At 66.6% G+C, this 226,291-nt stretch carries 207 protein-coding genes, 4 tRNA genes, 2 rRNA genes and 3 pseudogenes (2 of these 216 only partly in view); 111 read left to right on the forward strand and 105 right to left on the reverse strand.

All coding sequences use genetic code 11. The features are described 5' to 3' along the window. The 4 genes from argH to JYG32_RS00305 all read right to left on the reverse strand — a co-directional run. Positions 1–1,200: the 5' portion of an argininosuccinate lyase gene (gene argH, locus JYG32_RS00290; protein ID WP_174384516.1), read on the reverse strand. It extends 210 nt beyond the left edge of the window; 1,200 of the gene's 1,410 nt are visible here — the first part of the coding sequence; the start codon lies at positions 1,198–1,200; the stop codon falls past the left edge of the window. A gap of 88 nt (positions 1,201–1,288) precedes the next feature. Further along, positions 1,289–3,595: a fimbria/pilus outer membrane usher protein gene (locus JYG32_RS00295; RefSeq protein ID WP_213264313.1), complete on the reverse strand. Its 2,307-nt coding sequence runs from the start codon at positions 3,593–3,595 to the stop codon at positions 1,289–1,291. 70 nt (positions 3,596–3,665) lie between these two features. Beyond that, on the reverse strand, positions 3,666–4,376 hold the full coding sequence (locus JYG32_RS00300) for a fimbrial biogenesis chaperone (RefSeq protein WP_213264314.1): 711 nt from the start codon (positions 4,374–4,376) through the stop codon (positions 3,666–3,668). A gap of 6 nt (positions 4,377–4,382) precedes the next feature. Next, positions 4,383–4,919, reverse strand: coding sequence for a Csu type fimbrial protein (locus JYG32_RS00305; RefSeq protein WP_213264315.1), 537 nt, complete (start codon positions 4,917–4,919; stop codon positions 4,383–4,385). A 296-nt stretch (positions 4,920–5,215) separates the two neighbouring features. Between JYG32_RS00305 and JYG32_RS00310 the strand changes: the two genes are divergently transcribed. Further along, positions 5,216–6,211 (forward strand): Csu type fimbrial protein, encoded by a 996-nt coding sequence (locus JYG32_RS00310; protein ID WP_213264316.1) that lies wholly within the window; start codon positions 5,216–5,218, stop codon positions 6,209–6,211. A gap of 6 nt (positions 6,212–6,217) precedes the next feature. Here JYG32_RS00310 and JYG32_RS00315 read toward each other — a convergent pair whose 3' ends face one another. Continuing rightward, positions 6,218–7,027 (reverse strand): helix-turn-helix transcriptional regulator, encoded by an 810-nt coding sequence (locus JYG32_RS00315; RefSeq protein WP_213264317.1) that lies wholly within the window; start codon positions 7,025–7,027, stop codon positions 6,218–6,220. Between the two features lie 263 nt (positions 7,028–7,290). Between JYG32_RS00315 and JYG32_RS00320 the strand changes: the two genes are divergently transcribed. After that, the gene (locus JYG32_RS00320; RefSeq protein WP_213264318.1) at positions 7,291–8,043 is read left to right on the forward strand and encodes a class I SAM-dependent methyltransferase; all 753 of its coding nucleotides are present in this window, start codon (positions 7,291–7,293) and stop codon (positions 8,041–8,043) included. A gap of 137 nt (positions 8,044–8,180) precedes the next feature. Here the strand turns inward: JYG32_RS00320 and ppc are convergent, their stop codons facing one another. Then, a complete protein-coding gene (gene ppc, locus JYG32_RS00325) occupies positions 8,181–11,183 on the reverse strand; it encodes a phosphoenolpyruvate carboxylase (RefSeq protein WP_213264319.1) in 3,003 nt (1,000 codons plus the stop codon). A 208-nt stretch (positions 11,184–11,391) separates the two neighbouring features. Here ppc and hemC point away from each other — a divergent pair, with 208 nt between their 5' ends. Genes hemC through JYG32_RS00340 form a run of 3 tightly spaced genes read left to right on the forward strand, consistent with a single transcriptional unit; the run spans position 11,392 to position 15,553 of the window. Beyond that, positions 11,392–12,393, forward strand: a complete 1,002-nt coding sequence (gene hemC / locus JYG32_RS00330) for a hydroxymethylbilane synthase (protein WP_213264320.1) — start codon at positions 11,392–11,394, stop codon at positions 12,391–12,393. After that, positions 12,393–14,363 carry a fused uroporphyrinogen-III synthase HemD/membrane protein HemX gene (gene hemDX / locus JYG32_RS00335; RefSeq protein WP_213264321.1) on the forward strand — a complete coding sequence of 657 codons (1,971 nt, stop codon included), beginning with the start codon at positions 12,393–12,395 and terminating at the stop codon, positions 14,361–14,363. Before hemC ends, hemDX begins: the two co-directional genes overlap by 1 nt. A gap of 2 nt (positions 14,364–14,365) precedes the next feature. Beyond that, the gene (locus JYG32_RS00340) at positions 14,366–15,553 is read left to right on the forward strand and encodes a heme biosynthesis protein HemY (RefSeq protein ID WP_213264322.1); all 1,188 of its coding nucleotides are present in this window, start codon (positions 14,366–14,368) and stop codon (positions 15,551–15,553) included. A 112-nt stretch (positions 15,554–15,665) separates the two neighbouring features. Here the strand turns inward: JYG32_RS00340 and JYG32_RS00345 are convergent, their stop codons facing one another. The 4 genes from JYG32_RS00345 to JYG32_RS00360 all read right to left on the reverse strand — a co-directional run bounded on the left by JYG32_RS00345 (position 15,666) and on the right by JYG32_RS00360 (position 19,788). Then, positions 15,666–16,031 carry a DUF4180 domain-containing protein gene (locus JYG32_RS00345; protein WP_213264323.1) on the reverse strand — a complete coding sequence of 122 codons (366 nt, stop codon included), beginning with the start codon at positions 16,029–16,031 and terminating at the stop codon, positions 15,666–15,668. A gap of 40 nt (positions 16,032–16,071) precedes the next feature. Beyond that, positions 16,072–17,376: an MFS transporter gene (locus JYG32_RS00350; protein ID WP_174382790.1), complete on the reverse strand. Its 1,305-nt coding sequence runs from the start codon at positions 17,374–17,376 to the stop codon at positions 16,072–16,074. Between the two features lie 128 nt (positions 17,377–17,504). Further along, complete coding sequence (locus JYG32_RS00355) at positions 17,505–18,263, reverse strand: SDR family oxidoreductase (RefSeq protein ID WP_174382791.1); 759 nt, start codon at positions 18,261–18,263, stop codon at positions 17,505–17,507. Positions 18,264–18,348: 85 nt separating this feature from the next. Then, the gene (locus JYG32_RS00360) at positions 18,349–19,788 is read right to left on the reverse strand and encodes an aldehyde dehydrogenase family protein (protein ID WP_047898743.1); all 1,440 of its coding nucleotides are present in this window, start codon (positions 19,786–19,788) and stop codon (positions 18,349–18,351) included. Positions 19,789–20,260: 472 nt separating this feature from the next. Between JYG32_RS00360 and ppa the strand changes: the two genes are divergently transcribed. Continuing rightward, positions 20,261–20,788 (forward strand): inorganic diphosphatase, encoded by a 528-nt coding sequence (gene ppa, locus JYG32_RS00365; RefSeq protein WP_027786751.1) that lies wholly within the window; start codon positions 20,261–20,263, stop codon positions 20,786–20,788. Positions 20,789–20,842: 54 nt separating this feature from the next. Here the strand turns inward: ppa and JYG32_RS00370 are convergent, their stop codons facing one another. Further along, the gene (locus tag JYG32_RS00370; RefSeq protein WP_213264324.1) at positions 20,843–21,682 is read right to left on the reverse strand and encodes a GIY-YIG nuclease family protein; all 840 of its coding nucleotides are present in this window, start codon (positions 21,680–21,682) and stop codon (positions 20,843–20,845) included. 49 nt (positions 21,683–21,731) lie between these two features. Beyond that, positions 21,732–22,766 (reverse strand): helix-turn-helix transcriptional regulator, encoded by a 1,035-nt coding sequence (locus JYG32_RS00375; protein WP_174382793.1) that lies wholly within the window; start codon positions 22,764–22,766, stop codon positions 21,732–21,734. A 151-nt stretch (positions 22,767–22,917) separates the two neighbouring features. Between JYG32_RS00375 and JYG32_RS00380 the strand changes: the two genes are divergently transcribed. Beyond that, the gene (locus tag JYG32_RS00380; protein ID WP_213264325.1) at positions 22,918–25,176 is read left to right on the forward strand and encodes a glycoside hydrolase family 3 C-terminal domain-containing protein; all 2,259 of its coding nucleotides are present in this window, start codon (positions 22,918–22,920) and stop codon (positions 25,174–25,176) included. 96 nt (positions 25,177–25,272) lie between these two features. Here JYG32_RS00380 and JYG32_RS00385 read toward each other — a convergent pair whose 3' ends face one another. Further along, on the reverse strand, positions 25,273–26,451 hold the full coding sequence (locus JYG32_RS00385) for a GNAT family N-acetyltransferase (protein WP_213264326.1): 1,179 nt from the start codon (positions 26,449–26,451) through the stop codon (positions 25,273–25,275). Between the two features lie 109 nt (positions 26,452–26,560). Between JYG32_RS00385 and JYG32_RS00390 the strand changes: the two genes are divergently transcribed. Together JYG32_RS00390 and JYG32_RS00395 are read left to right on the forward strand one after the other, a co-directional pair. Further along, on the forward strand, positions 26,561–28,267 hold the full coding sequence (locus JYG32_RS00390) for an NAD+ synthase (RefSeq protein ID WP_213264327.1): 1,707 nt from the start codon (positions 26,561–26,563) through the stop codon (positions 28,265–28,267). A gap of 83 nt (positions 28,268–28,350) precedes the next feature. Further along, complete coding sequence (locus JYG32_RS00395) at positions 28,351–28,689, forward strand: P-II family nitrogen regulator (protein ID WP_006398637.1); 339 nt, start codon at positions 28,351–28,353, stop codon at positions 28,687–28,689. Positions 28,690–28,858: 169 nt separating this feature from the next. On the opposite strand, the gene JYG32_RS00400 is transcribed toward JYG32_RS00395, so the two are convergent. Both JYG32_RS00400 and JYG32_RS00405 read right to left on the reverse strand, forming a co-directional pair. After that, complete coding sequence (locus JYG32_RS00400; RefSeq protein ID WP_174382797.1) at positions 28,859–29,944, reverse strand: porin; 1,086 nt, start codon at positions 29,942–29,944, stop codon at positions 28,859–28,861. A 559-nt stretch (positions 29,945–30,503) separates the two neighbouring features. Next, on the reverse strand, positions 30,504–31,430 hold the full coding sequence (locus JYG32_RS00405; protein ID WP_213264328.1) for a LysR family transcriptional regulator: 927 nt from the start codon (positions 31,428–31,430) through the stop codon (positions 30,504–30,506). A gap of 133 nt (positions 31,431–31,563) precedes the next feature. Between JYG32_RS00405 and JYG32_RS00410 the strand changes: the two genes are divergently transcribed. Further along, complete coding sequence (locus tag JYG32_RS00410; protein ID WP_213264329.1) at positions 31,564–32,061, forward strand: GNAT family N-acetyltransferase; 498 nt, start codon at positions 31,564–31,566, stop codon at positions 32,059–32,061. Positions 32,062–32,125: 64 nt separating this feature from the next. Here the strand turns inward: JYG32_RS00410 and JYG32_RS00415 are convergent, their stop codons facing one another. The 4 genes from JYG32_RS00415 to JYG32_RS00430 form a co-directional block, all read right to left on the reverse strand. Next, complete coding sequence (locus JYG32_RS00415) at positions 32,126–32,905, reverse strand: ABC transporter ATP-binding protein (protein ID WP_213264330.1); 780 nt, start codon at positions 32,903–32,905, stop codon at positions 32,126–32,128. An 18-nt stretch (positions 32,906–32,923) separates the two neighbouring features. Continuing rightward, positions 32,924–33,637, reverse strand: a complete 714-nt coding sequence (locus JYG32_RS00420; protein WP_174382801.1) for an ABC transporter permease — start codon at positions 33,635–33,637, stop codon at positions 32,924–32,926. Beyond that, the gene (locus JYG32_RS00425) at positions 33,634–34,323 is read right to left on the reverse strand and encodes an ABC transporter permease (RefSeq protein ID WP_174382802.1); all 690 of its coding nucleotides are present in this window, start codon (positions 34,321–34,323) and stop codon (positions 33,634–33,636) included. Before JYG32_RS00425 ends, JYG32_RS00420 begins: the two co-directional genes overlap by 4 nt. Before the next feature lie 227 nt (positions 34,324–34,550). Beyond that, positions 34,551–35,333, reverse strand: coding sequence for an ABC transporter substrate-binding protein (locus JYG32_RS00430; protein WP_174382803.1), 783 nt, complete (start codon positions 35,331–35,333; stop codon positions 34,551–34,553). 361 nt (positions 35,334–35,694) lie between these two features. Here JYG32_RS00430 and JYG32_RS00435 point away from each other — a divergent pair, with 361 nt between their 5' ends. Further along, on the forward strand, positions 35,695–36,390 hold the full coding sequence (locus JYG32_RS00435) for a pirin family protein (protein ID WP_213264331.1): 696 nt from the start codon (positions 35,695–35,697) through the stop codon (positions 36,388–36,390). Positions 36,391–36,460: 70 nt separating this feature from the next. On the opposite strand, the gene JYG32_RS00440 is transcribed toward JYG32_RS00435, so the two are convergent. Then, complete coding sequence (locus tag JYG32_RS00440; RefSeq protein WP_174379897.1) at positions 36,461–37,009, reverse strand: periplasmic heavy metal sensor; 549 nt, start codon at positions 37,007–37,009, stop codon at positions 36,461–36,463. Positions 37,010–37,233: 224 nt separating this feature from the next. Here JYG32_RS00440 and JYG32_RS00445 point away from each other — a divergent pair, with 224 nt between their 5' ends. Then, positions 37,234–37,959 carry a response regulator gene (locus JYG32_RS00445; RefSeq protein WP_114177755.1) on the forward strand — a complete coding sequence of 242 codons (726 nt, stop codon included), beginning with the start codon at positions 37,234–37,236 and terminating at the stop codon, positions 37,957–37,959. Then, positions 37,943–39,259, forward strand: coding sequence for an ATP-binding protein (locus JYG32_RS00450; protein ID WP_213264332.1), 1,317 nt, complete (start codon positions 37,943–37,945; stop codon positions 39,257–39,259). Before JYG32_RS00445 ends, JYG32_RS00450 begins: the two co-directional genes overlap by 17 nt. Positions 39,260–39,301: 42 nt before the next feature. Here the strand turns inward: JYG32_RS00450 and JYG32_RS00455 are convergent, their stop codons facing one another. Further along, complete coding sequence (locus tag JYG32_RS00455) at positions 39,302–39,568, reverse strand: double-stranded DNA-specific endonuclease (protein WP_011545926.1); 267 nt, start codon at positions 39,566–39,568, stop codon at positions 39,302–39,304. 501 nt (positions 39,569–40,069) lie between these two features. On the opposite strand from JYG32_RS00455, the gene JYG32_RS00460 reads away from it, so the two are divergent. After that, a complete protein-coding gene (locus JYG32_RS00460) occupies positions 40,070–41,827 on the forward strand; it encodes an ABC transporter permease (protein ID WP_213264333.1) in 1,758 nt (585 codons plus the stop codon). Between the two features lie 22 nt (positions 41,828–41,849). After that, a complete protein-coding gene (locus tag JYG32_RS00465; protein ID WP_174379900.1) occupies positions 41,850–43,187 on the forward strand; it encodes an ABC transporter ATP-binding protein in 1,338 nt (445 codons plus the stop codon). A gap of 69 nt (positions 43,188–43,256) precedes the next feature. On the opposite strand, the gene JYG32_RS00470 is transcribed toward JYG32_RS00465, so the two are convergent. Together JYG32_RS00470 and JYG32_RS00475 are read right to left on the reverse strand one after the other, a co-directional pair. Beyond that, the gene (locus JYG32_RS00470) at positions 43,257–43,751 is read right to left on the reverse strand and encodes a hypothetical protein (RefSeq protein WP_174379901.1); all 495 of its coding nucleotides are present in this window, start codon (positions 43,749–43,751) and stop codon (positions 43,257–43,259) included. Further along, the gene (locus JYG32_RS00475; RefSeq protein ID WP_213264334.1) at positions 43,748–44,299 is read right to left on the reverse strand and encodes a hypothetical protein; all 552 of its coding nucleotides are present in this window, start codon (positions 44,297–44,299) and stop codon (positions 43,748–43,750) included. Before JYG32_RS00475 ends, JYG32_RS00470 begins: the two co-directional genes overlap by 4 nt. A gap of 288 nt (positions 44,300–44,587) precedes the next feature. Between JYG32_RS00475 and JYG32_RS38790 the strand changes: the two genes are divergently transcribed. The 3 genes from JYG32_RS38790 to JYG32_RS00485 all read left to right on the forward strand — a co-directional run bounded on the left by JYG32_RS38790 (position 44,588) and on the right by JYG32_RS00485 (position 46,913). Beyond that, the gene (locus tag JYG32_RS38790) at positions 44,588–44,785 is read left to right on the forward strand and encodes a hypothetical protein (RefSeq protein ID WP_249744566.1); all 198 of its coding nucleotides are present in this window, start codon (positions 44,588–44,590) and stop codon (positions 44,783–44,785) included. Positions 44,786–44,920: 135 nt separating this feature from the next. After that, complete coding sequence (gene otsA, locus JYG32_RS00480) at positions 44,921–46,342, forward strand: alpha,alpha-trehalose-phosphate synthase (UDP-forming) (protein WP_213264335.1); 1,422 nt, start codon at positions 44,921–44,923, stop codon at positions 46,340–46,342. Beyond that, positions 46,335–46,913 (forward strand): AAA family ATPase, encoded by a 579-nt coding sequence (locus JYG32_RS00485; protein ID WP_213264336.1) that lies wholly within the window; start codon positions 46,335–46,337, stop codon positions 46,911–46,913. Before otsA ends, JYG32_RS00485 begins: the two co-directional genes overlap by 8 nt. Positions 46,914–46,950: 37 nt before the next feature. Here JYG32_RS00485 and JYG32_RS00490 read toward each other — a convergent pair whose 3' ends face one another. Further along, on the reverse strand, positions 46,951–48,318 hold the full coding sequence (locus tag JYG32_RS00490) for an MFS transporter (RefSeq protein ID WP_174379905.1): 1,368 nt from the start codon (positions 48,316–48,318) through the stop codon (positions 46,951–46,953). 186 nt (positions 48,319–48,504) lie between these two features. After that, positions 48,505–48,885: a DUF5594 family protein gene (locus tag JYG32_RS00495; RefSeq protein ID WP_213264337.1), complete on the reverse strand. Its 381-nt coding sequence runs from the start codon at positions 48,883–48,885 to the stop codon at positions 48,505–48,507. 117 nt (positions 48,886–49,002) lie between these two features. On the opposite strand from JYG32_RS00495, the gene JYG32_RS00500 reads away from it, so the two are divergent. Continuing rightward, on the forward strand, positions 49,003–49,404 hold the full coding sequence (locus JYG32_RS00500) for a hypothetical protein (RefSeq protein ID WP_213264338.1): 402 nt from the start codon (positions 49,003–49,005) through the stop codon (positions 49,402–49,404). A gap of 194 nt (positions 49,405–49,598) precedes the next feature. Here JYG32_RS00500 and JYG32_RS00505 read toward each other — a convergent pair whose 3' ends face one another. Further along, positions 49,599–49,922: a hypothetical protein gene (locus JYG32_RS00505; RefSeq protein ID WP_213264339.1), complete on the reverse strand. Its 324-nt coding sequence runs from the start codon at positions 49,920–49,922 to the stop codon at positions 49,599–49,601. Between the two features lie 143 nt (positions 49,923–50,065). Here JYG32_RS00505 and eco point away from each other — a divergent pair, with 143 nt between their 5' ends. Further along, positions 50,066–50,566, forward strand: a complete 501-nt coding sequence (gene eco, locus JYG32_RS00510; RefSeq protein ID WP_213264340.1) for a serine protease inhibitor ecotin — start codon at positions 50,066–50,068, stop codon at positions 50,564–50,566. Positions 50,567–50,599: 33 nt separating this feature from the next. Here the strand turns inward: eco and JYG32_RS00515 are convergent, their stop codons facing one another. Then, complete coding sequence (locus JYG32_RS00515) at positions 50,600–51,214, reverse strand: TetR/AcrR family transcriptional regulator (protein ID WP_213264341.1); 615 nt, start codon at positions 51,212–51,214, stop codon at positions 50,600–50,602. A 115-nt stretch (positions 51,215–51,329) separates the two neighbouring features. Here JYG32_RS00515 and JYG32_RS00520 point away from each other — a divergent pair, with 115 nt between their 5' ends. After that, on the forward strand, positions 51,330–52,070 hold the full coding sequence (locus JYG32_RS00520) for an SDR family NAD(P)-dependent oxidoreductase (protein ID WP_213264342.1): 741 nt from the start codon (positions 51,330–51,332) through the stop codon (positions 52,068–52,070). A 43-nt stretch (positions 52,071–52,113) separates the two neighbouring features. Here the strand turns inward: JYG32_RS00520 and JYG32_RS00525 are convergent, their stop codons facing one another. Then, a complete protein-coding gene (locus JYG32_RS00525; RefSeq protein ID WP_174379911.1) occupies positions 52,114–52,458 on the reverse strand; it encodes a hypothetical protein in 345 nt (114 codons plus the stop codon). A gap of 402 nt (positions 52,459–52,860) precedes the next feature. Here JYG32_RS00525 and JYG32_RS00530 point away from each other — a divergent pair. Next, a pseudogene (locus tag JYG32_RS00530) lies at positions 52,861–54,069 on the forward strand (right-handed parallel beta-helix repeat-containing protein); the annotation flags it as partial. 124 nt (positions 54,070–54,193) lie between these two features. On the opposite strand, the gene JYG32_RS00535 reads toward JYG32_RS00530, so the two are convergent. Then, positions 54,194–54,268: transfer RNA gene (locus JYG32_RS00535), tRNA-Arg, on the reverse strand. Between the two features lie 174 nt (positions 54,269–54,442). Here JYG32_RS00535 and JYG32_RS00540 point away from each other — a divergent pair. Further along, positions 54,443–55,575: pseudogene (locus JYG32_RS00540) on the forward strand (site-specific integrase). A gap of 6 nt (positions 55,576–55,581) precedes the next feature. Here the strand turns inward: JYG32_RS00540 and JYG32_RS00545 are convergent. The 5 genes and pseudogenes from JYG32_RS00545 to JYG32_RS00565 form a co-directional block, all read right to left on the reverse strand. Next, positions 55,582–56,499, reverse strand: a complete 918-nt coding sequence (locus JYG32_RS00545) for a DNA adenine methylase (protein WP_213264344.1) — start codon at positions 56,497–56,499, stop codon at positions 55,582–55,584. Between the two features lie 2 nt (positions 56,500–56,501). Further along, complete coding sequence (locus tag JYG32_RS00550) at positions 56,502–57,812, reverse strand: DUF746 domain-containing protein (protein WP_213264345.1); 1,311 nt, start codon at positions 57,810–57,812, stop codon at positions 56,502–56,504. A gap of 529 nt (positions 57,813–58,341) precedes the next feature. Next, positions 58,342–58,896, reverse strand: a pseudogene (locus JYG32_RS39645) (pyridoxal phosphate biosynthetic protein PdxJ); the annotation flags it as partial. Beyond that, positions 58,815–59,171 (reverse strand): hypothetical protein, encoded by a 357-nt coding sequence (locus JYG32_RS00560; RefSeq protein ID WP_213264347.1) that lies wholly within the window; start codon positions 59,169–59,171, stop codon positions 58,815–58,817. The pseudogene JYG32_RS39645 and the gene JYG32_RS00560, both read right to left, overlap by 82 nt. Positions 59,172–59,265: 94 nt before the next feature. Beyond that, positions 59,266–59,511: a hypothetical protein gene (locus tag JYG32_RS00565; RefSeq protein ID WP_213264348.1), complete on the reverse strand. Its 246-nt coding sequence runs from the start codon at positions 59,509–59,511 to the stop codon at positions 59,266–59,268. Positions 59,512–59,620: 109 nt separating this feature from the next. Between JYG32_RS00565 and JYG32_RS00570 the strand changes: the two genes are divergently transcribed. Further along, positions 59,621–60,831 (forward strand): IS3 family transposase gene (locus JYG32_RS00570; protein WP_213264349.1). Its coding sequence is split into 2 segments (ribosomal slippage): positions 59,621–59,936 and positions 59,936–60,831, totalling 1,212 coding nucleotides; the frame shifts between segments, so codons are not numbered across the junction. A gap of 173 nt (positions 60,832–61,004) precedes the next feature. Here JYG32_RS00570 and JYG32_RS00575 read toward each other — a convergent pair. The 8 genes from JYG32_RS00575 to JYG32_RS00610 form a co-directional block, all read right to left on the reverse strand. Beyond that, positions 61,005–61,385 (reverse strand): hypothetical protein, encoded by a 381-nt coding sequence (locus tag JYG32_RS00575; protein WP_213264350.1) that lies wholly within the window; start codon positions 61,383–61,385, stop codon positions 61,005–61,007. 5 nt (positions 61,386–61,390) lie between these two features. Next, entirely contained in the window at positions 61,391–61,774 is a 384-nt protein-coding gene (locus tag JYG32_RS00580) for a hypothetical protein (RefSeq protein ID WP_213264351.1), read from the reverse strand. Next, complete coding sequence (locus JYG32_RS00585; protein WP_213264352.1) at positions 61,744–62,559, reverse strand: hypothetical protein; 816 nt, start codon at positions 62,557–62,559, stop codon at positions 61,744–61,746. Before JYG32_RS00585 ends, JYG32_RS00580 begins: the two co-directional genes overlap by 31 nt. Continuing rightward, complete coding sequence (locus tag JYG32_RS39650) at positions 62,559–63,071, reverse strand: PAAR domain-containing protein (protein ID WP_433960846.1); 513 nt, start codon at positions 63,069–63,071, stop codon at positions 62,559–62,561. The genes JYG32_RS00585 and JYG32_RS39650 overlap by 1 nt, the downstream gene beginning before the upstream one ends. Positions 63,072–63,102: 31 nt before the next feature. After that, entirely contained in the window at positions 63,103–63,468 is a 366-nt protein-coding gene (locus JYG32_RS00595) for a hypothetical protein (protein ID WP_213264354.1), read from the reverse strand. A gap of 186 nt (positions 63,469–63,654) precedes the next feature. Then, complete coding sequence (locus tag JYG32_RS00600) at positions 63,655–64,317, reverse strand: hypothetical protein (protein WP_213264355.1); 663 nt, start codon at positions 64,315–64,317, stop codon at positions 63,655–63,657. Positions 64,318–64,792: 475 nt separating this feature from the next. Next, entirely contained in the window at positions 64,793–66,118 is a 1,326-nt protein-coding gene (locus JYG32_RS00605) for an IS4 family transposase (protein WP_213264356.1), read from the reverse strand. 332 nt (positions 66,119–66,450) lie between these two features. Then, the gene (locus tag JYG32_RS00610) at positions 66,451–66,633 is read right to left on the reverse strand and encodes a rubredoxin (protein WP_034190709.1); all 183 of its coding nucleotides are present in this window, start codon (positions 66,631–66,633) and stop codon (positions 66,451–66,453) included. Between the two features lie 198 nt (positions 66,634–66,831). Here JYG32_RS00610 and JYG32_RS00615 point away from each other — a divergent pair, with 198 nt between their 5' ends. The 5 genes from JYG32_RS00615 to JYG32_RS00635 all read left to right on the forward strand — a co-directional run bounded on the left by JYG32_RS00615 (position 66,832) and on the right by JYG32_RS00635 (position 74,895). Next, positions 66,832–67,236 (forward strand): DUF4399 domain-containing protein, encoded by a 405-nt coding sequence (locus JYG32_RS00615; RefSeq protein ID WP_174379958.1) that lies wholly within the window; start codon positions 66,832–66,834, stop codon positions 67,234–67,236. Between the two features lie 378 nt (positions 67,237–67,614). Then, complete coding sequence (locus tag JYG32_RS00620) at positions 67,615–69,564, forward strand: ATP-binding cassette domain-containing protein (RefSeq protein ID WP_174379959.1); 1,950 nt, start codon at positions 67,615–67,617, stop codon at positions 69,562–69,564. A 243-nt stretch (positions 69,565–69,807) separates the two neighbouring features. Then, the gene (gene parE / locus JYG32_RS00625) at positions 69,808–71,790 is read left to right on the forward strand and encodes a DNA topoisomerase IV subunit B (protein WP_174379960.1); all 1,983 of its coding nucleotides are present in this window, start codon (positions 69,808–69,810) and stop codon (positions 71,788–71,790) included. A gap of 78 nt (positions 71,791–71,868) precedes the next feature. Continuing rightward, the gene (gene parC / locus JYG32_RS00630) at positions 71,869–74,190 is read left to right on the forward strand and encodes a DNA topoisomerase IV subunit A (RefSeq protein ID WP_213264357.1); all 2,322 of its coding nucleotides are present in this window, start codon (positions 71,869–71,871) and stop codon (positions 74,188–74,190) included. A gap of 246 nt (positions 74,191–74,436) precedes the next feature. Further along, entirely contained in the window at positions 74,437–74,895 is a 459-nt protein-coding gene (locus JYG32_RS00635) for a CopD family protein (RefSeq protein ID WP_174379962.1), read from the forward strand. Positions 74,896–74,943: 48 nt separating this feature from the next. Here the strand turns inward: JYG32_RS00635 and JYG32_RS00640 are convergent, their stop codons facing one another. Beyond that, positions 74,944–75,828, reverse strand: coding sequence for a LysR family transcriptional regulator (locus tag JYG32_RS00640; RefSeq protein WP_213264358.1), 885 nt, complete (start codon positions 75,826–75,828; stop codon positions 74,944–74,946). A 112-nt stretch (positions 75,829–75,940) separates the two neighbouring features. On the opposite strand from JYG32_RS00640, the gene JYG32_RS00645 reads away from it, so the two are divergent. Then, complete coding sequence (locus JYG32_RS00645; protein WP_174379964.1) at positions 75,941–76,387, forward strand: multidrug/biocide efflux PACE transporter; 447 nt, start codon at positions 75,941–75,943, stop codon at positions 76,385–76,387. Positions 76,388–76,445: 58 nt separating this feature from the next. Here JYG32_RS00645 and JYG32_RS00650 read toward each other — a convergent pair whose 3' ends face one another. From JYG32_RS00650 to JYG32_RS00680, 7 genes are all read right to left on the reverse strand, one after another. Next, entirely contained in the window at positions 76,446–77,654 is a 1,209-nt protein-coding gene (locus JYG32_RS00650) for a chromate transporter (RefSeq protein ID WP_174379965.1), read from the reverse strand. Positions 77,655–77,857: 203 nt separating this feature from the next. Then, positions 77,858–80,197: a bifunctional diguanylate cyclase/phosphodiesterase gene (locus tag JYG32_RS00655; RefSeq protein WP_213264359.1), complete on the reverse strand. Its 2,340-nt coding sequence runs from the start codon at positions 80,195–80,197 to the stop codon at positions 77,858–77,860. 219 nt (positions 80,198–80,416) lie between these two features. Then, complete coding sequence (locus tag JYG32_RS00660; RefSeq protein WP_213264360.1) at positions 80,417–81,298, reverse strand: PhzF family phenazine biosynthesis protein; 882 nt, start codon at positions 81,296–81,298, stop codon at positions 80,417–80,419. Positions 81,299–81,311: 13 nt separating this feature from the next. Continuing rightward, positions 81,312–81,770 (reverse strand): RidA family protein, encoded by a 459-nt coding sequence (locus JYG32_RS00665; RefSeq protein ID WP_034208050.1) that lies wholly within the window; start codon positions 81,768–81,770, stop codon positions 81,312–81,314. 45 nt (positions 81,771–81,815) lie between these two features. Continuing rightward, a complete protein-coding gene (locus tag JYG32_RS00670; RefSeq protein ID WP_213264361.1) occupies positions 81,816–82,997 on the reverse strand; it encodes a PLP-dependent aminotransferase family protein in 1,182 nt (393 codons plus the stop codon). A gap of 152 nt (positions 82,998–83,149) precedes the next feature. After that, the gene (locus JYG32_RS00675; protein WP_174379969.1) at positions 83,150–84,058 is read right to left on the reverse strand and encodes a DMT family transporter; all 909 of its coding nucleotides are present in this window, start codon (positions 84,056–84,058) and stop codon (positions 83,150–83,152) included. A 46-nt stretch (positions 84,059–84,104) separates the two neighbouring features. Next, positions 84,105–84,797 carry a VOC family protein gene (locus JYG32_RS00680; RefSeq protein ID WP_213264362.1) on the reverse strand — a complete coding sequence of 231 codons (693 nt, stop codon included), beginning with the start codon at positions 84,795–84,797 and terminating at the stop codon, positions 84,105–84,107. Between the two features lie 230 nt (positions 84,798–85,027). On the opposite strand from JYG32_RS00680, the gene JYG32_RS00685 reads away from it, so the two are divergent. From JYG32_RS00685 to JYG32_RS00700, 4 genes are all read left to right on the forward strand, one after another. Then, on the forward strand, positions 85,028–86,485 hold the full coding sequence (locus JYG32_RS00685; RefSeq protein ID WP_174379971.1) for a PLP-dependent aminotransferase family protein: 1,458 nt from the start codon (positions 85,028–85,030) through the stop codon (positions 86,483–86,485). Positions 86,486–86,646: 161 nt separating this feature from the next. Continuing rightward, on the forward strand, positions 86,647–88,545 hold the full coding sequence (gene htpG, locus JYG32_RS00690; RefSeq protein WP_213264363.1) for a molecular chaperone HtpG: 1,899 nt from the start codon (positions 86,647–86,649) through the stop codon (positions 88,543–88,545). A gap of 8 nt (positions 88,546–88,553) precedes the next feature. Further along, positions 88,554–89,153 (forward strand): chorismate--pyruvate lyase family protein, encoded by a 600-nt coding sequence (locus JYG32_RS00695; RefSeq protein ID WP_213264364.1) that lies wholly within the window; start codon positions 88,554–88,556, stop codon positions 89,151–89,153. Beyond that, positions 89,153–89,629: a DNA-deoxyinosine glycosylase gene (locus JYG32_RS00700; protein ID WP_174379974.1), complete on the forward strand. Its 477-nt coding sequence runs from the start codon at positions 89,153–89,155 to the stop codon at positions 89,627–89,629. The genes JYG32_RS00695 and JYG32_RS00700 overlap by 1 nt, the downstream gene beginning before the upstream one ends. Positions 89,630–89,670: 41 nt before the next feature. Here JYG32_RS00700 and JYG32_RS00705 read toward each other — a convergent pair whose 3' ends face one another. After that, the gene (locus JYG32_RS00705) at positions 89,671–89,925 is read right to left on the reverse strand and encodes a hypothetical protein (protein ID WP_213264365.1); all 255 of its coding nucleotides are present in this window, start codon (positions 89,923–89,925) and stop codon (positions 89,671–89,673) included. A 42-nt stretch (positions 89,926–89,967) separates the two neighbouring features. After that, the gene (locus JYG32_RS00710) at positions 89,968–90,246 is read right to left on the reverse strand and encodes a YlcI/YnfO family protein (RefSeq protein WP_213264366.1); all 279 of its coding nucleotides are present in this window, start codon (positions 90,244–90,246) and stop codon (positions 89,968–89,970) included. Between the two features lie 169 nt (positions 90,247–90,415). On the opposite strand from JYG32_RS00710, the gene JYG32_RS00715 reads away from it, so the two are divergent. The 3 genes from JYG32_RS00715 (at position 90,416) to mctP (ending at position 93,322) form a co-directional block, all read left to right on the forward strand. Next, the gene (locus JYG32_RS00715) at positions 90,416–91,333 is read left to right on the forward strand and encodes a spermidine synthase (RefSeq protein WP_174379977.1); all 918 of its coding nucleotides are present in this window, start codon (positions 90,416–90,418) and stop codon (positions 91,331–91,333) included. 199 nt (positions 91,334–91,532) lie between these two features. Beyond that, positions 91,533–91,775 carry a DUF3311 domain-containing protein gene (locus JYG32_RS00720; RefSeq protein WP_047898686.1) on the forward strand — a complete coding sequence of 81 codons (243 nt, stop codon included), beginning with the start codon at positions 91,533–91,535 and terminating at the stop codon, positions 91,773–91,775. Further along, entirely contained in the window at positions 91,772–93,322 is a 1,551-nt protein-coding gene (mctP, locus tag JYG32_RS00725; RefSeq protein WP_174379978.1) for a monocarboxylate uptake permease MctP, read from the forward strand. Before JYG32_RS00720 ends, mctP begins: the two co-directional genes overlap by 4 nt. A 65-nt stretch (positions 93,323–93,387) precedes the next feature. On the opposite strand, the gene JYG32_RS00730 is transcribed toward mctP, so the two are convergent. From JYG32_RS00730 to JYG32_RS00750, 5 genes are all read right to left on the reverse strand, one after another. After that, positions 93,388–93,840: a VOC family protein gene (locus JYG32_RS00730; protein WP_174379979.1), complete on the reverse strand. Its 453-nt coding sequence runs from the start codon at positions 93,838–93,840 to the stop codon at positions 93,388–93,390. Between the two features lie 241 nt (positions 93,841–94,081). Then, entirely contained in the window at positions 94,082–95,035 is a 954-nt protein-coding gene (tal, locus tag JYG32_RS00735) for a transaldolase (RefSeq protein ID WP_213264367.1), read from the reverse strand. Between the two features lie 180 nt (positions 95,036–95,215). Next, complete coding sequence (locus JYG32_RS00740) at positions 95,216–96,427, reverse strand: benzoate/H(+) symporter BenE family transporter (RefSeq protein ID WP_213264368.1); 1,212 nt, start codon at positions 96,425–96,427, stop codon at positions 95,216–95,218. Positions 96,428–96,484: 57 nt separating this feature from the next. Further along, positions 96,485–97,660, reverse strand: a complete 1,176-nt coding sequence (locus tag JYG32_RS00745; protein WP_213264369.1) for a vWA domain-containing protein — start codon at positions 97,658–97,660, stop codon at positions 96,485–96,487. Between the two features lie 27 nt (positions 97,661–97,687). Next, the gene (locus JYG32_RS00750) at positions 97,688–98,530 is read right to left on the reverse strand and encodes an AAA family ATPase (RefSeq protein WP_174379983.1); all 843 of its coding nucleotides are present in this window, start codon (positions 98,528–98,530) and stop codon (positions 97,688–97,690) included. A gap of 245 nt (positions 98,531–98,775) precedes the next feature. On the opposite strand from JYG32_RS00750, the gene JYG32_RS00755 reads away from it, so the two are divergent. Further along, a complete protein-coding gene (locus JYG32_RS00755; protein WP_174379984.1) occupies positions 98,776–99,135 on the forward strand; it encodes a c-type cytochrome in 360 nt (119 codons plus the stop codon). A 39-nt stretch (positions 99,136–99,174) separates the two neighbouring features. Beyond that, positions 99,175–99,534, forward strand: a complete 360-nt coding sequence (locus tag JYG32_RS00760; RefSeq protein WP_048249238.1) for a c-type cytochrome — start codon at positions 99,175–99,177, stop codon at positions 99,532–99,534. Between the two features lie 86 nt (positions 99,535–99,620). Here JYG32_RS00760 and JYG32_RS00765 read toward each other — a convergent pair whose 3' ends face one another. Next, entirely contained in the window at positions 99,621–100,088 is a 468-nt protein-coding gene (locus tag JYG32_RS00765) for a DUF1841 family protein (protein ID WP_433960836.1), read from the reverse strand. 216 nt (positions 100,089–100,304) lie between these two features. Here JYG32_RS00765 and JYG32_RS00770 point away from each other — a divergent pair, with 216 nt between their 5' ends. Then, entirely contained in the window at positions 100,305–101,234 is a 930-nt protein-coding gene (locus JYG32_RS00770) for a DMT family transporter (RefSeq protein WP_213264371.1), read from the forward strand. 66 nt (positions 101,235–101,300) lie between these two features. Here JYG32_RS00770 and nth read toward each other — a convergent pair whose 3' ends face one another. Further along, complete coding sequence (gene nth, locus JYG32_RS00775) at positions 101,301–101,945, reverse strand: endonuclease III (RefSeq protein WP_174383793.1); 645 nt, start codon at positions 101,943–101,945, stop codon at positions 101,301–101,303. Continuing rightward, positions 101,942–102,856, reverse strand: a complete 915-nt coding sequence (rsxB, locus tag JYG32_RS00780) for an electron transport complex subunit RsxB (RefSeq protein WP_433960837.1) — start codon at positions 102,854–102,856, stop codon at positions 101,942–101,944. Before rsxB ends, nth begins: the two co-directional genes overlap by 4 nt. Positions 102,857–103,109: 253 nt before the next feature. On the opposite strand from rsxB, the gene JYG32_RS00785 reads away from it, so the two are divergent. Then, positions 103,110–103,742 (forward strand): TetR family transcriptional regulator, encoded by a 633-nt coding sequence (locus JYG32_RS00785; protein ID WP_034184817.1) that lies wholly within the window; start codon positions 103,110–103,112, stop codon positions 103,740–103,742. A 79-nt stretch (positions 103,743–103,821) separates the two neighbouring features. Here JYG32_RS00785 and JYG32_RS00790 read toward each other — a convergent pair whose 3' ends face one another. Together JYG32_RS00790 and JYG32_RS00795 are read right to left on the reverse strand one after the other, a co-directional pair. After that, positions 103,822–105,297, reverse strand: coding sequence for a polyhydroxyalkanoate depolymerase (locus JYG32_RS00790; RefSeq protein WP_213264373.1), 1,476 nt, complete (start codon positions 105,295–105,297; stop codon positions 103,822–103,824). A 212-nt stretch (positions 105,298–105,509) separates the two neighbouring features. Continuing rightward, positions 105,510–107,339 (reverse strand): glycoside hydrolase family 15 protein, encoded by a 1,830-nt coding sequence (locus tag JYG32_RS00795; RefSeq protein WP_213264374.1) that lies wholly within the window; start codon positions 107,337–107,339, stop codon positions 105,510–105,512. Positions 107,340–107,502: 163 nt separating this feature from the next. Between JYG32_RS00795 and JYG32_RS00800 the strand changes: the two genes are divergently transcribed. Continuing rightward, positions 107,503–108,747 carry a lactonase family protein gene (locus JYG32_RS00800; protein WP_213264375.1) on the forward strand — a complete coding sequence of 415 codons (1,245 nt, stop codon included), beginning with the start codon at positions 107,503–107,505 and terminating at the stop codon, positions 108,745–108,747. Between the two features lie 100 nt (positions 108,748–108,847). Here JYG32_RS00800 and JYG32_RS00805 read toward each other — a convergent pair whose 3' ends face one another. Both JYG32_RS00805 and JYG32_RS00810 read right to left on the reverse strand, forming a co-directional pair. Continuing rightward, complete coding sequence (locus JYG32_RS00805; RefSeq protein WP_213264376.1) at positions 108,848–113,983, reverse strand: DNA translocase FtsK; 5,136 nt, start codon at positions 113,981–113,983, stop codon at positions 108,848–108,850. Positions 113,984–114,160: 177 nt separating this feature from the next. Further along, the gene (locus JYG32_RS00810) at positions 114,161–114,706 is read right to left on the reverse strand and encodes an META domain-containing protein (protein ID WP_213264377.1); all 546 of its coding nucleotides are present in this window, start codon (positions 114,704–114,706) and stop codon (positions 114,161–114,163) included. Positions 114,707–114,919: 213 nt separating this feature from the next. On the opposite strand from JYG32_RS00810, the gene purT reads away from it, so the two are divergent. The 4 genes from purT (at position 114,920) to JYG32_RS00830 (ending at position 118,790) form a co-directional block, all read left to right on the forward strand. Further along, positions 114,920–116,134 carry a formate-dependent phosphoribosylglycinamide formyltransferase gene (gene purT / locus JYG32_RS00815; RefSeq protein WP_213264378.1) on the forward strand — a complete coding sequence of 405 codons (1,215 nt, stop codon included), beginning with the start codon at positions 114,920–114,922 and terminating at the stop codon, positions 116,132–116,134. 18 nt (positions 116,135–116,152) lie between these two features. Continuing rightward, the gene (locus tag JYG32_RS00820) at positions 116,153–116,338 is read left to right on the forward strand and encodes a DUF6726 family protein (RefSeq protein WP_174383479.1); all 186 of its coding nucleotides are present in this window, start codon (positions 116,153–116,155) and stop codon (positions 116,336–116,338) included. A gap of 81 nt (positions 116,339–116,419) precedes the next feature. Beyond that, positions 116,420–116,800 (forward strand): MliC family protein, encoded by a 381-nt coding sequence (locus JYG32_RS00825; protein WP_174383478.1) that lies wholly within the window; start codon positions 116,420–116,422, stop codon positions 116,798–116,800. A 430-nt stretch (positions 116,801–117,230) separates the two neighbouring features. Continuing rightward, the gene (locus JYG32_RS00830; protein ID WP_213264379.1) at positions 117,231–118,790 is read left to right on the forward strand and encodes a DEAD/DEAH box helicase; all 1,560 of its coding nucleotides are present in this window, start codon (positions 117,231–117,233) and stop codon (positions 118,788–118,790) included. Positions 118,791–118,967: 177 nt separating this feature from the next. On the opposite strand, the gene gluQRS is transcribed toward JYG32_RS00830, so the two are convergent. Both gluQRS and JYG32_RS00840 read right to left on the reverse strand, forming a co-directional pair. Further along, positions 118,968–119,861, reverse strand: a complete 894-nt coding sequence (gene gluQRS / locus JYG32_RS00835) for a tRNA glutamyl-Q(34) synthetase GluQRS (protein ID WP_174383476.1) — start codon at positions 119,859–119,861, stop codon at positions 118,968–118,970. 19 nt (positions 119,862–119,880) lie between these two features. Continuing rightward, entirely contained in the window at positions 119,881–120,735 is an 855-nt protein-coding gene (locus JYG32_RS00840) for a sulfurtransferase (RefSeq protein WP_174383475.1), read from the reverse strand. A gap of 216 nt (positions 120,736–120,951) precedes the next feature. Between JYG32_RS00840 and dnaE the strand changes: the two genes are divergently transcribed. The 3 genes from dnaE to JYG32_RS00855 all read left to right on the forward strand — a co-directional run bounded on the left by dnaE (position 120,952) and on the right by JYG32_RS00855 (position 127,209). Beyond that, positions 120,952–124,485, forward strand: a complete 3,534-nt coding sequence (gene dnaE, locus JYG32_RS00845) for a DNA polymerase III subunit alpha (protein WP_213264380.1) — start codon at positions 120,952–120,954, stop codon at positions 124,483–124,485. A gap of 270 nt (positions 124,486–124,755) precedes the next feature. Beyond that, positions 124,756–125,844, forward strand: a complete 1,089-nt coding sequence (locus JYG32_RS00850) for a glycosyltransferase family 9 protein (protein ID WP_213264381.1) — start codon at positions 124,756–124,758, stop codon at positions 125,842–125,844. Between the two features lie 186 nt (positions 125,845–126,030). After that, on the forward strand, positions 126,031–127,209 hold the full coding sequence (locus JYG32_RS00855; protein ID WP_174383472.1) for a glycosyltransferase family 9 protein: 1,179 nt from the start codon (positions 126,031–126,033) through the stop codon (positions 127,207–127,209). A 141-nt stretch (positions 127,210–127,350) separates the two neighbouring features. Here the strand turns inward: JYG32_RS00855 and JYG32_RS00860 are convergent, their stop codons facing one another. The 3 genes from JYG32_RS00860 to JYG32_RS00870 form a co-directional block, all read right to left on the reverse strand. Continuing rightward, positions 127,351–128,631, reverse strand: coding sequence for an O-antigen ligase family protein (locus tag JYG32_RS00860; RefSeq protein WP_213264382.1), 1,281 nt, complete (start codon positions 128,629–128,631; stop codon positions 127,351–127,353). Between the two features lie 148 nt (positions 128,632–128,779). Next, a complete protein-coding gene (locus JYG32_RS00865) occupies positions 128,780–129,622 on the reverse strand; it encodes a glycosyltransferase family 2 protein (protein ID WP_174383470.1) in 843 nt (280 codons plus the stop codon). A gap of 132 nt (positions 129,623–129,754) precedes the next feature. Continuing rightward, a complete protein-coding gene (locus tag JYG32_RS00870) occupies positions 129,755–130,507 on the reverse strand; it encodes a glycosyltransferase family 2 protein (RefSeq protein WP_213264383.1) in 753 nt (250 codons plus the stop codon). Between the two features lie 225 nt (positions 130,508–130,732). Between JYG32_RS00870 and msbA the strand changes: the two genes are divergently transcribed. Together msbA and JYG32_RS00880 are read left to right on the forward strand one after the other, a co-directional pair. Continuing rightward, positions 130,733–132,484 carry a lipid A export permease/ATP-binding protein MsbA gene (gene msbA, locus JYG32_RS00875; RefSeq protein ID WP_249744615.1) on the forward strand — a complete coding sequence of 584 codons (1,752 nt, stop codon included), beginning with the start codon at positions 130,733–130,735 and terminating at the stop codon, positions 132,482–132,484. 92 nt (positions 132,485–132,576) lie between these two features. Continuing rightward, on the forward strand, positions 132,577–132,978 hold the full coding sequence (locus tag JYG32_RS00880) for an RcnB family protein (protein ID WP_174384315.1): 402 nt from the start codon (positions 132,577–132,579) through the stop codon (positions 132,976–132,978). A gap of 48 nt (positions 132,979–133,026) precedes the next feature. On the opposite strand, the gene JYG32_RS00885 is transcribed toward JYG32_RS00880, so the two are convergent. From JYG32_RS00885 to JYG32_RS00905, 5 genes are all read right to left on the reverse strand, one after another. Beyond that, positions 133,027–133,593: an FUSC family protein gene (locus JYG32_RS00885; RefSeq protein ID WP_174384314.1), complete on the reverse strand. Its 567-nt coding sequence runs from the start codon at positions 133,591–133,593 to the stop codon at positions 133,027–133,029. Positions 133,594–133,634: 41 nt separating this feature from the next. Continuing rightward, complete coding sequence (locus JYG32_RS00890) at positions 133,635–134,903, reverse strand: MFS transporter (protein ID WP_174384313.1); 1,269 nt, start codon at positions 134,901–134,903, stop codon at positions 133,635–133,637. After that, complete coding sequence (locus tag JYG32_RS00895) at positions 134,900–135,865, reverse strand: PRC-barrel domain-containing protein (protein WP_213264385.1); 966 nt, start codon at positions 135,863–135,865, stop codon at positions 134,900–134,902. Before JYG32_RS00895 ends, JYG32_RS00890 begins: the two co-directional genes overlap by 4 nt. A 259-nt stretch (positions 135,866–136,124) precedes the next feature. After that, positions 136,125–137,345, reverse strand: coding sequence for a collagen-like triple helix repeat-containing protein (locus JYG32_RS00900; protein ID WP_213264386.1), 1,221 nt, complete (start codon positions 137,343–137,345; stop codon positions 136,125–136,127). 483 nt (positions 137,346–137,828) lie between these two features. Next, positions 137,829–138,164 (reverse strand): YggL family protein, encoded by a 336-nt coding sequence (locus JYG32_RS00905; protein ID WP_034184839.1) that lies wholly within the window; start codon positions 138,162–138,164, stop codon positions 137,829–137,831. A 272-nt stretch (positions 138,165–138,436) separates the two neighbouring features. Here JYG32_RS00905 and JYG32_RS39550 point away from each other — a divergent pair, with 272 nt between their 5' ends. Both JYG32_RS39550 and JYG32_RS00915 read left to right on the forward strand, forming a co-directional pair. Continuing rightward, a complete protein-coding gene (locus tag JYG32_RS39550; protein WP_213265351.1) occupies positions 138,437–138,892 on the forward strand; it encodes an STM2901 family protein in 456 nt (151 codons plus the stop codon). 2 nt (positions 138,893–138,894) lie between these two features. Beyond that, positions 138,895–139,275, forward strand: coding sequence for a DUF1493 family protein (locus tag JYG32_RS00915; RefSeq protein WP_213264387.1), 381 nt, complete (start codon positions 138,895–138,897; stop codon positions 139,273–139,275). Positions 139,276–139,353: 78 nt separating this feature from the next. Here the strand turns inward: JYG32_RS00915 and rng are convergent, their stop codons facing one another. The 9 genes from rng to upp form a co-directional block, all read right to left on the reverse strand. After that, the gene (gene rng / locus JYG32_RS00920; protein ID WP_174383220.1) at positions 139,354–140,823 is read right to left on the reverse strand and encodes a ribonuclease G; all 1,470 of its coding nucleotides are present in this window, start codon (positions 140,821–140,823) and stop codon (positions 139,354–139,356) included. A gap of 8 nt (positions 140,824–140,831) precedes the next feature. Then, positions 140,832–141,464, reverse strand: a complete 633-nt coding sequence (locus JYG32_RS00925; protein WP_174383221.1) for a Maf family protein — start codon at positions 141,462–141,464, stop codon at positions 140,832–140,834. A 50-nt stretch (positions 141,465–141,514) separates the two neighbouring features. Further along, a complete protein-coding gene (gene rlmH / locus JYG32_RS00930; protein WP_059468149.1) occupies positions 141,515–141,985 on the reverse strand; it encodes a 23S rRNA (pseudouridine(1915)-N(3))-methyltransferase RlmH in 471 nt (156 codons plus the stop codon). Positions 141,986–142,004: 19 nt separating this feature from the next. Further along, positions 142,005–142,457: a ribosome silencing factor gene (gene rsfS / locus JYG32_RS00935; protein WP_174383222.1), complete on the reverse strand. Its 453-nt coding sequence runs from the start codon at positions 142,455–142,457 to the stop codon at positions 142,005–142,007. A 4-nt stretch (positions 142,458–142,461) separates the two neighbouring features. Continuing rightward, positions 142,462–143,187: a nicotinate-nucleotide adenylyltransferase gene (locus tag JYG32_RS00940; RefSeq protein ID WP_213265352.1), complete on the reverse strand. Its 726-nt coding sequence runs from the start codon at positions 143,185–143,187 to the stop codon at positions 142,462–142,464. Positions 143,188–143,201: 14 nt separating this feature from the next. Beyond that, positions 143,202–144,125: an oxygen-dependent coproporphyrinogen oxidase gene (gene hemF / locus JYG32_RS00945; RefSeq protein ID WP_174383223.1), complete on the reverse strand. Its 924-nt coding sequence runs from the start codon at positions 144,123–144,125 to the stop codon at positions 143,202–143,204. Positions 144,126–144,243: 118 nt separating this feature from the next. Beyond that, positions 144,244–145,524 (reverse strand): phosphoribosylamine--glycine ligase, encoded by a 1,281-nt coding sequence (purD, locus tag JYG32_RS00950; protein ID WP_174383224.1) that lies wholly within the window; start codon positions 145,522–145,524, stop codon positions 144,244–144,246. Positions 145,525–145,628: 104 nt separating this feature from the next. After that, positions 145,629–146,357, reverse strand: a complete 729-nt coding sequence (locus JYG32_RS00955) for a YebC/PmpR family DNA-binding transcriptional regulator (protein WP_034184847.1) — start codon at positions 146,355–146,357, stop codon at positions 145,629–145,631. Between the two features lie 218 nt (positions 146,358–146,575). After that, a complete protein-coding gene (gene upp / locus JYG32_RS00960; protein ID WP_174383226.1) occupies positions 146,576–147,226 on the reverse strand; it encodes a uracil phosphoribosyltransferase in 651 nt (216 codons plus the stop codon). A 206-nt stretch (positions 147,227–147,432) separates the two neighbouring features. Between upp and JYG32_RS00965 the strand changes: the two genes are divergently transcribed. From JYG32_RS00965 to JYG32_RS01040, 17 genes are all read left to right on the forward strand, one after another. Beyond that, entirely contained in the window at positions 147,433–148,212 is a 780-nt protein-coding gene (locus JYG32_RS00965) for an SDR family oxidoreductase (RefSeq protein WP_174383227.1), read from the forward strand. Positions 148,213–148,262: 50 nt separating this feature from the next. Then, positions 148,263–148,655, forward strand: a complete 393-nt coding sequence (locus JYG32_RS00970) for a methylglyoxal synthase (protein ID WP_111016456.1) — start codon at positions 148,263–148,265, stop codon at positions 148,653–148,655. A gap of 177 nt (positions 148,656–148,832) precedes the next feature. After that, positions 148,833–149,807 (forward strand): quinone oxidoreductase family protein, encoded by a 975-nt coding sequence (locus JYG32_RS00975; protein ID WP_174383228.1) that lies wholly within the window; start codon positions 148,833–148,835, stop codon positions 149,805–149,807. Between the two features lie 175 nt (positions 149,808–149,982). Next, positions 149,983–150,108, forward strand: a complete 126-nt coding sequence (locus tag JYG32_RS39420; protein WP_283842729.1) for a hypothetical protein — start codon at positions 149,983–149,985, stop codon at positions 150,106–150,108. Then, entirely contained in the window at positions 150,105–150,197 is a 93-nt protein-coding gene (gene kdpF / locus JYG32_RS00980; protein WP_006752209.1) for a K(+)-transporting ATPase subunit F, read from the forward strand. The genes JYG32_RS39420 and kdpF overlap by 4 nt, the downstream gene beginning before the upstream one ends. After that, positions 150,194–151,999, forward strand: coding sequence for a potassium-transporting ATPase subunit KdpA (kdpA, locus tag JYG32_RS00985; RefSeq protein ID WP_213264388.1), 1,806 nt, complete (start codon positions 150,194–150,196; stop codon positions 151,997–151,999). The genes kdpF and kdpA overlap by 4 nt, the downstream gene beginning before the upstream one ends. A 54-nt stretch (positions 152,000–152,053) precedes the next feature. Beyond that, entirely contained in the window at positions 152,054–154,138 is a 2,085-nt protein-coding gene (gene kdpB, locus JYG32_RS00990) for a potassium-transporting ATPase subunit KdpB (RefSeq protein ID WP_174383230.1), read from the forward strand. A gap of 18 nt (positions 154,139–154,156) precedes the next feature. Continuing rightward, positions 154,157–154,738, forward strand: coding sequence for a potassium-transporting ATPase subunit KdpC (gene kdpC, locus JYG32_RS00995; RefSeq protein WP_174383231.1), 582 nt, complete (start codon positions 154,157–154,159; stop codon positions 154,736–154,738). Positions 154,739–154,894: 156 nt separating this feature from the next. After that, positions 154,895–157,738, forward strand: a complete 2,844-nt coding sequence (locus JYG32_RS01000; protein ID WP_213264389.1) for a DUF4118 domain-containing protein — start codon at positions 154,895–154,897, stop codon at positions 157,736–157,738. Further along, entirely contained in the window at positions 157,731–158,429 is a 699-nt protein-coding gene (gene kdpE, locus JYG32_RS01005) for a two-component system response regulator KdpE (RefSeq protein ID WP_174384334.1), read from the forward strand. Before JYG32_RS01000 ends, kdpE begins: the two co-directional genes overlap by 8 nt. Positions 158,430–158,587: 158 nt before the next feature. Continuing rightward, entirely contained in the window at positions 158,588–158,878 is a 291-nt protein-coding gene (locus JYG32_RS01010; protein WP_213264390.1) for a DUF333 domain-containing protein, read from the forward strand. Between the two features lie 154 nt (positions 158,879–159,032). After that, positions 159,033–159,353 (forward strand): quaternary ammonium compound efflux SMR transporter SugE, encoded by a 321-nt coding sequence (gene sugE / locus JYG32_RS01015; RefSeq protein ID WP_213264391.1) that lies wholly within the window; start codon positions 159,033–159,035, stop codon positions 159,351–159,353. A 209-nt stretch (positions 159,354–159,562) separates the two neighbouring features. Beyond that, complete coding sequence (locus tag JYG32_RS01020; protein ID WP_034190778.1) at positions 159,563–160,180, forward strand: DUF4126 domain-containing protein; 618 nt, start codon at positions 159,563–159,565, stop codon at positions 160,178–160,180. Continuing rightward, positions 160,177–162,792, forward strand: a complete 2,616-nt coding sequence (locus tag JYG32_RS01025) for an ABC transporter permease (protein ID WP_213264392.1) — start codon at positions 160,177–160,179, stop codon at positions 162,790–162,792. The genes JYG32_RS01020 and JYG32_RS01025 overlap by 4 nt, the downstream gene beginning before the upstream one ends. 42 nt (positions 162,793–162,834) lie before the next feature. Continuing rightward, on the forward strand, positions 162,835–163,245 hold the full coding sequence (locus JYG32_RS01030; RefSeq protein WP_096471406.1) for a group II truncated hemoglobin: 411 nt from the start codon (positions 162,835–162,837) through the stop codon (positions 163,243–163,245). A 104-nt stretch (positions 163,246–163,349) separates the two neighbouring features. Then, a complete protein-coding gene (locus JYG32_RS01035; RefSeq protein ID WP_213264393.1) occupies positions 163,350–164,081 on the forward strand; it encodes an alanyl-tRNA editing protein in 732 nt (243 codons plus the stop codon). Further along, a complete protein-coding gene (locus JYG32_RS01040) occupies positions 164,078–164,695 on the forward strand; it encodes a DUF924 family protein (protein WP_213264394.1) in 618 nt (205 codons plus the stop codon). The genes JYG32_RS01035 and JYG32_RS01040 overlap by 4 nt, the downstream gene beginning before the upstream one ends. Before the next feature lie 185 nt (positions 164,696–164,880). Here JYG32_RS01040 and JYG32_RS01045 read toward each other — a convergent pair whose 3' ends face one another. The 11 genes from JYG32_RS01045 to JYG32_RS01095 all read right to left on the reverse strand — a co-directional run bounded on the left by JYG32_RS01045 (position 164,881) and on the right by JYG32_RS01095 (position 174,428). After that, the gene (locus tag JYG32_RS01045; RefSeq protein WP_213264395.1) at positions 164,881–166,773 is read right to left on the reverse strand and encodes an ArnT family glycosyltransferase; all 1,893 of its coding nucleotides are present in this window, start codon (positions 166,771–166,773) and stop codon (positions 164,881–164,883) included. 228 nt (positions 166,774–167,001) lie between these two features. After that, the gene (locus tag JYG32_RS01050; RefSeq protein WP_213264396.1) at positions 167,002–167,763 is read right to left on the reverse strand and encodes an SDR family oxidoreductase; all 762 of its coding nucleotides are present in this window, start codon (positions 167,761–167,763) and stop codon (positions 167,002–167,004) included. Between the two features lie 22 nt (positions 167,764–167,785). Next, entirely contained in the window at positions 167,786–168,367 is a 582-nt protein-coding gene (locus JYG32_RS01055) for a TIGR00730 family Rossman fold protein (protein WP_174384042.1), read from the reverse strand. Beyond that, the gene (locus JYG32_RS01060) at positions 168,364–169,122 is read right to left on the reverse strand and encodes a TetR/AcrR family transcriptional regulator (RefSeq protein ID WP_174384041.1); all 759 of its coding nucleotides are present in this window, start codon (positions 169,120–169,122) and stop codon (positions 168,364–168,366) included. The genes JYG32_RS01055 and JYG32_RS01060 overlap by 4 nt, the downstream gene beginning before the upstream one ends. Before the next feature lie 213 nt (positions 169,123–169,335). Beyond that, positions 169,336–169,872 carry a diacylglycerol kinase gene (locus JYG32_RS01065; RefSeq protein ID WP_213264397.1) on the reverse strand — a complete coding sequence of 179 codons (537 nt, stop codon included), beginning with the start codon at positions 169,870–169,872 and terminating at the stop codon, positions 169,336–169,338. Continuing rightward, positions 169,869–170,903 carry a glycosyltransferase family 4 protein gene (locus JYG32_RS01070; protein ID WP_213264398.1) on the reverse strand — a complete coding sequence of 345 codons (1,035 nt, stop codon included), beginning with the start codon at positions 170,901–170,903 and terminating at the stop codon, positions 169,869–169,871. Before JYG32_RS01070 ends, JYG32_RS01065 begins: the two co-directional genes overlap by 4 nt. 30 nt (positions 170,904–170,933) lie before the next feature. Further along, positions 170,934–171,872, reverse strand: a complete 939-nt coding sequence (locus JYG32_RS01075; RefSeq protein WP_174384038.1) for a UDP-2,3-diacylglucosamine diphosphatase — start codon at positions 171,870–171,872, stop codon at positions 170,934–170,936. A 260-nt stretch (positions 171,873–172,132) separates the two neighbouring features. Beyond that, a complete protein-coding gene (locus JYG32_RS01080; protein ID WP_213264399.1) occupies positions 172,133–172,639 on the reverse strand; it encodes an RDD family protein in 507 nt (168 codons plus the stop codon). Between the two features lie 6 nt (positions 172,640–172,645). Continuing rightward, positions 172,646–173,401, reverse strand: a complete 756-nt coding sequence (locus JYG32_RS01085; RefSeq protein WP_213264400.1) for a DUF3106 domain-containing protein — start codon at positions 173,399–173,401, stop codon at positions 172,646–172,648. A 26-nt stretch (positions 173,402–173,427) separates the two neighbouring features. Then, entirely contained in the window at positions 173,428–173,868 is a 441-nt protein-coding gene (locus JYG32_RS01090) for a DUF3619 family protein (RefSeq protein ID WP_213264401.1), read from the reverse strand. Continuing rightward, positions 173,865–174,428 carry an RNA polymerase sigma factor gene (locus JYG32_RS01095; RefSeq protein WP_021162797.1) on the reverse strand — a complete coding sequence of 188 codons (564 nt, stop codon included), beginning with the start codon at positions 174,426–174,428 and terminating at the stop codon, positions 173,865–173,867. Before JYG32_RS01095 ends, JYG32_RS01090 begins: the two co-directional genes overlap by 4 nt. A gap of 355 nt (positions 174,429–174,783) precedes the next feature. Here JYG32_RS01095 and JYG32_RS01100 point away from each other — a divergent pair, with 355 nt between their 5' ends. The 6 genes from JYG32_RS01100 (at position 174,784) to JYG32_RS01125 (ending at position 181,791) form a co-directional block, all read left to right on the forward strand. Next, positions 174,784–176,547: an acetolactate synthase 3 catalytic subunit gene (locus JYG32_RS01100; protein WP_174381166.1), complete on the forward strand. Its 1,764-nt coding sequence runs from the start codon at positions 174,784–174,786 to the stop codon at positions 176,545–176,547. A 112-nt stretch (positions 176,548–176,659) separates the two neighbouring features. Further along, positions 176,660–177,151: an acetolactate synthase small subunit gene (gene ilvN / locus JYG32_RS01105; RefSeq protein ID WP_006750445.1), complete on the forward strand. Its 492-nt coding sequence runs from the start codon at positions 176,660–176,662 to the stop codon at positions 177,149–177,151. A gap of 105 nt (positions 177,152–177,256) precedes the next feature. Beyond that, positions 177,257–178,273 (forward strand): ketol-acid reductoisomerase, encoded by a 1,017-nt coding sequence (ilvC, locus tag JYG32_RS01110; RefSeq protein ID WP_213264402.1) that lies wholly within the window; start codon positions 177,257–177,259, stop codon positions 178,271–178,273. Between the two features lie 127 nt (positions 178,274–178,400). Beyond that, positions 178,401–179,045, forward strand: a complete 645-nt coding sequence (locus JYG32_RS01115; RefSeq protein WP_047898619.1) for a phosphatidylserine decarboxylase — start codon at positions 178,401–178,403, stop codon at positions 179,043–179,045. Between the two features lie 15 nt (positions 179,046–179,060). After that, positions 179,061–179,933, forward strand: coding sequence for a CDP-diacylglycerol--serine O-phosphatidyltransferase (gene pssA / locus JYG32_RS01120; RefSeq protein WP_174381167.1), 873 nt, complete (start codon positions 179,061–179,063; stop codon positions 179,931–179,933). 313 nt (positions 179,934–180,246) lie between these two features. After that, the gene (locus JYG32_RS01125; protein ID WP_213264403.1) at positions 180,247–181,791 is read left to right on the forward strand and encodes a 2-isopropylmalate synthase; all 1,545 of its coding nucleotides are present in this window, start codon (positions 180,247–180,249) and stop codon (positions 181,789–181,791) included. 71 nt (positions 181,792–181,862) lie between these two features. On the opposite strand, the gene JYG32_RS01130 is transcribed toward JYG32_RS01125, so the two are convergent. The 3 genes from JYG32_RS01130 to JYG32_RS01140 all read right to left on the reverse strand — a co-directional run bounded on the left by JYG32_RS01130 (position 181,863) and on the right by JYG32_RS01140 (position 184,988). After that, positions 181,863–183,413, reverse strand: a complete 1,551-nt coding sequence (locus JYG32_RS01130; RefSeq protein WP_213264404.1) for a SulP family inorganic anion transporter — start codon at positions 183,411–183,413, stop codon at positions 181,863–181,865. A gap of 38 nt (positions 183,414–183,451) precedes the next feature. Continuing rightward, complete coding sequence (locus tag JYG32_RS01135; RefSeq protein ID WP_213264405.1) at positions 183,452–184,093, reverse strand: carbonic anhydrase; 642 nt, start codon at positions 184,091–184,093, stop codon at positions 183,452–183,454. 382 nt (positions 184,094–184,475) lie between these two features. After that, positions 184,476–184,988 (reverse strand): hypothetical protein, encoded by a 513-nt coding sequence (locus JYG32_RS01140; protein ID WP_213264406.1) that lies wholly within the window; start codon positions 184,986–184,988, stop codon positions 184,476–184,478. 169 nt (positions 184,989–185,157) lie between these two features. On the opposite strand from JYG32_RS01140, the gene JYG32_RS01145 reads away from it, so the two are divergent. From JYG32_RS01145 to JYG32_RS01280, 28 genes are all read left to right on the forward strand, one after another. Next, positions 185,158–186,417 (forward strand): branched-chain amino acid ABC transporter substrate-binding protein, encoded by a 1,260-nt coding sequence (locus JYG32_RS01145; protein WP_213264407.1) that lies wholly within the window; start codon positions 185,158–185,160, stop codon positions 186,415–186,417. A 106-nt stretch (positions 186,418–186,523) separates the two neighbouring features. After that, positions 186,524–186,793 carry a 30S ribosomal protein S15 gene (rpsO, locus tag JYG32_RS01150; RefSeq protein WP_006398792.1) on the forward strand — a complete coding sequence of 90 codons (270 nt, stop codon included), beginning with the start codon at positions 186,524–186,526 and terminating at the stop codon, positions 186,791–186,793. A gap of 291 nt (positions 186,794–187,084) precedes the next feature. Beyond that, entirely contained in the window at positions 187,085–189,232 is a 2,148-nt protein-coding gene (gene pnp / locus JYG32_RS01155) for a polyribonucleotide nucleotidyltransferase (protein ID WP_213264408.1), read from the forward strand. A gap of 148 nt (positions 189,233–189,380) precedes the next feature. Then, positions 189,381–190,400, forward strand: coding sequence for an NAD(P)H-quinone oxidoreductase (locus JYG32_RS01160; protein WP_213264409.1), 1,020 nt, complete (start codon positions 189,381–189,383; stop codon positions 190,398–190,400). A 141-nt stretch (positions 190,401–190,541) separates the two neighbouring features. Next, positions 190,542–191,297, forward strand: coding sequence for a triose-phosphate isomerase (gene tpiA / locus JYG32_RS01165; protein ID WP_174381174.1), 756 nt, complete (start codon positions 190,542–190,544; stop codon positions 191,295–191,297). A gap of 72 nt (positions 191,298–191,369) precedes the next feature. After that, positions 191,370–191,747 (forward strand): preprotein translocase subunit SecG, encoded by a 378-nt coding sequence (gene secG, locus JYG32_RS01170; protein ID WP_047898610.1) that lies wholly within the window; start codon positions 191,370–191,372, stop codon positions 191,745–191,747. A gap of 111 nt (positions 191,748–191,858) precedes the next feature. Beyond that, positions 191,859–191,943, forward strand: a tRNA-Leu gene (locus JYG32_RS01175). Positions 191,944–192,096: 153 nt separating this feature from the next. Then, positions 192,097–192,456 carry an NADH-quinone oxidoreductase subunit A gene (locus JYG32_RS01180; RefSeq protein ID WP_006398798.1) on the forward strand — a complete coding sequence of 120 codons (360 nt, stop codon included), beginning with the start codon at positions 192,097–192,099 and terminating at the stop codon, positions 192,454–192,456. 62 nt (positions 192,457–192,518) lie between these two features. Continuing rightward, complete coding sequence (locus JYG32_RS01185) at positions 192,519–192,998, forward strand: NuoB/complex I 20 kDa subunit family protein (RefSeq protein WP_006398799.1); 480 nt, start codon at positions 192,519–192,521, stop codon at positions 192,996–192,998. Positions 192,999–193,019: 21 nt separating this feature from the next. Beyond that, positions 193,020–193,622, forward strand: coding sequence for an NADH-quinone oxidoreductase subunit C (locus JYG32_RS01190; RefSeq protein WP_174381175.1), 603 nt, complete (start codon positions 193,020–193,022; stop codon positions 193,620–193,622). Positions 193,623–193,631: 9 nt separating this feature from the next. Beyond that, the gene (locus tag JYG32_RS01195; RefSeq protein ID WP_174381176.1) at positions 193,632–194,885 is read left to right on the forward strand and encodes an NADH-quinone oxidoreductase subunit D; all 1,254 of its coding nucleotides are present in this window, start codon (positions 193,632–193,634) and stop codon (positions 194,883–194,885) included. Between the two features lie 174 nt (positions 194,886–195,059). Further along, positions 195,060–195,545, forward strand: a complete 486-nt coding sequence (gene nuoE, locus JYG32_RS01200; RefSeq protein WP_174381177.1) for an NADH-quinone oxidoreductase subunit NuoE — start codon at positions 195,060–195,062, stop codon at positions 195,543–195,545. After that, on the forward strand, positions 195,542–196,852 hold the full coding sequence (gene nuoF / locus JYG32_RS01205; RefSeq protein ID WP_034184889.1) for an NADH-quinone oxidoreductase subunit NuoF: 1,311 nt from the start codon (positions 195,542–195,544) through the stop codon (positions 196,850–196,852). The genes nuoE and nuoF overlap by 4 nt, the downstream gene beginning before the upstream one ends. 82 nt (positions 196,853–196,934) lie before the next feature. Next, entirely contained in the window at positions 196,935–199,265 is a 2,331-nt protein-coding gene (gene nuoG / locus JYG32_RS01210) for an NADH-quinone oxidoreductase subunit NuoG (RefSeq protein WP_174381178.1), read from the forward strand. Then, on the forward strand, positions 199,266–200,333 hold the full coding sequence (gene nuoH, locus JYG32_RS01215) for an NADH-quinone oxidoreductase subunit NuoH (RefSeq protein WP_174381179.1): 1,068 nt from the start codon (positions 199,266–199,268) through the stop codon (positions 200,331–200,333). A 12-nt stretch (positions 200,334–200,345) separates the two neighbouring features. Then, complete coding sequence (gene nuoI, locus JYG32_RS01220) at positions 200,346–200,834, forward strand: NADH-quinone oxidoreductase subunit NuoI (RefSeq protein ID WP_174381180.1); 489 nt, start codon at positions 200,346–200,348, stop codon at positions 200,832–200,834. 105 nt (positions 200,835–200,939) lie between these two features. Then, positions 200,940–201,590 (forward strand): NADH-quinone oxidoreductase subunit J, encoded by a 651-nt coding sequence (locus JYG32_RS01225; RefSeq protein ID WP_096471386.1) that lies wholly within the window; start codon positions 200,940–200,942, stop codon positions 201,588–201,590. A 17-nt stretch (positions 201,591–201,607) separates the two neighbouring features. Beyond that, a complete protein-coding gene (gene nuoK, locus JYG32_RS01230; protein ID WP_004185739.1) occupies positions 201,608–201,913 on the forward strand; it encodes an NADH-quinone oxidoreductase subunit NuoK in 306 nt (101 codons plus the stop codon). Between the two features lie 17 nt (positions 201,914–201,930). Next, positions 201,931–203,979 carry an NADH-quinone oxidoreductase subunit L gene (gene nuoL, locus JYG32_RS01235; RefSeq protein WP_174381181.1) on the forward strand — a complete coding sequence of 683 codons (2,049 nt, stop codon included), beginning with the start codon at positions 201,931–201,933 and terminating at the stop codon, positions 203,977–203,979. A 17-nt stretch (positions 203,980–203,996) separates the two neighbouring features. Further along, a complete protein-coding gene (locus tag JYG32_RS01240; protein ID WP_213264410.1) occupies positions 203,997–205,487 on the forward strand; it encodes an NADH-quinone oxidoreductase subunit M in 1,491 nt (496 codons plus the stop codon). 36 nt (positions 205,488–205,523) lie between these two features. Continuing rightward, positions 205,524–206,978, forward strand: coding sequence for an NADH-quinone oxidoreductase subunit NuoN (gene nuoN / locus JYG32_RS01245; RefSeq protein ID WP_174381201.1), 1,455 nt, complete (start codon positions 205,524–205,526; stop codon positions 206,976–206,978). After that, positions 206,978–207,274: a DUF2818 family protein gene (locus tag JYG32_RS01250; RefSeq protein ID WP_174381183.1), complete on the forward strand. Its 297-nt coding sequence runs from the start codon at positions 206,978–206,980 to the stop codon at positions 207,272–207,274. Before nuoN ends, JYG32_RS01250 begins: the two co-directional genes overlap by 1 nt. Before the next feature lie 36 nt (positions 207,275–207,310). Then, entirely contained in the window at positions 207,311–207,901 is a 591-nt protein-coding gene (locus JYG32_RS01255) for an NUDIX domain-containing protein (protein WP_174381184.1), read from the forward strand. A 136-nt stretch (positions 207,902–208,037) separates the two neighbouring features. Beyond that, on the forward strand, positions 208,038–208,460 hold the full coding sequence (locus JYG32_RS01260; protein ID WP_174381185.1) for a DUF1178 family protein: 423 nt from the start codon (positions 208,038–208,040) through the stop codon (positions 208,458–208,460). A 54-nt stretch (positions 208,461–208,514) separates the two neighbouring features. Continuing rightward, entirely contained in the window at positions 208,515–209,711 is a 1,197-nt protein-coding gene (locus tag JYG32_RS01265; RefSeq protein ID WP_213264411.1) for an acyl-CoA dehydrogenase family protein, read from the forward strand. A gap of 25 nt (positions 209,712–209,736) precedes the next feature. Further along, the gene (locus JYG32_RS01270) at positions 209,737–210,870 is read left to right on the forward strand and encodes an acyl-CoA dehydrogenase family protein (RefSeq protein ID WP_213264412.1); all 1,134 of its coding nucleotides are present in this window, start codon (positions 209,737–209,739) and stop codon (positions 210,868–210,870) included. Between the two features lie 36 nt (positions 210,871–210,906). Further along, on the forward strand, positions 210,907–211,368 hold the full coding sequence (locus JYG32_RS01275) for a MaoC family dehydratase (protein ID WP_213264413.1): 462 nt from the start codon (positions 210,907–210,909) through the stop codon (positions 211,366–211,368). Next, complete coding sequence (locus JYG32_RS01280; protein WP_174381189.1) at positions 211,365–211,841, forward strand: MaoC family dehydratase; 477 nt, start codon at positions 211,365–211,367, stop codon at positions 211,839–211,841. Before JYG32_RS01275 ends, JYG32_RS01280 begins: the two co-directional genes overlap by 4 nt. A gap of 47 nt (positions 211,842–211,888) precedes the next feature. On the opposite strand, the gene JYG32_RS01285 is transcribed toward JYG32_RS01280, so the two are convergent. Beyond that, positions 211,889–212,581: a glutathione binding-like protein gene (locus JYG32_RS01285; RefSeq protein WP_174381190.1), complete on the reverse strand. Its 693-nt coding sequence runs from the start codon at positions 212,579–212,581 to the stop codon at positions 211,889–211,891. Between the two features lie 81 nt (positions 212,582–212,662). Beyond that, positions 212,663–213,454 (reverse strand): oxepin-CoA hydrolase, alternative type, encoded by a 792-nt coding sequence (locus JYG32_RS01290; RefSeq protein WP_213264414.1) that lies wholly within the window; start codon positions 213,452–213,454, stop codon positions 212,663–212,665. Between the two features lie 201 nt (positions 213,455–213,655). On the opposite strand from JYG32_RS01290, the gene JYG32_RS01295 reads away from it, so the two are divergent. Further along, positions 213,656–214,312 carry a glutathione S-transferase gene (locus tag JYG32_RS01295; RefSeq protein ID WP_213264415.1) on the forward strand — a complete coding sequence of 219 codons (657 nt, stop codon included), beginning with the start codon at positions 213,656–213,658 and terminating at the stop codon, positions 214,310–214,312. Between the two features lie 44 nt (positions 214,313–214,356). Here JYG32_RS01295 and JYG32_RS01300 read toward each other — a convergent pair whose 3' ends face one another. After that, positions 214,357–215,529 carry a pyridoxal phosphate-dependent aminotransferase gene (locus tag JYG32_RS01300; protein WP_213264416.1) on the reverse strand — a complete coding sequence of 391 codons (1,173 nt, stop codon included), beginning with the start codon at positions 215,527–215,529 and terminating at the stop codon, positions 214,357–214,359. Positions 215,530–215,562: 33 nt separating this feature from the next. Continuing rightward, positions 215,563–216,060 (reverse strand): putative toxin-antitoxin system toxin component, PIN family, encoded by a 498-nt coding sequence (locus tag JYG32_RS01305; RefSeq protein ID WP_213264417.1) that lies wholly within the window; start codon positions 216,058–216,060, stop codon positions 215,563–215,565. A 57-nt stretch (positions 216,061–216,117) separates the two neighbouring features. Here JYG32_RS01305 and yaaA point away from each other — a divergent pair, with 57 nt between their 5' ends. Together yaaA and JYG32_RS01315 are read left to right on the forward strand one after the other, a co-directional pair. After that, on the forward strand, positions 216,118–216,900 hold the full coding sequence (gene yaaA, locus JYG32_RS01310) for a peroxide stress protein YaaA (RefSeq protein ID WP_213264418.1): 783 nt from the start codon (positions 216,118–216,120) through the stop codon (positions 216,898–216,900). Between the two features lie 137 nt (positions 216,901–217,037). Next, complete coding sequence (locus tag JYG32_RS01315) at positions 217,038–218,192, forward strand: M14 family metallopeptidase (protein WP_174381196.1); 1,155 nt, start codon at positions 217,038–217,040, stop codon at positions 218,190–218,192. A gap of 83 nt (positions 218,193–218,275) precedes the next feature. Here JYG32_RS01315 and JYG32_RS01320 read toward each other — a convergent pair whose 3' ends face one another. From JYG32_RS01320 to JYG32_RS01335, 4 genes are all read right to left on the reverse strand, one after another. Beyond that, on the reverse strand, positions 218,276–218,929 hold the full coding sequence (locus JYG32_RS01320; RefSeq protein WP_213264419.1) for a BspC domain-containing protein: 654 nt from the start codon (positions 218,927–218,929) through the stop codon (positions 218,276–218,278). Positions 218,930–219,068: 139 nt separating this feature from the next. After that, positions 219,069–219,743, reverse strand: a complete 675-nt coding sequence (locus JYG32_RS01325) for an energy-coupling factor ABC transporter permease (protein ID WP_174381198.1) — start codon at positions 219,741–219,743, stop codon at positions 219,069–219,071. A gap of 74 nt (positions 219,744–219,817) precedes the next feature. Next, positions 219,818–220,654: a response regulator transcription factor gene (locus tag JYG32_RS01330; protein ID WP_213264420.1), complete on the reverse strand. Its 837-nt coding sequence runs from the start codon at positions 220,652–220,654 to the stop codon at positions 219,818–219,820. Positions 220,655–220,865: 211 nt separating this feature from the next. Beyond that, complete coding sequence (locus JYG32_RS01335) at positions 220,866–222,083, reverse strand: DUF2863 family protein (RefSeq protein WP_174381200.1); 1,218 nt, start codon at positions 222,081–222,083, stop codon at positions 220,866–220,868. Positions 222,084–222,658: 575 nt separating this feature from the next. On the opposite strand from JYG32_RS01335, the gene JYG32_RS01340 reads away from it, so the two are divergent. From JYG32_RS01340 to JYG32_RS01355, 4 genes are all read left to right on the forward strand, one after another. After that, positions 222,659–224,191 (forward strand): 16S ribosomal RNA (locus tag JYG32_RS01340). A 63-nt stretch (positions 224,192–224,254) separates the two neighbouring features. After that, positions 224,255–224,331, forward strand: a tRNA-Ile gene (locus JYG32_RS01345). Positions 224,332–224,417: 86 nt separating this feature from the next. Next, positions 224,418–224,493, forward strand: a tRNA-Ala gene (locus JYG32_RS01350). Between the two features lie 295 nt (positions 224,494–224,788). Next, positions 224,789–226,291, forward strand: a 23S ribosomal RNA gene (locus JYG32_RS01355) (it continues 1,379 nt past the right edge of the window). Together the 16S and 23S rRNA genes with 2 tRNA genes alongside form the textbook arrangement of a ribosomal RNA operon.

Consider the following 226,291-nt stretch of genomic DNA (forward strand, 5'->3'; position numbering starts at 1 on the left):
CCGCACCGCGTGCGCGACGGCTTCGTGCGCATCGCGGAACGGCAGGCCGCGCTTTACGAGGTAGTCGGCGAGGTCGGTGGCGGTCGAGAAGCCCTGCAGCGCGGCTGCGCGCATCGCATCCGGCTTCACGGTGATGCCGGCGACCATTTCGGCGAAGATCCGCAGCGTGTCGGCGACGGTGTCGACCGTGTCGAACAGCGGTTCCTTGTCTTCCTGGTTGTCCTTGTTGTACGCGAGCGGCTGGCCCTTCATCAGCGTCAGGAGCGCCATCAGGTGGCCGTTCACGCGGCCCGTCTTGCCGCGCGCGAGTTCCGGCACGTCCGGGTTCTTCTTCTGCGGCATGATCGAGCTGCCGGTGCAGAAGCGGTCGGCGATGTCGATGAAGCCGACGCGCGGGCTCATCCACAGCACGAGTTCTTCGGAGAAACGCGACACATGGGTCATCACGAGTGCGGAGGCTGCCGTGAATTCGATCGCGAAGTCGCGATCGGACACAGCGTCGAGCGAGTTCGCGCAGATGCCGTCGAAGCCGAGCGTCTTCGCGACCGCGTGGCGGTCGATCGGGTAGCTCGTGCCCGCGAGCGCGGCCGCGCCGAGCGGCAGGCGGTTCACGCGCGTGCGGCAGTCGCGCATGCGCTCAGCGTCGCGCGAGAACATCTCGACGTACGCGAGCAGGTGGTGGCCGAACGTGACGGGCTGCGCGACCTGCAGGTGCGTGAAGCCCGGCATGATCGTGTCGGCGTTCTGTTCCGCGAGGTCGAGCAGCGCGCCGCGCAGGTCGTTCAGCAGGCCGCCGATGCGGTCGATTTCGCCACGCAGCCACAGGCGGATGTCGGTCGCGACCTGGTCGTTGCGCGAGCGGCCCGTGTGCAGGCGCTTGCCGGCATCGCCGATCAGCGCGGTCAGGCGCGCCTCGATGTTCAGGTGGACGTCTTCCAGGTCGAGCTGCCATTCGAATTCGCCGCGCTCGATCTCGCCCTTGATCTGCGTCATCCCGCGTTCGATCGCGGCCAGGTCGTCGGCGCTGATGATCTTCTGCGCGGCGAGCATGTTCGCGTGCGCGAGCGAGCCGGCGATGTCGACGAGCGCGAGGCGCTTGTCGAAAAACACCGACGACGTGTAGCGCTTGACCAGCTCCGACATCGGTTCCGAGAAGCGGGCCGACCAGGCCTCGCCCTTTTTGTGCAGTTGGGACGTCATGGCGATTCTTCGAAGGGGAGTTGGGCGGCGTGCGCCGCCGAGGGAATCTCGCGATTCTAACATTCGCGAGCCCGGCGGCCGGCGCGGGCTAGCGGGGCGTGCAGGTCAGCGGGCCGATCCGCGGCAGCGTGCCGTCGTCCGGCCGCTGGTACGCGAACGCGACGACGCAGTCGTGGCCGTCGCCCGAGATTTCCAGGCGGTTGGTCGCGACCAGGCCGTCGACGAACGTGAGGCCGTCGTAGCCGACGATCGTGCGCTGGCCGCTTTCGACGTGACGGACTTCGAGCCCCGGCGGCAGCGGCTTGCCGTCGGGCGTGCGCAGCACGATCGACGCCGCGCTGTAGCGGGTGACCGCGAAATGCGCGAGCACGCCGGAGCGCGCCTGCGGCGCGAGGTCGAGCGCCGTGCCGGCGATCCGCGCATCGGCGGGCAGCCGGGTGCCGTCGATCGCGACGCGGTTGTTCTGGTACGCATTGAGATCCGGAACGAGCAGGTAGCCGGCGCGGTCGGTTTCGCCGATCAGCCGGTTCTGGTGCAGCACGGGCACGTGCCCCGTGTCGGTCGACACCAGCGCGAAACCGTCGTCGATGCGGCGCGCGGTCATCACGCGGCCGTCCATCAGCACGAACGCGCCTGTGACGTCGACCGACGCGTTGCCGCGCCCGCCGAACGACTGCGCGAGCAGCGTGATTTCGCCGGCACGGCCGAGATATTGCAGTTGCCCCTGCCCGTAGCGCATTGCGCCGTTCGCGCCGGCCTGCACGTTCCAGCCGAAGCCGCCGCCGTAGTCGGGCGGCCGCGATGCGTTGGCCGCGTAGGTCGATTCGCCGTTCTGCCGGCCGCTGTTGACCGTGACCGACGTGTTGCCGCCGAGGCCGATGCTCAGGCTGGCGAAGAAGCCGCGCGTGTCGCGCTGCCGGAAATCCTGGAACGCGCTGAGCGTGAGCGAGGTCAGCATGCCGAGATTGACGAGATACGCGACCGAGCCGATGCGCGACGCGGCGGCCCCCGGGTACTTGAGGGCGAGATAGCTGAACGACAGCGTCTGCGCGCGCAGGAACGGGAACGAGAGCGTGACGCGGTCGGTCGCGCTCGATACCGGCGTGCCTTCGCGCGTGCCGAGGTCGCCGTAGCCGCCGAAGGCGCGCAGCGTCTGCGCGTCGATCGAGAAACGTTGCGCCACGTACTGGTAGCCGAGGCCGGCCTGGATGCCCGCGTCGCGTCCCCCGCTGAGCGCGAGCGACGCATTCGCGACGCCGCCGCCGACCCGCGCGAGCACGCCCGCGCCGCCGTTGTAGACGCCGGCCGTCGCTTCCGCGTGTGCCTCGACGGTCAGCCGCTCGCTGATGCCGTAGCGCAGCGAGCCGCTCGCGGCCGGCGTGCGCGCATAGTCGAACGTATCCACGCCATAGGCGCGGCGCAGGAAGCCCGCTTCGAGCGAATAGCTCGCGAGACCGGGCGCGAGCATGCGCGTGTCGATGTAGAGCGGCAGCGACGTCGCGATCGTGCGGCCGAGCGCATCGCGCGTGACGACGGTCGCGTTGCCCGCGCCGGTGATGCCCGGCACGCTGTTGATCACGAACGGCCCGCTCGGCACGTCGCCGCTGAACTGGCGCACGTTGTTCACGTACAGGTCGACCGACGACGGCACGACCGCGCTGCCGGACAGCGCGGGCACCGGGAACGTCACGAGGTCGGGGCGCAGCCCGAAGTTGCTGCGCCACTGCACGCCGCCCAGGCGCAGCGAGCGGGTCCACGACAGCGACGACGAGATCGTGTCGCCGATTTGCGTCGTCGTGAGCGTGGCCGGATTGGAACGGGCCCACGACGTGTCGTAGCGCACGTAGCGCTGGCGGTCGTCGTACAGGTACGCGATGCCGGAGTTGCTGAACACGCCGGCCGGGTCGAAGTAGCGCGCCTCGCTCCAGATCGCGAGCGGCGCGTGCGCGGCGGTCTGCGCATAGGCGTCGTAGTTCAGCACGACGCCGCGCCCGGACGTGGCGGGCGGCACGGCGGCGAGCGCGCGCGTGTCGAACGTGTGCGGAATGCGCAGCGCGTCGGGCACGCGCAGGTCGAGCGTTTGCCGGCCCGCGTCGTAGTCGTACGACAGACCGGCGAGCGTGTCGAGCGCGACGAGCGCATTCGACGGCGCGCGCGTCCGGTTGCCGGCCGCGATGCCGAGGTCGTTCAGGTCCGCGGACGCCGCGTAGAGCCGCCCGTCGATCTGCTGGAAACGCGCGATCCGGTGCGTCGGCTCGCCGTTGAGCGACACGTCGAGATACAGCCCGCCGGCTTCGGGCGCTGCGGCAGGCGGCGCGGGCGCCGGCTGCGCAAGGGGATAGGCGGCGCGCAACGCGAGCGTGAGCGCCGCGGCGGCGAGCCGGGCGCGCCGCATGGCGCAGGTCGTCGGGAGGGCATCGCGCGTCGGCGGCACGGGCAACGTGGCGGGTTCGGGCCCGTTCGCGTCAGGGCGGCGTCAGCCGGGCGTCGACCGGCTGGGTATTGACCGTCGCCTGGATCCTGACGAACGGCGCCGCATTCGCGTCGAGCTTGAGCGGCCAGTGCCGCGTGCTGCCCGCGAGCGCATAGCCGAGCAACCCGCGCGTGACGTCGTGGGCGGTGCCTTGCGCATCGACGAGCCGGACCGCCGCGATTTGGGCACGGCGGCCGCCGCGATTCTCGACCGCCAGCCGCAGGCCTTGCGCGTCGTGCTCGATACGCCAGTCGAGGCGAGGCGGCGTGGGCGCCGTGGCGGGTTCGACGAACACGGGTACCGAGTAGCGCAGCCGGATCGTGATGCCGTTCGCGACCGGTGCGCCCGGCGCGGGCAGCTCGTCGATCAGCACGCGATAGCTTTCCTCGGCGGTCGGGGTGTCGCGCGCCGTGCGCACGAGCCGGATCACCTGTTCGGCATTCGCGCCGATCTGCAGCAGCGGCGGCGAAGCGGCGAGCGCGTCGGTCGGCGTCATCACGTCGGCGCCGTTTTCCTGGGTCCACCGGTACGTGCGGACCTGGCCGTAGATGGGCTGTGCGCCGGGATTGCTGAGCGCGACGCTGGCCGCCGTGGCCGACGTCGGCAGCTCGATCGTCACGGGCGAGATCTGCAGCGTGGCGGCGGACGCGACCGCCGCCGACGCGGCGCACAGCGCGGCGAGCCCGCGCAGAAGATACGTCACGGCGGGTCAGAAGTAGACGGTCGCGGTGACGGTCGACTGGTACGTATCGGGCTTCGGCGTCGCCTGCGTGGGCACCTGCCCGTAGACGTTCAGCGTCTGCGCGGAGCCGGTGCCGGTGCCGCCGACCGTGTCGGTGCCCTGCGTGTTGCCCCAGACCGTCGCGTGGCCCGAGTCCTGGTAGATCTGGTAGCCGACCGTCGTGCTCGTGTTGCCGCTGGCGGTGCCGGCCATCAGCCGGCTGCCGACCGTCGAGCCCGACACGCCGCCGCCGTCGAGCCCGACGTTGTACGGCGTCGAGTTCGTGCAGGTGACGGAGAGCGTGGTCTGCTGGTTGATCGCCGACGCGAGCACGCCGGACGTGCCGAATGCGAGCGGATTCGCGGCGATCGTGCAGTTCGCCTGGATCGTCAGCGTGACGTTGAATTGCGAGGTGGCGGTGCCGTTCGAGTAGGTGGCAGCGACGGTGACGGGTTGCAGTGCCGGTGCGAGCGCGAGGGTGGCCGCGAGCACGACCGGGAGGACACGACGTCGGGTATCGTTCATTGTGGTTGTCTCCTGCCGTTCAAGGGGTGCCGCCGGCTCGCGGGTGCCATCCGCGTGGTGCGTCGCCGTGTCGACCGAACAGCGCTGTCGTTCGTGGAAGCCTACTCCACGCACTCGGTCGCCCGCAATGGTAAAAATGCCGATAGGGAACGCATTGTCCGGAGTTCCGGCTATCTTGCTATCCACGGGTTTGACATGGATCAAACGCCGGCGTGAGCGTCCGGTACGCCGGCGGATACCATGGCGGGTGCCCGGACGGAGATCGTGGCGGAAGGGGCGCATTTTCGGGGGAACGCATGGCGGATGAGCGGTTCAACACGGGGCGCCGCTGGGCGCGCGCGCTGTCGTGCCTGTTGCTGGCCGTGGTGCTTGGCGCGCCATGGGCGGCGCGTGCGGATACCTGTTCGGTGACGCCGCCCGCGCCGAGCTTCGGCTCGGTCAGCCCGATCAGCCTGCTGGCCTACACGACGACCAGCACGATGACCGTCAATTGCACATGGGACGCGCTGAGTCTGAACACGGGCGTGCTCGTCTGCGTGAATCTCGGCGGCACGAGCCCGCGGGCGCTGAGCAACGGGGCCAACCAGATGCAGTACGACCTGTATCAGGATTCCGGCTATTCGCAGACATGGGGTTCCGTCGGCGCCGGCACGACGCCGATCTCCGTGTCGCTGACGAAGCCGGGGCTCGGTACGACCGCGAGCGCGAACATCACCGTCTACGGCCGCATCACGGCGAACCAGCCGACCGTGCCGACCGTGAACAACAGCAGCACGGTCTATGCGCAGAGTTTCAGCGGCAACCAGGCTACGTACAGCTACAGCTTCTCGCTGTTCGGCGTCCTGCCGACGCCGTGCACGTCGCAGTCGTCGGCCGGCTCGATCGGCTTCAGCGCGACTGCCACGGTCGTCAACAACTGCAACATCAACGCGACCAACGTCGCGTTTCCGGCGACGGGCGTGCTCGCGTCGGCGCTGACGGCGAGCGGCTCGATCAGCGCGCGATGCACGAACGGCGATGCGTTCGAGGTCGCCCTGAACGGCGGCAGCAGCGGCAACGTGGCGGCCCGCACGATGCAGCGCTCGGGCGGCGGCGGTTCGGTCGGCTATCAGCTCTATCAGGACAGCGGCTTGACGAAGCCATGGGGCGATGGCACTGGCGGCACGTCGATGGCGACCGGCACCGGCAGCGGGTTCGCGCAGGCGCTCACCGTCTACGGTCGTGTGCCCGCGCAGGCGACGCCCGCGCCGGGCAACTACAGCGACACGATCACCGCGACGATCAGTTTTTGAGCCGGGTCAGTCGCGCACCAGCACGACCAGCTTCAGGTCCTCGCGGTGCGCGGGCTTCAGCGTGATCTGCTGGTACACGAGGCGGCCGTCGGCCGGATGATCGAATTCGCGCAGGCCGCCTTCGCGCTCGAACACGTCCTGCGACGCCCAGTACTGCGCGAACGCGTCGCTGCCGGCGGTCAGCGCGTCGATCAGCGCGCGCGTCGGCGCGTCGGCCAGGTGGCGGATCGAATCGGCGCGGAATTCGGCCGCGAGCCGCCGCGCGCGCGTTTCCCAGTCGACGATCAGCGTGCGCGCGGCCGGCGACATGAACGTGAAGCGCAGCAGGTTGCGGTCGTGCTCGCCGTCGAGCCAGCCGGAAAAAAGCGCGGCGGCCGGCGCGTTCCACGCGAGCGCATTCCATTGCCGGTCGAGCACGTACGCGGGCGTCGCGATCGCCGCGACGGTCGCGGCGAGCGTCGGCGGCAGGTCGCCGCCCGCGACGTCGGGCTCGGCCGGGTCGCGCTGCGCGGCCAGTTCGAACAGGTACGCGCGCTCGGCCTTCGAAAGCTGCAGCGCGACGGCGATCCGCGCGAGCGCGTCGGCCGACGCCGATACGGGGCGGCCCTGTTCGATCCACGTGTACCAGGTCGGGCTGACGCCGCACAGTTGCGCGACTTCCTCGCGCCGCAGCCCCGGCGTGCGGCGGCGCGGCCCGGGCGGCAGGCCGACGGCCTGCGGCGACAGCCGCTCGCGGTGGGCGCGGATGAATTCGCCGAGCGCGCGGGCGGGCGTGGCGTCGAGCGGCGGGGCGGAGGCGGAGGACGGCTGGTTCATGCGGAAACGGCGAAGTGGAAACGAGGACGCGGCAACGATCAGACAGGTGTATCGAATACCAGAATAACTGCTTAACTTGTACTGGTACAAGCGTGGGCCTATTGTAGCGGCTCGCGCGCTGGCAGGCAGTGCGCGTCCCACAAAACGCGTTTCAAGGGGCCGGAACAAGCGCTGAAGCGCCAACTCCGGTCGACCGCACAACGCATGGGACCGGAGTAAGCGCTAAAGCGCCAACTCCGGTCGACAGTACAAAGGAGCGAACGATGAAACACCACGACCAGGTCGCCGACGCATTCGGCACGACGGCCGCCGCCTATCTGACGAGCTCGGTCCACGCGACGGGCGCCGATCTGCAGACGCTCGCCGACGCGGTGAGCGCGACGCCCGATGCCGCGGTGCTCGATCTCGGCTGCGGTGCCGGCCACGCGAGCTTCGCGGTCGCGCCGCACGTGCGCGACGTGGTCGCCCACGATCTCGCCGCGCCGATGCTCGCCACCGTCGACGCGGCCGCGCGCGAGCGCGGGCTCGCGAACATCCGCACGCAGCAGGGCCCGGCGGAGCGGCTGCCGTTCGACACGGCGACGTTCGACTGGGTCGTGAGCCGGATGAGCGCGCACCACTGGCACGACATGCGCGCGGCGCTCGCCGAGGTGCGCCGCGTGCTGAAACCGGGCGGGCGCGTGCTGATGATCGATATCGCGGGCAACGATCATCCGCTCCTCGACACGTACCTGCAGGCCGCCGAAGTGCTGCGCGACGCGTCGCACGTGCGCGACTACCGCGCGGACGAATGGCTCGCGATGTTCCGCGAGGCCGGTTTCGACGCGCACGTGCACAGCCGCTGGCGGCTGCCGATCGATTTCGATACGTGGGTCGCGCGCATCCGCACGCCGGCCGACAGCGTCGCCGGCATTCGCGCGCTGTGGGCGCATGCACCCGACGAGGTGCGCAGCTACTACGCGGTGCGGCCCGACGGTTCGTTCGAGCATGATGCGCTGCTGATCGACGCGCATTGACCGGGCCAGCCGGCACGGCACGCCGGCGCCGTCCGGCCTCCCGATGAAAAAAGCCGCGATACGCACCGTGGGTACGGTGGCGTATCGCGGCGTCTGCGATGCCGGACGGCGCGGAACGGGCCCGCGCCGCATGCGGATCAGCCCGTGTTGCGCAGGCCGGCCGCGATCCCGTTGATCGTCAGGTGAATCCCGCGGCGCAGCCGCGCGTTCGTGTCGCCCGCGCGGTGACGCTTGATCAGCTCGACCTGCAGGTGGTTCAGCGGATCGAGATACGGGAAGCGGTTCTTGATCGATCGCGCGAGCAGCGGGTTGGTCGCGAGGCGGCCTTCGTGCCCGGTGATTTCCGCCAGCGCCTGCGACGTGCGTTCCCATTCCGCGACGATCCGCTCGAACACGTGCTTGCGCAGCTTGCGGTCGGAGACGAGCTGCGCATAGCGCGACGCGACCGCGAGATCGGTCTTCGCCAGCACCATGTCCATGTTCGACATCAGGTTCGAGAAGAACGGCCAGGTCTTGTTCATCTTCTTCAGCAGCGCGACGCGCTTCGTGCGCTCGGCGTCGTCCTGCGCGCCGTCGAGATACGCGCTCACCGCGCTGCCGAAGCCGTACCAGCCCGTCAGCAGCAGCCGGCACTGGCCCCACGAGAAGCCCCACGGGATCGCGCGCAGATCCTCGATCTTGCGCTGCTTCGGATCCTGCAGCTTGCGAGAGGCAGGGCGGCTGCCGATGTTCAGCTCGGCGATCTCGGTGATCGGCGTCGACGAGAAGAAGTAGTCGGTGAAGCCGGGCGTCTCGTACACGAGCGCGCGGTACGCGGCCATCGCCGAGTCGGACAGCGTCTGCATCGCGGCCTCGAACGCGGGCAGTTGCGCAGGGGCGTTCGACTGCGGCAGCAGCGATGCCTCGAGCGTCGCGGCGACGACCGTCTCGAGGTTGCGCCGGCCGATCTCGGGGTTCGCGAACTTGCTCGCGATCACCTCGCCCTGCTCGGTCAGGCGGATCTGGCCGTTCACGGTGCCCGGCGGCTGCGACAGGATCGCCTGGTAGGTCGGGCCGCCGCCGCGGCCGACCGTGCCGCCGCGGCCGTGGAACAGCCGCAGCGTGATCTTGCGGTCGCGGAACAGGTCGACGAGCGCGAGTTCCGCGCGATACAGCTCCCAGTTCGACGTGAGGAAGCCGCCGTCCTTGTTGCTGTCCGAGTAGCCGAGCATCACTTCCTGCTCGGCGCCCTGGTGTGCGATCAGCGCGTCGACGCCCGGCAGTGCGAAGTATTCGCGCATGATGCGCGACGCGTCGCGCAGGTCGGGGATCGTCTCGAACAGCGGGATCACCATCAGGCTGTTCCTCGCATGGCCGCCCGGCACGCCGAGCGCACCTTCGAGCAGCCCCGTCTCCTTTTGCAGCAGCAGCACCTCGACGAGGTCGCTGACGGTTTCCGTATGCGAAATGATGTAGTTGCGTACCGCGCGCGCGCCGAATTGCGCGCGCACTTCGCGGGCCTTCTCGAACACGCCGAGTTCGCTTTGCGCGAGCGCCGAGTATTCGAAGTACGGCGAGCGCAGCGGGCGCGGGTCGGCGAGCGCGGCGAGCAGCACGCGCAGCTTGTCTTCCTCGGCGAGCGCCGCATAGTCGGCCTCGACGCCCGCGCGCGCGAATAGCTCGGCGACCACGGCTTCGTGGATGTCGGAGCTCTGGCGCAGGTCGATGCTCGCGAGATGGAAGCCGAACACCTCGGCGGCACGCACGAGCGGCGCGAGGCGCGGCGCGGCGAGCGACGTGCCGTGGTGTTCGTCGAGCGATGCGGTCAGCACCTTCAGGTCGGCGACGAACGCTTCGGAATCCGCATACGGGATCGCGCGCACGGGCGCCGCACCGCGGCCCGCGCTGCGCACGGGCACGGTGCCTTCGCCCAGGCGCACGCGCGCGCTCGCGGCGAGCCGCGTGTAGATGCCGATCAGCGCGCGGCGATACGGCTCGTCGACGCGGTGCGGCGACTGGTCGGGCGAGGCGGCCGCGAGCGCCTTCACCGCGTCGTTCGCGCCGACCAGCAGGTTCGACACCGACAGCTCGGCGCCGAGCTTGTGCACCTGTTCCAGATAGTGCTCGAGGATCACCGCGGCCTGGCGGTTGATCGCCTCGTCGAGCGTCGGCGCCGTCACGTTCGGGTTGCCGTCGCGATCGCCGCCGATCCAGCTGCCCATCTGGAAGAACGCGGGCACGCGCGCGGACAGGCCGTGCTCGGCGAGCGCGGCCTCGATGTCGCCGTACAGCGCGGGCAGTTCGTCGAGAAAGGTCGCGCGGTAGTACGACAGCGCGTTCTCGATCTCGTCGCCGACCGTCAGGCGCGCGTCGCGCAGCATGCGCGTCTGCCACAGCGCGGTCACGCGCGCGCGCAGCATCGATTCGTTGTGCTGGCGCTCGCGCGCGGTCAGTTCCTGGTCGCGCTCCGCGAGCAGGCGTGCGATGTCGTGCTGCGCGTCGAGGATGCTCTTGCGCTGCACTTCGGTCGGGTGCGCGGTCAGCACCGGCACGATCAGCGCGTCGTCGAAGAAGCGCTGCAGCAGGCGCTTCGATGCGTTGCCGGTCGTCTTCAGCTGATCGAGCGCATATGCGACCGTGCCGGGCTGCGGCGCGGAGCCGGCCAGCGCGTGGATGCGGCGGCGGCGGTTGTGGTGGCGGTCTTCCGCGATGTTCGCGAGATGCGAGAAATAGCTGAACGCGCGCACGACGCTGACCGTCTGCTCCGGCGTCAGCTTGCGCAGCTTCTTCTCGAGCGTCTGCGCGGCTTCGCTGTCGTCCTCGCGACGGAACTTGACCGCGGTCTGGCGGATCGTCTCGACGACGTCGAACACGGTGTCGCCTTCCTGCTCGCGCACGACGTCGCCGAGCAGGCGGCCGAGGAAGCGGATGTCCTCGAACAGCGGGCGGTCCTTGTCATCGCGCGTGCGCGTGCCGGACTTCGGCGCGGCGGCCGTGCGGGCAGCTTTCGTCGAGCGTTTTGTCTGACGTATCGGGTCTTTCGGTATCGTTGCCGTTTTCGCACGGCCGTTCGCGGCGGTGGCGACGGTGTCCGTCGAGGCGTCGGAGGAGGACAGGGCAGCATTGCGGCGCGCCGTACGCGCCGATCCGGAAGACTTCACGATGGGTTTCCTTGGGAAAGCTCGAGTCAAAAGGAACTGCGGAAACTGCGGGAACTGCGGTCAAGCAACCAGCTACGTGCGGCACATCCGCACATTGGCGCCGCGACCCGCGCAGGGGCCGGTCGGGTGCGGGCTCCGGGCCCGGGCGGGCCGGGGCGTGCGTGCTACCATTGTTCGATCTTCAATCCCGTCCTTCGATGTTCCAGCAATGAATTCCGAGACCCTTGCGGCCGGGCCGCAACAGGCACAGCCGCCCGCGACGTTGACGATTGCTTCGCGCGAGAGCCGCCTGGCGATGTGGCAAGCCGAACATGTGCGTGATGCGCTGCGCAAATTATATCCAGCTTGTGACGTGAAAATCCTCGGGATGACGACCCGCGGCGACCAGATTCTCGATCGCACGCTGTCGAAGGTCGGCGGCAAGGGCCTGTTCGTGAAGGAACTGGAGAGCGCGCTGGCCGACGGCCGCGCCGATCTCGCCGTGCATTCGCTGAAGGACGTGCCGATGGCGCTGCCCGACGGCTTCTCGCTCGCCGCGATCATGGAGCGCGAGGACCCGCGCGACGCGTTCGTGTCGAACGACTACGCGTCGCTCGACGCGCTGCCGGCCGGTGCGGTCGTCGGCACGTCGAGCCTGCGCCGCGAAGCGATGCTGCGCGCGCGCTATCCGCATCTCGACGTGCTGCCGTTGCGCGGCAACCTCGACACGCGCCTCGCGAAGCTCGACCGCGGCGACTACGCGGCGATCATCCTCGCGGCCGCCGGCCTGAAGCGCCTTGGCCTCGAAGCGCGGATCCGCACGCTGCTCGACGTCGAGGCCAGCCCGCCCGCGGCCGGCCAGGGTGCGCTCGGCATCGAGATCGCCGCGCACCGCAGCGACGTCGCCGCATGGCTCGCGCCGCTGCACCACCCGCAGACCGCGCTCGCGGTCGAGGCCGAGCGGATGGTGTCGCGCGCGCTCGGCGGCAGCTGCGAAGTGCCGCTCGCCGCGTACGCGGTGTGGCGCGCGGGCGAGCTGTACCTGACGGGCCGCGTGTCGACGACCGACGGCAAGCGCGTGCTGACGGCCGAGGAGTGCGGAGCCGTCATGACCGTCGCCGATGCGCTCGCGCTCGGCCGTGCAGTGTCCGACGAGCTCGAGGCGCAAGGCGCGCTCGACATCGTCCAGGCGCTGCTCGCGGGCTCGCAGGCCGGCAAGGGCGACGCCTGATGGCGGGCGGCGCGCGCGCGTTCACCGCTGTCCTGACCCGTCCGGACGGCCAGTCGGACGCGCTTGCGTCGCAACTGGCCGATGCCGGCTGCGACGTGCTCGAATTCCCGCTGATCGACATCGCACCGGTCGACGATCCGGCGCCGCTCGACGCCGCGTTCGCGGCGCTCGCCGACTACGCGCTCGTGATTTTCGTGTCGCCGAACGCGATCGACCGCGCGCTCGCGCAGTACGGCGCGATCTGGCCGAATGCGCTGCCGGTCGGCGTGGTCGGGCCCGGCAGCGTCGCGGCACTCGAGCGGCACGGCATCGCGGCGCCCGCGCACCGCGTGATCGCGCCGCAGGCGCCGGCCGACGGCGGCGTGCCCCATTACGATTCGGAAAGCCTGTTCGCATGCATCGAGGCCGCGTTCGGCGGCGCGCAGGCGCTTGTGGCCAAGCGCGTGCTGATCGTGCGCGGCGACGGCGGGCGCGAATGGCTCGCCGACCGGCTGCGCGAGGCCGGCGCGGACGTCACGCTCGTCGCCGCGTACCGGCGCGTCGTGCCCGAGCCGCGCGTCGGCGCATGGGAGCGCGTCCACGCGCTGCTCGGCGGCGAACCGCACGCGTGGCTCGTCACGAGCTCGGAAGGCGTGCGCAACCTGCACGAACTTGCACGGGCACACCTGAACGACGCCGAGATCGACGCGCTGAAGCACGCACCGCTCGTGACGCCGCACCCGCGCATCGAGCAGACCGCGCGCGCATTGGGTTTTGATAGGATTACGCTGACCGGCGCGGGCGATGAGCGCATCGTCCGCGCGTTTCGAACGATGGCCGACGAGGCCGTCCAACCGGCGACAGCCGCACCGGTGACTAAACGCATGACAGATACCAACGATTCCAAAAGCGTCGCTTCCCAGCCGGCCGCTGCATCCGCGCCGCCGTCCCGCCCCCCTTATATGGCGTCCGAACCGCCCCCGCGCCGTGGCGGCAGCGCGGTGCTGTGGTTCGTCGTCGTCGTGCTCGGCTGCGCGGCGGGCGTCGGCGGCTATGCGCTGAACCGCAAGATCGACCGGCTCGACGGCACGTTCGTCGCGCGCCAGAAGGCGCTCGACGCGCAGACGGCGGAGACGCGCATGAAGACCGAGCAGGCGCTCGCGAGTACGCACCAGGTCGACACGCAGCTCGCGCAGCTCGACGGCAAGCTCGCCGACGCGCAGAGCGCGCAGCAGGCGCTGCAGCAGCAATACCAGGACCTGTCGCGCAACCGCGATGCGTGGATGCTCGAGGAAGTCGACCAGATGCTGTCGAGCGCGAGCCAGCAGCTTCAACTGACGGGCAACACGCAGCTCGCGCTGATCGCGCTGCAGAACGCCGACGCGCGTCTCGCGACGTCGCAGAGCGCGCAGGCCGTCACGGTGCGCAAGGCGCTCGCGCTGGACATCGAGAAGCTGAAGGCCGCTCCGACAGCCGATCTCACGGGTCTCGCGATCAAGCTCGACGACGCGATCGGCAAGATCGACGCGCTGCCGCTTTCCGGCGAGGCGATCGTGCCGCACGCGGCACCGAAGGCCGCGCCGGCCGACGCCGCATCGACGGCCGTGGCCGGCGAGCCGCGCTGGAAGGTGTGGTGGCACGACTTCTCGGCCGGTCTCGGCCAGCAGTTGAAGGGCCTCGTGCAGGTGCGCCGGATCGACAACGCGGACGCGATGCTCGCGTCGCCCGACCAGGGCTACTTCGTGCGCGAGAACGTGAAGCTGCGCCTGCTCACCGCGCGCCTGTCGCTGCTCGCGCGCAACGACAGCGCGATGAAGGCCGACCTGCACGCCGCGCAGGCGTCGCTCGGGAAGTATTTCGATCAGGCGTCGAAGGACACGCAGACCGTCGAGGATCTGCTCAAGCAGGTTGACGGCGCATCGCTGACGGTTGCGGTGCCGAACCTGAACACGAGCCTGAACGCCGTTCAGCAGTTCAAGAGCCGGGGGTAACGATGACGCTTCGAGGAATCGTCTGGCTCGCGGTCCTGTTCGCGATCGCCGCGGCACTCGCCACCGTCGGCCGTTTCGACGCGGGGCAGGTGCTGCTCGTCTATCCGCCGTACCGGATCGACGTGTCGCTGAACCTGTTCGTGATCGCCATCGTCGTGCTGTTCATCGTCGTGTATTCGCTGCTGCGCATCGTGCGCAACATCTGGCGCATGCCGCAGCGGGTCGCCGCGTATCGTGCGCGTTCGCGCAACGAGAAGGCGCAGGCGTCGCTGCGCGATGCAATCGCGAACCTGTACGCGGGCCGCTTCTCGCGTGCGGAGAAGGCCGCGCGTGACGCGCTGTCGGTCGACGCGAACCTGGGCGCCGCGAGTCTCGTCGCGGCCACCGCCGCGCACCGGATGCACGAGTACACGCGCCGCGACGACTGGCTGTCGAAGGTCGACGCGCCCGAATGGCAGGACGCACGGCTGCTCGCCGCGGCCGACATGCGCGCGGACGCGCGCGATGCCGACGGCGCGCTCGCCGCGCTGGCCGACATGCAGGCGGGCGGCAAGCGCATCCACGCGCAGCAGGTCGCGCTGCGCGCGCAGCAGCAGTTGAAGAACTGGGCCGAGGTGCTGAAGCTCGCGAAGGCGCTCGAGAAGCGCGAGGCGCTGCATCCGGCCGCGGCCGTGCGGCTGCGCCAGCAGGCTGCGGAAAACCTGCTGCGCGAACGCCGGCACGACCCGGACGCGTTGCTCGAGGTGTGGCAGTCGCTGTCGCCGATCGAGCGCCAGTCGCCGCGTCTGGCCGATCTCGCGGCCGACCTGCTCGTGACGCTCGAGCGCCGCAACGAAGCGCGCCGTATCGTCGAGGAAGCGCTTGCGCACAACTGGGACGCACGCCTGCTGCGCCGTTACCCGGACACGGCCGGCGCCGATGCGCTGCCGCTCATCCAGAAGGCGGAAGGGTGGAAGAAGGATCACCCGGAGGATGCCGACCTGCTGTTCGCGCTCGGCCGTCTCTGCCAGCAGCAGCAACTGTGGGGCAAGGCGCAATCGTTCCTCGAAGCGGCACTGAAGCTGGCCGACAACGAGGCGCTGAAGGTGCGTACGCATCGCGCGCTCGCGCGCCTGTTCGAGCGTCTCGGCGAAACCGACAAGGCCGCGAAGCACTACCGCGAAAGCGCACTCGCGATTACCGTGGTCTGACGCGGGCTGTGGCCGCCTGCCGAGGGTGGGCCACCGCGCCACGCAAAATGCCCCGAACGCCGGATGGCCTTCGGGGCATTTTTTCGTCCGTTGCGAACCGGTGCCGGACGCGCTATGCGCCGAGCCTGCGCAGCAGGTCGTCCTCGCTGGCGACGAACCACACCGAGTGCCCGCGATTGGACTCGCGAACGAGCGCGCGAAGCGCTTCGCTGTGCGCGAGCCAGCCGCCGATATCGCCGACCACGCCGAGCCGGACGCCGTAGTTGACGAGCTTCTGCAGCACGGCGCCGGCCAGCCCGCTGTCGAGCCGGTAGAAGTCGTCGTGCAGCGCGTCGGCAGGGACCACGATCCAGTCGGCCTCATGCTCGTGCGCGAGCGCGACGAGGTCGAGCGCATCGCTTTCCCGCTGCACGAGGCCGGCGGAAGGATCCCGGACCAGCACGCGGCTGCCGGCTGCCTGAACGATTCGGTGGGGCATGCGGGTTGGCTCCGTCGACATGATCGTTACGCGCCGTGCATCACTTGTCGACGAGCTGCTTCGGCACCGACAGCGCGAGCAGCCCGCCGAGCACGAGGAAGCCCGCGAGCACGACCATGCCCGCATCGTTGGCGCCCGTCGCCTGCTTGAGCCAGCCCATCATGTACGGGCTCAGGAAGCCGGCGAGGTTGCCGATCGAGTTGATCATCGCGATGCCGGCGGCCGCCGCCGTGCCGCCGAGGAATGCGGTCGGCAGGCTCCAGAACAGCGGCAGCGTCGTCAGGATGCCGATCGTCGCGAGCGTGAGGCCGAGCATCGCGAGCGCCGTCTGGTGCGCCCAGATCACCGACAGCACGAGCCCGATCGCGCCGATCGCGGCCGGAATCGCGAGGTGCCAGCGACGTTCGCGGCGCTTGTCCGCGCTGCGCGCGATCAGGATCATCGCGACCACCGCGGCCGCATACGGAATCGCCGACAGCAGGCCGATCATGAATGTGTCGGTCACGCCGGTGGCCTTGATGATCGTCGGCAGCCAGAAGCCGACGCCGTAGAGCCCCATCACGAACGAGAAGTAGATCAGCGCCATCAGCCACACGCGCGGGCTCGACATCACGGCGCCGAGCGGGAGGTCTTCCTTGGTCGCTTCCTCCGCGTCGACGTTGCGCGCGAGCAGCGCCTTTTCGTCGTCGGTCAGCCACTTCGCCTTCACGATCCGCTCGTCGAGCTTGAAGAACACGAGCACGCCGACCAGTACCGACGGGATGCCTTCGAGCAGGAACAGCCATTGCCAGCCGTGCCACCCGCTCATGCCGTCGAACGCCTTCAGGATGAAGCCCGAGAGCGGTCCGCCGATCACGCCGGACAAGGCGACTGCCGTCATGAAGAACGTCGTCATCCGGCCGCGCCGGTGCGCGGGATACCAGTAGGTGAGGTAGAGGATCACGCCGGGGAAGAAGCCCGCTTCGGCGACGCCGAGCAGGAAGCGCATCACGTAGAACATCACGGGCGTCGTGACGAACATCGTCAGGATCGAGATCACGCCCCACGTCGCCATGATGCGGGCGATCCACACGCGGGCGCCGACCTTGTGCAGGATGATGTTGCTCGGTACCTCGAAGAGGAAATAGCCGAAGAAGAAGATCCCGGCGCCGAGCCCGTAGACGGTGTCGCTCAGGTTCAGGTCGCTCGCCATCTGCAGCTTCGCGAACCCGACGTTCACGCGGTCGAGATACGCGACCACGTAGCACAGCAGCAGGAGCGGCGTGAGCCGCCACGACACCTTGCGGTAGGTTGCTTCCTCGAATGCGCCGGACGAACCCGGCAGCGACTGCGTCGATGTTGCCATGCTGTCTCCTGTCCTTGTAATGGGCCGGAGCTGGCGTATCGGCGCCCGACCCGGTTTCGTGCGAAGCAATGCGTGAATGCTGCGCCGGCCGGTGAATCCCGACGCGGCGCGCGAATAGCCCGGTGCGGCTAGATGCAGCGCCCGCCGTCGACTTCGAGGCAGACGCCCGTGATGAACTCGGCCTCGTCGGACGCAAGGTAAAGCGCCGCGTTCGCGATGTCCTGCGGTGTCGAGAAGCGGCCGAGCGGGATCGTCGCGAGGAAGCGGCGGCGGTTCTCGGGCGTGTCCTCGCAGCCCATGAACTCGGTCATCAGGCCCGTTTCGCCGAGCACGGGATTGATGCAGTTCACGCGGATGCGATCGGCGCCGAGCTCGGCCGCGAGCGATTTGCTCGCGGTGATCATCGCGCCCTTCGTGCTGTTGTACCAGACGAGGCCCGGGCGCGGCCGCACGCCGGCCGTCGACGCGACATTCACGAACACGCCGCCGCCCTGTTCACGGAAGTACGGAACGAAGGTCTGCACGCACCAGAACAGGCTCTTCATGTTGACCGCGTACACGCGGTCGAACTCGGCTTCCGACACGTCGAGCACCGGCTTGTTGCGGTGCGTGGTGCCGGCGTTGTTCACGACGATCTGCACCGAATGGAAATCGTCGAGCGCGGCCTGCAGCAGCGCGCGCCAGTCGTCCTGCTTCGACACGTCGCCCGCCACCGCGATCGCCTTGCCGCCCGCGAGCGCGATCTCGCTCGCGACGCGTTCGGCCGCTGCCCCGTTCAGGTCGTTGACGACGACGTTCGCGCCTTCGCGCGCATACGTCTTCGCGATGCCTTCGCCGAAACCCGAGCCGCCGCCCGTGACGATGGCCGTCTTGCCGCTCAACCGCATGGTGTGTCTCCTGTGCTGGTTATGAGAGTGGTCGTGTGTCGCGATGCGTCCGGGCGCTGCCGGCCGCGTTTCGTGCGCCGCGCGTTCAGCCGTGCCGGATCGCGATCGTCTTCAGCGCGGTGAAGCCGTACAGCGCCTCGAAGCCTTTCTCGCGGCCATGGCCCGAGTGGCCGACGCCGCCGAACGGCAGTTCGACGCCGCCGCCCGCGCCATAGTTGTTGATGAACACCTGGCCCGCGCGCAGGCGCCGCGCGAGACGCATCTGGCGTGCGCCGTCGCGCGTCCAGATACCCGCGACGAGGCCGTACGGCGTGCCGTTCGCGAGCGCGACGGCTTCGTCTTCGTCGACGAAACGCATCGCGGCGAGCACGGGGCCGAATACTTCCTCCTGCGCGAGCCGGTGCGACGGCGGTACGTCGCGCAACAGCGCGGGCGCCTGATAGAAGCCGCTTTCGGGCGCGTCGGCGACGACCTGCCCGTGCGCGGCCATCGGAATGCCGTCGTGCTGCGCGTCGGACAGGAAATCCCATACGCGCTGCTGTTGCTTCGCGTTGATCAGCGGGCCGCAATCGAGGTCGGCGCGGCTCGGGCCGACGCGCAGCCCGTTGAACGCGGTGGCGAGGCGCTCGACGAGCGCTTCGTAGACCGTGCGCTCGATCAGTACGCGGCTGCCGGCCGAGCAGGTCTGCCCGCCGTTCTGCACGATCGCCGACACGAGCACGGGCAGCGCGGCTTCGAGATCGGCATCGGCGAACACGATCTGCGGCGACTTGCCGCCGAGTTCGAGCGTGACGGGCACGTGGTTCTCGGCGGCCATCTGCGTGACCAGCTTGCCGGTGGCCGGCGAACCCGTAAACGAGATGTGGTCGATGCCCGGATGGCGCGCGAGCGCGGCGCCGGCTTCATGGCCGTAGCCGGTGACGATGTTGAGCGCGCCGGCCGGCAGCCCGGCCTCGGCGGCCAGCTCGGCGACGCGCAGCACCGACAGGCACGCATCCTCGGCCGGCTTGACGACGCATGCGTTGCCGGCCGCGAGCGCCGCGCCGACGCTGCGCCCGAAGATCTGCATCGGGTAGTTCCACGGCACGATGTGGCCGGTGACGCCGTGCGGCTCGCGCACCGTCAGCACCGTATAGCCGGCCTGATAGGGGAGGGTTTCGCCATGCAGCTTGTCGGCGGCGCCCGCGTAGAACTCGAAGTAGCGCGCGAGCGCGGCCGCGTCGGCGCGTGCCTGCTTCAGCGGCTTGCCGGTGTCGCGCGCCTCGATCGCCGCGAGTTCCTCGATGGAATCGGCCACGCGTGCCGACAGCCGCATCAGCACGCGGCCGCGCTCGGCGGCGCTCGCGGCGCCCCATGCGCCCGCGAATGCGTCGCGGGCCGCGGCGACCGCGCGCTCGATGTCGGGAGCGGTGCCGCGCGCGATCGTCGCGAACGGCTGGCCGTCGGACGGGTCGACGACCGCGATCGTTTCCAGTTGCGCGGGCAACGTCCATTCGCCCGCGATGAAGTGCTTCGCCTCTTCCATGCCTGCTCCTGTCGACCAGAGTTAGCGCTTTAGCGCTTACTCTGGTCCCATGCTTCGCGGTCGACCAGATGTCGACCGGACTTGGCGCTTTAGCGCTTAGTCCGGTCCCGTGCAAAGCTGTTAGCGCTTCAGCGCTTACTCTGGTCCCATGCTTCGCGGTCGACCAGATGTCGACCGGACTTGGCGCTTCAGCGCTTAGTCCGGTCCCATGCAAGGCTGTTAGCGCTTCAGCGCTTACTCTGTTCCCGTGCTTCGCGGTCGACCGGTGCCGGCGCTTCAGCGCCGACGCCGGTCCCATCCAACGCCGCCGGTGGTTCGACGGCCGGGCATCCGGAACGATTATCGCGCCGATCGTCATCCGGATGCCACCGGTCGATTGGCTATAATGGCGCATTCCGTTGAGGGACGCCTGCGGCGGTGCATCGGCCGCGGCGCCCTGTCCCGAATTCCCATCGACCTACAGAGAGCGCTCATGAGCTTCAATCATGTTCCGGCCGGCAAGGACCTGCCGCAAGATTTCAACGTGATCATCGAGATTCCCGCGCAAAGCGACCCGGTGAAGTACGAGGCGGACAAGGAGCTGGGCCTCCTCGTCGTCGACCGCTTCATCGGCACGGGCATGCGCTATCCGGTGAACTACGGCTACATCCCGCAGACGCTGTCGGGTGACGGCGATCCGGTCGACGTGCTGGTGATCACGCCGTTCCCGCTGCTGGCCGGCTCGATCGTGCGTTCGCGCGTGCTCGGCATGCTGCAGATGACCGACGAGTCGGGCGTCGACGCGAAGCTGGTCGCGGTGCCGCATGACAAGGTCTGCCCGATGACGGCGAACCTGAAGTCGATCGACGACGTGCCCGAGTACCTGAAGGACCAGATCAAGCACTTCTTCGAGCAATACAAGGCGCTCGAGAAGGGCAAGTGGGTGAAGGTCGAAGGCTGGGCCGGCATCGAAGCCGCGCACAAGGAAATCGCCGACGGCGCCGCGAACTACAAGAAGTAAGCGGCGCGCCGGCCGACGGCCGGTTCGTGTGAAATGCAAACCGCGCGTGTCTCCTCAGGAGGCCGCGCGGTTTTGTTTTGCGCGCGCGGTTTTCCTGCGTGCGGAAGGGGCGGCGGGCGCGGGCGGGGTGGTGGTATCCGGTGTGTCCTTCGCGCGTCTGGCGCGGCGAGGGGCAACGGAGATTTCGGTGGCTTCGGTGGCTTTGGTGGATGTCGCGGCCGACGGACGGCGGCGAGCCGGTGCGGGAGCGAGGGCGTCGCGTCCGTTCGTGACGGGTTTGCTGCCGACTGGTGACGTTTTTCTTTTCGACGACGGGGGCGCGGCCTGTTGGTCTTTTGTTGCCGGAGTGCCGCGCGACGAGGTCTTGTTCACGACCGCATCGCCGCCGGTCTTCGCGCGCTTCGCGACCGGCGCGGCTTTTGCCGCCTTTGGAGCCTTGGCGGCTTGTCGGGGCTTCGCGGTTTTCGCAGCCTTGATGGCTTTCCCGGCTTTCCCGGCGGCTTTTTCCGTTTCAGCCGTCTTCGTCGCGCTATCGACGTTCTCCGTCTTTGCCTTCGCCTTCTTCCGTCCACGCGTACCCGCCTTCAACCCGGCCAAGTCACCGCTCCCGTCGATCGTCACGCCCGCCGGCAGCACCGACTCCAGCGTCCGCAGCCCGGCCGCCAGCTCACGCTTCTGCGCGGCCGTGAGCCGCTTCACCCAGTATTCGACGCGCGACGCGCTCGACCGGTCGGGCAGCGGAAACGATGCGAGCACTGCGCGCGGCTTGCGCGAGCGCGTGTAGCGCGCGCCCTTGCCGGCTGCGTGTTCGTCGAAGCGCGCGGCAACGTCGGTCGTGATGCCCGTGTAGACGCTGTCGTCAGCGCATTCGATCAGATACAGAAACCAGGACATGGCAGGGCGGCGGGATGCGAAGCCGCCAGTGTCTCAGAAAAGGCGTGCGTCAACGCCACCGATCGCCGTGCCCGTCGCGGAAGCGGCTCGGCGCCGCGCCGAGTTCGCGGGTGAAGAAGCGCGTGAACGCGCTCGTCGAACGGAAGCCGACCCGCACGCCGATCTCGCCGATCGGCAATTGCGTATTCAGCAGCAGGTCGCGCGCCTCGCCGAGCCGCGCCTGCGCAACGAGCGCGTGAAAGCCGACGGCTTCGCGATGCAGCCGCCGGCGCAGCGTCCAGCGCGACATCGCGAAGCGCGTGCACACGTGCTGCATCAGCGTGTCGGTCGGCACGTCGGCGTCGTCGGAGGTACGCAGCCAGTCGCGCACGCATTGCTCGACGGACGAGCCGAACGTCGAGCGCACGCGCACCCGGTCGCGCGCGGCGTCGGCCGCATGACGCTGGATGCCGGCAAGCGGCGCGTTGTAGCGCTCGAACGGTGTGTCGAAGTGCGCGGAGCGCAGCACGATGCGGTTGTGCGCGGCATCGAACGACACCGGCGCACCGAGCATGTCGCGCAGCGCCGCCGCGGGCGCGAACGCACGGCCGGCGAATTCCGCGTCGTCGACGCGCAGGTGCGGATCGTACAGGCGCGCGAGCGCCGCGAGGATCGCGAGGTTCGCGAGCGCGCTGCCCGCGTCCCGGCCATCTCCTTCGTTCACGTATTCGAGCGCGATCGCATCGCCGTTCTCGTGCACGAAGACCCAGTCGACGTTGCCGATCAGCTCGCGATAGTGAAGGTACGCGTGCAGCGCGTCGCGCAGCGTCGCCGCGTTGCACGTGACGCCCGCGAGCTCCGGGAACGGCACGAGCCACGGCACGGCCTGCGGCGGCGAGCGGTGCCAGGACAGCGGCCAGCCGCTCGTCAGCCGCATCGCGGCGACGTGCCGGTCGCCCGCGATGCGGCGCGTGTCGTCGGCGAGCTCGGCCGGCCCGATGCCGAGCGTCTCGTAAAGCGGCGCGATGTCGATGCCGTTCGCGCGCGCGTCTTCGCACAGCCAGCGGTAGATCCGGACGGATACCGATTTCTGTCGCAACTCCATGTCTGTCTCCCTGTCGTCATGCCGTTCGGGTTTGTCCCCGCTGCGAGAGGTCAACGCATGCTCCTGCCGGTCAAGCGTGGTGACCGGTCGATTTTTAGACTCGGACGCTGGAGTGTGGCGACCAGTACAACAGATCGATTCAGGAGGATCAATGAAAACTTCGCTGTTCCGGTATTCGACGATCGCGTCCGCGTGCGCGCTCACGGCGCTGCTCGCGTCGTGCGGCGGCGACGACATTCATGCGGGCCCGGCCGCGCCGGCCGACGCCGATGCCGCGGCCGACCAGCGTGCGGCCGCGATCGTCGCGCAATTGACGACCGACGAAAAGCTGCAGCTCGTGCACGGCACGGGCATGCCCGCGCTCGACCTGGGCGGCCCGTTTCCGGCCGGCGCGCTGAACGGCGCGAGCTACATTCCGGGCGTGCCGCGGCTCGGCATTCCGGGCGTCAGCAGCGCCGATTCGGCGGGCGGCGTGAACGTGAAGAACGCGCGCGTGACCGCGCTGCCCGCGCCGGTCGCGCTCGCGGCGACGTGGGATCCGGCGCTCGCGGGCACCTACGGCACGCGCATCGCGCTCGAATTGCGCGCGCTCGGTTTCGCGGAAGGGCTCGGCGGCGGCGTGAACCTCGCGCGCGAGCCGCGCAACGGCCGCACGTTCGAATACATGGGCGAGGATCCGGTGCTCGCGGGCACGCTGAGCGCCGCACGCACGCAGGGGACGCAGGCGCAGAAGGTGATCGCGACGATCAAGCATTTCGCGTTCAACGACCAGGAAACCAACCGGATGACGATCGATTCGGTCGTCGACGAGCGGACCATGCGCGAGGCCGAACTGCTCGCGTTCGAGATCGGCGTGAAGGACGGCCAGCCGGGCAACGTGATGTGCTCGTACAACAAGCTGAACGGCGTGTATGCGTGCGAGAGCCCGTATCTGCTGACGACGGTGCTGAAGAACGAGTGGGGCTTCAAGGGCGTCGTGCAGTCGGACTGGGGCGCGACGCATTCGACGGTCGCGGCCGTGCAGGCGGGGCTCGACGAGGAACAGCCGGGCGCGGCCGACGACGGCAACGCGCCGCTCGGCTCGTACTTCAATACGAAGCTGCGTGCGGCGCTGCAGGCCGGCAGCGTGTCGGTCGCGCGGCTGAACGACATGGTGCAGCGCAAGCTGCGCACGCTGATCCGCATCGGCGTGATGGACGCGCCGCCGAAGGCGGGCGGTGCGATCGACGAAGCCGCGGGCAACGCCGATGCGCTTGCGATCGCACGGCAATCCGCGGTGCTGCTGAAGAACGCGGCCGCGCCCGGCGATGCGCAGCCCGTGCTGCCGCTGGCGGCCGGCGCGCTCAAGTCGGTTGTCGTGATCGGCGGGCATGCGGACGCGGGCGTGCTGTCGGGCGGCGGCTCGGGCGCGGTGCCGGCGATCGACGGCAACGCGGTGACGACCTGCCGGCAGCCGGCCGACATGCTGTTCGGCGGCTGCGCGACCTGGTACAAGTCCGCGCCGCTCGCGGCGATCCGCGCGAAGGCGCCGAACGCGTCGGTCAGCTATCTCGACGGGACGGACGCGAACGCCGCCGCGACCGCGGCCTCGCAGGCCGATGTCGCGATCGTGTTCGCGACGCAGTGGCAGACGGAAGGGCTCGACCTGGCGAGCCTGTCGCTGCCCGATGCGAAGGCCGATCCGTACAACCAGCAATACGACCAGAACGCGCTGATCGCCGCGGTCGCGGCGAAGGCGAAGCGCGTGATCGTCGTGCTCGAGAACGGCAGCCCCGTACTGATGCCGTGGCTCGCGAACGTGCACGGCGTGCTCGACGCGTGGTATCCGGGCGTGCAGGGCGGCCAGGCGATCGCGGACCTGCTGTTCGGCGACGCGAACCCGTCGGGCCGGCTGCCGCTGACGTTCCCGAAGCAGGAGGCCGACCTGCCTCAGCCGACGATCGACCCGGCGAGCCAGCAATCGGTCTATGCGGAAGGGCTCGCGTACGGCTACCGCTGGTTCGACGCGAAGGCGATCGAGCCGCTGTTCCCGTTCGGCTATGGGCTGTCGTACACGACGTATGCGCTTTCCGGGATGACCGCGCAGGCCGACGCATCGGGCAACGTGACGGTCGGTGCGACCGTCACGAACACGGGCGCGCGGGCCGGCGCGCAAACGGTGCAGATCTACGCGGCGCTGCCCGCATCGCTCGGCGAGCCGCCGAAGCGGCTCGTCGGCTGGATCAAGGTCGCGCTGCAGCCGGGCGAAGCGCGCACGGTCAGCGTCGCGGTGCCGGCGCAGCGCTTTGCGACCTGGGACGTGAGCACGCATGCATGGCGGGTGAGCGCAGGCAGCTACACGCTCACGGCCGCCGCGTCGTCGCGCGATCCGCAGGGGCTGTCGCAGGCGGTGTCGCTCACGGCGCGCTGACCGGCCGCGTCATGCGTCGGGCAGGCCGGGGGCGACACCTCGGCCTACCCGGCGCCGGATTTGCCCGATGCGGGCCGGCGCACGAGCCGTCTCGCGCTACTTGGTGCTGTGCCGGAACGGATCGTGTTCGCGCAATTCGTCGACGTACGCGTGGATATGCTCGGTCTCGCGTTCGAGAAAGCGCGCGACCGCATCCGAGAACGCCGGGTGCGCGAGCCAGTGCGCGGAGTGCGTGACGGTCGGCAGGAAGCCGCGCGCGAGCTTGTGCTCGCCCTGCGCGCCGCCTTCGAACGTGTCGAGCCCGGCCTCGATGCAGAATTCGAGCAACTGGTAGTAGGCCGTTTCGAAATGCAGGCAGGGCACGTGCTCGAGCGCGCCCCAGTAGCGGCCGTACAGCGTGCCGCCGCCGTGCTCGCCGCGCCGGTAGATGGCGAGCGCGCTCGCGATCGGCTGGCCGTCGGCTTCCGCGATCACGAGCAGCAGGTTCTCGGGCATCGTCGCGCCGATCGTGCGGAAGAAGTCGAGGTTCAGGTACGGGCTCGAATAGTGTTCGCGGTAGGTCTGCCGGTAGCAGCGCGAGAAGAAGCGCCAGTCGGCGTCGGTGATCCGGTCGCCGGTGAGCCGCCGGAACGTCACGCCCGCGTCGTGCACCTTGCGCCGCTCCGCGCGGATGTTCTTGCGCTTCTTCTGCTCGAGCGTGCCGAGGAAATCGTCGAAGTGGCGGTAGCCGTCGTTGATCCAGTGGAACTGCACGCCTTCGCGCAGCATCATCCCCATCGATTCGAGGAGTCGCGCTTCGTCGCCGGTCGGGAACAGCACGTGCAGCGACGACACGTCGCTCTGCTCGGCGAACGCGATCAGCGTGGCCGCGAGCCGGCGGCGCGCGTCGTCGTCGGCCGCGAGCAGGCGCGTGCCCTGCACGGGCGTGAACGGCACCGCGCACAGCAGCTTCGGGTAGTAGGGCAGGTCGTTGCGCTGGTACGCGTCGGCCCACGCCCAGTCGAATACGTATTCGCCGTACGAATGCTGCTTCGCGTAGACGGGCGCGGCGGCGGCGAGGCGGCCGGTGTTCGCGTCGGTCAGCGTGACGAAGTGCGGCGACCAGCCGGTATCGTCGACCGCGCAGCGCGCGACGTGCAGCGCGTCGAGGAATTCGTGGCGCAGGAACGGCGTCGGCTGCGCGTCGCGCGCGAGCAGCGCGTTCCATTCGTCGGCCGGCACCTCCGCGGGGGACGACAGGATGCCCGTGCGATAATCGATGCGTTCGTGTTTCAAGCGTGAATCCGTACCGTTGGATGTTGCCGGATGCGTGCCGCCATGGCCCGCACCCGGGTCGATTTCGTCAGCCGTTCAGGGCGCGCCGCCGGGCTGCGCCGATCCCGTCATGAAGACCCGACTCGCTCTCGCCCAGATCAACGTCACCGTCGGCGATTTCGCCGGCAACGTCGCGCGGATCGTCGCGGCCGCGCGCGCCGCGCACAACGATGGTGCGCAATTGATGGTCGCGCCCGAACTCGCGCTGTCCGGCTATCCGCCGGAAGACCTGCTGCTGCGGCCCGCGTTCTACGCGGCCGCCGCCGCCGCGCTCGACGCGCTCGCCGACGCGCTGAAGGCGTTCGACGGGCTCGCGGTGCTGGTCGGCCATCCGTTGCGCGGCGCGGGCGGCGATCCGCTCGCGCCAGCCGTCGATGGTAATGCAAACCGCCCGATCGAGCGCGGCGTGCCGCCCACCGACACCTTCAACGCGGTGTCGCTGATCGTCGGCGGCGAGATCGCCGGCACCTACCGCAAGCAGGATCTGCCCAACGCCGAGGTGTTCGACGAGAAGCGCTATTTCGCGACGGACGCCGAGCCGCTCGTGTTCGAGCTGAACGGCGTGAAATACGGCGTGATCATCTGCGAGGACGCGTGGCACGCATCGGCCGCGCAGATCGCGAAGGCGGCCGGCGCGCAGGTGCTGCTGATCCCGAACGGCTCGCCGTACCACATGAACAAGGAAGCGGTGCGCATCGATATCCTGCGCGCGCGGATCCGCGAGACCGGGCTGCCGATGGTGTACGTGAACCTCGTCGGCGGCCAGGACGAGCTCGTGTTCGACGGCGGCTCGTTCGTGCTCGACGCGCAGGGCGCGCTCGTCGCGAAGATGCCGCAGTTTGACGAAGGGCACGCGATCGTCGAATTCGACGGCGCGCGGCCGCTGCCCGGCGCGCTCGCGCCCGAGCTGTCGACGGATGCGCAGGTGTACCGCGCGCTCGTGACGGGCGTGCGCGACTACATCGGCAAGAACGGGTTTCCCGGCGTGCTCATCGGGCTGTCGGGCGGCGTCGACTCGGCGCTGGTGCTGGCCGTCGCGTGCGATGCGCTCGGGCCCGAGCGCGTGCGCGCGGTGATGATGCCGTCGCGCTTCACGGCCAACATCTCGACCACCGATGCGGCAGAGATGGCGCGGCGCGTCGGCGTGCGCTACGACGAGATCGCGATCGCACCGATGTTCGACGCGTTCCGCACGTCGCTCGCAGGCGAGTTCGCGGGCCTCGCGGAAGACGCGACCGAGGAGAACATCCAGGCGCGCATTCGCGGCACGCTGCTGATGGCGCTGTCGAACAAGTTCGGCTCGATCGTGCTGACGACCGGCAACAAGAGCGAGATGGCGGTCGGCTACTGCACGCTGTACGGCGACATGGCCGGCGGTTTCGCGGTGATCAAGGACATCGCGAAGACGCTCGTGTACCGGCTCTGCCGCTATCGCAACGAAGCGGCCGACTACCCGCTGCGCGACGTGATCCCCGAGCGGATCCTGACGCGCGCGCCGTCGGCCGAGCTGCGCGAGAACCAGACCGACCAGGACAGCCTGCCGCCGTACGACGTGCTCGACGCGATCATGCGGATGTACATGGAAGAAGACCGGCCGCTCGCCGAGATCGTCGCAGCCGGCTATGCGCAGGCCGACGTCGAACGCGTGACGCGGCTCATCAAGATCAACGAATACAAGCGTCGCCAGGCGCCGATCGGCATCCGCGTCACGCATCGCGCATTCGGGCGCGACTGGCGCTATCCGATCACGTCACGCTTTACCGAGCGTCTCGATTGAGGCGTGTCGAGCCGTGCGCGGCTCGCCGGCTTACAATCGGGATCGCGATTTTTCATCCAAACGAGCATTGGGGGACAACCACCATGAAACGCATCACCGCCATCATCAAGCCGTTCAAGCTGGACGAAGTCCGCGAAGCGCTCGCCGAAGTGGGTCTCACGGGCCTGACCGTGACGGAAGTGAAGGGCTTCGGCCGCCAGAAGGGGCATACCGAGCTGTATCGCGGCGCCGAATACGTCGTCGACTTCCTGCCGAAGATGAAGATCGAGGTGGTCGTCGCGGAAGCGCAGGTCGACCAGGTGATCGACGCGGTGATCGGTGCGGCGCGCACCGGCAAGATCGGCGACGGCAAGATCTTCGTGTCGGACGTCGAACGCGTGATCCGCATCCGCACCGGCGAAGAGAACGAAGCGGCCGTCTGAGCGGTGCATTCGTCAGTGGGCCGCGTCAGGGCCCGTCATTAGCGTGAACAGGCCCGAAGCCGGCCCGCCAATAAAAAACGGTGCGATACCCGGTAGGGTACCGCACCGATACGCGCCTCTCGCAGCAGCGTGGAAAGTGTTGCCGAATCGTTCTCTGGACGGCGCCTGATCAGAACAGGTGCTGGATGCCGGCGTAGACGCCGGTCTGGCTGCCGCCCGGGTTCGGGTTGCCCGTCGACACGGCCGTACCTGCACCGTTCGCGTTCAGGCCGAAGTTCGCGTTCTTGCTGTTGCGCACCGTTGCGACCTGCAGATCGAACAGCGTGCGCTTCGAGATGTTGTACGAACCGCCGACCGTGTAGATGTTCGCGTTGCCGCCGCCGTGGTTTGCGTTCACGTGATACACGGCCGCGATCAGCGCCGCTGCCGGTGTTGCCTGCCACGTCACGCCGCCCCAGACCTGCTGGGTGCCGGTCACGCCGGCGTTCACGGCCGGGCCGCCGCTGCCGTCCGCGCGCGATGCCTGGTATGCCGCCTGCACCTTGAACTGGCCGAGGAACACGTTCACGCCCGCGAAGTATTCACGCGAGTAGTTGAACACGTCCGAGAAGCGGCCGTTGCTGTCGCGCGTTTCGTCGTAGATGCCACGCAACTGGAACAGCGAGTTCGTATAGGTGACCTGACCGCCCATTGCACGGCCCGGTTGGCCGGCTGTCGTGTTGCCGTTGAAGCTGGTCGAGTTCGAGAACGAGAACTGGCCGTAGAAGTCGAGGCCGTAGAACTGCGGCGACTGGTACGAAACGTTGTTGCTGGTCTTGTTCCAGTTGCGGCCGCGGACGAGCGATGCGGTCGACCAGGCCGACTGGCCGAACGGGTCGAAGTCCCACACGCCGTTGGCGATCGCGAGCTCACGACCCAACAGCAGCGTACCGTAGCGGTCGTTCGAGATGCCGACCGTCGCAAAACGATCCCAGATCGAGCCGGACGTGCCGAGACCGCCGGTCATCGTGTTGAACGCACCTTCGAGGTGGAACAGGACCTTGTTGCCGCCGCCGATGTCCTCGCTGCCCTTCAAGCCCCACAGGCTGGTGCCCCAGTCGCCGCTTTCCGCGCGCACTTGGTGGCCGTTTTGCAGGCCGTTCAGGTACTCGATGCCTGCATCCAGGCGGCCATACAGCGTGACGCTGCTCTGCGCGTGCGCCGTCACCACCCCAGCAGCCATCAGCGCGGCCGCGACCAAAGCTTTCTTCATCATCTCCTCCATACCCTGTCAAAAAGTCAACCCAGACTGCACAAGATGCCCGGAGCGCGAGCGCCGGGCAAAAGCGGGATAACCAGGGAGACCTCGTGCAGGGCCGGTAAGCGCGGCACGCGGGCAAGCAGACGGAAAACCGTTGAGCGATCCCGCGCAGCCGGGTCGGCCTGCGGGGTCTCCTTGTAGTGTCGTGAAGCTAAACTACATTTCACGAACTTCGTTTTGCTACTTTGGTTACTAATTTAGCAAAAATACAATTTTGTGGCGATGGAAATCGTTGTTTGACTAACACCTGTCGCCAAATTGCCATGCAACACAGTGCGCAACAGGTGCCCCAAGGGTTCGCAACTACCGGAAAACCCTTGTCCCGCAAGGGAGACATGAATTCCGCGAACATGGGTCAAGGATTGCCACTATTGACGTTGCCGGGGCGTGGGCGTAAGCGCGGAAGAGGCGAAATTGGTAAGTATTTCGTAATGAATTGGCGGCCGCCGAATGCCGCTGTCCAATGCCTGCAACGCCCGTCGCGCAAGGCGCGTGCGGCTGCGGCGCGTCGAGTTCAGCCGGGGCCCGGCCGTGCGTCGAGCAGTTGCGCGCGAATCCAGCGGTGCGCATCGGTGCGCGCGTGCTTTGCGTGCGAGTAGACCTTCACCGTGTAGCGCGGGATCTCGAACGGCGCGGGGAAGATGCGGATCGGCGCCGCGTGCCGCAGCGCCTGCGCGGCGCGGTTCGGCACGGTCATCAGGAGTGCGGATTCCGCGATCACGAACGGCGCGGCGAGCACGGTCGGCAACTGCACGGCCACCTGCCGCGCGAGGCCGAGCCGGTCGAGCACGTAGTCGACGACGCCGCGCGATTCGTTCCACGGCGTGACGACCACGTGGCGTGCCGCCAGGTACTGGTCGAACGTCAGCCGCCGGCGGATGTCCGGATGCGCGGCGCTCGCGATCACGACGTAGTCGTCGGAGAGCCAGTCGAAATCCTCGATGCCCGGCGCGTCGGCCGTCGATTCCTCGTGATAGCCGAGCGCGAAATCGATGCGGCCGGCCGCCAGTTCGTCGACGGAAATCTTCCGGTCGGAATGCACGACGCGGATCCGCAACTGCGGCGCGACGTGCTGGATGCGCGCCAGAAACGCCGGCAGTACCGCGAACGCCGTGTAGTCGGTCGCGGCGAACACGAACGTGCGATCGCTTTGCGCGGGATCGAAGCGGCGCGCGCGGGCGAGCCCTTTCGACATCGTGTCGAGCGCGTCGCCGGCCCACGTGGCGATGTCGTCGGCGCGCACGGTCGGCTGCATCTCGTTGCCGAGGCGCACGAACAGCGCGTCGCCGATCGCGTCGCGCAGCCGCGCGAGCGCGTGGCTCAGCGCGGACGGGCTCATCGCGAGCTCGTGCGCGGCCGCGGCGACCGACCGGTGGCGGTACAGCGCGTCGAACGCGAGCAACAGGTTCAGGTCGAGACGGCGCAGGTCGGGATGCATCATGTTCAGGTCTAGATGAAGAAACTGCACTTCCTGCAGGCACGGCGTGAACGTAGCATGACGGTCTGATCGGCGCCAGCGCGGTTGCGCGGCGTCGCTTTCCGTTTCAAGTCCGGGCCGGAGGAGGGCTCAACCCGTGCAAATCGATATCCGTTTCGCCACCGTCGCCGACGTGCCGCTGATCCTGCGTTTCATTACCGAGCTGGCCGTCTACGAGAAGGCGGAGCACGAAGTGGTCGCGACGCCCGCGTCGCTCGAGCGCAGCCTGTTCGGCGAAGGGTCGCCGGCGCGCGCGCTGGTGTGCGAGGTCGACGGCGAGCCGGCCGGCTTCGCCGTGTATTTCTTCTCGTATTCGACGTGGCTCGCGCGGCAGGGGCTCTATCTCGAGGATCTGTACGTGTCGCCGCGCTTTCGCGGCGCGGGCGCCGGGCTGCGGCTGCTGAAGACGCTTGCGCGGATCGCGGTCGAATCGGGCTGCGGGCGATTCGAATGGAGCGTGCTCGACTGGAACGAGCCGGCGATCCGTTTCTACGAGAGCGTCGGCGCCGCGGCGCAGAGCGAATGGGTGCGTTACCGGCTCGCGGGCGACGAACTGCGCGCATTCGCAGACAGCGCGCCGGTGAGCGCCGCGTAAACGCAAAACGGGCGCCGCGCGGCGAACCGCGGGGCGCCCGTTCGCACTTCGTGCGTTAGGTGCGTTACTTGAGGCTACCCGACAGGAACCCGCGCAGGCGTTCGCTCTTCGGGTTGGCAAACACCTCGGCCGGCACGCCTTCTTCCTCGACGCGCCCCTGGTGCAGGAACATCACGTGGTTCGACACATTGCGCGCGAAACCCATCTCGTGCGTGACGACGATCATCGTGCGGCCTTCCTCTGCGAGCTTCTGCATCACCTTCAGCACTTCGCCGACGAGTTCCGGGTCGAGCGCCGATGTCGGCTCGTCGAACAGCATCACGTCCGGATGCATCGCGAGCGCACGCGCGATTGCGACGCGCTGCTGCTGGCCGCCCGACAGGTGCGACGGATACTGCTTCTCGACGCGCGGTGCGAGGCCGACCTTCTCGAGATACGCGCGCGCACGTTCCTCGGCTTCCTTCTTCGGGATGCCGAGCACGTTGACGGGCGCTTCCATCACGTTCTCGATCACGTTCATGTGCGACCAGAGATTGAAGTGCTGGAACACCATCGACAGCTTGGTGCGCACGCGCTGCAACTGCTTCGGATCGGCCGCGCGCAGCGCGCCGGCCTTGTCTAGGGCGGTGCGCACTTCCTCGCCGTCGACGAAGATGCGGCCCGCATTCGGCTGTTCGAGGAAGTTGATGCAGCGGAGCATCGTGCTCTTGCCGGAGCCCGACGAGCCGATCACGCTGATCACGTCGCCCGAGTTCGCCTTCAGCGACACGCCCTTGAGCACCTCGTTGTCGCCGTACCGCTTGTGCAGTTCGTCGACGAAAAGCTTCTGAGTCTGGGAATTCATCAATAGTCCTGCGAAAACTTACTTGCCTTGCGGGCGCAGATACGCGAGCCAGCGGCGCTCGGCCTGGCGGAACAGCCACACGAGCGCGAACGAGATCACGAGATAGAGCAGGGCGGCGATGCCGAACGCGTGGAACGACATGTAGGTGGCCGAGTTCACGTCGCGGGCGATCTTCAGGATGTCCGGCACGGTCGCGGTGAATGCGACCGTCGTCGCGTGCAGCATCAGGATCACTTCGTTGCTGTACAGCGGCAGCGCGCGGCGCAGCGCCGACGGCAGGATCACGCGGCGATACATCGTGAACGGCGTCATCCCGTACGCGCGCGCGGCCTCGATCTCGCCGTACGACGTCGCCTTGATCGCGCCCGCGAAGATCTCGGTGGTGTACGCGCAGGTATTCAGCGTGAACGCGAGCAGCGTGCAGTGCATCCCGTCGCGGAAGAACGCGTCGAGCATCGGCGTGCCGCGCACGGCCTGCAGGCTGTAGAGGCCCGTGTAGCAGAGCAGCAGCTGCACGTAGAGCGGCGTGCCGCGGAACACGTACGTATAGAGCCACACGGCGCTCGACAGCCACTTCTTCTTCGACACGCGCGCGACCGCGAGCGGCACCGACAGGCAGAAGCCGAGGCCGATCGACACGACGAGCAGCCACAGCGTGATCGCGACACCGGTGATGCGATAGCCGTCGGTGTAGAGATAGTTGCGCCAGTATTCTTGGATGAGTTCGATCATAGGTCAGCCTTGCGGACACCGGTCGAGTAGCGCTTCTCGAGCCACATCAGCACGAAGTTCGAGACCGTCGTGATGGCGAGGTAGACCGCTCCCGCGATCAGCGTGAAGAAGAAGAACCGCAGCGTGCCCTTGCCGGCGTCCTGCGACGCCTTCACGACGTCGGCCAGGCCGATGATCGACACGAGCGCGGTCGACTTCACGAGCACCTGCCAGTTGTTGCCGATGCCCGGCAGCGCGAAGCGCATCATCTGCGGGAACATGATCCGCGTGAACACCTGCCAGTTCGTCATCCCGTACGCGCTGCCGGCCTCGAGCTGGCCGCGCGGCACCGACAGGAACGCGCCGCGGAACGTCTCGGTGAAGTACGCGCCGTAGATGAAGCCGAGCACGAGCACGCCGGCGAGGAACGGGTCGATGTCGATCTGGTCCCAGCCGAGCGCGTCGGTCGCCATGTTCAGCCAGATCTGCAGGCTGTAGAACAGCAGCAGCATCAGCACGAGGTCGGGCACGCCGCGGATCAGCGTCGTGTAGACGGTGCCGGCGCCGTTCGTCACGCGGTTGCGCGACAGCTTCGCACCCGCGCCGAGCAGACCCAGCAGGAACGACAGCGCAAGCGAAAGCACCGCCAGTTTGACGGTTTGCCAGGTGCCTGCGAGGATCAGCGGGCCGTAACCTTGTAGAAACATATGTGGTCCCTGGTGTGGTCCCTGAGGGCGCACGCGGTGCGCCGCGAAAGACGCGTCCGCCAAGCTGCGCGGAACGCCCCGTACGTATCATGACCGTCCGCCCCGGCAACGGTGCCGGGCCAGCCCGTCGCGAGCGTCGGGCAAGGGGGCGGGCGGCGCGTGGTTGACTGCCTGTACTGCCCGGACGCGGGGCTGCCCCCGCATCCGATGCTTCTTCTTGACGGCGCTCAGCGGGCCGCAGCCGAGTAGACGCTGAACGAGAAATACTTGTGCGACAGCCGGTCGTACGTGCCGTCCTTGTGCATGTCGGCCAGCGCCTGGTTGATCTTGAGCTTCAGGGCCGTATCGTCCTTGCGCAGGCCGATCGCGGTGCCGTCGCCGATCGTCTTCGGATCCTTCACTTCCGGCCCGGCGAACGCGAAGCCCTTGCCGCGCGGCGTGCGCAGGAAGCCGTAGTCGGCCTGCAGTTCGTCCTGCAGCGTCGCGTCGAGGCGGCCCGAGCCGAGATCGGCATAGACCTGGTCCTGGTTCTGGTAAGGAATGATCGTCACGCCCTGCGGTTCCCAGTACGCCTTCGCGTAGGTTTCCTGCGTCGAGCCCTGCTCGACGCCGACACGCTTGCCCTTGAGCGACGCGACCGTCGGCAGCAGCGGCGAGCCGGTCTTCGCGATCATCCGCGCCGGTGCGTCGTACACCTTGTCGGAGAAGTCGATCTGCTCGCGGCGCTTGTCCGTGACGGTCAGCGACGACACGATGACGTCGTACTTCTTCGCCTTCAGCGCCGGGATGATCCCGTCGAGATCCTGCGCCACCCACACGCATTTCACGTTGATTCGCTTGCAGATTTCCTTGGTGAGATCGACGTCGAAACCGACGATCTCGCCGCTCGGCGCGGTCGACTCGAACGGCGGGTAGCTGGCATCGACGCCGATCCGCACGGTCTTCCACTCCTTCGCGAAGGCGCTGCCCGCCACGAGGGCGAGGGCGGCGCACAGGGCGGCCTTCTTCATTTCCATCCTTTTGTTGCTGACTTTCCGGGCGCGCGCGCGGCCGGTCGGACCGGGTGTCGCGGCGTATTCTAGACGGCCAAAATTCGCCGATCGGCGTTCTGGCGACGGCGGCCGCCGCACGGGCGAACGCCAAAAGGGCGGTATTTTACCCGAACGCGATACCCGGAAAACGGCAATCCGGCGCGATCGATCGATTCTTCGATTCGGCTGTTGCGGTAATCACGGTATTCGCAACGTGTATTGCATCAATTGCAGTCGTGGATGCAACGATCCGGTGCGCGGTCGATGGATTGTGGCGCGGTCGGCGCAACCTTACAGTTGGGACACACCAGAAACAACGTGTCTAACGGAGTGCCGCCCCATGTTCCAGATTCGTCGCGCCGCCGATCGCGACCAGCGCAGCCACGGCTGGCACGAATCCCATCACAGCTTTCCCCGCGCCGCCGGCCGTGGCGGCGCGATCGCGTTCGGCGCGCTGCGCGAACTGAACGAGGAGTGCATCGCGCCGACCCGCGGCTTCGGCATGCGTTCGTATCGCGACGCGGAAATCGTCACCTACGTGCTCGACGGCGCGCTTGCGTACCGCGACAGCCTCGGCAGCGGCGCGATCGTCCGCGCGGGCGGCGTGCAGCGCACGAGCGCCGGCGCGGGCATCATGCTGAGCGAAACCAACGCGTCGCGCGACCAGCCGCTGCGCCTGCTGCGGATCTGGCTCGCGCCGGCCGGGCCGGGCGGCCGGCCCGGCTATGTGCATACGCGCTTCGCCGACGACGACCGGCGCGGCCGGCTGCGGCTCGTCGCGTCGCCGGACGGCGGCGACGGCTCGCTGCCGGTGCACGCGGATGCACGAATCTTCGCGGGATGGATCGACGGGGACGAGCGGGCGACATTCGACGTGCCGGCCGGCCGCCGCGTCTACGCGCATGTGGCACGCGGCGACGTGGAGATCAACGGCCGCGCGCTGGCGGCGGGCGATGGCGCGGGCATCGGCGGCGTGGACGCGGTCACGTTCGCGCGCGGCCGGGCGGCCGAGGTGCTGCTGTTCGACGTCGCGTGAAACGAAAAAAGGGGACGCGGGCATCGGCCCGCGTCCCCTTCGGTGCCGCTCCGCGGAGCGGCTTGCCGGCTTACTGCGCCGGCGCCGACGCGCCCTTGGCCGCGCGATGCTGCTGCCAGCGTTCCTTCATCTTTTCGTGACGCTGCTGCATCTGCGCGAACTGCTGCTTGAGCGCCGTGCTCACCGTGGTCTTCTGCTGGTCGTTCAGCCCGTTGTAGAACGCGAGCCACGCGGTGGACGTCTGCTCGCGCAGTTGCGCGTTCTGCTGCTCGGCCTGCTGGCGCGCGGCGTGCATCGCGCCCAGGTCGAGGATCGGCTGGTTCTGCTGCGCCTTGAACTGCTCGCGCATCTGCTCGTGGCTCTTGCGCATCGCATCACGGTTCTGCTTCATCGTGTTGACGGCTGTCTGCCATTGCTGTTCCTGCGACGCGTTGAGCTTCAACTGGTCGTGCAGTTTCATGATTGCGCCGAACGGGCCGCCGTCATGCCCGTGCATCTCGTGCATGCCGGGGCCGCCCGGCGGCGGCATGTCGTTGGGCTGCGCGGCATGCGCGGTGCCGAATGCGAGAGCGAGCACAGTGGCGGCCGCGATGGCCACGCGGGAAGTCTTCTTATACATTTCAGAAACTCCTTGTATCCAGAGGGTCCGGCGATGCAGTCCGGGGAAAGCCGTGTACCGCATCCGGTAAGACGCAGGTTAGCGATGCGGGCCGCGGCCGGTGTTACGTGGGGCGGCGGCCCGGTTACCGCGCATTACAGTTCCCTTGCGCGGTAACCCGCAGTAACCCTTTCGTCCCTTTGTTTCATCCTTCGACTCCGCCCTCGCGCGGTAAACTTCAAGCCATGACTACCCAGATCCTCATCGTCGATGACGACCAAGAACTCCGAGACCTGCTGCGCGACTATCTCGTGCGCCAGGGGATGGAAGTGTCCGTGCTGCACGACGCGGCGACGCTCGAGAAGCGTCTCGAGCGCGAGCGGCCCGACCTGATCGTGCTGGACCTGATGATGCCGGGCGTGGACGGCCTGACCGCGCTGCGCCAGTTGCGCGCGGCCGGCGACGACATTCCCGTGATCATGCTGACCGCGCGTGCGGACGACGTCGACCGCATCGTTGGGCTCGAGCTCGGCGCGGACGACTACCTCGGCAAGCCGTTCAACCCGCGCGAACTGCTCGCGCGCGTGCAGGCCGTGCTGCGCCGCCGCCGCGCGACGCCGTCGGCGGCCGCGCCCGAACAGCGCGAGCCGTTCGCGTTCGGCCGCTTCATGCTCGACTTCCAGGCGCGCACGCTGTCGGTCGACGGCAAGCCGGCCACGCTGTCGAGCAGTGAATTCGCGCTGCTGAAGATCTTCGTGAACCATGCGCTGCGCACGCTCACGCGCGAGCGGCTGCTCGAGCTGCTGCACGGGCCCGAGTACGACGGCACCGACCGCGGCATCGACGTCCAGGTGTGGCGCCTGCGCCGTATCCTCGAAACGGATCCGTCGACGCCGCGCTTCATCCAGACGGTCCGCGGGCGCGGCTACGTGTTCGTGCCCGACGGCGAGGCCCATGCGCAAACCCATTGATTCGCTGTTCGGGCGGCTCGCGCTGCTCGTCGTTGGCGTCCTGCTCCTGTCGCACTTCGCGTGGTTTTTCGCGATGCGGCTCGAGCGCAACCAGATGCAGACCCGTTACGCGGTCGAGGAGGCCGCGTTCCTGGTCGACGCGGTGCGCCAGCACGTCGAGCGCACGCCCGACCAGCCGTTGCCGTCGCGCGTGCGGCTCGTGACGCCGGGCAGCGCCGACGAGCCGAACGGCGATCTGTCGAGCCTGCCGGCGGCGCTCAAGCGGTTCCGCGACGACGTGAGCGAGCGGATGCCGCCCGGCACGCGCGTCGAGATCGGCGCGCCGGGCCATCCGCCGGTGCTGTGGGTCAAGGAGCCGACCGACCGCAACTGGATCGTGGTGCCGGTGCAGCCGCTGCGGCCGCCGCGCTCGCTCGACCGGATGCTGTTGTGGCTCGGCACGATCTTTTCGGCCGGCGTGATCGCCGCGTTGTTCGCGGCCTGGCAGCTGCAGCAGCCGCTGCGCTCGCTGGCGCGCGCGGTCGCGCGCTTCGGCCGCGGGCAGCCGGTGCCGCCGCTGCGCGAGCGCGGCCCGCGCGAGCTGCGCCAGCTCACGCATGGCTTCAACCAGATGGTGGAACAGGTGTCGCAGGCCGAGAGCGACCGCGCGGTGATGCTGGCGGGCGTTGCGCACGACCTGCGCACGCCGCTTGCGCGGATGCGCCTGCGCGCGGAAATGATGGACGACGCGCGCTTGCGCGACGGCGTCGTGCGCGACGTCGACTCGATGTCGCACATCGTCGACCAGTTTCTGGTGTTTGCGCACGGCGGGTCCGACCGCAGCGAGCCGGTGCCGGTCGATCAGGCCTGCGAGCGGATCGCACGCAGCTATCGCGCGGTCGCGCCGAATGCGCCGACGGTCCAGACGCGGCTCGACGCCGATCCGGGCTTCCGGCTGCCGACAGCCACGCTCGACCGGATCCTGTCGAACCTGCTGGACAACGCGCATGCGTACGGCGCGCCGCCCGTGCTCGTCGAGACGGCGCGCACGCTGACCGGCTATGTGCTGTCGGTCAGCGACAGCGGCGGCGGGATTGCGCCGCGCGACCTCGCGGCCGCGACGCGGCCGTTCGTGCGGCTCGACCCCGCGCGCGGCGGGAACGGCCACAGCGGGCTCGGGCTCGCGATCGTCGAGCGGCTCGTGCTCAGGCTGGGCGGGGCGTGCGACATCGGCAACCGCCCCGAAGGCGGCCTGCGCGTCGCGATGACGTTCCCGTTCGAGGTCGTGCCGAAGGACGAACCCCACGCACAGGCCGCGTAAGCGGCTGCGGCGCCTGCCCGGGCCGGCAAGCGCCGCGCGGCGTCATTCGCCGAACAGCGTGCCGAGCGTCTCGGCCGCGTTGCTGTCGATCGTGTTGTAGGTCACGGTGGTGGCCTCGAAGATGTAGACGGTCGTATACCGGCCGAGGCGCTCCAGGATTTCCTCCTGCAGCGATTCCGGCACGACGTTCATGTTCAGGTACCACGCCGTCGACGACAGCCGCGTCTGGAACGACCCGTACTCCTGCATCAGTTCGTAGAACGCGTCGGCATCCTGATCGCGACAGACGATCACCAAGTTTCCTGCCATTCCCTTCCTCCCGCTCGTCGATCGATCCCCAGGGTCTGTTTACATATGGAGCGTGCATGCGTGGCCGCGAGAACGACCGCAACAGACCCTAGGGGCTAGCCCTGATCATACCCGCTTCGCCGTATCCGGCTGCTGATGCCCGGCACGGTTTGCATCCGCGTGCGGCGGGCGGGTTCACGGCCGGGCCGGATCACGGCATAATTCGGGCCTGCATGCCGGCCGAAGGACTGCTCCGTACCGCGCACCCGCCGTCCGCCCGCGGGCCGGCCACGATCCGTGCGCCGCCTGCGCCGTCCCCGGACGGTTGTACCTGAAATACAGGTTGGTGTAGTGTCGTGCCGTCGCGAGCCGGCTCGACCGGGCCGCCGGGGCGCAGCTTGCACGCACGGCGCATCGCGCCCGCGCGCGATCGTCAGTCAATCGAATTACCGCGCCCGTGCGCTTTGCCATGAATCAACATCGACTGCCGGCTTCGTTCGGCCTTACCGGGGAGGGCGCCTGATGGACGTCGGATTCTTCAATCCGAACCGGACCGCCAACGCGTCCGCGTGGCGCGTTCTGCCCAACCGGTGGGACTTCATCGCGTTTCCGCTGATCATCTGCCTGCTGGCGATGGCGATCGTCGGCTTTCACGAAACGATGGCGCCGATCGGCGTGCTGCAGACGCAGAAGATCTCGCTCGATCCGTCGAACCTGCCCGAATACGCGTTGCGTACCACGCTGCGGATGCTCGCGGCGATGGTCGCGTCGCTCGTGTTCACGCTCGTCTACGGCACGCTCGCGGCCAAGAGCCGTCGCGCGGGCATGGTGCTGATCCCGATCCTCGACATCCTGCAGTCGGTGCCGGTGCTCGGCTTTATCTCGTTTACGGTCACGTTCTTCCTCGCGCTGTTCCCGAGCCGCGTGCTCGGCGCCGAGCTCGCGGCGATCTTCGCGATCTTCACGAGCCAGGCGTGGAACATGACGTTCAGCTTCTACCAGTCGCTGCGCACGGTGCCGCGCGATCTCGACGAAGTGTCGCGGAGCTTCCACCTGACGTCCTGGCAGCGCTTCTGGAAGCTCGAGGTGCCGTTCTCGATGCCGGGCCTGATCTGGAACATGATGATGTCGATGTCGGGCGGCTGGTTCTTCGTCGTCGCGTCGGAAGCGATCACCGTCGGCAACCAGACGATCACGCTGCCGGGGATCGGTGCGTATCTCGCGCAGGCGATCTCGGACAAGAACCTCGGCGCGATCGGCTGGGTGATCCTCACGATGACGGTCGTGATCCTCGCGTACGACCAGTTCCTGTTCCGCCCGCTCGTCGCGTGGGCCGACAAGTTCCGGATGGAGAACACGAGCTCGGGCAACGCACCGGAGTCGTGGCTGCTCGACCTCGTGCGCCGCACGCGCCTGATCCATCAACTGCTCGTGCCGGCCGGCTGGTTCTTTGCCAAGGCCGCGCGGATTCCGCTGCGCCTGCCGCTGTCCGGCGCGATGCGCTTCACGCTGCCGCGCGTCGAGAAGAAGGCGTCGCGCACGGTCGACATCGCGTGGGCTACCCTCGTGCTGATCGGCACGGCCTATATCGTATGGCGCGTCATCAGCTTCGTTTCGACCGGCGTGACGATGGCCGAGGTCGGCCATGTGCTCACGCTCGGGCTCATCACGCTGCTGCGCGTGGTCGTGCTGATCGCGATCGCGTCGGTGATCTGGGTGCCGATCGGCGTGTGGGTCGGGCTGCGTCCCAGGCTGGCCGAGAAGCTGCAGCCGCTCGCGCAGTTCCTGGCCGCGTTCCCGGCGAACCTGCTGTTCCCGGTGTTCGTGATCGTGATCGCGCGCTTCCACCTGAACCCCGACATCTGGCTGTCGCCGCTGATCGTGCTCGGAACGCAGTGGTATATCCTGTTCAACGTGATCGCCGGCGCAACGTCCTATCCGAACGACTATCGCGAGGCTGCGACGAATTTCCGCATCCGCGGCTGGCAATGGTGGCGGCAGGCGATCCTGCCGGGCATCTTCCCGTACTACGTGACCGGCGCGATCACCGCGTCGGGCGGCGCATGGAACGCGAGCATCGTGTCGGAAGCCGTGCAGTGGGGCACGACCAAGATCGAGGCGCACGGCCTCGGCGCGTACATCGCGCAGACCACCGCCGCCGGCGATTTCCCGAAGATCATCCTGGGCATCGCCGTAATGTCCCTGTTCGTCACCCTGTTCAACCGCCTGCTGTGGCGCCCGCTGTATGCCTTCGCCGAAGCGAAGCTGCGGCTCGACTGAGACCGATTGAGAGCGAAACGCGATGCACAATCCGAATGCTGTAAACGCCCCCGTCCAGACGTCCCAGCCGCCGCGCCTCGGTGACGAAATCCTGCGCGTCGATCACGTCTGCCGCGGCTTCAACAAGACGCAGGGCGAGCTGCTCGTGCTCGACGACGCGAACCTGTCGCTGCGCGAAGGCGAGATCGTCGGGCTGCTCGGCCGTTCCGGCTCGGGCAAGTCGACGCTGCTGCGGATCATCGCCGGCCTGATCGAGCCGACCGGCGGTGAAGTGACCTATCTCGGCAAGCCGCTGAGCGGCCCGGCCGAAGGCGTCGCGATGGTGTTCCAGACCTTCGCGCTGTTCCCGTGGCTCACCGTGCTGCAGAACGTGGAGGCCGGCCTCGAAGCGCTCGGCGTCGGCGCGCGCGAGCGGCGCGAGCGCGCGCTCGCCGCGATCGACCTGATCGGTCTCGACGGCTTCGAGAACGCGTACCCGCGCGAGCTGTCGGGCGGCATGCGCCAGCGCGTGGGCTTTGCGCGCGCGCTCGTCGTCGACCCGACGATCCTGCTGATGGACGAGCCGTTCTCCGCGCTCGACGTGCTGACGGCCGAGACGCTGCGTACCGACTTGCTGGACCTGTGGACGCAGGGGCGGATGCCGATCAAGTCGGTGCTGATCGTCACGCACAACATCGAGGAAGCCGTGTTCATGTGCGACCGGATTCTCGTGCTGTCGTCGAATCCGGGCCGCGTGATCGCCGAGATCAAGGTGCCGTTCAAGCATCCGCGCAACCGGCTCGACCCGGCGTTCCGCAAGCTCGTCGACGATATCTACGCGAAGATGACGGCCCGCCAGACCGGCGAGGCGACGAAGAAGGGGCTCGAGCTCGGTAGCTGGCTGCCGCAGGTGTCGACCAACCTGATGGCCGGCCTGATCGAAACGCTCGCGATGGCGCCGTACCACGGCCGCGCGGACATGCCGGAAATCGCGCGTACGCTGCATCTGGAAGTCGACGATCTGTTCCCGATCGCCGAAGTGCTGCAGTACCTCGGATTCGCGGACGTGCGGGAAGGCGACGTGTTCCTGACGCCGCCGGGGCGCGTGTTCGCGGAATTCGGCACGCAGGAGCGCAAGCTGATGTTCGCGGATCACCTGCTGAAGCACGTGCCGCTCGCCGCACGGATCAAGAAGGTGCTGAACGAACGCCCGGGCCATCGTGCGCCGCGCGTGCGCTTCGAGCAGGAGCTCGAGGATTCCCTGTCGGACGGCGCGGCCGAGGAAACGCTCGACGCGGTGATCGACTGGGGCCGTTACGGCGAGATCTTCTCGTACAACGACCAGACCGAGATCTTCAGCCTCGAGGACGTCGAGTCCTGATCGCGACGCGCCGGGCCGTGCGGCCCGGTATTCGCGTGCGCCGCGCGCGATGCGCGGTGCATCGCCCCGTTACTGCAAATTCCCCCAGCGGTCGACAGCGGGTTCGGCCGACGCCCACTTCCAGTGCGTGCCTTGCTGGCACGCATTCGCGAAATACCAGTCGGCCTTGTCGCCGTCCTTCACCGAGAACGCGAATTCCTTGCACAGCGCGAGCGCCGACGAGTACGCGCGCGTGACGCGCACTTCACCTTCGCCGTTTTCCAGCGGCAGCGTGTTCTTCACCTTCCACGGCTTCACTTCGCCGACAGCCAGGCTGCCGGCCGCCTTCGCGATCGCGTCCTGCTGGTTCTGATGAAGCTGCTTCATCGTGCGATTGACGGCCTCGTCGGTCGCGGCCTGCACGGCAATTCCGACGCCGACGCCGACCGCCGGGTTTGCAGTGACGAGGCCCGTCGCCGCACCGGCGAGCGCGCCGCTCGCCGCGCCGACCGACCCGCAGCCCGACAGCGAGGCCGCCGCCGCGCAAAGCGTGCCGATCGCCGCGATACGGATCGCGACGCTCATTGCAGCGCGCCCCAGCGTTCGGTCGCGGGTTCGGCCGACGCCCATTTCCACACGGGGCCGTCGCGGCAGATGGTGGCGACGTAGAACGCCGATTGCGCGGCCTTGTCCGGCTTCGCGGGCGTGTCGACCGCAAACACGATTTCCTTGCAGTCGAGCGGACCGATGCTGATCATCCGGCTGACCGTTACGCGGCCCTGCTCGTCGTCCTCGATCGGGAACGAGTGGTGCGTCGACCACGGCGCGACACCGCCCACGTCGAGCGGGCCGGCCGCCTTCGCGATCTGATCCTGCGAGTAGCGGTGCGCGACGCGCTGCGTGTACTGGACGCCCGCACGCGCGCCGGCGACGGCGCCGAGGCCGATGCCCGTCGCGACGGCGGCGTTGTTGGTGACCTTGGAAGCGATCGCGGCGCCCGCGATACCGGCACCGGCTGTTGCGCCTTCGCTGTACAGCGAGTTGCAGCCGGACAGCAATGCGGCCGTGGCGAGCGCGGCCAGCACGACGCGCGCCGGCATGGCCCGGCGCGGCGATTCGAAACGAATGTTCATCCCTGAGTGCAAGTCCTGTCTGGGTGAGCGGCGACGCATGCACGCCCTCATGCCGCATCATTGTTTCGCAATTGTCATAGGAAAACTGCAAAGCTTTGACAAATCGCCGGACGGCATGCCGCGCGCGTACGCGCGGCGTTATTGTCGGATAGATGGTTGACGCGGGGTCGAAACGTTACAAATTGAAGGTAATTGTTACCTTGGCGTGCGAGGAACCGACCTAGACTGTTTTGTTATGGAATGTTTCTTCGACGGCTTCGAGCCGCGCCGCATATGAGACACCCAACCATGCGTCGTTCGAAACGGTCTTCGCACCGGCCACCCGACTCGGGGGCAGACCAACCGCGTCCGCGGACCGACGCACCCTCCGCACCGCCTGCCGGTGCGCCCGGCGAGACGCCGTCCGACGGCGATCACAACCAGGGCGGCGCCCGCCCGGAAGGGCTCGACTATCAACGCGACCTCGGCCAGGAGCAGGACGCTTGATCCCGTCGCCGCATTCCGCTGCCGCATTTCATCGCATTTCTCGGCACTGAATCGCCGCGCGGCCGCCTTCGGGCAGCCGCGTCCGCCTTGGCGCGCGCGGCGCGCCAGCCAATCGAATCGAGGAGGGGAAGCCGCATGAGCAGATTGATCGTGGTATCGAACCGTGTTGCCGCCGGCGAGGACACGCGCCCGAGCGCGGGCGGCCTGGCCGTCGGCGTGATGGATGCGCTGAAGGAAACCGGCGGCGTCTGGTTCGGCTGGAATGGCGAGATCGTCGGTGCGCCGGATGCCGAACCCGCAATCCAGCGGGACGGCAACGTGACCTATGCGACGGTCGGGCTGACCCGGCGCGACTACGATCAGTACTACCGCGGTTTCTCGAACGCGACGCTGTGGCCGGTGTTCCATTACCGCGGCGATCTCGCGCGCTTCGACCGGCAGGAGTACGCCGGTTATCTGCGCGTGAACGCGATGCTCGCGAAGCAGCTCGCCGCGCTGCTGCGGCCCGACGACCTGATCTGGGTTCACGACTACCATCTGCTGCCGTTCGCGCATTTCCTGCGCGAGCTCGGCGTGAAGAACCCGATCGGCTTCTTCCTGCACATCCCGTTCCCGTCGCCCGACATGCTGCGCCTCGTGCCGCCGCACGAGGAACTCGTGAAGTTCATGTGTGCGTACGACGTCGCGGGCTTCCAGACCGATGCCGACCAGCAGGCGTTCACCGACTACATCGAGCGGCGCGGGATCGGCGCGGCGAGCGACGACGGGATGCTGCACGCGCACGGCCGCGTCGTGAAGGTCGCCGCCTATCCGATCGGCGTGCATCCGGACGCGATCGCGCAGGCGGCCGTCCAGTACAGCACCCGCAAGCCGGTGAAGATGCTGCGCGAGGCGCTCGACGGCCGCAAGCTCGTGATGAGCGTCGACCGCCTCGATTATTCGAAGGGGCTCGTCGAGCGTTTCCAGTCGTTCGAGCGGATGCTCACGAACGCACCGGGCTGGCAGGGGCGCGTGTCGCTCGTGCAGATCGCGCCGCCGACGCGTTCCGACGTGCAGACCTACCAGGACATCCGCGAAACGCTCGAAGGCGAGGCCGGCCGCATCAACGGCCGCTTTGCGCAGCTCGACTGGACGCCGATCCAGTACCTGAACCGCAAGTACGAGCGCAACCTGCTGATGGCGTTCTTCCGGATGTCGCAGGTCGGCTACGTGACGCCGCTGCGCGACGGGATGAATCTTGTCGCGAAAGAATATGTCGCGTCGCAGGACCCGGCCGATCCGGGCGTGCTCGTGCTGTCGGAGTTCGCGGGCGCGGCGGCCGAGCTGACCGGTGCGCTGCTCGTGAATCCGTTCGACCTGTCGCAGATGGCCGAGGCGCTCGAGCGCGCGCTGTCGATGCCGCTCGCGGAGCGGCAGGCGCGTCACGAGGAGAATCTCGCGCGGCTGCGCGAGAACGACCTGTCGGTCTGGCGCGATACGTTCGTCGCCGACTTGCGCAGTGTCGCGGCGGCAGCGTCGGTCACGCAGCGCGCGGGCCGGCGGGTTGCGCATGCGTGAGTGCGCGCAGGGCGCCGAGGACGACGACGCCACCGGCCGTTTCTTCGTCGTGACCGGCGGCCCGGGCTCGGGCAAGAGCACGTTGCTCGACGCGCTCGAGCGCGCCGGTTTCGCGCGCTCGCAGGAGGCCGGGCGAGGCGTGATTCGCGACCAGGTGGCCGTCGACGGCCACGCGCTGCCGTGGCGCGACCCGGCCGCGTTCGCCGAGCTGATGCTGAGCTGGGAGATGCGCTCGTACCACCTCGCGCGGCACGCGCGCGGGCCCGTGTTCTTCGACCGCGGCGTGCCGGACGTGGTCGGCTACCTGCGGCTGACGGGGCTGGCGGTGCCCGCGCACGCGGAAGCCGCGGCGCGCCGTTTCCGCTATCACCGGCGCGTGTTCATCGCGCCGCCGTGGCCCGACATCTACACCAAGGACACCGAGCGCCGGCAGGATTTCGCGGAAGCCGTGCGCACCTACGACGCGATGGTCGATTGCTACACGTCGTACGGGTACCGGCTGATCGAATTGCCGCGCGTGAGCGTGAAGGCGCGCGTGCGCTTCGTGATGGACGCGCTCGACGCCGCATGACACGCGTGCGCTTCTACGTGTGCTGCGCGCGGCCGTGTCAGGTCGCTGCGTCCGGCGGCGGCGACGCGATGCGCAGCATGCTCACGACCGCGGCCACCGCCGCGAAGGCCGTGGCGACATAGAGTGCGATCGTCGGCCCGCGACCGGGCGCGAGCCCGAAAATCAGCGCGACCAGCGCGGCGCCGAGCGTCTGGCCCGTCAGTCGCGCGGTGCTCAGCATGCCGCCGGCGCCGCCGCTGCGCTCGCGCGGTGCCGACGACAGCATCGCGCGGTTGTTCGGCGACTGGAACAGCCCGAAGCCCGCACCGCACAGCGCCATCCGCCACACGATGTCGACGGTGCCCGGGTGCGCGCCGATCGTCGCGAGCGACAGCAGCCCGGCCGCGAACAGCGCGAGCCCGATCCCGCCGAGGATGCCGGCCGAATAGCGGTCCGACAGCACCCCCGCGAGCGGTGCGGCGAACACGATCACGAGCGGCCACGGCGTCATGTACAGGCCGGTCTCGACCTGCGAGAAACCGAGCGAATTCTGCAGCCAGAACGGCAGCGCGACGAATGCGAGCATCTGCGACGTGAACGACGCCATCGACGTATAGATCGACAGCGCGAACATCGGGATGCGCATCAGGTCGACGGGCAGGAGCGGTGCCGGCTGCGACAACTGGCGTTTCACGAAGAAGTAGCCGACGACGAATGCGATGGCCAGCTCGGCCGCGACGTACGCATGGCCTTCGCCGTGGCCGAGCCCGTCGACGGCCGTGATCAGCAGGCCGAACACGCACGCGTTCATCAGCGCGCTCGGGAAATCGTACGGTGCATCGTGCAGCGGGTTGGCCGGCAGCGCGCGCAGGCTGCCGAGTACCGCGGCGATGCCGATCGGCACGTTGACCGCGAACAGCCACGGCCACGACGCGAACGACAGGATCGCGGACGCGACCGTCGGCCCGATCGCCGACGACAGCGCGACCACCATCGCATTGATCGACAGCCCGCGCCCGAGCATCGACGACGGGTAGATCATCCGCACGAGCGCCGCGTTGACGCTCATGATGCCGGCCGCACCGAAGCCCTGGATCACGCGCATCACGGCCAGCATCGGCAGCGAGCCGGCGAGCGCGCAGCCGAGCGACGCCGCGGTGAAGAGGGCGAGCCCGGCGATGTAGATGCGGCGATAGCCGATGCGCTCGCCGAGCGACGCGAGCGGCAGCAGCGTGATCGTGACCGCGAGCTGATAGGCGTTGACGATCCAGATCGACGCGGCGTCGGATGCGTGCAGGTCGCGCGCGATGGTCGGCAGCGCGACGTTCGCGATGGCACCGTCGAGCACGGCGAGCGTGATGCCCAGTGCGACGCAGACGATCGCCCAGTAGCGTTGCGGAAGCGGCAGGCCGGTATCGGCGTTCATGGCGGGAGCGAAAGCGTGGTTGTCCGCGCGCCCGGTTGCCGGTTGCGTGCGCAACCATGCGAAAAGGGTGGAGGCGGCGATGAACTGCCCGGCCGGTGCGGCTGCGCCGGAGCGGGGCCGGTCGAGTGTATCACCGGGCCGCATTGCGCGACGCCGGCACGCGCGGCTGCCGGCCGGCGCGCGCACTCAGCCTTCGAAGTCGAGGCCGCCGAGCCGCACGAGCGGGTCGGCCTGCGTGCGCGATGCGAGATCGATGTCGCGCGCGCCCTGCCACGCGCCCAGCTTTTTCGGCAGTGCGGCCAGGTAGTGCTCGAAGCGCTGCGTGCCGTCCGGCTCCATCAGCCGCTCGATTTCGTCGGTGTCCCAGGTCAGTTCGAGATTCAGCGGATGCACGAAGCCGCTCACATGCTCGTGCGGCGCGCTGCGGATCTGCACGCGCGTCGGGTGCCCGTGCCCGCCGTACGGGACGACGTCGGTCAGCACGTGATCGGCGAAGAAGGCGGCGATTGCCTGCGCGATGCGCGGCGCGAATTCGGTATCGAAACGGCGGGCGGTTTCGGGCTGCATGAAGGCGTCTCCTGTGTGCCGAAAATCGTAGCACGGCGGCGATGCGTTTCGGTGTGCGCGATACGCGTAATGGCGCGTTACCACTTGCTGCATCTATTACGGCCACGTGCCGCCACAATGCATCGCATCCAGTACCACTTCACGTGGGAGTCCATCATGAAAAAGATTGCCGCAGTATGTGTCCTCGCCGGTTCGCTCGCCGTGGCGGGGCCGGCGTCCGCGCATGGCCGCGACGGTGGCGCCGTCATCGGTGCCTTGATCGGCGGCGCGGTGCTGGGCGCGATCGTGTCGTCCGCGATGAGTCCGCCCGTCGTGTATCAGGCACCCGCATACCAGGCACCGGCCTATCAGCCGCCGACGTACTATCAGGCGCCCGCGTACCAGCAGCCTGACTATCCGACCTATCAGCAGGCGCAGTACCAGGACGACAGCCCGAACTATTGCTACGACCGCTACCAGCGCGCGTATGTGTGCGGTGCGCCGGTGTCGCGCGGCTACGCGCAACCGGCCGGCTGGTAAGCGGGCGGGTGCGCGACGCGTGACCGGGTTCGGTGCCGGCTGGCCGGCACCCCAAAGTTCGCCTCGCCGGACCGGACGACAAAAGGCCCTCGCTTCACGCGAGGGCCTTTGTTTTTACGCGGCCGTCCGTTCGTCCGCATGACGCGCCGGCCATCAGCGGGCCGTGCGCGGATACAAACGGTTGCAATTGAGCGTCAGTGGCGATGGCCGCCGCCGTCGTCGCCGCGCCCGCCGCCATCGTTCCAGTCGCCGCGGCGTCCGCCGCCGCGTCCCCAGCCGTTGCCGCGGTTGCCGCGATCGCCGTCCCAGCGGTGGTAGTCGCGGCGGCCGCGATCCCAGTCGCGCCCGCCGCCACCGCCCCAGATGTTGACCGTGCCGTACACGGGGGAAGGGCCGTACGCGTAGCCGGGATCGGAATAGTAGGGCTGTCCGTAGCCGTAGCCGTATCCGGCGTCGGGAGCGACGACGCAGCCGGCCAGCAGGGTCGCGACGCCGGCGGCAGCAATGAGCTTCAGCATGATGTTCTCCGTTGGTTCTCCTATAAGTACCGCGCGCGGGGATTGCCGGCTGTTCGGAATTGTGTCGTGAAATTACAGCGTCGTAAGGTCTCGCGACGAAAGTGTTAGCATCCGGGGCTCATTTGTTTTTCAGGAGCACATCGATGAAATTCGCGATCCGGGCCGCGCTGGCCGCTTTCTGCGTCACGACTGCCGCCGCGTGCGTGGCGGGCCCCGCATCGGCGCCCGCCGTGCCGGCCGAGTCGATCAAGATGTTTCCGCAAGCAGCGGCCGGCCAGCAGCGCGTCGTGATCGCGCTGCCCGCGCTCGAGAACGAGGGCGATGCGCGCGTCGAGCTGATGATCGGCAAGACGCTGCAGACCGACTGCAACCAGCAGTGGTTCGGCGGTGAGCTGACCGCCGAGGACGTGAAGGGCTGGGGTTATACGTACTACCAGCTCACCGACGTGAAGGGGCCGGCGTCGACGCTGATGGCGTGCCCGGGCCAGGCGCCGCAGCAACGGTTCGTGCAGGTGCGCGGCGACGGCCAGCTGCTGCGCTACAACAGCCGCCTGCCGCTCGTCGTGTATGTGCCGGACGGCTTCGAGGTGCGCTATCGCGTGTGGCATGCGTCGAAGGACGTGCAGCGCGCGGCGAAGCAGTAACGTGCCGGCGCGCGCGGCTGTGGCGTCCTGCCGCTAGACGCCGCTCGCGCCGACGAGCGCCGGCCATGCGGCCAGCGCGGCTTGCGCGACCGCTTCCAGATCGCGACGGCTCGCGCCGTCGCGCGCCTGGATCGACATCCCCTGTTGAACCGTCACGTAGTACCGCGCGATCGCGTCGAGGTTCGCGTGCGCCGCGATCTCGCCGGTCGCGACACCTTGGCTGAGGCGCTCGCGCAGCGCTTCGACCGTGCGTTCGCGCATCGCGATCAGCGTTTGCCGGACGGTGTCGGAACGCTCGGCCGGGTGCAGCGCCGACAGCACGATCAGGCAGCCGGCCGGCTTCGACCGCCGCGTGAACACGCGCGCGGTATCCATCAGGTAGTTCCGCATGGCGTCGTGTGCGCTGCCGGCCTGTTCGACGCCATCCCAGATTTCCCGTCCCTCCGTTGCGCGGTAGTGCTCGAGCGCCTGCCGGAACAACGCTTCCTTGCTGCCGAACGCCGCATACAGGCTCGGTGACGCAATGCCCATCGCGGCTGTCAGGTCCGCCATCGACGCACCCTCGTAGCCGAGGCGCCAGAACACCTCCATCGCACTATCCAGTGCCGCTTCCTTGTCGAAGCTTCTCGGTCGGCCACGTTCAGCCATTGCATCCCTTCCTTCGTCGATATCTGTATCGATCGATAAAATAATTCAATTGACAGCGCCGCGCAACTTGCCACATTCTGTGTCGACCGTTATATAAATAAGGAAAGGAACGAACATGAATCGACTTCAGGGCAAGCGCGCACTGATCACGGGTGGCAGCCGCGGCATCGGCGCGGCCATTGCGAAACGGCTGGCGGCCGATGGCGCGGACGTCGCGATTACCTACGAAAAATCGGTCGAGCGGGCGGAGGCCGTCGTCGCCGGCATCGAGGCGCTGGGCCGTCGCGCGGTCGCGATCCAGGCTGACAGCGCCGATCCGGTTGCCGTGCGCAACGCGGTCGATCGTGCCGCGGAGGCGTTCGGCGGCCTCGACATCCTCGTCAACAACGCGGGGATCTTCCGCGCCGGCGCGCTGGACGACCTCACGCTCGACGATATCGACGCGACGCTGAACGTGAACGTGCGCGCGGTGATCGTCGCGTCGCAGGCGGCGGCGCGGCATCTCGGGGAGGGCGGGCGCATCGTGTCGACCGGCAGTTGCCTCGCGACGCGCGTGCCCGATGCGGGAATGAGCCTCTATGCGGCGAGCAAGGCCGCGCTGATCGGCTGGACGCAGGGGCTCGCGCGCGATCTCGGCTCGCGCGGCATCACGGTCAATATCGTGCATCCGGGGTCGACGGATACCGACATGAATCCGGCGGACGGCGAACATGCCGGTGCGCAGCGTTCGCGGATGGCGATTCCGCAGTACGGCAAGGCCGATGACGTGGCGGCGCTCGTTGCGTTCGTCGTCGGGCCGGAAGGGCGGTCGATCAACGGGACAGGGTTGACGATCGATGGCGGCGCGAACGCGTAAGGGCCGATGCCCGGCGTGATTTGGCCGGGCGCTGTTGCGTTCGTTATCGGCAGCCGAGCCGTTGATGCTCGGTTTCCAGGTCGGCCCGCTTGTCGTAAGCGCGCAGTTCGTTGCGCGGCTTGCCGTCCGGGCCGAATCCGCGCACGACCTTCTGGCCGCGGTCGGGTGCGTGCGTTACAGCGTCGATGCCGGCGGCCAGTTCCCTGCAGCGTGCGTCGGAGGACACGTTTTCCGGGCGCGGTGCCGCCGCGCTTGTGACGTTGGTGATGCCGGGGCTGACATAGCGCCGTTTCGCGGGCGCCGTGCCGGAGGCGGTGCCGGTATCGGCGGCGTTCGCCGTGCAGGTCAGGGCCGAAAGTGCGGCCACTGCCGCGATCGTTCGAATCATGGTCGGGTCCGTGGACATGCAAAGGTTCGGGATTCTACGCAATGGCCGGTGCGTGTCCGTGCCGATCGGGCAAAGTGCGATCGCATGTCGCATGTCATGGCGATGAATCGGAGAGGATCGCCAACGATTTGTGCGTGAAGCGCACAGCGCGGTCAGTTGGGCGAAGGCATTCATTTACAAAAACGCGACGCGTGCTTACGATGACGCCACCTCGGGCTCGCACGAAATCCTATGCGTACAGTCGATCGGGCGATGCTTGCCGCACTCTGCGTTGGCCTCGCCGCGTGTGGCGGCGGCGACAACAATGCTGCGCCGGCAACGCAGACCGTTGCGGGCACACCCGTATCCCCCGCCGAACCTGCCAGCGGGGCATCCGGCACGACGCCTTCAGCGACGAATCCCGCCAGCCCGGCGCCGGCGGCCAGTCCGGCCGGCACGACGCCCGGTGCAGCGCTCTCGCCAACCCCAAGCGCAAATCCTGTTCTCGTCGCTGACGTGACTGTCCTTCCAGCCGCCGACGGCAGCGATCAGGCCGATGCGCTGCAGAAGGCATTCGACAGCATGAAGGCCGGCCAGCGCCTGGTCATCTCGCCGGGCCGCTACGTCGTCGGGCATTCGCTCGCGGTGACCGTGCCTCAGGTGGTGATTTCAGGATACGGCGCGACGCTGGTGGCCACGAATCCGGCCGACCAGACGATCGTGATGAGCGGCACCGGTTCGACGCTCGTGGGCGTGACGCTGGCCGGCACCGGCACGACGCGGCTCGTGACCCGCGAGTCGACCAAGGTCGAGGTGACGGGTGCGGGCGTTCAGGTGCTCGGTGTGACGATTCAGGGTGGCGCCAGCGCCGGCATCATGGTTTACGGCGGCAGCAATGTCGCGATCGTTGGCAACACCGTGCGCGCAACGCTGGCCGACGGTATCCACACGACCTTCGGTTCGACCAACGTGCTGGTCCAGCAGAACACGGTGACGGGCACCGGCGACGATCTGATCGCTGTCGTCAGCTATCGGGACGACGCCCATCTCAGCAGCAACGTGTTGATCGACCATAATTCGGTGTCGGGCAACTACTGGGGACGCGGTATTTCGATCGTTGGCGGCCAGGCCGTGACGATCTCGAACAATACGGTCGACGGCGTGCAGAAGGCGGCGGGCATCCTGGTTGCGCAGGAGGACAGCTGGAATACGTTCAGTGCGTCCAACGTCGTCATCACCGGCAATGTCGTGACCAACATCCAGAACTCGAATGTGAACAACGGGTTGCAGCCGACGCAGCAGGCGGCGATCGAACTGGACACGGGGTCCGGTACGGTGTCGTACGTTTCCGCGACCGGCAACCGCGTGTCGGGCTCGGGTTATGCGGGCTTTCGGGCGCTGACCAATGTGTGCCTATTCAGCGTGACAGGCAACACGTTCTCGTCGATCGCTGGTTTGCCTGTGGCGCTGTTGTCGAGCGGTTGCGCCGCGGGCCAGATCGTCGTCGATGCGAACCGGCTGGGCGACGGCAGCGTGCTGGCACGGCCGTCGGGTGCGTCGGCGACAGGCACGTTTACCGTGACGGGCGCGGATGCGAGCCTGATGCCGCAGGTGCGGACGGGGTTGATGTGATGGCCGGTGGCCGGGATTCGGCGAGGGCGCGGGGGGCGGTCGCCTGACGGCGTTCTGCGTGCGCGGTTCAGGCAGGTCGAGTCCGACGATGTGTCGTGAACAAAAGGGGAGTGCGGGAAATTTCTGGTCCCCCCGACAGGAATCGAACCTGTATCTAGCGCTTAGGAGGCGCTTGTTCTATCCATTGAACTACGGGGAGCGGATAGTTTGAGCGGGATGGATCGAACCCTTGAAAATCAGGATCTGAGCCTTGCTCCGCTTACCTTTCGAGGATTTTTGCCCGTTCGCGAGTGACGCGAAATGATGGGTCGTGAAGCATAGTTTAACGCCCTGCCTGCTACAATTCTGCTACAAATTGACCCTGTAGCAGCGTATGTGGATGACGCATTGCTACAGTCCACAGACGGGGTATTTCATGGCTTCGATCCTCAAGATCGGCGACCGCTGGTGGGCACAAGTCCGCCGACGGGGACAGAGTATAGCAAAGACATTCCGAACCAAGGGGGCGGCTGAAGCATGGGCGCGTGAGATTGAAGGCGGGATCGACAAGGGGCACGGTACTGTCGACGAGCAGACGATCACCGTGGGCGAGCTGGTGCGCCTGTATCGAAGCGCTCGGAACGACTCCGGTCGGGCAGTGGCCGAGAGGTCAAATGAGGACTACATGCTCAAGCGGCTGGAAAGTCACTTTGATGATGAGGTGGCGGCGAAGCTGTCGACCAAGCGGCTGGTCAAGTTTGCGCAGGACCGAAAGAGGGGGCGGGGCAGTACACGATCGACATGGACATTTCCAAGCTCGGGACGGTCTACAAGCACATGGCTTCGTTGCTCGATCTGAGACTGCCACACGCACCGAGCATCGCGCGGCCGACGCTCGATCACCTGCAGCTAATCGGTCCGGGGAAGCATCGCGATCGACGACCGACGCGTGAAGAGATCGTGAGGATCTTCCAGTGGTTTGCAGAGCATCCGGAGCGCGAGCAGGCCGTGCCGGATGTGATTCGCGTTGCGATGAAAAGTGCATTCCGACGTGGCGAACTGTTTCGTTTGACGTGGTCGGATCTCGACGTCGAGCGCCGGCTCGCACTCGTCCGTGATCGCAAGCATCCGCGGCAGAAGAAGGGTAACGATGAATGGGTGCCGCTGATCGGCGACTCGCTCGAAGTGTTGCTGCGTCAGGCACGGTATCCGGTGCCCGCCGCGTATGAGGCGAAGCGCAAGGCGGACCCGACGATCGAGCCGCATCCAAACGAGTACATCTTCCGATTCGACAAGAGCACGGCCAGCAAGTATTTCAAGCTGGCGTGTGACGAGAAGGGGATCGTTGATCTGCGGCTACATGATCTTCGACACGAAGCGACAAGCGCACTTTTCGAAGACGGGTGGGATATTCCGGAGGTCGCGGCCGTGACCGGTCACAAGGATTGGCGCAACCTGAAACGCTACACGAATTTGCGGCCGGATCAGGTTGCACAGAAGGGGCAATTGAAGCTGGTGAACGAGTAGAGTGCGTTACGCTTCTACCTCGATATCTAGCAATTCTGGCATGCCTTCATATATCGGAACCGGAATTACCAAGTTCGAAATGGCAAGTTCGCGAGCAGTACGACTTGATTTGACGTTGTAGTCCAGATAGATGGGCTGAACAGTATTTCCATCGTACAACTCGCGAATACGAGGATGATCATCATAGCTCAACAACCAAGGATAGCCTTGGGTTTGCAGAAACTGAGCGAGTGCAACATGATCTGCGTCGCTATAGTGGTGCCGATATAGCTTCGGACCTTGTTGATAATATGGTGGGTCGACGTAGACGAATGAAAATCCAGTTGCGATCTCTTCTGCGTTGGTGCGCATGAAAGAAATTGCGTCATCGCAGTAAACTCTAACTCGATCCGAAAAGCGGGCCACTGAGCGAATCTGTCGGATGATTTTTTCTTTGTTAAAGCGGCAGTCGATCTTGTAATTCGAGGCCTGTGCTTCGCCGCCAATTGGCCCTGCTCCGAGAATGCCGGAAAAATTGGTTCGATTGTAGAATAACCCAGCAACCCCGAGCTGCAGTATCGTGAAACGGCCGTCCGCAGGAAAGGCCACTTCCCTTGTGGGTTGCAATTGCGTCCATGTTTCCATCGTTACAGGGCATGCATTGATGGCTGCGCAGAGGTCGTCAGTTATATTGAAGACGCACCACCAGAACGCATACACCAATGGATCACGTTCTATCAATACCGCATCAGAGATAAAGCCCAGGCGAAGTAGTTCCAGTGAAACCGAGGCGCCGCCCGCAAACGGTTCGTAAAAGGTGCAGCCATTAAGATAATTTTCTTCAATGACTCCACTGATATAGGCTGCGAGTCGAGCTTTCCCGCCGGGGTAGCGCAAAGGGCTCATTGGCTCGTTGCGTCGGAGAAGATTTTTTCTGGAAGTCATATTTAATTGCCTTCAAGAATATACTTAATTGTTCCGCGCAAATGATTTGCAATCGAAGCGAGAGTCGTGGGGTCTGCGCCTTGATACTTGAGATGCGTCATGGCATCTAAGTAATTTTTTGCGTTCTGTGTGTGATTGCTTTGGAGTACCTTGCAAATATTTCTTTCAGCAAACACGCCATTGCTAAAATTGCCAGCGAATTTGATTAGATCACTCAGCCCAGGATCCCAGCCGGATTTGCCTTGCGGGGCGAGTTTCAGAATCTCCCCCCATTTTTTTGCGCTCTTGATCTTGTAGACAAGTGCGCATTCAAATATCGCGCGAGTCATGAGTGATGCCGAGATGGTCATCTTCACATGATTGATTGTTTTGATTTCCTGCGTGAGTTTGAGTAGATTGTCGTCAACCACATGGCATTCAAGGTTTTCGAAAAATATCGACGCGCGAGGGGGTTTCGGCTGAGCTTGGCCAGGCTTCGGGGTTGGATTTGGCGTTGGTGGGCTGGGCTGTTGTCCAGGCCCTTGCTTTTTACCATTCTGATCCTCGTCCGCTGCTGCCTTGGCTGCTTTTTTTCCGGCCGGGGTATTGAGAAAGTTTGCAAAGTACTCAAGCGGTACCGTCCGTGTATCGCACTTGGGACGATTCCTGACGGGGTCGGGGATGAGAAAGTCCCGGGCAATCGAGGTCATCTGCTTACGGAATACAGATTCCGGCAGTTCGCTCACGGGATTTTGATCGTTGTCGAACGAAAGGCGCAAAATCCATTGCGTGTCCGCGAGCGTGAAGAATCGAGTGTACGGGTTGGTTTTCAGCTTCTCGTCTTCCAAGACAGTTCGCTCGTCGTCCGTCCATGTATCGAGGTCCAGTGCATACTTAAGCAACCGATACGGCTTGATGAGCTTTCTAACTGCACCGGGTGTTGTCCCGAGCAGCTCCGCAACTTGCTCAATCGACATGCGCTCGAGCAAGCGCACCGCACGTCGCATTTTTGCAACGGGTGACCACGGCTTCGCGCTGCGTTCTGTATGACGTCTCGTCAGAATCGGTTCGGCAATCTGTCGACTAGGGGCTACGTCGGCACTAATGCTGCGCAAAGTTGCTTTTAGTGCGGCGCTTGCTTCGGGGAAACGAGCCGCATGATCTTCCGGAACCAAAGCTGGATTCAGCAGCATTTGGCATGCGGCCACGCGACGGTTGCCCTCCAGCACTACCTGTTTTCCGTTTTCGACGACGGTGATGATCCGTTCACCATGGAATAGGCCGCCAGCCTTGACGATGTCGCGAGCGAGATCTAGGACTTCTTCCAGCTTCAACAGCTTGACGCGGATTTCCTCTTGACTCGCGTTGGGACTTACCTCTATCCGTGGGTTACGGACGTCCAGTAGGACTTTTCTTGGGTCGAGCTCTTCTGTTGTCCACTTTGGATCTACCGCCATTTCTTCCCCCGGAAAGGTGTTTTTTGGATTGAAACGGTATACCGGAAAACGACCTCGCGCGCCAGATCGCGTGAGGCAAAATATCTGTTCGTGGCGCATCAATGGACTCCTGCCCGAGCTTTTGCGGACATGTGGTCCAGATAGTCTGCAACTGCATCGTAAGGGGCATACCTACCGCCACCCTCCTTGTACGTCGGGATCGGGAACGTCTCCGCACTGATTTGATTGCGAATCCAGTCCGCTCCGGTCCGCACACTGTGTCGACCGGCTTGCAGCCGCCGTTTGCGTCCGGTTCGGAGATCGGCCAGACCTTTCTGGATGTGGGAGTGTCGAGGAGATCGGTAAGCGGCATCAGTGCTGTATGAACGGCTTCGATCGTCGGTTTTGCCAGTCGACCGAAGTTCTTGTCATGGAGCACTGCTTGCAGGGCCTGCAAAAGTTGCTTTGAATGCTTCTCGTTGATCTTGGCGGGGATGCTTTGGCGCGGGGAGGCCGGTGTCGGTTCCTGCGCCTGCGTCTCTACAGTGACTTCCGCGGCCATCGATGCGGCGACGGGTTCGGTGCTGGTTGTGGCTTCGGCGGATGCTACCCGCTCCGCAGATGAAGCCGGTGCCGGGGGCGCATCGAGCAGGGGCGCTGCTTCGAGATACTTCTTCGTCACCTTCGACTTTCCCGCTTCCGCCGCTTTGGAGATCCCGGCGACGATGCGTTCGAGCGCCCTGTCGCCGCCGTGCAGGCGGATCTGTTCGATCGCCAGTGTGCCGGTGCATTGCCCGTCGCGTACGAGCTGATGCAGTTCGGCCGGTGCCCGTTCGAGCAGGGCGACGTCGCGGATCGTTTGGTCCGTGACATTCAGGCGCTTGCAGATGGCGGCAAGTGTCATGCCGTGAATGTCGTGCAGCTCTGCAACGGAAGTGGCCAGATCAAGCGGCGACGACGGTTTGCCGTTGTTGCTGAGATACGTTTGCCGGCGACAAGCTGTTCAGCGCGATCTCCCGCAAGGTACTGGATCGCAAGACGGACGAGACGCCTGCGAACGCCGCCGCGCTCGCGAAGGCGAAGGCGCTCGTGCCGGATGGGACAGGCGTTGGCGCTCGACCGGGGCCGCGTATCGAGCAGACCAACACCTTCGCGCCGGTCTTCCACGTGAAGATTGAAGCGAGCGATACGGAAATGGCTAACAAGTTCCTCGCGCAGGTTAGTCCACAGTTGACGCGAATGATGTTCGGCGCACATGCACGACTTCCAGCACGAAGCGCTGTTCTAGCGTCAGCGAACGATTCTTCTTGAAAATCGGCTGCGCCCCATCCGTCGCGCAATTCCGCCCAAGTCAGGCGCTGGAATTCAGGCAACTGGGTCGCCTTGTCGGAGCCGGGATCTGGTTCGCCGGGGACGTCGTGGAGCCTACACATTTCATGGCTTCACGTGCGCGCCACTCGTCGGAGAAAGGCGCGATGGGCGCACGTGGGTCGCCCATTCGGCCGGCGCGCATAATTTCTTTGTCGATCTTGATCGCCAGCCGGCGCAGCGGCGCGGCGTATTTCAATGCGTCGGCCTGCTCCAGGTACGCAATCATGCGCGTAGCGTCGCCTGGAGCAGCCCCCTGAAACGCCGGACACAGTCACCCACTTACAATAACGGGTAGGCATAAGACTGTGTTTTTGACTAACACCAGGCAGGAAGTGATGGAAGTGTTGACGGGCCCGGAGCGCCGGCGGCGCTGGACGGCGGAGCAGAAGCTGGCGATGGTTCGCGAGAGTTTGGAGCCGGGGAAATCGGTTTCGATGGTCGCGCGCCAGCACGGCGTGAATCCGAACCAACTGTTCCACTGGCGCAAGTTGTACCAGGATGGGAGCCTGTCAGCGGTCAAGGCTGGCGAGGAAGTAGTTCCGGCCTCGGAACTGGCCGACGCGCTCAAGCAGATTCGTGAGCTGCAACGGATGCTCGGCAAGAAGACCATGGAGAACGAGATTCTCCGCGAAGCAGTCGAGTACGGCCGGGCAAAAAAATGGATAGCGCACTCGCCCTCGCTGCCGGAGGACGACCAGTGAAACTGGTTTGTGAAGTTCTCGGCGTGTCGCGCTCGAACGTATCGGCACGACTGTCGCGTCCGGCGACGTGGCGCGATGGCCGTCAATCGAGGCAGACTGACGACGCGGTCGCGGTCGAGGAAATCCGCCGGGTCATCGGCGATTTGCCCAGCTATGGCTATCGCCGGGTTTGGGGCATATTGCGCAACGAGCGCGTCGCGGTTGGGCTGGTGCCGTTCAATGCCAAGCGCATCTATCGCGTCATGCGCACACATGGGTTGCTGATGCAGCGTCGACCGATTCCGCCTCGCCCCCAACGTCGACACGACGGCAAGGTGGCCGTAGCGCGCAGCAATCAGCGATGGTGCTCCGATGGATTCGAGTTTCGCTGTGACAACGGCGAGCCGCTGCGCGTGACGTTTGCGCTGGACTGCTGCGACCGCGAGGCGATGAGCTGGGCGGCCACGACGGCAGGCCACAGCGGTGACATCGTGCGCGACGTGATGCTGGCTGCAGTGGAAAATCGGTTTGGCAACGAACTGCATACCCCGTCCGAAATCGAGTGGCTGAGCGACAACGGTTCGGGCTACACGGCCGACGACACGCGTCGGTTCGCAGCGGCCATCGGCCTGAAGCCATTGACCACGCCGGTGTGCAGCCCACAAAGTAACGGGATGGCCGAGAGCTTCGTGAAGACGATGAAACGCGACTACGTCGCCTTCATGCCGAAGCCGGACGCAGCGACTGCTGCACGCAACTTGGCCATCGCGTTCGAGCATTACAACGAGAAACATCCCCATAGCGCGCTGAAATACCACTCGCCTCGCGAGTTCCGGCGCTCGATGGATTCAGCAACCTTAGTGTGACGCGGTGTCCGGTATTACAGGGGCAACTCCATCGCCAGTAAGCGAACTCATCTCGGTCAACGTAACCGTCGCGAAGTCTTTTATATGAGTGTGTTGCGTTAGTCATGCCCGCGAACAGATAGCAAAAAGCCCCGTGTAGCGCGGGGCTTTTCTTGACCGCGTGATAGCTTTGGCTACTTCGCTTCAGGCACAGCGCGGAAACGATCCGGCACCTCACCTATACGCGGGTGTATGCACACATAGGCGAGGCAGAATGCGAGAAACAGAAATAGCGCGCAAGCAACGCGACGCGCTAATCGTTCGAAGCTCGGCGACTTTGTTAGTACGAGGCTGCCGAGCAAGAGGAATCCGATGCCGAAGAAAAAGCTGTCTGCCGCACCATTTTGCCCCCCAGCCTCCAGGCTATCGACAAAGCTCATGTAGCCAAAGCTGATAAGCCGATCCAACTGCGTGAACGATTGCAACGATGTGAGTGCCGACCCAATCAAGATGAAGCCAGCAAACGTGGGAAGGAAGGCGACGGTGACCAAGACCGCAGTTTTCGAAATTCTCATCGCCATCACCACGGTAGATAGAAGGCCCGCACTTGGGCGTAGTAAAAGACAGACTGAAGCGCCATCACTACTGCGAAAAAAAATACGAGGCGCATCCACGTCATCTCCACTCTTGCGACCGCAAGTCCACAGGCACCACATAGAATCGCGAGCATGCACGTATAGAATCGACTTGCCAGCATCTCTGCGATCGGCCCCATCTGATCTACGCGATTCCTGTAGTGCCACGTGCCTGTTTTTAGCGCGAAACCATCCAGCAAAACAGATTGTTTAAACAGCAGATTCAGCGGAGGTGCGCCTGCCACGATATAGCAGAGAACAAGCGCAAGCGCCACGATCGTCGCGATTCTCCTAAGCATCATTTGTAGTTGAATTGAAGAAAATTCCAACGTACACGCCTATTCATCGTGTTGTCCCAGACGCCGCTATCCCAGTCGTGGTAGGTTCCGTATTGACGCTGGTAGAGCCACGTTCCGTTACGTTTTTCGTAAACCGCAACCCCGACGGGGACGCCAATATAAAGCGGGCTCTCACGATTGCCTACGGTAGTGTATCTGATGTGGCCGCTTCCAAGTAACTTCCCGACTCCTTTGATAAGATTGCTGGTCACACCCGGAAAGTTTCCCTGCATGATCTCCACTCGGGTCGGGCTTGCAGCAGTGACGACTTGTACGTGACTCGCATCGAATTCCAAGAACAAGTCACCGGTTTTAATGTCGTTATCCGAAATAGAGGTGGAATTCCGAGCTACATCCGGTGCGCCACTCGCGATGGCCAAGTCCACCGCAAAACCCGCTGGGGTTGGCGGGCCTGATTTATCGCCCGACTTGTAGTCCGGATCAACGTTCTTGAATACGGCCGATCCCGTGACGATTTTCAGCGGAAGCTTGTTGTGCGATGCAAACTCAACAAGGACTTCAAATGCGAAGTCTTCACAAGTGAAGCGGTTCGCATCTGCGCCACCGGTCTTCGATCCGTCGATGGGTTCGCTTCCCACATTCGACATATCGACCTTCCGGGCTGCAATTTCCCGAGCCAAGCCCGGGGCAGCAGCGTGGTAAGCGTCGATCCACGACTGATCCCAAAGCCGGGTATGTACCCAATAAACCTTGCATTGCACCGTCACCGGGTGCCGTTCGTTTACATGTGTCAAGAAGGCGCTTGCCAGCTCCATCACTCGCTCCCGTCAATGTGAAATCGAAGTTGAACCTTCTTTGCGCTGTTCGACGATACCAACTTGGTCAATCCATCGACCGAAGTCGTGCCCGTGACAGTCTCTCCGCCTGATACGTCAATCCTGAACGGAAGCCCAACGACAGGGGTGCCGTCGCTGTTAATGATTCGAAAATGCTGATCGTGTGTCGTCACGTTCGAGCTTGGCGTTGACCAGTACGCGCCACCTCCTACCGCCCGTGACTCCGACTCGAAGGTCATGAAACGGTCTGTTTGCGACGCGATCAATGTAGGCGGCGGATTGCACTTACATATGCACAAGTCACCGTCTAAGATTGCTTCCTTGCCAAACATGCTCATCGGCCAGTACGGAAGAACCTTCTGTGCGTGCCCCTCAGAGTTACACGCGGGACAGTGGATGCGCGCGCCCTCGTACGACGTAGGAACCCCATGATGCGTGTTGTTCGGTTCACCATCCAGCACGGTTCCGCCCGCGGTGGTCTTGTCGCCCACCCGTATAAAGTAGCGTCTCAACTAAACACCCCTAGGAGTTCGAAATATGAAGCACGAGACGCACCCGTTGAGCGTCGCTGGCGGAAACGATTTGACTCAAACCGTCTCCTGTCGTGGTGCCGATGATCGTCTGTCCATCCGATGTTTCGAGTCGGTAAGGTAGTCCGACCACAGGCGTCCCGTCACTGTTGATCACGCGAAAGTGTTGATTCATGCCCTCGACTGGATTAGATGCAAATGCCGACGATTGAGTCAATGCACTGACCGGTGACTTCGCCGCACCACCGGCAAATTCGAGATACACACTCGCGTCGCCACCGGCAATCACTCGATTCCTCTTACACGGACAAAGTACGAGATCGCCGTTAACAACGACGCTTCGGCTCCATTCGATCATGTTCCGGCCAGTTCCATACATCCGCCATGAACCTTTGCATTCGCCACACGTAGCAAACTCGCCATCTAGCGCAATTAGCTTACCGTGGTCGTACATGGTTGATGAATGTGCAAACACGGAGCCGTCCGTTGTTGTTCGATCGCCGTTCCGCACGGCTGTTTTATACATCGAGGCCCCCGTTTTCGTTCAGTCTAATTTAAATAACATCCAATCACCCGATTCCGGATCGTAAATCGCGCCTTGGTTCACCGCATCGTCACTTATATCGGTGACGGATACCGTAGTTGGTATGCGGCTAGTCGCTTCCTCCGCCGCGTCTGCAATTCGCGCGGCAGACCATTTGCTCATCGTGTCAATTGTTGCCACGAATTGCGAAAGACCCGCACGCACGAAGTTTCGTTCGATATCCCCAACGAGGCCGTCCGAAAACGCGATGCTGAAATGTTCCCTTTGTTCTTTTGGAACATTGAATGATTCACCCATGTACAGCATTACTGGTTCATTTTGCTCATTAACAACGATTCGATTATCAGCGGCAGCATACGCATAATTTATCGCGATGTTCAGGCTACCATTCTGTTCCATGAACTTGCGTGTATCGATGTTCTGCAAATTGATGGGCCAAAAGTTCCCATCACCAATAAGGCCGCGCGAGCCCATCACCGCATCCAACGGGCTTAGATACGTCGATATGAGGCGTCCACCGGGCGCTTTCTGACAAAGCATTTCCATGTCGCCGCAGTAAGTCGCACCTTTCGGCATTGGCGGCGTGTCCAGTGGCTTGTGCACCATCGCAAACAGGCGTACCGAAGTATGAAAGAGATACGGACAATCGGTGTGTTCGGTCATCGAGCGTACATTTCGAGGATATTTCTTACACTCATAACCGAAATATTTGTCAGAGTCTATTATTGGGATGTGATCTGACAATTGTTGACCGTGGTGGCAAAACCAAAGCCGAAACACCTCGTAATTCCGTCAGCGGGTGACACGCAGGATTGCGGCAGCGATAGCGTTAGAGGCACTGGTCGGTGGTTCGCTTCGTGACGCAGTGTTGGTTTGGCTCCGGCGCAGCGGTCGAATTGCTACGGCGATGTGAGGGTGGCTTGCAGGAAGGGCTTGCGATGCTCGTCTACCGCTTGAATCTTCATTTGCGTTGAGTCAACTAGATCGGCGTAGGTCGCGGCGTAGGTTTGGATTTTTTGCCTTGCCGGATAAGGTGCAGGTACTGCTGCATCATCGGCGGCTGAAAGCAACTTTGCAATCAGGTGTGCGGGTAGGCGCTCAGAAGCAAAAAGCCCGCTGCGAGCGTAATGCCGTTCAGTTAAGGCACTTTGAGGTGGCGAACGGAGTAACGCTGAGGTAGGGCTTTAACCACACGGGGGCATTTACGCCCCCGTTGTTTTTCAACGGTCTCGAACGCAAGCCGAGCATGCAGACGGTCGAGCCACGCAGGTATCTTGCCGAAGGCAGGGGTCACGGCGGCCCACATCATTTCGTGCTGGATGACGTGGAAGGCCCGTACGAAGCTGATGTCAGTCGGATCGAGCTTTGCCTCCCATGCGGCGCTGGCAATCTCGCGGCGGATCAGGTTATAGGCGATCAACGCACCCCAGATCTCCTGGTAGACCCCTTCGACGGTCCGGCTGCGCAAGGTCAGCTCCGCACCGAGCATCGACTGTTTCAATTCCCGGTAGCTGGTTTCGATCTGCCAGCGGCGCTCATAGCAGGCGACGATATCGGCCGGTTTGAAGCGTTGGCGATCGTTCAACGAGGTCAGCAGCACCCGTTCGCGGCCGCGTGCATCGATCATGCGGATCGCGCGGGCCTGCCAGAACTCCGGCAGCTCGGGAGATTGTTTGCGCGCCTGCGGGGACACACGCATGCGGACCATCGCATCGTCCGGCGTCCCGTCGATCACGTCCCAGCGGGTATGGGATTTGGCCGGAATCAGGAAGTGGCGGTTACGCCCATTCATCGTCACGCCACACAAGATCCGAGCGGCCAGAAAGCCCTTGTCGAATACCGTCAGTGAATTGTCCGGTATCTGCGGCAGCAGATCCTGGGCATACACCATTTCATTGGTGTCATAGACGCCGAAGTTGATATCGGCCACCAGATGCGTCGGGATGGCGGTCAGCGTCACCGCCCGAACCTGCGGGTAACTGGCCACCTTGCCGCTGGCATAACGTTGCGCGCCAAAATGCTCACGATTGGCCGGGCTATCAGCCGCGCGCAGCGTGGTGCCGTCCATCGCCCACAGACTCAATCCCTTGAATGTATGGCGTGCCGCGTCCTGCGTGGTCCACGCCCATGCTGTCCGTTCGAACAGCCACGCCAAAGGCGCTTCGCCAACACGCTGGCGCGCCTGCGCCACGGCACTCTTGCTGACGAAGGGGACGGCCTCGTTGGGCAGCGCCAGATCGAGGCTGTCGAGTACCTCGTTGATCGACCAGTGCCGATACATGGCCAAGGCGATCACCAGCCAGACGACTTGCTCGGCCGGTAGGCGCCGACGCCGGATGCTCGCGACGCCCGTCGCCTCGACCGCATGCGCGATCCACTCGTGCGGCAAATGCTCCGCCAGCCGGCTCAGGTCCGGCGTCGGCTGTTGGGCAGCGATCAGGTAGGTCAGGTGGCTGGAGAGCATCGCGCCAAAAGTTAACACCTCAGCGCAGCGTTTACAACCACTCCTCCCCCAAAACAAAAATGCCGTTCAGTTGCTTAACTGAACGGCATTACCGCTGCGAGCGGGCTTTTTTCGCGTGCTACAGATTTGCTACAGCACGGGGCGGGGGCCTTGCTGGATAAGCCTTGTGCTTATCATTCCATCCCCTGAACTACGGGGAGAGCCATGTCCGGGCGATCGCGCGAAAAACGCGAACCGGACGGCGGTGTGGACAGCGCGCAGAGTATAGCAAACGCGCGGCGCATCGGCGGGTGGATTGTGCGCCGCCGTGCGTATCGCGCGATCGGCCGCGCTCAGAAATCGACGACGACGAAATCTTCCTTGCCCACGTCGCACAGCGGGCACCGCCAGTCGGCGGGAATGTCGGCGAAACGGGTGCCGGCTGCGATGCCCTCGTCGGGCAGCCCTTCCGCTTCGTTGTAGACCCACCCGCAAATCAGGCAGACCCAGCTCTGGTATTCGGTTACTTCGCTCATGTGGCGCTCGGGATAATGGAAACTCGGTGATGCCGCCCGCGGCCTGGCCGGCGGACGAAAGGCGCAATAGTACCGGAATTTCGCCGAACGCCTGCGCAACGTCGTTTTAAACGTACGCATCGCGAACAATGGGTGTCGTCGCGTGTGGCGGGCTTGCAGTGTATGCTTCGTGGGCCTGTCAATCTGGAGGAGGAAACGATGCTCAACAGAAAGTGGATCGCGGGCGCGGTTTGTGTCGCGGCGCTGGCTGTGTCGACGCTCGCGCGCGCCGAAGCGCGCGTGTTCTTTGTCGAACCGCAGGACGGCGCGACGGTGTCGAGTCCCGTGCACGTGAAGTTCGGTCTCGAAGGCATGGAGCTCAAGCCGGCCGGCGACATGACGCCAAATACGGGCCACCATCACCTGTTGATCGACGGCAAGCCGGTGCCGAAGGGCGATGTGATCCCGGCGACCGACCATTCGCTGCATTTCGGCAAGGGCCAGACCGAAACCGATGTGAAGCTGCCGCCCGGCCAGCACACGCTGACGCTGCAGCTCGGCGACGGCGCGCACCGTTCGTACGGCCCCGAAATGAGTTCGACGATCACGGTCAACGTGAAGTAACCGCGTATCCCGCGCCGGCGCCCGGTGCGCCAGGCGCGGGATGGCCGATCCACCGGCCGCGGGCATCCGGCCGGCATTCGTCCGTACACTTGGTCGCGCGCAACCCGCAGCCCGCAGCCCGCAGCCCGCAGCCCGCAGCCCGCAACCCGCAACCCGCAACCCGCAACCCGCAACCCGCAACCCGCAACCCGCAACCCGCACCCACAGCCGGCATCCGGCGCAGGAAACCGGCCGCAAGCCGTACATGACACCGCTCCACCGCACCGCGCCGACGCGGTTCGAGCGCCGCTCGCAGGCCTAGTCCATCCGGCCATGCCGGTGGCGATGCCCGCGACCGGTACAATGGGCGCTTCCGATTCCTCTCTCCGCCGTCTCCCCATGTCGCTCTATTCCATTACCGGCGCGCAGCTCGCGTTCGGTCACGTCGCGTTGCTCGATCACGCGGATTTCTCGCTGGAAGCCGGCGAGCGCGTCGGCCTGATCGGCCGCAACGGCGCGGGCAAGTCGTCGCTGCTGAAGATCGTCGCCGGCCTCGCGAAGCCCGACGACGGGCTGGTCACGCGCCAGCAGGAACTGGTGACGGTCTATGTGCCGCAGGAACCCGAATTCGAGCCGGGCGCGACGGTATTCGACGCGGTCGCGTCGGGGCTCACGCACACGCGCGAATTGCTCGAAGAATACGATTCGATCGTGCACCGCCTAGCGGATATACCGGAAGGCGCCGAGCACGATGCGCTGCTCGCGCGGATGAATGCGCTGCAGTCGTCTCTCGACGCGCACGACGCGTGGAACTGGCGCACGCGCGTGTCGATGACGCTCGCGCAGATCGGCCTGTCGGACGGCGACGCGAGCGTCGACGCGCTGTCGGGCGGGATGCAGAAGCGCGTCGCGCTGGCGCGTGCGCTGGTGCTGCAGCCCGACGTGCTGTTGCTCGACGAACCGACCAACCACCTCGACTTCGACGGCATCCGCTGGCTGGAAGAACTGCTTGTCGCGCAGCGCGCGGGCCTGCTGTTCATCACCCACGATCGCGCGTTCCTCGACCGCGTCGCGACGCGCATCGTCGAGCTCGATCGCGGCCGGCTGCTGTCGTACCCGGGCAATTTCTCCGCGTACCAGACGCGCAAGGCGCAGCAGCTCGAAGTCGAGCGCGTGGAAAACGACAAGTTCGACAAGCTGCTTGCGCAGGAAGAAGTGTGGATCCGCAAGGGTGTCGAGGCGCGCCGCACGCGCAGCGTCGGCCGCATTGCGCGGCTCGAGCAGATGCGCTACGAGCGCGCGGAGCGCCGCAACACGCAGGGCAACGTGAAGCTCGACGTCGCGCAGGGCGAGAAGTCCGGCAAGATCGTCGCGGAGCTGACCGACGTGACGAAGCGTTACGGCGGCCGCACGGTCGTCGATTGCATCTCGACGACGGTCATGCGCGGCGACAAGATCGGCTTCGTCGGCCCGAACGGCGCGGGCAAGACCACGCTGCTCAAGCTGATCCTCGGCGAACTGAAACCCGACGAAGGCACGGTGCGCACCGGCACGAACCTGCAGGTCGCGTATTTCGACCAGATGCGCGCACAGCTCGACCAGGAGAAGAGCCTCGCGGATACCATCAGCCCCGGCAGCGAATGGGTCGAGATCGGCGGCGTGCGCAAGCACGTGATGAGCTACCTCGGCGACTTCCTGTTCGCGCCGGAACGCGCGCGTTCGCCGGTGAAGTCGCTGTCGGGCGGCGAGCGCAACCGGCTGCTGCTCGCGCGCCTGTTCGCGCGTCCGGCCAACGTGCTGGTGCTCGACGAACCGACCAACGACCTCGACATCCCGACGCTCGAACTGCTCGAAGAGCTGCTGGCCGACTACGACGGCACGGTGCTGCTCGTGAGCCACGATCGCGCGTTCCTCGACAACGTCGTGACGTCGGTGATCGCGGCCGAGGGCGACGGCAAGTGGCGCGAATATGTCGGCGGCTTCACCGACTGGCAGATCCAGAGCGCGCGCGCGGAGCAGCTCGCGCAGCAGGATGCCGCGAAGCGCGCGGTCAAGGAAGCGGTGCCCGTCAAGGAAGAGCCGGCGAAGAGTGCCGCGGGCCGCAATGCTCAGCGCACGGTGAAGCTGTCGTTCAACGAGCAGCGCGAACTCGATTCGCTGCCGGAGAAGATCGCCGCGCTCGAAGAGGAGCAGAAGACGATCAATGCGCGGCTCGACGACGGTTCGATTTTCGCGAAGGATCCGCAGGAAGGCACGCGCCTGACCGAGCGGTTTGCGGCGATCGACGACGAATTGCTCGCCGCGCTCGAACGGTGGGAAACGCTCGAGGCGAAGCGCAAGCCGGCATGACGCGCGCAAGGCGCCGCGCGGTCGACGGTGGCCGCGCGACGATCTCGCGATTGGCGTGCCACGCGGAACCAGTAAAATACCGCGCGTCCCGGGTAGCGCAGCGCACGCCGCGCGCCCGCTTTCGGAGCAGTCCAAGCACACCGTTGTTTCGATTCGCTTTTTTACGGAACTCAACGTTTTGTCCACGACGTTATCCACACCAGGTGTGGACAACGTCCCGATGAATGACGAAATTCAGCGCCTATGTCAACGAAGAAACCCAGCGCGGCCTATAGCGAAGCATCGATCAAGGTGCTCAAGGGTCTCGAGCCGGTCAAGCAGCGGCCCGGCATGTACACCCGTACCGAGAATCCGCTGCACATCATCCAGGAAGTCATCGACAACGCATCCGACGAGGCGCTCGGCGGCTACGGCAAGCAGATCACGGTCACGCTGCACGCCGATCAGTCGGTATCGGTCGACGACGACGGCCGCGGCATCCCGTTCGGCATGCACCCCGAGGAAGGCGTGCCGGTCGTCGAGATCGTGTTCACGCGCCTGCATGCGGGCGGCAAGTTCGACAAGGCCGCGGGCGGCGCGTATACGTTCTCGGGCGGCCTGCACGGCGTCGGCGTGTCGGTGACGAATGCGCTCGCGACGCGCCTCGACGTGACGGTCTGGCGCGACGGCAAGATCGCCGAGCTCGGCTTCGCCGAAGGCGATGTCGTGAAGCCGCTCACGACGCAGAGCGCGGGCCGCGGCGAGAAGAAATCCGGCACGCGCGTGCAGGTGTGGCCGAATCCGAAGTACTTCGATTCGCCGAACCTGCCGCTCGGCGAACTGCAGCGCCTGCTGCGCTCGAAGGCCGTGCTGCTGCCGGGCGTCGAGGTCGTGTTCGTCAACGAAAAGACCGGCGAGCGCCAGACGTGGAAGTACGAGGACGGCCTGCGCGGCTACCTGCTCGACGAAATGAACGGCAGCGAGCTGCTGATCCCGTTGTTCGAAGGCGAGCGTTTCGCCGATTCGCGCTCGGGCGACGATACCTTTGCCGAGGGCGAGGGCGCATCGTGGGTCGTCGCATGGAGCGAGGAGGGCTCGCTCGTACGCGAGTCGTACGTGAACCTGATCCCGACGCCGGCCGGCGGCACGCACGAGTCGGGCTTGCGCGATGGCCTGTACCAGGCCGTGAAGAGCTTCGTCGAGCTGCACAACCTGCAGCCGAAGGGCGTGAAGCTGCTCGCGGAAGACGTGTTCGCGCGCGTGTCGTTCGTGCTGTCCGCGAAGGTGCTCGATCCGCAGTTCCAGGGGCAGATCAAGGAACGCCTGAACAGCCGCGACGCGGTGAAGCTCGTGTCGTCGTTCTCGCGTCCCGCGCTCGAACTGTGGCTGAACCAGCACGTCGAGCACGGCAAGAAGCTGGCCGAACTCGTGATCAAGCAGGCGCAGGCGCGCACGCGCGCGGGCCAGAAGGTCGAGAAGCGCAAGAGCTCGGGCGTCGCGGTGCTGCCCGGCAAGCTGACCGACTGCGAGACCGAGGACATCGCGCGCAACGAGCTGTTCCTCGTCGAGGGCGACTCGGCGGGCGGCTCCGCGAAGATGGGCCGCGACAAGGAATACCAGGCGATCCTGCCGCTGCGCGGCAAGGTGCTGAATACGTGGGAAACCGAGCGCGACCGCCTGTTCGCGAACAACGAAGTGCACGACATCTCGGTCGCCATCGGTGTCGATCCGCACAGCCCGGATGACAGCGTCGACCTGTCGAACCTGCGCTACGGCAAGATCTGCATCCTGTCGGACGCGGACGTCGACGGCTCGCACATCCAGGTACTGCTGCTCACGCTGTTCTTCAAGCATTTCCCGCAACTGATCGAGCGCGGCCATGTATGCGTCGCGCGGCCGCCGCTGTTCCGCGTCGATGCACCGGCGCGCGGCAAGAAGGCCGCGCAGAAGCTCTACGCGCTCGACGACGGCGAGCTGGAAGCGATCCTCGACAAGCTGCGCAAGGACGGCGTGCGCGAGACCCAGTGGAGCATCAGCCGCTTCAAGGGTCTCGGCGAAATGAGCGCGGAGCAGCTGTGGGACACGACGATGAACCCCGACACGCGCCGCCTGATGCCGGTGAAGCTCGGCGAGCTCGACTACGAGGCGACCGTCGCGCGGATGACGATGCTGATGGGCAAGGGCGAGGCAGCCGCGCGGCGCGGCTGGCTCGAGGAAAAGGGCAACGACGTCGAAGCGGATATCTAGGCGGACTCAATCAGTGCCCCGCGCGGCCGGGCATGACGCCCGGCCCGGCCTCACGCCACTTACGAATACGGAATTCAGATGGACGACAACACTTCCGATCTCTTTGCCAGCCCCGACGCGCCCGAGAGCGACGCGCTGACGCTCGGCAACTACGCGGAGCAGGCGTATCTCAGCTACGCGGTCAGCGTCGTGAAGAGCCGCGCGCTGCCCGACGTGTGCGACGGCCAGAAGCCGGTGCAGCGCCGGATTCTGTTCGCGATGAACGAAATGGGCCTCGGCCCGGACGCGAAGCCGGTGAAGTCGGCGCGCGTGGTCGGCGACGTGCTCGGTAAATACCACCCGCACGGCGACCAGTCGGCGTACGACGCGCTCGTGCGTCTCGCGCAGGATTTCTCGCTGCGCTACCCGCTGATCGACGGGCAGGGCAACTTCGGCTCGCGCGACGGCGACGGCGCGGCGGCAATGCGGTACACCGAAGCGCGGCTCACGCCGATCGCGAAGCTGCTGCTCGACGAGATCGACCAGGGCACGGTCGACTTCATGCCGAACTACGACGGCTCGTTCGACGAACCGAAGACGCTGCCGAGCCGCATGCCGTTCGTGCTGCTGAACGGCGCGTCGGGCATCGCGGTCGGCCTCGCGACGGAAATCCCGTCGCACAACCTGCGCGAAGTCGCGGCCGCGGCGGTCTCGCTGATCCGCAATCCGAAGCTCACGCACGCGGAGCTGATGAACCTGATCCCGGGCCCGGATTTCCCGGGCGGCGGCCAGATCATCTCGAGCGACACCGAAATCGCGGCGGCCTACGAAACGGGCCGCGGCAGCCTGAAGGTGCGCGCACGCTGGAAGATCGAGGATCTCGCGCGCGGCCAGTGGCAACTCGTCGTCACCGAGCTGCCGCCGAGCACGTCGGGCCAGAAGGTGCTCGAGGAAATCGAGGAACTGACCAACCCGAAGCTCAAGCTCGGCAAGAAGACGCTGACGCCCGAGCAGCTCAACACGAAGAAGGCGATGCTCGACCTGCTCGACGCGGTGCGCGACGAGTCGGGCAAGGAAGCGGCGGTGCGGCTCGTGTTCGAGCCGAAGTCGCGCACGATCGACCAGACGGAATTCGTGAATACGCTGCTCGCGTACACGAGCCTCGAATCGAACGCGACGCTGAACCTCGTGATGATCGGCGCCGACGGCCGGCCGGGCCAGAAGGGCCTGCTGACGATCCTCGACGAATGGGTGAAGTTCCGCCAGCTGACGATGACGCGGCGCACGCGCCATCGTCTCGCGAAGGTCGACGACCGCATCCATATCCTCGAAGGGCGGATGATCGTCTTCCTGAACATCGACGAGGTGATCCGCATCATCCGCGAGTCGGACGAGCCGAAGTCGGCGCTGATGAGCGCATTCGGCCTCAGCGAACGGCAGGCCGAGGACATTCTCGAAATCCGCCTGCGCCAGCTCGCGCGGCTCGAGAAGATCAAGATCGAGAAGGAACTCGAAGCGCTGCGCGACGAGAAGGCGAAGCTCGAGGAGCTGCTCGCGAACGAAAGCGCGATGAAGCGGCTGATGATCAAGGAGATCGAGGCCGACGCGAAGCAGTACGGCGACGACCGCCGCACGCTGATCCAGCAGGAAAAGCGCGCGACGTTCGAGGCGAAGGTGGTCGACGAGCCGGTGACGGTCGTCGTGTCGCAGAAGGGCTGGGTGCGCGCGCTGAAGGGCCACGGGCTCGACCCGGCCGGCTTCACGTTCAAGGCCGGCGACCACCTGTACGCGGCGTTCCAGTGCCGCACGCCGGACCGGCTGATCGCGTGGGGCAGCAGCGGCCGCGTGTACTCGGTCGACGTGTCGGTGCTGCCGGGCGGGCGCGGGGACGGCGTGCCGGTCACGTCGCTGATCGAGCTCGAATCGGGCTCGCACCTGATGCACTACTACGCGGCGCCGGCCGACCAGCAACTGCTGCTCGCATCGAGCAACGGCTTCGGCTTCCTCGCGAAGGTCGGCGACATGGTGAGCCGCGTGAAGGCCGGCAAGGCGTTCATGACGATCGATACGGGCGCGGTGCCGCTCGCGCCGATGCCCGTGCTGCCGAACGCGACGCAGGTCGCGTGCCTGTCGAGCGGCGGCCGGCTGCTCGTGTTCGGGATGGACGAGATGAAGACGCTGTCCGGCGGCGGCCGCGGCGTGATCCTGATGGCGCTCGACGACAAGGAAACGCTCGTGCAGGCGCTCGCGATCGATCCGGCGGGCGTCGTGCTGGTCGGCACCGGCCGTGGCGGCAAGGCGCAGGACGACACGCTGTCGTACGCCGGGCTCGCGCCGCATATCGGCAAGCGCGCACGCAAGGGTCGCGCGCCGGAGTCGAAGCTCAAGGTCGTCAACGAGCTGCGTCCGCTGCTCGGCTGACGCCACGCGCGATCGTCCGGTTCGGCCGCGATCGAAGGCCGCACCTCCGCTTCGGCGGACGTGCGGCCTTTTCTTTTGGGCTGCGGATTCGGGTAAGCAAGCGTGGCGCTGTCACGCGGAACTTGCAAAATATTGTGAAATCGCGCCTGGGGCCTGAACCGAGCGGCGACGGGCCGGTCGAACGTCGCTTGATGCCGCGTGTGACGCGGCCGTTCGCCGCACCCAACCCATCACAGGATTGCCCCCATGTCCCACGCTGTTGCCGTCGCGCTGTTTCTTCATCTGCTGGCTGTTGCCGTGTGGGTGGGCGGGATGGTCTTTGCGAACTTCTGCCTGCGTCCGGCGCTGTCCGACCTGTCGCCGCAGCTCCGGTTGCCGCTGATCGAAGGCGTGTTCGGCCGCTTCTTCAACTGGGTGTCGGGTTCGGTGATCGTGATCCTGCTGTCCGGCGGCTTCCTGCTCGTGGAATTCGGCGGTGCGCACGCGACGTGGTCGCTGCACGCGATGGCCGGGCTCGGCGTCGTGATGATGCTGATCTTCGGGCACATCCGCTTCGCGCTGTTCCCGCGCATCCGCCGCGCGGTGCAGGCGCAGAACTGGCCGGACGGCGCGCGCGCGGTGAACGCGATGCGCCTGCTCGTCGTCGTGAACCTCGTGCTCGGTGTCGTCACGGTCGGCGCGGCCGTGCTGTCGCGCGGTTTCTGACCTTCGGGCGCAGGCCGGCGCCAACCGCAGGTACGCCGGCCTGCGCCGCTACGCGGCCAGCATCGCGTCGAGCAGCCACGCGCCGGCCGGGCCGAGCGGCCGGTTGCGCGACCAGACGGCATCCACCCGCACGCGGCGCGGCCAGCCGCGTGCGCGCAGTTCGCACAGGCGATCGCGCGCGAAGTGGTCGACCATCCAGCGCGGCAGCTCGGCCCAGCCGAACCCCAGCACGGCCATCTCCAGCAGCATCAGGTAGCTCGGCGCCAGCCAGTGCTGCGTGCCGACGACGATCCGGTCGTCAGTGCCGCGGCCTTCCGTTTTCACATAGGTGTTGAGGCGCAGTTCGCGCACGTCGCGCAGCGCCGCGTGCGGCACTTCCGTGTCGCCGTATGCGGCGAGCGCGTGCGTGCGCCCGACGAACAACCCGATCTCCGATTCCTCCGCCACCGTCGCCGCGCCGATATCGGCCGGGTAGGCCGCGCGCGCGGCCATCAGCCCGAGCTGCGCGCGGCCCTGCTGGATCAGGTCGAGCACGTCCTCGTGTTCGGCGATCTGGCATTCGAGCTCGAGCGCCGGAAAGCGCCGCTCGAGCGCCATCAACGTTTCCTCGTAGCGCTTCGACTGGTACGTATCGGACACGACGAGCGTCAGCCGCGCTTCTTCACCGCCCGCGAGCCGCGCGGCCGTGCGGTCGATCGCCGCGCCCGCCTCGAGCGCGCGCTGTACCTGCGGCAGCAGCGCGCGCCCGGCGTCGGTCAGCGTCGGCGTGCGCGTCGAGCGGTCGAACAACTGCACGCCGAGATCGATCTCGAGGTTCGCGATCGCCTCCGACACGGTCGACTGGCGTTTGCCGAGCTTGCGTGCGGCGGCCGTGAACGAGCCGAGCAGCGCGGCTTCGGCGAACGCGAGCAGGGCTTCGGGGGCGTGGCGCATGCGGCGCTCCTGATAGTCTTATATCGGTAGAACCGATGATATCAAACTGGATTCATACGGTAACGCCGATCAAAATGGCCGACATGAATGAAGTAACGAGTCGGAGGGAACCATGAAACAGATGAACAAAACGGTGACGGAACGGTTGCTGCATGCGTTGACGTTCGAGCTGGTCGCGATCGCGCTGTGCGCGCCGATCGGCGCGTGGCTGCTGGACATGCCGGTATCGCACGTCGGCGTGCTGACGGTGATGGTGTCGCTGATCGCGATGGCGTGGAACATGACCTTCAACACGCTGTTCGACCGCTTCGAACGTCGTGCGGGGCTGACGCGCACGCTCGGCATGCGGATCGCGCATGCGCTCATCTTCGAGCTCGGCCTTGTCGCGATGGTGGTGCCGGTTGCCGCGTGGTGGCTGAACGTGAGCCTTGTCGAGGCGCTGCTGCTCGACCTCGGCATCGTGCTGTTCTTCCTGCCGTACACGTTCTGCTTCAACCTCGCGTACGACGCGCTGCGCGCTCGCTGGATCGCACGCAGGGTCGCGGTGCAGGCGGGTTGAAGCCGGTTGAATGCCGGTTAATGCCGGCTGAATCCGGCGGGGCGGCGGCCGCCGCCCGTCAGCGCGCGGCGGCCCACAGCCACACGCCGCAGGCAACCGCGACCGCGCCGTAGACGGCATAGACGGGCACCCTGAAGCGCGTGAAGCACAGCGTCGCGAACGCGCCCGTCAGCCAGTAGATCGGGTCGGCCGGCTCGCGATGCAGGATCTTCACGACGGCGACGACGAGAAAGCCCGTCGTCGCCGCGCGCAGCAGGCGCATCCCGTGCTCGAAACGCGAATGGCGCTTGAGCCGGGACAGGTGATTCTGCGCAAACACGACGAGAAAACCTGACGGAATGAACAGCGCGGCCGTTGCGAGCAGCGCGCCGACCCAGCCGTCGGTCAGGTAGCCGAGAAACGGCACGACGTTCAGCAGCGGCCCCGGTGCCACGGGCGACAGCGCGAACGCCAGCGTGAAGTCATGATCGGAGATACCCGTCGCCGGCGAGACGAACAGCGTCTTGAGCACCGGCAGCGCGGAAAAGCCGCCGCCGAACAGCGTCATGCCGGCGCCGGCGAGGCGCGGCCACAGCAGTTGCGCCTGGTAATCACCGGGCAGCGGCACCGCGAACAGCGCGACGAGCACGCCGAGCAGCACGAGCAGGTTGCGGTCGCGTCTCGACAGCGTGAAATCGACCGCGTCGCTTTGCAGCGGCCCCGTCAGCCAACCCGCTGCAAACGCAGCGAAAAGAATCCCGACGAAAGCGATCGGACTATGCGCGAAAGAAAGCAGAATCGTCGACAGCGCGGCGATCGCCTGTTCGAGCCGCGTGCGCGCGAGCGAGCGCAACTGCTTGACCCACGTGACGCCGATCAGCGCGGCGAGCACCATCCCGAAGTGATTGATCAGCACCGGCGCGGCAAGCGAGCGCACGAACGGCGTGCGATAGAAGATCGCGAACAGCGTCATCAGGATGGAGAACGGCAGCACGCTCGCGATGCCGGCGACCCATGCGCCGGCACGGCCGTGCAGCGTCTGGCCGACTTGCACCGCGACATTGCACCCGACGGGGCCCGGCACGAGCCAGGCAAGCGCGACGAGATCGCCGAATACGTGCGGTTCGATGCGCTGCAGCCGTTCGACGTAGTGGCGTTCGAGCTGCGCCATCATCGAAAGCCCGCCCCACGAGATCGCCGAAATGCCGGCGACGACCTTGAACAAGGCCCATAGGGATGCCTGTGCCTCTTCGACACGAGCGGACGCTTCGACTTCGACGGTTGTCATGATTGTAGTGTTGGCGCAGGGCCAGATCTCGCACGTGTAGACGTACAGGCGGCCCGCCAATACGTTGGCCCTCCCAATTGTCCGCCTCGCACCGTGACGCTGCCATGCGCGAAAACGCTAGTTAATGAACCAAACAATCGGATCGGAAAACGAAATAATTGCGGCGGCGCGCAACGCATGTCACGACCGTAGACGCGGTGCGCTCAGGCGCCGCTGCTGCCCGTCGCGCGGTGCGCGATGACGTTCGGATGATCGCCGCGCACGCCGAAGCGCGCGATCAGCGCGGGAATCGCGTCGGCCGGCACCGGGCGCGAGAACAGGTAGCCCTGCGCCTCGATCTCGCCGAGCGCGGACAGCCACGTGATCTGCTCTTCCGTTTCCGTGCCTTCGACGACGACGGTCAGGCCGAGCGAGCGCGCGAGATGCACGATCGACGACACCATCACGCACACGCTGCGATCGTTCGGGATCGCCTGCACGAACGAGCGGTCGACCTTCAGCGTGTCGACGGAGAAGCGGTGCAGGTACGACAGCGACGAATAGCCGGTACCGAAATCGTCGAGGGCGATCCGGATGCCGAGCTTCTTCAGCGCGACGATCTTCTCGGACACGAGTTCCGGATATTCCATCATCGCGGTTTCGGTGATCTCGAGCTCGAGCCGGTTCGCGTCGATGCCGGTGTCCTGCAGCGTGCGCGAGATCGTCTCGATCAGGTCGCCGCGCCAGAACTGCACGGGAGAGATGTTGACCGCGAGCGTCAGCGTGTCGTGGCCCTCGTCGCGCCAGCGCGCGATCTGCTCGCATGCGGTGCGGATCACGAAGTCGCCGATCGGCACGATCAGGCCCGTCGATTCGGCGATCGAAATGAATTCGTTCGCGGAGATGATCCCGTGCTCGGGGTGATCCCAGCGCGCAAGCGCCTCGAAGCCGGTGATGGTGCGGTGCGTGAGGTCGATCTTCGGCTGGTACGCGAGGAACAACTGCCCCTCGGCAAGCGCGACGCGCAATTGCTGTTCCCAGCGCATCAGGTGGTCGGCACGGTGCGACAGGTGCGGCGCATAGAACTGGTAGCAGTTCTTGCCGGCGTCCTTCGCGCTGTACATCGCGAGGTCGGCCTTCTTCAGCAGGTCGATCTCGCTTTCGTTCGCGACGGTGTGCAGCGCGATGCCGATGCTCGCATGCAGCACGAACGAACTGCCGCGCACGTCGAACGGTTCGCCGAACATCCGGATGATCGCTTCCGCGAGCCGCACCGCGCGCCGCTCGACGTCGTCGCCTTTCATCACGACGACGAACTCGTCGCCGCCGATGCGCGCGAGCGAGCCTTCGTCGCCGACCGCTTCGGACAGGCGCGACGCGGTCATCTGCAGCACGATGTCGCCGGCGTTGTGGCCGAGCGTGTCGTTGACGGTCTTGAAGTTGTCGAGATCGATGAACAGCAGGCCAAGCCGCGACAGGCTCGCCGGCATCGCCACGTCATTGCGCAGCCCGCGCAGCGTCGCATAGCGGTTCGCGAGACCGGTGAGCAGGTCGAATTCCGCGAGCTGCGTCATCTCGCGCTCGCGACCGAGCAGCTTGCCGATCAGGCCCGTCGCGACGCCGAAGAACGCGAGCATCGCGAGCGTGATGAAGCTCGTCATCAACAGGTAGACGTTGCGCGTGTGGTAGTAGTCCGCGAATTCCTCGGATTGCGACAGCCCGACCATCACCGCGAGCGGATAGCCGTCGAGGTGGCGGTACGACACGATGCGCGTCACGCCGTCGATCGGGTCGATGATCGTGCCCGTCACGCGCTCGGCGATCGGGTAGACGCCCGATGCCGAAAACGCGCCCGGCGCGTTGCTGAGCGAACCCGTGCGCCGTGCGAGCACCGCGCCCGTGTCGGACACGACCGCGATCACGCCTTCCTTGCCGATCGCCGCGTTGTTGTAGAAGTCGTTCGTGAAGTAGCTCGGGTCTTCCGACACGACGACGATGCCCGCGAAGCTGCCGTTCGGGTTGTTCAGGCGCCGCGTCATCTGCAGCGTCCAGTGGCTCGACACGCGGCCGAGCACGGGCTTGCTGATATAGAGGCGGTCGTCGTTGTGCGCGAGGTGGACCTTGAAGTGCTCGCGATCGGACAGGTTGATCGGCTGCGGATGAAGCTCGGCCGTGTTCGCGAACAGGATGCCCTTCGCGTTGACGAGCGATACCTGGATCAGCGTATCGCTCGGCACGACGCCTTTCTCGACGGCGCTCGCGAGATTGAAGCGCCCGGGCGACTTCTCGAACTCGAACTTGACGAAGCGGGTGATCTGGTCGACCTGGTGGATCGCCTTGACCGTATGCTGCTCGAGCGCGGAGGACAGGATCGCCGCGGACGCCGCCGCTTCCTTGTATGCGCTGTCTTTCTCGACCGACAGCCGCGCGACGATCACGGCCCACAGCAGCGCAAGCGCCAGCATCCCGAGCAGCGGGATGGCGAACAGCGCACGCCGGCGCGATTTGCGCGGCGCGCGTAGCGGCCGGGTCGGCGGCGTAGGGTTGGACCGGGCGGAGCTCATCGAAGAGGGTGGCGTCCTGCTCGCGTGCACCATCCGTCTGGATGGCCTGCTAGGGTTAGGGTCGCCCCGGCGTCTGTTCGTTCGCGGGATGCGCAACCATGGACAGACCTCGGAAACAACGGATTAGGCCCGATATTACTGGCTGGAACGTTTTTGCGATAGTTGGGCGAACCGTAGGGGGGCGCCGGACGGGCCGGCGCCATCGCACATCGCGAAATGTCAGACAGGGGACCGGAACGTGCCGTCGACGACCGTGACGGCGTGGCCGCCGATCCACGTCGTGCCGTCTTCGTCGTAGCTGACGAAGATGCGGCCGTCGCGGCCGATCGCCGTACCCTGGCGGGCCGTGTACGACCTGCCGGGGCGGCGCTCCTGCCGCGTCAGCAGCCCGGCCAGCGCCGCGTTCGCGCTGCCGGTGACGGGATCTTCGCCGACGCCGAAGTTGCCGCCCGTCATCAGGCAGCGGATTTCGAACGTCGCGGGGCCGCCTTCGGCGTGCGGCGCGTAGACCGCGAGGCCGTCCGTGCCGTAGCGGTGCGTGATCGCCTCCAGCGCGGCCGGATCGGGCGACAGGCCGATGCAGGCGTCGGCCGACGTCAGCCGCACGACGAGCCACGGCGCGCCGTTGTCGACCGCGCACGGCTCGGCATCCGTATCGATCGCATCGCTGCGCAGCGCGGCAGCCAGCGCCGCGTAGTCGGAACGGTCGAGCGGCGTGACGCGTGCCGGCGGCGCGGCGAACGCCCAGCCGTCGGCCTGCTCGCGCAGCGCAACCCGGCCGACCCCGCATTGCTGGATCAGCCGGCCCGGCGTACGCGGCCGCGCGCCGCTTTCGAGGAACGCGTGCGCGGTGCCGAGCGTCGGGTGGCCGGCGAACGGCAGTTCGCCGGCCGGCGTGAAGATCCGCACGCGGTAGTCGGCTTCCGGGTCGGTCGGCGTGCAGACGAATGTCGTTTCCGACAGGTTCGTCCAGCGGGCGATCGCGAGCATGGCGTCGTCGCCGAGCGAATCGGCGTCGAACACCACGGCGAGCGGGTTGCCCTTGAACGGCACCGACGTGAATACGTCGACCTGCTTGAAGCGGACGAGACGACCTGGCATCGCGATCCGCCTGTTACGCGACTTCGGCGATCAGTTCGATCTCGACGCACGCGCCGAGCGGGATCTGCGCGACGCCGAAGGCCGAGCGTGCATGCTTGCCCGCATCGCCGAATACTTCGGCGATCAGCTCCGACGCGCCGTTCGTCACGATGTGCTGTTCGGTGAAGTCGAGCGTCGAGTTGACGAGGCTCATCAGCTTGACGATGCGCGTGACCTTGTTCAGGTCGCCGGTGTGCGCGTGCAGCGTCGCGAGCAGGTCGATCGCGATCGAGCGTGCGGCCGCCTTGCCGTCTTCCGTCTGCAGATCCGCGCCGAGCTTGCCGGCCCAGACCTTGCCGTCCTTCTTCGCGATGTGGCCCGACAGGTAGACCGTGTTGCCGCTTTGCGCGCTCATCACGTAGGCGGCGGCCGGTGCGCCGGCGGTCGGGAGCTCGATGCCGAGCGACTTCAGTTTGTCGTAGACGTTAGCCATGCGTTCGAATCCTCGTAGAGAGTCGTGACAGGAAAAGGGGGGCGATCAGAGGCGCTCGCGCAGCAGCTTGCCGAGGCGAGCCACGCCTTCCTCGATCTTCTCGGGCGGCACCGTGACGAACGACAGGCGCAGCGTATTCTGCTGCGCGTTGTCCGCGAAGAACGGCGCGCCCGGCACGAAGGCGACGTGGTTGTCGACGGCCGCGGCGAGCAGCTTCATGCTGTCGATCTGCGCGGGCAGGTTCACCCAGATGAACATCCCGCCTTCCGGTCGGTTCCACGTGACGCCTTCCGGCATGTGGCGCGCGAGCGCGCCGAGCATCGCGTCGCATTGCGCGCTGTACAGCTCGCGGATCGTCGGGATGTGCTCGTCGAGGAAGCCGTCCTTGATCACTTCGTGCGCGATGCGCTGCGTGAGCGTCGGCGTGTGCAGGTCGGTGGCCTGCTTGGCCTGCACGAGCTTGAAGTGGAGTTCCTCGGGGGCAATGATGTAGCCGATCCGCAGGCCCGGTGCGAGCACCTTCGAGAACGTGCCGAGGTGCACGACGTGGTCGGGCGCCATCGACAGCATCGTCGGCAGCGGCTCGCCGCGGTAGTTCAGCGCGCCGTACGGATCGTCTTCCAGCACCGGGAACGGGCTCGACTGCGCGAACGCGGCGAGCGCGCGGCGGCGCTCGACGGGCAGGCGGCGGCCGGTCGGGTTCTGGAAGTTCGGCTGCGCGTACAGGAGGCGCGCGCCTTGCGTGAGTTCGGGCGTGAGGCCTGCCGGCAGCAGGCCCTGCTCGTCGGTCGGCACCTGCACGTAGCGCGGCTCGTACAGCGAGAACGACTGCAGCGCGCCGAGGTAGGTCGGCGTTTCGACGAGGATCGGGCTGCCCGGATCGATAAGCGCCTTGCCGAGCAGGTCGAGCGCCTGCTGCGAGCCGGTCGTGATCAGCACCTGCGACACGCGCACGCTGTAACGCTCGGCGATCCACTCGCGCAGCGGCAGGTAGCCTTCGGTCGCGCTGTACTGGAGCGCGGCAGCCGGCGCGTCGCGCAGCACGCGGTCGGCGGCGGCGCGCATGCGCTCGGCCGGGAACGTCGCGGGGGCGGGCAGGCCGCCGGCGAACGAGATGACCTCGGGGCGTTCCGTGACCTTCAGGATCTCGCGGATCGCAGAGCTCGTGAGCTTGCGGGCGCGTTCGGAAAGCTGCCAGTGCGGCGGATGCAGGTCGCTCGGATTCATAGTCTCCTCGTTCGGATATCGTGGTCAGTCAAGAAAGGTCGTTCGGGCGGATCGCTTCGACGCTGCCGGGTGGGCATGCGCGAGCGCGGTCGAGCCTTCGCGGCCGGGTGGGCAAAACCGATCAGGCAAAACGATCATTATGGCGCACCTGTTCAGCCGGCGCGAGCCGGTTGCGCGGCGGTGGCGACCGCCGAGCGGCGCCCGAGCACCACGGTGGCGATCACGGCGGCCGCGAACAGCCACGTCGACGGCGTGACCGTCTCGCCGAACAGCAGCGCGGAAAATGCAATCGTGAAGAAAATCTGCAGCAGTTGCACCTGGCCGACGCGCGCGATGCCGCCCATCGCGAGCCCTGCATACCATGCGAAAAAGCCGATGAATTGCGAAAAGAGGGTCACGTAGCCGAATGCGAGCCACGTGCGCAGCGCGAGCGGGCCCGGATGCGCGGCATGCTGCATCCACGCGAGCCAGCCGACCGGCAGCACGAGGAACGGCGCGGACACGACGAGCGCCCAGCAGATCACCTGCCAGCCGCCGATCTGGCGCGCGAGGCGCGCGCCTTCCGCATAACCGAGCGCGCCGATGCCGACCGCGACGAGCATCAGCGCGTCGCCGGCCTGCACGGTGCCGCCGCCGTCGCGCAGCGCGAACGCGATCACGAGCGCGCTGCCGGCCAGCGCGCTGGCCCAGAACGCCTTCGATGGCCGCTCGTGCGACAGCCATGCCGCGTACAGCGCGACGAACAGCGGCTGCAGCCCGTTGACGACCGCGCCGTGGGACGCCGGCACGGATTTCATCGCCCATGCGGAAAACACCGGATACGCGATGATCACGCCGGCCGACGTGATCGCGAGGCTTTTCAGTTGCGCGCGGGTCGGCAGCGGCTCGCGGCGCCACCACAGCAGCAGGCCGGCCGGCACGGCGGCGGCGAGCGCGCGGCCGAGCCCGTTGAGCAGCGGATTGAGTTCGGACACGACGATACGCGTCATCGGCAGCGTCAGGCTGAAGATCATCACACCGATCAGGCCGAGCAGCATGCCCCGGGTTTCGCGCGAATTCATGTCGTGGGTGTCTCCGTATTGCAGGGTGGTTGTAATCGACGGGTGTTCAGCGCAGCGTGCGCGCGCCCTGCGGCGTGTCGAATTCGGCGACCAGCGCGGGCGGGCCGTCGCCGGTTTCGAGTTCGAGCAGATGTGCGGCGCCGAGCCAGTCGAGTTGCTCGCGGACCGCGTCCGCACGCGGGTGGCTGCCCTTGAGCGCTTTCAGCGCGACGCCGTCTTGCGGCAGCGATTCGGCCGGGTGGTGCGGGCTGTCCCACTGGATCAGCGACGGCACGAGGCCGTCTCCCGAACCCTGCCACGCGGGGAACGCGCCGTCGTCGGGCACCGTGAGGCCCCAGGTCAGGTCGCCGCGCCGCATCGCGACGACGGGCGGGATGCGGGCCGGGTACTGGCTTTGCCACAGCGCGAGCTGGCGCGGGCGGTCGACGCGCGCGACCCAGTGCGCGAGAAACGGGCCCTGCGCGAGCCGGGCGTGCATCGCCGGATCGTCGAGCGCGAACAGCCGCGCGCGCGGCGGCGCTGCGCCGTCGTCCGGGGCGGGGGCGTCGGGGTCGATCGCGATCACTTCGAGGTAGAGCCCGCCCCATGCGCCGAACAGCGCATTGTGGGTCCGCATCAGCGGGGGGCGGCCGCCGCCGGCCGGTTCGATGCCGAGCGCGTCGGCGACATGGCGCACGCCGTCGTCGAGCGTGCGTGCGGCGATCACGAGATGGTCGAGTGTCAGGGAGCGGGCTGGCATGAACGTCGGTCGGGAAGCGAAAGTGTCATGGTAGGCGGGCGATGCGCCGGGCGGTTGCTGGACCGGCCGGCGCATGGGCCGCGGACGAGGCCGGCCGGCGCGGCTCCCGGTGCGGCGGGGCCGGAACGGCGGCCGCACGGTCGCCATTGCGGTCAACTGTAATCGTCGGCACCGGCACAGTAACGGTACAATCGGCGCGATAGCCTTCGGTACAGTTGGAGCTGCCGCCCATGTCCACCGTTCCACTCGCCCAGATTCCCGCGCCGCACGATACGGCCACGCTCACGCTCGTCGACCAGCTTGTCCAGTGGGCCCGGCGGCGCATCGACGAACGCGTGTTCCGTCCCGGCATGCGGATGCCGTCGATCCGCAAGCTCGCGCTCGACAAGAGCGTGTCGCGCTTTACCGTCGTCGAGGCATACGAGCGCCTAGTCGCGCAGGGTTACCTCGACTCGCGGCGCGGCTCGGGCTTCTACGTGCGCGAACGCACGGCCGGCCCGCAGCCGGCCGACAACGTGGCGCGCGTGTCCGAAGCCGCGCCCGTGCACAACACGATCGACGTCGTCTGGCTGCTGCGCAACATGCTGCACACGGTCAGCCCGGAAAAGGGGCCCGGTCTCGGCTACCTGCCGGGCCGCTGGCTCGACGGCGAGCTGATCACCGGCGCGCTGCGCGCGCTCGGGCGCCAGTCCGGCGCGCAGATGCTCGGCTTCGGCACCGCGCAGGGCTTCCTGCCGCTGCGCCAGCAACTGCAGACGCGCCTGGCCGAGGTCGAGATCGGCGCGACGCCCGACCAGCTCGTGCTCGTGTCGGGGATCACGCAGGCGATCGACCTGATCTCGCGGATCTACGTGCGGCCCGGCGATGCGGTGATCGTCGGCGATCCCGCGTGGTTCCAGATGTTCGGCCGCTTCGCGTCGCAGGGCGCGCAGCTCGTCGGGATGCCGTACACGCCGGACGGCCCCGATCTCGATGCGCTCGAGACGCTCGTGCAGATGTGGCGGCCGAAGATGCTCGTGATCAACTCGGTGCTGCAGAACCCGACCGGCACGTCGCTGTCGGCTGCGCAGGCGTTCCGGATCCTGAAGCTCGCGGAGGCGTACGACTTCCTCGTCGTCGAGGACGACGTGTACGGCGACCTGTGTCCGCCGAGCTATCCGGCCACGCGCCTCGCGAGCCTCGACCAGTTGAAGCGCGTGATCTACCTCGGCAGCTATTCGAAGACGCTCGCGGCGAACCTGCGGGTCGGCTACGTCGCGTGCGCGCCGGAGATCGCGAAGGCGGTCACCGACCAGAAGATGCTGGTCGGGATGACGACGCCCGAGCTCAACGAACGCGTGCTTTACAAGATCCTGACCGAAGGGCATTACCGGCGCCATGTCGAGCGGCTGCGCGCGCGGCTCGACGGCGTGCGCGACAAGACCGCGCGGATGCTCGAACGCACGGGGCTGGGGCTCTTCACGATGCCGGCGGCCGGGATGTTCCTGTGGGCCGACACGGGCGTCGATTCGGACGCGCTCGCGGCGGTCGCGCACGAGGCCGGCTTTCTGCTGACGCCGGGCAGCCTGTTTTCGCCGCAGCAATCGCCGTCGACGTGGATGCGCTTCAACGTCGCGAACTGCGGCGATCCGGCGCTGCCGGGGTTGCTGGCAGGCTATATCGACTCGGCCGTGCGGCGCGCGTCGTGACGCGGCGCGGCACGCCGCCCCTTGAAATCACGCGCGCCGTCCCAAGATACGCGCGCAAACCGCTCGCGCCAGGCGGTCGTCCTTCACGGGCTTGCCGGCAGCGCGCGCCGGGCGCCTGCGCGACACCATTTCACCCGCTCAAGTAAGAGGAAACAGCATCCATGGCACACGAAACGATGAGCTTTCAGGCAGAGGTCAAGCAACTCCTCCACCTGATGATCCATTCGCTCTACAGCAACAAGGAAATCTTCCTGCGCGAACTGGTGTCGAACGCGTCCGATGCGGCCGACAAGCTGCGTTTCGAGGGGCTCGCGGACAACGCGCTGTACGAAAACGATCCGAACCTGCGGATCCGCATCGGCTACGACAAGGCCGCGCGCACGATCACGATCGACGACAACGGCATCGGCATGAGCCGCGACGAGGCGATCGCGAACCTCGGCACGATCGCGCGTTCGGGCACCAAGGAATTCTTCACGAAGCTGTCCGGCGACCAGCAGAAGGATGCGGCGCTGATCGGCCAGTTCGGCGTCGGCTTCTACTCGGGCTTCATCGTCGCGGACAAGATCACCGTCGAGACGCGCCGCGCGGGCCTGCCGGCGAACGAAGCCGTGCGCTGGGAAAGCGCGGGCGAGGGCGATTTCACGATCGACGCGATCGAACGCGCGCAGCGCGGCACGACGATCACGCTGCACCTGCGCGAAGGCGAGGACGAGCTGCTGTCGTCGCACCGCCTGCAGTCGATCATCCAGAAGTACTCCGACCATATCGCGCTGCCGATCCTGATGCAGAAGGAAGAATGGGATCAGGAAAAGGGCGCGATGGTCCTGAAGGACGAGGACGAGACCGTCAACCAGGCGAGCGCGCTGTGGACGCGTTCGAAGGGCGACATCACCGACGAGCAGTACACGCAGTTCTACCAGCACATCGCGCACGACCACCAGGATCCGCTCACGTGGACGCATAACCGCGTCGAGGGCCGCAGCGAATACACGCAACTGCTGTTCGTGCCGTCGCATGCGCCGTTCGACCTGTGGAACCGCGACTACCGCGGCGGCCTGAAGCTGTACGTGAAGCGCGTGTTCATCATGGACGACGCCGAGCAGCTGCTGCCGCAATACCTGCGCTTCGTGAAGGGCGTCGTCGATTCGGCCGACCTGCCGCTGAACGTGTCGCGCGAGATCCTGCAGGAAAGCCGCGACGTGAAGGCGATCCGCGAAGGCGTGACGAAGCGCGCGCTATCGATGCTCGAAGAGCTCGCGAACGCGGACGAGGATGCCGGCAAGGAGAAGTACAAGACGTTCTGGGGCGCGTTCGGCCAGGTGCTGAAGGAAGGCCTCGGCGAAGACCACGCGAACCGCGAGCGCATCGCGAAGCTGCTGCGCTTCGCGTCGACGCACGGCGACACCGACGCGCAGGACGTGTCGCTCGCCGACTACGTGTCGCGCATGAAGCCCGAGCAGAGCAAGATCTACTATGTGACGGCCGACGCATGGCAGGCCGCGAAGAACAGCCCGCATCTCGAGGTGTTCCGCAAGAAGGGTGTCGAGGTGCTGCTGCTGACCGATCGCGTCGACGAGTGGATGCTGTCGTTCCTGCAGGAATTCGACGGCAAGCCGCTCGCGAGCGTTGCGCGCGGCGACCTCGATCTCGGCGAGCTGAACGACGAAGAGAAGAAGGCGCAGGAACAAGCGGGCGAGGCAATCAAGCCCGTCGTCGAGAAGATGAAGTCGGCGCTCGGCGACAAGGTGAAGGAAGTGCGCGTCACGTTCCGCCTGACCGATTCGCCGTCGTGCCTCGTCGCGGACGACAACGACATGAGCGGCTACCTGCAGCGGATGCTGAAGGCGGCCGGCCAGAACGCGCCGGCGATGCAGCCGATCCTCGAGATCAACCCCGAGCATGCGCTCGTGAAGCAACTGAACGCCGACGGCGCCGATTTCGGCGACTGGTGCCATCTGCTGTTCGACCAGGCATTGCTGGCCGAAGGCGGCATGCTCGACGATCCGGCGAGCTTCGTGAAGCGGACCAACGCGCTGCTGCTGTCGCGCGCCGCGTGAACGTGCGCATGCGATTCGACGGCGGCCAGGCCGGCTGGCGCGAGACGCCGCGGCCTGGCTGCACGCTCGACCAGCGCGACTGGCTGACGCGCGGCGGATCGCTGACCGCGCATCTCGCGCGGCTCGGCCGCGTGAACGTGCGCGTGACGCGCGAGGCCGTCGACTGCGCGTGGTTCGACGAGCCCGACGCGCTCGCCAGTGCGCCGCGCGCGCCGATGTGGGTGCGCGAGGTGATCCTGTTGGTCGACGGTACGCCGTACGTCGCCGCGCACAGCATCGCGCCGCTCGCTGCCAGCAAGGGCGTGTGGCAGGCAATGCGGCGGTTGCGCACGCGGCCGCTCGCGGAGCTGCTGTACAGCGATCCGCAGGTCGAGCGTTCGGCGCTCGTCAGCCGGCGCGTGATCGCAGGCCATCCGCTGTATGCGCTCGCGAGCCATGCGCTCGGCGCAGGCGCGCGAGCGCCGCACACGTTTGCCGCGCGGCGCTCGGTGTTCCAGCGTCACGGCAAACCGCTGATGGTCACCGAGTGCATGCTGCCGGCGTTGTGGCGCCATCTCGCCGAGCACGGCGACGGGCCGCGGCCGGCTGGCCCGAGCGGAGACGCGTGATGCTGCAGGGCTTCGGGCCGGTGGTCGGGCCGAATACGCATACGATGATCCTCGGCAGCTTTCCGGGCGAGGCATCGCTCGATGCCGCGCAGTACTACGCGCATCCGCGCAACCAGTTCTGGCGGCTGCTCGGCACGGTGCTCGGCGAGCACGGGTTGCACGAGCTGGCGTACGATGCGCGGCTCGAGCGCGTGCTGGCGCACGGGATCGGTATCTGGGACGTGCTCGCCGCGTGTCACCGCGAAGGGAGCCTCGATTCGGCGATCCGCAACGCGGAGCCGAACGATTTCGATTCGTTGCGGGAGCATGCGCCGCTGCTCAAGCGCGTGTGCTTCAACGGCAAGACGGCAGGGCGGTTTGCCGACGTGATCGGCAGGGCCGGGTACGAGACGCTGGTGCTGCCTTCGTCGAGCCCGGCGAATGCGATGTTGTCGTTCGAGCAGAAGCTGGTGCAGTGGCGGGGGATTCGCGGCTGACGTCGGTATGAGCGCCGGGGCGGGGGCATCGCTGCCGTCGCTCAATCATCCTTGCCCCATCGCCACCCGGGTTTCTCGCCCTTGATCCAGCACACGGCGATCAGCATAACGGACAGCACCACGATGCTGGCGCCGTACGCGAACGGTGACTTGTCCGGCGGCAGCAGCCAGGCGCTCGCAACGATCCCGATCACGAACAGCAGCAGCACGAGCCAGCCCTGCCACGCGACCGGCAACCCCCAGCCCCAGCCGTAGCGCTTGGCGGGAAACCAGATCTTCTTGTCGTTCGAGGCCATGTGGTTCCTCGTCGTCAGACTGTTATGACGCGGATCGTTCCGTCAGCGAGCTTGCCGCCGGCGATCACGGATCGCATCGAGCCGGCGTTCCAGCCGCGCGAGCACGTCGGACGAGGAAACATACTGGCCCGTGTACATCGTCTTGTCGCGGGATGCAATGCCGCGTGCAATGAACTCGCTTTGAAGCTGGCGACGCTCGACACCTTCACGACTTGATTGCTCGATGAAGCTCGACAGCGTTTCGTCGTCACCCAGGACGCGTTCGGCTGCGGCAAGCAGTTCCGGCTCGACTTGGACGGATGGAAAGGTGGCGGTCTTCATCAGGTAATTTCCTCCAGCACGGTTGCGATGCATTATCGTTCACGCCGACCGTGGTTGCGCGCTGAACGATCAACGGAGCGTAACGGTAGTCCTGTCTCCGACTGCCCCCGCCCCGCACCAATGCTATCCTCTCGTCCGCTCATCCAGCGTCACCCAACGAGATTCAATCATGACCCGACTGATCAAGCGCGCGTCCGCCGAGGCGCGTGCGTTCAAGCAAGGCAAGCCTTCCTCCTACAACGGCTCCGAAAAACTTCAGCCGCCGCGCGTGAAGCGCCGCCCGGACATCGACGAACACGACGACGTGCCCGTGCTCGAAGCGCCGCGCAAGCCGCGTTTCGCGCCCGTCACGTTCTCCGAAGAGGGCGGCGTGCGCTTCCTGCACTTCGGCACCGAATGGGTGCAGGGTGCGATGCGGATTTCGAAGCCGCTGCATATCGAGCTCGAATACGCGCAGCAGATGATGGCGTGGCTGCTGTTCCTCGAAACGCCCGAGCGGATCGTCCAGCTCGGGCTCGGCACCGGCGCGCTGACCAAGTTCTCGCACCGCTTCCTGCCGCACGCGAAGGTCGAGGCCGTCGAGCTGAACCCGGCCGTGATCGTCGCCGCGCGCACGATGTTCGCGATGCCGCCCGACGACGCGCGTCTCGCCGTCCACGAAGCCGACGCATGGGACTTCGTCAACGATCCGGCCAACCGCGGCACGACGGGCGCGATCCAGATCGACCTGTACGACGCAACCGCGCGCGGCCCCGTGCTCGACAGCGTCGCGTTCTACCGCGCGGTGCGCGGCTGCCTCGCCGGCGCAGGCATCGCGACGATCAACCTGTTCGGCGATCATCCGAGCTTCGTGCGCAACATGAAGCACCTGAACGCGGCGTTCGATCATCGCGTGATCGCGCTGCCCGAAGTGCACGACGGCAACCGGATCGCGATCGCGTTCTCGGGCCCCGCGCTCGACGTGCCGTTCGCGCAGCTCGACGCACGTGCGAAGCTGATCGAGGACACGCTGAAGCTGCCCGCGCGCAAGTGGGTGAAAGCTTTGAAAGAAACGATCGGCGCACGCGACACGTCGTTCGCGATCTGACGCTTCATGCACCGGCGGCATGCCGGTGCAACCGCGCGACAAGGGGCGGATCACCTCGGGTTCGCCCCCGCTTGACCGCGTGCTCGCGGCTCCTATACTGGCGCGAAGCCAGGGGAGCCGCAGCTTACCCGTTTTGCCGCTCCCCTCGCCGCCGTACCCGCTCAACAAGATCGATAACCGGGAAAGATGAGGAGACGTCATGGCTCACGATGCCGACGCCAACCGGGCCGCGAAGCGCTGGCTCTGGCTGCTGGTCCTGCCGCTGATCGCGATGGTCTGGGTGCCGTCGTACAACAAGGTCGATCCGCAATGGTTCGGCTTTCCGTTCTTCTACTGGTACCAGCTCCTGTGGGTCTTCATTAGCGCGGTGATCACCGCGTTCGTGTACTTCAAGACCAAGAACGCGTGGAAGGCGAGCGGCCCGCAGGGAGGTGCGCGATGAACCTCGGCGCAACCTTCGTCTTCGTCCTGCTCTTCATCGGTGTCACGATCATCGGTTTCCTGGCCGCGAACTGGCGGCGCGGCGATCTCGCCCATCTCGACGAATGGGGCCTCGGCGGACGCCGCTTCGGCACGATCGTCACGTGGTTCCTGCTCGGCGGCGACCTCTACACGGCATACACGTTCGTCGCGGTGCCCGCGCTCGTGTTCGGCGCCGGCGCGATGGGCTTCTTCGCGCTGCCGTACACGATCCTGATCTATCCGTTCGCGTTCGTGGTGTTCCCGAAGCTGTGGAGCATCGCGAAGCGGCACGGCTACGTGACGGCCGCCGATTTCGTCAACGCGCGCTACGGCAGCCGGATGCTCGCGCTCGCGATCGCGGTGACGGGCATTCTCGCGACGATGCCGTACATCGCGCTGCAGCTCGTCGGCATCGAAGTGGTGATCGGCGCACTCGGTTTCGACACGACCGGCTTCGTCGGCGACCTGCCGCTGATCATCGCGTTCGCGATCCTCGCCGCGTACACGTACACGTCGGGGCTGCGCGCGCCCGCGATGATCGCGATCGTGAAGGACATCCTGATCTACATCACGATCGCCGCGGCGATCATCGTGATTCCCGCGAAGCTCGGCGGCTTCGGGCACATCTTCGCGAGCGTGCCGCCCGCGAAGCTGCTGCTGAAGGCGCCGGACGCGGCGAGCCTGAACGGCTACAGCGCGTACGTGACGCTCGCGATCGGCTCGGCGCTCGCGCTGTTCCTGTATCCGCACTCGGTCACGGCCATCCTGTCGTCGTCGTCCGGCAACTCGATCCGCCGCAACATGGCGATGCTGCCCGCGTACTCGTTCGTGCTCGGCCTGCTCGCGCTGCTCGGCTACATGGCGCTTGCGGCGGGCGTGAAGGACATGCCGCAGTACGCGCCGTACTTCAAGGCGTTCGGCCCGAACTTCGCGGTGCCCGCGCTGTTCCTCGAGTATTTCCCGTCGTGGTTCGTCGGCGTCGCGTTCGCGGCGATCGGCATCGGCGCGCTGGTGCCGGCGGCGATCATGTCGATCGCGGCCGCGAACCTCTATACGCGCAACATCCACCGCGAGTTCGTGAACCGCAACATGACGCACGACCAGGAGACGCACGTCGCGAAGCTCACTTCGCTGATCGTGAAGGTCGGTGCGGTCGCGTTCATCCTCGGGCTGCCGCTGACCTACGCGATCCAGTTGCAGTTGCTCGGCGGGATCTGGATCATCCAGACGCTGCCCGCGATCGTGCTCGGCCTGTACACGCGGCTGCTCGACCATCGCGGCCTGCTGATCGGCTGGGCGGCCGGCATCGTGTGCGGCACGTGGATGGCGGTGTCGCTGAAGCTCGCGAGTTCGATCTTCACGATCCACCTGTTCGGCCTCGCGATTCCCGGCTACGCGGCGGTGTGGTCGCTGATCGTGAACCTGGTGGTGTCGGTGGTGGTGAGCGTGCTGGTGCGCGTGATGGGCATGGCGCATGCGGAAGATCGCACGCGGCCCGAGGACTATCTCGACGTCGTCGAAAGCTGAAGTCGACGATGCGCGGCAACGAAAACGCCCGCCACCGCGAGGTGGCGGGCGTGTTTTTTTTTGCGTCAGCCCTGTGCGCGTTTCGCGAGATCCTCGCGCTGCGACAGATCCTCGACGTTGACCATCCAGTGCACGCCGAAACGGTCCTTCGCCATCCCGAAGCCGAGCGCCCAGAACGTCTTGCCGAACGGCATCGTCACTTCGCCGCCGTCGGCGAGCGCATTGAACAGCTTCTGGCCTTCCTCGACCGTCGCCGGGTTCAGCGACAGCGAATAGCCGGCGTGCGTGCCGCCCGGCTGGCTGCAGTCGCCGTCCGAGCACATGATCATCGAGTCGCCGATCGTGAAGCTCGCATGCATCACCTTGTCGGCCATCTCGGGCGTGATCGCGTGTTCGGGATTCGGCGGCGCATCCCTGAAGTGCATCTTGAACATGGTCTTCGCGCCGAGTGCCTTTTCGTAGAATTGAAGGGCTTCGTCGGCGCGACCGTAGAACGTCAGGTACGGTTGAACTTGCATCGTTGTCTCCTGTAATGAGCCTGGCTCGCGCGTCGGCGCGGGTCCGGCGTCGTGCAAGATTGACTGGGATGGGGCACGTCGAGAGGCGGCCGGCGCACCCGTGACGTGGATTGTAGTGCGCGTGCTTGACGATGGCGTGAAAAATAAAAACGGCCGCGAACATCACGTTCGCGGCCGCTTGCGGCGCGCTTGCTGACGGCTGTTGTCAGTGTTGCTGACAGCCGCTGACGCGCGGCATGCTTCAGCGCAGCGCGTCGATCAGCTTCTCGAGCTTCACCGCATCGGCGGCGAACACGCGGATGCCTTCGGCGAGCTTCTCGGTCGCCATCGCTTCGTCGTTCAACTGGAAGCGGAACGATGCCTCGTCGATTGCGACGCGCTCGGACGGCATGTCCTGCAGCGCTTCCGGTGACAGCTTGCGCGAAACCGTCTCGTTGCTGTCCTGCAGCTTCTGCAGCAAGTCGGGACTGATCGTCAGCAGGTCGCAGCCGGCAAGCTCGGTGATCTGGCTGGTCGTGCGGAAGCTCGCGCCCATCACTTCGGTGTGGTAACCGAAGGTCTTGTAGTACGTGTAGATGCGGCGCACCGACTGCACGCCCGGGTCGTTCGCGCCGCCGTCCTTTGCTTCATTCCATTCCGCGCCGGCCTGCTTCTTGTACCAGTCGTAGATGCGGCCGACGAACGGCGAGATCAGTTGCGCGCCGGCTTCCGCACACGCGGCGGCCTGCACGAGCGAGAAAAGCAGGGTCATGTTGCACTTGATCCCTTCCTTCTGCAGCACCTCGGCCGCACGGATGCCTTCCCACGTCGACGCGAGCTTGATCAGGATGCGTTCGCGGCCGATGCCGGCTGCTTCGTACAGCTTGATGAGCTCGCGGCCCTTGTCGATCGAGCGCTGCGTGTCGAACGACAGGCGCGCGTCGACCTCGGTCGACACGCGGCCCGGGATCAGTTGCAGGATCTCGGTGCCGAACGCGATCAGCAGGCGGTCGATGATGAAATCGGTGCTTTCGTTGCGATGATCGCGGACGGTTTTCTCGAGGATCGGCTTGTACGCATCCTTCTGGACGGCCTTCAGGATCAGCGACGGGTTCGTGGTCGCGTCCTGCGGCTTGTATTGCGCAAGCTGCTGGAAGTCGCCCGTGTCGGCGACGACGGTCGTGTACTGCTTCAGCTGGTCGAGTGCGGTAGTCATGGCGATTCGAAAGAAGGGCGCGGGGCGCCGGGTTCTCACGGGCCGCGCGAGCGCGGCGGCGAAGCGAAGCGGCGCCGGGCGCCGCTTTCGATCCGTCATTTTAGGCCCGATTCGTGTCGAGCACGTTTTGGCGTACCCCGGGGCGGGCACGGTAACCGCCGCGGCGGGCGGCGAGCCGCGTCACGCGGGGCGTCGCGCGTTCAGGATCACCTGCGTGACGATCCCCGCGACGAGCCCCCAGAACGCCGAGCCGATCGACAGCAGCGTGAGGCCCGACGCGGTGACCATGAACGTGACGAGCGCGGCTTCGCGCTGCTTCACGTCCTGCATCGCGTTCGCGAGCCCGCTCATGATCGAGCCGAACAGCGCGAGCGCGGCGACGGACACGACGAGCGCCTTCGGCAGCGCCGCGAACAGCGCGGCGATCGTCGCGCCGAAGATCCCGGCGACCAGGTAGAACGTGCCGCACCACACGGCGGCCGTGTAACGCTTCGCGTGATCCTCGTGCGCTTCGGGGCCGGTACAGATCGCGGCCGTGATCGCCGCGAGGTTCACGCCGTGCGAGCCGAACGGCGCGAGCAGCAGCGACGCGAGGCCGGTCGTCGCGATCAGCGGCGACGACGGCGTCTGATAGCCGTCCGCGCGCAGCACCGCGATGCCCGGCACGTTCTGCGACGCCATCGCGACGACGAACAGCGGAATGCCGATGCTGACGATCGACGCGATCGAGAACGCGGGCATCGTGAACACGGGCTGCGCGAGCGCGATGTGGAAGCGGCTGAAGTCGAGCAGGCCGAGGCCGCCGGCCACCGCCGTGCCGACGATCAGCGTCGTCGGAATCGCATAGCGCGGCGCGAGCCGCTTGACGATCAGGTACGTGAAGAACATCGCGAGCACGAGCGCGGTCTGGAACTGCGCGGCGCGGAAGATCTCGATGCCGATCTCGAACAGGATGCCCGCGAGCAAGGCGGCTGCGATGCCGGCCGGAATCCGGCGCATCAGCGTGTCGAACAGGCCGCTCACGCCGACGGCCGTCAGCAGCAGCGCGCACACGACGAACGCGCCGATCGCCTCGGCGTAGGGCACGCCGGGCAGCGATGCGATCAAGAGCGCGGCGCCGGGCGTCGACCATGCGACGACGACGGGCGCGCGAAAGCGCAGCGACAGGCCGATCGTCGTCAGCGCCATGCCGATCGACAGCGCCCAGATCCACGACGAGATCTGCGCATCGGTGAGGTGGGCGGCGCGGCCGGCCTGGAACATCAGCACGAGCGAACTCGTGTAGCCCGTCATCATCGCGACGAAGCCGGCGACGAGCGCCGAGACGGATGTATCGGCGAAAAAGCGGCGGCCGCCGGCGCGGCCAGCGCTCGCGGTGGGCGAGGGATTCATGCTATCTCCGGGGGGAGGCCGCTCGGACGCGGCCCTCGTGTCTGCTGGTTGGATTCGTTACTTGCTGAGTGCGCGCATCGCGGTTTCGAGGCCCGCGAGCGTGAGCGGATACATGCGATGGCCGAGCAGGTCGCGGATGACCTCGACCGACTGCCGGTATTCCCATAGCCGCTCGGGCTCGGGGTTCAGCCACGCATGATGGGGGAACTGGTCGGCGAGGCGGCGCAGCCACACGGCGCCGGCTTCCGGGTTGTTGTATTCGACCGAGCCGCCGGGCTGCAGCACTTCGTACGGGCTCATCGTCGCGTCGCCGACGAAGATCAGCTTGTAGTCGGGCGTGAACTTGTGCAGCACGTCCCACGTCGCGGTGCGCTCCGAGTGGCGGCGGCGGTTGTTCTTCCACAGGTGGTCGTACACGCAGTTGTGGAAGTAGAAGAATTCCAGGTGCTTGAATTCGGCCTTCGCGGCCGAGAACAGCTCTTCGGTGCGCTTGATGTGGTCGTCCATCGAGCCGCCGACGTCGAGCAGCATCAGCACCTTCACGTTGTTGTGGCGCTCGGGCACCATCCGCAGGTCGAGCCAGCCCGCGTTCGCGGCCGTGCTGCGGATCGTGCCGGGCAGGTCGAGTTCCTCGGCCGCGCCTTCGCGCGCGAAGCGGCGCAGCCGCCGCAGCGCGACCTTGATGTTGCGCGTGCCGATCTCGACGGAATCGTCGTAGTCGCGGTACGCGCGCGCTTCCCACACCTTCACCGCGGTGCGGTTGCCGTTCGACGGGCCGCCGATGCGCACGCCTTCCGGGTTGTAGCCGCCGTGCCCGAACGGCGACGTGCCGCCCGTGCCGATCCACTTGTTGCCGCCTTCGTGGCGTTCCTTCTGCTCGTCGAGCAGTGCCTTCAAACGCGCCATCAGCTTGTCGAGCCCGCCCATCGCTTCGATCTGCGCCTTTTCATCCGGCGACAGCTCGCGCTCGAGGCGCTTCTCGAGCCAGTCGAGCGGAATGTCGAACGCGTCGGACGGCAGCGCGGACACGCCATGGAAGTACGCACCGAATGCCTGGTCGAACTTGTCGAAGTACTGCTCGTCCTTGACGAGCGTCATCCGCGCGAGGAAGTAGAACGCGTCGATCGACGGCGAGATCAGCCCGGCCTTCAGCGCTTCGAGCAGCGTCAGGTATTCCTTCACCGAGACGGGCAGCTTGGCTGCGCGTAGCGCGTAGAAGAAATTGAGCAGCATGGCCGGGCCTTCGCGGGTGGGGGACGATTACCGGTTGTGCCGGTTCATGTAGACGAGCCGTTCGAGCAGGCTCAGGTCCTGCTCGTTCTTCAGCAGCGCGCCCGCGAGCGGCGGCACGATCTGCTTCGCGTCCACGCCGCGCAGCGCGTCGGCCGGGATGTTCTCGGCGAGCAGCAGCTTCAGCCAGTCGAGCAGTTCGGACGTCGACGGCTTCTTCTTCAGCCCCGACACGCCGCGCAATTCGAAGAAACTCTCGAGCGCCGCGCGCAGCAATTCCTCGCGGATGTCGGGGAAATGGACCGCGACGATCTTCTGCATCGTCGACGGGTCGGGAAACTGGATGTAGTGGAAGAAGCAGCGGCGCAGGAACGCGTCGGGCAGCTCCTTCTCGTTGTTCGACGTGATGATGACGAGCGGGCGGTGCTTCGCGCGTACCGTCTCGCGCGTCTCGTACACGTGGAATTCCATCCGGTCGAGCTCGCGCAGCAGGTCGTTCGGGAATTCGATGTCGGCCTTGTCGATCTCGTCGATCAGCAGCACGCTCGGGCGCTCGGCGTCGAACGCCTGCCACAGCACGCCCTTGACGATGTAGTTCGAGATGTTCTTCACGCGCTCGTCGCCGAGCTGCGAGTCGCGCAGCCGCGACACGGCGTCGTATTCGTACAGGCCCTGCTGCGCCTTCGTCGTCGACTTGATGTGCCACTGCAACAGCGGCATGTCGAGCGCGGCGGCCACTTCCTCGGCGAGCATGGTCTTGCCGGTGCCGGGCTCGCCCTTGATCAGCAGCGGGCGTTGCAGCGTCAGCGCGGCATTGACCGCGAGCTTCAGATCGTCGGTGGCGACGTAGTGCGAGGACCCTTCGAAACGCATGGCGGCGCTCTTCTTCATCGGGAAAAAAACCCAGTATAAGTCAGAAGGGCTGTGCGGTTGGGCCGCGCCCGCGTATCGTTGCAGGGCTGTGGCGGGGCGAGCCGGGGCGTCTTATGGACGCGTTCCCCGCCGACGCGGTACAATCTGGCCGTTTTTTTTGGCCTGCGTGGCGATCCGATAAGCAATACGGCGCGGGCCGTTGCCGCTTTGGCGCCAGTTTCCCCTCAAGCTAGGTTACAAGAGCTATGAACAAATTCGTCGGCAAACACGTTGTTGTCGCAGCGCTCGTGGCGCTCGCGGGCAGCGCGCAGGCGGCCGGTGTGGTCGGCAACCCGAAGGACGGGGCGAGCAAGGCCGCCATGTGCATCGGCTGCCACGGCATCCAGGACTACCGCGCGGCGTACCCGGAGGTCTACCGGGTGCCCGTCCTCGGCGGCCAGAACCAGCAATACCTCGAGAACGCGCTGAAGGCCTACCGCAAGAAGGATCGTCACTTCCCGTCGATGAACGCGATTGCCGGTTCGCTGACGGACCAGGACATCGCGGATCTGGCGGCCTACTACGCCGTCCAGAAGGCCGACTCGAAGGACAATCCCTACAAGTAAGCGCGCGCCGCCGATCTCCCCGGCGGGACAGGAGCATTCATGAACAACGCATTCAAGACGGCGGCGGTTGCACTGGCGGCCGGCCTCGCGATCGGTACCGCGCACGCAGCGGACGCCACGAAGGGCAAGGAACTGGTCGAATCGCACAACTGCGCGGCCTGCCACGGCGCGCAGATGAACAAGCCGATCAACGCCGAATATCCGCGCCTCGCCGGCCAGCATGCCGACTACCTCGTGTGGGCGATGCGCCAGTACCAGATGGGGCTGACGAACCCGCTGCTCGGCCGCAACAACGCGATCATGCAGGCGCAGGTGCAGAGCCTGTCGGTCAGCGACATGAAGGACATCGCGTCCTACATCGAATCGCTGAAAGAGACCGATCTCGTGTTCAAGAAGTAAGCGCGACGGGCCAGACAGGCCCGCGCAGCAAAAAACACCCCGCCTCGGCGGGGTATTTTTTTGTCCGCGGCCCGGCGCCGCGGCGCTCAGCCGCGCGACGCGCGGCGCAGGATGCGTTGCAGGTACGCGTCGGTATCGGGCGGCGTGTTCGTGCGCTGCGCTTCCCAGATCGTCTCGCCGAGGCATTCCATGATCGCGTGCTGCGCGTCGTGGGTCGAGTCGAGCTTCGCCGCGAGCTTGTCGTGCGCGGCGCGGATGCCGGGCGGCTGGTCGATCGACAGTTGCTCGCTGATCGCGAGGTGCATCGACAGGTGCAGGAACGGGTTCGTGCGGCCTTCCTCGGGCGTGTAGTTGCGCGCGGCCGCGCCGTCGGCATCGTCGAGTTCGGCGTGGTATTCGGGATGCTCGACGATCCAGTCGGCCGCCATCGCTTCCAGCGGTGTCAGGATCTCGCCCGCGCGCTGCTTGCGCCAGGTCTCGGTGAAGAAGCGACGCACTTCGTCGCGGCTTGGATTGAACATGGTGGGGGAACGTCGTGATTCGGGCGGCGTCATGCCGCGTCGCGCATTGTACGCCGGGTCGGCGGACGGCGCTGGCGGCGGGCTGGCGCGGTTGGTGCGATGGCGCTGGCGGCGTGGGTGCGCGGCGGTGGCCGGTTGCGACCGCTCCGTGTCCGCGCTGCGGAACGGGTAAGCGCGGGCTAGGCCCGAAGCCGCCGCGCCGCTACACTCAGACGATTCCCGTTGCCGCACCGTTCCCCCCGTTCCGTCATGACCGCTACCGTCCGCTCATCGTCCGCTGCCCTGCAGGGCACGCTCTACGTCGCCCTGTCCGCCGTCGCGTTCGGCGCGATGGCGATCTTCGGCCGCTACGCATATGCGGCAGGCGTCGACGTGCTCGGGCTGCTGATCGTGCGCTTCGCGATCGGCGGCGCGGTGCTCGCCGCGATCGCGCGGCACCGCCGCGTCGCGTGGCCGCGCGGGCGCGCGCTCGCGCCGCTCGTGGCGATGGGCGCGCTCGGCTACGTCGGCCAGTCGTTCTGCTATTTCAGCGCGCTGCAGCACGCGCAGGCGAGCCTCGTCGCACTGCTGCTGTACCTGTATCCGGCGTTCGTCACGCTGCTGGCCGCGTGGTGGCTCGGCGAGCGCCTCACGCGCGCGAAAGCCGTTGCGCTCGTGCTGTGCGTCGCGGGTTCGGCGTTGATGGTCGGCGGCGGGCACGGCGAGCCGCTCGGGATCGCGCTCGCGCTGGCGGCCGCGGTGATCTATTCGCTGTACATCGTCGGCGGCACGAAGGCGACGCGCGGCGTCGATCCGCTCGCGACCACCGCGATCATCTGCCTGTCGGCGACCGCGACGCTCGTGGCGATCGCCGTCGTCCGGACCGCAGCGTTCGGCGCGCCGCCGCGCTGGCCTGCGACGGCCGGCGGCTGGGCGTCGATGATCGCGATCGCGCTCGTCTCGACGGTCGCGGCAATGCTCGCGTTCTTCGCCGGGCTCGAGCGGCTCGGGGCCGCGCGCACGTCAATGCTGTCGACGCTCGAACCGGTCGTGACGGTCGCGCTCGCGGCGCTGTTGTTCGGTGAAGCGCTGTCGCCGCTGCAGTGGGCGGGCGGCGTCGCGATCCTCGCGGCCGTGCTGGCGCTCGTGCGCGCGGGCGGCGCAGCGGCCGACGATGCGACCGCGACGTCCAACGCGTAGCCGGAGGTGGGAAGGGGGGCGGGCGTTGCTGCGGACAGAAACCGTGTGCCTCTGTCGCGCCTGAGCTTATTCGTTGGGGGGCGGCGTTTTCGGCCTGAATTCGCACAGCGGCTCGATCGCGCAGTGCCAGCATTCGGGCTTGCGGGCCTTGCACACATAGCGCCCGTGCAGGATCAGCCAGTGATGCGCGTCCTGCAGGAATTCCTTCGGCGTGAACTTCTCGAGTGCCGCCTCGACGGCCCGCACGTCCTTGCCCGGCGCGAGCCCGGTGCGATTCGCGACGCGGAAGATATGCGTGTCGACCGCGATCGTCGGCTGGCCGAACGCGGTGTTCAGCACGACGTTCGCGGTCTTGCGGCCGACGCCCGGCAGGCTTTCGAGCGCTTCGCGATCGGCCGGCACCTCGCCGTCGTAGCGATCGAGCAGGATCAGGCACGTCGCGACCACGTTCTTCGCCTTGGTCCGGTAGAGACCGATCGTCTTGATGTACTCGGTGACGCCTTCTTCGCCAAGCGCGACGATTTGTCGCGGGGTGTTCGCGACCGGAAACATCTTCCGCATCGCCTTGTTGACCGACACGTCGGTCGCCTGCGCGGACAGCATCACAGCGATCAGCAACTCGAACGGCGTCGTGTATTCGAGCTCGGTGGTCGGATGCGGATTGAGGCTCTGCAGCGTTTCGTAGATCGCGCGTCGTTTGCTGGCGTTCATGGAGCGTTCTGGTCGGGCGGCGCGGACGGGCCGCCTTGGTCGTCATTGCCTGCGTCGTGGTCGTTGCCATCTGCCGCCGCGGCTTCGGCGTCGCGCTGCGCCTGCTGTTCGGCGAGCCGTTTGCGGCGGGCCTCGGCCGCGTCGATCTGCGCCTGGACGGCCGCGCTCACGCTTTCGGTGTTCTTCGGCCCGGCGCCTTGCCCGGAGAGTTCTTCCTTCTTCTTGCGCGCGCGTTCGAGTGCGGCGGCGATGATCGCGCGTTTCTTCGCTTCGGCATCGTCGGCGGCCGGTGCGGCGACCGGAGCGCCTGGCTGCGCGCCGGGTTGTTCTGCGGCCGGCTTTGCAGCACCTGCACTGGCACTGGCCGCGCGGCGTGCGGCGGCGCGCGCTTCGGCGGCCTCGCGTTCGCGGCGCTGGCGGGCGAGCCGCAGGTCGTGGCGTTCGCGCGCGGCATCGGCCTGCTCTTGCGACCACGCGTCCCAGCCGGTGCGATCGCCGGTCACGGGCAGCATCGCGATGCAGTCGACGGGGCACGGCGGCACGCACAGGTCGCAGCCCGTGCAAAGCGACTCGATGATCGTGTGCATCTGCTTCGGTGCGCCGACGATCGCGTCGACCGGGCATGCCTGCATGCACAGCGTGCAGCCGATGCACAGGCTTTCATCGATGAATGCGACCGCGCGCGGGTGCTCGCTGCCGTTGACGGGGTTCAGCGGAATCACCGGCTTGCCGAGCAGGCCGGCGAGGCGCGCAATGCCTTCGGCGCCGCCGGGCGGGCACTGGTTGTAGTTCGCGTCGCCGGCGGCGATCGCCTCGGCGTACGGGCGGCAGCCGTTATAGCCGCACTTCGTGCATTGCGTCTGGGGAAGCAGATCTTCGATACGATCCGCGAGTGTTTTGGAGTCGGTCACGGTGACAACGGGCGCAGCGGCGCCGAATGGCTCTCGGCCGCGTCGGGCGCGGCCGGAAAGGTTTGCCAAAGCTTGATTATCGCCGATTTCCCGCATTGCGCTGGACGCCGTCTGTGCGCATAATCGAACCGCTTTTTTGCAGGGGGCTCAGCAGGAGGGCGGCCGCACGCGGCGCGCCCGTTCCAGGGCGGCCGGCGCCGAGGCGGTGGGGGTGCCGGTCCGGATCAAGCGGCTCACATAGCAAAACGCCACCATGAATCAGCCAAAAATCAAAAGAGATCCTGAAGGTACGCGCCGTCGCATCCTGATGGCGGCAGCCGAAGAGTTCGCGAGTGGAGGGCTGTTCGGCGCACGCGTCGACCAGATTGCGCGCCGGGCCGAAACCAACGAGCGCATGCTCTATTACTACTTCGGCAGCAAGGAGCAGTTGTTTACGGCCGTGCTCGAACACGCGTTCTCCGCGTTGACCGAGGCCGAGCGCGTGCTCGATCTCGACGGCGTCGCGCCGGTCGAAGCCGTCACGCGGCTCGCGCATTTCGTTTGGGACTACTACCGCGACCATCCGGAACTGCTCAGGCTCATCAACAACGAGAACCTGCACGAAGCGCGCTACCTGCACAAGTCGACGCGGATTCGCGAGATGATGTCGCCGATCGTCGCGAAGCTCGGCAATGTGCTGACGCGCGGCCAGAAGGCCGGGCTGTTCCGCAGCGACGTCGATCCGCTGCGCTTCTACGTGACGCTGTCGGGGCTCGGCTACTACATCGTGTCGAACCGCTTCACGCTCGCCGCGACACTCGGCCGCGACTTCACCGACACCGACGAGCGCGCGGAGATGGTCCGGATGAACACCGAGGTGCTGCTCGCGTATCTGCTGCGGCGCTGACGCGCCCCAGCGGCCGCCGGATACAAAAACGCCGCCGTGCGCAGGCAACGGCGGCGTTTTTTCGTCGGAACGCGGTGCGTCAGGCGGCCTTGCGCGCGCGTGCGGTTTTTGCGCGCGGGCTGTTGCTGCCGGCACGCTTCGCGGCCGGTGCGGCCTTGGCGGGCGCGGCGGCCGTGGCCGGTGCCTTTGCGCGCGTGCGCTTCGCCGCGGTGACACGCGTCGTTTCGGCCTGCACGGTGCCGGCCGGTACGGCCGCAAGCGTTGTGGCCGCCGGCGCCTCGGGCTGATCCTTCGTCGCGCCGTGCTTCGGTTCCGGCACATGCTCGCGGATGAAGTCGCGCAGTTGCGGGTAGATGATCGTGCGCCAGCGGCGGCCCGAGAAGATCCCGTAGTGACCGCACTTCTCGGCGGTCAGGCTGCGGCGCTGGTCTTGCGGGATGCCCGTGCACAGCTCGTGCGCGACGTGCGTCTGGCCGCTGCCCGAGATGTCGTCGAGTTCGCCCTCGATCGTCATCAGCGCGGTGTGCTTGATGTCCTGCGGGCGCACGCGCTCGCCTTCTACATCCCACGTGCCTTCGGCCAGCCGGAATTCCTGGAACACGACGCGGATCGTCTCGAGGTAATACTCGGCGGCCATGTCGAGCACTGCGTTGTACTCGTCGTAGAAGCGGCGGTGCGCTTCGGCGTCGTCCTCGTCGCCGCGCAGCAGGCTCTGGTAGAAATCCCAGTGCGATTGCGCATGCCGTTCCGGGTTCATCGCGACGAAGCCCGTGTGCTGCAGGAAGCCCGGATACACCTGGCGGCCTTCGCCCGGATAGTTCGCGGGCACCGTGTGGATCACGTTGTTCTCGAACCACGCGGTCGAGTGTTGCGTCGCGAGCGAGTTCACCGACGTCGGGCTGCGGCGCGCGTCGATCGGGCCACCCATCATCGTCATCGTGAGCGGCGTATCCTCGCCGCGGCTCGCCATCAGCGAGATCGCCGCGAGCACCGGCACCGTCGGCTGGCACACCGAGATCACGTGCAGGTTGCGCGCGCCGATGTGGCGGATGAATTCCTGGATGTACGCGATGTAGTCGTGCAGGTGGAACGGGCCGGTCTCGACCGGCACCATCCGCGCGTCGATCCAGTCGGTGATGTAGACCTTGTGATCCTGCAGCAGCGTGCGCACGGTGTCGCGCAGCAGCGTCGAGTGGTGGCCCGACAGCGGCGCGCAGACCAGCACGACCGGCTCGTCCTTCAGTTGCGTGACGGCGTCGGCATCGTCCGAATAGCGCTTGAAACGCAGCAGCCGGCAGAACGGCTTCTCGACGATCGTCTGCTCGACGATCGGGATGTTGTGGCCGTCCTTGACGATCTGGTGAAGGTCGAATTCGGGCTTCTCGTAATCCTTGCCGAGCCGATACATCAGTTCGTAGGCGGCGGCCATCCGCGTCGCGCCGGGCATCAGCGAGAACGGGCTGGACGGGTTGGCGAACGATTTGGAAGCGGCCTGAGCCCAGGCCGTGAGCGGGCTCAGCATGGCCCGCTGGAATTCGTGCAGTTGGTAAAGCATGCAGACTACTCCCGCGTGGGGGACGGTGCGCAGGGGCGGCGTGGGGCGTCGCGGCGTGCCGTGGGGGTCAGCGGCCGGCCATGTTGCACTGCGGCCGGACAATCGCGTCGATCATATCGGACAACGATGGGTGGTGCAATGCAACATTTCCCCGATTTTTCATCAAAATTTTGCGATTTGACGTTCTCTGAAGAAGCCGACCGCGCCTTCGTTCAGCGCCCCGTGGCCATGGCCGGCGCGGGCTGGCCGGCCGCGCGCGCCATCGCCTCTTCGTGGTGCATCAGGTTCATCGCGGTATGCACGAGCGCCACGTGCGAGAACGCCTGCGGGAAGTTGCCGACGAGCCGCCCGGCGACCGGGTCGTACTCCTCCGCGAGCAGCCCGAGATCGTTCGACAGCGACAGCAGCCGGCTGAACAGGCGGTGCGCGTCGTCGATCCGGCCGAGCAGCGCGTAGTTGTCGACCAGCCAGAAGCTGCATGCGAGAAACGTGCCTTCGCCGGGCGGCAGCCCGTCGTCGTACTCGGTCGTGCGGTAGCGCATCACGAGGCCGTCGTGCAGCAATTCCCGCTCGATTGCCTCGACCGTGCCGACGATGCGCGGGTCTTCCGGCGGCAGGAAGCCGAGCAGCGGCATCAGCAGCACGCTCGCGTCGAGCTCGTCGCTGCCGTAGCTCTGCGCGAACGCCTGCTTGCCTTCGTGCCACGCGTTGTCGCAGACGTCGGCATGGATCTGCTCGCGCAGCGCGCGCCAGCGGTCGAGCGAGCCGGGCAGCCGGAACATCTCCGCCGACTTGATCGCGCGGTCGAACGCGACCCACGCCATCACCTTCGAGAACGTGAAATGGCGGCGGCCGCCGCGGGTTTCCCAGATCCCCTCGTCGGGTTCCTGCCAGATCTTCTCGAGATGGTCGAGCAGCGCGCACTGCACGGACCAGACCGTGTCGTCGGCCTGCAGGCCGCCCACGCGCGCGAGGTGCAGCGCGGCCATCACCTCGCCGAACACGTCGAGCTGGAGCTGGTTCGCGGCGCCGTTGCCGATGCGTACCGGCCTCGAGTCCTGATAGCCGGGCAGCCAGTCGAGCTCCATTTCCGGCAGCCGGCGTTCGCCGGCGATCCCGTACATGATCTGGATCTGCTCGGGCGAACCGGCCATCACGCGGCCGAGCCACGTGCGCCACGCGCGCGCCTCGTCGTAGTGGCCGCCGCGCATCAGCGCGAGCAGCGTGATCGTCGCGTCGCGCAGCCAGCAGTAGCGGTAGTCCCAGTTGCGGTTGCCGCCGATCTTCTCGGGCAGCGACGTGGTCGGCGCCGCGACGATGCCGCCGGTCGGCTCGTACGCGAGCGCCTTCAACGTGATCAGCGAACGGCGCACGGCGGCCGCGTAGCGGCCCTGCACCTGGCAGCGGCCCGACCATTCGAGCCAGTAGTTCTCGGTGCGCGCGAGCATCGACAGCGGATCGCGCGCGGGCGGCAGCCGCAGGTGCGAGGCCGCATAGCTGAGCGAGAACGGCACGCGCTCGTCGGCGCTCACCGTGAATTCCGCGAGCGTATGGAGGTTCTTGCCGGCGAGCGGCACCGGCGTGCGCAGCACGACGGTGTCGGGGCCGGCAATCGCCTTCATCCCGTCCTCGCGGGTCAGTTGCGTGACCCACGGGACCGAGAAGCCGTAGTCGAAGCGCAACACGAGTTCCATGCGCATCTTCATCGTGCCGTGGCGGCCGACGACGATCCGCACGAGTTCGGACCAGCCGTTGCCGGGCGGCATGAAGTCGATCACGGTGACGGCGCCGTCGGCGCTTTCGTAATCGGTTTCGAGAATCAGCGTGTCGCCGCGATAGCGGCGGGTCGTGTGCGTGATCGCGGCGTCGACGGCCGGAGCGAGCAGCCAGCGGCCGTGCTCGGGCGTGCCGACGAGCGCCGCGAAGCAGGCGCCCGAATCGAAGCGGGGCCAGCACAGCCAGTCGACGGAGCCGTCTTTCGCGATCAGCGCGGCGGTGTGGCCGTCGCCGACGAGGGCGTAGTCTTCGATCAGGGCGGGCATGGGCAGGCGATCCTTGGTTTCGAGTTCACAATGCGGACGGCGGCGGCCGGACTTCACGTGCCTGTGCCGCGCCCCGTATACTCGGCCGGGCGGCGGAGCGCATGAACGGCCGGCGTTTCGTCCTATCTCAACACTTGAAGCGACTCGATGCAAGGAGGATTCAATGTCCAGCCGTTTACGCGAGCGTGACGCACGCGCTTCGACACGAGGGTTCCCGCTTAGGCTCGCTCACTGGATGAAAGGTTTCGCGATCGTGCTCTCCTTGTCCGCGACCCACGCATTTGCGCAGCAATCGCCCGCCCCGGCCGACGGCGTCTACAACCTGCTCGTCGGCACCTATACGGGCGGCGGCAGCGACGGGATCTATGTTTACCGCTTCGATACGAAAACCGGCAGCGTCGCGCCGGTGTCTTCGGCGAAGACCGTGAATCCGTCGTACCTGTTGCCGAGCCGCGACGGTCGCACCGTCTACGCGGTCAACGAATTGCCCGGCGACGACGGGCCGGCGACGCAGCGCGGCGGCGTCAGCGCATTCCGCTTCGACGCGAAGACGGGCGCGCTGACCTTCATCGACCGCGTGTCGTCGGAAGGGAACGATCCTTGCTACCTCGCGCTGTCGCCGGACGGCAAGACCCTCGTGACGGCCAACTATTCGGTCGCGGCGGATCCGGGCGGCAGCTTCGCGGTGTTGCCGCTGCGCGACGACGGCGCGGTCAGCCAGGCCGTGCTGACCGTGCACCATGAAGGCACGGGGCCCGTGAAGGGCCGCCAGGACGGCGCGCACGTGCACTCGACGGTGTTTTCGCCGGACGGCCGTTATTTGTTCGTACAGGATCTCGGCGCGGACAAGATCTACGGCTACCGCTACACGGTGGACGGCAGCCGCGGGCTGATCAGCCCGACCGACACGCGCTACACGCCGGTGAAGGCCGGCTCGGGGCCGCGTCACATGGTGTTCGGCGCCGACGGCCGGTTCGCGTACGTGACGAGCGAGCTCAACGCGTCGGTCGAGGTGTTCGGCTACCGCGACGGCAAGCTGACGCCGGTCGAGACGCTGCCGATGACGGCGCCGGGCTTCAAGGGCAAGGTCGGCGGCGGCGCGATCCACCTGTCGCCGGACGGCCGCTTCCTGTATGCGAGCAACCGCGGCGACGCGAACGACATCGTGATCTACGCGGTGAACAAGGCCGACGGCCGGCTGAAGCACGTCGGCCGCCAGTCGAGCCTCGGCAAGACGCCGCGCGAGTTCCTGATCGATCCGACCGGCAAGTGGCTGATCGTCGGCAACCAGGACAGCGATACGTTCTACGTGTTCAGTCGCGATGTCGAAACGGGGCAGCTCGGCGCGAATCCGCAGAAGGTTGCGGTCGGCAAGCCGGTCGACTTCAAGCTGGTGCCGGTGCAGTAAATGAAAAAGGGCGCTGCCGAGGCAGCGCCCTTGGCGTTCCGGGGCGGCCGGTTTTCCGGTGCGTCCACCTTGGTCGATGGCGGCCGTCCGGCCGCCGCGCTCAGTCGGCCGCGGCCGGCACGAGCACCTCGCGGCTGCCGTTGATGCCCATCGCCGATACGAGCCCGGCCGCCTCCATCTGCTCGACGAGGCGCGCGGCGCGGTTGTAGCCGATGCGCAACTGCCGCTGCACCGACGAGATCGACGCGCGCCGCGTGCGCACGACGAACGCGACGGCTTCGTCGTACAGCGGATCGGCTTCCGCGTCCGGCGCTTCGCCGAACAGGTCCTGCGTCGCGCCGTCGGCGGCCGGGCCGTCGAGAATCCCTTCCTCGTACTGCGGCTCGCCGAACTGCTTCAGGTACTCGACGATCCGGTGCACTTCCTCGTCGGCGACGAACGCGCCGTGCACGCGCTGCGGATAACCCGTGCCCGGCGGCAGGAACAGCATGTCGCCCATCCCGAGCAGCGATTCGGCGCCCATCTGGTCGAGGATCGTGCGCGAGTCGATCTTCGACGACACCTGGAACGCGACGCGCGTCGGGATGTTCGCCTTGATCAGGCCCGTGATCACGTCGACGGACGGACGCTGCGTCGCGAGGATCAGGTGGATGCCGGCCGCGCGCGCCTTCTGCGCGAGGCGCGCGATCAGCTCCTCGATCTTCTTGCCGGCGACCATCATCAGGTCGGCCAGCTCGTCGATCACGACGACGATCAGCGGCAGTTTCGACAGCGGCTCGGGATCCTCGGGCGTCAGCGAGAACGGGTTGCCGATCTTCTTTTCCTTCGCTTCCGCGTCGCGGATCTTCTGGTTGAAGCCCGCGAGGTTGCGCACGCCGACGGCCGACATCAGCCGGTAGCGCTTCTCCATTTCGCCGACGCACCAGTTCAGCGCGTTTGCCGCGAGCTTCATGTCGGTGACGACCGGCGCGAGCAGGTGCGGAATGCCTTCGTAGACCGACAGTTCCAGCATCTTCGGGTCGATCATGATGAGCCGCACGTCCTCGGGCGTCGCCTTGTACAGCAGCGACAGGATCATCGCGTTGATCGCGACCGATTTGCCCGAGCCTGTCGTGCCGGCAACGAGCATGTGCGGCGCCTTCGCCAGATCGGTGACGACCGGGCGGCCCGTGATGTCCTTGCCCATCGCGATCGTCAACTGCGACTGTGAATGCTGGTACTCGCGCGCGGCAAGGATTTCCGACAGGCGGATCATCTGGCGCTTCGCGTTCGGCAGTTCGAGGCCCATGCAGGTCTTGCCGGGAATCGTCTCGACGACGCGGATCGACGTGAGGCCGAGGCCGCGCGACAGGTCCTTCATGAGGCCGACGATCTGGCTGCCGCGCACGCCGAGCGCGGGTTCGATCTCGAAGCGCGTGATCACGGGGCCGGCCGATGCGCCGACGACCGTCACCGGCACCTTGAATTCCTGCAACCGCTGTTCGATCACCTGGGCCGTCTGTGCGAGGTGTTCCTCGGTGATCATTTCGACGTCGTCGGACGCGGGCTCGAGCAGGTCGAGCGTCGGCAGTTCGACGTTGAACGACGCGGGCGCGTGGAATTCGAACGCGTTCGGGCGCGGCTGGCGCGCGGGGGCGTCGGTTGTTTCGGTCGCGGCTGGCGTAGCCGGTTCGGTTGCCACGGCGGCGATAGCGCCGACGGGCGCGGCAACGGGAATCGCCGGCGCGGCAGCGACAGTCGCCGGCACGGGCAGGCCGGCACCGGGAACGGTTGTTGCCGGCTGCGGTGCGGTGGTCGACGGCGCAGGCGGTGTTGCGGACACATTCGGTGCTGACCAGCTCGCCGACGATGCGGCAGGGGCGGGCGGCGTTGCGAACGTGGCGGTGGCGGTTGCCGCAGGCGCGGAAGCAATCGGCAGGGTCTGCGTCGCGGTTGTGGCTGCGATGGACGCCAGCGATCCGACCGCGGCGACAGGCGAGCCTGCGACCGGTTGAGCCGGAGCGGCTGCCGCCGTGGTCATCGGGGCGATGGTGCTGGCCGACGGTGTTGTTACGACGGAAGCGGCTGGCAGCACGGGCAGGTTGGTCGTCGGCTGCGGTGCTGCTGTGCCGGACGCGCCGAATGGCGTGCCGGTCGACGAGGTTGCCGTGTTGGCCGGAAGAGTCGGTGCGGGCGCGGAAGGCTGCGCGGCGATCGAGCCGGACGCGAAATTTGCAGGTGCCGCGGGAGCGGTCGCCGATGATGTCGCCGGTGCGGACGCTTGCGCGATCGAACCGGATGCCGAACCCGACGCGCCGCTCGTCGACGGTGTCGCGGCGGGCGCGACGGTCGATGCGGGCGTCGATGCGCGGGCAAGTGAACCGTAAATCTCGTCCGTAATGCCGACCGGCGCTGCTGACGCGACCGGTGCAACGGTCGATGCCGATGCGACCGGCTGCGAAAGCGACGCGGATGCCGTGCCGGTTACACCGACCGGGGAAGCCGGCGCGATCGGTGCAACGGTCGGTGCCGACGCGGCCGGTTGCGAAAGCGACGCGGATGCCGTGCCGGTTACACCGACCGGGGAAGCCGGCGCGATCGGTGCAACGGTCGGTGCCGACGCGGCCGGTTGCGAAAGCGAAGCGGATGCCGTGCCGGTTACGCCGACCGGGAAAGTCGACTCGATCGGTGCAATGGTCGACACCGATGCGACCGGCTGCGAAAGCGAAGCGGATGCCGTGCCGGTTACATCGACCGGGGAAGCCGGCGCGACCGGTGCAACGGTCGATGCCGATGCGGCCGGTTGCGAAAGCGAACCGGATGCAGTGCCGGTTACACCGACCGGGAAAGCCGGCGCGACCGGTGCAACGGTCGATGCCGATGCGGCCGGTTGCGAAAGCGAACCGGATGCAGTGCCGGTTACACCGACCGGGGAAGTCGACGCGACCGGTGCAACGGTCGATGCCAATGCGGCCGGTTGCGAAAGCGAACCGGATGCAGTGCCGGTTATACCGACCGGCGAAGCCGCAGCGGTAACGGGTGCAATGCTCGATGCGAATGCAGGTGCCTGCGCGGCAGAACCATGGGCGGTGCCGACGAGCGGCGAAGTAGCGGCGGACGAAGCCGTCGGTGCTGCGGCAAACGGTTGAGCTGCCGGCGATTTCGGCGATTCCGTGGAGACGGCCGTATTTGTCGTTGCAGGTTGCACCGTTGACGGAATCGACGGCGTCCGCGTCCAAGCTGTCGCGGGCGTGGCGCCCTGCGCGATTGCCGACGGCGGCGCCGTACGTTCTGCCGCTTTCGGCTCGGCAGCTTCGGATGCGGTACGCGATGCAGTCGGTGCCGACGCTGCCGCAAGCGGCGCGGCGTCGGAAATGGCGCGTGCCGACGATTCTGCGAGCGACGAAGAGGGGAGGGCCGCAAACGGAGCGATCCCCTCGGCGGGTTTGCCGTCGGCGTGAGCATCGGCGACGCCCTGCGGCGCACGGGCCGGTGCAAGGCGATCGATCGCAGGCGCCGGTTGCGCTCCGTACTTGTCGCCGGTATCGACGGACGCAGCCGGTTTGCTTGCAGCGATGTCGTGAACCACCTCGTTTTGCGGTTGCGCGGAGGCGGCATTGACCGACTCCGATCCCGTCGCGTCGGTCGGCGACACAGCAATCGGGTTTCCGGCCGATCCGTCGAACGCGGAAACCGGCCGGCTGGCGAGGTCTTCCCACGGAGCGAGGTCAATCGGCGCGTCGAACGACGGCGCGGGTGCGATCCCGAATGCGGGCGCGGCGCGCGTATCGTCGACGTGCTGGATCTCGGGGGCGCCGTGATGCGAAAACGCGGCATTGTCGATTCCGGTATCCGGCAGCGTTTGCGGGACGACGTCGTCGAACGCCGTGGCGCCCGTATCCGTAACCGGAGCGTGCGTCATGCTGGCCTCTGCACGCATGAACGCATCCAGCACGATCGGCGCGTTGTCGTCGTAAGCGTGTGCCGCATCGTGTTCGACCGGGGCGCTGGCGTCATGGGTCGCGACGCCGTGCGTCGCGGAGACGAACCCGTCCGACGTGGTCGCCGATACCGGCGCGGCAACGCTGCCGGCTGCAGCGGCCACTCCGGCCACTCCGGCCACGGTGGCGGCTGCCGCCGCCGCGTGCGCCGCATCGGCCGACTGCGCGCCGCCGAGCGTGGCCCATTGCGCGGTGCTGGCCTCGATCGAGCGCAGCGTGTCGTGAACGCTCGGCGCGGGTGTAATCGGTGCGGCGGGTTTTTCCGTCCATGCATAGAGCGGCGCGCGCGCCGGCGTTTGCGGCGCCGGGCGGCGGCGCGCGGCGTCCGGCGGCAGGCCGGCCGCGCCGGTTCCCGCGACCGGTCGCACCGGCGGTCGCACCGGCGGGCGCAGCGGCGCGCTGGCCGGCCGCGGCGTGACCGTGGCGCGCGGAGCGGGCTGCTTCAACGCAGCGGTGGCCGCTCGCGCGGCCGTTGGCCGCGGCCGGACCGGTTCGAATCCGACCGGAAGCGGGGCGGGATCGGGGCGCGGTACTTGCGAGTTCGCCGCCGCGCGCGCGAGGCTCGCGGTGCTGCCGGTCGTCGGGGGCGGCATCGCGCCGGTCGGGATCGGCGCGGGCGGGGCCGGCATGCTGCGACCGGTCGCGGTCGGCTTCAGCCAGCCCGACGGCGCGACGGGTTCCGTGTGCGGCCGCGGGGGCGTCGTGCTGCGCGGCTTCGGCCGCGCCTGCGGGTCGGGTTTCCACAGCGTCGGGCGCGAATACCGGCCGTTCTGGCGCGGCGCCATCGAGTTGACGGTATGCGCGGTGGTCGGCTGCACGACGTCGTCGTCGCGATGCAGCGCGCTGCGCGGCAGGTCGGCGATGCCGCGCGCGTCGTCGTCGTCGCCGCCGCGCGACAGCTTGACGCCGAACGACGTGTCGACCCAGGCGGCGAACTGGCGCCAGCCGATGCCGGTCAGCCAGGGCAATCCGGCGAAGAACAGCACGACCATCGCGACCGGCGTGCCGATCGGGCCGAGCACATGGGCGAAGCCGGCCGAGAACGCGTGGCCGAGCGCGTTCGTATCGGGGCCCGACAGCGCGCTCGTCAGCGTGCAGCTCGCCACGAACACCGCGGCGAAGCCGAGCCACAGGCGGATCGAGCCGCGGCCGGTGAGCCCGCCGCCGCCGGGCAGCATGGCCTGCACGAGACGCCAGAAGAGAAGGAGGAACCAGACGGCGGAGATGCCGAACCAGCCGAAGACAACCGTGTGCATGCTTTGAAACAGGAGTGGGGAGGGGCGCGCGGGGCGCGACCCGCCGAGTTTAACCGGGCGGCGAACAAGATTCTAAGGCGGCGTGAATTCGTTTCACGCCGCGTGGCGCGTGCGTCCGGCACACGCGCGCGACGCGCAGCGCGAAGGCGGTCGGCCGGCCTTCGCGCGCGCGGTGCATCAGGGGCTCCGGTGCGTGAAGGTCAGCGTTGCGCCGGCATGGGTCACGATCTGCAATTGCTGCGGCTCGCGCATCTGCACGCCGGTCTTCTCGATGTGGGCGAGCGCGTCGAGGTACGCCTGCTCGAGCTGGCCGCCGAGCGTGTTCGGGCAGGCCATCCGCGTGCCGGCGAGCGGCCCGAAGCTCAACAGGCCGTTCTTGATCGCGTAGGTGCCCATGTAGCGGTTGCAGCCCGAGAACCCGCTGGCCCGCCGGATACCCGACTCGGTCGACAGCGCGAGCTTGATCGGCTCGCCGTTGTCGCCGTGCGGGATCGCGCGCTGCGTGCCGTCGGCGTTCAGCCAGCTGGTGAGTTCCCAGCTCGTGTCGTCGAGCAGCTGGACGGCGGCCGGGTTGTACGGGTCGGGCGCGGGGGCGGCGGAATCGGAGTGGGTCGGCATCGCGCAGGCGGCGAGAAGCGTGGCAAGCGTCAACGCGCAGAGCGGCGCGCGCAACGGGCGAAGCAGGCCGGTGCGGGCGCGTGCGGCGGCGGACAGGTGGGACATGAGCCTCGTTCCTCATCGGATTCTGATCAAGGCGTAAGAGTAACGCACCCGCCCCGCGGCAGGCGAGCCGACACTTCGCGCGTGAAAACGTTCGCAGCCCGCCCGCGAGGCGCCCGCGGCCGGGCATCGGCGTGGCGAAACGCGCCAAACCGGCATCGTGGCGCGTGTTAACATCGGAGCCGTTTTCGTCCTCCACCAGAAGCGGGAAATCACATGCAGATCGGTCAGCGGCTGGGTACGCCGCTTTCACCCTCGGCCACGCGCGTCATGCTGCTCGGCGCCGGCGAACTCGGCAAGGAAGTCATCATCGCGTTGCAGCGGCTCGGTGTAGAAGTCATTGCGGTCGACCGCTATCCGGACGCACCGGGCCACCAGGTCGCGCATCGTGCGCACGTGATCGACATGACGGACGCCGCCGCGCTGCGGGCGATCGTCGAGGCCGAGCGCCCGCACCTGATCGTGCCGGAGATCGAGGCGATCGCGACCGACGCGCTCGCGGCGATCGAGGCGGCCGGCCTCGCCGAGGTGATCCCGACCGCACGCGCAACGCAGCTCACGATGAATCGCGAAGGGATCCGCCGGCTCGCGGCCGAGGAACTCGGGCTGCCGACGTCGCCGTATGCGTTCGCGGATTCGTTCGAAGCCTTCAGCGCGGCGGTCGCGAAGATCGGCATGCCGTGCGTCGTGAAGCCCGTGATGTCGTCGTCGGGCAAGGGGCAGTCGGTCGTGAAGGCCGAGGCCGACGTGAAGCCCGCGTGGGATTACGCGATGGCGGGCGGGCGCGTGAACCACGGCCGCGTGATCGTCGAGGGCTTCATCGATTTCGAATACGAGATCACGCAACTGACCGTGCGCGCGATCGACCCGGCGACGCTCGGCACGCGCACCTACTTCTGCGAGCCGGTCGGCCACGTGCAGGTCGCGGGCGACTACGTCGAGTCGTGGCAGCCGCAGCCGATGAGCGCGGTGGCGCTCGAGAAGTCGCGCGAGATCGCGCACAAGGTCACCGAGGCGCTCGGCGGGCGCGGGATGTTCGGCGTCGAGCTGTTCGTGCGCGGCGACGACGTGTGGTTCTCGGAAGTGAGCCCGCGGCCGCACGATACGGGCCTCGTCACGCTCGCGTCGCAGCGCCAGTCGGAATTCGAACTGCACGCGCGCGCGATTCTCGGGCTGCCGGTCGATCCGGCGCTCGGCACGCCGGCCGCGTCGGCCGTGATCTACGGCGGGCTCGACGAGCGCGGGATCGCGTTCGAAGGCGTGCGCGACGCGCTCGCGGTGCCGGGCGCCGACCTGCGCCTGTTCGGCAAGCCGGAAAGTTTTGCGAAGCGGCGCATGGGCGTCGCGCTGGCGACCGGCGCGACCGTCGACGAAGCCCGCGAACGTGCGAAGCGCGCCGCCGCGGCCGTCCGGCCCGTGTCGGCCCGCTGAGGAACCAAGGAGAGGACGATGGCGCCGATGTGGCTGCGTATCGGAAAACTGGGCGCCGCGCTGGCGCTAGTCGCGAGTCTCGCGGGTTGCGGCCTCGCGGCCGCGCCGTGCCGGGTGGCATCGGCCGGGCTCAAGATCGTGCCGCTCGTCGGCCATATCGCGGCCGCGCCGACCGACGCGTGCGCCGACGTCATCGATCCCTGACAACGATAAACGCCGCGATCGCCCGCAATAACGGCGCGCCCCGCGAGGGCGTGTTTCCACCCGTCTCGTGAGAGGAACTGCATGATTCGCCAAACCGTCGCCGCACTCGCGCTCGCCGGCACCGCCGTTTCCGTCGCGCATGCCGCGCAACTGACCGTCGAAGAAATCGACGCCGATTCGCGCCAGCAGGCCGTCTACCAGTGCGCGAACCAGAAGCAGCCCGTGCGCGTGTCGTACTGGCTCGCCGGCAACGGCCAGAGCTTCGCGCTCGTGCCGGTCAACGGGCGGCAACTGCTGTTCGTCGATACCGTGTCGGCTTCGGGCGCGCGCTACCAGGCCGGCCGCTATACGTGGTGGACGAAGGGCAAGGAAGGGACGCTGCGTGACGAGATCGCCGACCGGAATTCGCCGCCGCTGCTCGCCGACTGCGTGCAGGTCGAGAAGAAAAAGAAGCAGGGCTGAGCGCCGGGCGCGATCGCGGATCATGCCTGCCAGCGCCAGCGCCAGCGCCAGCGCCAGCGCCAGCGCCAGCGCCAGCGCCAGCCGGCTGCCGGATCTGAAGGTTCGGCGTTCAGGCTGGCAGCGAACGCTTGGGCAATGCAGTCCGGGATCAGGCCCCTGATATCGCTCGCCGGCCGATCGGGATAGCCCGATCGGGCCGGCCGCCGACCGTGCGGGGCCGCACGGGCCCGCCGCGCGAACCGACGTTGCGGTCGTTCGCGGCGTTGTCACGGACAGATGGCCGCGCAGTGCTACAATACGCCCCTTTCCGCCGGCATTCGCGCCGAACGGAGTCCGCACGGCCTGGTGTCCAGCGTTCGCATTGAACCGGTCCCAAGCGCCAGAGCGGCGCCGCGCGGCGCGCCGCGGCTCCGTCTATTTCCGAATTGTGATGAGCGCAGGCCCGGCTGGCCTGACGCACGATGTCCCCGCCGCGCCTTTTGAGCGAAACGCCACCATGTCCGATTCTGTCGCCAAGCCCGTCGACGCAACCTTCGACCAATTCGGCCTTGCCGCCGATATCCTGAAAGCCATTGTGGAGCAGGGCTATACGACGCCGACGCCAATCCAGGCGCAGGCCATTCCGGTCGTGCTCGCCGGCCGCGACGTCATGGGCGCCGCGCAAACAGGCACCGGCAAGACCGCGAGCTTCTCGCTGCCGATCATCCAGCGCCTGCTGCCGCAGGCCAACACGAGCGCGTCACCGGCGCGTCACCCCGTGCGTGCGCTGATCCTCACGCCGACCCGCGAACTCGCCGACCAGGTCGCGGCGAACGTGCACGCGTATGCGAAGCACACGCCGCTGCGCAGCGTGGTCGTGTTCGGCGGCGTCGACATGAACCCGCAGATGGCCGAACTGCGCCGTGGCGTCGAGATCCTGATCGCGACGCCGGGCCGCCTGCTCGACCACGTGCAGCAGAAGACGGCGAATCTCGGCCAGGTGCAGATCCTCGTGCTCGACGAAGCCGACCGGATGCTCGACATGGGCTTCCTGCCCGATCTGCAGCGCATCCTGAACCTGCTGCCGAAGGAGCGCCAGACGCTGCTGTTCTCGGCCACCTTCTCGCCGGAAATCAAGAAGCTCGCGTCGACCTACCTGCGCAACCCGCAGACGATCGAGGTCGCGCGCAGCAACTCGACGAACGCGAACGTCACGCAGATCGTCTACGACGTCGCCGAAGGCGACAAGCAGGCGGCCGTTGTGCAGTTGCTGCGCGGTCGCGGGCTCAAGCAGGTGCTCGTGTTCTGCAACAGCAAGATCGGCGCGAGCCGGCTCGCGCGCAACCTTGAGCGCGACGGCGTAGTCGCGTCGGCGATCCACGGCGACAAGACGCAGATCGAGCGGATGCAGGCGCTCGACGCATTCAAGCGCGGCGAAATCGAGGCGCTCGTCGCGACCGACGTGGCCGCGCGCGGCCTCGACATCGCCGAGCTGCCGGCCGTGATCAACTTCGACCTGCCGTTCAGCGCGGAAGACTACGTGCACCGGATCGGCCGGACGGGCCGTGCGGGCGCGACCGGCGACGCGCTGTCGCTGTGCAGCCCGAACGAGCGCAAGCAGCTCGCCGATATCGAGAAGCTGATCAAGCGTCCGCTCGAAGTGCAGGCGCTCGTGCTCGACAAGCCGGCGCGCCATCGTCACGACGACCGTGGCGGCGAGCGCGGCGGCGACCGCAACAGCGAACGTGGTGGCGAGCGCGGTGGCCGGCGCGAACGCGACGAGCATCGCGGTGCGTCGGGGCGCCGCTCGGCCGGCGCCGAGCGCAGCGGCCATCACCGTCGCCACGAAGCGCCGGTCGACGATTTCTTCCTGAAGCCGTATGAGCCGTCGGCGGCGGCGAAGCAGTCGGACGACGCGCAGCCCGCGCAGCAGCCCGAGAAGAAGGGGCCGAAGCGCCAGGTCGCCGCGCTGCTCGGCGGGTTCGGGATGCCGCGCAAGCCGTCGGCGTAAGCCGGGCGAACGTGGCGGTGCGGTGCGCGAGCGCTGCCGGAAAAGCGGGTGCATGCGATGAGCATGTGCCCGTTTTTTATTGGGGCTGTGGTCGGGTGGGGGATCGGGTGTGGCGCGCGGTGCCGGCGAGCGATGCAACCGGCATTCGATCGGCGCGAATCCGGCTCGCCGGGTGCCTTAGCCGGCCAGCGGCCCGAAGCGCCGCGCCCACGCAGCCGTCGCGGCCGCGTAGAACGCATCCAGCGTCGTGCCCGCGAGCGCACCATCGGGCGCGAGGCCCAGATGCACGGCCGCGGCCTGCAGCGCCGGCAGCGGATTGTCGCGCTCGAGTGCGGTCGCGCCCGTCTGCTTGCTGAGCTTCTCGCCGTTTGCATCGACGACGACGGGTACGTGCAGATACTGCGGCGTCGGTACGCCGAGGCAGTGCTGCAGATGAATCTGGCGCGCGGTCGAATCGAGCAGGTCGGCGCCGCGCACGACGTGCGTGATGCGCGCATCGGCGTCGTCGACGACGACCGCGAGCTGATAGGCCCATTGCCCGTCCGCGCGCTTCAACACGAAATCGCCGACTTCGGTCGCGAGATTCTGCGATTGCGTGTGCTGCCAGCGGTCGTCGAACGAGACGATCGCGTCGTCGCCGTCCGGTACGCGCAGCCGCCATGCGCGCGCGGGCTTGCCGTGCAGGCCGGTGCGGCAGGTGCCCGGATAGGCGAGCGTCGTGTGGCGCTCGTGCGCGGCGCGCAGCGAGTCGGCGATTTCCTTGCGCGTGCAGCCGCACGGATAGACGAGCCCCGCTGCGACGAGCTGCTCGAGCGCGGCCGTGTAGGCAGCATCGCGCGTGCTCTGCCATACCGGCGGCTCGTCGGGCGTCATGCCGAAATGCGCGAGCGTCGCGAGGATATCGTCGGCTGCGCCGGGTACCGTGCGCGGGCCGTCGAGGTCCTCGATGCGCACGAGCCATGCGCCGCCGTGCGCGCGTGCGTCGAGCCAGCTCGCGAGCGCGCCGACCAGCGAGCCGAAGTGCAGCGGCCCGGTTGGCGACGGCGCGAAGCGGCCGCGATAGCCGTTCATCGGGGCTCGGGCCGCGCGCTTACGCGGCGCTGGCTGCCTGCACGCAGGCCGGGCACGACTTGCCGGCCACGTAGCTAGGCGACTGTTGCGCTTCCGGCGTGACGACCGCGCGGCACGCGAAGCACGTGACGTTCTCGGTGGGCTGGAGTTGCGGGTTCAGCGCGGTGCGGTAATCGAACACGAAGCAGTCGCCGTGATAGTGCGCGCCGCCGACTTCCTCGAAGTACTTCAGGATCCCGCCTTCGAGCTGGTACACGTTCTCGATGCCGATTTCCTTCATGTGGATCGCGGCCTTCTCGCAGCGGATGCCGCCCGTGCAGAACGACACGACCGTCTTGCCGTCGAGATCGGCGCGGTTCGCATCGATCACTTCCGGGAACTCGCTGAACTTGTCGATCCGGTAGTCGAGCGCGTCGTCGAACGTGCCGACGTCGACTTCGAACGCATTGCGCGTGTCGAGCATCACGACCGGGCGGCCCGCGTCGTCGTGGCCGCGGTCGAGCCACGCCTTCAGCGTGCGCGCGTCGACGAACGGTGCGCGGCCGAGCTCCGGCTTGATCGCGGGCTTCTTCATCGTGATGATCTCGCGCTTCAGGCGCACGAGCATGCGGCGGAACGGCTGCGAGTCGGACAGGCTTTCCTTGAACTGCAGCGTCGCGAACTTGCCTTCGAACAGCGGATCGTGGCGGATGTACGCGATGAACGCGTCGGCTGCTTCGCGCGTGCCGGCGATGAACAGGTTGATGCCTTCCGGTGCGAGCAGGATCGTGCCGCGCAGGCCGAGTTCGTTGCAGCGGGCGGTGACGAGCGGGCGCCATTGCTCGTTCGCGTCGAGCGACACGAAGTGGTAGGCGGCGAGATTGACGATGGTCATGATGGTCCGACGGGGAAACGGCCGCACGGCGGCCCGCAAAAAAGGGTGCGAAGCCGTGGCGATGATTCGAAAAACCGTATTATCCCGCAAACCGCGCGCGCACCGGCATCCAGCCGTTTGGCCAGCAGCGCGACGTGGCGTCGCGCGCATCGGCCGAACGGCCGGTGAGGGCATTTTTTGGGCAGCCTGCGCGGCGGGGCGGCTACAATAGCGCCCATGTCAGATCCTCGCTTCGTCCATCTTCGCGTTCACTCCGAATTCTCGATTGCCGACGGCATCGTGCGTCTCGACGACATCGTCAAGGCGGCGGCCGCAGACGGCCAGGGCGCGCTCGCGCTCACCGATCTCGGCAACGCATTCGGCCTCGTCCGTTTCTACCAGGAAGCCCGCGGCAAGGGCATCAAGCCGATCGCCGGCTGCGACGTCTGGATCACCAATGCGGACGATCGCGACAAGCCGTCGCGGCTGTTGCTGCTCGTGAAGGACAAGGTCGGCTACCTGAATCTCTGCGAGCTGCTGTCGAAGGCATGGCTCACGAACCAGTATCGCGGCCGCGCGGAACTCGATGCGAGCTGGCTCGACGGCGAGCTCGCGCAGGGGTTGCTCGCGCTGTCGGGCGCGCAGCAGGGCGATATCGGGCTCGCACTCGCGGCCGGCAACGAGGACGCCGCGCGCCGTCACGCCGAGCGCTGGGCGAAGGTGTTTCCGGGCGGCTTCTACATCGAGCTGCAGCGGTACGGCCAGCCGGGCGCCGAGGCGTACATCCAGCAGGCCGCGACGCTCGCCGCGTCGCTGAAGCTGCCGGTCGTCGCGACGCACCCGACGCAGTTCATGACCGGCGACGATTTCACCGCGCACGAGGCGCGCGTGTGCATTTCGGAAGGCGACATCCTCGCGAACCCGCGGCGCCAGAAACGCTTCACGACCGACCAGTATTTCCGCACGCAGGACGACATGGCCGCGCTGTTCGCCGACCTGCCGTCCGCGGTCGCGAACACGGTCGAGATCGCGAAGCGCTGCAACCTGAAGCTCGAGCTCGGCAAGCCGAAACTGCCGCTGTTCCCGACGCCGGACGGCATGTCGCTCGACGATTACCTGGTCCAGTTGTCGAAGGAAGGGCTCGAGACGCGGCTCGTGCAGTTGTATCCGGCCGAAGCCGAACGCGACGCGCAGCGCGACACGTACTACAAGCGCCTCGAATTCGAATGCGGGACCATCACGAAGATGGGCTTCCCCGGCTACTTCCTGATCGTCGCGGACTTCATCAACTGGGCGAAGAACAACGGCGTGCCGGTCGGCCCGGGCCGCGGCTCGGGCGCCGGTTCGCTGGTCGCGTACGCGCTCGGCATTACCGACCTCGACCCGCTGCGCTACAACCTGCTGTTCGAGCGCTTCCTGAACCCGGAACGCGTGTCGATGCCCGACTTCGACATCGACTTCTGCCAGCACGGTCGCGACCGCGTGATCCAGTACGTGAAGGAGAAATACGGCGCGGATGCCGTGTCGCAGATCGCCACCTTCGGCACGATGGCTGCGAAGGCGGCCGTGCGCGACATCGGCCGCGTGCTCGACCTCGGCTACATGTTCACCGATGGCATCGCGAAGCTGATCCCGTTCAAGCCGGGCAAGCACGTGACGATCGCCGACGCGATGAAGGAAGAGCCGCAGCTTCAGGAGCGCTACGACCACGAGGACGAAGTCCACCAGTTGCTCGATCTCGCGCAGCGCGTCGAGGGCCTCACGCGTAACGTCGGGATGCACGCGGGCGGCGTGCTGATCGCGCCCGGCAAGCTGACCGATTTCTGCCCGCTGTACACGCAGGGCGACGACGGCGGCGTCGTCAGCCAGTACGACAAGGACGACGTCGAAGCCGTCGGCCTCGTGAAGTTCGACTTTCTGGGCCTCACGACGCTGACGATCCTCGACTGGGCCGAGCGCTACATTCGCCGCCTCGATCCGTCGAAGGCCGACTGGTCGCTCGCGCAGGTGCCGCTCGACGACGCCGCATCGTTCCAGATCCTGAAGAAGGCCAACACGGTCGCGGTGTTCCAGCTGGAAAGCCGCGGGATGCAGGGCATGCTGAAGGATGCGCAGCCCGACCGCTTCGAGGACATCATCGCGCTCGTGTCGTTGTACCGTCCGGGCCCGATGGACCTGATCCCGAGCTTCTGCGCACGCAAGCACGGCCGCGAGAAGGTCGACTATCCGGATCCGCGCGTCGAACCCGTCCTGAAAGAGACCTACGGCATCATGGTCTATCAGGAGCAGGTGATGCAGATGGCGCAGATCATCGGCGGCTACTCGCTCGGCGGCGCCGACTTGCTGCGTCGCGCGATGGGCAAGAAGAAGCCCGAGGAGATGGCCCAGCATCGCGAGATCTTCGCCGAAGGCGCCGCGAAGAACGGCCTCGCGCGCGAGAAGTCCGACGAGATCTTCGACCTGATGGAGAAGTTCGCGGGCTACGGCTTCAACAAGTCGCACGCGGCCGCCTATGCACTGCTCGCGTATTACACCGCGTGGCTGAAGGCGCACCATCCGGCCGAATTCATGGCGGCCAACATGACGCTCGCGATGGACGACACCGACAAGGTGAAGATCCTGTTCGACGACTGCGTCGTGAACAACCTCGCCGTGTTGCCGCCTGACATCAACCAGTCGCATTACCGGTTCGAGCCCGTCGCCGAAGCCGACGGCAAGCGTTCGCGCACGATCCGCTACGGCCTCGGCGCAGTGAAGGGCAGCGGCCAGAACGCGATCGAGGAAATCCTGCGCGCTCGCGAGGAAAAGGCGTTCACCGACCTGTTCGACTTCTGCGAGCGGATCGACCGGCGCGTCGTCAACCGCCGCACGGTCGAGGCGCTGATCCGCGCCGGCGCGTTCGATTCGCTGAACGCGAACCGTGCGCAGATGCTCGCGTCGGTGCCGCTCGCGATGGAAGCGGCCGACCAGGCCGCGGCGAACGCGATGCAGGCCGGCCTGTTCGACATGGGTGCCGAGTCGCCGCACGCGCATGCGCTCGTCGATGAACCGGCGTGGGACGACAAGCGCCGCCTGCAGGAAGAAAAGGGCGCGCTCGGCTTCTACCTGTCCGGCCACCTGTTCGACGCGTATCGCGACGAGGTGCGCCGCTTCGTGCGGCAAAAGGTCGGCGACCTGAAGGAAGGGCGCGACAAGCTGGTCGCGGGCATCATCGCGTCGCTGCGCACGCAGATGACCCAGCGCGGCAAGATGCTGATCGCGTTGCTCGACGACGGTTCGGGCCAGTGCGAGATCACGATCTTCAACGAGCAGTTCGAGGCGAACAAGGCGCTGTTCAAGGAAGACGAACTGCTGATCGTGCAGGGGCAGGCGCGCAACGACGCATTCACGGGCGGCCTCCGCTTCACGGCCGATACCGTGATGGATCTCGAACGCGCGCGCAGCCGCTATGCGCAGGCCGTGCGGCTGACGATGAACGGCAACGCCGACGCAGCCGCGCTGCGCCGCGTGCTCGAGCCGCACGTGTCGAAGGACGATCCGGCTGCCGCGCCCGCGGTCGAAGCGCCCGCGCCGCGAGGTGGCGGGCGTGACGGCGGCCGTCGCCCGCAGGCGCCGCTGCCGAACGGGCTCGCGGTCCAGATCCACTACAGCAACGCCCGGGCGCAAGGCGAAATGCGTCTCGGCGACGCGTGGCGCGTGAAGCCGAGCGACATGCTGCTCGCGGAACTGCGCGCGGCGTTCGACGGCAGCGTCGTCGAAATCACGTACTGACCGCGTCCCGACCGGACGGCTGTCGCGATACGCGGCCCGTCGCATCGCCATCGTGCGGTGCGGCGGGCCGTTTTTACATCTTCGGGTAACCGGGTCTTGGGCAGGCCATCCGGACGCTATACAATCCGGCGCAAGCCGCGCTCGCACGCGCGCATACAAACGGGGGCGGATCCATGCCGCGAGCGGCAACGCGCGACAGGGCCGTCCCGGAACAGGATGCCGGCGCATCGGCCCGTCGCGACGATAAAAACTGACAGTCACCACATCACCATGGCCAACGGGAACCCGACGGGGCGAATCCTCGTGATCCGGATTGATTTTCTGGGCGACATGCTGTGCACGACGGCGTTCCTCGGTGCGCTGAAGGCGCGCTGGCCCAGCGCGGAACTGCATGTGGTCGCGAACCGCTACAACGCGGCCGCGCTGGCCGGAAACCCGGACGTGCACACGATCCACACGTACGTGTACAGCCGCCAGTGCGAACGCAACGACCGTCCCGGGCGGATGCGCGCGTTCTTCGACCGGCTGCGGCTCGTGCGGCGCCTGCGTCGCCTGCGGTTCGACCTCGTGGTCGTGCCGAACGGCGGCATGCATCGCAGCAGCATGCAGTTCGCGCGCCAGCTCCGCGCGAAGGATTGTCGCTGGCACGATGCCGAGACCGAATTCGACGATCGCAAGCCCGAGCATGTCGCACAGCGGCCGATGTGCCACGAGGCGCTGTCGGGGTTCCGGCTCGTGCCCGAACTCGGTTGCGCCGATCTTGACCGTCTTGAGCTGTCGGTGCATCCGGACCGCGCGCTGCAGGATGCGTGGTATCGCCTGCTCGGGGAGCGCACGAAGCCGCGCGTCGGACTGTTCGTGTCGAACAAGGCGGCCGAGCGCCGCTGGCCCGCGGACCGCTGGCGCGACCTCGGCGAGCGGCTCGCGCCGTTCGCCGACGTGATCGTGTTCCGCGATCCGGCCCTCCGCAACACCGCCGAGGACGACGCGTGGCGCGACGTGAGCGCGCGCCATGTCGCGCCGTCGTCGGTCGCCGATCTGGTGGCCGCCGCGAGCCTGCTCGACGCAATCGTGTCGGCCGACAGCGCACCCGTGCATCTCGCGTCGGCGCTTGGCGTGCCCGTCGCCGCACTGTTCGAGGATCGTCCCGAGAAATACCTGCGCTGGCATCCGCTCGGCGTGCCGCACGTGATCCTGCGTGCCGGCGCGACCGTCGACGCGATCGGCGTCGATGCTGTCGAGCGCGCCGTGCGCCATCTGCTGCCGCAGGCCGGCCATTGCGACGCGCCGATGGCCGATGCGGGACGCGCGCGGCCGACTTCCGCTGCGACACCCGCGATCCCGACCATCGCTTCGTAGCGCCGGACGCACCGCGCATGGTGCAAGCGCCGGTGCGCGGGCGCGTGCCGCACTGCGTCCCGCAGACAGGGCCGCATCAGGACCCCATCGGCGCGTCACGCAAGGCCGGTTCGCCATGCCGCGCCGGCTGCTGCAAAATCCTGTACATTGCCAGCCTTGTTCAGCCAGCTAGACAGATCGATCGCCGTGGCCCTGTTTTCCTCCGCCCGCCCGCCCAGAACCATCCTCGTTGCCGCGCCGCGCCGTATCGGCGACGTGCTGCTGACGACGCCGCTCGTGCGTTCGCTGAAGGCCCGCTGGCCCGATGCGCAGATCGACATGCTGGTGTTTCGCGGCACCGAAGGCGTGCTCGAGCACAATCCGGACGTGCGGCGCGTGATCGTCGTCGCGCAGCGCGCGGGATTCCGCGAGCGGCTGCGCGACGCGCTGTCGATGTGGCGCCGCTACGATCTCGCGTGCGCGGCGCTGAGTTCCGACCGGCCGCGCTTCTATAGCTGGTTCGCGGGCCGCAAGCGGGTCGGCCTCGTCGATCCCGATCGCGTCACGTGGCTCACCCGGATGATGCTGAACGGGATCGCGATCAATCACCACGAATCCGCGCATACGGTCGTCAGCACGCTCGCGCTCGCCCCCGTGATCGGCATCGAGCCGGTGTCCGAGGTCGTCGCGCCCGGCATTGGCGACGACCCCGCCCGGCGTGCCCGCTTCGACGCATGGCTCGCGGAGTCGCCGGCGATCCGCGACGGCAAGCCGCTGGTCGTCCTGCATCCGTATCCGATGTTCCGTTACAAGCAATGGCGGCTCGAAGGCTGGGTCGAGATGATCGGCTGGTTGCGCGAGCAGGGCTTTGCGGTCGCGTTGTCGGGCGGTCCGGCCGATCGCGAGCGCGAGTATGCGGAGCAGGTCGCGGCCGAGGCGGGCGGCGACGTGCTGAACCTGGTCGGCCGCCTCACGTTCGGCGAAAGCGCGGAGCTCGTGCGGCGCGCGCGCCTTTTCATCGGGCCCGACACCGGCGCGACGCACGTCGCAGCCGCGACGGGCACCGACACGATCGCGCTGTTCGGCCCGTCCGACCCGGTGCGCTGGGGGCCGTGGCCGCAGCACTGGCCCGCGACCGAGAATCCGTGGTCGCTGCGCGGCTCGGGTCGGCACGGGAACGTGTGGCTGCTGCAGGGGGAGGGCGATTGCGTACCGTGCCGGCACGAGGGCTGCGAGCGCAAGGTCGACAGCCGCAGCGATTGCCTCGTCAATCTCGGCGCGCAGCGCGTGAAGGCCGCGGCGGCCGAGATGCTCGGGCTGAATCCGCCGGGCCCGGCGGAGGTCTTTGTCGACACGTCGCGACTGCATCGCGCCGGATCCGACTGACGCGCGGGAGGCGCGCGTATTTTCTTCGTTCGGAGGGGGGGCGTTTCGCGACGGGCCGCGCTGAAGGTGCGCGCGCTCGTCCGGACGGCGGGCCGCCGCCCCACCTGAGCCGGTCGGCAGCGGGGCGTATGCCGTCGTGCGTTACGCGCTGCGCCGGATCGCCGACGTTTCGCGCGGCAGCGCCTCGCTGCGCTCGCCGCAACCGAGCAGGATGCCGGCCAGCAGCACGATCAGGTGCCCTTCGGCGAAATCGAGCAGCAGCGAATTCGCGAGACTGCCGATCGCGAAGATGGCGAGCCACCCGAGCAGCAAATGCCGCGAGCGCGAATCGAGCGTGCGGCTGCCGCGCGCGATCTGCACGATCAGGTTGACGAACAGCAACAGGCCGAGCGAGCCGAGCTGCACGGCCATCAGCAGGTATTCGTTGTGCGGGTTCGACGTGAGCTGGCCTTCGGCCGCCGTCTTGCCGGCCGTGAGTTTCTCGAATTCGGATTCGAGGCCGCCCGCACCGTAGCCGATTACCGGGCGCTGGCGATACAGTTCGAGCCCCTTCTTGTACCACTCGAGGCGCAGCCCGGTCGACGTGGCCGCATCGCTCTGCCGGTATTGCTGCACTTCCGACACGACCTTCACGAGCCGGCCGTTGTGAACCGTGCATGCGGCGACCACGAGCACGACGCCGAACAGGACGAGCACGCCGGCGGCGAGCCCCGCGCGCAGCGCCGACTGACGGCGCAGCAACAACACGAAGCGCACGGCGACGACGAGGATCAGCAGCAGCGCGATGACCTGCCCCGTGCGTCCCTGCAGCATGACGAACACGTTGACGAGCGACCACGCGGCGACGCCCGCATACGCGGCGCGGGACAGCGCCGTGCGGGCGGCAAGCGCGAGATCGGCCGCCTGGTAGAACAGCAGCGCGCCGAACATGCCGGCGGCGATGTGGTTCTTGAACACCCATGCGCGCGATAGCGGCAGATCGGTCGCGTGCGCGGGCCCGATCGAGGTCAGCCCGAGATAGTTGGTCGTCGACAGCAGCAGGATCACGCACAGCGTGCCGAACCAGCAGCGCCGCACGATCGGCGCCCAGTTCGAATGCCGGAACGCGAGCACCGCGAAGGGCAGCAGCAGCAGCTTGTCGTATTTGGCGACCCAGTTCCACGCCTTGTTATGCGGCGCGACCGTATACGCGACGCTGGCGGTCAGCGTGGCGAGGATCAGCAGCGCCGCGAGCGAAGCCGGGTCGGTGACGAACGAGCGCAGGTCGCGCCAGAATTCGGGGGAGATCACGAGCGCGGCGGCGAACAGCCCGCAGAAGACGTTGGTCAGCGCGGTCGAGACCGGCACCATGCAGAGCGCGGCGACGGCGAATGCGCGGGCGGCGGTCAGGCGCCGCGTGGCGGGAGCGGAAAACGAAAGCATCGGAACCTGTCGAATGGGCGAATACGGCATGCGGGCACCGTGCCGCGCGCCGCGCGTTCCGGCGGCACTGGCCGGGACGAACCGCGAAGTATACGCGAAGCAGGTCGCGTTTCCGCGTCGTTTCCGGGGCCTGATCAGCGGAATTCGATCAACTGAAGGCGCGCTTGATCCGCGAACGCAGCAGCGCACGCTTCAGGCGCCCAACGACTGCCGGCGTGTCGAGCGCGATGCGCGTGCCGGCCGGCTCGCCGCGATGCAGGTAATAGCGGTCGAACGTCGCCTGGGTCATGCCCCATTTGTTGAGGAACTGGCGGCGGCCGTCGTTCTTGACGATCTTGCCCGTGCTCTTCTGCTGGAAGTGGTAGACGAGGCTGTCGCCGACACCGAGGAAGATCCGGCAGCCGGCGTCCCAGAATTTCATCGAGAAATCGTTGTCGCTGCTCATGCCGGGCGACAGTTCGCTGCTGTAGCCGCCGATGCGGTTCCACCAGTCGCGGTGCACGAGGGTCGGCGGCCAGGTCGACCCGAGCCAATCGGCGCGCGCGAGCCGCGGGGTTGCGTCGACGAGGCCCGCCGCGTCGAAATGCTCGGCATCGCGGCCGAAATTGCTGACGACGACGCACGGGTTGCGCGTGTCGACCGGCTCGACCATCGTGCCCGACAGCATGAAGAGGTCGGTCGGCATCGGTTCGATGCGGCGCACGAGCGCCGTGTCCCAGCCGGGGCAGCAGAACATGTCGTCGTTCATGTAGACGACGTAGTCGCGCGTCGCGCGCGCGGCGGCCAGGTTCACCGCATGGCAGATGCCGATGTTGGTCGGCGATGCGGTGTGTTCGATCCCTTCGCTGCGTACCCAGTCGAGCGTGCCGTCCGAGCCGTCGTTCACGTGCACGATGATCTGGTGGTCGTACGCGGAATGGCGGCGCAGGCTGTCGACGACGAGCTTGAGGTACGGCAGGTTGTTCCAGGTCGGAATGATGATGGAGAACATGGCGGTCGGATTCGGTGGTCGTCGTGGCGGGCGGCGCGCGGTGCAGCCGCTTGGGCGGGCGCGTGCGGCGCGGGCAGCCCGGCATTGTAACGCCGGGCCGGCCGCGTGCCGGCGGCGAGCAGGGGCGCGCGCTCAGCGCGCCGGTTCGTGGCCGAGTTTCAGGAAGCGGTAATAAACGGTTTCCGCGTTGAACACGGCGATCATGAAGCCCGCGCGGCCGTCGAGGAACCCGCGCCGCAGCACGTAGGTGCGCACGAACGCCCAGGCGCCGCGCGCGAGCGCCTTGCCGAAGCCGCCGCGCTGGCCGGCCGCGCGGCGCTGGCGCGCGCCGGCTGTCGAATACGCGTCGAGCTTGCGCACGACGGTTTCGAAGTCCTCGTACGAGTAATGCATCAGCTTGCCGGGCAGGCGCTGCGCGACGGTATCGAACACGAGACGCTCGTGCACGAGATCGTCCGAGAAGCGCGCGGTGCCGCGCCGGAACAGGCGCGGCACCCAGTCCGGATACCAGCCGCTGTGATGGATCCACTGGCCGCAGAAGCTCGACAAGCGGTCGAGCGCATAGACCTGCGCGGCCGGCGCGCGGATCGCGTCGCGGATCGACTGCGCGAGTTCCGGGCTGACGACTTCGTCGGTATCGAGCGACAGGATCCAGTCGGTGCCGAGCGCGTCGAGCGCGCGGTTCTTCTGCGGGCCGAAGCCCGGCCAGTCGCGTTCGACGATCACGCGCGCGCCGTGCGTCTGCGCGATCGCGACCGTATCGTCGGTGCTGCCGCCGTCGATGACGACGACATCGTCGGCGAACGACAGCGCGTCGAGGCACTGGGCGAGCCGCGCGGACGCGTTGAGGGCGATGAGGGCGACGCCGAGGGAGGGTTCAGCCATGAAATCGTCGGAAAGGCGGAGAAAACGGTGAGCGGCAGTATACCCGCGGCCCGGCCGCGGGCCGCATCGGCCATGACCGTGCCGGCGGGGGCGGTGCAGCTATAATGTTGAGCCCTTTTCGGCACCCGCCCGACAGGGGCGAAATCCCGGGCGGCCACGCGCCGGGCGCCGCATCGCGGCTCAAGAAGGATTGACTTGGAAACCCAGAACACTCTTCGCAAACCGATGGACGGCACCGGCACCTCGCCGGTCACGGTCCTCAAGCGCCTGTGGCCGTACATCCGGCCGCTTATCGGCATCGTGGTGCTCGCCGTGATGACGATGGGCGTCGTCGCGGCCACCGAAGCCGGCATTCCGGCGCTGCTCAAGCCGCTGCTCGACCACGGCTTCGGCGTGCACGGCAGCGACAGCGCGAAATGGTACGTGCCGATCGCGGTGATCGGCCTCGCGCTCGTGCGCGGCGTATCGCAGTACGCATCGAATTACCTGCTCAACTACGTATCGAACCGCATCCTGCTGCAGCTGCGGCTCGAGATGTTCCAGCGGATGCTCCACACGGGCGCGTCGTTCTTCCAGCGCGAAACCGCGAGCACGGTGATCAATGCGATCGTGTTCGAGGTCAACCAGATCCTGTCGGTGCTGACGGGCGTGATGGTCACGCTCGTACGCGATTCGCTGACGGTGATCTTCCTGCTCGGCTACCTGTTCTACCTGAACTGGCGGCTCACGCTGATCGTTGCGGTGATCCTGCCCGGCATCGGCTGGCTCGTCAGCAAGATCAACCGCCGCCTGCGCCGCCTGAACCGCGAGCACCAGACGCTGACCAACGAGCTGTCGTACATCGTCGAAGAGACGGTCGGCGGCTACAAGGTCGTCAAGGTGCACAACGGCGAAGCGTACGAGATGGGCCGCTTCACCGCGATGAGCAAGCGCCTGCGCGGCTACGCGATGCGCATGACGATCTCGGGCGGTCTCGCGCAGCCACTCACGCAGTTCCTCGCATCGATCGCGCTCGCGGTCGTGATCACGATCGCGGTCGTGCAGTCGACCAACGACCAGACGACGGTCGGCGGCTTCGTCGCGTTCGTCACGTCGATGCTGCTGGTGATCTCGCCGCTGAAGCACCTGATCGACGTCAACCAGCCGCTGCAGCGCGGAATGACGGCCGCCGAGCTGATCTTCGGGCTGATCGACGAGCCGGCCGAGCCGCAGGGCGGCGGGCGGCCGCTGTCGCATGCGCGCGGCGAGATCGAGTTCCGCAATGTGTCGTTCGACTACGGCGCGGCCGAGCGGCCGACGCTCGACCGCATCTCGTTCAAGGTCGCGCCGGGCGAGATGATTGCGCTCGCGGGCCCGTCCGGCAGCGGCAAGACGACGCTCGTGAACCTGCTGCCGCGCTTCTTCGACCCGACGGACGGCGCGATCCTGGTCGACGGCGTGCCGGTTTCCGACTACGAGCTCCACGCGCTGCGCAGCCAGATGGCGATGGTCAGCCAGGACGTCGTGCTGTTCAACGACACGATCGCCGCGAACGTCGCGTACGGGCAGACGCCCGACCGCGCGCGCGTGCAGGCCGCGCTCGAGGCCGCGAACCTCGCCGATGCGGTCGCCGCGATGCCCGACGGGCTCGACACGCTCGTCGGCGGCAACGGGATGCGGCTGTCCGGCGGCCAGCGTCAGCGGCTCGCGATCGCGCGCGCGATCTACAAGGACGCGCCGATCCTGATCCTCGACGAAGCGACGTCGGCGCTCGATTCGGAATCGGAGCGCCACGTGCAGGCCGCGCTCGAACGGCTGATGGAAGGTCGTACGACGCTCGTGATCGCGCACCGTCTGTCGACCATCGAGCGGGCGGACCGCATCCTCGTGCTCGAGGCCGGCAAGATCGTCGAAGAGGGCAGCCACGACGAACTGCTGCGCCATGGCGGCCTCTACGCGCACCTGCACCGGATCCAGTACCAGCAGCAGGCGGCTTGACGCACGTTCCGTTCGCGTCAAACCAGTGTGCTAGGCTTCATCGGGCAGGCCCGGTCATTTCGTACGACGTGACAACACGGAGGGAAGGCACAATGAAGAAGATGCAACGCATGATGCTGGCTGCACTGATCGCGGCGGGTTGCGCCGCGACGGCGGCGATGGCGCAGGATCACGGCAACTACGACAAGCACGACAACCACGATAACCGCGGCGGCCCCGGCATGCAGCGCGGCCACGGCCCGAAACGCATGCCGCCCGGCCAGGCGATGCACCGCGAGGACGACGTGCCGCCGCGCTGGGCCGACCAGCCGCGTCGCGACTGGCACAAGGGCGACCGGTTGCCCAACGAATTCCGCGACCGCCAGTACGTGATCGACGACTGGCGCGGCTACCGCCTGAGCCCGCCGCCGCGCGGCTATCAGTGGGTCGGCGTGGGCGGCGATCACCTGCTCGTGCAGATCGGCTCGGGCCTCGTGCTGCAGGTCGGCCAGTAACGTTTCCCGTCGTTTATCCGGTTGCCGGGCGCGCGCCCGGCAGCCGCGTCACTTTGTCGCAGCGTGGCGGAACCAGCGTCGCTCGATTCTCGACATCCCCCAGCACACGCCCAGCGCACACACGGTGCCGAGCGTCACCTCGCCGAGCCGCATCAGCGGAATGTCCCACAGCGGGCCGTTGCCCGGAAACAGCAGCACGATCGTCGCGGTCACGCCGCCGAGCCGTGCCGCGCTGCCGACGTTCAGGCACCAGCAGCAGACGATCGTGAGTGCGACCGCGAGCGCATAGGCGACGAGGCGATCGCCGCCGAGCGCGGCGCCGGCGAAGCCGAGCACGCCGCCGATCATCGCGCCGATGAACTGGTCGCGGGACAGCGACATCGTGTCCGAGTAGTTGTGCTGTGTGACGGCGATCGCGGTGACCGCCGCCCACACCGCCTGCTCGGTGTGCAGCGCACGCCCGATCGTGTACGCGAGGCACGCGCTGCAGACGGCCTGGATGGCCATCAGCACGCCTTGCACGAAACGCTCGCTGAAGGTCAGCCCCTTGAACAGATCGAAGATCGACTGCTGGATCTGCTGGCGGGCTTCGTTGAGTGTCCTGATCGTATCCATCGTGAGTTCGCCAAGAAGCGGGTAACGGCGGCGCGCCAGTCTCAGTGCGCCTGTTCGGGCGACGTGGCGGCCGGTTCGTCGGTCGCGGCGTCGCCGTTATCGACGCGCGTTTCGGGCATCACGAGCCAGACCAGCAGCACCGCGAGCGCACCAGCGCCCGCGAGCCCGAAGAAGCTGACCGCGTTGCCGAAGTGGTCGGCGACGTAGCCGGCCGCGGCCGTGCTGAGCGTCGCGCCGATCCCGGCCGCGAGCCCGAAGAGCCCGATACACAGGTTATAGCGGCCCTTGCCGCCCGCGACGTCGGCCGCGATTAGCGGCAGCATCACGCCGAACACGGCCGCGCTGATGCCGTCGAGCATCTGCACGGGCACGAGCAGGTACGGGCTGCTCACGCCGGCGAACAGCAGCGCGCGCACCGGTAGCGCGGAGAAGCCGAGCAGCAGGATCGGCCGGCGCCCCCAGCGTTGCGCGGAGCGGCCGACCCACGGCGACAGCATCGCGACGATCGCCTGCGGCACGATGATGCACGCGGCGATCACGAGCTGCACGTTCTCGCCCATCCCGGCCGTGACTTCGCCGGCCGCGAGGTTGAGCATCGCGGCGTTCGACAGGTGGAACAGCACGACGCACGCCGCGAAGATCAGCATCCGGCGGTCGCGCAGCAGTTCGAGCAGCGTTTCGCGTTCGCCGGCTTCGCCGTGGTCGCCGTGGTCGTCGGGCTTCGACGACTGCGGGATCACCTCGTGCGTCGGCTGGATCATCGCGAGCGCGAACAGCGCGGGTAACGCCAGCACCGCAGTCAGCCAGAATACCGCGCGCGCGGAGAAGTATTCGCCGGTGAGCCCCATCAGGCCCGCTGCGACCGCGCTGCCGATCGATGCCCAGCGCGCGTTGCGGCCGAGCCGGTCGCCGAGGTCGGCGCGGCCGACGAGCGAGAACGAGATCGCGGCCATCGCCGGCACGAGCATGCAGCTCGCGAAACCGTGGAACACCTCGGCGGCGATCACCGGCACGATCGTCGGGCTCGACGCGAGCAGTACCGCGGACAGGATGATGGCCGCGATCGCCCACGCGGCCGCGCCCTTCTTGTTCTTCAGCGCATCGACGGCCGCGCCGCCCGGCACCTGGCTGACCATCGCGCTGATCGTGCCGATCGACAGCACCATGCCGATCTCGCCCTGCGTCCACTTGTGCGACGCGAGGTAGGACGCGATGAACGGACCGAACCCGGTTTGAACGTTTGCAACGAAGAAGTTGAGCCAGTCGAGGGACCGCAGACTGCGTACGCTGACGGAATGCTTGATCGTCATCGGGTGGCACTCGCAGACGAAGCCGGCGCGGGGGCGGCAGGGGGCGGCGAGACCGCGACGATCGGCTTGTCGGCCGCATAGGGCGGCGATGCCTTGATCTGCGCGTCGTTCAGGTCGAGCTGCGGATGCAGCGCCTTGTCGCGCGTGACGAAGCGCAGCGCGGCCCAGTTCGCGGCGATCGAACGGCGGTCGGTATTGACGAGCCCGCCGAGGTCGAGCACGACGGCCTGCGGTTGCGCGTCGCGGTCGATCAGCACGTCGACGACGCGGCCGATCTTCGTGCCGTTCGGGCGCTCGACATCGCTGTCGAGCATCGGCAGCCGCGTCGTGGGCGATGCCGCGGCCGAGCCCGACAGCGGCACGGCCTTCGGCCGCGCGGCCGGCGGCAGGTCGCCCGACGGCACGTCGAGCACGATCGGCTCCTGTTTGCCGCCCGGCGTAAAGCGGAACACGTTCCACGGGAAGATGACCTTGCGGTCGCCGACGCCCATGAAGCCCTGCAGGTTGACGATCATCTCGCGCGGCTTGCCGTTCGCGTCGGCCACCATGTCGACCGCGCGGCCGATCACCTTGCCGTTGCGGCGCGCGACTTCGCTGTCGAGCAGCGCATGGATCTGGGTGCGGTCGAGCGCGCGCGTCGCGACGAGCGGCGCGGGTGGCGGGGGCGGCGGCGTCGGCGATTCGGGGCGCGGCACGGGCTTCGGCCGCGCCGCCTCGCGGTGCGGCTTTTTCGGCGTTTCCGGTTCCTCCGGCTGAGTCGGCGCCGGCACGGGCGGCATCGTCAGCGGCTCGCCGGCCGTTTCCTCGACGGGCTCGACGAGCGCTTCGCTGATCGGCGCGGGCGGATTCTGGGTCGGCAGCAGCCCGCAGCCGGACAACAGCACGGCGGCGGCGAGAATCAGGAAGACCGTCGACGACGGAAACGACTTGCGGGATGCGGGAAACGGAAGTCCGCCGCTCATTGACACTCACTCCATGGGTCGGGGGCGGCCCGAGGGCACGCGGCTGGCGATGGATGGCGGGTGCGGGCGGCGCACCACGCGAGGTGAGAGTTTAACGTGTCTTGCTTTCAGGACCGGTTTCGATGGCCGATTGGAGGCGGACTGTCGGGAAAAGGAAGGGATCGAAGGCGGGGCGGGTGATGCCGAATGACGGCTGAGGATGCGGCTGCGGCGCCCGACCGTCGAGGACGACGATGCGGGCGCCGCGCGTGCCGGCTGCTTATTTGACCAGCGCGCCGAGCGTCGTCGTCACGGGCGCGAGCACGCCGCCGCCCGTTTTCGAGATCGCGCCGGTGCCGGTGCTGCCCGTCAGCCCCGCGACGGACGAGCCGCCGGCCGCGCCCGACACCGCTCCGGTCACGGTGCCGACCACCGACGTGAGCGCGCCTGCCGGGTTGCTGCCGCCCGTTGTGCCGCCGAGTGCGCCCGCCGACAGGAGCCCCGTGACCGGCGCGAGCGGACTCGTCGTGGCGCCGCCACCGCCGAGCAGCGTCGTGCCCGCGGTCGCCACCGTGTTGCCGGTCGCCGTCACGACGTTGCCGACGCCGGTCGTCACCGGATTGCCGCCGGTCTTCGCGATCGTCGTGCCGGCGCTCGCGACACCGTTGCCGACCGTCGTCACGAGGTTCGTGAGCGGCGCGCCGAGCGGCGTGCTCGACGCGACGGTCTGCGTGACCGACCCGACCGTCGACGTGATCGGCGTGATCGCCGAGCTGGCGGCGCCCGTGATCTGTGCGACGGGGCCGGTCGACAACTGGGTGCCGAGCGTCGCGCCGCCGATCGCGATCGTGTTGCCGAGCGTCGTGATCGCGCCGCCGACGGGCGACGTGACGGGTGCGAGCGGCGCCAGCGCCGAACCGCTTGCGCCGAGACTCGACACGACGCCGCCGGTCGCGGCGACCGCGTTGCCGAGGTTCGTGACTACGCCGCCCGTGCTCGCGACCGTCGTGCCGACCGGGTTCGACGACGCGCCGAGCTGGCCGAGCCCCAACCCGACGCCGTTGCCGAGCGTCGTGACGGCCGCACCGGCGTCCTGCACGACGGTGCCGAGCCCCTGCGTGGTCGCCGCGTTCGTGCCCGGCAGCGACTGGCCGGCGATCACCGTGCCGACACCCGACACGGTGCCGCCCGCGGCCGTCACGATGTTGCTCGACGAATCGATCGTCTGGCCGAGTGCATTGGCCGATGTGCCGGTGCCCGAGGTGCTGCCGGAGCCGCTGCCCGTGCTACCGACGGTCGAGCCGGCCCCCGACCCGCTGCCGGAACCGTTGCCCGTGCCGCCGGTCGTGGCCGTCGTATTGCCCGAACCCGATCCGCCGCCGCCGGTGCCCTGGCTCAGCGAGCCGGAGCCGCCGCACGCGGACAGCGACATCAGCGCCGCAACGCCCGCCGCGATCATGATCATTCGGAGTCCTGCTTGATGGGTGTTCGGCGTATTCATGTCGTCCTCGTATCGATTGAAGGGTTGGGTCAGGCGGCCTTCGCGTGCGCCGATGCGTCGTCGCTACGGTGGGGAAGCGGCTGGCGCATCGTTGGTTGTCTCCCTGATCGACCTGTCGTCGCGTCGCGTGTTCGCCCGTACCGGAAGCCGGAACACCTGTCGGGCGAGCAGTTTGCATTCTTTCGTATTGCTTGCCGATCACGCCGGAAAACACCGGATTCCTGGCGATCAGAGTAGGTCTGCCGGCGTGAGACGTCCTTTAACGATCGTTAAATTGAAGTAAGCGTCCGATTCAATGCCGGAATCGGGGTAATCACGGTCGACGCGGTGCGAATCGTATGAGTCGGTGCCGGTCGCGCGGGTGTCGGGCGACGGGGAAGGGAGGGAGAGCGGGAGAGGAGGCGGTGCACGCAGGCGCCGGCCCGGCCCGCCGTCATGGCGGGCAGGCGCGGGCGCTGCCCGATGCAGGGAGAAACAGGAGCGTCAGGCGTCCGGATACCACGCGTCGGTGAATTCGCTGACCTTGACGTCGGTCAGTTCCGGCCGTGCGGCCAGCCAGCCGCGCACGATCTCGCGATCGGCGTCGGTCGTCGTGCCGCGCGGCGCGCCGGAGATCACGTAGGCGCCGATACCTTCGTCCGCCGACGCGACGGTCAGCAGCCCGTTCGCTTCGACGAAGTCGATGAATGCGTCGATCAGTTCGCCGCGTTCGAGGTCGGTCATCTCGTTGCGGTAATGCGCGGTCGCGTTGAACGCGAGTTCCTGGAATTCGCCGATGTGGAGTTTCTTGCGCTGACGGCGGTTGTGGCCTTGGCTCATGGTGTGCGGTGAGTGAATGAGAGGTGGGAAAGGATCGTGCGGCGGCTGGCGCCGGCACCCTGTCGACGTGCCGCGCGACCGGGGCCGGCGGCGAAAGGGTGGCGCGTTGCGCCGTCGCGATGTCGTGTTATCTCGGGGGCGATCTTGAAACCATTCTTAAACAATTGCGCGATGGGCGTTTCGAGGAGCGGCTTGGCTCCGCGGCCCATCGCGCGCATGACCGAATGATACAGGGATGGCGAGCTTCTCCGGCCTTGCTATGGTCGGCGGCTATTCGAACCACGACGAGGGCCGTATGTCGGACGAATCGCTATTCGTACAATGGTCGTGTCGATCTCAAGCCGGGGGATCTGTTTTTCTGGGTTGCGGTCGGTGAGATCCAGGCGCGCCTCGGGTTCGATGATCTTGCTGCCGCTTCAGCAGTTTTGCTCGGTCAAGCCGATGTGCCTGCGCCCGGAAAATTCGCTACGGCGACCAAGGGCACATCGGTCGCGTCCATTGCGGCGCGCAAGCTGTTGCCGATTCAGACGAGGATGCGATTGCCGATGATCATGTCGGTGAGCGCTCGGGGCGTGCGTATCGCGTCTACGAAGAGTCTCGGTGCATGGGTTGGCCGAACCATCCCCGTGATCGGGGAAGTTTTTTTGGCTGCGGACTCGGCCGTAATCATGTTCAACACCGTGCGTCGGTATAACGCCATCGCCAAACCAGAAGACAGGGTGTTCTGATCGTGCCGACCGATACGTGGGAAAAGCTGGCCGCATTTGCGCGTGAAGAGCTTGGTCGCCCGTTGTTCGGCGGCGAACTGAGGATCGACCCGTCGTCACGCCTCGAAGAGGATCTGCGCGTGACGGGAATCGACGCAATCGAGTTCATCGACAAATGGGCGGAAACATTCGGTGTGCATGCCGACGACTTTCCCTACGGCCGGTACTTTGGCCCGGAGGGACAAGAACTGGTGACGTCGTTTCTCGCGCTGTTTTCCGAGCGATACCGTAAGCCACCGCGCGTGCCTCTGACGCTCGGCATGCTGGAACAAGCGATGCGTATCGGCCGCTGGGATACCGACACGATCGAGCGTGGCGCGCGGGAGGCTGCCCGCCGGGAATAGCCGTTCGTCGAAGCGTGTCGGTTGCGCGAAATCCTTACCGTGCCGGGCGGGATTCGCGCAACCGTACTCGACGGACCTTTACATCAGCACGATATCGTACTGTTCCTGGCTCAGGTTCGATTCCACCTGCAGCGACACCGGCTTGCCGATGAAGTCGATCAGCATTGCGAGATGCTGCGACTCCTCGTCGAGGAACAGGTCGATCACCTGCTGCGCGCCAATCACGCGGAATTCACGCGGGTTGAACTGCCGCGATTCGCGCAGGATCTCGCGCAGGATGTCGTAGCACACGGTGCGCGGCGTCTTCACCTGGCCCTTGCCCTGGCAGGTCGGGCACGGCTCGCACAGCACGTGCGCGAGCGATTCGCGCGTGCGCTTGCGCGTCATCTCGACGAGCCCGAGCTGCGAGAAGCTGTTGACTGTCACGCGCGTGCGGTCGCGCGACAGTGCCTTCTTCAGTTCGGACAGCACCGCGTCGCGATGCTCGGCGTTCTCCATGTCGATGAAGTCGATGATGATGATCCCGCCGAGGTTGCGCAGCCGCAGTTGCCGCGCGATCGTGTGCGCGGCCTCGAGGTTGGTCTTGAAGATCGTGTCGTCGAAGTTGCGTGCGCCGACGTAGCCGCCGGTGTTCACGTCGATCGTCGTCATCGCTTCCGTCTGGTCGATCATCAGGTAACCGCCCGACTTCAGGTCGACGCGGCGCGACAGTGCGCGCTGGATCTCCGTCTCGATGTTGTACAGGTCGAACAGCGGCCGCTCGCCCGTGTAGTGGTGCAGCTTCGGGCTCACGGCCGGCGTGAACTCGGACGCGAATTCCGAGAGGCGCTGGTAGGTCTCGCGCGAATCGACCTGGATGCGCGTCGTGTCGTCGTTCGCGAAATCGCGCAGCACGCGCTGCGCGAGATCGAGATCCTGGTACAGCAGGCTCGTCGCCGGCAGCCGCTGCGCCTGCGCGACGATCGTCGCCCACGTCTTGCGCAGGTACGTGACGTCGCCGGCCAGTTCGTCGGAGGTCGCATCCTCGGCGATCGTGCGCACGATGTAGCCGCCTTTCTCGTCCGGCGGGATCACCGCCGTCAGGCGCGCGCGCACGGCTTCGCGTTCGGCCTCGCTCTCGATCTTCTGCGAGATGCCGATATGCGGTTCCTGCGGCAGGTAGACGAGCGTGCGGCCCGCGATGCTGACCTGCGTCGACAGCCGTGCGCCCTTCGTGCCGATCGGATCCTTGATCACCTGGACCATCAGCGTCTGGCCCTCGAACACGGTCTTCTCGATCGGCTGGTGTGGTGCATTCGACTGCGGCTCGCCGGCGAGACGCGGATGCCAGATGTCGGCGACGTGCAGGAACGCCGCGCGCTCGAGGCCGATGTCGATGAACGCCGACTGCATGCCGGGCAGCACGCGCACGACCTTGCCGAGATAGATGTTGCCGACCCGCCCGCGCGACAGCGTGCGCTCGACGTGAAGCTCCTGCACCGCGCCTTGCTGGACGAGTGCGACCCGCGTTTCCTGCGGCGTGAGGTTGATCAGGATTTCTTCGTTCATGGTGGGATTCAGAAGGCGACACGCGCGGCGCGCAACAGCGCCGCGGTCTCAAAAAGGGGCAGACCCATGATACCCGAATGGGAACCGTCGATCCGCTCGATGAATTCGGCCGCGCGCCCCTGGATCGCATACGCGCCTGCCTTGCCGAACGGCTCGCCCGTTTCGACGTAGCGTGCGTACGCGTCGAGCGACGCGGCCGCGAAGCGCACCGACGAGCGCGACAGCGCGGGCGGCAGCAGCTCGCCGCCGGCATCGATCACGGCGACGGCGGTCAGCACCGCGTGTTCGCGGCCCGCGAGGCGCGTCAGCATCGCGAGCGCGTCATCGGCGTCGGCCGGCTTGCCGAGGATCGCGCCGTCGATCGTGACGGTGGTATCGGCAACCAGCACCGGAGCGGCCGGCTTGCCGCTCGCGACGAGGCGCGCGCGTGCGGCCTCGGCCTTTGCGACGGTCACGCGCCGGACGTACGCATCGGCGGCTTCGCCGGGCAGTTCGGCCTCGAGTGCCTCGGCGTCCTCGTCGGGGCGCGGCAGCAGCAGCTCGAAGCGTACGCCGATCTGCTGCAGCAGCTCCTGGCGGCGCGGGCTTTGCGAAGCGAGGTAAAGGGTCGGGAAAAGCGCGGCGGACGTGCTGGACGGCATGTGTCGTTATCTCGGTGAGCGCGCGCGGCGCGCGTCTCGAGGACGACACGTCATGCGCGGTGGTAGGGGTGATTCTGCGTGATGCTCCACGCCCGGTAAAGCTGTTCGGCGAGCAGCACGCGCACCATCCCGTGCGGCAGCGTCATGCTCGAGATGCGCAGCAGCACGTCGGCGCGCGCTTTCAGTTCCGGATCGAGCCCGTCGGCGCCGCCGATCACGAACGCGACGTCGCGGCCGTCCTGCTGCCAGCCGGGCAGCGCCTGCGCGAGCTGCATCGTGGTCCAGTCGCGGCCGCGCTCGTCGAGCGCCACGATGCGCGCGCCCTTCGGCAGCGCGGCCTCGATCTTCTGCCGCTCGGCCGCCATCACGCTTTCGGCGCTGCGGCCGCCCGAACGCAGTTCTGGCTTGATCTCGCGCAACTCGATGCGCAGCTCGGGCGGCATCCGCTTCGTGTATTCATCGAAGCCGGATGCGATCCAGCCCGGCATCTTGTGGCCGACCGCGAGGATGAAAAGCTTCATCGGGACGATTCGTCGCGACTTAGCGGCGGCGGGCGGCCGTCTTGCGTGCCGGGCGGGCCGGCGCTGCTTCTTCCTCGTCTTCGTCGTCTTCGCTGGCCGTGGCGAAGCCGCCGTTCGGGCCCTTGCCGCCGCCGAGCTTCATCCGCACGGGCTTGTCGCCCCAGATTTCCTCGAGGTTGTAGTACTGGCGCAGGGCCGGCTGCAGGATGTGCACGACGGCGTCGCCGCAGTCGACCAGCACCCATTCGCCGGTTTCCTCGCCCTCGGAGCTGACGATGTCGCCGCCGGCTTCCTTGACCTTGTCGCGCACGCTCGATGCGAGGGCCTTGGTCTGGCGGTTGGACGTGCCCGATGCGACGACCACGCGGTCGAACAGTTCGGTCAGGTGGCTGGTGTTGAACACCTTGATGTCTTGCGCCTTGACGTCTTCGAGGGCGTCGACGATCACGCGCTGCAGTTTGCGAATATCCATGGAATCAGGTGTGGTAGAGGCGATGTTGAAGAATATAGGCCCATACGGCGGCCGGCACATGCTCGGCCGACGCATCGGGCATTTGCGCATGGCGCGCGATGCATTCGCGCAGGTGCGCGCGGATGTCGGTCGCGGCAATGTCGAACGCGAGGGTCGTGTCGATCAGCAGGTGGCCGGCCGGCGTGGCCTTCAGCACGTCGGCGCCGGCCTGCCGCGCGGCGATTTCCTGCGCGACGTCCGGCGGCGCCGCGCCGAGCTCGAAGCCCGGTCGCGTCGACGCGCAGATGTGCGCGTAGTCGAACAGCTTGCGCCAGTCGTGCCACGTGTCGAGGCGCACGAGCTGGTCGGCGCCGATCAGCAGCGACAGCGACGCGTCCGGGCCGACCCGCTCGCGCCAGCGCGCCAGCGTGTCGACCGTGTAGGTCGGGCCGGCGTGCTCGATTTCGTCGGTGGCGACGGTCACGGTCACGCCCGGCAGCACGAGCGAATCCGCGGCTGCGCGCGTCATCGCGAGCCGATGCTCGGCGGCCGACACGTCGCGCTTCTGGTACGGCTGCCCGGCGGGCAACAGCACGAGATCGGTCAGGCCGAGCCGCTCGGCAAACCGGCGCGCGAGCGCGAGATGGCCGTCGTGGATCGGGTCGAAAGTACCGCCCAGCAAGCCGATACGACGCGGCAGCGGGGCGGGGCGGGCGGTGGTGTCCAGAAACGCGTCCTTTTCTTGGGGCAGCGGGGCGCGCGGGCTCAGACCCAGTCGCGCGGCACGATGAAGTCGCTGTACAGGCGCGCTTCGGGCGTGCCCGGTTCGGGCTGCCAGTTGTAGCGCCAGTTCGCGACCGGCGGCATCGACATCAGGATCGACTCGGTCCGGCCGCCGCTTTGCAGGCCGAACAGCGTGCCACGGTCGAACACGAGGTTGAATTCGACGTAGCGGCCGCGGCGGTACGCCTGGAAGTCGCGTTCGCGCTCGCCGTACGGCAGGTCGGCGCGGCGCTCGACGATCGGCAGGTAGGCCTGCAGGAACGCATCGCCGACGCTTTGCATCATGTCAAACGAGCGTTCGAATCCGGGTTCGGAGAAATCGTCGAAGAAGATCCCGCCGATGCCGCGCATCTCGTTGCGGTGCTTCAGGAAGAAATACTCGTCGCACCATTTCTTGAAGCGCGGATAGAGCTCGGCGCCGAACGGGTCGAGCGCATCCTTGCACGTCTGGTGGAAATGCCGCGCGTCGTCCTCGAAACCGTAAACCGGTGTCAGATCCATGCCGCCGCCGAACCAGAACACGGGCTCCTCGCCCGGTTTCGTCGCGATCAGCATCCGCACGTTCATGTGCACGGTCGGGCAGTACGGATTGCGCGGGTGCAGCACGAGCGACACGCCGAGCGCCTCGAAGCCGCGGCCCGCGAGCTGCGGGCGCGCCGCGCTCGCCGACGGCGGCAGCGCGTCGCCCGCGACGTCCGAAAAGCCGATTCCCGCACGTTCGAACACGCGGCCGCCTTCGAGAATCCGCGTGCAGCCGCCGCCGCGCAGGCGTTCGGCCGGCCCGCGCTGCCATGCGTCGGTCGCGAGCGGCGTGCCGTCGAGCGCGCCGAGCGCATCGGCGATGCGTGTCTGCAGGCCCTGGAGGTACGTGCGCACGCGCGCCACGTCGTAGGTCGAATCGGTCATGTCTGGACTGGCTGCCCCCGCCCGAAGCGGGGGCCGTAAAAAAGGCATCTGCCGGGCATTCTATCGAACCCCGGCAGAGGGGCCGCCGCCGCGCGAGGGCGGGGCGGCGGTTGCGACTTCACACGCTCTTGCGGTTGAGCGCGCGGAAACCGATGTCGCGGCGGTACTGCATGCCTTCGAAATTGATCTGGTTGATCGTGTCGTATGCATGCTGCTGCGCTTCGCGCACCGAATCGGCGAGGCCGACCACGCACAGCACGCGGCCGCCGGACGTCACGAGCTTGTCGCCGTCGCCGAGCGTCGTGCCCGCATGGAACGTGACGGCCTGCGCGGTTTCGGCCGGGATCCCGTTGATGCGGTCGCCCTTGCGCGGCGCGTCCGGGTAGCCGTGCGCGGCCAGCACGACGCCGAGCGCGGTGCGGCGGTCCCAGTCGAGTTCGACCGTGTCGAGCGTGCCCGCGATCGCCTGCTCGACGATCTTCGAGAAATCGCTCTTCAGGCGCGCCATGATCGGCTGCGTTTCCGGGTCGCCCATCCGGCAGTTGAACTCGAGCGTGCGCGGATTGCCGTCCTTGTCGATCATCAGGCCCGCATACAGGAAGCCCGTGAAGCGGATGCCGTCCTTCTCCATCCCGCGCACCGTCGGCATGATGATCTCGCGCATCACGCGGGCGTGCATCTGCGGCGTGACGATCGGCGCGGGCGAATACGCGCCCATGCCGCCGGTGTTCGGGCCGCGGTCCTCGTCGAGCAGGCGCTTGTGGTCCTGGCTGGAAGCCAGCGCCAGCGCATGCTTGCCGTCGACCATCACGATGAAGCTCGCTTCCTCGCCGTCGAGGAATTCCTCGATCACGACGCGCGCGCCGGCATCGCCGAGCTTGTTGCCCGACAGCATCATGTCGACGGCGGCGTGTGCCTCCTCGAGCGTCATCGCGACGACGACGCCCTTGCCGGCCGCGAGGCCGTCGGCCTTCACGACGATCGGCGCGCCCTTCGCGTCGATGTACGCGTGGGCCGCGGCCGCATCGGAGAAGGTTTCGTAGTCGGCCGTCGGGATGCCGTGACGCTTCATGAACGCCTTCGCGAAATCCTTCGAGCTTTCGAGCTGTGCGGCTTCGCGGGTCGGGCCGAACACCTTCAGGCCGCGCGCACGGAACAGGTTGACGATGCCGGCCGCGAGCGGCGCTTCCGGCCCGACGAGCGTGAACGCGACGCCTTCGCGTTCCGCGAAATCGGCGAGTTCGTCGAGCGACGTGATATCGACGTTCTTCAGACGCTCGTCCTGCGCCGTGCCGCCATTGCCGGGCGCGACGTAGACCATCTGGACACGCGGCGACTGCGCGAGCTTCCACGCCAGCGCGTGTTCGCGGCCGCCGGAACCGACGACGAGTAGTTTCATGGGATTCCCCGCAGACTAGAAAACAGGGCGGCCGGCACGCTCAGGCGCGCCGGCCGCGAAATCGGTCGGGCCGCCGCCGCGACAGGAGCACGGCGGCCGGCATCTCATTCCTCGACGATGACGGCGTTCGTATACACGTCCTGCACGTCGTCGAGGTTCTCGAGCGCGTCCAGGAGCTTTTGCATCTTCGCCGCGTCGTCGCCGGTGAATTCGACTTCGTTCTGCGGCTTCATCGTCACTTCGGCGAGTTCGGCCTTGAAGCCGGCGGCTTCGAGCGCGTCCTTCACCTTCGAGAATTCCTGCCAGTCGCACAGCACTTCGATCGAGCCGTCGTCGTTCGTGTTCACGTCGTTCGCGCCGGCTTCGAGCGCGGCTTCCATCAGCGCGTCTTCGGACGTGCCGGGGGCGAACAGGAACTGGCCGACGTGATCGAACATGAACGCGACCGAGCCGTCGGTGCCCATGTTGCCGCCGAACTTCGAGAATGCGTGGCGAACTTCCGCGACCGTACGGGTGCGGTTGTCGGTCAGCGTGTCGACGATGATCGCCGCGCCGCTGATGCCGTAGCCTTCGTAACGGATTTCCTCGTAGTTCGCGCCGTCCGCGCCGCCGACGCCGCGATCGATCGCGCGCTTGACGTTGTCCTTCGGCATGTTCGCGTCGGCCGCCTTGTCGACCGCGAGACGCAGGCGCGGGTTCGAGTTGACGTCGCCGCCGCCGAGGCGCGCCGCGACCTGGATTTCCTTGATCAGGCGGGTCCAGATCTTGCCGCGCTTCGCGTCGGCCGCTGCCTTCTTATGCTTGATGTTGGCCCATTTCGAATGACCAGCCATACCTTTCTCCGTGCCCGGGCGCGCAGCGCGGGCGATTGTGCCAATGTGTCGTTGAATCGGCGGCCGTTTCGGCGGGCATGAAGCCGCGGGGCCGCGCGTGTCGAGTGGATCGAGATTTTATCACGCGGCGACCGTCGGATCGGGGCCGCCGCGCATGGCCGAACGGCCGGGCAGGCCGCCGCGGACCGGGCCGCGCGCCGCGCGGCCGCGCAGGCATGTCAGTTCTTGGTGCCGAACAGGCGGTCGCCCGCGTCGCCGAGGCCCGGCACGATGTACGCGTGCTCGTTCAGGTGCGAGTCGAGCGACGCGACGTACAGCTTCACGTCCGGGTGCGCGTCCTGGAACACCTGCACGCCCTCGGGCGCGGCGACGAGCGCGACGAACATGATGTTCGCGGCCGGCACGTTGCGGCGCTTGAGCACGTCGACCGCATGCACGGCCGAATAACCGGTCGCGACCATCGGGTCGCACAGGATGAAGACGCGATCCTCGAGGTCGGGCAGGCGTACAAGGTATTCGACCGGGCGGTGGTCCTCGGCGCGGTACACGCCGATATGGCCGACGCGCGCGGACGGGACCAGGTCGAGCAGGCCGTCCGACATCCCGATGCCCGCGCGCAGCACGGGCACGATCGCGAGCTTCTTGCCCGCGATCACGGGCGCGTCGACCTCGACGAGCGGGGTTTCGACCCGCCGGGTCGTGATCGGCAGGTTGCGGGTGATCTCATAGCCCATCAGCAGCGTGATCTCGCGCAGCAGCTCGCGGAACGTGCGCGTCGACGTGTCCTTGTCGCGCATGTGGGTGAGCTTGTGCTGGATCAGCGGGTGATCGAGGATGAAGAGATTCGGGAAACGGCTGTCCTGTTTCATGACGGGGGCGCCTTGACGGCAAAAGGGGATCGGGGCGACGGCGCCGAGCCGGCCGCCGCTTATGGCCGCAATTTTACCAAGGCGCGTCGCATGATCCGGATATTATCGACGTCTCACGACAATCCGCGCGCCGCGCGCGCCCGTTCGCCCGCCCACCGGCGCGACACGGGGCCGCATCGGCGCGCGTCGCCACCAGGGAATCGACGATGGATCTCGGCATCGCAGGAAAGACCGCGCTCGTGTGCGCGGCAAGCAAGGGCCTCGGGCGCGGCTGCGCGGAAGCGCTGGCCGCCGAGGGCGTGAATCTCGTGATCGTCGCGCGCACGCGCGACACGCTCGAGGCGACCGCCGACGCGATCCGCGCGGCGTCCGGCGTGTCGGTCACGGCGGTCGCGTGCGACATCACGACGCCGGACGGCCGCGCGGCCGCGCTCGCCGCGTGCCCGCAGCCGGATATTCTCGTGACGAATGCCGGCGGGCCGCCGCCCGGCGACTTCCGCGACTTCTCGCACGACGACTGGATCCGTGCGCTCGAGTCGAACATGCTGACGCCGATCGAGCTGATCCGCGCGACCATCGACGGGATGATCGCGCGCGGCTTCGGTCGGATCGTCAACATCACGAGTTCGGCCGTGAAGGCGCCGATCGACGTGCTCGCGCTGTCGAACGGCGCGCGCTCGGGGTTGACCGGCTTCGTCGCCGGGCTGTCGCGCAAGGTCGCCGGCCAGGGCGTGACGATCAACAGCCTGCTGCCGGGGCTGTTCGACACCGACCGGATCGCGACGACGCTCGCCGCGTCGGCGCAGGCGCAGGGCGTGACGGTCGACGAGATGCGCGCGCGGCGCACGAAGGACATCCCGGCCGGCCGCCTCGGCACGCGCGACGAATTCGGCGCGGCGTGCGCGTTCCTGTGCAGCGTGCATGCCGGCTATATCACCGGGCAGAACTGGCTGCTCGACGGTGGCGCGTATCCGGGCACGTTCTGACGCCCCCGATTCACGATCACGACAACAACCGAACGACGAAGGAACTGGAGATGAGCAAACCCCGCATCGCACTGATTGCGCACGACGCGAAGAAGGACGAGATCGTCGCGCTCGCGGGTCAATACCGCGCGACGCTTGCGCAATGCCGGCTGGTCGCAACGGGCACGACGGGCGGCCGCATCGCGGCCGCGCACGGGCTGGAGGTCGAGCGCAAGCTGTCGGGGCCGCTCGGCGGCGACCTGCAGATCGGCGCGGAACTGGCCGACGGCCGCGTCGACATCGTCGTGTTCCTGCGCGACCCGATGACCGCGCAGCCGCACGACCCCGACATCACCGCGCTCGTGCGCGCATGCGACGTGCACGACGTGCCGGTCGCGACCAACGTCGCGACAGCGCGGATGCTGCTCGACGATCTGGCGCGGAACATGCAGGACGTTTGCTAGGCGCTTGCCGCGCCCGATTGCCCCTGCCGTCGGCAGGGCCATGCACGGACAGCGGCCACGCGCGAGAATCGTGCGTCGCGACGCGCACCTGCCGCCCGGTTCCCGCATGAATCGGCCGGCCCGCGCATCGGCGACCCGGATTTTTTCCTGACCGATTGACAGACAAGGAGCAAAACGATGCCGAAAGCAATCCGATACGACCAGCCGGGCGGCCCGGACGTGATGAAGTGGGTCGATGTCGAGGTCGGCGAGCCGAAGGCGGGCGAAGTCCGCATCCGGCAGCATGCGGTCGGGCTCAACTACATCGACGTGTATTTCCGCACGGGCCTCTATCCGCAGCCGCTGCCCGGCGGCCTCGGGATGGAGGCGGCGGGCGAGGTGACGGCCGTCGGCGACGGTGTGACCGCGCTCAAGGCGGGCGACCGCGTTGCGTATGTCGGGCAGCCGCCGGGCGCGTATGCGCAGGAGCGCGTGCTGCCGGCCGAGCGGCTCGTGAAGCTGCCGGACGGCATCAGCTACGACGACGCGGCGTCGGTGATGCTGCAGGGGCTGACCGCGCACTACCTGTTGCGCCGCACGTACCCGGTGAAGGCCGGCGACACGATCCTGATCCACGCGGCGGCCGGCGGCGTCGGCCTGCTCGTGTGCCAGTGGGCGAAGGCGCTCGGCGCGACCGTGATCGGCACGGTCGGCTCCGACGAGAAAGCCGCGCTCGCGAAGGCGCACGGCTGCGATCATCCGGTCGTCTACACGCGCGAGAACTTCACGCAGCGCGTGAAGGAGATCACCAACGGCGCGGGCGTGCCGGTCGTCTACGATTCGATCGGCAAGGATACCTACGTCGGCTCGCTCGACAGCCTCGCGCCGCTCGGGCTGTTCGTCAGCTTCGGCAACGCGTCGGGCCCGCTGCCGCCGATCGATTCGAAGGAGTTCTCGTCGCGTGGCTCGCTGTTCTTCACGCGCCCGACGCTGTTCTCGTACATCGCGAAGCGCGCCGATCTCGAATCCGCGGCCGCCGAGCTGTTCGACGTGCTGCTGTCGGGCAAGGTGAAGACGAGCATCAACCAGCGTTATCCGCTCGCGGAAGTCGGCCGCGCGCATGAAGATCTCGAAGCGCGCAAGACCACCGGCTCGACGATCCTCGTTCCCTGACCCGTCCCTGCGTGCCGGCGCCACGCCGGCACGCGCCTTCGCGGGCGCGCCGCGGCGCCGCCCGTCCTGTCTCCGGTTTTCTCCCGTCCGCGTTTACACGTTTTTTATATCCGCCCCGATACCTTTGACCCGTCCTTTACGTGCGTTCCCATAAGGTTCTAGTCGTCTGAGTTCGATGACGGAGAACACAAAAATGGATGGGGTTTTTATCGGCGCCCTGGTGCTTTTCACCGCGCTGATCCTCGGTTTGATTGCCGGTTGCGAGAAGCTCGTGCAATACGGTCGCGGGGGGCGAGCATGACCTGGATGCTTTGGCTGGCAGGCGCGTCCACCGCGCTGCTGTTCGCGTATCTCGTCTTTGCGCTGCTGCGCGCGGAGGACATCGAATGAACGCGAACAACCTGTTGCAATCGCTGTTGTTCATCGTCGTGCTGTTGGCCGCGGCCGTTCCGGTCGCGCGCTACCTGACGGCCGTGATGGACGGCAGCTCGCGCGTCGTGCGCGTGTTCGGGCCGCTCGAACGCGTGCTGTACCGCATCGCCGGCGTCGACGCCGGCACCGAAATGAACTGGAAGCAGTACGCGATCGCGACGATCGCGTTCAATGCGCTCGGCGCACTGTTCCTCTACGGCCTGCTGCGCCTGCAGGGCTTCCTGCCCGGCAACCCGCAGCAGTTCGGCGCGATGACGGTCGACGGCGCGTTCAACACGGCCGTCAGCTTCGTCACCAACACGAACTGGCAGGACTACACGCCCGAGCAGACCGTCAGCTACCTGACGCAGATGCTCGGCCTGACCGTGCAGAACTTCCTGTCGGCGGCGACCGGCATCGTCGTCGTGATCGCGCTGATTCGCGGCTTCGCGCGTCATACCGCGCAGACGATCGGCAACTTCTGGGTCGACCTCACGCGCGTGACGATGTACGTGCTCGTGCCGATGTCGGTGATCATCGCCGCGCTGCTGATGAGCCAGGGCGTGATCCAGAACATGAAGGCGTTCGAGGACGTGCCGGTGCTGCAGGCCAGCACCTACGCGGCGCCGAAGCTCGACGCACAGGGCAACCCGGTGAAGGACGCCAAGGGCAACCCGGTGACGGTGCCGACCCGGCTCACGAAGCAGACGCTCGCGATGGGCCCGGTCGCGTCTCAGGAAGCGATCAAGATGCTCGGCACCAACGGTGGCGGCTTCTTCAACGCGAACTCCGCGCACCCGTACGAGAACCCGACGCCGTTCGCGAACTTCATCCAGATCTTCGCGATCCTGATCATCCCGGCCGCGCTGTGTCTCGTGTTCGGCCGCATGATCGGCGACCGCCGCCAGGGCATCGCGGTGCTCGCGGCGATGACGGTCGCGTTCGTGATCGCGGTCGGCTTCGAGGTCAGCGCCGAACAGGCCGGCAACCCGACGCTCGCCGTGCTCCACGTCGACCAGTCGGCGAGCGCGCTGCAGCCGGGCGGCAACATGGAAGGCAAGGAAACGCGCTTCGGGATCGCGCAGACCGGCATCTTCACGGTCGCGACGACGGCCGCGTCGTGCGGCGCGGTCGACACGATGCACGATTCGCTGACGCCGCTCGGCGGCCTCGTGCCGATGCTGCTGATGCAGCTTGGCGAGGTGGTCTACGGCGGGGTCGGCTCGGGCCTCTACGGAATGCTGGTGTTCGCGCTGCTCGCGGTGTTCGTCGCCGGCCTGATGATCGGCCGCACGCCGGAATACGTCGGCAAGAAGATCGAGTCGTACGAGATGAAGATGGTGTCGATCGTCGTGCTGCTCACGCCGCTGCTGGTGCTGGTCGGCACGTCGATCGCGGTGCTCGCCGATGCCGGCAAGGCCGGCATCGCGAACCCGGGCCCGCACGGCTTCTCGGAAATCCTGTACGCGTTCAGCTCGGCCGCGAACAACAACGGCAGTGCGTTCGCGGGCCTGACGGTCGGCACGCCGTTCTACAACTGGATGACCGCGATCGCGATGTGGTTCGGCCGCTTCGGCACGATCGTGCCGGTGCTGGCGATCGCCGGCTCGCTCGCCGCGAAGAAGCGCATCGCCGCGACGAGCGGCACGCTGCCGACGCACGGTCCGCTGTTCGTCGTGCTGCTGCTCGGCACCGTGCTGCTGGTGGGCGCGCTGACCTACGTGCCGGCGCTTGCGCTCGGCCCTGGCGTCGAGCACCTGATGATGTGGCTGGGCGCGTAATGCGCGCCCGCATGGCGACACATTGAAAAGACTGAAGAGATTGAAGAGATCGCAATGACTCAACATTCCGCAACACGGTCCATGTTCGATCCGGCGCTGCTGCGCCCGGCGATCGTGGACTCGTTCAAGAAACTCACGCCGCGCACGCAGTTCCGCAACCCGGTGATGTTCTGCGTATACGTCGGCAGCATCCTGACCACGATCCTGTGGATCGCGGCGCTTGCCGGCCAGGCCGAGGCGCCCGCGGGCTTCATCCTCGCGATCGCGCTGTGGCTGTGGTTCACGGTGCTGTTCGCGAACTTTGCCGAAGCGCTCGCCGAAGGGCGCTCGAAGGCGCAGGCCGCGTCGCTGCGCAGCGCGAAGAAAGACGTGATGGCGAAGAAGCTCAACGAGCCGCATCCGAAGTCGCCGATCCGCATCACGACCGCGACCGAGCTGCGCCGTGGCGACGTCGTGCTCGTCGAGGCCGGCGACGTGATCCCGGCCGACGGCGAGGTTGTCGACGGTGTCGCGTCCGTCGACGAATCGGCGATCACCGGCGAATCCGCGCCGGTGATCCGCGAATCGGGCGGCGACTTCTCGTCGGTGACGGGCGGCACGCGCGTGCTGTCCGACTGGATCGTCGTCAAGGTCACCGCGAACCCGGGCGAAGCGTTCCTCGACCGGATGATCGCGATGGTCGAAGGCGCGAAGCGCAAGAAGACGCCGAACGAGATCGCGCTGACGATCCTGCTCGTCGCGCTGACGATCGTCATGCTGCTCGCGACCGCGACGCTGCTGCCGTTCTCGACGTTCGCGGTCGAGGCGATGAAGGCCGGCCACGTGGTGACGATCACCGCGCTCGTCGCGCTGCTCGTGTGCCTGATCCCGACGACGATCGGCGGCTTGCTGTCCGCGATCGGCGTGGCGGGGATGAGCCGGATGATGCAGGCGAACGTGATCGCGACGTCGGGCCGCGCGGTGGAGGCGGCCGGCGACGTCGACGTGCTGCTGCTCGACAAGACCGGCACGATCACGCTCGGCAACCGCCAGGCATCGACGTTCGTGCCCGCTCCGGGCGTGACCGAGGAAGCGCTGGCCGATGCCGCGCAACTGTCGTCGCTCGCCGACGAAACGCCGGAAGGCCGCAGCATCGTCGTGCTCGCGAAGGAGCGCTTCAACATTCGCCAGCGCGACATGGCGCAACTGCATGCGACGTTCCTCGGCTTTTCCGCGCAGACGCGAATGAGCGGCGTCGACCTGCCCGGCCGCGAGATTCGCAAGGGTGCGGCCGACGCGATCCGCCGCTACGTCGAGACGCACGGCAGCCGGTTCCCGGAAGAAGTGCGTCGCGCGGTCGACGAGGTCGCGCGCCGCGGCAGCACGCCGCTCGTCGTGGCCGACCTGCATGAAGGCGCTGCGCGCGTGCTCGGCGTGATCGAGCTGAAGGACATCGTGAAGGGCGGCATCAAGGAGCGCTTCGCGGAACTGCGCAAGATGGGCATCAAGACCGTGATGGTGACGGGCGACAACCGGCTGACGGCCGCGGCGATCGCGGCGGAAGCAGGCGTGGACGATTTCCTCGCGGAAGCGACGCCGGAAACCAAGCTCGCGACGATCCGCGAGCACCAGGCGGCCGGCCGGCTCGTCGCGATGACGGGCGACGGCACCAACGACGCGCCGGCGCTCGCGCAGGCCGACGTGGCGGTGGCGATGAACACGGGCACGCAGGCCGCGAAGGAAGCGGGCAACATGGTCGACCTCGACTCGAACCCGACGAAGCTGATCGAGATCGTCGAGATCGGCAAGCAGATGCTGATGACGCGCGGCTCGCTGACGACGTTCTCGATCGCGAACGACATCGCGAAGTACTTCGCGATCATCCCGGCCGCGTTCGTGACGACGTACCCGCAACTGCGCGTGCTCGACATCATGCACCTGACGTCGCCGGCGTCCGCGATCCTGTCGGCGGTGATCTTCAACGCGCTGATCATCGTCGCGCTGATCCCGCTCGCGCTGAAGGGCGTGCGCTATCGTCCGCTCGGCGCCGCGTCGCTGCTGCGCCGCAACCTGCTGGTCTACGGCCTCGGCGGCGTGCTGCTGCCGTTCCCGTTCATCAAGCTGATCGACATGACGCTCGCCGCACTCGGCTGGGCCTGAGGTCTTGAAGGAAACATCATGAAAACGTTGATTCGTCCGCTCGTCGTGATCTTCGTCGTGCTTGCCGCCGTGACGGGGCTCGCTTACCCGGCCGTGATGACCGTGTTCGGCCAGGCCGTGTTCCCGTCGCAGGCGAACGGCAGCCTGATCGAGAAGGACGGCAAGGCGGTCGGCTCCGCGCTGATCGGCCAGCAGTTCGATGCGCCGAAGTACTTCTGGGGCCGGCTGTCGGCCACGGCGCCGATGCCGTACAACGCGACCGGTTCCGGCGGCTCGAACCTCGGCCCGCTGAACCCGTCGCTCGCCGACCAGGTGAAGGGGCGCATCGCCGCGCTGCGCGATGCCGGCACCGACCTGTCGAAGCCCGTGCCGGTCGACCTCGTGACGGCGTCGGCGAGCGGCCTCGATCCGGAGATCACGCCGGCCGCCGCCGCGTACCAGGTCGAGCGTATCGCGAAGGCGCGCAACCTGGCGCCCGACGCGGTTGCGCAACTCGTCGCCGCGAACACGACGGGCCGCCAGTTCGGCGTGCTCGGCGAGCCGCGCGTGAACGTACTGAAGCTGAACCTCGCGCTCGACGCGGCGCAGGCCGCGCACTGAGCGTGCGTCCGGGCCCCGGCCCGGCACCCGGCGCGGCCCGAGCCGCGCCGGACGCACATTTTCCCGACGGCGCATGCGCCGTCTTTGCCTTTTGCGGCGATTTGGAACAACAATGCTCGTACTCGCGCGCATCCGGGCGCTCCGCCTTCCTGACGCATGAACCGTCCCGATCCAGACCAACTCCTCGACAAGCTGCAGCGAGACGAAGCAAAGCAGCGTCGCGGCCAGCTCAAGATCTTCTTCGGCGCATCGGCCGGCGTCGGCAAGACCTACGCGATGCTGCAGGCCGCGCGCCAGCGCCTGCAGGACGGCGTCGACGTCGTCGTCGGCATCGTCGAGACCCACGGCCGCAGCGAAACCGCCGCGCTGCTCGACGGTCTCGACGTGCTGCCGCTCGCACGCATCGACTATCGCGGCCGCACGCTCGCCGAATTCGATCTCGATGGCGCGCTCGCCCGCCAGCCGCAACTGATCCTCGTAGACGAACTCGCGCATTCGAACGTCCAGGGCGCCCGGCACCTGAAGCGCTGGCAGGACGTCTACGAACTGCTCGACGTGGGCATCGACGTGTATACGACCGTCAATGTCCAGCATCTCGAAAGCCTGAACGACGTGGTCGGCGCGATCACCGGCATCCGTGTGTGGGAGACCGTGCCCGACCGCGTGTTCGACGCGGCCGACGAGGTCACGCTCGTCGACCTGCCGGCCGAGGAGCTGCTCGAGCGGATGCGCGACGGCAAGGTCTATCTCGCGCAGCAGGCCGAGCGTGCGGTGCGCAACTTCTTCCGCAAGGGCAACCTGATCGCGCTGCGCGAACTGGCGCTGCGGCGCACGGCCGACCGCGTCGACGCGCAGATGCGCGAATACCGCGCCGACCGTTCGATCCAGCGCATCTGGCAGGCGCGCGAACGGCTGCTCGTGTGCGTCGGGCCCGGCGCCGAAGCGCCAACGCTCGTGCGCGCGGCCGCGCGGCTCGCCGCGAGCCTGAAGGCCGACTGGATCGCCGTGTATGTCGAGACGCCGCGCCTGCAGCGGCTGCCCGACGCGCAGCGGCAGCGCACGCTCGACGCGCTGAAGCTCGCGGCCGAGCTCGGCGCGGAGACGGCCACGCTCGCCGGCGCCGATGCGGTCGCCGCGCTGATCGGCTATGCGAAGGTGCGCAACGTGTCGAAAATCGTCGCGGGCGGCTCGCCGAAGGTCGGGCTCGTGCGCCGCTTCGCGCGTCCGTTCGGCGAGCAGCTTGCCGAACGCGCGGGCGACGTCGACCTGATGCTGATCCGCGCGTCCGCGAGCGACGAGGCGCGCGCCGCGCCGCTCGACCCGCGCGCGCGCGACTGGCGCGATGCGTTCGCACAGTTCGGCACGCACCGTTCGCCGCCGCGGCACTACGTGTACGCGGCCGCGATCTGCGCGGCGATCACGGTCGTCGCGAGTCTCGTGTCCGAGCGGCTCGATCTCACGAACCTCGTGATGCTGTACCTGCTCGGCGTCGTGTTCTCTGCGGTGCGACTCGGGCGCGGCCCGGGCGTGCTGCAGTCGTTCCTGTCGGTGGCCGCGTTCGATTACTTCTTCGTGCCGCCGCGCATGTCGTTCTCGGTCAGCGACACGCAATACCTGCTGACCTTCTTCGGCATGCTGCTGACGTCGCTCGTGATCAGCCACCTGACGTCGACGCTGACGCGCCAGGCGAGCGTCGCGCAGCGCCGCGAGCGCCGCACCGGTGCGATCTACGCGATGGCGCGCGAGCTGGGCGCGGCGCTGACGACCGAGCAGATCGTCGAGATCGGCAGCCGCCACGTGGGCGAGGTGTTCCGCGCACGCGTCGCGTTCCTGTTGCCCGACAGCGCGGACAAGGTGCGCCAGAAGATCGAGGAGCCCGACGCGGCCGTCACGCTGACGGGCGCCGATCTCGACAGCGACGTCGGCCAGTGGGTGTACGACCAGCAGAAGCCGGCCGGCCGCGGCACCGACACGCTGCCCGCGACGGCCGCGCTGTACCTGCCGCTGAAGGCGCCGATGCGCACGCGCGGCGTGCTCGCGGTCGCGTCGCGCGAGCCGCGCGAACTCGAGGTGCCCGAGCAGCAGCGGATGCTCGATGCATTTGCCGCGCAGATCGCGCTCGCGCTCGAACGCGTGCACTACGTCGAGATCGCGCGCGACGCGCTCGTCAACATGGAGTCCGAGCGGCTGCGCAACTCGCTGCTGTCGGCGATCTCGCACGACTTGCGCACGCCGCTCACGACGATCGTCGGCTTTTCGTCGATGCTCGCGAACGGGCGCGCGGCCGCGCAGGGCGGCGACGCCGCGGCGGCCGAACGATTCGCGCAGCGCGAGGGCGAGCTCGTCGACGCGATCCACGACGAGGCGCTGCGGATGACGGGCATCGTCACGAACCTGCTCGACATGGCGCGGCTGCAGGCCGGCAGCCTGCAGCTCAAGCGCCAGTGGTCGCTGCTCGAGGAAACCGTCGGCGCCGCGCTCGCCGCGTGCAAGCGCGTGCTCGCGCGCCATCCCGCGCGCGTGTCGCTGCCGGCGGACCTGCCGCTGCTGCAGATGGACGCGGTGCTGATGGAGCGCCTGTTCACCAACCTGTTCGAGAACGCGGCGAAGTACACGCCGCCCGATACGCCGATCGACATCGGCGCAGAGCGCGTCAGCGACGACGGGCTGCCGTTCGTGCGTGTGCACGTCGACGATCACGGCCCGGGGCTGCCCGCCGGCATGGAAACGCGGATCTTCGACAAGTTCACGCGCGGCGAGAAGGAATCGGCGACGCCGGGCATCGGGCTCGGCCTCGCGATCTGCCGCGCGATCGTCGAGGCGCACGGCGGTAAAATCGGCGCGCTCAACCGCACTGCGCCCGACGGCCACGTGACGGGCGCACGCTTCTGGTTCACGCTGCCGGTCGAGACGCCGCCGGCCGCGCCTGCCGTGCCCGACGACGAATCCGATGTGCCGGGCGCATCGTCCCCATCCGAGTCATTGCCAGACCATGAGTGAACCCAGCCTGACCGTCGTCCTGATCGAGGACGAAAAGCAGATCCGCCGTTTCGTGCGCGCCGCGCTCGAAGAGGAGGACATCGCCGTGTTCGAGGCCGAGACGGGCAAGCAGGGGCTGATCGACGCGGCGACGCGCAAGCCCGATCTCGTGATCGTCGACCTCGGTTTGCCCGACACCGACGGCCTCGACGTGATCCGCGAGCTGCGCGGCTGGTCCGAGGTGCCGGTGATCGTGCTGTCCGCACGTACGCAGGAAGAGGAGAAGGTCGCGGCGCTCGACGCGGGCGCCGACGATTACCTGACCAAGCCGTTCGGCGTGTCCGAACTGCGCGCACGGATCCGCGCGCAACTGCGCCGGCGCAACCAGGGCGGCGCGAACGAGTCGCCGAAGGTGAGCTTCGGCACCGTGACCGTCGATCTCGCGCTGCGCCAGGTGTGGCGCGACGGCGAGATCGTGCACCTGACGCCGCTCGAATACCGGCTGCTCGCGACGCTCGTGCGGCACGCGGGGCGCGTGCTCACGCACCGCCAGTTGCTGCGCGAAGTGTGGGGGCCGTCGCACGTCGAGAGCCATCACTACCTGCGCATCTACATGGCGCACCTGCGCCAGAAGCTCGAGCGCGACCCGGCGCAGCCCGAGTACATCGTCACCGAGACGGGCGTCGGCTACCGGCTGGTCGGTGCCGCGTGACGGGCATCGCGCGGCGGCGCCAGCCCGGGCTGGCGTGACGCCGCGCGCCGGCAGGGTTGCGTTGACGCGACAGTCGCGCGGCCGGCGCCGGCCTTGCACACCGGCCGCGCATTCCCCGTTATGCTGACCGTTCCGCGAACAAGAACGAGGAGCGTGCAATGTCCGTCCGTCTGACCGTCATCTGTGCGCTGGCGCTGGCTGCGCCCGGCGTGTTCGCCCAACCGCTGCCGCCGGGGCAACAGCCGCCCGCCCAGGCCGCGCTCGCCAATCCCGCGTCGGTCAACTGCGAGAAACTCGGCGGTCGCCACGTGATCCGCAGCCTGCCGCGCGGGCAAGTCGGCATGTGCATGTTCAAGGATGGCCGTGCGTGCGAGGAGTGGGCGCTGTACCGCGACGACCGCTGCGTCGGCGGCGTCGGCGGCGTCGCGCCGAAGCGCGTGTCGAACTGACCGGGCCCGGCCGATCCTGCCCCGGATCGGCCGCCGCCCATGTGCCGCGTCCGGCGTGTCCGTAAGCGTCTTGTTATACTCGGCGCCGCCCGGGGACGACCCCGGGTCATTCGCTTCAACGGGGACGGCCCCGTCCGAGATGGAGTACGTCGGGATGGCGTGGGTATTGTTGTTGATTGCCGGTTTGCTGGAAGTGGCCTGGGCGGCCGGCATGAAATCGTCGGACGGCTTCACGAAGCTCGGTCCGTCGGTGTTTACGATCGTGACGGCGCTGGCCAGCTTCGGGCTGCTCGCGGTCGCGATGCGCCAGTTGCCGCTCGGCACCGCGTACGCGGTGTGGACGGGCATCGGCGCGGTCGGCGCGTTCGTGTTCGGCATCGTGATGATGGGCGAGGCGCTGACCGCCGCGCGCGTCGCGAGCGCTGCGCTGATCGTCGCCGGACTGATCGGCCTCAAGCTGTCGTCGGTCGCCTGACGACGGCATCCCGGGCGTGCGCGCCCGGGTACCGCACTGCGGAATTGCGCGGCTGCCCGGATAGCCTGTCTATAATGGAACGCATTCGGGCCTGAATGCCGTTGTGCCGTTCGCGGCATGCGGCGCCGGTCGCCACGCGCCGCGCGGCCGGTCTGACCGACCCGATCCGATCGATCGGCAAAGCGCACGGAAAGTGCAAGGAGAGGGCCATGATCGAAGCCATTTCGCTCGGCGCGGGGCTCGCGTGGGCGAGCGGGCTGCGCCTGTACCTGACGGTGCTGATCGCCGGCGTGCTGGCGCGGGTCGGTTGGCTCCATCTGCCCGACACGCTTGCCGTCCTGATGTCGCCGTGGGTCATCGGCGCCGCAGCCGTGCTCACCCTTACCGAATTCCTTGCCGACAAGATCCCCGCGTTCGATTCGCTGTGGGATGCCGTGCACACCTTCATCCGCATCCCGGCCGGCGCCGTGCTCGCGGCCGGCGCGCTCGGCCATGCCGATCCGACCGTGCTGGCGGTCGCGGGGCTCGCCGGCGGTTCGCTTGCCGGCGCCGCGCACGTGGCGAAGGCCGGCACGCGCGCACTGATCAACCTGTCCCCCGAACCGATTTCGAACTGGGTCGCGTCGTCGACCGAGGACGGCCTCGTGGTCGGCGGGCTCGTGCTCGCTTTCTTCGTCCCGCTCGCGTTCCTCGTGCTGCTCGCGGCCTTCATCGCCGCTTCGGCCTGGGCGCTGCCGCGCCTGTGGCGCGGCGTGTCGGGCGGCTTTCGCGGGATGGCGAACCACATGGTGTCGCGGCTCAACTCGATCGGGGGGAAGCGCGATTGAAGGGGCGGCAACACGCGGCGCAGCCGCCGGCCGGGCAACCCGGCCATGACAAAACCGCGCATGCCGGCCGTTTCGGCCTGCGCGACCTGATCCGCCAGGCCGCACGGATGACCGCGCGCGACTGGCGCGCGGGCGAGTTGACGCTGCTCGTGTTCGCGCTGGTGCTCGCGGTTGCGGCACTGACGAGCGTCGGCTTTCTCGCCGACCGGCTGCGCCAGGGGCTCGAGCGCGACGCGCGCCAGATGCTCGGCGCCGATTTCGTCGTGCGCGGCGACCGTCCCGTCGATCCGTCGTTCGACCGCCAGGCCCGCGCGCTCGGCCTGCGTACCGCGACGACCGCGATCTTCCCGAGCATGATCGCGTCCGCCACGGGCGGGCAGCCGACCGATGCAGCACCCGCGCGCCTCGCAGCCGTGAAGGCCGTGTCGTCCGGGTATCCGCTGCGCGGTGCGGTCGAGATCCTGCCCGCCGGCGCCGCTGCCGCGCACAAGGCGGACGCGATTCCCGCGCCCGGCACCGTGTGGGCCGATCCCGCGCTGCTCGACGCGCTGCACCTGAAGGCGGGCGATACCGTGCGCGTCGGGCTGCGAACGTTTACGGTCGCAGCGTCGATCACCCGCGAACTCGATCGCGGTTTTTCGTTCGTCAATTTTTCGCCGCGACTGATGATGCGCGCGGACGAACTCGCCGCGACGGGGCTCACGGGCTACGGCAGCCGCGTCACGTACCGGCTGCTGGTTGCCGGCGACGCGCAGGCCGTCGCGCGCTTCGAAACCTATGCGCACGAACGTGTCGACGGCGGGAAGCTGCGCGGCGTCGGTCTCGAGTCGTTGCAGGAAGGCCAGCCGCAGGTGCGGCAGACGCTGGATCGCGCGCGCCATTTCCTGACGCTCGTCGCGCTGCTGACCGCGCTGCTCGCGGCGGTCGCGATCGCGATGGCCGCGCAGCGCTACATGCGGCGCCATCTCGACGGCTGCGCGACGATGCGTTGCCTCGGCGTGAGCCGCCGCACGCTCGGCGCGCTGTTCGCATTCGAATTCGTCGGCATCGGAATCGTGTCGGGCGCCGCGGGCGCGGTGCTCGGCTACGGCGGTCACTGGGCATTGCTGGCTGCGCTCGGCGGACTGATCGACGTCGTGCTGCCGCCGCCCACGCCGTGGCCGGCGCTCATCGGTGTGGGCGCCGCGCTGGTGCTGCTGCTCGGCTTCGCGCTGCCGCCGCTCGTGCCGCTCACACGCGTGCCGCCGGTGCGCGTGCTGCGGCGCGAGTGGGGCGATGCGTCGCGCACCGCGTGGGCCGCGTATGCGATCGGCGTCGTGCTGTTCGCGGGGCTGCTGATCGTGGCCGCCGGCAACCTGAAGCTCGGCCTGATCGTCGCGGGCGGCTTTGCCGGCGCGCTGGTGGGTTTCGCGCTGATCGCGCGGCTCGTGTTGTTCGCGGCCGCGCGCGCGGTGCGCAACGCGCGCGTGGCCGCGGGCGTCGGCTGGCGTTACGCGCTCGCGTCGCTGCATCGGCGCGGCACGGCCAGCGCGCTGCAGATCACCGCGCTCGCGCTCGGCCTGATGTGCCTGCTGCTGATCGCGATCACGCGCAACGACCTCGTCGCGGGCTGGCGGCAGTCGACGCCGCCCGATGCGCCGAACCAGTTCCTGATCGACATCCAGCCCGACCAGCGCGACGACGTCGCGGCCTATCTGGCCGCGCACGGCGTGCGCGACGCGGTGCCCGCGCCGATGGTGCGCGGCCGCCTCGTCGCGATCAACGGCAAACCGGTGAATCCGGACGCCTATCCGTCCGACGAGGCGCGCCGGCTCGTCGACCGCGAGTTCAACCTGTCGTATACGACCGAGCTGCCGTCCGACAACCGGGTCGTCGCAGGCGACTGGTTCGGCACCGCGGCCACGCCGCAGATCTCGATCGAGGCCGGTCTCGCGAAGACGCTGAACGTGAAGCCGGGCGACACGCTGCGCTTCGACGTGACGGGGCTGACGGTCGATGCGCCGATCACGAGCGTGCGCAAGCTCGACTGGGGCACGTTCCGCGTCAACTTCTTCGTGCTGATGCCGCCGCCGGCATTGAAGGATTTCCCGGCCGTCTACCTCACGAGCTTCCATTTGCCCGCATCGGACGCCGCGTTGCTCGATCCGCTGATCGCGCGCTACCCGAACCTGACCGCGATCGACGTCGCGCCGATTCTCGCGCAGTTGCAGCGGATGATGCTGCAGGTCGTCGGTGCGGTGCAGTTCCTGTTCGCGTTCACGCTCGCGGCCGGTGTGCTCGTGCTGTACACGGCGCTCGCGGGCTCGCGCGACGAGCGGGTGCGCGAGGCCGCGCTGCTGCGCGCGCTCGGCGCGTCGCGCGCCCAGGTGAACGCGGTGCAGCGTGCGGAATTCGTCGTGGTCGGCGCGCTGGCCGGCGTGCTGGCGTCGGCGGGCGCGATCGCGGTCGGCTGGGTGCTTGCGTCGCGCGTGTTCGACTTCCGGCTCGCCGTCGATCCGTGGCTCGTGCCGGCCGGCATCGCGGCCGGCGTCGCGTGCGCCGGTGCGGCCGGCTGGCTGAGCCTGCATAATGTGTTGCGGCGCCCCGCGCTGCAGTCGCTGCGCGACGCGTAAGCGTCGCCGGCGGCCCCGAAGATCCTGTTTCCGACTATCCGTATGACCGATGTGAATGACGATGCGCCGTCGCAACCGACGGCGTTCGAGCTCGTGGGTGGCGAAGCCCGCGTGCGCGAAATGGTGGACCGCTTCTACGACCTGATGGACCTCGAGCCCGAGTTCGCGCAGATCCGCGCGGTGCACCCGCCGTCGCTCGACGGTTCGCGCGACAAGCTGTTCTGGTTCCTGTGCGGCTGGCTCGGCGGCCCCGACCACTACATCAGCCGGTTCGGCCATCCGCGGCTGCGCGCGCGGCACCTGCCGTTCCCGATCGCGTCGGTCGAGCGCGACCAGTGGCTGCGCTGCATGGCGTGGGCGATGGAAGATGTCGGGCTGCCCGAACCGCTGCGCGAGCGGCTCATGCATTCGTTCTACGACACGGCCGACTGGATGCGCAACCGGCCCGGTTGATCGACCGGTACGCCGCTGCCTGCGCGCGGGACGATCTGCGTCTGGGCGCGTGCGCCGCGCGGCGCGACACTGGCCGTTTCCCCCTTCGATACGAGGCTCGCCCGATGACGACACAAGCGCTGTTTCGCGAAGACGCGTACCTCACGCAATGCAATGCGGTCGTCCAGGCCGTCGACGACGACGGCATCCGGCTCGACCGCACCGTGTTCTATCCGCTCGGCGGCGGCCAGGCCGGCGACACCGGCACGCTGACACTGCCCGACGGCAGCACGATCGCGATTGCCGATACGCGCAAGGCAAAGTTCGACGGCGCGACGCCCGACGACGCCGTGCACGTGCCGGCACCGGGGCAGGAGGCGCGCGTCGCGGCGCTCGTGTCCGGCACGCGCGTGGTTGCGGAGATCGACTGGCTGCGCCGCTACCGGCACATGCGCCTGCATACGGCCGCGCACCTGATGTGCGCGGTGTTGCCGTACGCGGTCGACGGCTGCAGCGTGACGGCCGACTACGTGCGGCTCGATTTCGCGACGTCCGACGCGATCGACCGCGACGACGTCGAGCGGCGCCTTGCCGGCCTGGTCGACGGCGCGCATCCGGTCACGACCGAGTGGATCACCGACGACGAGATGGCCGAGCGGCCCGAACTCGTGCGCACGATGAGCGTGAAGCCGCCGATGGGCCTCGGCCGCGTGCGGCTGCTGCGTATCGAGCATGTCGACCTGCAGCCATGCGGCGGCACGCATGTGCGCAACACGTCGGAAATCGGCGGCCTGCGGGTCGCGAAACTTGAAAAGAAGAGCGCGCGGACACGGCGCCTCGTACTGGAGTTTGCATGACGATCGACACCGGGGGGGCGGGCGCGGCGACGCTGGATCCGCAAGCGCGGGAGATTCTGGATTTCTGGTTCGGCGAGTCGGGCTCGGCCGAATTCGGGCAGGAACGCAAGATCTGGTTCAACGGCGGCGCGGCGTTCGACGACGTGCTGCGCACGCGCTACGGCGCGCTGCTCGACGCCGCGTGCGACGGTGCCTGCGATCACTGGGCCGGTTCGCCGTCGGGTGCGCTTGCGTTGATCGTCGTGCTCGACCAGTTCTCGCGCAACATCCATCGCGGCACGCCGCGCGCGTTTGCCGCCGATCCGAAGGCGCTCGCGCTCGCACGCCGCGTCGTCGCGGCCGGCTGGGATGCGCAACTGCCGAGCGGCCATCACCGTGCATTCGCGTATCTGCCGTTCGAGCACGACGAAGCGGCCGAGAGCCAGCGCGAGTCCGTGCGCCTGTGCGCGGGCATTCGCGACGAGGCAGGGTGCGAGAGCTATCATCGCTTCGCGTTGCGGCATGCGGCCGTGGTCGAGCGCTTCGGCCGCTTTCCGCACCGCAACGCGATTCTCGGCCGCGCGTCCACCGATGAGGAGACGGCGTTTCTTCGCGAGCCCGGTTCGTCGTTCTGAAGCTTCGAGCGGTTGCGTGAGTGCCGAGGGGAGGGGCGAGCCCGCGGATTCACGCGGGTGCGTTGGCAGTCGGGGAAACCGGCCGGCGGCGCGCATCGCCCGGAGATTGCGCACTGCTCAGGCGGCCGGTCTCGACCTTTTCCGGAGATGAAGACAGGCAAGACGGCGCGTCGCGCCGTCTTGCATCACTGCAGGTGCTGTTCGGGCGTGCGCACGTAGACGCGCAGCAGTTCCTCGTTGTCGCCCGGACGCGCGCCCGTCCAGAACAGTTTCCATTCGCTGCCGGGCGCCGGATCGACGGCCCGCACACCCTGGACGATCATCCACGTGCAGCGCGTCGTCTTCGCGTCGTCGATCGGCGTGTGCTGGATGCCGGAGAAGTAGTACAGCATCGGCGCTTCCGATTCGCCGAGCCCGTGCAGGCTCGCCATGCAGTCGCCGTCGTTCCATTCGAGCGCGAGATGCGCGTTCAGGTCGTCGAACACCGAGCGGTAGCTCTTCGCGACGTCGAGCCACGGCAGCAGCAGCGTATAGACGAGCCCCCACGCAACGAGTGCGCCGGCGCCCCACGACAGCACGCCGCGCCAGAGGCCCGTCGTGCGCAGCTTCGGCAGCAGCGACAGCCAGCCGGCCGTCAGCGCGAGCGCACCGATCACGAGCGCGGGCTCGATCGGCATCGTCCAGTCGAGCGGCAGCCAGCGGCCGAGCGGCGCGAGATCCGCGCGCGACGCGGCCGGATCGGCCATCACTGCCCAGATTGCCCAGGCGAGCGCGGCGGCCGTGCCGAACAGCACGCGGCTGAAGTAATCCCACGCGAGATGCAGCGTGCGCGGAATGCGTTCGATCGCCTGCGCGGCGACCAGTGCGAGCGGCGCGAAGAACGGCAGGATGTAGAGCTGGCGCGACGTCGCGGACACTTGCAGCACCGCGAGCCCGATGCCGGCGAACAGCACGGGCAGCGCGATGCGCGGCGTGCGCCAGTCGCGCCACGCACCGCGCGCGAGCGCGACGATCGCGAGCGGCGCGACCGGGAAGCCGACGAGCAGGAACGCACGCAGGATGAAGAAAGGCTTGTCGTTTTCCGCGCCGAGTTCGGGGACGGAGAAGCCGAAGAAACGACCGACGTTGTTGTCCCAGAACCACGTCATGAACAGCGTCTCGGAGCGCAGGAACAACGCGGTCGGCCAGATCAGCGCGAACGGCGCGAACACGAGCGCGGCGACGCCGAGCGAGCGCGCGAACGAGCGGGTGCGGCAGGCCGGGTAGAGCGCCAGCGTGCCGACGAGCGTGGCCGCGAACACGAGCGGCACGAACAGCCCCTTCGTCATCAGCGCGATGCCGACGCCCGCGCCGAAGATCGGCGCGGCCCAGCGGCCCGACGGCCGGACCGGCAGCCCGTGCCGCATCTGCTGCGCGCGCGCGACGTGCTGGATCACGAGTTCGAGCAGCCCGCAGAAGCCCATTGCCGTACCGGCGAACAGCGCGACGTCCGTCATCATGTCGTGCATGTGCTTGATGACGACGAGCGTGCCTGCGCTCAGCACGACGGGACCGATCACGCGCAGGTCGAACCAGCTATCCGCGCGGCTGGCGACGCGCGCCGCGCGTGCGATGAAGCCGAACGCGAGCGCGGCGAACAGCGCGCTCGCGAGCCGTGCCGCGTCGTGCAGCGGCATCACGCGCTGCAGCAGCCACGCGAGGCTGGTCGCGACCCATGCGTAAAGCGGCGGCTTTTCCATGAACGGCAGGCCGGCATTGGTCGGCACGACGAAGTCGCCCGTCTCGAGCATGTGCTGGATGATGCCGAACGTGTAGGTCTCGTCCTGTTTCCACGGATCGTGGCCGAGCACGCCCGGCAGCGTGTATGCGCAGATCAGGGCGGCGACGAGTAGCCACGCGCGCCAGCCGAGCAGGAGCGCGCGGTTGCGCGTGGTGCTGGTTGCGGCGGTCGCGGCGATGACGGGGGTGCCGGCGGTGTCGAGCGTCGCGGTGAGGTCGGCGTTGGCGGTCGAGCGGGTGTGCGGGGCCGGAGCGGGCACAGACGTGCGTCGCCGGCCGGGCGCTGCGGTTCCAGGCATGGAAAAGATCTCGGGTCGAGTCGAGCGGGTCCGGCGACATGGGTCGGACCGATAAGGGCCACATCAAGGCGGCTGGGAACAGGCGTTTATGACACCTGTCTGACTGGCCGCTAGTAGATCACGGAACTGTTACGGATGTTTACTGAAACCTTCACGAAATTGTGGAGATTTGTGGTGTCGTGACGACAGATTGTTTCAGGCAGCGGTTTGGACGTGCCGCGCGTGCGGTTACCGGCCGCCGCCGACGTCGAGCAGGGCGCCCGTCGTGTAGGACGCCGCGTCGCCGAGCAGCCAGACGATCGCTTCGGCAATCTCCTGGGCTTCGCCCGCGCGGCCGAGCGGTGTTTGTGCGCCGAGGCGGGCCGCACGGCCCGGCTGGCCGCCGCTCGCGTGAATTTCGGTCTCGATCAGGCCGGGGCGTACCGCGTTGACGCGCACGCCGTGCGGGCCGAGTTCCTTCGCAAGGCCGATCGTCAGCGAGTCGACCGCGCCTTTCGAGCCCGCGTAGTCGACATATTCGTTCGGCGAGCCGAGCCGGGATGCGATCGACGATACGTTGACGATCGCGCCGCCCCGGCCGCCGCGGTCGGTCGACAGCCGGCGCGCGGCTTCGCGCGCGCACAGGTACGCGCCGAGCACGTTGGTGTCGAACATCCGCCGCAACCGGTCGGCCGGCATGTCGGCGAGCGGCATCGACGGCGCGACGATACCCGCGTTGTTGACGAGCGCGTCGAGGCGTCCGAACGCGGCCGCGACGGTGTCGAACATCGCGACGACGTCGGCTTCGTTCGCGACGTCGCCCGCGACGACGCATGCACGGCCGCCCGCGTCGCGGACGGCCTGCGCGGTGAGTTCGGCTGCGGCCGCGTCGCGCGCGTAGTTGATGCCGACGTCCCAGCCGCGCTCGGCCGCGAGCACGGCGGTCGCGCGGCCGATGCCGCGGCTCGCGCCGGTGATGAGGACGGCCTTGCGGCCGGACGCTGTGGTCATCGTGTGCGGTTCCCGGGGAGGGTTACTTCGCCGCGTCGGGCGCCCACTTGTCGCGGACGGGCGGTTCGTAGCGGCGCAGCCGCTCGATCAGTTCGACGGGTTCCGAATCGACGCACAGCGCGTCGAAATAGGCCGGCTGCATGAAGCCCTCGTCGACCGTATGGCGCAGCAGCGCGATCAGCGGATCGTAGAACGAATCGATGTTGTAGAGCGCGACGGGTTTGCGGTGGTAGCCGAGCTGCGCCCACGTGTAGACCTCGAAGAGCTCCTCGAGCGTGCCGGCACCCCCAGGCATCGCGACGAACGCGTCGGAGAGGTCGGCCATCATTTTCTTGCGGTGGTGCATGTCGGGCACGACGTGCAGTTCCGACAGCCCCGTATGGCCGACTTCCTTGTCGACGAGCAGTTCGGGAATCACGCCGACCGCATGGCCGCCGGCCGCCATCACTTCGTCGGCGATCACGCCCATCAGGCCGACCCGGCCGCCGCCGTACACGAGCGTGAGGCCCGCAGCGACGAGCGCACGGCCGAATGCGCGCGCGGCGTCGGCATAGACGGGCCGCACGCCGGACGACGAGCCGCAGTAAACGCAGACCGCCTTCATTGCTTGGCATCCTTGGCGGGAGCCTGCCCACTGACGACCGGGCTGTCGGCGGGGCGGGGCGAACCGTCGCGCGGCGGCAGGTAGTCGGTGAACTGGCGCTTCGGCAGCTTGCCGGAGACCAGGTCGTCGAACAACTGGCGCGAACGCCCGCGCAGGTACGGCGCCATCACGGAGATCACGTGCATGCTGACCTGGTGCAGTTCCTCGCGGATCGCGTCCTGGTCGTTGTACTTGCGCGGATGCATCACGTACTGATATGACAGCCAGTACGTCGAAATAACGGCCATGTTGGTGGCAATGACCTCGATCTCGGCAGGCGTCGCGACCATCTCGGTGTCGGACACGAGCAGTTCGCACATCTCGCGCGCGAAGCGCACCTTGTGGCTGATGATCTGCTTGAAGTGCGTCTCGAGCGTGCGGTTGCGGGCGAGCAGGTCGTTGAGGTCGCGATACAGGAACCGGTAGGTCCACATGAAATCGGCCATGTACTGCAGGTACGACCAGGTTTCGTCGATCGTCGGACGGTGATCTTCGGGAAAGCGCAGCCGCCGTTCGATCTGCTGCTCGAACTGCGCGAAGATGCTGTTGATGATGTCGTCCTTGTTGCGGAAATGGTAGTACAGGTTGCCTGGACTGATTTCCATTTCCTCGGCGATCGTCGTGGTCGTGACGTTCGGCTCGCCGATCTCGTTGAAGAGTTTCAACGACAACTCGAGAATCCGTTCGCGGGTGCGGCGGGGAGGTTTCGCTTCCATGTCGTCCGGCCCTGTGTGTGCCGGACTGGCGGGCGCTGCAATCGATGCTGCGTGATTCGTCCGGCGCGGGTTGCTGTTCTATGTCTAGCGGACGATTATAAACCGGGGTTTCGCCACATCGGGCGCATTTCGTGATCTCGGCCCCGCGCGACGGATGGTGCAGCGCCGCACGCGGGCGATGCGCAACGCACCCGCAGGCCGCCGTCTGGAAGCCTAGAAGCCGAGCCAGTGCGCCACGACCGGGCCGAGCACGAAGCCCCACGTCGTGATGCACGCGAACAGCGCGACCGTCACGGCCGCGCTGCCGAGGTCCTTCGCGCGCTTGGAGAGTTCGTGGCGCTCGAGCGAGATGCGGTCGATCGCGGCCTCGACGCTCGAGTTCAGCAGCTCGACGATCAGCACCAGCAGCACCGAGCCGATCAGCAGCGCGCGCGACGCGGCCGGCACCGGCGCGAACGCGCCGATCGGGAGCATCAGCGCGGCGAGCGTGAGCTCCTGGCGAAACGCGCTCTCTTCGCGGATCGCGACACGAAATCCGTTCAACGAATGCTTGAGTGCGTACCATGCGCGCGTGATGCCGCGGTGGCGCTTGTACGGGTTCGGCGGCAGCGGCGCCAGTTGATCGTCGGGGCCGAGCGGCTCGGACGCGTGCGTGTCCGTGTCGCCGTGCGGCTCTTCCTCGTCGAACGGGCGGTGCTGTTGCTGCGTCGCGGCGGGTGGCGGGGTCTTGTCGTTCAGGTCTCGTTTCAAACGGCGGCACCTTCGGCTGGCGAGTACGCGGTCTTCGGCAGCGGCTTCAGGTGCGATGCGAACTGCTCGGATGCCGCGCGCCACGAGAAGCGTTCCGCCCACGCGCGTGCGGTCGAGCGTTCGATCTTCAGCGCCTCGAGGCAGGCTTCCTGCAGGTCGTCGTGCATCGCGCCGGCGTCGCCGCCGCTGAGCACGTCGATCGGGCCCGTGACGGGATACGCGGCAACCGGCGTGCCGCAGGCGAGCGCCTCGAGCAGCACGAGGCCGAACGTGTCGGTGCGACTCGGGAACACGAACACGTCGGCCGCAGCATACACCTTCGCGAGCTCGGCCTGTGACAGCACGCCGAGATAGTTCGCTTCCGGATAGCGCGACTTCAGTTCCGCGAGCGCGGGGCCTTCGCCCGCGACCCACTTCGAGCCGGGCAGGTCCAGGCGCAGGAACGCCTCGACGTTCTTCTCGATCGCGACACGGCCCACATACAGGAAGATCGGCCGCGCGGTATTGAGCACCTTCGATTCCATCGGGCGGAAGATGTCGAGATCGACGCCGCGGGTCCACAGCACGACGTTCGTGAAGCCGAACTTCTCGAGGTCTTCCTTGACGACCGGCGTCGGCGCCATCACCGCGAGCGACGGGCCGTGGAACCAGTGCAGGAACCGGTAGGTCGCTGCCAGCGGGATACCGAAGCGCGCCTGCACGTATTCCGGGAAGCGCGTGTGATACGCGGTCGTGAACGGCAGCTTGTGGGTGCGCGCATAGCGGCGCGCGGCGAGGCCGAGCGGGCCTTCGGTCGCGATGTGCAGCGCGTCGGGCGCGAACGCGTCGATCCGCGCGCGCAGCTTGCGGTACGGCAGGATCGACAGGCGGATCTCGGGGTAGGTCGGGCAGGGCACCGTGCGGAATTCCAGCGGCGTCAGCAGTTCGACGCGGTGGCCGAGTGCGGTCAGTTCGCGGGACGTGCTCTTCAGCGTGCGCACGACGCCGTTGACCTGCGGTTCCCACGCGTCGGTGACGATCATGATCTTCATCGCGGCATGTGTCCTGTGAGTTGGGGTGGGTCAGGCAGTGGCCTTGGCCTTGCGCGACGGAGCAGCGGACGGTGCGCTGCGCATCACCGTCCAGTAGACGATCTTCAGTTCGCCTTCCATCGTTTCGACGAGCGCCGACAGGCTTTCAACCCAGTCGCCGTCGTTGCAGTACAGCACGCCGTCGATGTCGCGGATCTCCGCCTTGTGGATGTGGCCGCAGACGACGCCGTCGCAGCCGCGGCGGCGTGCTTCGTCGGTCATCACGGTCTCGAACTGCGAGATGAAGTTGACTGCGTTCTTCACCTGGTGCTTCAGGTACTGCGACAGCGACCAGTACTGGAAGCCGAGCCGGTTGCGGATCCGGTTGAACCAGCGGTTCAGCACGAGGATCAGCGTGTAGAGCGTGTCGCCGAGGTACGCGAGCCATTTCGCGTGCTGGATCACGCCGTCGAACAGGTCGCCGTGCACGATCCACAAACGTTTGCCGGCGAGCGTCGTGTGGAACGCCTCGCCGCGCACCTGGATGTCGCCGAACGCGAGGTCGCAGAATTGCCGCGCACCTTCGTCGTGGTTGCCGGGGATGTAGACGACCTGCGTGCCCTTGCGCGCCTTGCGCAGGATCTTCTGCACGACGTCGTTGTGCGCCTGCGGCCAGTACCAGCCTTTCTTCAACTGCCAGCCGTCGATGATGTCGCCGACCAGGTACAGGTATTCCGAATCGTTGTGACGCAGGAAGTCGAGCAGGTACGGCGCCTGGCAGCCGCTCGAGCCGAGGTGGATGTCGGACAGCCAGATGGTGCGGTAGCGATGGGTGGACGGGTCGGGATCGTCGTGCTGCGTGGCATGCGCAGCAGGCGGTTCTTGCGACGCCAGGGCATCGGTTGCGGCCGCGCCGGATAGGAAAGCGGTGGCGGCGCGAGCGCCGAGCGGTTGACGGAACAGGGAGGTCGCAGACGTTTTCTGACCCATGCATGACTCGCGCCGGTTGACATTACCGGCATTCCGCCATGCGGGCGTGACTGTGCCGTGACAGTCACGAGACGTTCTTATTACGACCGTTCAAGGATGTTTAGCAGTGAATGTCGACGCGTTGTGTAGGCTGTCGAACCGACCATTAGGCCGGCATCGGATAGGGCGGTGTGGCGCGCGCGACGGGCCGTCGCGGACGGGCTTTCGTCTGACGGATGGGGCGGGGGAAATCGACGCAGGCAGGGGCGCCGGGCGGTACGTCAGCGCTGGATCGCGACGACACGCGTGCGTGCGATCCGGTCGTGCGGAAACTGGCGGTCGGCATGCAGCCGGGCGGCGCAGGCCCACGCGACGATCCATGCGGCGGTGAGCGCCAGCGTGACCGGCACCGACAGGCCGAGGAGCGGATGCAGTGCGAGCGGCGGCAGGAACCACAGCCAGCCGAGCGCATAGCGGACGAGCGCGTGGCCGGCGCTCAGCGGCCGGCCGCTCGACGATTCGAGTCGTAGCCGCCAGGTCTTCATCGGCAGCGTCTGGCCGCCGTGGGTCCAGAACCAGACGAAGTACGCGCCGACGACGAGCGCGATCCAGGCGGCGAGCAGGTTGTGATGGACGAGGCCGTTGCGTTGCTGCGTGGCGAGGCTGAACGCGAGCCCCGCGAAGAACACGACGCCGAACAGCAGCACGCCTTCATAGAGCAGCGCGGCGAGGCGCCGCCGCACGGACGGCGCGGCGGCCGGCGTCTCGGGCGCGCGGGCGTTCGCCACGGCCGCTCAGGAACCCTTGAACAGCGAAGGCGCGTCGGCGGGCGACACCGGTGCGACTGCAGCGGGCGCAGACGCGGCGCCGGCCGTCGACGGCGCGGGCACCGGCGGCGCGGCGGCGCCGGCCGAGGCGGGCGCCGCTGCGGTGGCTGCACCGCTTGCCGGGTGCTCGTGCGAATTGACGAGGCGGCGGACGTCACGGTCGGCGACGGTCGGCGGCGCGCTGACGACGCTCGGCCGGCGGCGGCGCTCGGCGGCCGCGAGACGTTCCTTCTGCTCCTCGGGGAGTTGCTGGTAGGCCTTCCACGCGCGCTCGCGCGCCTGCGCGGAAAGCTCCTTCGCGCTCTGGTAGTTTTCGCGCGCGACGCGGCGCTGGTCGGGCGTCATCCGCGCCCATTCGGACATCCGGTCCTGCAGGCGCTTTTGATCATCCGGCGTCAACTTCGCGAAACGCGATGCGATCTTCAGCCATTTGCGCTTGCGGGCGTCGCTGAAGCCGTCCCACTGGTCGGCGAACGGCGCGAGTGCCGCGTGCTGCGCCGGCGTGAGGCGTGCCCACGACAGCGGGCCGGTGGCGGCCGGCAGCGGCAGTGGCGGGAGGTCGGTGGTCAGCCCGGTCGCGGCCGATGCGGGCGCGGCAGGGCTGCTGGCCGCGACGGTCGTCGTCGCGGGGGGCGGGTGGAATCGCGAATACGTGGCGACGTAGGAAACGGCGATCGCGATCACGCATCCGAAAAATACGGCCAGGCCGCGCTTCTGACTCACCCGTGCGATCCCCTCGTTATTGTCTGTTAGTGAGCGTGCGAAAGATACGCGTTGAACCCGTGATCGAGATACGCGTTGAGCGGCAGGTCGTCGCTGAGCATCGCCGCGTCGATATCGGCGAGTTCGGCGGTGCGCTGCATGTCTTCCCAGTAGGCGATGCCGATGAGCCCCGCGAGCAGAAGCGCGAGCGGCCACGCGCGCAGCAGGCGGCGCGCGAACGACGCGTACGGGCGGCCGGCCTGCGGGCGGCTCGTGGGCACCGGGCCGTAGGCGCCGGCCGCGCCGGCGAAGGCCGGCACGAACACCGGCGCGGTCGCGGCCTCGGGCTTCTTGCGCGCGAGCGCAGCCCGGCGGGCGACGGCCAGCCGATCGGTGGTCGCAGCAGGCAGTGCGGCCGTGCGCTCGTCCAGCGCGCGGCGCACCTTCAGCGCGAATTCGTGTTCTCGGTTTGCGGGAGCGAAGCTCATAGCGTGATTCCTTTGGCCTTGAGCGCTTGCGCCAGGGTGTGGGTGGCTCGTGAGCAGTGCGTCTTGACGCTGCCTTCGGAGCACCCCATTGCGGCGGCAGTCTCGGCGACATCCATATCTTCCCAATAACGCATCAGGAACGCTTCCCGTTGACGCGCCGGAAGTTTCTGGATTTCTTCGTCGATCAGGGCCAGAACCTGCTCTCGTTCGAGGCGGTGCTCGCTGCTCTCGACGCCCGCGTTGTCGTCCGCGGATTCGAGCGTTTCGAGCGGATCGAAGTCGTCGTCGTCGGTGTTGTTCAGCGACGAGAAGAGCGTGACCCAGGTGTTGCGGACCTTCTGCCGGCGGAACCAGTCGTGGATCGCGTTCTGCAGGATCCGCTGAAAAAGCAGCGGCAGTTCGGCCGCGGGCCGGTCGCCGTATTTCTCGGCCAGCTTGATCATCGCGTCCTGCACGATGTCGAGCGACGCATCGTCGTCACGCACCGCGTACGCAGCCTGCTTGAACGCGCGCCTTTCGACGCCCGCCAGAAAGTCGGCGAGTTCCTTGTCTGATGCCATTCCGTGAAGGTATGCGCTGCGGACCGCTGCGTGGTGTAAAAGGTCGAAAAATTTCGTAAAACCCGCGGATGCTAACAAATTTTCGCGCTGCTTGGCACCGGTTTGGGCGCCGCGCGTTGCGCGCGAGCCGCGACGGCGGGGTGCCGGGCGGCGTGCATGATGCGCTGCGGGATATTTTGCTTGACGACCCATTCGCGACCCGCTATCGTCAACGATTCGCAACATGAAGTGATGGTCTCATTTGAGGCTGGCCCAAGAAGCCCGCCCTTCAAACTGGACGCGCCGCTTGAACCCGAGCCACAAGCCCGGCAGAGAGCACCCGATCAATTTTTTGCCGAAAATTCGAAAGGTCAAAATGAACATGCCCAGCGCGGAATTCTCCACGTCGGAACCCCTTTCCCCTCCCGATAGCGACTCCATCGGCGGCACCGTGCTCATGAAGGCACTGGCTGACGAAAACGTCGAATTCATCTGGGGCTACCCCGGCGGCTCGGTTCTCTATATCTACGACGAGCTTTACAAGCAGGACAAGATTCAGCACGTGCTGGTGCGCCACGAACAGGCGGCCGTGCACGCAGCCGATGCGTATGCGCGTTCCACCGGCAATGTCGGCGTCTGTCTCGTGACGTCGGGCCCCGGTGTCACCAACGCGGTGACCGGCATCGCGACGGCCTATATGGATTCGATCCCGATGGTCGTGATCAGCGGCCAGGTGCCGACTGCCGCGATCGGCCAGGACGCATTCCAGGAATGCGACACCGTCGGCATCACGCGTCCGTGCGTGAAACACAACTTCCTCGTGAAGGACGTGCGCGACCTCGCGGAAACCGTCAAGAAGGCGTTCTATATCGCCCGTACCGGCCGTCCGGGCCCGGTGCTGATCGACATCCCGAAGGACATCTCGAAGACGCCGTGCGAGTACGTGCCGGTCAAGAGCGTGTCGCTGCGTTCGTACAACCCCGTCACGAAAGGCCATTCGGGCCAGATCCGCAAGGCCGTGTCGCTGCTGCTGACGGCGAAGCGCCCGTACATCTATACGGGCGGCGGCATCATCCTTGCCGACGCGTCGCGCGAGCTGAACCAGTTCGCGGACCTGCTCGGCTACCCGGTCACGAACACGCTGATGGGCCTCGGCGGCTATCGCGCGTCGGACAAGAAATTCCTCGGCATGCTCGGCATGCACGGCACCTACGAAGCGAACATGGCGATGCAGCACTGCGACGTGCTGATCGCGATCGGTGCCCGCTTCGACGACCGCGTGATCGGCGACCCGGCGCACTTCGCGTCGCGTCCGCGCAAGATCATCCACATCGACATCGACCCGTCGTCGATCTCGAAGCGCGTGAAGGTCGATATCCCGATCGTCGGCGACGTGAAGGAAGTGCTGAAGGAACTGATCGAGCAATTGCAGACGGCCGAACACGGCCCCGACACCGAGGCGCTCGCGCAATGGTGGAAGGACATCGAGGGCTGGCGCGCGAAGGACTGCCTGAAGTTCGATCGCGAAAGCGAGATCATCAAGCCGCAGTACGTGGTCGAGAAGGCGTGGGAGCTGACGGACGGCAATGCGTTCGTGTGCTCGGACGTCGGCCAGCACCAGATGTGGGCTGCGCAGTTCTACCGCTTCAACAAGCCGCGTCGCTGGATCAACTCCGGCGGCCTCGGCACGATGGGCTTCGGCCTGCCGGCAGCGATGGGCGTCAAGATGGCGCACCCGGACGACGACGTGCTGTGCATCACGGGCGAAGGCTCGATCCAGATGTGCATCCAGGAACTGTCGACCTGCCTGCAGTACGACACGCCCGTGAAGATCATTTCGCTGAACAACCGCTACCTCGGCATGGTTCGCCAGTGGCAGCAGATCGAATACAGCAAGCGCTATTCGCATTCGTACATGGATGCGCTGCCCGATTTCGTGAAGCTCGCCGAAGCGTACGGCCATGTCGGCATGCGGATCGAAAAGACCTCGGATGTGGAGCCGGCGCTGAAGGAAGCGCTGCGCCTGAAGGACCGCACCGTGTTTCTCGACTTCCAGACCGATCCGACCGAAAACGTCTGGCCGATGGTACAGGCCGGCAAGGGCATCACCGAGATGCTGCTCGGATCGGAAGATCTGTAACGGCGCGACGCGCGCTTGAGCCCGATGCTGCCGCCTTCACGAAGGGCGGTGCGGCACGCGGCGGCGCGCGGCGCGAGTGAATCGACACGGACACATTCTGGAAGAAGCGAACATGAGACACATCATTTCCGTCCTGCTGGAGAACGAACCGGGCGCGCTGTCGCGTGTAGTCGGTCTGTTTTCCGCACGCGGCTACAACATCGAAACCTTGACGGTGGCGCCGACCGAAGACCAATCGCTGTCGCGGCTCACCATCGTTTCCATTGGCTCCGACGACGTGATCGAACAGATCACGAAGCATCTGAACCGCCTGATCGAGGTGGTGAAAGTGGTGGACCTGACCGACGGTGCACACATCGAACGCGAGCTGATGCTGATCAAGGTACGTGCAGTGGGCAAGGAGCGCGAAGAAATGAAGCGGATGTCGGACATTTTCCGCGGCCGCATCATCGACGTGACCGAAAAGACCTACACGATCGAATTGACGGGCGCGAGCGACAAGCTCGACGCATTCATCCAGGGGCTGGACGCGAGCGCGATCCTCGAGACCGTGCGCACCGGCAGCTCAGGCATCGGACGCGGCGAGCGCATCCTGAAGGTGTGATGCCGAAATTGCCAATGAGGCACGCCGGGTGCGCCGTCATGTCCCGGCCCGCAGTACTCCATCCGAACGAATTGTTGAATTTTTGAATTAGCGAAGGAACCCATCATGAACGTTTTCTACGACAAAGACGCTGACCTCTCCCTCATCAAGGGCAAGCAAGTCACGATCATCGGCTACGGTTCGCAAGGCCATGCACACGCGCTGAACCTGAAGGAAAGCGGCGTGAACGTGACGGTCGGCCTGCGCAAGGGCGGCGCGTCGTGGAGCAAGGCCGAGAACGCCGGCCTGTCGGTCAAGGAAGTCGCGGAAGCGGTGAAGGGCGCAGACGTCGTGATGATGCTGCTGCCGGACGAGCAGATCGCCGACGTGTACGCGAAGGAAGTGCACGCAAACATCAAGCAGGGCGCAGCGCTGGCATTCGCGCACGGCTTCAACGTCCACTACGGCCAGGTGATCCCGCGTGCCGACCTCGACGTGATCATGATCGCGCCGAAGGCACCGGGCCACACCGTGCGCGGCACGTACTCGCAAGGTGGCGGCGTGCCGCACCTGATCGCGGTTGCGCAGAACAAGTCGGGCGCGGCACGCGACATCGCGCTGTCGTACGCGGCAGCGAACGGCGGCGGCCGTGCGGGCATCATCGAGACGAACTTCCGTGAAGAGACCGAAACCGACCTGTTCGGCGAGCAGGCCGTGCTGTGCGGCGGTACCGTCGAGCTGATCAAGGCTGGCTTCGAGACGCTGGTCGAAGCAGGCTATGCGCCGGAAATGGCGTACTTCGAGTGCCTGCACGAACTGAAGCTGATCGTCGACCTGATCTACGAAGGCGGCATCGCGAACATGAACTACTCGATCTCGAACAACGCCGAGTACGGCGAGTACGTGACGGGCCCGCGCGTCGTTACGGAAGAGACGAAGAAGGCGATGAAGCAGTGCCTGACCGACATCCAGACGGGCGAGTACGCGAAGAGCTTCATCCTCGAGAACAAGGCAGGCGCTCCGACGCTGCAATCGCGCCGCCGCCTGACGGCCGAGCACGAGATCGAGCAGGTCGGCGCGAAGCTGCGCGCGATGATGCCGTGGATCGCGAAGAACAAGCTCGTTGACCAGACGAAGAACTAAGCACCGCGTGCTGTTCCGGCCCTTCGAGTGGAGGGTCGGCGTCAAAAAGCCGTCCGAAGGCAGCAGTGCCCCGGGCGGCTTTTGTTATGCTACGGGCTTTGCAATTCACCGAACACAGAACGAATCCATGAACTATCCTCATCCGATCATCGCGCGCGAAGGCTGGCCGTTCATCGCGATTGCTGCCGTCATCGCGCTGTTGATCCACGCCGTCGGGGGCTTCGGCTTCGCGTGGCCGTTCTGGCTGCTGCTCGCTTTCGTCGTCCAGTTCTTCCGCGATCCGCAGCGCCCGATCCCGGCGCAGCCGAACGCGGTGCTGTGCCCGGCGGACGGCCGCATCGTCGCGGTCGAGACCACGCAGGATCCGTACGCGAACCGCGAAGCGCTGAAGATCAGCGTGTTCATGAATGTCTTCAACGTCCATTCGCAACGTTCGCCGGTCGATGGCGCGATCAGCAAGGTCGAGTACTTCCCGGGCGCGTTCCTGAACGCGGCGATCGACAAGGCGTCGACCGAGAACGAGCGCAATGCGGTCGTGATCCAGACGGCGAGCGGCAAGACCGTCACCGCCGTGCAGATCGCAGGCCTCGTCGCCCGCCGGATTCTCTGCTACGTACGCGCCGGCGAGCCGCTGTCGCGCGGCCAGCGCTACGGTTTCATCCGCTTCGGTTCGCGCGTCGACGTGTACCTGCCGATCGGCAGCCGCGCGAAGGTGTCGATCGGCGAGAAGGTCTACGCGTCGTCGACGATCCTCGCCGAACTCGAGCAGTAAGCGGCGAGGCGCACGATGGCCGCATTCAAACCGCGTCGGTCGCGCAACGGCACCAGCCAGCCGCCGCGCCCGTTCCGCCGCAACAAGCCGCTCACGCCCGATCCGGCACCGCTCGAGAGCCGCCGCGCTTCGCGCCAGCGGTTCCTGAAGACGCGCGGCATCTACCTGCTGCCGAACGCGTTCACGACCGCCGCGCTGTTCTGCGGCTTCTTCGCGGTCGTGCAGGCGATGAACGTGCGCTTCGAGATCGCCGCGATCGCGATCTTCGTCGCGATGGTGCTCGACGGGATGGACGGGCGCGTCGCACGCATGACGCATACGCAGAGCGCGTTCGGCGAGCAGTTCGACAGCCTGTCGGACATGGTGTCGTTCGGCGTCGCGCCCGCGCTCGTGATGTACGAGTGGGTGCTGAAGGATCTCGGCCGCTGGGGCTGGCTTGCCGCGTTCGTCTACTGCTCGGGCGCCGCGCTGCGCCTCGCGCGCTTCAACACGAACATCGGCGTGGTCGACAAGCGCTTCTTCCAGGGGTTGCCGAGCCCGGCCGCCGCCGCGCTGATCGCGGGCTTCGTGTGGCTCGCGACCGACAACCGCGTGCCGATGAAGCTCGGCTGGCTGCCGTGGGTCGCGTTCGTGCTGACGATCTACGCGGGCGTGACGATGGTGTCGAACGCGCCGTTCTACAGCGGCAAGGCACTCGACGTGCGGCACCGCGTGCCGTTCGCGGCGATCCTGCTCGTCGTCGTCGCGTTCGTGCTCGTGTCGTCCGACCCGCCGCTGATGCTGTTCTGCCTGTTCGTGCTGTACGGGCTGTCCGGCTACGTGTTCTGGGCCTACATGGCGATCCGCGGGCGCGCGAATCCGGCGCGCTCGTCGCAGCGCGATCACTGACGCGCGATTTGCCCGAAAACGGCGACCCTGGGCCGCCGTTTTCATTTGCCCCTTTTTCGAATGGAGCCGCCGGAACCTCGGGGTGCCGTCCGATTGCGCGCCCAACGGAATGTCGCTATAGTTTCCGGCATGACTGCATTTCCCCGCCTCTCCCTCCTTCTAGCCGGTGCGCCGCTACGCGCGCTAGCGTTGGCGCGCCTGCCGCGCTGACCGTTCTCGCCCTCCGTCAAGCCTCGTCTGTTGTTGAGCGTCGCCAGCGGTGGCGCGATCTCATTACGTTTGACTTCCATATAAAGAGCCCTGGAGCCTCCCCATGACAGACAAGCTGATCATTTTCGATACGACGTTGCGTGACGGTGAACAATCGCCCGGCGCGTCGATGACGAAGGAAGAGAAGATCCGTATCGCGAAGCATCTCGAGCGGATGAAGGTCGACGTGATCGAGGCCGGTTTCGCCGCCAGCTCGAACGGCGATTTCGACGCGATCCACACGATCGCCGGCCTCGTGAAGGACAGCACGATCTGTTCGCTGGCCCGGGCCAACGACAAGGACATCCAGCGCGCGGCCGACGCACTGAAGCCGGCCAACAGCTTCCGGATCCACACGTTCATCGCGACGTCGCCGCTGCACATGGAAAAGAAGCTGCGGATGACGCCCGACCAGGTGTTCGAGCAGGCGCGCCTCGCGGTGCGTTTCGCGCGCAAGTTCACCGACAACGTCGAGTTTTCGCCGGAAGACGGCAGCCGCTCCGACCTGGACTTCCTGTGCCGCGTGCTGGAAGCCGTGATCGCCGAGGGCGCGACGACGATCAACATCGCCGACACGGTCGGCTACGGCGTGCCGGAGCTCTACGGCAACCTCGTGAAGACGCTGCGCGAGCGCATTCCGAACTCGGACAAGGCAATTTTCTCCGTGCACTGCCACAACGATCTCGGGATGGCCGTCGCGAACTCGCTCGCCGGCGTGAAGATCGGCGGCGCGCGCCAGATCGAGTGCACGATCAACGGTCTCGGCGAGCGTGCGGGCAACACGTCGCTCGAGGAAATCGTGATGGCCGTGAAGACCCGCAAGGACTACTTCGGCCTCGACGTCGGCATCGACACGACGCAGATCGTGCCGACGTCGAAGCTCGTGTCGCAGATCACCGGTTTCGTCGTGCAGCCGAACAAGGCCGTGGTCGGCGCGAACGCATTTGCGCACGCGTCGGGCATCCACCAGGACGGCGTGCTGAAGGCACGCGACACCTACGAGATCATGCGCGCGGAAGATGTGGGCTGGACCGCGAACAAGATCGTGCTCGGCAAGCTGTCGGGCCGCAACGCGTTCAAGCAGCGCCTGCAGGAGCTCGGCGTGTCGCTCGACAGCGAAGCCGAGCTGAACGCCGCGTTCATGCGCTTCAAGGATCTGGCCGATCGCAAGGCAGAGATCTTCGACGAGGACATCATCGCGATCGTATCCGAGGAATCGGCGTTCGCGCACGAGCAGGAGCACTTCAAGTTCGTGTCGCTGTCGCAGCGTTCGGAGACGGGCGAGCAGCCGCAGGCGAAAATCGTGTTCGCGGTCGAAGGCAAGGAAGTGACCGGCGAGGCGCGCGGCAACGGTCCGGTCGACGCGACGTTCAACGCGATCGAGGGCGAAGTCGGCAGCGGTTCCGAACTGCTGCTGTACTCGGTGAATGCGATCACGACCGGCACGCAGGCGCAGGGCGAAGTGACCGTCCGGCTGTCGAGGAGCGGGCGGATCGTCAACGGCGTCGGCACCGATCCGGACATCGTTGCTGCGTCCGCCAAGGCGTACATCTCAGCGCTGAACAAGCTGCATTCGAAGGACGACAAGGTCAACCCGCAGCGCTCGTAAGCGCCGCGCGTTGCGCATCACCGAAACGCCCCGTGCGGCCCTGCGCCGCCGGGGCGTTTTTCATCTGCCGCTCATTCGGCGGCAGGCGCACGGAACAGCCAGCGGCGCGTAGCCGCGCGGGGCGCCGGGCTGCGTCGGCGGAACTCGACCGCGATCCCGCGCCGCGGCGCATCGGCGACGAACGCGTCGAGCAGTTCGAGCACGTCGTGATCGATGTAGTCGGCGCGTGTCGCGTCGATGATGACCGCCGCCCGGTCCGGAATGTGCCGCAGATGGTGCTTGACCTGCACCTTGCCGAGAAACGATACGTCCTTGCGGAACGACAGCAGGAAGTGGTCGTCGTGCTGCGCGAGCGTGACAGGGCTTTTCAGGTTCGCGGCGGCGACCGCCAGCACGCTGCAGGCGAGGCCGAACGCGATGCCGAACAGCAGGTCGACCGCGAGCACGCCGGCGATCGTCGCGGCGAACGGCACGAACGCGGCCGGCCCCTGCTTCATCACGGAGCGGAACAGCGCCGGTTTCGCGAGCTTGAAGCCGGTGTGGATCAGGATCGCGGCGAGGCTCGCGAGCGGGATCAGGTTGATCAGGCCGGTGAGCGCGAACACGCTCGCGAGCAGCAGCATCCCGTGGACGATCGCTGACATCCGGCTCTGCGCGCCCGCATTGACGTTGACCGAGCTGCGCACGATCACCGACGTGATCGGCAGGCCGCCGACCGCACCCGCGACGAGATTGCCGACGCCCTGGGCCTTCAGCTCGCGGTCGGGCTGGGTCGGCCGGCGCTTCGGGTCGATCTGCTCGACCGCTTCGAGGCTCAGCAGCGTCTCGAGGCTCGCGACGACCGCGAGCGTGATCGCGACGCGCCACACGTCCGGATTGACGAGCTGCGCGAAGTTCGGGCCGAGCTCCGCGTGCTTGAGCGATGCCGCGAAGGCCGCGAACGATCCGAGTTCGGGCAGCGTCACGCGATGGGCGGCGCCCGGCGCGACCGACGGCGCGACGACACCCAGCACGACCGTCGCGCCGATGCCCAGCACGACGACCGCGAGCGGCGCGGGCACCGAGCGCACCAGCGCGAAGCGGCGCAGCGCGGGCGTGTCCCACGCGATCAGCAGCGCAAGCGACGCGAGCGCGACGGCCGTGGCGGCCCATGCGACCGGCAGGCCCGGCCAATTCGCAAACGATTGCGCGGCCGAGCCGCCGATGCCGAACGCGAACGGGATCTGCTTCACGATCAGCAGCAGGCCGATTGCGGCGAGCATGCCCTTGATGACGGGCGACGGCACGTAGGCGGCGAAGCGGCCGGCGCGCAGCATGCCGAGCCCGAACTGCAGCACGCCGGACAGCAGCACCGCGAGCAGGAATGCGGAGAAGCTGCCGAGTTGCGCGATCCCTTCGACGACGATCACGACGAGGCCGGCGGCCGGCCCGCTGACGGACAGCGACGAACCGCTCAGCAGCGCGACGACGATACCGCCGACGATGCCGGACACGAGCCCGGCGAACGGCTCGACGCCGGATGCATTGGCGATGCCGAGACAGAGCGGCAGCGCGACGAGGAAAACGACGATGCCGGCGACGATGTCGCGCGGCAGGGTGGACAGGCGCTCGTTCAGTTTCATGGTTGGGGCGATTTCATTGGCGTAGGGGCGGGGACGAATCAGCCGAGCGCGGCGGCCGTTGCCGCCTGCACGGGTTCGACGTCGGCAGGCAGCGTCGCGTAGCCGGAATCGAGCTCCAGCAGGCGGCCGTCGGCGAGCGAAAAGATCCAGCCGTGCACGAGCGGCGGCCGTTCGCGGCCGCGCACGATCGGCGACGCGCGCAGCAGCCGCACCTGTTCGAGCACGTTCAGCTCGGCGAGGCGGTCGGCGGCGGCCGTGTCGTCGAGCCCGTCGAGCGTGTCGCGATGGCGCCGCGCGAGCGCGCAGAGCGGCGCGATGCGGCGCGCGACGTGCGGCAGGTCGGACGGCGGCGGCAGCAGCGATGCGCGTACGCCGCCGCACCCGTAGTGCCCGCACACGATCACGTGGTCGACCTGCAGCACGCGCACCGCGTACTCGAGCACGCTGGCGGAATTGTCGTCGTCGGGATGGAACAGGTTCGCGATGTTGCGATGGACGAACAGTTCGCCGGGCGCGCTATGCGTGATGGTTTCGGCCGGCACGCGGCTGTCGGCGCAGCCGATCCACAGCACGCGCGGGTTCTGGCCGCGCGCGAGCGCGTCGAAGAAACCGGGCGTGTGTTCACGCGTCTCGCGGGCCCAGGCGATGTTGGCAACCAGCATGCTCTTGGGGTGATTCATGAGGACTCCTTTTTGATAAAGGCAAATAAATATCGGCCGAAATGATGCAATAGGATTCTTTCTAAATTGAAAGGTTTAATTTCGACTGATATTAGGGGTATGCCCTAGCATTCCGGGTGCGTTGAAACAAATTGTTTCAAATTGGGTTGATGGAGTGCATTGCATGCACCAACTCAATGCATGACATGCATTGCGCATGCCTGTTTCCGCGCAGAGGCCCGCATGACGGGGATTTCAGCGTATTTCCACCGGAATGCCATTGATCGGAAAAGATTTCCGCTGCATTTCCTGAATTAATCGGATGGCGGAAAAAAGGAAATGGCCATTCACGCAATAATTCGTGAATGGCCATTGTGAAAATTGCGCGTAAATGCGTAATCGGTCAGAACAGGTTGCGGCGATCGGGATCGTGCAGCGGGTCCGGCGTTTTCTGCGTGATGCGCAGGATGCCCTGCGGATCGAAGTAGAAGCTGTACATCATGTACCAGACGTTGTCCTCGAGATACCGATACGTCCACACCTCGCGCTTCATCAGCGGGAAGTAGGATGTCTCGACGGGGCGTCCGAAATTGACGAGGACATCGGTCTTCGTCCACTTGCCGATCTCCGCACGATAGAACTCGTTCGGTTGCAGCACCTGGCGCACGTTGACGATCCTGTGGGCAGCGTCGACGTCGGCCGCGATCGTGATCTCGCCCATCGGTTGGGTCGGCCACATCAGGCGCTTGCCGCCGCCGGGCAGATCGTAGATCTCGCGCGGCGGGCCCATGCGCGCGACGATCGCCGACTCGTCCTGGCCGGCCTGGTATTGCTGCCACGGTTGTGCGCAACCGGCCAGCAGCGCGGCGGCACAGGCGAACAACACCGGCAGGCGCGCGGGAATGCGAATGCGCATGGGGATTCTCCAGGATACGGGAACAAGTCTTGTTGTATCACGGACGGCGAGCGACGGTACATCGCGCCGAAAAAATCGGTCCGGATCGCCGGCGCTGCCGCGCTTGCGGCCGGCAGGGGCGCCGGCCTATGATCCGCGCTTCTCGGGCAGATTGAAGGGCAGGTAGCCGATGCAGGGGTGGAAGCGGTGCGCGCTCGTGTTGGGCGCGGGGTGGATGCTGGTGTCGTCCGCGTTTGCCGGCGGCGAGCCGGTGCGGATCGCGCTGATCGAAGGGATGTCGGGCCCGTTCGCGAACGCGGGCGCGGCGGTCGAGCGCAACCTGCGCTTCGGCGTCGAGCAGGTCAACGCGGCGGGCGGCGTGAAGCTGCGCGACGGCGCGCATCCGCTCGAGCTCGTCGTGCTCGATAGCAAGGGCAGCCCGGAGGAGGCGCTCGTGCAGTTGCGCGCGGCCGCGGACCGGCATATCGGCTTCGTCGCGCAGGGCAACAGTTCGGCTGTCGCGGCCGCGCTCGTCGCGGCGCTCGACAAGCTGAACGCGCGCGATCCGGACAACCGGATGCTGTTCCTCAACTATTCGGCAGACGATCCGGCGCTGACCGGCGCGCGCTGCAGTTTCTGGCATTTTCGCTTCGACGCGCACGCGGGGATGCGGATGGCCGCGCTCGCGGACGTGATGGCGCGCGACCGCGCGCTGCGCAAGGTCTATCTGCTGAACCAGGACTACAGCTTCGGCCACGACGTCAGCACGCTCGCGCGGCAGGCGCTGGCCGCGCGGCGCCCGGACGTGACGATCGCCGGCGACGAATTCCACCCGATCGGCCGGATCAAGGATTTCTCGCCGTATGTCGCGAAGATCCGCGCGAGCGGCGCGGATGCCGTCGTGACCGGCAACTGGGGCAACGACCTCACGCTGCTCGTGAAGGCGGCGCGCGAGCAGGGGCTGAATGCGAAGTTCTACACGTTCTACGGCAACAGCCTCGGCGCGCCGGCCGCGCTCGGCGATGCCGGTGTCGGGCGGGTCGTCGCCGTGGCGGACTGGCATCCGAACGCAGGCGGTACGAAATCCGACGCGTTCTACCGTGCGTTCCGGACCCGTTTTCCGGCCGCGCAGGACGACTATCCGGTGCGGCGGATGAGCCTGATGATCGAGATGCTGGCCGCCGCGATGAACCGCGCGGGGTCGGCCGACCCTGTCGCGGTCGCGCGTGCGTTCGAGGGCTTGTCGTTCGACGACGGCTTCCACGCGTCGCGAATGCGCGCGCAGGATCATCAGATGATCCAGCCCCTTTATGTGATGGAGATGGACAAGGCCGGCACGCCGGGTGTGCGCTTCGACAACGAGGGTTCGGGCTACGGTTTCCGGACGGTGCTGGCGGTGCCGGCGCAGCGCACGGAAATGCCGTCGACCTGTTCGATGACGCGCCCGTGACAGGGGCGGTAGGAACGGTGTGGAGTTGTGTTACAATGCCCGCCGGTTGTAAGTCACGGCACGGCCATTCTTCCGTGTCCGCCTGTTCAGTTAGAAAGGAAATCACATGTCTGTTGCAGATATCAAGAAGTCGGAAGTCGTTGCTCAGTTCGCCCGCGGTACCAACGACACGGGGTCGCCCGAAGTCCAGGTCGCACTGCTGACCGCACGTATCGTCGAACTGACGGGTCACTTCAAGACCCACGCGAAGGATCACCACAGCCGCCGCGGCCTGCTGCGTATGGTTAGCCGCCGCCGCAAGCTGCTCGACTACCTCAAGGGCAAGGATGCCGACCGTTACCGCGCACTGATCGAGAAGCTGGGTCTGCGTAAGTAATCGAGGCGATTGCCGCCAGCAAGATGCCTGTGTCAGTCCGCTGATACAGGCATTTTGTTTTTGCGCGGTGCGTAGCGTCACACGCATCGCAGGCTGTCCGGCATGTTCGTGCCGGACAGCCGCAACGGCTGATACCGGGGTCGGGATTTGTGTCATTCCAGCGCGTCGCTGCACGAGCGCCGCGCTGGAATGGCATAAAAAACACACCTTGCTCCGGGTGATTCGGTCGGGACGCCGCCGCGCGGGATGGCCGGCGCGGCGAATGAAATGCATGAATTCAAAGGAGCAACCATGTCATTGTTCAACAAGGTCGTGAAGGAATTCCAGTGGGGCCAGCACAAGGTGCGCCTCGAAACCGGTGAAGTCGCTCGCCAGGCAAGCGGCGCCGTGATCGTCGACGTCGAAGACACCGTCGTGCTGGCAACCGTCGTCGGCGCGAAGTCGGCGAAGCCGGGTCAGGATTTCTTCCCGCTGACCGTCGACTACCTCGAAAAGACCTACTCGGCCGGCAAGATCCCGGGCGGCTTCTTCCGCCGCGAAGGCCGTCCGTCGGAGCACGAGACGCTGACGTCGCGCCTGATCGACCGTCCGCTGCGTCCGCTGTTCCCGGAAGGCTTCTACAACGAAGTCCAGGTCGTGATCCACGTGCTGTCCGTGAACCCGGAAATTCCGGCGGACATCCCTGCGCTGATTGGCGCATCGGCTGCGCTCGCCGTGTCGGGCCTGCCGTTCAACGGCCCGGTCGGTGCCGCGCGCGTCGCGTACATCGACAACGCCTACGTGCTGAACCCGACGCGTGACCAGATCAAGGCATCGAGCCTCGACCTCGTCGTCGCGGGTACGGAACGCGCGGTGCTGATGGTCGAATCGGAAGCCGATCAGCTGTCGGAAGAAGTGATGCTGGGCGCCGTGGTGTTCGGCCACGAGCAGATGCAGGTCGCGATCGACGCGATCCACGAACTTGTGCGCGAAGGCGGCAAGCCCGAGTGGGACTGGCAGCCGGCGCCGAAGAACGAGGCGCTGATCGCGCGCGTGACCGAGCTGGCGCAGAACGACCTGCTCGCCGCTTACCAGCTCCGCGACAAGCAAGCCCGCTCGACGAAGCTGAAGGAAGTCTACTCGGCGACTTCGGCGAAGCTCGAGGAAGACGCGCAGGCGGCCGGTACGGTCGCGGCCGACAAGGCCACCGTCGGCAACGTGCTGTTCGACATCGAGGCGAAGATCGTCCGTTCGCAGATCCTGAACGGCGAGCCGCGCATCGACGGCCGCGACACGCGTACCGTGCGCCCGATCGAGATTCGCACCGGCGTGCTGCCGCGCACCCACGGCTCGGCGCTGTTCACGCGCGGCGAGACGCAGGCGCTGGTTGTCGCGACGCTCGGCACGAAGGGTGACGAGCAGATCATCGACGCGCTCGAAGGCGAGTACCGCGAGCGCTTCATGCTCCACTACAACATGCCCCCGTTCGCGACCGGCGAAACGGGTCGCGTCGGCTCGCCGAAGCGCCGCGAAATCGGCCACGGCCGCCTCGCGAAGCGCGCGCTGGTCAAGTGCCTGCCGAGCGCCGACGAATTCGGCTACTCGATCCGCGTCGTGTCGGAAATCACCGAGTCGAACGGTTCGTCGTCGATGGCATCGGTGTGCGGCGGCTGCCTCGCGCTGATGGACGCCGGCGTGCCGATGAAGGCGCACGTCGCGGGCATCGCGATGGGCCTGATCCTCGAAGGCAACAAGTTCGCGGTGCTGACCGACATCCTCGGCGATGAAGATCACCTCGGCGACATGGACTTCAAGGTCGCGGGCACCGAGCAAGGCGTGACCGCGCTGCAGATGGACATCAAGATCCAGGGCATCACGAAGGAAATCATGCAGGTCGCGCTCGCGCAGGCGAAGGAAGGCCGCATGCACATCCTCGGCAAGATGACGTCGGTGGTCTCGGGCGCGAACACGCAGCTGTCCGAATTCGCGCCGCGCATGATCACGATCAAGATCAATCCGGAAAAGATCCGCGACGTGATCGGCAAGGGCGGTTCGGTGATCCGCGCGCTGACCGAAGAAACGGGCACGACCATCGACATCTCCGACGACGGCGTCGTGACGATCGCGAGCACGAACAGCGACGGCATGGCCGAAGCGAAGAAGCGCATCGAGAACATCACGGCCGAGATCGAAGTCGGCCAGGTGTACGAAGGCACCGTGCTGAAGCTGCTCGATTTCGGCGCGATCGTGAACCTGCTGCCGGGCAAGGACGGCCTGCTGCACATCTCGGAAATCGTCAACGAGCGTGTGAAGGACATCAACGACTACCTGAAGGAAGGCCAGCAGGTCAAGGTCAAGGTGATCCAGACGGACGAGAAGGGTCGCGTGCGTCTGTCGGCCAAGGCGCTGCTGAACGAAGCAGCGGCGGCGCCGCAGTCGGACACGCCGCCGCAGCAGTAAGCGGACAGGCGGACCAACGGCCGGCAGTGCGAAAGCGCGCCGGCCGTTTTTTCTGTAGCATCGTTGCGCGGCGCAGCAGCGCCGGCGAGGCGCCCGTGCCGCGCGCACGGGCGCGCCATCCGATTCCGATCCTGGAGCCCCCCTCACCATGAAAGCCATCGAAATCACCGAATTCGGCGCCCCCGACGTGCTGAAGCTTGCGGAGCGTCCGCGCCCCGAACCGAAGCGCGGCGAGGTGCTGATCAAGGTGGCGGCTTCCGGTGTGAACCGGCCCGACGTGTTCCAGCGCAAGGGCGCCTATGCGCCGCCGCCGGGCGCGTCGGATCTGCCGGGCCTCGAGGTCGCGGGCGAGATCGTCGGCGGCGACCTGTCCGATGCCGCGCTGAACCCGTTCGGCCTGAAGCTCGGCGATCGCGTGTGCGCGCTGCTCGCGGGCGGCGGTTATGCCGAGTATGCGGTCGCACCGCTGCCGCAATGCCTGCCGGTACCGGGCGGGCTCACCGATATCGAGGCCGCGTCGCTGCCCGAGACGTTCTTCACCGTGTGGAGCAATGTGTTCGACCGTGCGCAGCTCGGCGCGGGAGAGGGCGGCGAGCAGGAAACGCTGCTCGTGCAGGGCGGCTCGAGCGGCATCGGCGTGACGGCGATCCAGATCGCGCACGCGCTCGGTTTTCGCGTGTTCGCGACGGCCGGCACCGCCGACAAGTGCCGTGCGTGCGAGGCGCTCGGCGCCGAACGCGCGATCAACTACAAGACCGAAGACTTCGTCGAGGTCGTGAAGTCGCTGACGCACGATCGCGGCGTCGACGTGATCCTCGACATGGTGGCGGGCTCGTACGTGCCGCGCGAGCTGTCCGCGCTTGCGGACGGCGGCCGGCTCGTGCTGATCGCGCTGCTCGGCGGCGCGAAGGCCGACGTCAACCTGAGCGAGATCCTGCGGCGCCGGCTGACGGTGACGGGTTCGACGCTGCGGCCGCGCCCGGTCGAGTTCAAGGCACGCATCGCCGCGCAACTGACGGCGCGCGTGTGGCCGCTGATTGCCGACGGCCGCATCAAGCCGGTGATCTATCGCGTGCTGCCGGCCGCGGACGCCGCGCAGGCGCATGCGCTGATGGAAAGCAGCGAGCACACCGGCAAGATCGTGCTCGATTGGGGTACGAACGCCTGACGGCCTGTGCGGCCGGGCTTGACATGCGCAGTTTGACCGGTTCAAGCCGTGCGCAGTAAAATCGCGGGTTTGCTTCGCCAGATCAAACCTGACGGCCGGTTTCCGGCGCGTTAATGACACAGCGGTGACGAGACAGACACGATGTCGAAACAGAGAACTAAGCGGGTGATCGGCAACTGGAAGATGCACGGCCGGCTGGCCGGCAACCAGGCGTTGCTGAACGAAGTGGTGCAGGGCGCGGGCGCGGTGGCGGCCGAAACGTCGGTCGGCGTGTGCGTGCCGTTCCCGTATCTCGCGCAGGTTCAGGCGCAGCTCGACGGCGGCCGTGTTGCCTGGGGCGCGCAGGACGTGTCCGCGCACGAGCAGGGCGCGTTCACCGGCGAAGTGGCGGCCGCGATGGTTGCGGAGTTCGGCGCACGCTATGCGATCGTCGGCCACTCGGAGCGTCGCGCGTATCACGGCGAGCGTAACGAGACGGTCGCGGCGAAGACGCAGCGCGCGCTTGCAGCCGGCCTCACGCCGGTCGTGTGCGTCGGCGAGACGCTCGACGAGCGCGAGTCGGGTGCGACCGAGCAGGTCGTCGGTGCGCAGCTCGACGCGGTGCTGGCCGTGCTGACGGTCGACGAGGCTGCGCGCATCGTCGTCGCGTACGAGCCGGTCTGGGCGATCGGCACGGGCAAGAGCGCGACGTCGGCGCAGGCGCAGGATGTGCACGCGTTCCTGCGTGCACGTCTCGCGGCAAAGGGCGCGGCGGACGTGTCCGTGCTGTACGGCGGCAGCGTGAAGCCGGACAACGCGGAAGAGCTGTTCGCGCAGCCGGACATCGACGGCGGCCTGATCGGCGGCGCGTCGCTGAAGGCGGAAGATTTCCTGGCGATCTGCCGGGCCGCGCGTTGAGCGGTCCGCGATCGAATTGAACCATGACGGCGGCCGGTCGATCCGGTCGCCCGATCCAATCGGGTGGGTGTGATGCTGTTATTCAAGACGCTGATTATTGTGGTGCAGGTGCTGTCTGCACTCGGTGTGATTGGTCTCGTGCTGCTGCAGCACGGCAAGGGTGCCGACATGGGCGCTGCATTCGGCAGCGGCGCGTCGGGCAGCCTGTTCGGTGCGACGGGCTCCGCGAACTTCCTGTCGCGCACGACGGGCATTCTTGCGACGATCTTTTTTGTCGCGACGCTCGCGCTGACGTACCTCGGTTCGTACAAGTCGACGCCGTCGGCAGGCGTGCTCGGCGCGGCAGCGACCGCACCGGCATCGGCGCCTGCGGCATCGGCTCCGGCTGTCGCGGCATCCGCTGCCGCGGGTTCGGCTGCAAGCGCGCCGGGCCAGGATGTCCCGAAATAAAAAGTTAAAATTTTTGCGTTTGTGCGTTGAACAATTCCGGAAGCCGGGTTAGAATTTAAGTCTTGAAGCGATTCGCGGGAAGCAAGCAGCATAACCCGAGTTGCATGCAGTGCCGACGTGGTGAAATTGGTAGACACGCTATCTTGAGGGGGTAGTGGCGAAAGCTGTGCGAGTTCGAGTCTCGCCGTCGGCACCAAAGTTACTCAATGCCAGCCGCTTCTAGTGGCTGGCATTTTTCATTTCTGGGGTGGGCTTGCGGTTGTCTTGCGATCGCCGGCACTCCGAAATGATTCCTTCCGCCGGAAGTGGTATTCTCCGGACGCTCAGAACCAACCGATAGAGGATTGCCTTGAACCTCGCAGCCTATTACCCCGTCTTGTTGTTCCTCCTCGTGGGCACTGGTTTAGGTATAGCGCTGGTCAGCATCGGCAAGCTCCTTGGTCCCAACAAGCCGGACGTCGAGAAGAACGCACCGTACGAGTGCGGCTTCGAAGCCTTTGAAGACGCCCGGATGAAATTCGACGTTCGGTATTACCTCGTCGCCATCCTGTTCATCATCTTCGATCTCGAAACCGCATTCCTGTTTCCGTGGGGCGTCGCGCTCCGGGACATCGGCTGGCCGGGTTTCATCGCAATGATGATTTTTCTGCTCGAATTCCTGCTGGGCTTTGCCTATATCTGGAAGAAAGGCGGGCTCGACTGGGAGTGATGGGTTAATCGCCGGTTTGCATGGGCGGCCACGCTCGGTCGCTCGTCTGGAGTGGAAAGCAAATGAGTATCGAAGGGGTCTTGAAGGAAGGGTTTGTCACCACGACGGCTGACAAGCTGATCAACTGGACGCGTACCGGCTCGCTGTGGCCGATGACGTTCGGGCTCGCGTGTTGCGCCGTCGAGATGATGCATGCGGGCGCGGCCCGTTACGATCTGGACCGGTTCGGCGTCGTGTTTCGCCCGAGCCCGCGTCAGTCGGACGTGATGATCGTCGCCGGCACGCTCTGCAACAAGATGGCGCCCGCGTTGCGCCGCGTGTACGACCAGATGGCCGAACCGCGCTGGGTGATCTCGATGGGGTCGTGCGCGAACGGCGGTGGTTATTACCACTACTCGTACTCGGTGGTCCGCGGCTGCGACCGGATCGTGCCGGTCGACGTCTACGTGCCGGGCTGCCCGCCCACGGCCGAGGCGCTGGTCTACGGCGTGATCCAGCTTCAGGCGAAGATCCGCCGCACCAATACCATCGCCCGTCAATAAAGCCCCGAGCGTCCCCTCAATATGGCAAGCAAAATCGAGACCCTCAAGGCAAACCTCGAAGCCGCGCTCGGCGCGCGCGTGGTGAGCCTCACCGAAGCAGTCGGTGAACTGACGCTCGTCGTGAAGGCGAGCGATTACCTCGAAGTCGCAAAGACGCTGCGCGACGATCCGAAGCTCCGTTTCGAGCAACTGATCGACCTCTGCGGCGTCGATTACCAGACCTTCGGCGACGGCGCCTACGACGGCCCGCGTTTCGCGGCCGTGTCGCACCTGCTGTCGGTCACGAACAACTGGCGCCTGCGCCTGCGTGCGTTCGCGCCGGACGACGACCTGCCGATCGTGGCGTCGCTGGTCGACATCTGGACCTCCGCGAACTGGTACGAGCGCGAAGCGTTCGACCTGTACGGCATCGTGTTCGAAGGCCACCCCGACCTGCGCCGCATCCTCACCGACTACGGCTTCATCGGCCACCCGTTCCGCAAGGACTTCCCGGTGTCGGGCTACGTCGAAATGCGTTACGACCCGGAAGAGAAACGGGTCGTGTACCAGCCGGTGACGATCGAGCCGCGCGAAATCACGCCGCGCGTGATCCGCGAGGATCGCTATGGCGGTCTGAAACATTAAGGGGGCGTCATGGCAGAAATCAAGAACTACACGCTCAACTTCGGTCCGCAGCACCCGGCAGCGCACGGCGTGCTGCGCCTCGTGCTCGAGCTCGACGGCGAAGTCATCCAGCGTGCCGATCCGCACATCGGCCTGCTGCACCGCGCGACCGAAAAGCTCGCGGAATCCAAGACCTTCATCCAGTCCGTGCCGTACATGGACCGTCTTGACTACGTGTCGATGATGGTCAACGAGCACGGCTATGTGCTCGCGATCGAAAAGCTGCTCGGCATCGAAGTGCCGGAGCGCGCACAATACATCCGCGTGCTGTTCGACGAGATCACGCGCGTGCTGAACCACCTGATGTGGATCGGCGCGCACGCACTCGACGTCGGCGCGATGGCCGTGTTCCTGTACGCATTCCGCGAACGCGAAGACCTGATGGACGTGTACGAAGCGGTGTCCGGCGCCCGGATGCACGCGGCGTACTACCGCCCGGGCGGCGTCTACCGCGACCTGCCTGACGCAATGCCGCAATACAAGGCGTCGAAGATTCGCAACGAGAAGGCGCTCGCGAGGATGAACGAAGCGCGCAGCGGCTCGGTGCTCGACTTCATCGACGATTTCTTCACGCGCTTCCCGAAGTGCGTCGACGAATACGAAACGCTGCTCACCGACAACCGGATCTGGAAGCAGCGTCTGGTCGGGATCGGCGTGGTCAGCCCCGAACGTGCGCTGCAGATGGGCCTGACGGGCCCGATGCTGCGCGGCTCGGGCATCGCGTGGGATCTGCGCAAGAAGCAGCCGTACGAAGTGTACGATCGCATGGATTTCGACGTGCCGGTCGGCGTGAACGGCGATTGCTACGACCGCTATCTGGTGCGCGTCGAAGAAATGCGCCAGTCGATCCGCATCGCGAAACAGTGTATTGAGTGGCTCCGCAAGAATCAGGGCCCGGTGATGACGGACAATCACAAGGTTGCACCGCCGTCGCGCGTCGGCATGAAGACCAACATGGAAGACTTGATTCACCATTTCAAGCTCTTCACCGAAGGTTTCCATGTGCCGGAAGGCGAAGCGTACGCGGCGGTCGAGCATCCGAAGGGCGAGTTCGGCATCTACCTCGTGTCGGACGGTGCCAACAAGCCGTATCGCCTCAAGATTCGCGCACCGGGTTTCGCTCACCTGGCGTCGCTCGACGAAATGGCGCGCGGTCACATGATCGCCGACGCCGTCACGATCATCGGTACGCAGGACATCGTGTTCGGCGAGATCGATCGCTAATGGTTGCGCCGCCCGTTTGCTCCGGGCGGCGAGCGGTAAGTCACACGCGATGCGCGCTGAACCGGCGCGGCTTCGCAAGCTGTCAACAGAGTGAGCGCCAGGTCTGCCGTACATGCACCCCCAGTGTGCGGCAGGTTGTTCGTTCGGTAGGAATTGAAAGAGTCGTGTCTGAAAATGATCTCAGCTGAAGGCCTGAAGGAAATCGATCGCGCGTTGACGAAGTATCCCGCCGATCAGAAACAGTCCGCCGTGATGTCGGCGTTGGCCGTTGCTCAGGAAGAGCACGGCTGGCTGTCGCCCGAACTGATGCAGTTCGTTGCGGACTATCTCGGCATGCCGGCAGTCGCCGTGCAGGAAGTCGCGACGTTCTACACGATGTACGAGCTCAACCCGGTCGGCAAGCACAAGATCACGCTCTGCACGAACCTGCCGTGCCAGCTTGGCCCGCACGGCGGCGCGGAGGCGGCTGCCGACTACCTGAAACAGAAGCTGGGCATCGGCTTCGGCGAGACCACGCCCGACGGCAAGTTCACGCTGAAGGAAGGCGAATGCATGGGCTCGTGCGGCGATGCGCCGGTGCTGCTGGTGAACAATCACAGAATGTGCAGCTTCATGAGCCGCGAGAAGATCGACCAGCTGCTTGAGGAGCTCTCGAAATGACGTCCCTCCACGACCGTCACATCAAACCGCTGATCCTCGCTGGTCTGAACGGCGAGAACTGGCATCTCGAAGACTACGTTGCGCGCGGCGGCTACAAGCAGCTGCGCCGCATTCTCGAAGAAAAGATTCCGCCCGAGCAGGTGATCGCCGACGTCAAGGCGTCGGGCCTGCGTGGCCGTGGCGGTGCGGGCTTCCCGACCGGCCTGAAGTGGAGCTTCATGCCGCGCCAGTTCCCGGGGCAGAAGTACCTCGTCTGCAACTCGGACGAAGGCGAGCCGGGCACGTTCAAGGATCGCGACATCCTGCGCTGGAACCCGCACGCGCTGATCGAAGGCATGGCCATCGGCGCGTACGCGATGGGCATCACCGTCGGCTACAACTACATCCACGGCGAAATCTTCGAAGTGTATCGACGCTTCGAGGCCGCGCTCGATGAGGCGCGCGCCGCAGGCTTCCTCGGCGACCACATCATGGGCTCCGAATTCTCGTTCCAGCTGCACGCGCACCACGGTTACGGCGCGTACATCTGCGGCGAGGAAACGGCGCTGCTCGAGTCGCTCGAAGGCAAGAAGGGCCAGCCGCGCTTCAAGCCGCCGTTCCCGGCGAGCTTCGGCGTGTACGGCAAGCCGACCACGATCAACAACACCGAGACGTTCGCCGCGGTGCCGTTCCTGCTGTCCATCGGGCCGCAGAATTACCTCGAGATCGGCAAGCCGAACAACGGCGGCACGAAGATTTTCTCGGTGTCGGGCGACGTCGAGCGTCCGGGCAACTACGAAGTGCCGCTCGGCACGCCGTTCGCGACGCTGATGGAGCTCGCCGGCGGGATGCGCGGCGGCAAGAAGATCAAGGCCGTGATTCCGGGCGGTTCGTCGGCACCGGTGATCCCGGGCGACATCATGATGCAGACCGATCTCGACTACGATTCGATCGCGAAGGCCGGCTCGATGCTCGGTTCCGGCGCGGTGATCGTGATGGACGAGACGCGCTGCATGGTGCGCTCGCTGCTGCGCCTGTCGTACTTCTACTACGAGGAATCGTGCGGCCAGTGCACGCCGTGCCGTGAAGGCACCGGCTGGCTGTATCGCGTCGTGAACCGTATCGAGCACGGCGAAGGCCGCCAGGAAGATCTGGACCTGCTGAACTCGGTTGCCGAGAACATCATGGGCCGCACGATCTGTGCGCTCGGCGATGCGGCGGCGATGCCGGTACGCGGGATGCTCAAGCACTACTGGGACGAATTCGCGTACCACGTCGAGCACAAGCACTGCATGGTCGGCGGCCACGCGCACGCGGCTGCGGCCTGAAGCGAACCCGGTTGCGGAATTTGAGCGCACGGTCGGGCGAAGGCGCGAACGGGCGGAAATAGGTTAAGGACCATTCACCATCATGGTTGAACTTGAAATAGACGGCAAGAAGGTCGAGGTGCCCGAAGGCAGCATGGTGATCCAGGCTGCGCACAAGGCGGATACGTACATTCCTCACTTCTGCTATCACAAGAAACTGTCGGTTGCGGCCAACTGCCGGATGTGTCTCGTCGAAGTCGAGAAGATGCCGAAGGCCGTGCCTGCCTGCGCGACCCCCGTGTCGGCCGGCATGATCGTCCACACGCAGTCCGACAAGGCTGTGAAGGCGCAGCAGTCGGTGATGGAATTCCTCCTCATCAATCACCCGCTCGATTGCCCGATCTGCGATCAGGGCGGCGAATGCCAGCTGCAGGATCTGGCGGTCGGCTACGGCAAGTCGTCGTCGCGCTACTCGGAAGAAAAGCGCGTGGTGTTCCACAAGAACGTGGGCCCGCTGATCTCGATGGAAGAAATGTCGCGCTGCATCCACTGCACGCGCTGCGTCCGCTTCGGCCAGGAAATCGCCGGCGTGATGGAGTTCGGCATGCTGGGCCGCGGCGAGCACTCGGAAATCACGACGTTCGTCGGCAAGACGGTCGACTCCGAGATGTCGGGCAACATGATCGACCTGTGCCCGGTCGGCGCGCTGACCAGCAAGCCGTTCCGCTACAGCGCCCGTACGTGGGAACTGTCGCGCCGCAAGTCGGTGAGCCCGCACGATTCCGTCGGTGCGAACCTCGTCGTGCAGGTGAAGAACAATCGCGTGATGCGCGTGCTGCCGTTCGAGAACGAAGCGATCAACGAATGCTGGATCTCGGACAAGGACCGCTTCTCGTATGAAGGCCTCAACAGCGAAGAGCGCCTGACGAAGCCGATGCTGAAGCAGGGCGGCCAGTGGATCGAAACCGACTGGCAGACCGCGCTCGAATACGTCGCGAAGGGCCTGAAGGGCATCGCCGCGGATCACGGCGCGAACGCGCTGGCGATGCTAGCGAGCGCACACAGCACCGCTGAAGAGCTGTTCCTCGTGAAGCAGCTCGCACAGGAACTGAAGACGCCGAACGTCGATTTCCGTCTGCGTCAGCAGGATTTCTCGGCGCCGGTGCAGGGCGCGCCGTGGCTCGGCATGCCGATCGCCGACCTGTCGAACGTGGACGCCGCATTCGTTGTCGGTTCGTTCCTGCGCCGCGATCACCCGCTGTTCGCCGCCCGCCTGCGCCAGGCCGCGAAGAACGGCGCGAAGCTGCACTTCCTGCATGCGACCGGTGACGACGCACTGATCCCGACCGCGCAGCGCATCGTCGCCGCGCCGTCCGCATGGCTCGACGAGCTGGCCGGCATCGCCGCGGCCGTCGCGCAACTGCGCGGCGTCGCGCTGCCCGACACGCTCGCGGGCATCACGGCATCGCCGGCCGCACAGGCGGTCGCGCAGTCGCTCGCGAACGGCGAACGCCGCGCGGTGCTGCTCGGCAACGTCGCGGTCCGCCATCCGGAATTCGCGAAGCTGCACGCGGTCGCCCAGTGGATCGCCGACAACACCGGCGCCACGTTCGGCTTCCTGACGGAAGCGGCGAACACGGTCGGCGCGCACGTCGTCGGCGCGCTGCCGGGCGAAGGCGGCCTGAATGCACGCGAAGCGTTCGCGCAACCGCGCAAGGGCTACCTGCTGCTGAACGTCGAACCGGAATTCGACACCGCCGATCCGGCGCAGGCGCTTGCCGCGCTGAACCAGGCGGAGATGGTCGTCGTGATGTCGCCGTTCAAGCACGGCCTCGACTACGCCGACGTGCTGCTGCCGGTTGCGCCGTTCACCGAAACGGCCGGCACGTTCGTCAACGCGGAAGGCACCGTGCAGAGCTTCAACGGCGTCGTGCGCCCGCTCGGCGATACGCGTCCGGCGTGGAAGGTGCTGCGCGTGCTCGGCAGCCTGCTCGGCCTGCCGAACTTCGAATACGAGACGTCGGAAGAAGTGCGTCTCGCCGCGCTCGGCGACGCAGGCGTCGCGGGCCGTCTGTCGAACCAGACGTCGGTCGCGCCGGCACGCGTCGCGGCGCATGCCGCGAACGGCGGCTTCGAGCGCCTGGCCGATGTGCCGATCTATCACGCCGACGCGCTCGTGCGCCGCGCAGGTGCGCTGCACCTGACGGCCGCCGCGAAGGCGGCGAATGCCGCAGCCCTGCCGGCCGCGCTGTTCGACAAGCTGGGCTTGAAGGAAGGCGACGCCGTGCGCGTGCGCCAGGGCGAGCGTGCGGTGCAGTTGCCGGCCGTGCGCGACGCGAATCTTGCGGAGACGGTCGTTCGCGTGTCGGCGGCGACGCCTGCCGGCGCAGCGCTCGGCAGCCTGTCCGGTGAACTGGTGGTGGAGAAGGCGTAAATGAGCTTGTTCGATACGATCAACGCGGGCGGAGCCCAGCTTCTCGGCGTCGCGTGGCCGACGGTGTGGGCAGTCGTGCGCATCCTCGTCGTCTCCGTCGTCATCCTGCTGTGCGTCGCGTACCTGATTCTGTGGGAACGCAAGCTGATCGGCTGGATGCACGTGCGTCTCGGTCCGAACCGCGTCGGCCCCGGCGGCCTGCTGCAGCCGATCGCCGACGTGCTGAAGCTGCTGCTGAAGGAAGTCATTCAGCCGAGCGCCGCCAGCCGCTGGCTGTACCTGATCGCGCCGGTCATGACCGTCGTGCCGGCGTTCGCCGTGTGGGCCGTGATCCCGTTCCAGGCGCAGGCCGTGCTCGCGAACATCAACGCGGGCCTGCTGTACGCGATGGCGATCTCGTCGATCGGCGTGTACGCGGTGATCCTCGCGGGCTGGGCGTCGAACTCGAAGTACGCGTTCCTCGGCGCGATGCGCGCCGCGGCGCAGATGGTCTCGTACGAAATCTCGATGGGCTTCGCGCTGGTGCTCGTGCTGATGACGGCCGGCAGCCTGAACATGTCGGAAATCGTCAACTCGCAGCAGCATGGCTTCTTCGCGGGCCACGGCGTGAACTTCCTGTCGTGGAACTGGCTGCCGCTCCTGCCGGCGTTCGTCGTCTACTTCATCTCGGGCATCGCCGAAACGAACCGCCACCCGTTCGACGTGGTGGAAGGGGAGTCGGAAATCGTTGCCGGTCACATGATCGATTACTCGGGCATGGCGTTCGCGCTGTTCTTCCTCGCCGAGTACATCAACATGATCGTGATCTCGGCGCTGGCTGCGACGCTGTTCCTCGGCGGCTGGGATGCACCGTTCGAGTTCCTGTCGTTCATTCCGGGCGTCTTCTGGCTGGTGCTGAAGGTCTTCGCACTGCTGTCGGTGTTCATCTGGGTCCGCGCGACGTTCCCGCGCTACCGTTACGACCAGATCATGCGCCTGGGCTGGAAGGTGTTCCTGCCCGTCACGGTGATCTGGGTGGTCGTGGTCGGCTTCTGGATGATGTCGCCGCTCAACATCTGGGTGAAGTAATCGGACGAAATCATGACGGCTATCCAACACTTCTTTAAGACCTTCTTCCTGACCGAGCTGCTGAAGGGGCTCGCGCTGACCGGTCGTTACACGTTCAAGCGCAAGTTCACCGTGCAGTTCCCGGAAGAGAAGACCCCGATTTCGCCGCGTTTTCGCGGGCTGCATGCGCTGCGCCGCTACGAGAACGGCGAAGAGCGCTGCATCGCGTGCAAGCTGTGCGAGGCCGTGTGCCCCGCGATGGCGATCACGATCGAATCGGAAACGCGCGCCGACAACACGCGCCGGACGACGCGCTACGACATCGACCTGACGAAGTGCATCTTCTGCGGTTTCTGCGAAGAGAGCTGCCCGGTCGATTCGATCGTCGAGACGCAGATTCTCGAGTACCACGGCGAAAAGCGCGGCGACCTGTATTTCACGAAGGAAATGCTGCTTGCGGTGGGCGATCGCTACGAGAAGGACATCGCTGCGGCGAGGGCTGCCGACGCGCCGTATCGTTGATTGTGTTTGCAGTGCCGGCCCGGCATGAACGGGCCGAGCCGCCGCGACGGGTGCGGGCGTCCCGCAAGCCGCGCCTGACTATGGCCTAACGATGAACCGGTAATCATGGAATTCACGACCGTACTGTTCTACATCTTCGCGCTGCTCCTGGTGGTATCAGGGCTGAAGGTGATCACTTCGCGCAACCCGGTGGCGTCTGCGCTTTTCCTTGTGCTGGCGTTCTTCAACGCCGCCGCGATCTGGATGCTGCTGGAAGCGGAGTTCCTCGCGATCCTGCTGGTGCTGGTGTACGTGGGCGCCGTGATGGTGCTGTTCCTGTTCGTCGTGATGATGCTGGACATCAACATCGATTACCTGCGCCGCGACTTCAAGCGCTTCGTGCCGATGGCGACCGTGGTCGGCGCGATCATCGTGATCGAGACCGCGCTGATCCTGTGGCGCGGCTACGGCGACACGCAAACGGTGCACGCGATGGCGACGGGCGAGATGGCCAACTGGTCGAACACGCGGCTGATCGGCAAGGTGATCTACACCGACTACATCTTCGCGTTCGAAATCGCCGGCCTCGTGCTGCTGGTCGCGATCATTGCTGCAATCGGGCTGACCGAGCGCAAGGGCAAGGACAGCAAGCGCCAGCGCGTGTCGGATCAGGTCAAGGTGCGCCGCAACGACCGCGTGCGCCTCGTGAAGATGGAAGCGGAAAAGCCGCAGCCGGAAACGGCGCAGAGCGAAGCCGGTTCGAGCACCAACGGCTAAGCGGAGAAAAGAAAACCATGTTGACTCTTGCTCACTACCTCGTGCTCGGCGCGATCCTCTTTGCGATCGCGATCGTCGGGATCTTCCTGAACCGCCGCAACATCATCATCATCCTGATGGCGATCGAACTGATGCTGCTGGCGGTGAATACCAATTTCGTCGCGTTTTCGCACTACCTCGGCGATGTGCACGGCCAGATCTTCGTGTTCTTCGTGCTGACGGTCGCCGCAGCGGAAGCCGCGATCGGCCTCGCGATTCTGGTGACCCTGTTCCGTAAGCTCGACACGATCAATGTCGAGGATCTCGATCAGCTCAAAGGTTAATTTCAGGCAACGCTGTTATGTCAACGACACTCAATGAAAACCTGCTGCTGGCGATTCCGCTCGCTCCGCTGGCCGGCTCGCTGATTGCGGGGCTGTTCGGGAACGCAGTCGGGCGCAAGGGCGCACATCGGATCACGATCCTCGGCGTAATGATCGCGTTCCTCCTGTCGGCGAAAGTCTTCTTCGACGTGATGGGCGGCGCGAGCTTCAACGCGACCGTCTACGAATGGATGAACGTCGGCACGCTGAAGCTCGAAGTCGGCTTCCTCGTCGATTCGCTGACCGCGATGATGATGGTCGTCGTGACCTTCGTCTCGCTGATGGTGCACATCTACACGATCGGCTACATGGCGGAAGAAGACGGCTACCAGCGCTTCTTCTCGTACATCTCGCTGTTCACGTTCTCGATGCTGATGCTCGTGATGAGCAACAACTTCCTGCAGCTGTTCTTCGGCTGGGAAGCGGTGGGTCTGGTGTCGTACCTGCTGATCGGCTTCTACTTCACGCGTGAGAGCGCGATCTACGCGAACATGAAGGCGTTCCTCGTGAACCGCGTGGGCGACTTCGGCTTCCTGCTCGGCATCGGTCTGCTGCTCGCATTCGCCGGCTCGATGAACTACGGCGAAGTGTTCGCAAAGCGCGCGGAGCTCGCGAGCCTGCACTTCCCGGGCACCGACTGGGGCCTGCTGACCGTCGCCTGTATCTGCCTGTTCATCGGCGCGATGGGTAAATCGGCACAGTTCCCGCTGCACGTGTGGCTGCCGGACTCGATGGAAGGCCCGACCCCGATCTCGGCGCTGATTCACGCGGCGACGATGGTGACGGCCGGCATCTTCATGGTGTCGCGCATGTCGCCGCTGTTCGAGCTGTCGGACACCGCGCTGTCGTTCGTCACGGTGATCGGCGCGATCACGGCGCTGTTCATGGGCTTCCTCGGCATCATCCAGAACGACATCAAGCGCGTGGTCGCGTATTCGACGCTGTCGCAGCTCGGCTACATGACGGTCGCGCTCGGCGTGTCCGCGTACCCGGTCGCGTTGTTCCACCTGATGACGCACGCGTTCTTCAAGGCGCTGCTGTTCCTCGGCGCGGGCTCGGTGATCATGGGCATGCATCACGACCAGGACATCCGCAACATGGGCGGCCTGCGCAAGTACATGCCGATCACGTGGATCACGTCGCTCGTCGGTTCGCTCGCGCTGATCGGCACGCCGTTCTTCTCGGGCTTCTACTCGAAGGACTCGATCATCGATGCGGTGAAGCTGTCGCACCTGCCGGGTTCGGGCTTCGCGTACTTCGCGGTCGTCGCGAGCGTGTTCGTCACGGCGCTGTATTCGTTCCGCATGTATTTCCTGGTGTTCCACGGCGAAGAGCGTTTCCGCAAGCCGAAGCATCCGGAATCGCCGATGGGCATGGCGGCCGCGCACGGCCACGACGACCACGGCCATGGCCATGACGACCACGCGCACGAGCCGCACGAGACCCCGTGGGTCGTGTGGGTGCCGCTGGTCCTGCTGGCGATCCCGTCGGTGATCATCGGTGCGATCGCGGTCAGCCCGATGCTGTTCGGCGACTTCTTCCAGCATGGTGTTGCGTTCGACAAGGTGATCTTCATCGGCGAAAACCACCCGGCGCTCGAGGAAATGGGCCATGAGTTCAGCAACTGGTGGAGCATGGGCCTGCACTCGGTGTCGGGCCTGCCGGTCTGGCTCGCGCTCGCCGGTGTCGTCGTCGCATGGTTCCTGTACCTGAAGCGTCCGGAGCTGCCGGCGTCGATCCGCCGCGCGTTCGGCCCGATCTACACGCTGCTGGACAACAAGTACTACATGGACAAGATCAACGAAGTGGTGTTCGCCCGCGGTTCGGTGGCGATCGGCCGCGGCCTGTGGAAGGAGGGTGACGTCGTGGTGATCGACGGCCTCGTCAACGGCAGCGCCCGATTCATCGGCTGGTTCGCCAGCGTGATCCGCTTCCTCCAATCCGGTTACATCTATCACTACGCGTTCGCCATGATCATCGGCATGCTGGGGCTCCTGACCCTGTTTGTAACGCTCGGCGGCAAATAAGGCGGGGGGACAACTTAATGCACGCTTTTCCGATTCTCAGTACCGCGATCTGGCTGCCGATCGTTTTCGGCCTCCTCGTGCTCGCGGTGGGTAACGACAAAAATCCGGGGACGGCCCGCTGGGTCGCGCTGATCGGTTCGCTGCTCGGTCTCGCGGTCACGATTCCGCTGATCACCGGCTTCGACTCGAGCACGGCCGCGCTGCAGTTCGTCGAGAAGTCGACCTGGATCGAACGCTTCGACATCGCGTATCACCTCGGCGTCGACGGCATCTCGATGTGGTTCGTCGTGCTGACCGCGCTGATCACGGTGATCGTCGTGATCTCCGCGTGGGAAGTGATCACCGAGAACGTCGCGCAGTACTTCGCGGCCTTTCTGATCCTGTCCGGGATCATGATCGGCGTGTTCTCGGCGGCCGACGGCCTGCTGTTCTACGTGTTCTTCGAGGCGACCCTGATCCCGATGTACATCATCATCGGCGTGTGGGGCGGCCCGAACCGCGTGTATGCGGCATTCAAGTTCTTCCTGTACACGCTGGCCGGCTCGCTGCTGATGCTGGTCGCGCTGATCTACCTGTACACGGAAACGCACTCGTTCGACCTCGCGACGTGGCAGAACGCGAAGATCGCGATGACGCCACAGATCCTGCTGTTCATCGCGTTCTTCCTTGCGTTCGCGGTGAAGGTGCCGATGTGGCCGGTGCACACCTGGCTGCCGGACGCGCACGTGGAAGCGCCGACGGGCGGCTCGGTCGTGCTGGCCGCGATCATGCTGAAGCTCGGCGCGTACGGTTTCCTGCGCTTCTCGCTGCCGATCACGCCTGACGCGAGCCACTTCCTGGCGCCCGTCGTGATCTCGCTGTCGCTGATCGCGGTGATCTACATCGGCCTCGTCGCGATGGTGCAGGCGGACATGAAGAAGCTGGTCGCGTATTCGTCGATCGCGCACATGGGCTTCGTCACGCTCGGCTTCTTCATCTTCAACCAGCTCGGCGTCGAAGGCGCGATCATCCAGATGATTTCGCACGGCTTCGTGTCGGGCGCGATGTTCCTCTGCATCGGCGTGCTGTACGACCGCGTGCACTCGCGCCAGATCGCCGACTACGGCGGTGTCGTCAACGTGATGCCGAAGTTCGCGGCATTCGCGATGCTGTTCTCGATGGCCAACTGCGGCCTGCCAGGTACGTCGGGTTTCGTCGGCGAGTTCATGGTGATTCTCGCGGCCGTCCAGTACAACTTCTGGATCGCATTCGGCGCGGCGTTCACGCTGATCCTCGGCGCTGCATACACGCTGTGGATGTACAAGCGCGTGTACTTCGGCGCGGTGGCGAACGATCACGTCGCCAAGCTGAAGGACATCGGCCGCCGCGAATTCCTGATGCTGGCCGTGCTTGCCGCGTTCACGCTGCTGATGGGCCTGTACCCGAAGCCTTTCACGGACGTGATGCACGTTTCCGTGGAAAACCTCCTCTCACACGTCGCGCAGTCGAAGCTGCCGCTGGCCCAGTAATCGCGAGCGGAGGAAACCAAGATCATGAATGCTCCTATGAATGTCCTGTTGCCTGACGCGCTGGTGATGGCCGCCATCGTCGTCGCATGGCTGAACGACACCTTTACCGGTGCTTCCGGCCGCCGCCTGACCTATCTGATCGCGGTCGTCTCGTCGGTCGTCGCCGGCGTGTGGTTCGCGGTGCAGGCACTCGACCCGCAGCAGTACTACTTCTTCTCGAAGATGGTCGTCGTCGACTCGTTCGCGAGCATGATGAAGGCTGTCGTGTCGTTCGGTTTCGCGATCTCGCTCGTCTATTCGCGCAAGTACCTCGAAGACCGCGACATGTTCCGCGGCGACGTGTTCCTGCTCGGCATGTTCTCGCTGCTCGGGCAGCTGGTCATGGTGTCGGGCAACAACTTCCTGACGCTGTACCTCGGTCTCGAACTGATGTCGCTGTCGCTGTATGCGGTCATCGCGCTGCGCCGCGACGCTCCGCAGTCGAGCGAAGCCGCGATGAAGTACTACGTGCTGGGCGCGCTTGCGTCGGGCTTCGTGCTGTACGGCATCTCGATGCTCTACGGTGCGACCGGCTCGCTCGAGCTGGGCGAGGTGTACAAGGCGGTCGGCGGCAACACCGACGCAGCCGTGCTGATGTTCGGCGTGGTCTTCATCGTCGCCGGTATCGCGTTCAAGCTCGGCGCCGTGCCGTTCCACATGTGGGTGCCGGACGTCTACCAGGGCGCACCGACCGCGATGACGCTGTTCGTCGGCGGCGGCCCGAAGGTTGCCGCGTTCGCATGGGGCCTGCGTTTCCTGGTGATGGGCCTGCTGCCGCTCGCACAGAACTGGCAGACCGCGCTCGTGATCCTCGCCGCGCTGTCGCTGATCGTCGGCAACATCACGGGTATCGTCCAGCGCAACATCAAGCGGATGCTCGCTTACTCGGCGATCTCGAACATGGGCTTCGTGCTGCTCGGCCTGCTCGCGGGCATCGTGAAGGGCGACGCGGCGGCACCGGCGAACGCATACAGCTCGGCGATGTTCTACGCGATCGTCTACCTGATCACGACGCTCGGCTCGTTCGGCGTGGTGATGCTGCTCGCGCGCCGCGATTTCGAAGCGGAAACGATCGACGACTTCAAGGGCCTCAACAAGCGTAGCCCGGTGTTCGCGTTCGTGATGATGGTCATGATGTTCTCGCTGGCAGGCATTCCGCCGACGGTCGGTTTCTACGCGAAGCTCGCCGTGCTCGAGGCAACCGTCAACGCGGGCCTCACGTGGCTGGCCGTGCTGGCCGTGATCACGTCGCTGTTCGGCGCGTTCTACTACCTGCGCATCGTGAAGCTGATGTACTTCGATGCACCGCAGGATTCGACGCCGATCTCGGCTGATTTCTGCAAGCGCACGATCCTCGTGCTGAACGGCCTTGCGGTCGTCGTGCTCGGCCTGATCCCGAGCCCGCTGCTGACGGCCTGCCTGCAGGCGATTCGTCACACGCTTCCGCTGTAATGTCGGCAGCCGGCTGGTTTATCGTGCTGTTGGCGTTCGTGTGCGCCAACCTGCCGTTCCTGAACCAACGTCTCTTCGCCGTCGTGCCGTTCGGCACGGCGAAGAAGAGTGCGTGGGTGCGGATCGGCGAGCTGATCGTGCTGTACTTCATCGTCGGCGCGCTCGGCTTCTGGCTCGAGTCGCGCGCCGGCAACCGCTTCGAACAGGGCTGGCAGTTTTACGCGATCACGTTCAGTCTCTTCATCGTGTTCGCGTTTCCCGGCTTCACGTTCCAGTATCTCGTCAAACGACGCTGACGGCTTCGGCCGTCGCGCTCACTCTTGGAGCCGCCGATGGCCGAACTACCCAATCACGACGCCGCACTGACCGAAACCTGCCTCGAAAGCGAGGCGATCTTCGACGGCTCGTTCCTCAAGCTCAAGCGCGATACCGTCCGTTTGCCGGACGGCAAAAGGGCGACGCGCGAATACGTCCAGCACCCGGGCGCGGTGATGGTGATCCCGCTGTTCGACGACGGCAGCGTGCTGATGGAAAGCCAGTACCGCTACCCGATCGGCAAGGTGATGGCCGAATTCCCGGCCGGCAAGCTCGATCCGAACGAAGGCGCGCTTGCGTGCGCGATACGCGAGCTGCGCGAAGAAACGGGGTACACGGCGCGCGAATACGTGTTCCTGGCCCGCATTCACCCGATCATTTCCTATTCGACCGAATTCATCGACCTGTACCTCGCACGCGGGCTGACGGCCGGCGAGCGCAAGCTCGACGAAGGCGAATTCCTCGAAACCTTCATCGCCACGCAAGCCGACCTGCAGGAATGGGTGCGCACGGGCCAGATCTCCGACGTGAAGACGATCATCGGCACGATGTGGCTCGACAAGGTGTTGTCCGGCACCTGGCCGCTCGGGCCGGTCCTGACGCCCTGAGCGTGGCGTCAGCGGCGGGTGGGGCGCCGCGTTACAATCCGGTGACGCGGTGCTTTCGCATCGCGCGATCGGGATTTAGCACGATCGTTCACAAAACCGCTTTTTGCGCTACACTCGTCACACGCCCTGATTCAGCATGAAGGTCCTCGATTTACAGTGCCCGCACGGTCATCGGTTCGAAGGCTGGTTCGCTTCCGCCGATGAGTTCGAAGCGCAGTTGTCCCGCAAGCTGGTCGAATGTCCGGTGTGCGGGACGACCGAGGTCAACCGTCTGCCGTCGGCGCCGCGCCTGAACCTGTCGGGCGCGACGCAGGCACAGCCGGCCGATCCGCGTGCGCTGCAGGCGCAGGTGATGCGCGCGCTGCGCGAGGTGCTGGAGAAGACCGAGAACGTGGGCGAGCGCTTCGCCGAGGAAGCGCGGCGCATCCATTACAACGAGGCGCCGGCACGCAGCATCCGTGGCGTCACGACGCCGGAAGATGCGCAATCCTTGGTTGAAGAAGGCATCGACGTGATGCCGCTGCCGATTCCTGCCGTGCTGAAAGAACCGCTGCAATGACGTCCGCAGTGGGTCCTTGCCCGGCCGGACGGCCGCGGCCAGGAGACACTGCGCATGGATCTGGACTATTCCCCCGCCGACGACGCGTTCCGCGCCGACGTCCGCGCCTGGCTCGAGGCGAACCTGCCTCACGCACTGCGCGCCAAGGTACTCGATCACAAACGACTCGACCGCGAGGATTTCGCGAGCTGGCACCGGATTCTCGGCCAGCGCGGCTGGTCCGCGCCTGCGTGGCCGGCCGAATACGGCGGCCCGGGCTGGAACGCGACGCAGCGGCACATCTGGGACGAGGAGTGCGCGCGGATCGGTGCGCCGACCGTGCTGCCGTTCGGCGTGTCGATGGTCGCGCCGGTGCTGATGAAATACGGCAGCGAAGCGCAGAAGCGCCACTATCTGCCGCGCATTCTCGATGGTTCCGACTGGTGGTGCCAGGGTTACTCGGAGCCGGGTTCGGGATCCGACCTCGCGTCGCTGCGCACGCGCGCCGAGCGCCAGGGCGACCACTACGTCGTCAACGGCCAGAAGACCTGGACGACGCTCGGCCAGTACGCCGACATGATGTTCTGTCTCGTGCGCACCGATCCGGCCGCGAAGAAGCAGGAGGGCATCTCGTTCCTGCTGATCGACATGAAGACGCCCGGCATCACGGTGCGTCCGATCATCACGCTCGACGAAGACCACGAGGTCAACGAGGTGTTCTTCGAGGATGTGAAGGTGCCGGTCGAGAATCTCGTCGGCGATGAGAACCGCGGCTGGACCTACGCGAAATACCTGCTTGGCCATGAGCGCACCGGCATCGCACGGGTCGGCGCGTCGAAGCGCGAGCTCGCGTTCCTGAAGCGCGTGGCGTCGAACCAGCGCAAGAACGGCAAGCCGTTGCTTGCCGATCCCGTGTTTGCCGCGAAGGTCGCGGCGCTCGAAGTCGAGCTGATGGCGCTCGAGGTGACGGTGCTGCGGGTCGTCAGCCGCGAGACGAGCGGCAAGGGGCCGGGCCCCGAGGCGTCGATGCTGAAGATCAAGGGTACCGAAGTGCAGCAGGCGCTCACCGAGCTGATGTTCGACGCGATCGGCCCGCTCGCCGCGCCGTTCGACGTTCCGTTCCTTGACGGCCAGCGCGAGCACAGCATCGCCGGCGACGACGATGCGGCGCCGCTTGCCGCGTACTACTTCAATTACCGGAAGACGTCGATCTACGGCGGTTCGAACGAGATCCAGAAGAACATCATCGCGCAGATGATTCTGGGTCTGTGATCAGGGAACGGGAGCGGAGACAACCATGGATTTCAGCTTTACCGATGAGCAGCAGCAGTTCGCCGACGCGCTGCGCCGTTATCTCGACGAGCAATACGGCTTCGATGCGCGTCAGGCCATCGTGCGCAGCGACACGGGCGTGTCGGACACGCAATGGAGCGCGTTTGCCGAACTGGGGTTGACCGCGCTGCCTGTGCCGGACGCACAGGGCGGTTTCGGCGGCGGCCCGGTCGACATGCTGGTTGCGATGCAGGCGCTCGGCCGCGCGCTCGTGATCGAGCCGTACTGGGCAACGGCGGTTGGCGTCGAGGCATTGCGCATCGCCGGCTCCGGCGCAGGCGACGATGCCGCGCTGCTCGAGGCGGTTGCACAGGGGCAGAAGCGGCTGGCGGTCGCATTCCATGAACCGCATGCGCGCTATGACCTGTTCGAGCTCGACACGCACGCACGCGAGCAGGGCGGCACCTACCGGCTGACCGGCACCAAGTCGGTCGTTCAGCACGGCGCTCAGGCGCACGCGTGGATCGTGCCTGCACGCGTCGACGGCGGCGGCATCGGCCTCTTTGTCGTCGAGCGCGATGCGGCGAACACGAAGGTGGTCGACTACCGGACCATCGACGGCCAGCGTGCGGCGACGCTCGAGTTCGATGAAACGCCAGCCCGATTGCTGACGGGTGGTGCGCGCGATGCGGCGGCACTCGAGCAGGTTGCCGATTACGCGACGTTCCTGCTGTGCGCGGAAGCGGTCGGCGCGCTCGACGAACTGAATCGCGCGACGGTCGAATACACGAAGACGCGCGAGCAGTTCGGCGTGCCGATCGCGCGTTTCCAGGCGTTGCAGCACCGGATGGTCGACATGCTGATCCATGCCGAGCAGGCGCGTTCGCTGACCTACCTGGCCGCGGTGCGTTACGCGAGCGGCGATGCCGATGCGCGACGCAAGGCAGTATCGGCTGCGAAGGCGCGCGTCGGCGCTGCAGCACGCTTCGTCGGCCAGCAGGCCGTCCAGTTGCACGGCGGCATGGGCGTGACCAACGAGGTTGCCGCCGCCCACCTGTTCAAGCGGCTGTCGATCATCGAGACGACGCTCGGCGACACCGATCATCATCTTGCCCGCATCGCGGCGCTGCCCGATTTCGCGCAAGCCGACATGGTATGACGGCGACGCGTGAGCGCGCCAACAAGGAGACGCATAGTGGGCATCAGTTACGAAGACCTGGTGGTCGGCAGCACCACCGAAGTGGGCCGCTACACGTTCGAACCCGACGACATCAAGGCGTTCGCGCAACGCTACGACCCGCAGCCGTTCCACCTCGACGAGGAGGCGGCGAAGGCGTCGCCGTTCGGCGGACTGGTCGCGAGCGGCTGGCACACGTGCTCGGTGTTCATGAGCCTGCTCATCAAGAAGCTCGGGCCGGACTCGACCAGCATGGGCTCGCCCGGCATCGACTCGATCCGCTGGCTCAAGCCGGTGCGCGCCGGCGACACGATCACGATGCACCAGAAGATCCACGACAAGCGCGTCTCGGAGAGCAAGCCCGATCGCGGCATCGTATCGACGGAGTGGGTCGGCATCAACGGTAGCGGCGAGACGGTGATCACCGTGCATTCCAAGGTGATTTTCGGGCTGCGCGATCCGAGAGGCACGAACGCATGACCGACGTGACATTGCCGCTGATCGCATCGGCGCAGGCGCTGCACGCGCGTGTCGGCGAGGAGCCGCTCGCGAGCGGTTGGGTCGCGATCGACCAGCAACGCGTCGACGGCTTCGCCGACGCGACCGGCGATCATCAATGGATTCACGTCGATCCTGAACGTGCGCGGCGCGAGTCGCCGTTCGGCGGGCCGATCGCGCACGGGTTCCTGACGCTGTCGCTGATTCCCGCGTTGATGACCGACGCGATGCGCTTCGAGCAGAAGATGGGCGTGAATTACGGACTGAACCGCGTGCGGTTCCTGAAGCCGGTGCCGGTCGGTGCGCGCGTGCGCGCGCTGTTCGCGGTGAAGGAAACCGCCGAGGCCGCGCAGGGCGGCATGCAGGTGACGTGGTCGGTGTCGATGCAGGCCGAGCGTCCCGACGCGCCGCTGCTGGTCTGCGCGGCGGAATTCATCACGCTGCACTACTTCTGAAGCGCGGGGCAGCATGCACGGATGCCGCTCCGCCCGTCACGTGCGTGTCAGTGCTTTGCGTATTGCGTCGCACCGAACAGCACCTCGCGTGCCTTGTCGTCCTGCAGCGCCTTGCGCATCGACGCGAGCACTTCGACGCCGCGCTGCACGGCCGGTCGCGCGGCGATTGCCTCGTGCCAGCGCTTCACGTTCGGTAACTCGTCGAGCACGATGCCCTGGTTCTGCCACGAGCGCGTCCACGGGAACGTCGCAATATCCGCGATCGTGTACGCGTCGCCCGCGAGATATTCGGATTCGCCGAGGCGCTTTTCCATCACGTTGTACAGGCGCTTCGCTTCGTTCGTGTAGCGGTTGACCGCGTACTCGATCTGTTCCGGCGCGTACAGCCGGAAATGGTGCGCCTGCCCGAGCATCGGGCCGACACCGCCCATCTGGAACATCAGCCACTCCAGCGTCGCATAGCGCGCAGCCGGATCGCCTGGCAGGAACCTGCCGGTCTTCTCCGCGAGGTAGATCAGGATCGCGCCCGATTCGAACAACGAGATCGGCTTGCCGCCGGGGCCGTCCGGATCGACGATCGCCGGGATCTTGTTGTTCGGGCTGATCTTCAGGAACTCGGGCTTGAACTGGTCGCCCGCACCGATATCGACCGGAAGGGCACGATAGGCGAGGCCCGTTTCCTCGAGCATGATGTGCACCTTGTGGCCGTTCGGGGTCGCCCAGCTATAGACGTCGATCATCGTCAACTCCTTGGTTGCATGCGCGAAAGCGGCGCCGGCAGCGCGCCGAGACAGGCGGCCATTAGAGCATGGATCGTCGGATCAGCGCTTGTAGCGGGGCTGGCGTTTCTCGAGAAACGCGGTGATGCCTTCGAGCCCGTCCGCATGATGCAGCGACGCGACGAAATGGTCGCGCTCGGTGCCGAGATGCGGCTCGAGCGGCTGCATCGCCGCGTCGTCGAGCAGCGACTTGATGCGCGTGAGCGCATTCGGCGAGATGCCGGCGAGCGCATCGGCCCATGCCAGCGCGTCGGTCAGCGCCGCGCCTGGCGCGGCGAGCCGGTTGACCACGCCGAGCGCATGCAGGCGTTCGGCCGCGACCGGCTTGCCTTCGAACAGGATCTCGGCCGCGATCGCACGCGGCAGCGCGCGCGCGAGGAACCACGAGCCGCCGCCGTCGGGCGTCAGGCCCACACGCGCGTACGACATCACGAATTTTGCATCGTGCGCGGCGACGATCAGGTCGCATGCGAGCGCGAGCGAGAAGCCCGCGCCGGCCGCGGCGCCCTCGACCGCCGCGATCACCGGCTTCGTCGACTCGCGAATCGCCGTCACCCATGCGCCGAGCTGATCGATGCTGTCGGCCTGGTAGGACGGATCCTTCGAGCGGTTGTCGAGCAGCCGGTTCAGGTTGCCGCCTGCGCAGAAGAAGCGATCGGCGCCCGTCAGCACGACCGCGCGGATTCCGGGATCGCGCTCGGCAGTGGCGAGCGCTTCGACACCGGCCGCGTACATGTCGGGATGCAGTGCGTTGCGCGCACCGGGATTGGATAGCGTGAGGACGAGCGTCGAATCGCTCTCGGGCGGACGCGAGGCCAGCAGTTCAGCACTCATGCGAGCGTGTCTCCATCGGACGGCGAGGCTGCGGCGCCGTACATGTTGCGTGGACAGGCGGCACTGCTGCCGCAGCGGATGTAATGTTGTCGTGACGGCGGGAAACTTGCTTTAGACTAGCACGAACGTGCTTTTCAGCGCGACGAATCCCGATGCGGCCGGCGTCGTTGCGGCCGCGCTCCAGCAAGGAAGGAGACTCCGATGCTACAGCTGTGCGGTATTCCGTTGTCCAACTATTACAACAAGGTGAAGTTCGTCCTGCTCGAGCACGACATCCCGTTCGAGGAGTCGGTGTGCGGTTTGCCGATCAGCGATCCGGCACAGCTCGCCGATTCGCCGCTCGGCAAGATCCCGTTTCTGAGGACCGAAGAGGGCGCGCTGTTCGAGTCGCAGGTGATCATCGAGTATTTGGCGGCGCGTTATCCCGAGAAAGCCATTTTTCCGGCGGGGCCGTTCGCGGCTGCGAAGGTGCGCGAACTGGTCGAGACGCTCGAGCTGTATCTCGAATGGATGGCGCGCGAGGTCTATACGGAGGCGTTTTTCGGCGGCAAGGTCAGCGATGGCATGAAGGCGCACGTCGAGAAGCGCCTGCCGCGTGCGATCGATGCGTTCAAGCAGATGACGCGGTTTTCGCCGTATGTGCTCGGCGAGTCGTTCAGCCTCGCGGACATCGCCGCATCGATCCATCTGCCGGTCATCGGGATGGCGACGAAGGCCGTGTTCGGACGCGACTTCCTGCTCGATGCGGGCATCGACTGGAAGGCTCACGCGAAGAAGGTCGGTGAGCGCGCTGCCGCGCAGCGCGTGGCAGCCGAACGCAAGGCGTATATCGACGCGACGAGCGGCGCGCGTTCGTAAGCGCGATTTTCCGGCCGGGCGGCGCATGGCCGCCCGTGCGGGACTTACAGGCGGGCGAGCCGTTCGAGTGCGGATGCGAGCGTGCTTTCCTGCTTCGCGAAGCAGAATCGTACGACCCCCGATTCGTGCGGCTCGTGATAAAACGCCGACACCGGAATGGCGGCCACGCCGATCTCCGATGTGAGCCACTTCGAGAAGTCCGCTTCGGGCAGGTCGCTGATCGCCGAGTAATCGACGCACTGGAAGTACGTGCCCGGGCACGGCAGCAGCTTGAAGCGCGTGCGTTCGAGGCCGGTACGGAAGAAGTCGCGCTTCTTCTGGTAGAAGCCGGCGAGCGACAGGTACGGTGCCGGGTCGCGCAGGTAGTCGGCGAGCCCGAACTGCATCGGCGTATTCACCGTGAATACGTTGAACTGGTGCACCTTGCGGAACTCCTCGGTCAGCGCGGCAGGCGCCGCGACGTAGCCGACCTTCCAGCCCGTCACGTGATAGGTCTTGCCGAAGCTCGACACGATGAAGCTGCGTGCGGCGAGTTCCGGATAGCGCGCGACGCTCTCGTGGCGCGCGCCGTCGTAGACCATGTGCTCGTAGACCTCGTCCGACAGGATCAGCACGTTGGTGCCGCGCACGATCTCCTCGAGCTTGCGCATGTCCGCCTCGCGCCACACGGTGCCCGTCGGGTTATGCGGCGTGTTGATCAGGATCATGCGCGTCTTCGGCGTGATCGCGGCTGCAAGACGGTCGAACGGGATCGCGTAGTCGGGCGCCTCCAGCGTAACGAACACCGGCTTGCCGCCCGCGAGTTCGATCGACGGCAGGTAGCTGTCGTAGGTCGGCTCGACGACAATCACTTCGTCGCCCGGATGCACCGCGCACAGGATTGCCGTCAGCAGCGCCTGCGTCGCGCCGGCCGTCACCGTGATTTCGGTGGCCGGATCGTAGCGCCAGCCGTAGACCTGCGCGATCTTGTCGGCGATCGCGTCGCGCAGCGGCGCGACACCGGCCATCGGTGGATACTGGTTGTGCCCGTTGCGCATCGCGGCCGCGACCGCGTCGACGATGCGCGGATCGCAATCGAAATCCGGGAAGCCCTGGCCGAGGTTCACGGCGCCTTTTTCGGCAGCAAGCGCGCTCATGACCGTGAAGATCGTCGTGCCGACGTTCGGCAGGCGCGAGGGGAAAACGGGAGTCGTTGGCATGTCTGAAGGAGCGTTCATCGATACGGTCGAAATCGGGTGGTGCCGCAGGTGTCAGGCCGGCGTGGCAGTGGAGGTCGGCGCGCCATCGAGTGCGCAGGCCTCGGCAAACGGCGCGGGTTGCGCGATCCGGAAGCCGAAATCGCGCGCGGTGCGCTTCGCGAGCTTCAGCAGTGCGCGGTCTTTCGAGACGAGCCACTCGGCCTGCGCGGCGCGGGCGAGTTCGAGAAACTTCTGGTCGTCGCGGTCCTTGCACTTCGGCAGCGGCGGCGCGTCGGCATCGACGGGCGGCGGTTCGACGAGGCTCGCGAGGCGGGCGACGGTCGCGAGCGCGGTGGCCTTGTCGATCGCACGCGCCTGGAACTGCGGATAATCGAGCACGTATTCGAGTTCGGTCAGGCAGCGGCCGTCGATCACGGCGGCAAGCGCGCCGCGTTCCAGTGCGGCCCGGATCGGGCGCGTAGCGGGGTCGTCGAATACGAGGATGTCGATCCAGACGTTCGAGTCGAGCACGACGCGGCGTGCGGCGTGCGGAGCGAGAGAGCGGGTCATTCGTTACAATCGGTGGTTTTCGTCTGACCGCAAGGCACGGCGTGCCAGCGAGCCTCTATGATAATCGTTCTCTCTCCCGCCAAATCCCTCGACTACGATACGCCCGCGCACGTCCAGTCTTACACGAAGCCTGCATTCGTCGACGACGCGTCCGAGCTGATCGACGGCCTGCGCAAGCTTTCGCCGCAGGACATCGCGTCGCTGATGGATATCTCCGATCCGCTCGCGCGCCTGAACTTCCAGCGCTACGCGGACTGGTCGCCGACCTTTACGCCGGCCAATGCGAAACAGGCCGTGCTCGCGTTCAACGGCGACGTCTACGAAGGATTCGACGCGAAATCGCTGTCGTCCGCCGATCTCGACTATGCGCAACATCATGTGCGCGTGCTGTCGGGCCTGTACGGGTTGCTGCGCCCGCTCGACCTGCTGCAGCCGTACCGGCTCGAGATGGGCACGCGCTTCGCGAACGCGCGCGGCAAGGATCTGTACGCGTTCTGGGGCGACCGCATCACGCGGGCGCTGAACGAGCAGCTCGAGACGCGTAGCGGCGCGGCGCGCGTGCTGGTCAACTGCGCGTCGACCGAGTACTTCAAGTCGGTCAAGCCGAAACTGCTGGCCGCACCCGTCGTCACGCCGGTGTTCGAGGACTGGAAGGGCGGCCGCTACAAGATCATCAGCTTCCATGCGAAGCGTGCGCGCGGCCTGATGGCGCGTTATATCGTCGAGAACCGTATTACCGAGCCGAAAGCGCTGAAGGAATTCGCGATGGAGGGCTATGCGTTCGACGCGGCTGCGTCGAACGATTCGACTTACGTATATCGCCGGCGAGTCGGCGAGTGACCATGCCGGCCGTTCACGAGACGGCCGGCGCATGCATGAGGCCGGACAAGCGGCACATCGCCCGTTCCGGTCGACAGCTTTGCATGGGACCGGAGTAAGCGCTAGAGCACTAACTCCGGTCGACAGAGGAGAGGCAGATGACCCTTTCGATCACCAGCAATTTCGACGCAGGCGCAATCGACGTCGTGTCGTGCGACAGCCCCGATGCGATTCGGCTGCGCGTGCGCGGCGACAGCCGCTCGGAATTCGCGCAATGGTTCTACTACCGGTTGACGGGCGCCCGCGGCGAGCGGTGCGTGATGACGTTCGAGAACGCGGCCGAATGCGCCTATCCGTCCGGCTGGCGCAATTACAGCGCGGTGGCGAGCTACGACCGGGTCGACTGGTTCCGCGTGCCGACGACGTTCGATGGCAAGACGATGACCATCGACCATACGCCGGAGTTCGACAGCATCTACTACGCGTATTTCGAACCGTACTCGGAAGAGCGTCACGCGGCATTTCTCGGTGCGGTCCAGCAGTTGCCGCAGGCGAGCGTCGTCGAGCTCGGCCGCACGGTCGAAGGCCGCCCGATGTCGCTGCTGTCGCTCGGCACGCCGGAAACCGACGGTGCGCCGAAGAAGAAGGTGTGGATCATCGCGCGCCAGCATCCGGGCGAGACGATGGCAGAGTGGTTCGTCGAAGGCCTCGTCAAGCGGCTGGCCGGATGGGGCGACTGGGCCGGCGATCCGGTCGCGCGCAAGCTCTACGATCGCGCGACGTTCTACATCGTCCCGAACATGAACCCGGACGGCAGCGTGCACGGCAACCTGCGCACCAATGCGGCCGGTGCGAACCTGAACCGCGAATGGATGACGCCCGATGCCGAGCGCAGCCCCGAGGTGCTGGCCGTGCGCGATGCGATCCACGCGATCGGCTGCGACATGTTCTTCGACATTCACGGCGACGAGGATCTGCCGTACGTGTTCGTTGCCGGTTCGGAGATGCTGCCGAGCTTTACCGAGCAGCAGGGCAAGGAGCAGGCTGCGTTCATCGACGCGTTCAAGGTTGCGAGCCCGGACTTCCAGACCGAGCATGGCTATGCGGCGAGCAAGTACAAGGAGGACGCGCTCAAGCTCGCGTCGAAGTACATTGGCCATCAGTTCGGCTGCCTGTCGCTGACGCTCGAGATGCCGTTCAAGGATAACGCGAACCTGCCCGACGAGCGTGTCGGCTGGAACGGTGAGCGCAGCGCGGCGCTCGGTGCAGCGATGCTGGCCGCGATCCTTGTGCACGTCGACACGTTCGCGTAAGCGTATCGCCGTCGCATGAAAAAATGCCGGGGCATCTCCGGATGCCCCGGCTTTTTTGCTTCTGTCGTTGCCGCTTCGTCGGATCAGGACTTCTTCGCGGTTTTCTTCTTCACGGCTTTCGTCTGGCCGCCTGATTTCTTCGTCGCGACGGCCTTCTTGCCGGTGCGGCCTGATGCCTTCGCCTTTGCCTTGCCTCGGTGCGATTTGCCCTTGAACTTCTTCGTCGAAGACGTGGAGCGCTCGACGCGCGGCTTCAGCGGCGGAACGGGGTCGTTCCAGCTGAACGCGAGCATTTGCTGGCCGACATAGCCGCAACGGAATTTCAGCGGCGTCGGGTCGCTGCCGTCGCTGTGGACGCCGAGTCCGTCGACCGTGACGATGTTGTCGACCTTCACGTGCTGCTTGCCCTGGTCGAACGAGTCGTTCCACGGCGTGATCGTCGCGTTGCCGCTGTCGAATGCGTTCGGCGCGAAGTCGACGCGGTCGAAGGCCGACGACGTGCTGGCGATGAAGCTGCCATGCGCCGCACAATCGGCCGCGAGCGGATCGGCATGCATTTCGTTGACGAATTTGTTGATCAGTTCGGAGCGCTGGTCGAGCAGGTCGGCGAATACCGGTGTCGGAAGCGCAAGCGACAGGCCCGCGACACAGGCTGCCAGCTTGCCGAACGCCCGGAGAATCCGGAGCGAGGCAGGTGAGCTGTCCATCTGGTTATTGGTGAGGTGCGAAGGAGACATCGGGCACGTATAGATGCCCGATGAAGAACAGGAGTTCAATCTTAGCGTAAAAAAGTTGTGCGGCAGTAGATGGCCTATTCTCCCGCGCTGCGGAAGATGCCGCCGGCACGTGCTGACGGTGCCCCCATCCGAAGGAATTTCAGGCGCGCGGGCCGCCGAGGCGATAGCGCCGGACGTCGAAGGTCGTGACCCACGCAGGGCGATAGACGGCGATGAGTGCTGTCGCCATACCGGTGAACCACGCTTCGCCGAGCGCGAGCAGCGCCGTGTTCAACAGATAGCCGGCAGGAATCACGACAGGTACGCCATCCGCGAGGGCGAGCTGGACGCCGGCTGCTGCTGTGGCGACCGCGATGATCGCAATGGCCGGCGACAGGAATCCCTGGCCGGTGATGAACGACGCGAGGTTGTGCGGCAGCCATGCGAGCGCGGCGCGCTGCAGCAACGCCGACACGGCAACAGGCAGCGCACCGTAGATCAGATAGGTCAGGCCAATGCCCTGCCACGGCGCGTCGAAGATGATCGCGGCGACCGCCGTGACGGCGCCCATCGCAATCAGCGCGAGCGTCCAGTCGAACAGCGTGACGAGCAGCGTTGCGCCAAGCAGATGCATGACGATGCCATCGTCGAGCCACGCATTCGAGGCCCACAGGACCGCGATCGCGGTGACGAGCGCGAGCCACACGTGCTGGAGTGTGGCGTCCTGGAGGCGCACGAAGGGGCGATTCCAGATCGCGAGCGCGAGCAGCGCCACGGCGGCGATCCAGCCACCGATGCCAACCCAGAGCGGAAGCGGTGTGAAAAGAAAACCCATGCGTTCATATTACTCGTTGAGCATCAAAGGTGGGAATCCGCACATGCCGACCGTCGCGATATCGAGACTGTCTGCTAGCGCTCGCGCCGGAACCGTGCCCGCGGCTCGGCGGCGAGCGGCAGGTCCTGCGCGCCGGCATGCGCGGTCGGCAACGGGTACGGATGATCGTTCCGTTGCGTGCGCAGCGGAGCCGGGCTGCGTTCGCCGATGGGCGGCTTGCGCGCGCGGTTGCGGTTCGCCAGCAGCACTTCGAGGTGCGGCGACAGCCAGCCGTTGTAGATCGCGACCGCGGCGGCGCGGTTGACGGCGCCAAGTTGCTGGAAGATGCTGGCGAGGTGAATTTTCACGGTGCCCTCGCTGATGCCGAGCGTACGGGCAATCATCTTGTTCGTGCTGCCCATGTGGACGAAGCGCATGATCTGCGCTTGCCTCGGCGACAACAGGCCGCTTGGCGGGCGGCGGGGCAGCGATCCGGCAAGCGTCTGGAAATGGGCATCGTGGCGCGCCGCAGCTGTGGAGGGCAGCAGGCGGAGGGCGATCGGCGGGATGTAGTGTCCGCCCAGCAGGACCATCTCGAGCGCACGCACGATCAGGTGCGGCCGCGTGGAATGCGGGATCACGCCTGCGACACCGTAGTTGAAGAAGCGCTGGATGGCTTCCGGCGAGGCTTCGTCGATCAGCACGGCCGCGGGCGTCGGCGAGCAGGCGCTGCAGAGTGCCTGCAGTTCGCTCAGCCGGCCGATGTCCAGCCAGTCGATCGCGACGAGGTCGAAACGCTGGGTGCGCAGCAGCCGGCGCGCCTGGAAGCCGTCGGGCGCATCGTTGATGCTGGCGTGACGGTCGATCTGCCGCAGCAGGGCCTTCAGTCCGTCACGCCGTTCGGCGTCTGAATTGAGCACCAGGAATCGCATATTCAACCTCCATAAGGGTCAGTCATTGATCTGCTGTCGGGCATGCGTTGGTCCCGATGATGACAAAGACCTTACACGATGTCTGCTTGGCTGAAAGGCTTAGGAAAAGTCCGAAATTTTCGGCGACGGAATATCGGACAAGAAAAAAGCCGCTCCGGCGGGAACCGGGAGCGGCTTCGAGCGGGCAGGCCGTTCGGGCCTGCGGTGCGGGTCAGTGGAAGTGTGGCTGGGCGGGCGACGCGTCTTCCGGCATTTCCGCATGGACGATTTCGCCGAGCGGATCTGCGTAGAGCGGCACGCCGCAGTCATCGCAATATTCGGGTTCGAAGCGGCCTGCGTGCCGGCGGACGTCGGTTACGCCGCATTCCTTCAGCAGGCTCACGATTTCCTCGAGCGGCCCTTCAATCGGCGCCTCGCCCTCGAGCGTTGCGCTGTCGATCGACACGTCGCCGTTTTCACGGCCGTAGAGCGGCCACACGACACCATAGATCACATCGTTGCTCGCACGCCGCGTGAAGCCGACACGGTATTCGTCGATACGGCGTTCGCCGAAGCCGGCGACCACCGCGCGCAGTTCCTGCGGTGCCGTACCAAGTGTGTCGAAAAGATAACGAATGGCGGTTCGCACCGTGTGCGGACGGATGCGCTCGTCCGCATCGCGGCAGGCCGAGTAGTACGCGTCCGGAAGCAGGCACTCGAACTCGCATCCGGGCAGCGCGATCGACAGATTCGGGCCGCCCTGGGCCGTCCACTGTTCGAGGCACTGACCGCGCTCGATCCGGCTGCCGCTTTCTTCTTCCTGCCAGCGGAACAGCGGCGCGCCGGCGGGCGCAGCGACGACGGCGAGCAGGAAGCGCGGGTCGGCCAGGATCGGCGAGGTTTCGGGCAGGTCGCCAAAGCTGAGCTTGGGCGCGTGCTGGCCGATCGCCGAATGCGCGAGCTGCTGGGCAAGGCGGTAGGTCTCGACGTGATGCCGTGGCAACTGGTCGATGCTGTAGAGGAACGGGGCAAGCCCGACGAGCGTGCCGTTCGCAAGGACATGAGCTTGCAGGTGCGTACGCAGCGCGTCGGCCACGTCACCCTTGAGGGGGCCGGACGGAATCATGTAGCGTGTCCAAGCGAGAACCGGGACGGCGACCAGCAGCGCATCGTACGGCTGGCCGTCGTGCTCGATCACCATCGACTCGCTGTGGGTCTCGGCCATGTCGGCGAGCGCGCCGTAGGCGTCGGGGTGATTCTGCTGCAGATGGTCGAGCGCTGCGTCGAGCGTGGTCTGGTTGCCGTTGCGGACAATCTTGGCGAGCAGCGCATCGAGCTTCGCTTCCCAGAAGCGATCCTCGATGCGGCTACCCGAGGCGAAGAGCGCAAGCGACAGACCAACCAGTTTGTCGGCATCGGGGGGGAGGCGTTTGGCGATTCGCTGGCGCATATTAAAGACGTATATAGAAAGAGGCGAAGAACCTCACATTCTAGTCCGTTCTTTGCACCATAAGCGGTCTCGTGCCCTGACATGGCCGGACGGCCAATTTTCGGCTTTTGTAAAAAAGTTTCTTCAAACCCCTTGCGCGAAGGGGGCGGGCTGCATAGAATCACGCCTCTTTCGCGCTCACGGAAACGCGGCGCGGGAGAGGGAAGCGGAGTCGGTGGTGTGCAGCAGGTTGGGCGCACGGCTGGCGACGGAAGATGGACCCCGCAGTCGCAACGAAGTCGTTCAGAAAGTTGTTGACGCGCTGCGAAACACGGTTCATAATCTCGCTTCTCTGCTGCTGAAAACGCAGCGCTGCCGGGAAACGAAGCCAACGCCGAATTTCTCGCAGAACCGCTCTTTAAAAATTAACAGCCGATAAGTGTGGGCGCTTGATGGAAGCGAGCTGATCTTCGGATCAGATAGCGAAAGTATCAAGAGTCTCACACTAAAGTAAGTCAGGTTTATGAAGTGATTCATATACCTGTCAGCTTTGAGTGAGCGACCGGTTCGAAAGAACCGAAAACAGTAACAGGTTTAAACTGAAGAGTTTGATCCTGGCTCAGATTGAACGCTGGCGGCATGCCTTACACATGCAAGTCGAACGGCAGCACGGGTGCTTGCACCTGGTGGCGAGTGGCGAACGGGTGAGTAATACATCGGAACATGTCCTGTAGTGGGGGATAGCCCGGCGAAAGCCGGATTAATACCGCATACGATCTACGGATGAAAGCGGGGGACCTTCGGGCCTCGCGCTATAGGGTTGGCCGATGGCTGATTAGCTAGTTGGTGGGGTAAAGGCCTACCAAGGCGACGATCAGTAGCTGGTCTGAGAGGACGACCAGCCACACTGGGACTGAGACACGGCCCAGACTCCTACGGGAGGCAGCAGTGGGGAATTTTGGACAATGGGCGAAAGCCTGATCCAGCAATGCCGCGTGTGTGAAGAAGGCCTTCGGGTTGTAAAGCACTTTTGTCCGGAAAGAAATCCCTGGTTCTAATACAGCCGGGGGATGACGGTACCGGAAGAATAAGCACCGGCTAACTACGTGCCAGCAGCCGCGGTAATACGTAGGGTGCGAGCGTTAATCGGAATTACTGGGCGTAAAGCGTGCGCAGGCGGTTTGCTAAGACCGATGTGAAATCCCCGGGCTCAACCTGGGAACTGCATTGGTGACTGGCAGGCTAGAGTATGGCAGAGGGGGGTAGAATTCCACGTGTAGCAGTGAAATGCGTAGAGATGTGGAGGAATACCGATGGCGAAGGCAGCCCCCTGGGCCAATACTGACGCTCATGCACGAAAGCGTGGGGAGCAAACAGGATTAGATACCCTGGTAGTCCACGCCCTAAACGATGTCAACTAGTTGTTGGGGATTCATTTCCTTAGTAACGTAGCTAACGCGTGAAGTTGACCGCCTGGGGAGTACGGTCGCAAGATTAAAACTCAAAGGAATTGACGGGGACCCGCACAAGCGGTGGATGATGTGGATTAATTCGATGCAACGCGAAAAACCTTACCTACCCTTGACATGGTCGGAATCCTGCTGAGAGGCGGGAGTGCTCGAAAGAGAACCGATACACAGGTGCTGCATGGCTGTCGTCAGCTCGTGTCGTGAGATGTTGGGTTAAGTCCCGCAACGAGCGCAACCCTTGTCCTTAGTTGCTACGCAAGAGCACTCTAAGGAGACTGCCGGTGACAAACCGGAGGAAGGTGGGGATGACGTCAAGTCCTCATGGCCCTTATGGGTAGGGCTTCACACGTCATACAATGGTCGGAACAGAGGGTTGCCAACCCGCGAGGGGGAGCTAATCCCAGAAAACCGATCGTAGTCCGGATTGCACTCTGCAACTCGAGTGCATGAAGCTGGAATCGCTAGTAATCGCGGATCAGCATGCCGCGGTGAATACGTTCCCGGGTCTTGTACACACCGCCCGTCACACCATGGGAGTGGGTTTTACCAGAAGTGGCTAGTCTAACCGCAAGGAGGACGGTCACCACGGTAGGATTCATGACTGGGGTGAAGTCGTAACAAGGTAGCCGTATCGGAAGGTGCGGCTGGATCACCTCCTTTCCAGAGCTATCTCGCGAAGTTGAGCGCTCACGCTTATCGGCTGTAAATTAAAGACAGACTCAGGGGTCTGTAGCTCAGTCGGTTAGAGCACCGTCTTGATAAGGCGGGGGTCGTTGGTTCGAATCCAACCAGACCCACCATTGTCTGACGTGTCGGTGATCGTTAGCGCTTTAGCGCTTACGCGTACCCCAAGCCGACAGGCTAACACCTGAGATTCTCTGTACATGGGGGCATAGCTCAGCTGGGAGAGCACCTGCTTTGCAAGCAGGGGGTCGTCGGTTCGATCCCGTCTGCCTCCACCAATCTTCAATGGGAAGCGTTTGGATCACACGAAAGTGACGTGTGAGACGAGCATTTGCCATTGGCGATTGAGCCAGTCAGAGTGATATGAGTAACACCATATCGGCTGTCGTTCTTTAACAATCTGGAAGAAGCAAGTAATTTGGATAGCGGAAGCGTCTTGAGATGGACGTGAAAGTTATCCGGGTTGTGATTGTATCGATGTATCTCAAGATGATTCGAACTTCATGTTCGACTCGATTTTGGAATACGGCACAACGCGAGAACTCAACCTGTAACGAGACAGACTCGTTATAGGGTCAAGCGAACAAGTGCATGTGGTGGATGCCTTGGCGATCACAGGCGATGAAGGACGCGGTAGCCTGCGAAAAGCTACGGGGAGCTGGCAAACGAGCTTTGATCCGTAGATGTCCGAATGGGGAAACCCGGCCCTTTTGGGTCATCCTGGACTGAATACATAGGTCCAGTGAAGCGAACGCGGTGAACTGAAACATCTAAGTAACCGCAGGAAAAGAAATCAACCGAGATTCCCAAAGTAGTGGCGAGCGAAATGGGATGAGCCTTGTACTCTTTATTTGTATTGTTAGCCGAACGCTCTGGAAAGTGCGGCCATAGCAGGTGATAGCCCTGTAGGCGAAAACAGTATGAAAGAACTAAGTGTACGACAAGTAGGGCGGGACACGTGAAATCCTGTCTGAAGATGGGGGGACCATCCTCCAAGGCTAAATACTCGTGATCGACCGATAGTGAACCAGTACCGTGAGGGAAAGGCGAAAAGAACCCCGGGAGGGGAGTGAAATAGATCCTGAAACCGCATGCATACAAACAGTCGGAGCCTCGCAAGGGGTGACGGCGTACCTTTTGTATAATGGGTCAGCGACTTACGTTCAGTAGCAAGCTTAACCGTATAGGGCAGGCGTAGCGAAAGCGAGTCCGAATAGGGCGTTCAGTTGCTGGGCGTAGACCCGAAACCAAGTGATCTATCCATGGCCAGGATGAAGGTGCGGTAACACGTACTGGAGGTCCGAACCCACTAACGTTGAAAAGTTAGGGGATGAGCTGTGGATAGGGGTGAAAGGCTAAACAAACTTGGAAATAGCTGGTTCTCTCCGAAAACTATTTAGGTAGTGCCTCGTGTCTCACCTTCGGGGGTAGAGCACTGTCATGGTTGGGGGGTCTATTGCAGATTACCCCGCCATAGCAAACTCCGAATACCGAAGAGTGCAATCACGGGAGACAGACATCGGGTGCTAACGTCCGGTGTCAAGAGGGAAACAACCCAGACCGCCAGCTAAGGTCCCCAAATATAGCTAAGTGGGAAACGAAGTGGGAAGGCTAAAACAGTCAGGAGGTTGGCTTAGAAGCAGCCACCCTTTAAAGAAAGCGTAATAGCTCACTGATCGAGTCGTCCTGCGCGGAAGATGTAACGGGGCTAAGCTATATACCGAAGCTGCGGATGCGAGCTATGCTCGCATGGTAGGAGAGCGTTCCGTAAGCCTGCGAAGGTGCGTTGAAAAGCGTGCTGGAGGTATCGGAAGTGCGAATGCTGACATGAGTAGCGATAAAGGGGGTGAAAGGCCCCCTCGCCGTAAGCCCAAGGTTTCCTACGCAACGTTCATCGGCGTAGGGTGAGTCGGCCCCTAAGGCGAGGCAGAAATGCGTAGCTGATGGGAAGCAGGTCAATATTCCTGCACCATTGTTAGATGCGATGGGGGGACGGATCGCGGAAGGTTGTCCGGGTGTTGGAAGTCCCGGTCGCTGCATTGGAGAAGGCGCTTAGGCAAATCCGGGCGCGGAATT

This window comes from Burkholderia pyrrocinia (genome assembly GCF_018417535.1).
Lineage (GTDB): Bacteria > Pseudomonadota > Gammaproteobacteria > Burkholderiales > Burkholderiaceae > Burkholderia > Burkholderia pyrrocinia_E.

Coding starts and splice junctions, on each gene's coding strand:
- JYG32_RS00955 (WP_034184847.1), bottom strand. CDS start 146,357: ATGGCTGGTCATTCGAAATGGGCCAACATCAAGCATAAGAAGGCAGCG.
- JYG32_RS00655 (WP_213264359.1), bottom strand. CDS start 80,197: ATGAGCTCCGCCCGGTCCAACCCTACGCCGCCGACCCGGCCGCTACGC.
- JYG32_RS00895 (WP_213264385.1), bottom strand. CDS start 135,865: ATGAGCGGCGGACTTCCGTTTCCCGCATCCCGCAAGTCGTTTCCGTCG.
- JYG32_RS00495 (WP_213264337.1), bottom strand. CDS start 48,885: ATGCAGCCCGAAACCGCCCGCCGTTTCGATACCGAATTCGCGCCGCGC.
- JYG32_RS00425 (WP_174382802.1), bottom strand. CDS start 34,323: ATGTTTCTACAAGGTTACGGCCCGCTGATCCTCGCAGGCACCTGGCAA.
- JYG32_RS00340 (WP_213264322.1), top strand. CDS start 14,366: ATGACGCTTCGAGGAATCGTCTGGCTCGCGGTCCTGTTCGCGATCGCC.
- JYG32_RS00720 (WP_047898686.1), top strand. CDS start 91,533: ATGGCTCACGATGCCGACGCCAACCGGGCCGCGAAGCGCTGGCTCTGG.
- JYG32_RS00810 (WP_213264377.1), bottom strand. CDS start 114,706: ATGTCCCACCTGTCCGCCGCCGCACGCGCCCGCACCGGCCTGCTTCGC.
- JYG32_RS00350 (WP_174382790.1), bottom strand. CDS start 17,376: ATGGCAACATCGACGCAGTCGCTGCCGGGTTCGTCCGGCGCATTCGAG.
- JYG32_RS00295 (WP_213264313.1), bottom strand. CDS start 3,595: ATGCGGCGCGCCCGGCTCGCCGCCGCGGCGCTCACGCTCGCGTTGCGC.
- JYG32_RS00675 (WP_174379969.1), bottom strand. CDS start 84,058: ATGAATTCGCGCGAAACCCGGGGCATGCTGCTCGGCCTGATCGGTGTG.
- JYG32_RS00755 (WP_174379984.1), top strand. CDS start 98,776: ATGAACAAATTCGTCGGCAAACACGTTGTTGTCGCAGCGCTCGTGGCG.
- rlmH (WP_059468149.1), bottom strand. CDS start 141,985: ATGAAGCTTTTCATCCTCGCGGTCGGCCACAAGATGCCGGGCTGGATC.
- JYG32_RS00730 (WP_174379979.1), bottom strand. CDS start 93,840: ATGCAAGTTCAACCGTACCTGACGTTCTACGGTCGCGCCGACGAAGCC.
- JYG32_RS00345 (WP_213264323.1), bottom strand. CDS start 16,031: ATGCCCCACCGAATCGTTCAGGCAGCCGGCAGCCGCGTGCTGGTCCGG.
- yaaA (WP_213264418.1), top strand. CDS start 216,118: ATGATAATCGTTCTCTCTCCCGCCAAATCCCTCGACTACGATACGCCC.
- JYG32_RS01140 (WP_213264406.1), bottom strand. CDS start 184,988: ATGCGCATTCGCATTCCCGCGCGCCTGCCGGTGTTGTTCGCCTGTGCC.
- JYG32_RS00620 (WP_174379959.1), top strand. CDS start 67,615: ATGTCGCTCTATTCCATTACCGGCGCGCAGCTCGCGTTCGGTCACGTC.
- dnaE (WP_213264380.1), top strand. CDS start 120,952: ATGTCAGATCCTCGCTTCGTCCATCTTCGCGTTCACTCCGAATTCTCG.
- JYG32_RS00465 (WP_174379900.1), top strand. CDS start 41,850: ATGCACAATCCGAATGCTGTAAACGCCCCCGTCCAGACGTCCCAGCCG.
- tpiA (WP_174381174.1), top strand. CDS start 190,542: ATGTCGAAACAGAGAACTAAGCGGGTGATCGGCAACTGGAAGATGCAC.
- JYG32_RS00405 (WP_213264328.1), bottom strand. CDS start 31,430: ATGATGCATCCCGACCTGCGCCGTCTCGACCTGAACCTGTTGCTCGCG.
- JYG32_RS00375 (WP_174382793.1), bottom strand. CDS start 22,766: ATGGAGTTGCGACAGAAATCGGTATCCGTCCGGATCTACCGCTGGCTG.
- JYG32_RS00640 (WP_213264358.1), bottom strand. CDS start 75,828: ATGCGCCACGCCCCCGAAGCCCTGCTCGCGTTCGCCGAAGCCGCGCTG.
- JYG32_RS00865 (WP_174383470.1), bottom strand. CDS start 129,622: ATGTTCTCCATCATCATTCCGACCTGGAACAACCTGCCGTACCTCAAG.
- JYG32_RS00790 (WP_213264373.1), bottom strand. CDS start 105,297: ATGCTTTACCAACTGCACGAATTCCAGCGGGCCATGCTGAGCCCGCTC.
- JYG32_RS00695 (WP_213264364.1), top strand. CDS start 88,554: ATGCGATTCGACGGCGGCCAGGCCGGCTGGCGCGAGACGCCGCGGCCT.
- JYG32_RS00645 (WP_174379964.1), top strand. CDS start 75,941: ATGAAACAGATGAACAAAACGGTGACGGAACGGTTGCTGCATGCGTTG.
- JYG32_RS00745 (WP_213264369.1), bottom strand. CDS start 97,660: ATGCTGCTCAATTTCTTCTACGCGCTACGCGCAGCCAAGCTGCCCGTC.
- JYG32_RS00605 (WP_213264356.1), bottom strand. CDS start 66,118: ATGCTCTCCAGCCACCTGACCTACCTGATCGCTGCCCAACAGCCGACG.
- JYG32_RS00770 (WP_213264371.1), top strand. CDS start 100,305: ATGACCGCTACCGTCCGCTCATCGTCCGCTGCCCTGCAGGGCACGCTC.
- JYG32_RS00560 (WP_213264347.1), bottom strand. CDS start 59,171: ATGTGCGCCGAACATCATTCGCGTCAACTGTGGACTAACCTGCGCGAG.
- JYG32_RS01270 (WP_213264412.1), top strand. CDS start 209,737: ATGGATTTCAGCTTTACCGATGAGCAGCAGCAGTTCGCCGACGCGCTG.
- nuoG (WP_174381178.1), top strand. CDS start 196,935: ATGGTTGAACTTGAAATAGACGGCAAGAAGGTCGAGGTGCCCGAAGGC.
- JYG32_RS01285 (WP_174381190.1), bottom strand. CDS start 212,581: ATGATCGACGTCTATAGCTGGGCGACCCCGAACGGCCACAAGGTGCAC.
- JYG32_RS00395 (WP_006398637.1), top strand. CDS start 28,351: ATGAAACGCATCACCGCCATCATCAAGCCGTTCAAGCTGGACGAAGTC.
- JYG32_RS00420 (WP_174382801.1), bottom strand. CDS start 33,637: ATGATCGAACTCATCCAAGAATACTGGCGCAACTATCTCTACACCGAC.
- JYG32_RS00505 (WP_213264339.1), bottom strand. CDS start 49,922: ATGCTGAAGCTCATTGCTGCCGCCGGCGTCGCGACCCTGCTGGCCGGC.
- nuoH (WP_174381179.1), top strand. CDS start 199,266: ATGAGCTTGTTCGATACGATCAACGCGGGCGGAGCCCAGCTTCTCGGC.
- JYG32_RS00680 (WP_213264362.1), bottom strand. CDS start 84,797: ATGCCAGCCCGCTCCCTGACACTCGACCATCTCGTGATCGCCGCACGC.
- JYG32_RS00525 (WP_174379911.1), bottom strand. CDS start 52,458: ATGATTCGAACGATCGCGGCAGTGGCCGCACTTTCGGCCCTGACCTGC.
- pnp (WP_213264408.1), top strand. CDS start 187,085: ATGTCATTGTTCAACAAGGTCGTGAAGGAATTCCAGTGGGGCCAGCAC.
- JYG32_RS01090 (WP_213264401.1), bottom strand. CDS start 173,868: ATGAGCTTCGCTCCCGCAAACCGAGAACACGAATTCGCGCTGAAGGTG.
- purD (WP_174383224.1), bottom strand. CDS start 145,524: ATGAAACTACTCGTCGTCGGTTCCGGCGGCCGCGAACACGCGCTGGCG.
- JYG32_RS01300 (WP_213264416.1), bottom strand. CDS start 215,529: ATGAACGCTCCTTCAGACATGCCAACGACTCCCGTTTTCCCCTCGCGC.
- upp (WP_174383226.1), bottom strand. CDS start 147,226: ATGAAACAGGACAGCCGTTTCCCGAATCTCTTCATCCTCGATCACCCG.
- JYG32_RS01045 (WP_213264395.1), bottom strand. CDS start 166,773: ATGCCTGGAACCGCAGCGCCCGGCCGGCGACGCACGTCTGTGCCCGCT.
- JYG32_RS01125 (WP_213264403.1), top strand. CDS start 180,247: ATGACAGACAAGCTGATCATTTTCGATACGACGTTGCGTGACGGTGAA.
- tal (WP_213264367.1), bottom strand. CDS start 95,035: ATGACTACCGCACTCGACCAGCTGAAGCAGTACACGACCGTCGTCGCC.
- JYG32_RS01320 (WP_213264419.1), bottom strand. CDS start 218,929: ATGTCTCCTTCGCACCTCACCAATAACCAGATGGACAGCTCACCTGCC.
- nuoK (WP_004185739.1), top strand. CDS start 201,608: ATGTTGACTCTTGCTCACTACCTCGTGCTCGGCGCGATCCTCTTTGCG.
- JYG32_RS00650 (WP_174379965.1), bottom strand. CDS start 77,654: ATGACAACCGTCGAAGTCGAAGCGTCCGCTCGTGTCGAAGAGGCACAG.
- JYG32_RS00545 (WP_213264344.1), bottom strand. CDS start 56,499: ATGACTTCCAGAAAAAATCTTCTCCGACGCAACGAGCCAATGAGCCCT.
- JYG32_RS00445 (WP_114177755.1), top strand. CDS start 37,234: ATGACTACCCAGATCCTCATCGTCGATGACGACCAAGAACTCCGAGAC.
- JYG32_RS01050 (WP_213264396.1), bottom strand. CDS start 167,763: ATGACCACAGCGTCCGGCCGCAAGGCCGTCCTCATCACCGGCGCGAGC.
- pssA (WP_174381167.1), top strand. CDS start 179,061: ATGGCCGCATTCAAACCGCGTCGGTCGCGCAACGGCACCAGCCAGCCG.
- kdpB (WP_174383230.1), top strand. CDS start 152,054: ATGACTCAACATTCCGCAACACGGTCCATGTTCGATCCGGCGCTGCTG.
- nuoI (WP_174381180.1), top strand. CDS start 200,346: ATGACGGCTATCCAACACTTCTTTAAGACCTTCTTCCTGACCGAGCTG.
- JYG32_RS00760 (WP_048249238.1), top strand. CDS start 99,175: ATGAACAACGCATTCAAGACGGCGGCGGTTGCACTGGCGGCCGGCCTC.
- JYG32_RS00450 (WP_213264332.1), top strand. CDS start 37,943: ATGCGCAAACCCATTGATTCGCTGTTCGGGCGGCTCGCGCTGCTCGTC.
- JYG32_RS00635 (WP_174379962.1), top strand. CDS start 74,437: ATGTCCCACGCTGTTGCCGTCGCGCTGTTTCTTCATCTGCTGGCTGTT.
- JYG32_RS39420 (WP_283842729.1), top strand. CDS start 149,983: ATGACGGAGAACACAAAAATGGATGGGGTTTTTATCGGCGCCCTGGTG.
- JYG32_RS01290 (WP_213264414.1), bottom strand. CDS start 213,454: ATGAGTGCTGAACTGCTGGCCTCGCGTCCGCCCGAGAGCGATTCGACG.
- JYG32_RS01330 (WP_213264420.1), bottom strand. CDS start 220,654: ATGCGATTCCTGGTGCTCAATTCAGACGCCGAACGGCGTGACGGACTG.
- parC (WP_213264357.1), top strand. CDS start 71,869: ATGGACGACAACACTTCCGATCTCTTTGCCAGCCCCGACGCGCCCGAG.
- JYG32_RS01130 (WP_213264404.1), bottom strand. CDS start 183,413: ATGAAACTGAACGAGCGCCTGTCCACCCTGCCGCGCGACATCGTCGCC.
- JYG32_RS00660 (WP_213264360.1), bottom strand. CDS start 81,298: ATGCCAGGTCGTCTCGTCCGCTTCAAGCAGGTCGACGTATTCACGTCG.
- kdpA (WP_213264388.1), top strand. CDS start 150,194: ATGAACGCGAACAACCTGTTGCAATCGCTGTTGTTCATCGTCGTGCTG.
- JYG32_RS00500 (WP_213264338.1), top strand. CDS start 49,003: ATGCATCGCATCCAGTACCACTTCACGTGGGAGTCCATCATGAAAAAG.
- JYG32_RS00490 (WP_174379905.1), bottom strand. CDS start 48,318: ATGAACGCCGATACCGGCCTGCCGCTTCCGCAACGCTACTGGGCGATC.
- JYG32_RS00765 (WP_433960836.1), bottom strand. CDS start 100,088: ATGACGCCGCCCGAATCACGACGTTCCCCCACCATGTTCAATCCAAGC.
- JYG32_RS00685 (WP_174379971.1), top strand. CDS start 85,028: ATGTCCACCGTTCCACTCGCCCAGATTCCCGCGCCGCACGATACGGCC.
- JYG32_RS00600 (WP_213264355.1), bottom strand. CDS start 64,317: ATGACCGAACACACCGATTGTCCGTATCTCTTTCATACTTCGGTACGC.
- kdpE (WP_174384334.1), top strand. CDS start 157,731: ATGAGTGAACCCAGCCTGACCGTCGTCCTGATCGAGGACGAAAAGCAG.
- JYG32_RS00800 (WP_213264375.1), top strand. CDS start 107,503: ATGTCCAGCCGTTTACGCGAGCGTGACGCACGCGCTTCGACACGAGGG.
- JYG32_RS00595 (WP_213264354.1), bottom strand. CDS start 63,468: ATGATCGAATGGAGCCGAAGCGTCGTTGTTAACGGCGATCTCGTACTT.
- rsfS (WP_174383222.1), bottom strand. CDS start 142,457: ATGGATATTCGCAAACTGCAGCGCGTGATCGTCGACGCCCTCGAAGAC.
- JYG32_RS01225 (WP_096471386.1), top strand. CDS start 200,940: ATGGAATTCACGACCGTACTGTTCTACATCTTCGCGCTGCTCCTGGTG.
- hemC (WP_213264320.1), top strand. CDS start 11,392: ATGAATTCCGAGACCCTTGCGGCCGGGCCGCAACAGGCACAGCCGCCC.
- JYG32_RS00475 (WP_213264334.1), bottom strand. CDS start 44,299: ATGAACATTCGTTTCGAATCGCCGCGCCGGGCCATGCCGGCGCGCGTC.
- JYG32_RS01115 (WP_047898619.1), top strand. CDS start 178,401: ATGAACTATCCTCATCCGATCATCGCGCGCGAAGGCTGGCCGTTCATC.
- JYG32_RS00485 (WP_213264336.1), top strand. CDS start 46,335: ATGCGTGAGTGCGCGCAGGGCGCCGAGGACGACGACGCCACCGGCCGT.
- JYG32_RS00900 (WP_213264386.1), bottom strand. CDS start 137,345: ATGAATACGCCGAACACCCATCAAGCAGGACTCCGAATGATCATGATC.
- JYG32_RS00805 (WP_213264376.1), bottom strand. CDS start 113,983: ATGCACACGGTTGTCTTCGGCTGGTTCGGCATCTCCGCCGTCTGGTTC.
- JYG32_RS01100 (WP_174381166.1), top strand. CDS start 174,784: ATGAACATGCCCAGCGCGGAATTCTCCACGTCGGAACCCCTTTCCCCT.
- JYG32_RS01070 (WP_213264398.1), bottom strand. CDS start 170,903: ATGAAGATCATGATCGTCACCGACGCGTGGGAACCGCAGGTCAACGGC.
- JYG32_RS01035 (WP_213264393.1), top strand. CDS start 163,350: ATGACGACACAAGCGCTGTTTCGCGAAGACGCGTACCTCACGCAATGC.
- JYG32_RS00390 (WP_213264327.1), top strand. CDS start 26,561: ATGAAGACCCGACTCGCTCTCGCCCAGATCAACGTCACCGTCGGCGAT.
- JYG32_RS00415 (WP_213264330.1), bottom strand. CDS start 32,905: ATGAATTCCCAGACTCAGAAGCTTTTCGTCGACGAACTGCACAAGCGG.
- JYG32_RS01030 (WP_096471406.1), top strand. CDS start 162,835: ATGACCGATGTGAATGACGATGCGCCGTCGCAACCGACGGCGTTCGAG.
- JYG32_RS00360 (WP_047898743.1), bottom strand. CDS start 19,788: ATGGAAGAGGCGAAGCACTTCATCGCGGGCGAATGGACGTTGCCCGCG.
- kdpC (WP_174383231.1), top strand. CDS start 154,157: ATGAAAACGTTGATTCGTCCGCTCGTCGTGATCTTCGTCGTGCTTGCC.
- rpsO (WP_006398792.1), top strand. CDS start 186,524: ATGTCTGTTGCAGATATCAAGAAGTCGGAAGTCGTTGCTCAGTTCGCC.
- JYG32_RS00970 (WP_111016456.1), top strand. CDS start 148,263: ATGAGCAAACCCCGCATCGCACTGATTGCGCACGACGCGAAGAAGGAC.
- otsA (WP_213264335.1), top strand. CDS start 44,921: ATGAGCAGATTGATCGTGGTATCGAACCGTGTTGCCGCCGGCGAGGAC.
- JYG32_RS00320 (WP_213264318.1), top strand. CDS start 7,291: ATGAAACACCACGACCAGGTCGCCGACGCATTCGGCACGACGGCCGCC.
- JYG32_RS01255 (WP_174381184.1), top strand. CDS start 207,311: ATGGCCGAACTACCCAATCACGACGCCGCACTGACCGAAACCTGCCTC.
- JYG32_RS00575 (WP_213264350.1), bottom strand. CDS start 61,385: ATGAGAATTTCGAAAACTGCGGTCTTGGTCACCGTCGCCTTCCTTCCC.
- nth (WP_174383793.1), bottom strand. CDS start 101,945: ATGAACGCCAGCAAACGACGCGCGATCTACGAAACGCTGCAGAGCCTC.
- JYG32_RS00565 (WP_213264348.1), bottom strand. CDS start 59,511: ATGATTGCGTACCTGGAGCAGGCCGACGCATTGAAATACGCCGCGCCG.
- secG (WP_047898610.1), top strand. CDS start 191,370: ATGCTGTTATTCAAGACGCTGATTATTGTGGTGCAGGTGCTGTCTGCA.
- JYG32_RS00870 (WP_213264383.1), bottom strand. CDS start 130,507: ATGGCTGAACCCTCCCTCGGCGTCGCCCTCATCGCCCTCAACGCGTCC.
- JYG32_RS00885 (WP_174384314.1), bottom strand. CDS start 133,593: ATGGATACGATCAGGACACTCAACGAAGCCCGCCAGCAGATCCAGCAG.
- JYG32_RS00850 (WP_213264381.1), top strand. CDS start 124,756: ATGGCCAACGGGAACCCGACGGGGCGAATCCTCGTGATCCGGATTGAT.
- JYG32_RS00520 (WP_213264342.1), top strand. CDS start 51,330: ATGAATCGACTTCAGGGCAAGCGCGCACTGATCACGGGTGGCAGCCGC.
- JYG32_RS00435 (WP_213264331.1), top strand. CDS start 35,695: ATGTTCCAGATTCGTCGCGCCGCCGATCGCGACCAGCGCAGCCACGGC.
- JYG32_RS00585 (WP_213264352.1), bottom strand. CDS start 62,559: ATGGAGCTGGCAAGCGCCTTCTTGACACATGTAAACGAACGGCACCCG.
- eco (WP_213264340.1), top strand. CDS start 50,066: ATGAAATTCGCGATCCGGGCCGCGCTGGCCGCTTTCTGCGTCACGACT.
- JYG32_RS00905 (WP_034184839.1), bottom strand. CDS start 138,164: ATGAGCCAAGGCCACAACCGCCGTCAGCGCAAGAAACTCCACATCGGC.
- JYG32_RS01040 (WP_213264394.1), top strand. CDS start 164,078: ATGACGATCGACACCGGGGGGGCGGGCGCGGCGACGCTGGATCCGCAA.
- ilvN (WP_006750445.1), top strand. CDS start 176,660: ATGAGACACATCATTTCCGTCCTGCTGGAGAACGAACCGGGCGCGCTG.
- purT (WP_213264378.1), top strand. CDS start 114,920: ATGCAGATCGGTCAGCGGCTGGGTACGCCGCTTTCACCCTCGGCCACG.
- JYG32_RS00840 (WP_174383475.1), bottom strand. CDS start 120,735: ATGACCATCGTCAATCTCGCCGCCTACCACTTCGTGTCGCTCGACGCG.
- JYG32_RS01195 (WP_174381176.1), top strand. CDS start 193,632: ATGGCAGAAATCAAGAACTACACGCTCAACTTCGGTCCGCAGCACCCG.
- JYG32_RS00750 (WP_174379983.1), bottom strand. CDS start 98,530: ATGCGTTTCGAAGGGTCCTCGCACTACGTCGCCACCGACGATCTGAAG.
- nuoN (WP_174381201.1), top strand. CDS start 205,524: ATGAATGTCCTGTTGCCTGACGCGCTGGTGATGGCCGCCATCGTCGTC.
- JYG32_RS00925 (WP_174383221.1), bottom strand. CDS start 141,464: ATGCCGTCCAGCACGTCCGCCGCGCTTTTCCCGACCCTTTACCTCGCT.
- JYG32_RS01000 (WP_213264389.1), top strand. CDS start 154,895: ATGAACCGTCCCGATCCAGACCAACTCCTCGACAAGCTGCAGCGAGAC.
- JYG32_RS01260 (WP_174381185.1), top strand. CDS start 208,038: ATGAAGGTCCTCGATTTACAGTGCCCGCACGGTCATCGGTTCGAAGGC.
- JYG32_RS00355 (WP_174382791.1), bottom strand. CDS start 18,263: ATGCGGTTGAGCGGCAAGACGGCCATCGTCACGGGCGGCGGCTCGGGT.
- JYG32_RS00400 (WP_174382797.1), bottom strand. CDS start 29,944: ATGATGAAGAAAGCTTTGGTCGCGGCCGCGCTGATGGCTGCTGGGGTG.
- JYG32_RS00890 (WP_174384313.1), bottom strand. CDS start 134,903: ATGACGATCAAGCATTCCGTCAGCGTACGCAGTCTGCGGTCCCTCGAC.
- JYG32_RS00315 (WP_213264317.1), bottom strand. CDS start 7,027: ATGAACCAGCCGTCCTCCGCCTCCGCCCCGCCGCTCGACGCCACGCCC.
- JYG32_RS00825 (WP_174383478.1), top strand. CDS start 116,420: ATGATTCGCCAAACCGTCGCCGCACTCGCGCTCGCCGGCACCGCCGTT.
- hemDX (WP_213264321.1), top strand. CDS start 12,393: ATGGCGGGCGGCGCGCGCGCGTTCACCGCTGTCCTGACCCGTCCGGAC.
- sugE (WP_213264391.1), top strand. CDS start 159,033: ATGGCGTGGGTATTGTTGTTGATTGCCGGTTTGCTGGAAGTGGCCTGG.
- JYG32_RS01250 (WP_174381183.1), top strand. CDS start 206,978: ATGTCGGCAGCCGGCTGGTTTATCGTGCTGTTGGCGTTCGTGTGCGCC.
- JYG32_RS01295 (WP_213264415.1), top strand. CDS start 213,656: ATGCTACAGCTGTGCGGTATTCCGTTGTCCAACTATTACAACAAGGTG.
- rng (WP_174383220.1), bottom strand. CDS start 140,823: ATGAACGAAGAAATCCTGATCAACCTCACGCCGCAGGAAACGCGGGTC.
- JYG32_RS01335 (WP_174381200.1), bottom strand. CDS start 222,083: ATGCGCCAGCGAATCGCCAAACGCCTCCCCCCCGATGCCGACAAACTG.
- nuoF (WP_034184889.1), top strand. CDS start 195,542: ATGACGTCCCTCCACGACCGTCACATCAAACCGCTGATCCTCGCTGGT.
- JYG32_RS01060 (WP_174384041.1), bottom strand. CDS start 169,122: ATGGAAGCGAAACCTCCCCGCCGCACCCGCGAACGGATTCTCGAGTTG.
- ilvC (WP_213264402.1), top strand. CDS start 177,257: ATGAACGTTTTCTACGACAAAGACGCTGACCTCTCCCTCATCAAGGGC.
- JYG32_RS00860 (WP_213264382.1), bottom strand. CDS start 128,631: ATGCTTTCGTTTTCCGCTCCCGCCACGCGGCGCCTGACCGCCGCCCGC.
- JYG32_RS00615 (WP_174379958.1), top strand. CDS start 66,832: ATGCTCAACAGAAAGTGGATCGCGGGCGCGGTTTGTGTCGCGGCGCTG.
- JYG32_RS00710 (WP_213264366.1), bottom strand. CDS start 90,246: ATGAAGACCGCCACCTTTCCATCCGTCCAAGTCGAGCCGGAACTGCTT.
- parE (WP_174379960.1), top strand. CDS start 69,808: ATGTCAACGAAGAAACCCAGCGCGGCCTATAGCGAAGCATCGATCAAG.
- JYG32_RS01240 (WP_213264410.1), top strand. CDS start 203,997: ATGCACGCTTTTCCGATTCTCAGTACCGCGATCTGGCTGCCGATCGTT.
- nuoE (WP_174381177.1), top strand. CDS start 195,060: ATGATCTCAGCTGAAGGCCTGAAGGAAATCGATCGCGCGTTGACGAAG.
- JYG32_RS01135 (WP_213264405.1), bottom strand. CDS start 184,093: ATGAATCACCCCAAGAGCATGCTGGTTGCCAACATCGCCTGGGCCCGC.
- JYG32_RS01280 (WP_174381189.1), top strand. CDS start 211,365: ATGACCGACGTGACATTGCCGCTGATCGCATCGGCGCAGGCGCTGCAC.
- JYG32_RS00665 (WP_034208050.1), bottom strand. CDS start 81,770: ATGGCTAACGTCTACGACAAACTGAAGTCGCTCGGCATCGAGCTCCCG.
- JYG32_RS01325 (WP_174381198.1), bottom strand. CDS start 219,743: ATGGGTTTTCTTTTCACACCGCTTCCGCTCTGGGTTGGCATCGGTGGC.
- gluQRS (WP_174383476.1), bottom strand. CDS start 119,861: ATGAACGGCTATCGCGGCCGCTTCGCGCCGTCGCCAACCGGGCCGCTG.
- JYG32_RS00700 (WP_174379974.1), top strand. CDS start 89,153: ATGCTGCAGGGCTTCGGGCCGGTGGTCGGGCCGAATACGCATACGATG.
- JYG32_RS00455 (WP_011545926.1), bottom strand. CDS start 39,568: ATGGCAGGAAACTTGGTGATCGTCTGTCGCGATCAGGATGCCGACGCG.
- JYG32_RS00740 (WP_213264368.1), bottom strand. CDS start 96,427: ATGAATCCCTCGCCCACCGCGAGCGCTGGCCGCGCCGGCGGCCGCCGC.
- JYG32_RS00430 (WP_174382803.1), bottom strand. CDS start 35,333: ATGAAGAAGGCCGCCCTGTGCGCCGCCCTCGCCCTCGTGGCGGGCAGC.
- msbA (WP_249744615.1), top strand. CDS start 130,733: ATGGACGGCACCGGCACCTCGCCGGTCACGGTCCTCAAGCGCCTGTGG.
- JYG32_RS01185 (WP_006398799.1), top strand. CDS start 192,519: ATGAGTATCGAAGGGGTCTTGAAGGAAGGGTTTGTCACCACGACGGCT.
- JYG32_RS00785 (WP_034184817.1), top strand. CDS start 103,110: ATGAATCAGCCAAAAATCAAAAGAGATCCTGAAGGTACGCGCCGTCGC.
- JYG32_RS00460 (WP_213264333.1), top strand. CDS start 40,070: ATGGACGTCGGATTCTTCAATCCGAACCGGACCGCCAACGCGTCCGCG.
- JYG32_RS38790 (WP_249744566.1), top strand. CDS start 44,588: ATGCGTCGTTCGAAACGGTCTTCGCACCGGCCACCCGACTCGGGGGCA.
- JYG32_RS00470 (WP_174379901.1), bottom strand. CDS start 43,751: ATGAGCGTCGCGATCCGTATCGCGGCGATCGGCACGCTTTGCGCGGCG.
- JYG32_RS00440 (WP_174379897.1), bottom strand. CDS start 37,009: ATGTATAAGAAGACTTCCCGCGTGGCCATCGCGGCCGCCACTGTGCTC.
- JYG32_RS01265 (WP_213264411.1), top strand. CDS start 208,515: ATGGATCTGGACTATTCCCCCGCCGACGACGCGTTCCGCGCCGACGTC.
- JYG32_RS00975 (WP_174383228.1), top strand. CDS start 148,833: ATGCCGAAAGCAATCCGATACGACCAGCCGGGCGGCCCGGACGTGATG.
- hemF (WP_174383223.1), bottom strand. CDS start 144,125: ATGACCGATTCGACCTACGACGTGGCGCGCGTGCGCACGTACCTCCAG.
- JYG32_RS01160 (WP_213264409.1), top strand. CDS start 189,381: ATGAAAGCCATCGAAATCACCGAATTCGGCGCCCCCGACGTGCTGAAG.
- JYG32_RS00370 (WP_213264324.1), bottom strand. CDS start 21,682: ATGTCCTGGTTTCTGTATCTGATCGAATGCGCTGACGACAGCGTCTAC.
- JYG32_RS01055 (WP_174384042.1), bottom strand. CDS start 168,367: ATGAAGGCGGTCTGCGTTTACTGCGGCTCGTCGTCCGGCGTGCGGCCC.
- nuoL (WP_174381181.1), top strand. CDS start 201,931: ATGTCAACGACACTCAATGAAAACCTGCTGCTGGCGATTCCGCTCGCT.
- JYG32_RS00705 (WP_213264365.1), bottom strand. CDS start 89,925: ATGGCCTCGAACGACAAGAAGATCTGGTTTCCCGCCAAGCGCTACGGC.
- JYG32_RS00305 (WP_213264315.1), bottom strand. CDS start 4,919: ATGAACGATACCCGACGTCGTGTCCTCCCGGTCGTGCTCGCGGCCACC.
- JYG32_RS00965 (WP_174383227.1), top strand. CDS start 147,433: ATGGATCTCGGCATCGCAGGAAAGACCGCGCTCGTGTGCGCGGCAAGC.
- JYG32_RS00820 (WP_174383479.1), top strand. CDS start 116,153: ATGGCGCCGATGTGGCTGCGTATCGGAAAACTGGGCGCCGCGCTGGCG.
- JYG32_RS01075 (WP_174384038.1), bottom strand. CDS start 171,872: ATGGGTCAGAAAACGTCTGCGACCTCCCTGTTCCGTCAACCGCTCGGC.
- mctP (WP_174379978.1), top strand. CDS start 91,772: ATGAACCTCGGCGCAACCTTCGTCTTCGTCCTGCTCTTCATCGGTGTC.
- JYG32_RS00795 (WP_213264374.1), bottom strand. CDS start 107,339: ATGCCCGCCCTGATCGAAGACTACGCCCTCGTCGGCGACGGCCACACC.
- ppa (WP_027786751.1), top strand. CDS start 20,261: ATGAGCTTCAATCATGTTCCGGCCGGCAAGGACCTGCCGCAAGATTTC.
- JYG32_RS01305 (WP_213264417.1), bottom strand. CDS start 216,060: ATGACCCGCTCTCTCGCTCCGCACGCCGCACGCCGCGTCGTGCTCGAC.
- JYG32_RS00310 (WP_213264316.1), top strand. CDS start 5,216: ATGGCGGATGAGCGGTTCAACACGGGGCGCCGCTGGGCGCGCGCGCTG.
- JYG32_RS00880 (WP_174384315.1), top strand. CDS start 132,577: ATGAAGAAGATGCAACGCATGATGCTGGCTGCACTGATCGCGGCGGGT.
- JYG32_RS00380 (WP_213264325.1), top strand. CDS start 22,918: ATGAAAACTTCGCTGTTCCGGTATTCGACGATCGCGTCCGCGTGCGCG.
- JYG32_RS00670 (WP_213264361.1), bottom strand. CDS start 82,997: ATGAATCCGAGCGACCTGCATCCGCCGCACTGGCAGCTTTCCGAACGC.
- JYG32_RS00515 (WP_213264341.1), bottom strand. CDS start 51,214: ATGGCTGAACGTGGCCGACCGAGAAGCTTCGACAAGGAAGCGGCACTG.
- JYG32_RS01010 (WP_213264390.1), top strand. CDS start 158,588: ATGTCCGTCCGTCTGACCGTCATCTGTGCGCTGGCGCTGGCTGCGCCC.
- kdpF (WP_006752209.1), top strand. CDS start 150,105: ATGACCTGGATGCTTTGGCTGGCAGGCGCGTCCACCGCGCTGCTGTTC.
- JYG32_RS01020 (WP_034190778.1), top strand. CDS start 159,563: ATGATCGAAGCCATTTCGCTCGGCGCGGGGCTCGCGTGGGCGAGCGGG.
- JYG32_RS01095 (WP_021162797.1), bottom strand. CDS start 174,428: ATGGCATCAGACAAGGAACTCGCCGACTTTCTGGCGGGCGTCGAAAGG.
- JYG32_RS00830 (WP_213264379.1), top strand. CDS start 117,231: ATGAGCGCAGGCCCGGCTGGCCTGACGCACGATGTCCCCGCCGCGCCT.
- JYG32_RS01190 (WP_174381175.1), top strand. CDS start 193,020: ATGGCAAGCAAAATCGAGACCCTCAAGGCAAACCTCGAAGCCGCGCTC.
- JYG32_RS00610 (WP_034190709.1), bottom strand. CDS start 66,633: ATGAGCGAAGTAACCGAATACCAGAGCTGGGTCTGCCTGATTTGCGGG.
- JYG32_RS01315 (WP_174381196.1), top strand. CDS start 217,038: ATGACCCTTTCGATCACCAGCAATTTCGACGCAGGCGCAATCGACGTC.
- JYG32_RS01145 (WP_213264407.1), top strand. CDS start 185,158: ATGCAGGGGTGGAAGCGGTGCGCGCTCGTGTTGGGCGCGGGGTGGATG.
- htpG (WP_213264363.1), top strand. CDS start 86,647: ATGGCACACGAAACGATGAGCTTTCAGGCAGAGGTCAAGCAACTCCTC.
- JYG32_RS00715 (WP_174379977.1), top strand. CDS start 90,416: ATGACCCGACTGATCAAGCGCGCGTCCGCCGAGGCGCGTGCGTTCAAG.